Origin of the sequence: Pseudomonas alkylphenolica (genome assembly GCF_016009175.1) — a bacterium.
Lineage (GTDB): Bacteria > Pseudomonadota > Gammaproteobacteria > Pseudomonadales > Pseudomonadaceae > Aquipseudomonas > Aquipseudomonas alkylphenolica_B.
Window position 1 is genome coordinate 113,681 of the sequence record NZ_JADUCM010000003.1, and the last position, 206,188, is coordinate 319,868.

Sequence of the window (206,188 nt, forward strand, 5' to 3'; positions counted from 1 at the left end):
CCCTGCTGCTGTCACCCGGGTGGCCAATGCCAAGCCGCAGACGGTGAAAGTCGTTCTTGTTGCCGAGCTGCGCAATGATGTCGCGCAGACCGTTGTGCCCGCCATGGCCGCCGCCCTTCTTGAGTTTGGCGACGCCCGGGGGCAGGTCGAGTTCGTCGTGGGCCACCAGGATGGCATCTGGCTCGATACGGAAAAAATTGGCCAGTGCAGCAACGGCTTGGCCGCTGCGGTTCATGTAGGTGGTCGGAATCAACAGACGAACGTCGTTGCCCTGATGGCTGAACTTAGCCGTCAGGCCGAAATACTTGCGGTCAGGCGTCAAGGTGACGCGCTGGGCGCTGGCGATGCGTTCTACGAAAAGAGCCCCTGCGTTATGCCGGGTCTGTTCGTATTCGGGGCCGGGATTTCCCAGGCCGACGATCAGTTGAATGGCGGTCACGTCAGGGGCTCTTCCTTGGAGTTGGGGGTTACAGTGCGGGGCACTGTAACCCGATCAACGCCGGCGTGCCGAGTGGATTACTCAGCAGCGCCTTCTGCAGCTTCAGGCGCAACACGCGGAGCGTGAACGTTGGCAACTGCTTTGTCATCACCGTGAGCCAGAGCAACGAACTCAACGCCTTTCGGAGCTTTGAGGTCCGACAGGTGAATGATGGTGCCGACTTCGGCCTTGGCCAGGTCAACTTCGATGAACTCAGGCAGGTCTTTGGCTTCGCAGGAAACTTCGATCTCGGCCACTACGTGGGAGATTTCGCCGCCTTTCTTGACCGGTGCTTCTTCGTTGATGAAGTGCACAGGAACGATAGCGGTCAGTTTCTGGCCAGCTACAACGCGGACGAAGTCAGCGTGCATGATGAACTGCTTGGCAGGGTGACGCTGCATGGCTTTAACAACGACGCTTTCTTTCTTGCCGTCGATGTTCAGCTCGATAACGTGGCTGAAAGCAGCTTCGTTTTCGAACAGCTTGGCAACTTCTTTAGCCAGCATGGTGATCGAAACTGGCTCTTTGTCACCGCCGTAAACTACAGCAGGAACGGAAGAGGCGAGACGACGCAGGCGGCGGCTCGCACCTTTCCCCAGGTCGGTACGCGCTTGGGCGTTCAGGATGAAATCAGTCATTTTGTATCTCCAAAATAGCCATCTCCCGCAGGCGTTTGCGACCAGCGCCAAACGGGATGGGCAAAAAAGCCCCGCCCCAACAACGAGTGTTGGGGCGGGGCGCTTTACGTCAACGTGTGTATCGCGAGAGCAGGGCTCTCAGCGGAACATCGCGCTGATCGATTCTTCATTGCTGATGCGGCGAACCGCTTCGGCAACAACCGGTGCAATATCCAGTTGACGGATACGGTCACAGGCTTGTGCAGCTGCGGACAGCGGGATGGTATTGGTAACCACCAGCTCGTCCAGCACGGAGTTCTCGATATTCTCGATCGCCCGACCCGACAGGACAGGGTGCGTGCAGTAGGCGTAAACCTTGGCAGCGCCGTGTTCTTTCAGGGCCTTGGCCGCATGGCACAGGGTGCCGGCGGTGTCGACCATGTCGTCGACGAGAATACAGGTACGTCCTTCGACGTCGCCGATGATATGCATCACTTCGGAGTGATTGGCCTTTTCACGGCGTTTGTCGATGATACCCAGATCGACACCCAGGGACTTGGCAACAGCACGTGCACGCACGACGCCGCCGATGTCCGGGGACACGATCATGAGGTTCTCGAAACGCTGGTCTTCGATGTCATCCACCAGAACGGGGGAGCCGTAGATGTTATCTACCGGAATATCGAAGAAACCCTGGATCTGGTCAGCGTGCAGATCGACAGTGAGAACACGGTCGATACCGACGACGGTGAGCATGTCAGCGACGACTTTGGCGCTGATAGCTACACGCGCCGAACGCGGACGGCGATCCTGGCGGGCATATCCGAAGTAAGGAATCACGGCAGTGATTCGGGACGCTGAGGAGCGGCGGAAGGCATCGGCCATCACTACCAGTTCCATCAGATTATCGTTGGTTGGCGCGCAAGTCGGCTGAATAATGAAAACGTCTTTACCGCGAACATTTTCATTGATCTCAGTGCTGATTTCGCCGTCGGAGAACTTACCGACAGAAACGTCACCGAGAGGGATATGCAGCTGACGTACGACACGCCGAGCCAGATCGGGGTTAGCGTTCCCCGTAAAGACCATCATCTTGGACACGCGCAGTACCTGAAGGCTGAGGGTATACCTGGATGAGTATAGGAAAATGGCAGGGGCGGCTGGATTCGAACCAACGCATGGCAGGATCAAAACCTGCTGCCTTACCGCTTGGCGACGCCCCTGTATCTGTTGCTGCGAGTACCTTGTACTCGATTCCTAGTGCAGGCTTTGAAGCTTACGATGCAACATCGAAATGTTGCTTCCTTTTGCTACAAACCCCGTCTGGGTATCTGCAAGAAGGGCCAAAACTTTATCAGCTTCAGCTTTGCTTGGGAAGGCCCCAAACACACAACTTCCAGTTCCGGTGAGTCTAGCTTCAGTGAATTTGTTTAGCAAATTCAGTGAGTTACGTACTTCTGGGTAACTCTGCTCTACTACCGGTTGGCAGTCATTACGACTGTTTCCCTTGGGAACGGGGCGCATCTTAAGGGGCAAGGAATCACGTGTCAACTGCGGATGTGAAAAAATTTCTGCTGTACTTACAAATACTTGTGGCACCAGCACGACGTACCAGGGTTCTTCCGGGTCGGCAGGGGTAAGGATTTCCCCGACACCTTCGGCGAAAGCCGCGTGGCCGCGCACGAACACCGGCACGTCGGCGCCCAGGCTCAGGCCCAGTTCGGCCAGCTGGTCTTCGCTGCACCGGGTGCCCCACAGGTGATCAAGGCCGAGCAGGGTAGTGGCCGCGTCCGAGCTGCCGCCACCGATGCCGCCGCCCATGGGCAGGACTTTCTTCAGCCAGATATCGGCGCCTTTGCCGCAGCCGGTCAGGGCTTGCAGTTTGCGCGCAGCCTTGACGATCAGGTTGCTGTCGTGGGGAACGCCGTCGATTGGCGTGTGCAGGTGGATCTCGCCGTCTTCGCGCGCGGCAAACGACAGTTCATCGCCGTAGTCGAGAAACTGGAACAGCGTTTCCAGCAGGTGGTAGCCGTCGGCGCGGCGTCCCAGAATGTGCAGCATCAGGTTGAGTTTTGCCGGTGCCGGCAGGGTCAGCGTGGTCATGTCAGTGCCCCAGCTGGCGTGGCTGCCAGTCCTTGACCACCAGGGTCACGTCGATGTTCTGGCCGTGCAGCTTGAGGCGCTCGGGCAACCAGTAGCCATTCTGTTCGGTGTAGCTCAGGTATTCGACGTTCCAGCCATCCTGCTTGAGTGCGGACAAGCGACTGTCACTGCCCAGGGTCAGCTGGCTTTTGCTGTCGGGTGCCGGCAGGCCGCGTACCCACCAGACCAGATGCGATACCGGCAGTTCCCAGCCAAGCTGTTCTGCAAGCAGGGCTTCCGGGCTTTTCGCCTCGTACCGGCCCTGGTTGGCGACTTCCAGCACGACGCTACCCGGCCGCCCGGTCAGGCGTGCCGCGCCACGGCCCAGGGGGCCGGACAGGCGAATGTCGTAATAATCCTGGCGTTGCAGCCAGAACAGGGTGCCGCTGCCCGAGTCTTTGGGGGCGCGAATGCCGACTTTGCCGTTGATCTGCCAGCCGTCCAGCGTACTCAACTGCTGTTTGTGTTCACGCCACAGCTGTGGGCTGCCCTGGCCCTGCAGGGCCTCGCGGGAGCCGAAGCCGGCACAGCCAGCAAGCAGGGCGATCAGGGTGAAGGTAATGCAGTGGCGCAAAAACATAGGCTTAAAGAGTCTCGGATCCGGTCAGGCGCAGGACGGTCTTGCGCAGGATGGGGCTGTCGGGCTGGGTCTCGAAGGCCTTGGCCCAGATCTGCCGTGCTTCGCGGCGTTTGCCATTGGCCCAGAGCACTTCACCCAGGTGGGCAGCGACTTCGTGGTCGGGGAAGCGCTCCAGCGCCTGGCGCAGCAGGCGCTCGGCTTCATCGAGGTTGCCCATGCGGTAGTTGACCCAGCCCAGGCTGTCGAGCACGGCGGGATCGTCCGGGTTGATCTGGTGGGCTTTTTCGATCAGCGACTTGGCTTCTGCGTAGCGCGTGGTGCGGTCGGCCAGGGTGTAGCCCAGGGCGTTGAGGGCCATGGCGTTTTCCGGCTCGCGGGCGATGATGCTGCGCAGGTCCTTTTCCATCTGGGCCAGGTCGTTGCGCTTCTCGGCCATCATGGCACGGGTATAGAGCAGGCTGTTGTCGTCAGGGTATTGCTTGAGGGCTTGCTCCAGTACCTGCAGGGCCTGGGCATCCTTGTCGTTGTTACCCAGCGCTTCGGCTTCGATCAGGTACAGCTGGATGGCGTAGTCGGGCTGCGTGTCGCGGGCCAGTGCCAGGCGGCGCGAGGCTTCGTTGCTGCGGCCATTGGCAACGAGGATGTCGGCCTGGCGCAGTTGGGCGGGCAGGTAGTCGTTGCCCGGGCCGACCATGGCGTATTCGTCCAGGGCTGCCTGCGGTTGATTGCGTTCTTCGTGGATGCGGCCCAGGTTCAGGTGCGCCGAGTCGACGTGGCTGTCACGTTCGATCAGCTCCTGCAGGTAGCCGGCAGCCTCTTCCCAGTTCTTGGTTTCCAGGCAGATGAGGGCCAGGGAGTAACGCAACTCGTCATCTTCCGGGTATTGCTGGACCAGGCTGGAGAACTCGACTTTGGCATCGTCAAGGCGATCCTGTTCCACCAGGGTGCGGGCGTAGGTCAGGCGCAGGCGCTTGTCGTCCGGGTTCTGGCGGATGGTTTTCTGCAGCAGCGGCAGCGCTTCGCTGCCGCGCCCTACGCTTTGCAGCAGGCGGGCGCGCAGCAGCACCGGGGCGATCTCGCCTTCTTCAGGGGGATGATTTTCAAGCAGGGTAAGGGCTTCGTTGGCATTGCCGTCCTGTTGCAGCAGCAAGGCCTTGCCGAACACCAGCTGGCCGTTGTCCGGGTATTTGCGCAGCAGCCGGTCAAAACTCTTCTGCAGGCCGTCGCGGGTTTCCTGATCGGTTTCGGCAGCCGACAAGGCGAGGAAGTCGAAATGGGTGTCGCCCTGGCCTTGCAGCACTTTCTCCATGTACACCATGGAATCATCGTAACGGCCACCGCGTGCCAGTTGGATGGCTGCAGCGCGTTGGGCGTCGAGGTTGTCCGGATCGTTTTTCGCCCAGAGCAGCGAGGTGTCGAGGGCAGCCTGATCGGCGCCGACGTATTCGGCAATGCGGTAGGCACGCTCGGAAATGCCGGGATCCTGGGTCTTGATGGCTTCACTGACATAGTTGTCGAGGGCAATGTCGAAGCGATTGCGCTGGCCGGCCAGTTCAGCGGTCAGCAGGTTGTACACGGTGTCCTGGCTGAACGATCCATAGACCACGGGTTTGTCCGCCTGCTTTTGCGCGGCATCAGCGGCAGGTGCCTGATCATCGGTAGAACCGGGGGCCAGGGTCTGACAGCCCTGGAGCAGGGCAAAGGCAAGGAGCAACGCGTAGGATCTATTCATAATCAGGATTTGGGCGGCTTACCAGCGGTCGGATCATCATGACACAAGCGCCGGGGCAAACCCATAAGGGAAGCGCTCGGTAGGGGTAGACTATAGAGACAATAGCGAGCGGTGGTTGTTCTGAAACCTGCGAAGTAGGACAATTATCGGCTTCTCGTCATAATCAGCGACCTTGCATGGCCTTTCTTGCCCTCGGTATCAACCATAAGACTGCCTCGGTAGACGTACGCGAGCGCGTGGCGTTTACCCCTGAGCAGCTGGTGGACGCCTTGCAGCAGCTCTGCCGACTGACCGCCAGCCGCGAAGCCGCCATCCTTTCGACCTGCAACCGCAGCGAGCTCTATATAGAGCAGGACCACCTGGCGGCGGAGAGCATTCTGCGCTGGCTGGCCGAATACCATCAGTTGAGCCTCGATGAACTGCGTGCCAGTGCCTACGTCCATGAAGACCATGATGCCGTCCGGCACATGATGCGCGTGGCGTCCGGGCTCGATTCACTGGTGCTCGGCGAACCGCAAATTCTTGGCCAGATGAAGTCGGCCTATGCCGTGGCCCGCGAAGCCGGAACCATCGGGCCGTTACTCGGGCGCCTGTTCCAGGCTACCTTCAGTGCCGCCAAACAGGTGCGCACCGACACCGCCATCGGTGAAAACCCGGTGTCGGTCGCGTTTGCCGCGGTCAGCCTGGCCAAACAGATCTTCAGTGACCTGGGGCGTAGCCAGGCGTTGCTGATTGGCGCCGGCGAAACCATCACCCTGGTGGCGCGACACCTGCACGAGCAGGGCGTACGGCGCATAGTCGTGGCCAACCGGACCCTGGAGCGGGCCAGTACCCTGGCCGAACAGTTCGGTGCTCATGCGGTACTGCTGGCCGACATCCCGCAGGAGCTGGTCAACAGCGACATCGTCATCAGTTCCACGGCCAGCCAGTTGCCGATCCTGGGCAAGGGCGCGGTGGAAAGCGCGTTGAAACAGCGCCGGCACAAGCCGATTTTCATGGTCGATATCGCCGTGCCGCGGGACATCGAGCCTGAAGTCGGTGAACTGGATGACGTTTACCTCTACACCGTTGACGACCTGCACGATGTCGTCGCCGAGAACCTCAAAAGTCGTCAGGGCGCTGCCCAGGCCGCTGAAGAACTGGTCTCGGGGGGCGCCGAAGACTTCATGGCACGCCTGCGCGAGCTGGCGGCGGTCGATGTGCTCAAGGCTTACCGTCAGCAGAGCGAACGCTTGCGTGACGAAGAATTGCAAAAAGCCCAGCGCCTGCTCGCCAACGGCAGCAGTGCCGAAGAGGTGCTGGTGCAACTGGCCCGCGGGCTGACCAACAAATTGCTGCATGCACCCAGTGTGCAACTGAAAAAGCTCTCTGCCGAAGGCCGCCTCGATGCGCTGGCCATGGCCCAGGAACTCTTTGCCCTCAATGAGGGTTCGACGGATAAAACCCCGCAATGAAAGCGTCGCTGCTCAATAAGCTGGACACCCTCCAGGACCGTTTCGAGGAATTGACCGCCCTGCTGGGCGATGCCGAAGTCATTTCCGACCAGACCCGCTTTCGCGCCTATTCGCGCGAATATGCCGAGGTCGAGCCCGTGGCTGCGACCTATGCCCAGTGGCGCAAGGTGCAGGATGACCTGGCCGGCGCCCAGGCGCTGCTCAAAGACAGTGACCCGGACATGCGGGAAATGGCCGTTGAGGAAGTGCGTGAGGCCAAGGAACAGCTGGCAGACCTGGAGAACCAGCTGCAGCGCATGCTGTTGCCCAAGGACCCCAACGACGGCCGCAACGTCTTTCTGGAAATTCGCGCAGGTACCGGTGGTGACGAGGCGGCGATTTTTTCCGGCGACCTGTTCCGCATGTATTCGCGTTATGCCGAGCGACGTGGCTGGCGCCTGGAAATTCTCTCGGAGAACGAAGGTGAGCACGGCGGTTACAAGGAGATCATTGCCCGGATCGAGGGTGATTATGTCTACGGCAAGCTGAAGTTCGAATCCGGTGCCCACCGCGTACAGCGTGTGCCGGAAACTGAATCCCAGGGTCGCATCCACACCTCGGCATGCACCGTAGCGGTGCTGCCTGAGCCGGATGAGCAAGTCGCCATCGAGATCAACCCGGCGGATTTGCGCGTGGACACCTATCGCGCCTCCGGTGCCGGTGGCCAGCACGTCAACAAGACCGACTCGGCCATTCGGATCACCCACTTGCCTACCGGCATTGTGGTGGAGTGCCAGGAAGAACGTTCCCAGCACAAGAACCGCGCCCGCGCCATGTCGTGGTTGTCGGCCAAGCTCAACGACATGCAGACCAGCGCGGCGCAGAACGCAATTGCCAGTGAGCGCAAGCTGCTGGTGGGCTCGGGCGACCGCTCCGAGCGCATTCGTACCTACAACTATCCACAGGGCCGGGTGACTGATCACCGTATCAACCTGACCCTGTATTCCCTGGATGATGTTCTGGCCGGTGGGGTCGAGGCGGTGATCGAACCGCTGTTGGCCGAGTACCAGGCTGATCAACTGGCTGCACTGGGTGAGTAAATGACGATTATTGCCAGTCTGCTTCGCGCAGCGGAGCTACCGGATTCGCCTACAGCGCGCCTGGACGTGGAGTTGCTGCTGGCTGCTGCCATCGGCAAGTCGCGCAGTTACCTGCACACCTGGCCCGAGCGGATTGTCAGCAGCGAAGCGGCACTGACGTTCGCCGGCTACCTGCAGCGTCGCCGCAGCGGTGAGCCGGTTGCTTACATCCTCGGGCAGCAAGGGTTCTGGAACCTGGACCTGGAAGTGGCGCCGCATACGCTGATCCCGCGGCCCGACACCGAGTTGCTGGTCGAAACGGCCATGGCGTTGTTGCCCGTTACCCCGGTGCGCGTGCTGGACCTGGGCACCGGTACGGGAGCTATTGCACTGGCCCTAGCCAGTGAACGGCCGCAGTGGCAAGTCACTGCCGTCGATCGCGTGCTTGAAGCCGTGGCCCTCGCCGAGCGCAACCGCCAGCGCCTGCAACTGGACAATGTGCAGGTACTCAGCAGTCACTGGTTCGATTCGCTGCAGGGCGAGCGTTATGAGCTGATCATCAGCAACCCCCCCTATATAGCCGCCGACGATCCGCACCTGGTCGCAGGCGATGTGCGCTTCGAGCCCAGCAGCGCCCTGGTCGCCGGTGCCGATGGTCTTGATGACCTGCGCGCCATCATCCGTCAGGCGCCCGCGCATTTACAGCCTGGCGGCTGGTTGCTGCTTGAGCATGGTTACGATCAGGCCGCTGCTGTACGCGAGTTGCTGGCGCAGCACGATTTCGAGCAGATCGAAAGTCGTGTCGATTACGGTGGCCATGAACGCATCAGCCTGGGGCGACTGTCGTGCTGAGTGATCAGGAGCTGTTGCGCTACAGCCGGCAGATCCTTCTGGCTCAGGTCGATATCGACGGGCAACTGCGTCTCAAGGACAGCCGCGTATTGATCGTCGGCCTGGGCGGCCTGGGCTCGCCGGTGGCGTTGTACCTGGCCGCAGCAGGTGTGGGCGAACTGCACCTGGCCGATTTCGACACGGTCGACCTGACCAACCTGCAACGTCAGGTACTGCACGATACCGACTCGGTTGGCATGAGCAAGGTCGACTCGGCACTGAAGCGCTTGCACGCGATCAATCCTGAAATACGTTTGGTTGCCCATCGCAGTGCGCTGGATGAGGACTCCCTGGCTGCTGCAGTGCAGGCCGTGGACCTGGTGCTCGACTGCACCGACAATTTCTCTACGCGTGAAGCGGTCAATGCTGCCTGTGTGGTCTCGGGCAAGCCGCTGGTCAGTGGCGCCGCCATCCGCCTGGAAGGGCAGTTGTCGGTGTTCGATCCACGCCGGCCTGAAAGCCCCTGTTATCACTGCCTCTATGGGCACGGCAGCGACGCCGAGCTGACCTGTAGCGAGGCAGGAGTCATTGGCCCGCTCGTGGGGTTGGTCGGCAGCCTGCAAGCTCTGGAAGCACTCAAGCTGCTGGCCGGATTTGGCGAGCCGATGGTGGGCCGGCTGCTGCTGATCGATGCTGCTGGCAGCCGTTTTCGCGAGTTGCGGGTCAAGCGCGACCCGGGCTGCAGCGTGTGTGGACAGCACGATGCGTGATCAGCCCGCAGCGCCGGTAGGTGTCTTTGACTCCGGTGTCGGCGGGTTGTCGGTGTTGGCAGAAATCCAGCGTTTGTTGCCCAACGAGTCGCTGCTGTATGTCGCCGACTGTGGGCATATTCCCTACGGTGAAAAGTCCCCGGCGTTTATCCGTGAGCGCTGCCGCCTGGTGGCCGAATTCTTTCGCGCGCAAGGTGCCAAGGCCATGGTGCTGGCCTGTAACACCGCTACCGTGGCTGCGGTAGCTGACTTGCGTGAGCTGTACCCGGACTGGCCGCTGGTGGGAATGGAGCCGGCGGTAAAGCCTGCCGCTGCCGCAACGCGCAGTGGCGTGGTCGGGGTGCTGGCCACCACCGGGACGCTGCAGAGCGCCAAGTTTGCAGCCCTGCTGGATCGCTTTGCCAGCGATGTACAGGTGGTAACCCAACCGTGCCCCGGGTTGGTCGAGTGTATCGAGGCTGGGGACCTGGGCAGCCCGACCTTGCGTGATTTGCTTCAGGGCTACGTCAAACCGCTGCTCGATGCCGGGTGCGACACCTTGATTCTGGGCTGCACGCATTACCCCTTCCTCAAGCCGCTGCTGGCGCAGATGGTGCCGCCGTCCATTGCCATTATCGATACCGGTGCCGCAGTCGCCCGTCAGCTGCAACGGCTGCTCGGTGAGCGGCAATTGCTAGCGGAAGGCCCCGCACGCGACACGCAGTTCTGGACCAGTGCCAGCCCCGAACATTTGCGAAAGATCCTGCCAATGTTGTGGAATAAATCTGACAGTGTGCGAAGCTTTACAGTGTAAAAAACGCAATAAGCACTGATCTTTTGATGAACTAAAGCCGCGCTGCCGATTTCTATAATTTTGTCCATCGAGACAGAAGCACTAACAACAGCATTAGGAAAAAGGACGTTTCTCATGAAGAAACTGCTTTGTTTGGCTGCCGTTGCAGCCGTGACCCTGGGGCAATCGTTTACCACTCAAGCGGCAGATGTTTCTTTATCAGTGGGGCAAACCGGCGACTCGACCATGACTTACCGTCTGGGCCTGCAGTCGAACTGGGACGTCAGTTGGTGGCAAACCAGCACGGGCCGTGTCACGGGTTACTGGGATGCGGGCTACACCTATTGGGTCGGCGACGAAACGGCAAGCAACAACAGCCTTTCCTTTGCGCCGGTCTTTGTCTACGAGTTTGCTGGCGAGTCGGTCAAACCCTACGTCGAGGCGGGTATTGGCGTGGCGGCGTTTTCCAGCACTGAGCTTGAAGACAACAAGTTGGGCTCATCTTTCCAGTTCGAAGACCGCATTGGTTTCGGCCTGCGTTTTGCCGGCGGTCACGAGATCGGCGTGCGCGCCATTCATTACTCCAATGCCGGGCTGACTACGCCCAATGATGGCGTAGAAACTTACGCGATCCACTACCGCATGCCGTTGTAAGCCTGCGTCGGCCCTGCAGTGTGTGCAGGGCCGAGGTGATGTATTCGGGAAGGGGCAGCAAAAGCTGCTGGACCGGGCCCAGGCCGCTGCTGGCACCGGTCTTCCGGACGCGCTTGGCCATGAAACTAATCACGGCTAGCCCCCTGATACTGCCGTGTGGGTAAGTTCTTGAAGGCACTCAAAACACGTTGGCGACTGCTGCTGAGATCCACGATGGGTGGCGGGTAATCGTTGCTAGCGAATAGCCCGCCGGAAGGCATCGGGCTGTGAATATTTTTTTCATTGGCCCAGGCCAGTTCGGGTAACCATTGCTTGATAAAACGGCCTTGGCTGTCGAAGCGTTGTGACTGGCTGATCGGGTTGAAGATCCGGAAATAGGGCGCCGCATCGGTTCCGGTTGAGGCACTCCACTGCCAGCCGCCGTTGTTGGCGGCCAGATCGCCGTCGATCAGGTGGCGCATGAAGAAGCGCTCGCCTTCGCGCCAATCGATCAGCAGGTTCTTGGTCAGGAACATCGCCACCACCATGCGCAGGCGGTTGTGCATCCAGCCGGTGGCAAGCAACTGGCGCATGGCGGCATCGATGATCGGAATGCCTGTGCGGCCTTCCTGCCAGGCTTTCAAATCCTCCGGAGCATGGCGCCAGGGCAGGGCCTCGGTTTCCTGACGGAATGCACGGTGGCGCGAGACGCGTGGGTATCCGTTAAGGATGTGCTTGTAGAAATCGCGCCAGAGCAGCTCATTGATCCAGGTCACCAGGCCACTGTTGCCACTGTCGAACTCACCCTGGTTGTAAGCCAGCGCCCGGAGCAGGCACTGACGAGGGGAAATCACGCCCGCAGCGAGGTAGGGCGATAGCTGACTGGTACCGGCGACGGCGGGGAAGTCCCGTTGCTGTTGATAGTCCTCGGCGGCCTCATCGACAAACCGTGCCAGACGTTCATGGGCCTGGGCCTCACCGGCTGGCCATAGATCGCGCAAGCTGGCCGGCGGAGGTTCAAAGCCTGCCACCTGAGTGGGGATGGCATCGCTGCCGAACGACAGGGGCGACTGCGCTGCTATCGACGGTTGCAGGCTGGGCAGGCCCATGTGCAAGCGTTCGTAGCACACCTTGCGAAACTGGGTGAACACCTGAAAGTAACCGCCGCTGCGGGTCAGAATGCTGCCGGGTTTGAACAGCAACTGGTCAAAGTGGCGATGCACTGCAATACCCGCGTTGTTCAGTACCTGCTCGACGGCCTGGTCCCGGCGGCTTTCGTTGACGCCGTATTCTTCGTTCAGGTGCAGCGCCTGAACCTGCAGTTCGTTGCAGATGTGCAGCAGCACACCGGGGGCTTGATCCCAGGTATCAGCCTGGCGCACCAGCAAGGGGATGTTCAATGCAGCAAGACGCTCTTTTAGTGCGGCCAGATTGCGCAGCCAGAAATCGACTTTGCACGGGGCGTCATCGTGGCTGCGCCATTGCTGGGCACTGATCAGCCAGACGGCCACGGTGGGCCCCTGCGTGCAGGCGGCCGACAGTGCCGTGTTGTCGTCGATGCGCAGGTCGCTGCGCAGCCATATCAGTTGCATGGTGTGTCCCGGTTAATGAGAGTGTTCAGGGTGCGCGGTCACGTACCAGGTTCAGGTGGTGCAACCCCTGCAGCACTTGCTGCGGCGTCTCAAAGAGATGGAGATCGGCCGGTGGCCACCCTTCAATGGTTTCTCGGTGGATACTGATGACACTGCCACTGAGCAATATGGGTAGGTCGATGGCGGCCAGGCTGCGTTGCAGATGGCGCAGGTCGACTGTGCGGCTGATGCTTATCAGCAAGGCCCGTGGCTGTATGCGCGCTACCGCAACGGCCAGTTCATTGACGGGTAGTGCCCAGTCCAGCACCTCGACCGGTAAGCCAGCATCGCTCGCCAGCCAGGCGCACAGCCACAGGTGCGGGTCAAAGGCCAAGGGTGTGGCGTTCAGCAGCAGCAGGGGCGGGCCGCTGAGCTGATGGTTGTTGTGGTAGGTACGGGCCCCCAGTTTGCTGCGTAGCCAGGAATGGAAAAACACCTGTTCCAGGCGTGCGCCGAGCTGGCCTTGCCAGCGCACTTCCAGGGTGTTGAACAATGGCATGAACAGGTGCTCGCACAAGGTCGCTACCGGGTAGAGCGAAATGGCCTGGTTCAGCAACTGGTCGAGGCGACGCTGCGCCAGGTCGCTGATGGCTTCGATCAACTGCTGATGCAGTCTTGTCCAGTCGCTACCGGAAGATGTCGCAGGCTCGGCGGGGGGGCTATCGAGCAAAGCCCCGACCTGGCTAACCGCAACGCCGTGGTTCAGCCAGCGCATAATCTGCTGGATACGTTCGATGTCCTTCTGGCTGTACAGCCGGTGCCCTTTGCCAGTGCGCTGCGGAACAACCAGGCCGTAGCGCCGTTCCCAGGCACGCAGGGTTACCGGGTTTACCCCGGTCAGTCGCGTTACCTCGCGGATCGGCAGCAACAGGTCAGATTGCATTGCGCAGGCTCAGGCTTTCCGGGTGCGGTTGCAGGTAAACCTGTTGCAGCACGTAGGGATCGGGATGGCTGCGCAAGTGATGCTTGAGCAACGTCAGCGGCACCACCAGCGGAATGATTCCGGCGTGGTACTGGTTGATCAGCTGGCGGATTTCCTGGCGGTCACCCTGGCTCAGGGTGTGGCGCAGGTAACCGCTCAGGTGCAGCAGCACATTGCTGTGGTTGCCGCGGCTGGCGCAGCGGCGCAAGGCCTGCATCAGCTGGCTGAAATAACGTGGGCCAAGGGTTTGCGGATCATCTTCGCGGGTCATGCTGCCCAACAGTTTGCCCAGCGCCTTGTACTGCTGCGGATTGTTGGCCATCAATTGGTACTTGTAGCGGGCATGGAACGCCACCAGCGCACCGCGGCTCAGGCCCTCGGCTTGCAATCGCTGCCAGTCAGCGTAGGCATACACCCGGGTGATGAAATTCTCCCGCAGCACCGGGTCGCACAGCCGGCCGTCTTCCTCGACGGGCAGGTCCGGGCGTTGCTGGCAAAAGGCAGCGGCATACAGGCCCCGGCCACCTTCGTGGGCCGGGTAGCCATTGGCCTGGTAGACCTTGACCCGTTCAAGCCCACAGGAGGGCGATTTGTGCATGAAGATGTAGCCGCAGATATCGCTGAGGTCGGCAGCCATTTGTTGCCCGTAGGCACGTAGTGGTCCGGAAAGATCCAGGCCCGGGTCGTGGCTTGCGACAGCGTGCGGATCAGCGGGGTCGCCTGTCAGCCGGATGGGCGCGCGCGGTATGCCGAGGCCGATGGCCACTTCCGGACATACCGGGACAAACTCAAAATATTGCTGCAGTACCTCGTTGCACAGGCGCGATGCTTTATGGCCGCCGTTGTATCGCACCTCGGCACCCATCAGGCAGGCGCTGATTGCGATTCTGGGTTTACAGGCGGTGTGCGAAGCGTCCATAGCGGTGGCCCTGATTAAACTTGTACAAAGTGAAATTCATGTACAGATTTATCATAGGGCTGGCTTTGTACAAGTCAACAAACTTGTACAAATATTGTATAAGAATTAGGTGTGCGACGGTTTCGGCTTCCCGAGCGGTCACTCCAGGTGTTCGAGCAGCCGCCGCGCGGCTTCCTGACCGCTGAGCCAGGCGCCTTCAACCCGGCCAGACAAGCACCAGTCACCACAGGCGTAGAGGCCCAGGTCGGCATCGGCGAGTGCGCCCCATTCGTGATGGCTGGCCGGGCGGGCGTACAGCCAGCGATGGGCCAGCGAGAAGTTCGGCGCCGGAACCACGCAACCGACCAGCTCGGCGAAGTCGCCCCAGAGTTGCTCGATCACCGCCTCCTTGCTCAGGTCGATGTGCTGTTTGCTCCAGCTGGAAGTGGCATGCAGCACCCAGGTATCCATGTGCGCGTCACGGCCCGGCTTGCTGCGGTTGCGAGCCAGCCAGTCAAGCGAGCTGTCCTGCACGAAGCAGCCCTGCATCGGCGTCTCCAGCGGGGTGTCGAAGGCCAGTGCAATGGCCCAGGTAGGGTCCATTTGCACGCTGGCGGCAGTGGCGGCAAGTTTCGGTGTGGCGGCCAGCAGTTGCGCAGCCTGGGGCGCAGGCACGGCCACGACCACACGACTGTAGGGGCCATGACTGCAACCGTCGGTATCCTGCAGGTGCCAGAAGTGCTGGCCGCGGTAGACCTCGGCGATACGACAACTGAAGTTGACCGTTACATCTTTGAGCAGGCCACGGGTGATGGCACTCATGCGCGGTACGCCAACCCAGCGGGTTTGCTCATCCGGGGAAGGGCTGAGAATGCCGTTCTGATAGTTGTACAGCTGAGGCTTCCATTCGGCGACCCAACCCGCCGCGACCCATTGCTGCACTTGATCGACAAAGCGCCGGTCGCGCGCGGTGAAGTACTGCGCGCCGAGGTCCAGGGCGCCCGCATCGCTGCGTTTGCTGGCCATGCGCCCCCCGCTACCATGGCCCTTGTCGAACAGGTGCACAGTCTGCCCGGCTTTTTGCAACGCCTGGGCGGCTGACAGTCCGGCAATACCGGCACCGATGATGGCAATAGGTACAGTCATGATGGCCTCTTCGAACCTTATGGTTGCAGACTACGCTGCCGGGCAAACCTGTACAACTTGCTTCTTGTGTATAAGATGATTCCGTTCAGTGTTTCAGGTTGACCTATGTTTATCCGAGGGTGTTCGGTCAAAAAAGTGCCTTGATCTTAAAAATAGACCAGGCCGCGCCATGTGAGGACACAGCCATGCATATATTGCTGACCGGCGGTACGGGATTGATAGGCCAACAGCTGTGTCAGCACTGGTTGGCGCAAGGGCATCGCTTGACAGTGTGGAGCCGGCGTCCTGAGCAGGTGCCGAAATTGTGCGGCGTCGGTGTTCAAGGCATCGGCCGGCTCGAGGCGCTGAGCAACGATGAACCGGTGGATGCCGTGATCAACCTGGCCGGCGCACCGATCGCTGATCGCCCCTGGAGTACCCGGCGTCGCGCTGTGCTGTGGGCGAGCCGGATCACCCTCACCGAACAGCTGCTGGCCTGGCTGGAGCAGCGGCAGCAGCGACCTGAAGTGCTGATTTCCGGTTCTGCGGTCGGCTGGTATGGCGATGCAGGCGAGCGTGAACTTACCGAGGCTTCACAACCGGTCAAAGAGGACTTTGCCAGCCAACTGTGCATTGCGTGGGAAGAGACCGCGCAGCGTGCCCAGACGCTGGGCATTCGTGTCGTGCTGGTGCGTACCGGCCTGGTGCTGTCCAGCGAGGGCGGCTTTTTGTCGCGCCTGCGATTGCCCTTCAAGCTGGGGCTTGGCGGGCCAATCGGTGATGGTCGGCAGTGGATGCCGTGGATTCATATTCACGATCAGATCGCGTTGATTGATTTTCTCTTGCAGCACAAGGATGCCAGCGGTCCTTATAATGCCTGCGCCCCTGAGCCTGTGCGCAATCGTGAGTTTGCCAGGCGGCTGGGGCGCGCCCTGCATCGTCCGGCTTTCATGCCCCTGCCGGCATTGGTGTTGAAGGCCGGCCTGGGCGAGCTGTCGACCCTGTTGCTGGGCGGACAGCGAGCACGTCCGGTGCGTTTGCTCGCTGCAGGTTTCACCTTTCGCTTCAATGATCTGCAATCGGCGCTGGACGAGTTGTCCAGTCGCCTCTGAAATAGGACATTGCATGACCGATCACGCTCTGCTGCTGGTCAACCTGGGATCGCCGGCCTCCACCTCGGTGGCCGATGTACGCCGTTACCTCAATCAGTTTCTGATGGACCCGTATGTCATCGACCTGCCGTGGCCGGTTCGGCGACTGCTGGTTTCGCTGATTCTGATCAAGCGCCCGGAGCAGTCGGCTCATGCCTATGCGTCGATCTGGTGGGAAGACGGCTCACCGCTGGTGGTCCTTACGCGTCGTTTGCAGGCTGCCATGCGTGAGCACTGGGCGCATGGCCCGGTCGAAATCGCCATGCGTTATGGCGAACCTTCCTTGCCGACGGTGTTGCAGCGCCTGGCTGCACAAGGTGTGCGCAAGGTCACCCTGGCACCGCTTTATCCACAGTTTGCCGACAGCACCGTGACAACGGTGGTCGAGCAGGCCAGGCAGGTGATTGCCGGGCAGCAGCTGTCGCTGGACCTGGCGGTGTTGCAGCCCTTCTATGATCAGCCAGCCTACATTGATGCCCTGGTGGAAAGTGCCCGGCCGTACCTTGAGCAGGATTACGACCATTTGTTGATGAGCTTCCATGGCTTGCCGGAGCGGCACCTGAAAAAGCTCGATCCCACCGGCAACCATGATTTCCAGGCCGAAGATTGTTGCAAGGATGCGTCGCCCGAGATGCTCGCGGTGTGTTATCGCGGGCAGTGCCTGCGCACCGCCCAGGCTTTTGCCCGGCAGTTGGGCATCGCCGATGGCAAGTGGTCGGTATCGTTCCAGTCACGTCTGGGCAAAGCCAAGTGGATCGAGCCCTACACCGAAACGCGTCTGGATGAGCTGGGCAAGGCGGGCGTGAAGAAGCTGCTGGTCATGTGCCCGGCATTTGTCGCCGACTGCATCGAGACGCTTGAGGAAATTGGCGACCGTGGCCGCGAACAGTTCATTGCAGCGGGCGGGGAGGAGTTGGTGCTGGTGCCATGCCTGAATGATCACCCGCAATGGGCGCAGGCGTTGGCCGGGATGTGTGAAAAAGCGCATTAAGCGCGTTTTGTAGGAGCGGATTCATCCGCGATGGACGACAGCGTCGTCCCGACTCCGCATAAGGCCGCTAACGCGGCCTTATGCGGCGGTCCGGCGTCCCGGTAAATCCGCCCCTACACGATCAAGGCTGCTGATCGTCCAGTGCTTTCTTCTTCCAGCCGTCGTTGCCCGGCAGCAGCAAGTTCAGGGCAATGGCGACCACAGCACACAGGGCGATGCCCTTCAGACCCCAGTCATCAGGGCCGGTACCGCTACCGATCAGCACGCCGCCGATGCCGAACACCAGCGTGACCGACACGATCACCAGGTTGCGGGCTTCGCTCAGGTCGATCTTGTGGCGGATCATGGTGTTCATCCCCACCGCTGCAATCGAGCCGAACAACAGGCAGAGAATCCCGCCCATCACCGGCACCGGGATGCTTTGCAGCAGGGCGCCGAACTTGCCGATGAACGCCAGGGTGATGGCAAAGATTGCCGCCCAGGTCATGATCTTCGGGTTGTAGTTCTTGGTCAGCATCACCGCGCCGGTCACTTCGGCATAGGTGGTGTTGGGCGGGCCACCAAACAGGCCGGCAGTGGTGGTGGCGATGCCATCCCCGAGCAAGGTGCGGTGCAGGCCAGGCTTTTTCAGGTAGTCGCGACCGGTCACGCTGCCCACGGCGATAACGCCGCCGATGTGCTCAATGGCCGGGGCCAGGGCAACCGGCACAATGAACAGGATCGCTTGCCAGTTGAACGCCGGTGCCGTGAAGTGCGGCAGGGCCAGCCAGGGCGCGGCGGCGATCTTCGCGGTATCGACCACACCGAAGTAGAACGACAGGCCAAAACCTACCAGCACGCCAGCAATAATCGGCACCAGGCGGAAGATGCCTTTGCCGAACACCGCGACAATCAGCGTGGTCAGCAGCGCGGGCATGGAAATCATCATCGCGGTGCCGTACGGCAACAGCTCGGTGCCGTCGCCGGCCTTGCCCATGGCCATGTTGGCCGCAATCGGTGCCATGGCCAGGCCAATCGAGATGATCACCGGGCCGATCACTACCGGCGGCAGCAGACGGTCGATGAAACCGGTGCCTTTGATTTTTACCGCAAGCCCCAGGAAGGTGTAGACGAAACCGGCGGCCATTACCCCGCCCATGGTTTCGGCCAGACCGAACTGGCCCTTGGCGAGAATGATCGGGGTGATGAAGGCAAAGCTCGAAGCGAGGAACACCGGTACCTGACGGCCGGTGACTACCTGAAACAGCAGAGTTCCCAAACCTGCGGTAAACAGCGCGACATTCGGGTCGAGGCCGGTAATCAGCGGCATCAGCACCAGTGCGCCAAACGCCACGAAGAGCATTTGCGCACCGGAGACGACCTGGCGCCAGAGCGGGTCGTTGAACTCATCCTGCATGATCAGGCGTCCTTCTGCTTGGTACCGAAGATTTTGTCGCCGGCATCGCCCAGGCCCGGAATGATGTAACCGTGCTCGTTCAGGCGCTCATCGATCGAGGCGGTGTAGATCTTCACGTCCGGGTGGGCTTTCTCGACCACGGCAATGCCTTCCGGCGCGGCGACCAGCACCATGGCGCGGATGTCTTTGCAGCCGGCTTTCTTCAGCAGGTCGATGGTGGCGACCATCGAACCGCCGGTGGCCAGCATCGGGTCGATGATCAGCGCCAGGCGCTCGTCGATTTCCGGGGCGAGCTTTTCCAGGTAGGTATGGGCTTCGAGGGTTTCCTCGTTACGGGCAACGCCGACGGCACTGACCTTGGCACCTGGAATCAGGCTGAGCACGCCGTCGAGCATGCCGATGCCGGCACGCAGGATCGGTACTACAGTAATCTTCTTGCCGGCGATTTTCTCAACCTGGACTTTGCCGCACCAGCCATCTATTTCGTAGCTTTCCAGAGGCAGGTCCTGGGTGGCTTCATAGGTCAGAAGCGTGCCGACTTCCTGGGCGAGTTCGCGAAAATTCTTGGTGCTGATATCGGCACGGCGCATGAGGCCGAGCTTGTGACGGATCAGCGGGTGGCGGATCTCGAGGGTAGGCATAGCGGAAGGCTCCGGGGCGGGCAAAAAAACCGCGCTAGATTAATCTATTCAGCGGCGTGTGTCCTATAGGCATTCTGGACGTTAGTCCATAAATGCTTGATCTGGCGTCGCGGGATGCGTACCTTTGCCCGCTTTTCTTAAATGCTGCCCCCTGGAGAGCGCCATGTCCGCTGATCTCGAGCATATCCGTCAAGTCATGCGAGAGGCTGACTGCCTGTACAACGAAGCCGAAGTTGAGGCCGCCATCGCTCGCGTTGGCGCACAGATCAGCGACGTTCTCGCCGAGAGCAACCCGGTGGTGTTCTGTGTGATGAACGGTGGCCTGATCTTCGCGGGCAAGCTGCTGACCCACCTGCAATTCCCGCTGGAGGCGTCTTACCTGCACGCTACCCGCTACCGCAATCAGACCAGCGGCGGTGACCTGTTCTGGAAGGCCAAGCCTGAAGTCTCGTTCATCGACCGTGACGTGCTGATCATCGACGACATCCTCGACGAAGGGCATACCCTCAGCGCGATCGTCGACTTCTGCACGCACGCCGGCGCCCGCGCCGTGCACACGGCTGTTCTGATCGACAAGGATCACGACCGTAAAGCCAGTGCCGGTCTCAAGGCCGACTTCTGTGGCCTGAGCTGCGTTGACCGCTATGTGTTCGGTTACGGCATGGACTACAAGGGTTATTGGCGCAATGCCAACGGCATCTTCGCCGTCAAAGGGCTCTAATCCCATGCGCCAGCCCGGATTTCTCGACCAGTCGCTGTTTTCCGAGCTGGCGGCCAAGGCGGCAGCCAGCCCGCGCGGGCGACAGCACCACAATTTTCATGAAATGGAAGAGCCTTGCCATCGTATGGCTGTGGGCCTGCAGCCATCGACCTATATTCCTCCGCACCGGCACCTTGCGGGAGACAAGGCCGAATGCCTGATCGTGCTCAAGGGCCGCTTGGGCCTGCTGATCTTCGATGAGCAGGGAAAGGTGGTCGGCAAGCGTGTACTTGTGGCCGGTGGCGACTGCCTGGGTGTAGACCTCGCACCCGGTACGTTCCACGGTCTGGTAGTACTGGAAGCGGACTCCATCATGTTTGAATGCAAGGCCGGCCCGTACCGTCCGATTGGCGAGGCCGAACACGCCAGCTGGGCGCCGCGTGAGGGTGAACCGGGTGTGGCGGAGTACCATGCCTGGATGCGCGCGCAGTTCGACTGAGCGCCCCCGCAGCCGACAGGCCTGCGCGCTAGCTTTCGGCGCCTGGCCTGGCTGGCGATGCCGCCATCTCATGCTAGAGTGCCGGGCCGACACAAGGAGCCTGTCATGCGCGCACTTCTTCCCCTGTTGCTGGTCCTGAGCCTGCCCGTTACCGCGGCGCCGCTGCACAGTCAGTTCCTCCCGCCCGACGACCTGGCCCTGCGTCAGGAAACCCCGGAATCCCAGCAGTTGCTGCAGGTCACCGACTATTCGGTGGTGGTCGGCAACCAGCGCCAGTCCAACCAGCAGCCCATTCCGGTGACCTCGCCGTTGATCCTGCGCCTCAAAGGCAAGCCGCTGAGCAAGGGCGCAACGGTGAGCCAGGTGCTGATCAGTTTCGACGCCGAGAGCAAGAGCCTGAAAAAGCCGGTGTTCGACGACAAGCGCAAGCTCTTGAGCCTGAACTATCCACTGAGCCAATACCGGGTGATTCTCGACCTGCTGCGCACCGATACCGTCTATGTGCAGTTCCTGACCTATGCCAATGGCCATATCTGGGCGGATTTGCACACCGGGACCGTACGCGCGCGTTGAGCGCCAGTGCCGGGCAGGGGTAAACTGCCGGCCCGTGAAAATGTCCGTGATGGTTCAGTTGGAGTCGGCAATGCGTAAAGACAAAAAGCAAGTGATTGGGGATGAGATCAGCGACGAGTACGTCAAATCCTTCCTGCAGTTCGAACCAGCGGATGCCACGTCCCCTTCGCTGCACAAACTGATCAAGGCCTATCGCGGCCTGCGCATCGACGACTTCGAGCGCTTTGTCGGTTTCTTCGTCGAGGCTGGCCTGGACGTGGACGGCAAGGACGAGCACGGCAAGACCTTTGTTGATCTGATCCGCGACCAGCGCAACGCCGCCGAGTACATCGAGATCATCGGCAAGGCCCGCGGCTGAGTTTACAGCGCGCATAAAAAAACGCCCCGAGGGGCGTTTTTTTATACCGGTGCGTTACGCGTAGCTTTGCGCCGGGCTGTTTTCGACCAGGCCCAGGGCCTCGTCGTTGTGCGCGCTGATCTTGTGGTACAGGGCAGCGTCGGCGGCCAGAACCTTTTCCCGGGCCGGGAAAATTTCCTTGAGCTTGCCGGCCCAGGCGCCTTTGGTCTGCTCGGGGAAGCAGCGCTCGATCAGTTCCAGCATGATCGAAACGGTCACCGAGGCACCCGGGGAGGCGCCCAGCAAGGCGGCCAGGCTGCCGTCTTTGGATGCGACCAGTTCGGTACCGAACTGCAGCACGCCACCTTTTTTCGGGTCTTTCTTGATGATCTGCACCCGTTGGCCAGCCACTTCCAGGCGCCAGTCTTCGGCTTTCGCCTCAGGGTAGAAGCGACGCAGGGAGTCCAGGCGCTGCTCCATCGACTGCATCACTTCGCTGACCAGGTACTTGGTCAGGTCCATGTTGTCGCGCGCCACGGCAAGCATCGGGCCGATGTTGCTCATGCGTACCGACAGCGGCAGGTCCATGAACGAGCCGTGCTTGAGGAACTTGGTGGTAAAACCGGCATACGGGCCGAACAGCAGCGAAGTCTTGCCGTCGACGACACGGGTATCCAGGTGCGGTACCGACATCGGTGGCGAACCCACGGCGGCCTGGCTGTAGACCTTGGCCTGGTGCTTCTTGACCACTTCCGGGTTGTCGCAACGCAGCCACTGGCCGCTGACCGGGAAACCGCCAAAGCCTTTGCTCTCTTCGATGCCCGACTGCTGCAGCAGCGGCAGGGCCGCGCCACCGGCGCCGAGGAATACGAAGCGGGCGTCGACTTCACGGCTGTTGCCGCTGTTGACGTCCTTGATGCTGACGGTCCAGCCGCTGCCGTTACGGCGCAGGCCGGTCACGCGCTTGCTGTACTTGACCTGGGCATCCGGCGCGTTGGCCAGGTGCTTGAGCAATTTGTTGGTCAGGGCGCCGAAGTTGACGTCGGTGCCTTTCATGACGCGGGTGGCGGCGATTTTCTGGTCGGCAGGGCGACCCGGCATCATCAGCGGCATCCACTCGTTCATTACCGATTTGTCTTCGGTGTATTCCATCTCGGCGAAGGCATGGTGCTGCTTGAGCAGCTCGAAGCGCTTCTTGAGGAAGTCGATACCCTTTTCACCTTCGACATAGCTCAGGTGCGGCACGGGGTTGATGAACGCCCGTGGCGAGCTGAAGGCGCCTTTTTTGCTCAGGTATGCCCAGAACTGCCGGGATACTTCGAACTGGGTATTGATGTGCACCGCTTTTTTGATGTCGATGCTGCCGTCGGCGGCCTGCGGCGTGTAGTTCAGTTCACACAGCCCGGCATGGCCGGTCCCGGCGTTGTTCCACGGGTTGGAACTTTCCGCGGCACCCGAATCCATCAACTCGACGACTTCCAGCTTGATTGCCGGGTCGAGTTCCTTGAGCAGTACGGCCAGGGTGGCACTCATGATGCCTGCCCCTACCAGTACCACATCGACTGCTTCGTTCTGCGCCATTAACGCGTCTCCAAAATCTACAGCACCAAATTGACAGCATAGGATCCCTGGCTTGGCCGGGATCGCCATGTCCGATTCTTCGCAGTTTTTGCAACTTCAGCGGACACTGCCAACCGGGGCTTTGCGTTGCCTATGAACGCATTTTAAGGCCGGTGCGGCAATTCGACTTATGGTCAAGGTGTCCGTCGTGCGTTACGGACCGGCCTCAGGCACTCATCCTGGATGAGCGCTGTTGCCAGCTGTTCAGGGCTGTTCGGGACACTTTAGGTGCTTTTGCACATGCCAGACTGTTCATTGCTCGCCACACTCTCGTGAAGTTGTGAAAACCCGTTTTTTCACGCTCTTTTGGAGTCGTGAACCTCAAAATGGGCTGCGCGATGGCAAACCCGGCAGGTTCAGGCAGAGCAGAGCGCCGAATGATGCAGGCACACTGGCTGGTGCAAGACCTGTGTGGAAGGCTCTCTGTGGGCGGTGCGGAGGATGCCGATGATGAACATTGGCGGTGCTGCGAGGCCCGATCAGGAGACGTCCTTATAATCGGGGGGAGATTATAACGATGTCTCGGGCAGAAATGATCTTTATTAACGACTTTTATTGACGCAAGGTTCAAGCGCGCAGCCAACCAGGCCACGTGCAGGGGCGTCTGGCCGCTCTGGACACGGTATTACAGCAGGTTCATAAAGCGCTGACGGTCGCGAACCGGTCGCGTTGGCGATTGTCTCATTCACTAATGGCACGCCGATGGCTGGGCCGCCTCGTGCTGGTTATACTGGCGGCCTTTGCTGCCTATTCTGGAGAGATGAGCATGTTGCAACGTTTGTTGTTCGGTTTGATCGCGGTGACCAGTCTGACACTGGTCGGTTGTGCCCACAGCCCGCAACAACTCAGCCCGCAACCAAAACTCACCGCCCAGCTTGCGCCGGTCGGCCATGGCCAGCCGGTCGTGGTCCGTGTGGTTGATGGCCGTGCTTCGCAAACCCTGGGCACCCGTGGCGGCCTGTACCCGGAAACCAGCGCCATCACCGTGACCGGCAACGACATTCTGCCCAAGCTGCAGGCTCAGGCCGAAGCCGCAGTGCGCCTGCTGGGCTTTACCCCGACCCCTAACGCCTACAACGCCCCGCAGTTGACCGTGACCCTGGCTGAACTCAAGTACCAGTCGCCCAAAGAGGGCATGTACGTGACCGAGGCAACCATCGGTGCAACCTTCAAGGCCGACGTGTCCAACGCCAACCGTCGTTACAGTGGCCGTTATGGTGCGTCCCTGGACCAGCGCTTCGGCATGGCCCCGAACCAGGAAACCAACACCAAGCTGGTCAGCGATGTCCTCAGTGACGCCCTGACCCGACTGTTCAAGGACCAGGCCATCGGCCAGATCCTCGGCGAATAAGCGCGCCGCCCCGCGTACGAAAAAGCCCGATGGCAGGGGGCTGCCATCGGGCTTTTTTGTGCGCGTGGAGTCAGGCGGCTTCGCTGTAGAAATCCAGCACGCTGATACCCGTGTGGCCGTCCACCTCAGGCAGGTCGTCGTGAGCGTGGCCGCCGAGGGCGCAGTACACCAGCCACTGGCGGTGTTGTACGTTGAAGGCCAGGCCGTCGATGAGTGCCTGCTGTTCATCGCTCTGGGCGATCAGGTAGAGACGGTCCTGGTTTTCGGCGTGCAGCATGAACAAGCTCCCTGTTCGTTGCAAAGGCCGACAGGGTGGCGGATCGCGATGACGATTGTATGACGCGGGTCGTCATTGGTCGAAAAGGGCAGGACTTGATGCAGGGCTTGGGTAGAATGCCCCGCGTTGCGAGTGTCGCCGTATGAATTCGAGGTAGTGTAAATGTCGTTGCAAATGCTCTGGGGGCTGATCGCTGCCCACCCGGCCAAGCTGATCAATCTGCTGGCGCTGGTGATTACCTGCCCTGGTGGCCTGCTGTTGCACAGCGCCCGACGTCGTGAGGCGCAAGCCTTGGCCAATGTGCCGGGTGACGAGGCTGTGGTTGATGGCATGACCCTGCGCATCAACCGTTTCTACTACATCCTGGGCTTTGCCTTCCTGGGCCTGGCCTTGCTGCTGTCCTGGTTCAGCACCTGGGTCTGAAGCTGCGAAAACTGCGACCGCTGCGCGCTCGATCGCAGGTTGCACCAGCTCCTGCAGGACGCTGGCGCAGCCTGCGATGCGGTTCAACTCAGAGCGCCAGCCCCGCCTTGACCCGATACTGATTGCGCACCGGCGTCGCATACTGCTGCACCAGGTACGGGCGATGCTCGGCCGGGCAGGCATCCAGGCGGCGCTGCCATTCGGTTTGCGCACGGGCCAGTTCGTCGGCAGGGAACACCTTGGCCGCTGGTGGCACGTCAAGCGCCGGGTCTGCGTCAGCCCACTGCGCATACGCCAGGTAATGCACCGGGAACAGACGGTAGCCGCCAAGAATCTGCCGATCGATCTCCGCTGCCAGCTGCTTGGTGTCTTCAAAAAACGCTGACACCGGCGGGGCAAAGTTGATGTGCACCCGTCCCTTGTAGCCGGTAATGCCCTGGGCGATGCTCAGGTCATCCTCACCCGGTGCCTTGCTGTACGTGCCGGTGGTTGCGCGGATGTACAGCTCACGGGCCTTGGCCTGGTCGCAGGGGTCGTATTCGTAGCTGATCGACACCGGGCTCAGGTTCAGCGACTGGATCACCGCGCCGAACGGCTCATCCTTGCGGCTCATGTGGAACATTTTCAGGATCGCCGAATCGGTGCGATCGTCACCGTCCTTGGCCCGGCCCTCGGCCTGGGCAATCCAGATCGACTGACCGTCGTTGCGGATCGAATGGTTGATGTAGGCCGAAAGCAGCTGGTAAGCCGCGAGTTTTTCCCGGCGGCCAGTGATCGAGCGGTGCACGATGAAGCTCTTGTTCAAGCGCATCATGTCGCTGACGAACGGCTTTTGCAGGAGGTTGTCGCCAATGGCGATGCGTGGCGTCGGCAGGCCGGCGTGGTACACCGCATAGTTGACGAAGGCCGGGTCCATGACGATGTCACGGTGGTTGGCCAGAAACAGATACGCTGTGCCGGACTTCAACAGCTCGACGCCGGTGTAGGTCACGCCGTCGGTCGCGCGCTCGATGGTGTGGTCGACGTAATACTCGACCTTGTCCTGCAGGGTCGATACGCAGCTGACCCCGGCAAACTCCTTGCGCAGGCGGCGGGCGATCAGCGGTTTGAGCAACCAGCCAAAGGCGCCGGCCATGCGCGGGAAGCGAAAGTGGGTGAGGATATCGAGGAATGCCGGGTCGCTGAGCAAACGTGCCAGAACGGCAGGGACTTCAGCGTCGTCGTACGGTCGGATGGCATCGAATTCGCCCATCATGCTCTCTTGTTGGAAACGGCTAGGGTAATAGGTAGGGCCGGGGTCCGAAAAACGGCTCGAACACACGCAGGTCCTGTAAATAGACCGGCAATTATACGCACAAGTCACTCTGGAGGCCGCGATGCTCGAAGCAGCTATCTATGATTGCCCTTATTGTGGCGAAGAGGTGGAGACGACCGTGGATCTCTCCGCAGGTGACCAGGAATACATCGAGGACTGCCAGGTGTGCTGCAAGCCGATCAGATTCGTGCTGCAGGTGCATGGCGACGAATGGATGCTGGATGTCTATGGCGAGAATGACTGATGCAGCGAATCTACGATCCGGAAAGCCTGCTGGAAGCCGAAATGCTCATCGGGATGCTCGACAGCGAAGGGGTCAGGGTTCATCTGGTCGGGCGTGACCTGATGGGCGCCATCGGCGATTTACCGATGCAGGGTTTGCTGGGGCTGGCAGTGGCCGATGAACAGGCCGATTACGCACGCCAGCTGATCGCCGCGTACAATGCGGCCCAGCCACTGGCTGGCGACGAACCGGAGCATATTCCCGGAACCCTGATTTGCTAGGTCTCAATTGCCCATGTGTGGACGTTACGCGCTGTTTCGCTGGTCTCCCGCCTTTGCTGCACTGCCGGGGTTTCCGACCGACCAGCAAGCGCAATGGAACATTTCTCCCGGTGCCTCGGTGCTCATCCAGCGCCGCGATGAAGCGGGTCAGGCGGAGCTGGCCCGGGCCCGTTGGGGGCTGACCCCGGCCTGGTTGACCGACCTGTCGCGCACGCCTGCCCATGCCCGCGCCGAAACCCTGGCCGAGCAACCGATGTTTCGCGAAGCGTTTCGCCTGCGCCGTTGCCTGATGCCGGCCAACGGTTTCTACGAGTGGCGCGGCACCGTGCGCAAGCGTCCGTACTGGCTGACCCCAGGGGAGGGCTCTTCGCTGTTCTTTGCCGCGATCTGGGAGGCCTACCCGGTGCAGGACCAGGTGTGGTTGAGCACGGCGGTGGTTACCCAGGCGGCAATGAATCAGCGTCGGCCGCTGATTCTTGATGCTGCAGGGCAGGCGGCCTGGCTGGATCCCGAGACGCCGGTGGCCCGTCTGTACGAGCTGCTTGCCAGCGCCCAGGCACCGTTGCGTGAGCGCGTGCTGGCCAACTTCGTCAATGACCCCAAGCTCAACGGGCCGGAGTGCCTGACGCCGGCCTGAGGCCGGCGCGTTGCACGTTTTCAGACCCTGAACTGGTTGATCAGACGGCGCTGTTGCTCGGCCAGTTTGGTCAGCTCGGCGCTGGCATTGCTCGACTCGTCCGCCCCGCCAGCCACTTCGTTGGCGACCTGGCCAATGTTGATCACATTGCGGTTGATGTCTTCGGCCACTGCGCTCTGTTCTTCTGCGGCGCTGGCGATCTGGGTGTTCATGTCATTGATCACCGAAACCGCCTGGGTGATGCTCTCCAGCGCCTCAGCCGCGCGCGCAGCCTGCTGCACGCTGATGTCGGTCTTGCCCTGGCTGTCTTCCATGACCCGCACCACATCGCGGGTACCTTGTTGCAGTTGCTGGATCATCTGCTGAATTTCTTCCGTCGCCTGCTGGGTCTTCTGCGCCAGGTTACGCACTTCATCGGCAACCACGGCAAAACCACGACCTTGTTCACCGGCGCGCGCGGCTTCGATGGCGGCATTGAGCGCCAGCAGGTTGGTTTGCTCGGCGATGGCGCGGATGGCGGTAAGGATTGCGTTGATGTTCTCGCTGTCGCGGGCCAGGGTTTGCACGACACCAACGGCCCGGCCGATCTCTTGTGCCAGGGCACTGATCGAGTCCGACGTGGTGCGCACAATCTGCAGGCCCTGATGAGCGGCCTGGTCGGCGTTGCTGGCAGCTTGCGCGGCGTGGGTGGCATTGCGCGCCACGTCCTGGGCGGTAGCGGTCATTTCGTGCACCGCAGTGGCGACCAGGTCGATTTCGGCCATCTGCTTGTGCACGCCCTGGTTGGTGCGGATGGCGATGTCGGCGGTGTGCTCCGAGGAGTCGCTGACTTTCTGCACCGAGGCCACGACCTGGCTGATCATTGCCTGCAGCTTGGCCAGGAAAGTGTTGAAGCCTTTGGCAATCGAGCCCAGTTCGTCGGCGCGGTCGCTGCTCAGGCGGCGCGTCAGGTCGCCTTCGCCCTGGGCGATGTCGTCGAGCATCGCCACCATCTGGCGCAGGGGGCGGGCGATGCCGTGGGCCAGCAGCCAGATCACCAGCAGGCCAAGGGCGGCAATGCCCAGGCCCATCAGGGTCATGCCGGTAATGTCGGTACTGCGCTGTGCGCTGAGTTCGTCCTGCAGGGTTTTTACGTCTGCCATCACCGCGCTGATCGGCAACTCCAGCAGCAGGGTCCAGCGCGCGTCGGTATTGCCGATCTTGAATGGCAGATACAGCTCGATGCGGCCGGCGTCCTGGTTGACCTCGTAGTGGAGGTTTTCGCCGCTCAGCTGGTTCAGGGTTGCAGCGACGCTGGCGTCGAGCGCGTCACTGGCTTTCTCGCCAAATTTGCCGGGGTCCTTGGTGAATGCCACCAGGCGGCCGTTGCCGGAGACCAGGGCCAGTTCGCCCGCGCCATCGTAGAGCTGTTTATCCGCGGAGTTGAGCAGTTCCTGGATGAAGTTCACCGACAGGTCTGCGCCAGCGATGCCCTGGAACTGGCCGTCGATCATGATGGGCTCGACGAACGAAGCGAGCATGACCACCTTGTCGCCCACCTTGTAGGGCGCCGGGTCGATGACACAGGCTTTTCGGGAATCGCGCGAGCACAGGTAGTACTCACTGGCGCGTACGCCGGTGGCGAGGAGGGTCTGGTCATTGACGTCGACCAGTTTGTCCAGGCCCAGGCTACCGTCATCGTTGCGAAACCACCACGGCAGGAAGCGGCCGGTGGTGCTGTCGATCCCGGTGATGGAGGTGCCGATGTAGCGGCTGTCATCATGGTCCAGGGCGCCTGCTTCCCAGCCCAGGTACGTGCCAAGGATCAGCGGGTTGCTGATGGCAGTTTGCTTGAGCAGGGCAATCAGCTGTTCGCGTTCGATCTTCAACAGCGCTGCGCCGTTGGCGTCTTTCATGCCCAGCATGGCGTTGTTGGTGGCCAGCCCACGGGCGATCAGCAAGGGCGCCTCCAGGCCACGCTGGATCTCGCTGACCTGCGTGCGAGCCAGCGCCGTCAGGCGTTGCTGGATCAGGGCCTCGAATTGTTGCTGGGTACGGGTCTGCACCAGCTCCTGGGTGCGCTGGCCGGAATACACCGCGTACAGCACCAGCGCGGCAACTATGCTTAAGACAATGGCACCGGCCAGGGCGGCGACGGAAAACTGGATCGACCTGAACTTCATGAAGGGCTCCACGCGCAAGAAAAGTCGTCTGCCTTGCGTTATCGGCCCCTGTCCGTCAAAGCATGAGCGCCGCCTGGAGAAATCTTCGCCGGGAATGTGGCGGGCGCAATCCAGTCGGCCTACGATACGCGGCATGTTCGAATGGAGTGTTTTCATGCGTAGGTTATTTGTATACGGCGCCCTGAGCGCCAGCGTGCTGCTTGCCGGATGCCAGGCGGTGAACACCACCAGCGGTGGCGCCGTGGGTGTCGAGCGTAAGCAATACATGTTCAGCATGCTGTCGACCGACGAGGTCAACCAGATGTATGCGCAGTCGTATCAGCAGACCCTCGGCGAAGCGTCGAGCAAGGGTGTGCTCGACAAGACCAGTGCCGAAGCCAAGCGGGTTCAGGTCATTGCCGACCGTCTGATCGCCCAGGCGCCGAAGTTCCGTCCGGACGCGGCGCAGTGGAACTGGGAAGTGAACCTGATCAAGAGCGACGAGCTCAATGCCAACTGCGGGCCCGGCGGCAAGATCTTTTTCTATACCGGGCTGATCGACAAGCTCAAGTTGAGCGACGACGAGATCGCTGCGGTCATGGGCCATGAAATCGCCCATGCCCTGCGTGAACATGGCCGTGAAGCCATGTCCAAGGCCTACGGGATACAGATGGCCCGCCAGGGCGCTGGCGCCTTGCTGGGCCTGGGACAGGACAGTCTGGCGATTGCCGACACGGTGGTGCAGTACAGCATGACCCTGCCCAATAGCCGTGCGAACGAGAACGAAGCCGACCTGATTGGCCTGGAGCTGGCGGCGCGTGCAGGTTACAACCCCAATGCCGCGATCACCCTGTGGGACAAGATGGCAGCGGCGTCCGGTGGTTCGCAGCCTGAGTTCATGAGTACCCACCCGGCGTCTTCAAGCCGTCAGGCCGCATTGCAGGCAGCGATTCCGAAAGTGATGCCGTTGTACGAGCAGGCGAAGAAGTAATTCAGTTAATCCCCGCTACAACTGTGGGAGCTGGCGCAGCCTGCGATCGAGCGCGCAGCGGTCGCAAGGCTCAATTGTCAGGACAGGCCTAGGGGGCTGCAGTGCAGCCCATCGCCGGTGCTGCCGGCTCCCACAATGATTGTGCGTCAGCCTATCCAGCCACTGACTTCCATGGCCGAGTACACCGCCACTGCGGCCAGTACAAAGAACGCGGCCGAAGCCAGGCGGCGAATCAGGGTCAGCGGCAGCTTCTCGGCGGCAAAGTTGCCCGCCAGCACCACCGGTACGTTGGCAATCAGCATGCCCAGGGTAGTACCGATAATCACCATGATCAGGTGCGGATACTGGGCAGCCAGCATCACCGTGGCAACCTGGGTCTTGTCGCCGATTTCAGCGATGAAGAATGCAATCAGCGTTGTCAGGAACGGGCCGAAGCGGCGTGCAGTACTGGCTTCGTCATCGTCCATTTTGTCCGGGATCAGTGTCCACAGCGCGGTGGCGGCAAAGCTTGCAGCCAGAATCCAGTGCAGGGTCGCGGCGGAGAAGAAGGTACTGAACCAGGCGCCGACTGCACCGGCTGCGGCGTGGTTGGCCAGGGTCGCGGCAATGATGCCGGCAATGATTGGCCAGGGCTTGCGAAAGCGGGCAGCGAGGATGAGCGCGAGCAATTGGGTCTTGTCGCCAATTTCGGCGAGGGCCACGATTGCGGTCGGGACGAGCAATGATTCCAGCATCAGGATTCCTACGGGGGCGGGTCGACACGGCTATGACACGTACAGCCTTCCCGCCCCGGGTAAGGTGTGCGTGTCATAGGTCTTGTCAAACCCTGGGTCCGTCTGTGCGGACCGTGGGTCGCACGCGCCATGGTCTGTGGACCAAGTATGTTGACGCGTACCGGGCGAGCTGGGTGCTCGCGGGAGACTACTCCCCTAGGACGGAGCGGATTCTGCCTAGGCAAATCCGTTTCGGCAAGCGCTGATTTTATCCGCGTGTTGCCTGGTAGATGCGAAAGCCTTGTCCTTCGGCGCGTATGCGGCAGTTGCCTAGCGCTTCTTCGATCAATGGCTGATAGCGCAGGAAGCTGTTGGCTACCAGGCGCATTTCCCCGCCCTTTTTCAGATGATCGGCTGATTTTCTCAGCAGATTTTCCGATGCCTGGTAGTTGGTGTGCACGCCGGTGTGGAAGGGCGGGTTGCTCAGGATCACCTGCAGATCCCGCGGCGCGGCATCGATGCCGTCACCGCAGATCACTTCGCCTTCCAGACCGTTGGCAGCCAGGGTCAGACGACTGCTGGCGACCGCGAAGGCGTCGACATCGAGCAGGGTGATGCGGCTTTGTGGGTAACGGCGCTTGATCGCGGCACCGAGCACGCCGGCACCACAGCCGAAGTCCAGGACATGGCCTACCGGCAATTGATCGAGGTTCTCCAGGAGCAAGGCGCTGCCGCGGTCCAGACGGCCATGGCTGAATACGCCAGGCAGGCTGACAATTTTCAGCGGCCCATCTGCCTGTTCCAGCTCGAAGTGCTCGGCCAGGCTTTCCAGCGGCTTGGCCTCGGGCGCGTGTTCAACCGTGACTTGCCACAGCTGGCAGTGGCGGGCGCTGTCGAGTTTGCGTGGCTTGCCGAAGGCATGCAGCTGTTTGGCGGCGCCTTCGATGCCGCCACGCTTTTCCCCGACCAGGTACAGCATTTTTCCGCTCAGGCGGGAGGCCAGGGCGTTGAGCAGGTAGTTGGCCAGGTCGCGCGATTTGGGCAGGAACAGCACAGCGGCGTCGAAGCCCTTGTCGGGTGCCTCTACGCCGAAATGGCTGCGTCCGGCAAAGCGTGCTTCGAGCGCTGCCTGGTCGCCGGCATGCCAGCTCCAGCCCTGTGCCGCCGGCAGTTTGCCGAGCAGGTCATCGGCGGGCAGGCCGGCAAGCAGCAGCGAGCCTTGAAAAAGCTCGGCCTGACGAAGCAACACTTCACTGCGCGGGTCCATGGATGGCGGCTCCTGAAAAAGTGGCGCAGTTTACCAGAGGCGGACGCGGCTTAGCCGACCTGTCGACGCGGGTTGCCGGCAAAAAATGCCTCGGCGTTCTCGCTCAGTTGCTCGACGATACGTTGCCGCGACTCAACCGCACCCCAGGCACTGTGCGGGGTGACGATCAGGCGCGGGATGTCGGCTGCCAGCAACGGGTTGCCATTGACCGGTGGTTCGACGCTCAGCACATCGGTGGCGGCCCCGCCCAGGTGGCCTGCACGCAGGCTGTCAGCCAGGGCCTGCTCGTCGATCAAGCCGCCGCGTGCGGTGTTGACGACGAATGCGCCCGGTTTCAGCAGGGCCAGTTCGCGGGCTCCGATCAGGTTGCGGGTGTGTTCGTTGAGTGGGCAGTGCAAGGTCAGGGCATCGACCTGCGGCAGCAGTTCATCGAGCGGCAAGCGGTCTTCGCGAGGTGGGCGCCCCGGCAATTGCCCGAGCAGTACCTGCATGCCGAAGGCTTCGGCCAGGCGCGCGACGGCGCCGCCCAGTTCACCATGGCCGAGCATGCCCAGGGTTTTGCCTTCCAGTTCGACAATCGGGAAGTCGAGCAGGCAGAACTGTCTGGCCCGGGCCCATTGCCCTGCCGCGACGGCCTGCTGATAGTCCGGCAGGCGCGTGGCCAGGGCCAACAGCAGCGCCAGGGTGTGCTGGGCAACCGAAGGGGTGCCGTAGCCCTGGCAGTTGCTGACCACGATGCCTTGGGCGCGCGCGGCTTGCAGGTCGACGTTGTTGGTGCCGGTTGCCGCGACCAGGATCAGTTTCAGGTCGGGGCTGGCGGCGAGGGCGTCGGCATCGATCAGCACCTTGTTGCTGATCGCCACGGTCGCGCCTTGCAAGCGTTCCGTCACCTGCTCGGGGGTGGTCGACGGGTACAACTGCAGTTCGTCGAAGCAACCACGCAGGCGCTCCAGGCTGAGATCGCCAAGGTCCAGGGAATGGTGGTCGAGAAATACCGCGCGGCGAAGGGTGGACATGGACGCTCCAGTAAGTGGCGGTTGGGCTCAGGCCGGATAGGTGAAGCAATCGTAACATCTGCTCCAGTCCGGGGTGGGCTGCGACAATCACTGCCTAAGGTTGTTACTTGGTATGTCGGAAGCGTAATGTGCGTTTCCCAAGAGTTCATTTTCTACCGCAAGGAGCCCCCATGTACTGGGCTGAATTTCTGACTGTTGCCCTGATTCACTTGCTGGCCGTGGCCAGCCCCGGTCCTGATTTCGCCGTGGTGGTACGCGAAAGCGTTACCCATGGGCGCCGCGCCGGTACCTGGACTGCCTTTGGCGTCGGTACGGCGATCTTCCTGCATGTGGGGTATTCGCTGCTGGGCATCGGCCTGATCGTGTCGCAGTCGATCGTGCTGTTCAACGCCCTTAAATGGCTGGCAGCCGCTTACCTGCTGTACATCGGTTTCAAGGCGCTGCGTGCAGGCCCTGCGGCCCCGGGCAGCGAGGCTGTTCAGGCCTCGACGGTCGAACGTACGCCGCGCGCCGCGTTTGTTGCAGGTTTCATGACCAATGGCCTGAACCCCAAGGCAACGCTGTTCTTCCTGTCGCTGTTCACCGTGGTCATCAACCCGCACACGCCGCTGGCGATCCAGGCCGGTTATGGCGTGTACCTGGCGCTGGCCACGGGCTTGTGGTTCTGCCTGGTGGCCATGTTGTTCAGCCAGCAGCGTGTGCGCGCAGGCTTCGCGCGCATGGGGCACTGGTTTGATCGCACCATGGGCGCTGTGCTGATTGCACTGGGTGTAAAAATCGCCTTCACCGAGATGCATTGATGGTGAATTGCCACTAATCCTTGGCGCCGGTCAAATCATTCCTTTGGCTGATTTGACCGGCGTTGTGGCGTTCTAGAGTGGGTCATGTCTTGTCCAGCCCGTGCACTCTAGAAAAGGGACTCCTATGTTGCAGACTCGTGTCATTCCTCCTGCTGAGGGCGCTTATCAGTTCCCGCTGTTGATCAAGCGGCTGCTGTTGTCGGGCAGCCGTTACGAGAAAACCCGCGAAATCGTCTATCGCGATGTGTTGCGCTACAACTACCTGACCCTCAACGAGCGAATCGCGCGCCTGGCCAATGTGCTGACCGAGGCCGGGGTCAAGGCCGGTGACACCGTGGCGGTGATGGACTGGGACAGCCACCGTTACCTGGAGTGCATGTTTGCCATTCCGATGATCGGCGCAGTGGTGCACACCATCAACGTGCGGCTGTCACCCGAGCAGATCCTCTACACCATGAACCACGCCGATGACCGCTTCGTGCTGGTCAACAGCGATTTCGTCGGTCTTTACCAGTCCATCGCCGGGCAACTGACCACGGTTGAGAAGACCCTGCTGCTGACCGACGGCGAGGCCAAGACCGCCGAGTTGCCGAACCTGGTGGGCGAGTACGAGCAACTGCTGGCTGCCGCCAGCCCGGTGTATGACTTCCCTGACTTCGACGAAAACTCGGTCGCTACCACCTTCTACACCACCGGTACCACCGGTAACCCCAAAGGCGTGTACTTCACCCACCGGCAACTGGTGCTGCACACCCTGGCCGCGGCCTCTGTTACCGGTAGCATCGACAGTGTGCGCTTGCTCGGCAGCAACGACGTGTACATGCCGATCACGCCGATGTTCCACGTGCATGCCTGGGGCATTCCCTATGTCGCCACCATGCTGGGGGTCAAGCAGGTCTACCCCGGGCGCTACGAGCCGGAAATGCTCTGCGAGCTGTGGCGCAAGGAGAAGGTAACGTTCTCCCACTGCGTGCCGACCATCCTGCAGATGTTGCTCAACGCCAAAGGCGCACAAACCCAGGATTTCGGCGGCTGGAAGATCATCATCGGCGGCAGCGCGCTGAACCGTGCGCTGTACGAAGCCGCCCATGCCCATGGCATTCAGTTGACCGCCGCCTACGGCATGTCCGAAACCTGTCCGCTGGTATCTTGCGCCCACCTCAACGAGGAGTTGCTGGCCGGCAGCGACGATGAATGCATCACCTACCGGATCAAGGCAGGCGTGCCGGTGCCGCTGGTGGAAACGGCGATTGTCGATAGCGAGGGCAACTTCCTTCCCGCTGACGGTGAGACCCAGGGTGAACTGGTGCTGCGTGCGCCGTGGCTGACCATGGGCTACTTCCGTGAGCCGGAGAAGGGCGCTGAACTGTGGCAGGGCGGCTGGCTGCACACCGGCGATGTGGCCACGCTCGACAGCATGGGCGTGATCGATATCCGCGACCGTATCAAGGATGTGATCAAGACCGGCGGCGAGTGGATATCGTCGCTGGAACTCGAAGACCTGATCAGCCGCCACCCGGCAATACGCGAAGTGGCCGTGGTCGGTGTGGCCGATCCGCAGTGGGGCGAACGGCCATTTGCGCTGTTGGTGGTGCATGAGGGGCAGGCGGTAGATGCCAAGGCACTCAAAGAGCACCTCAAGCCTTTCGTCGAGCTTGGACACATCAACAAGTGGGCAATTCCCAGCCAGATCGCGCTTGTTACTGAAATTCCCAAGACCAGTGTCGGCAAGCTCGACAAGAAGCGCATCCGCCTGGACATCACCCAGTGGCAGGCCAGTAACAGCGCGTTTCTTTCAACGCTTTGAGCACAGGCGGGTTGCGGCTTGGTGGCCGCAACCCGCGAAATAGACACATCTTGCGCTTGCCAAACAGTAATTTTCAGCCATTCTTGCCTCTGCCAGCGCGGTCACCGCCCCTGCACACCTGGTCAGGGCGCGGTGATGCAAATCACACTTTAGAGGGATCAAGCACTACTACCTGCTGGCTATAGTCGGGTCAGGGGATTTTCAGGAACCGGGGTTGCACATGAATGTGCCTGACCACTTGCTCGACGATAACGGTGCGCTGATACCGGTCGTTTGAGGCGTTTCTGCAAAGGACTCACTGCCATAAAAATAAAAGTACATGGAGTAGCGTCGATGACATCAGTAAATCTGTTCTGGCGCCGGGCGAAACTGCCGCTGGCCGTCAGCCTCGCTTCTACGCTCGCCGGTCCTGCATTCGGCGTCAGCTTCAACATCGGTGAAATCGAAGGTTCGTTTGACTCGTCCCTGTCTGTTGGGGCCAGCTGGTCGACCGCTGATGCCAACAAGAACCTGATCGGCTCGAACAACGGCGGCCACGGCCTGTCGCAAACCTCCGACGACGGTCACCTGAACTTCAAGAAAGGCGAGACCTTCTCGAAGATCTTCAAGGGTATCCATGACCTTGAACTGAAGTACGGTGATACTGGCGTATTCGTCCGCGGCAAGTACTGGTATGACTTTGAACTCAAGGATGAACACCGCGAGTTCAAGGACATCAGCGACTCCAACCGCAAAGAGGGCGCCAAGTCCGCCGGCGGACAGATTCTCGACGCATTCGTGTACCACAACTACAGCATCGCCGACCTCCCGGGCAACGTCCGCCTGGGCAAGCAGGTGGTGAGCTGGGGTGAAAGTACCTTCATTGGTGGCGGTATCAACTCGATCAACCCGATCGACGTGTCCGCATTCCGCCGTCCTGGCGCGGAAATCAAGGAAGGCCTGATCCCGGTCAACATGTTCTACGTGTCCCAGAGCCTGACCGACAACCTGTCGGCCGAGGCCTTCTACCAGATCGAATGGGACCAGACCGTCGTCGACAACTGCGGCACCTTCTTCTCCCAGCCGGACGTGATCGCCGACGGTTGCGACACCAACCTGGCGGTACTGGCCAAGCAGAGCACCCTGAACGCAGGCCTGGGCCCGCTCTCGCGGCCGGTTGGCGGGGTAATGGCAGCCAACAACGTCACCTGGGGCAACCCTGACGAAGGCGTGATCGTGCGCCGTGGCCCGGACCGCGATGCGCGTGACAGCGGCCAGTTCGGCCTGGCCATGCGCTACGTGTTCGAACCGCTGAATACCGAGTTCGGTGGCTACTTCATGAACTACCACAGCCGTGCGCCGATTTTCAGCGGCCAGGGCGCAGCAGCGCAGTTCTACAGCCCGCAACGTCTGGCGGCGCAACTGCGTGCGGCCGGCGTACCGCTGGCCAACCTCAACGCCGTCACCCAGAGTACTTTGCCGCTGGTGGTCGCCGGTAACTCCAGCTACTACGTCGAGTACCCGGAAGACATCCGCCTGTACGGCCTGAGCTTCTCCACCACCCTGCCTACCGGCACGGCGTGGCAAGGTGAAATCAGCTACCGTCCGAACGCACCGGTACAGCTGAACACCACCGACATCCTGTTCTCGGGCCTGACCCCGATCGACCCGAACGCCTCGATCCTCAAGGGCTTCCCTAGCACCGACCAGCCAGGTTACCGCCGCAAGGAAGTCACCCAGCTGCAAACTACTTTCACCCACTTCTTCGACCAGGTCATGGGTGCAGAGCGCCTGACCATGGTGGGCGAAGTCGGCTGGACCCACGTCGGCGGGCTGGAAAGCACCTCCAAGGCCCGTTACGGCCGTGACCCGGTCTATGGCCCGGGCCCGCTGCCAAACGGTCGTTGTGAAACCCTCAACGCCAGCACCCTGGGTAGCGCACCGCGCAACAACCAGTCGCGCTACTGCGAGAACGAAGGCTTCACCACCACCGATTCCTGGGGCTACCGCATGCGGGCGATCTGGGACTACAACAGCGTGTTTGCCGGTGTGAACCTCAAGCCAAGTGTGGCCTGGTCCCACGACGTTGACGGTTACTCGCCAGGCCCAGGTGGCAACTTCGAGGAAGGGCGCAAGGCGATCAGCCTGGGCCTGGATGCCGAGTACCAGAACACCTACACCACCAGCCTGTCGTACACCAACTTCTTCGATGGCAAGTACACCACCGTGGATGATCGCGACTTCATCGCCCTCAGCTTCGGCGTGAACTTCTAAGAACACGGATTCAGGACGAGCACGAACATGAAAATGACCAAGAATCTGCTGCAAGCCGGTGTGTTGGGCCTGTCGCTGCTGGCGACCAGTGTCATGGCGGCAGTGTCTGCCGACGAGGCCGCCAAGCTCGGCACCACGCTGACCCCGATGGGCGCTGAAAAGGCCGGTAACGCCGATGGCTCGATCACCGCCTGGGCACCGCTGGCGAAAAACGCCGGTGCCGTCGATGACAAAGGTTTCCTTGCCAACCCGTACGGCAACGAGCAGCCGAAGTTCACCATCACCGCGCAGAACGTCGACCAGTACAAGGACAAGCTGTCCCCCGGTCAGATCGCGATGCTCAAGCGTTACCCGGACACCTACAAGATTCCGGTGTACCCGACCCACCGCGGCTCGAACGTACCGGCTGATGTGTTTGCCTCGATCAAGAAGAATGCCACCAGCACCAACCTGGTTGCGGGCGGCAACGGCCTGGAGAACTTCGAAAGCGCCGTGCCGTTCCCGATTCCCAAAAGCGGTGTCGAGGTGATCTGGAACCACATCACCCGTTACCGTGGCGGCAGCGTAACGCGCCTGGTCACCCAGGCCACACCGCAGACCAATGGCTCCTACAGCCTGGTGTACTTCCAGGACCAGTTCGTCTTCCGTGACAAGATCAAGGGCTACGATCCGGCCAACCCGGGCAACGTACTGTTCTACTTCAAGCAGAAGGTGACTGCACCTGCACGCCTGGCCGGTACCGTGCTGCTGGTTCACGAGACCCTCGACCAGGTCAAGGAACCTCGCAAGGCGTGGGTGTACAACGCCGGTCAGCGTCGCGTGCGCCAGGCACCGCAGGTGTCCTACGACGGTCCGGGTACTGCGGCCGATGGCCTGCGTACTTCCGACAACCTCGACATGTACAACGGCGCGCCAGACCGCTACGACTGGAAGCTCGAAGGCAAGAAAGAGATGTACATTGCCTCCAACAGCTACAAGCTCGACGATCCGAAGCTCAAGTACAGCGACATCATCAAGGCCGGGCACATCAACCAGGACCTGAGCCGCTACGAGCTGCGCCGCGTCTGGCACGTGGTGGCAACCCTGAAGCCGGGCCAGCGTCATATCTACGCCAAGCGTGACTTCTACATCGACGAAGACACCTGGCAGGCTGCAGTGATCGACCAGTACGACGGTCGTGATCAACTGTGGCGCGTTTCCGAGGCCCACTCCCAGGACTACTACAACGTCCAGGTGCCGTGGTACACCCTGGAAGCCATCTACGACCTGCAGTCGGGTCGCTATTTGGCACTGGGCATGAAGAACGAAGAGAAGCGCGCCTACGACTTCGGTTTTACGGCAAGCATCAGCGACTTCCAGCCCGCAGCGCTACGCCAGGAAGGTGTTCGCTGAGTTTCAAATCCCTTGTGTGATCTCCCAGAACGCCCCGGCTTGCCGGGGCGTTTCTGTTTCTGCAGCCTTGCTGCATTGGATTTGTCGCTTTTTGTTGTAGTCTTTTTTCCGCAAAGGGTGGCAATCATCTTCAAATGTGCGTTTTTAACCGCTAGTCTGCCCTGATCTGTAATGCCGAAGATTCTCTAACTAAAACGAGCCGGCCATGACTGATCTGTCCCGTACGCAAGGGTTCGCCAGCCAGGCCATGACTGTCCTGGAAGGCCGCTTCTATCGCCCGCCACTGCCTGAAGGGCATGTGCCGAGGGCGCGCTTGTGCCAGCGACTGCAGTCGGGGCTGGGTGGCCGCTTGCTGTTGGTCAGTGCACCGGCAGGTTTCGGTAAAAGCTCGTTGGCGGTGGAGTTCTGTCAGGCCCTGCCCAATCACTGGAACAGCCTGTGGTTGGGGCTGAGCCGTCGTGACAGTGATCCGGGACGTTTTCTCGAACGCTTGCTCGAAGGCTTGCAGCAGTGCTGTCCGGCAGTGGGCAACCAGGCGCTGGGCCTGTTGAAGATGCGTCAGCGCCATCAACCCTTTGCCTTCGAAGAATGGCTGGACGGCCTGCTCGATGAGCTGGCGGACCACCTGCAGCCCACCAATCCCCTGTTGCTGGTACTCGACGACTATCACCTGGCGCAGGGCCCGGTACTGGATCGCTGCCTGCAGTTTTTCCTCAATCACTTGCCGCCGGGCCTGGTATTGCTGGTTACCAGCCGATTGCGCCCGGACTGGCACCTGGCGCGTCTGCGCCTGTCGCGCCAATTGCTTGAACTCAACGAGCAGGACCTGCGCCTGACCCCCGATGAATCGCTGGCGGTGCTCGGGCAGCAACCGACGAGCCTGCGTGGCCAGGCGCTGGACAGCCTGATCCAGCGCAGCGATGGCTGGGTGGCCGGTTTGCGCTTCTGGCAACTGGCGGCCAGCGAGTCGGGCGCCGACAGTACCTTGCCGCAGGCCTTGCATGGCGGCGAAGGGCTGATACGGGACTACCTGCTCGAAGAAGTTATCGACATCCTGCCGCCCGAGGTTCAGGGCTTTCTCAACGACACGGCCTGCCAGGAGCGCTTTTGCAGCGAGCTGTGCGATGCCCTGCGCGACAGTCATGACAGCGCCGAAATCATCCGCTACCTGCAGGCCCACCAGGTGTTTCTGGTGCCGCTGGACGAGCACGGGCGCTGGTTTCGCTATCACCACCTGTTCTCCGACCTGCTGCGCAGCCGGCAAACCAGCCAGCCGCTGGCAAGCCTGCACTTGCGGGCCTGTCGCTGGTTTCATGGGCAGGGACTGCTGGATGAAGCGGTCGAACAGGCCTTGCGCGCCGGGCATCTGGATGTGGCGGCCAACCTGGTGCAAAGCCTTTCCGAGGAACAGCTGCTGGCCGAGCAGAACGTCGGCATGCTGCTGCGCTGGAAAATGGACCTGCCCGACAGCCTGCTGATCAGTACGCCGCGGCTGATTGTGCTGTACAGCTGGGCACTGGGCCTGGCGGGGCAGCTTGATGCAGCCGAAGAGCTGGCCAGCCACCTCAGCCGCTTTTTGCCGGCACCGTCGGCAACGGCGCAACGCTCGATGCTGGCCCAGTGGCTGGCCTTGAGCGGAGTGATTGCCCGCGGTCGTGGTGATCGCACGCGCACCCGGGCCTGTTGCATCGAAGCCCTGCGGACCTTGCCGCAGAAGCGCTACGGCCAGCGTCTGGTGTGCTTGTCGACGCTGTCCAACCTGGCCATTGCCGATGCCGATTACGCGCGCGCGCGCAGCTGGAACCGCGAGGCCCTGGAACTGGCTCAACGGGTTGCCAATCCCCTGTTTGAGGCGCTGACCCATTACGACCGCGCCCGCGTATTGCATGCCCGTGGCGAGGTGTTGCGGGCGCAGGATGAAGTCCACCTCGGCTTGCAGCGGTTGCAGGGACTCTCTGCGCAACGCTTGTATGCGGTACGCGCCCGGCTGACCTTGTATGAAGGCTATTTGCTGGTCGCGCGCATGCAGCCGGAAGCGGGGCGCAGCCGCTTGCGAGCCGGCCTGGTCGAGGCGCGGGCCTGCCGCGACATCAGCATACTGATCGGGCATTGCGTGATTGCCTCGCTGGATGGGCGCGAGGGCCGCTTTACCGAAGCCTTCGCCGAACTGGCCGAAGCTGAGCGGCTGATGCACATCTGGGACGTGCCACCGATTTTCTATCTGGCGATGATTACCCTGGTCAAATGTGAACTCTGGCTTGCCCAGGGGCGTATTGACCTGGCCGAGTCGTGGCTGTTGCGACTGGGGCAGACCTACGGCGGCAAGCAGGCCGCTGCAGGGCCGGAATTCCACCCGATGCTGGGGCTGCACATCGCCTTGCAACAGGCCTTGCTTGACCGTACCCAGGGGCGTGTGGCGCAGGCAGGGGAGCGCCTGCAGGCACTGGTCGACAGTGGCCAGGCCAGTGGCGGACACATGTTGAGCGTTACGGCGTTGTGCCAGTGGATCGAGCTGCTGCTTGCCAACCAGCATGAGTCCAACGCCCGCGAATTACTGGTGTTGAGCCTGGAAGCGGCGCGTGGCGGTGCATTGCAACCGTTCCAGCGCCTGCTGCAGCACTACCCGCTGTGGCTGCGCGATCAATTGCTGACGCAACCGGTGAGCCCGGCGCAGGTCAGTTTGCTGGCCCTGTTGCCAGCACTGGACCCGGCGCAGGCTGGCAGCGTCAATTGCGAAGCCCTCAGCGCCCGGGAACAGGCGGTGCTGGAGCTAATTGCCCAGGGCTGCTCCAACCAGGAGATCAGCGAGCGGCTGTTCATCTCGTTGCACACGGTCAAGACACACGCCAGCCATATCAACAGCAAATTGGGCGTCGAACGTCGAACGCAGGCTGTCGCCCGGGCGAAGGCCCTCGGGCTGCTGGCCTGACCGCCACCAACAGCGCGACACAAAGAATTTCTGCTGTACTCTCTGGCAGGTTCTTTCCAGGAGCGTCAGCTCATGTTGCGCATGTTTACCGTGTCACTGTTGGCAGGCGGGTTGTACACCGGCGCCGCGCTGGCGGCAGAGGGGCCGTCATTTTCCTGCGACAACGCCGAGGGCATGGCCTTGAAGGTGTGCCAGAGCCCGCAACTGAGCAAGCTCGATCGCGACCTCGCGGCCCTCTACAAACGCACCCTGACGCAAGCCGACAGCGACTCGCAAAAGCAGCTCAAGGCAACCCAGCGCGGCTGGATAAAAGGCCGCGACGAGTGCTGGAAAGCCACTGACGCCGATGCCTGCGTACTCGAGCAGTACCAGGTGCGCATGGTCGAGTTGCAGATCCAGTCCGGCTCGGTCCAGGTGCCTGCCGCCGTCGAGTTCGATTGCGGTGACGACAACCAACCCTTCACTGCCGTGTTCTACAACCAGCTCACGCCTCAGGCAGCGGTGCTGACCTACGGCGGCGACCAGACCATCGTGATGGCGCAACCTTCGGCCAGCGGCAGCAAGTATGGACGTGAAGGCGTGGAGTTCTGGGAGCACCAGGGTGAAGCCAAGGTGAAGTGGTATGGCACTGAGCTGACCTGCCAACCAGCACGCTGAGACCTCCTCTACGCCGCACTTTACGACGCGTCGAGGATCGCGGATGATGGCTACTAGCTACCATTCTTGAGCGCATAGCCATGCTGCAGACGCTGTACCTGATCGCGCCATGGGTCGGCTTGGGCATCCTGGCGGTCCTGTGGTTACGTGCGTTGCAGCGCGGGCGGCGCCTTGAGCGACAGCTTCGCGAGCAAGTCTCGGGTTCCATCGCCCCGGCGGAAGACGTAGAGCGCTACAAGCGCAGCCAGTACTTTGCCCGCATCGGCACCTGGGACTGGGATATCGACACCGAACAACTGTTCTGGTCCGACGCCATCTACCCCATGTTTGGCTATCAGGTCGGGGAAATTGTCCCCAGCTACGAGCGCTTTTGCGCCAGCGTGCACCCGGACGACAGCGCCCGCGTGCGGGCCGGTGAATTGCGCTGCATCGAGACGGGCGAAAACCATGACGAGGAATACCGCGTGGTCTGGCCCGACGGCAGTGTCCGCTGGCTGCGCGAGACCGGCAACGTGGTCTGCAACGAGCAGGGTGTGGCGGTGAAGATGATGGGCGTCGTACGCGACATCACCGAGGAAAAGGCCTGGGCCAACCAGTTGCAGAGCCTGGCGCTCAACGATGCGTTGACCGGCCTGCCCAACCGCGTAGTGCTGGAACAACGCCTGGCGCGTGCACTGGAAGTGGCTCGCGACACCAATACGCGGGTGGTGCTGGCGTTCCTCGATCTCAACGATTTCAAGGCGATCAACGACCGCAAGGGCCACGCGTTCGGTGACCAGGTACTGGTGTTTACCGCCAGTCGGCTCAAGCAAATGCTGCGTGCGGCCGATACTGTGGCCAGGATCGGTGGCGACGAGTTCGTTCTGCTGCTTGAAGGGTTTGCACCCGGGGTGGGGCTGGAGCAGGAAGTCCAGCTGATTTGCAGCAATGTGCTCGAATCGCTGGCGTTCCCGATGATCATTTCCGGCGAGTTGTTGCAGGTGGGGACCAGCCTGGGCGTTGCGATCTATCCGGACCATGCCTCAAGCATGGATACCCTGATTCACCTTGCCGACCTGGCCATGTATGAAGCCAAGCGCAGTGGTGACAATGAGTTCCGGGTCGCCGCCGCTGGCGCTTGTGCATGATGTTGATTTACCCGCGAAGCCAGCCTGTGCGTGTCGAGGTCTGTGCATCCTTTTTTTTATTTGCCATGTCGGGTTTCGTGGATGCAGGTCTACAGCCAAAAAAGTTTTCTGATCGTCGATGATTTCTCGGATTTTCGCAGTTCCTGTCGCTCCATGCTGCGCGAGCTGGGTGTGCGTGATGTCGACACCGCCGACAGCGGTGAGCAGGCCCTGCGCATGTGTGGGCAGAAACGCTACGACTTCATCCTCCAGGATTTCCACCTGGGGGACGGCAAGAAAAATGGTCAGCAGGTGCTCGAAGACCTGATTCTCGACAAGTTGATCAGCCATGAGTGCGTGTTCCTCATGGTCACTGCCGAAACCAGCCAGGCCATTGTCCTCAGTGCCCTGGAGCATGAGCCGGATGCCTACCTCACCAAGCCGTTCAACCGTATCGGCCTGGCCCAGCGCCTGGAAAAACTGGTGCAGCGCAAAACCTTGCTCAAGCCGATTCTCCAGGCCCTGGACCGTGGCCGTCCGGCTGAAGTCCTCGCCGCGTGCGCCGAGCTGTGCAAAAAGGACCCGCGTTTTGCACCGCTGTGCCTGCGTTATCGCGCCGACGCCTTGCGTGACCTCAATCGCTACGACGAGCTGGAGAAGTTTCTCACCACGATCATTTCCAGCCGTGCAACGCCGTGGGCCTACGCGGCATTGGGCAGCCTGTTGTACAAACGCAATCAGTTTGCCCAGGCCCAGGGTATTTACGAGCAGGCGCTCAAGGCCTTTCCGATGATGCCGGGACTGTACGACGGGCTCGCCGAAGTATTGGTGGCGCGCGGCGAGAGCAAGCGTGCCCAGGGCGTGCTGGAGGAGGCGGTGCGCCTGTCGCCGCTGGCGGTGCGCCGGCAAATGATGCTGGGCAAACTGGCCTTGAGCAACGACGACTTCGACACGTCCTCGAAGGCCTACCGGCATGCCGTCAACCAGGGCCAGAGCTCACGCTACAAAGACCCTGAAAGTAACCTCGGACTGGTTCAGGCACTGATGAACAAGAATGCCGGTAACGGTCTGGATGCGCGCACCCGGGTCGAAATCAACACCGTGCTCAGCGAAGTGGCCAAGGAAAACGTCGAGGACCAGGGCTTGCAGGTTCGCGCCCGGCTGATGAAAGCCGCCAGCCTGCAGCAAGCCGGCGATGCCGAAACAGCGGCAAAGCTGACCGAGCAGGCCATGGCCCGTCTGGAGAAGATGGATCAGTTCTTTTCTGTCGAAGCCGCCCTGGTGGTCGCTACCCAGCTGCAGAAGCTGGGGCAGGACGCGGCCGGCACCGCGATCCTGAAAAACTGCGTGGAGACCTACGGCGACGACCCCAAGGTCATGCAGAGCGTGTCGCGCCTGACCGATGACCCGAACGTGCTGGGGGCGGTGACCGAGGCCGTCGACCTCAACCGCCAGGGCGTACGCAGTTATCAGGGCGGGCAACTCAGCGAAGCTCTGGGGCTGTTTCGTCGGGCCCTTGGCCTGCAGCCGAAGAACATCAGTATTGCCCTCAATACCGCCCAGGCGTTGCTGCGCATTGGCGGTGAAACGCCGCCGCCGGCGATCATGGAGGAGTTCCGTGCCTGCCTGAGCTGTGTGGCGGGCATCCCTGAGAGCGATAGCCGCTACGACCGCTACCGTAAACTGCACAGCCGGGCTTTTGGCGCATGAACCAGGACAGACAGGGGCTGGATTTTTCCACGGTGATCGCCTCCACCGTACACGACATGAAAAACTCCCTGGCCGCCTTGATCCAGGCCCATAGCCAGTGGCTCGAACGGCTGCCTGCGGCCCAGCGCGCCGCGAGCGAGCAGGGAGTGATGGAGCACGAGTTTACCCACCTCAACGGCATGCTCGTGCAGTTGCTGGGCCTGTACAAACTGGGCGTCAACCAGTTGCCGATGTGCCCGGACTACCACGAGCTGGATGACTTTATCGAGGCGCAACTGGCGGCCCAGCAGAACCTGCTGCAGCACCGCGACATCCTCGCCAGCTTTCGTATCGAGACCCCGAGCCCGTTGGGATTTTTCGACCGTGAACTGGTCGGCTCGGTGGTAGCCAACATCCTCAACAACGCCATTCGCTACGCTGGGCATACCTTGCTGATTACTGTTAGCGAGGACGATGAGCAACTGGTGCTGAGCATCAACGACGACGGCCCGGGCTTCCCCGTACGCATGCTGGAACGCCAGCACGACTATGTGCAGGGTATCGATGCGCAAAGTGGCAGCACCGGGTTGGGGTTGTACTTCGCTGCGCGGATTGCGGCCCTGCATGAACGCAACGGGGTGAAGGGGCGTATCGAGATTGCCAACGGCGGAGCGTTGGGCGGAGGCTTGTTCAGGCTGTATTTGCCCTGAGCGATTCGCGGTCAATCGCAGGCGATCGCCAGCTCCCACGGTAGTCCGACTGTCCATCGGAGCTGTGGGAGCCAGCGATGGGGTGTCAGGCTGCTGCCGCCAGCGTCAAACCCGACTCTTCGCGGCGAATGCTCGCCAGTGGAATCATCACCAACAGCAAGGTCAGCAGCACGGTAACGCCGATGCCCCAGGCCGCCAGGGTGAAGCCGCCCAGCGAGATCAGGCCGCCGGAAATTGCCGGACCAACTGCGAGGCCAAGGCTGAGGAAGCTGCTCGCTGCCGCCACCACGCGACCTTCACGATCAAGCGCCGCCGCCAGGCCGGTCAGGTAGCTGAGGGCGTAGAAGTAGGTGACGCAAATGGTCATCACCCCCATGGTGTACAGCGACTTGGAATGCTCACCCAGTACATAGGCCAGGCTGGTTGCGCCGGTCAGCAGAATTGCCAGGATCACCGGGGTGCTCAGGCCGAAGCGCTTGCCCACCATGGCGGCCAGCAGCGGGCCGATCAGGCCGACAAACGACTGGAAGGACAGCAATGCCCCGAGTTCGTCGCCGCTGTAACCGACCATTGTGCCGATACGCTCGACGAAGGCCCAGCCCATGGTGTCGCGGGCCTGGAAGACGAACATCGCCAGCATCATGCAGATCGCCGGCAGGCTCAACAGCACATTGCCTGCACCGCCTTTGGCGTTGCGCACATGGGGCGCCGCTTCGACCACAGGTGCACGCTGTTGCATGGCCGGAATCGCCAGCAGCATCACGGCCATGGTCGCCGCCATGGCGTAGTACAGCCCCGACAGGCCATACAGGGCCATGACCTTGGCGTAGCCGAGCATCACCACGATCATCAGCAGCACCGACAGCACGTTCATGTGCCCGGCGATGCGGTCTGGCTGTTTGGCGCTGGAGACGCTGGCGTTACCGCAGGCCAGCGCCAGGCCGGCACCGACACCGGCGACGCAACGCACGGCAGCCAGCGAGTAGAGTTCGGTCATGTTGGCGCTGACCAGGTTGGCGACGATCGCCAGCAGCGTGCCCACAATCGCCAGGGTGCGCCGTGGCGCGCGGCCCATGTAGGGCGCGACCAGCAGCGAGGCGAGCATGGTGAAGACGAATTCGGCCGACATCAGAATGCCGGCCTGGGCCTCATTGAGTTTGAGGTCGTTGATGATGGCACTGATCAGGAACGGCAGCGCCCATAAGCCGAGCAAGCCGACACCGTAGGCGGATGCTGCGGCGGAGAACACCAGGCTCCAGCTCTCGGGCAAAAAGTTGCGTATTGTTTTTTTCATCGGGGTAATCCCTGGTTGGCAAGCACGCAGTGCAAAAAAGCGCGCCATTATGGCGCGCTCATCTCTGGAAACTTACTGTTGGCTCTCGTCCACTGGCGTGCCGTCGTCGTATTGCGACAGCCAGGTGACCATCGCATCGCGATAACGGGTGAAGCCCTTGTAGTCGACCAGTTCCTGATCAAGGTCGCGGATCACCCGGTGCATGCGCTTGGCCCACTGGGGTGCGAACTCGGCCAGCTGCTTGAGGCTCACCAGGTAGGTGCGCACGGGGAACAGCACGGCGTTACTGCGCGGCAGACGATGCAGCGGTTGCAGTTCGATACGCAAGTTGACCAGATCACCGGCATTTTCAGCGGTGACGATGGTGCGGTCCGGGGCCCAGTCCGGCAGGGTCTCTGCCGAGGTTTCCAGGCGCGGGTTGACCGTGATCGACCAGTTGGTGCGGCGCACCGGATGGCCCGGACGCAGGCGCAGGAGGAATTTCAGCGCGCGTTGCAGAATGCCCATTTCATGCAGCTTCGGCACCGGGCCGTGGAACTCCATGAAGCTCATGCCGAGGTTGAAGCGCAGCGAGTAGTCGGCGCGCTGGGTGGCCATGCCGGCGCCCATCACCAGGGTGTCGTCACGTTCTTCAAGCAGGATGAACTCGCCCTGCGCCTGACGGGTGATGTATTCCATCGGCTCCATCGGCAGGGTGCTGGCGTCACCGAAGGTGAAGGTCTGGTCGATCTGCAGCGGACGGTTGATCCAGTGCCACTGGCTGCCGTTCTTCTCCAGGGTGAAGTGCTCGGGGAAGTCCCGCGAGTACGACTCCATCAGCAGCTCCAGCAGGTCCCACTGGGCTTCCATCATGTGTGGCAGGGCGGCGTAGTGCACGCCCGGCTGCTCTTCGAGGGTCTTGGCGCGGTGGTGGCACTCGGAGATGTAGTGCTCGTCGATGTCGAACTGGGCACGCAGCGCGCCCTTGCCGAACGGTACGTGCGGCTCGACGTTCATCGAGTACATGTACTCGTCTTCCGGGTACGGGAATGGCAGGCGCGTGATGGCTTCGCGGCTGTTGCTGTAGGTGTAGTCGCCGGAATAGGTTTCGATTGGCTTGAAAACGGTCATGACGTTGGTTCCTGTTATTAGAGGTCTACGACCAGGCGGCTACCGCAGGCGCGGGATACGCACGGCATGAATTTGCGATTGCTGAGCTTGTCTTCTTCGCTGAGCCAGTCGTCGCGGTGGTCCAGCTCGCCTTCGACTTCCAGCACTTCGGTTTCGCAGTAACCGCAGGCACCGCCGCGGCACAGGTAGGGCACTTTGTAGCCGGCCTGTTCGGCGGCTTCGAGCAGCGACTGGTCAGGCGGCACGTCGATGGTCACGCCCTGGCGGGCCAGGGTGACGCTGAACGGCTGGCCGTTGGAGCCTTGCTCGACGAAGCGCTCGTAATGGATGTGGCTGTCGGTCCAGCCCAGCGCGTGGGCGCTGTCCAGGGTGTCGTCGATCATGCTGTCCGGGCCGCAGACATACACATGACTGCCCAGTGGACGCTCGGCGAGGATCTGGCGAATGTCCATGCGCGCGTCCTGGCCCTGCACATACAGGTGCACGCGTTTGCCGTAGCGTGCCTGCAGCTCCAGGCCCAACGCCGTGTGGTCCGGGCCGCGTACTGCCAGGTGCAGCTCGAAATCGGCCTGCTTGATGTGCAGCTCTTCCATTTGCGAGTACACCGGGGTGATTCCTACACCACCCGCAATGAACACGTGCTGGCGGGCATGCTTGGCCAGCGGGAAGAGGTTGGCCGGCTGCAGGATCTGCAGCAGCGCGCCTTCTTCCACGCAGTCATGCAGGTGGCGCGAACCGCCACGGCCCTCTTCGACGCGGCGCACGGCGATCTGGTAAGCGCTGGAGTCGTAAGGCGACCCCATCAGCGAATACGCATTGCGGTGGGTCTTGTCGCCGTCTTCCATCACCACGACCACGTGGCTGCCACCGGAGAAGGCCGGCAGGTGCTTGCCGTCCGGGTCGACGAAGGTGAAGCGCTTGATTTCCGGAGTCAGCGTCTCGATGCGTGTAACCCGTACGCTCAGGGTTCCGTTGTGCGTGTTCATGTATCCAGCTCCTCGGCAGGTGGCATTTCGCCTGGGACTTCACCGTCGGCCTTGATGCCCTGGAAGGCAGCCAGGCGGCGGGAATAGTGGTCGCGCACTACCAGGTCGAGCTGGCAGCCGGGGCAGGTGAATACACGGTGAGTAACGTTTTCGGTGTAGGTGTCGCAGTGGGCGCACCAGACACGGCGAACCAGGGTGCCGCTGTGTTCACGCAGCACTTCGTCACGGTTCAGGTCCACCGCATTGGCGGCCTGCATGGTGGTGCCGATGAAGCTCTCCGAGCCGCTCAGGTACAGGCGGGTGCCCATGTGCGCGGTGTCCAGCAGACGGCGCAGGCCTTCGATCAGCGCCTGGTTGCTGTCGAACACCTGCAAGTCGCCGGCTTCGGCCTGGCGCAGCGCCGCCAGGTGGTTGTGTCCGGAGAAGGATTCGGTGGAATACAGCAGCGTGCTGTTGGCACGCTGGCTCGGGGTCATGTCGCCGATCAGGCGCAGCATGGCCTCGCCGCCACTGCCCTGGCCGACGATCAGGTGGCGCAAGCCACCTGCCATCGGTTGCAGGCGGTCATAGACCGGGCGGCTTTTGATGCCGGTGATTAGCATGCATATTACCTATTATTTTATATGTTTATAGTGCGGTTAATTGAACGCTTCTGCTGCGCCCTTAGTGCTTGAACATCACGTGGCGTACGCAGGTGTAATCTTCCAGGCCATACATCGACATGTCCTTGCCGTAGCCCGACTGCTTCATGCCGCCGTGGGGCATCTCGCTGATCAGCATGAAGTGCGTGTTGACCCAGGTGCAGCCGTACTGCAAACGGGCGGCCAGACGGCTGGCGCGGCCGACGTCGCGGGTCCAGACCGAAGAGGCCAGGCCGTAGTCGGAGTCGTTGGCGAAGGCCAGGGCCTGGGCTTCGTCAGTGAACGGGGTGACGCTGACCACAGGGCCGAAGACTTCGCGCTGGACGATTTCATCGTCCTGGCGGGCGTCGGCGAGAACGGTCGGCTCGAAGAAGAACCCAGGGCCTTCGACACGCTTGCCACCGGTGATGACGCGGATGTGCGGCTGGGCTTTGGCGCGTTCGACGAAGCCGGCAACACGCTCCAGGTGGTCCTGGGTGATCAGCGGGCCGAGTTCGGTTTCTGGGTCGTCCTGAAGGCCATGGCGAATGCTGCCAACGGCTTCACCGAGCTTCTGCACGAAGGTCTCGTAAACGCCTTGCTGCACGTACAGGCGGCAAGCAGCGGTGCAATCCTGGCCGGCGTTGTAAAAACCGAAGGCGCGAATGCCTTCGACGGCGGCATCGATATCAGCGTCGTCGAAAATCAGCACCGGGGCTTTGCCGCCCAGTTCCATGTGGGTGCGCTTCACGCTGCTGGCGGTGTTGGCGACGATGCGCGCACCGGTGGCAACAGAGCCGGTGAGCGAAACCAGGCGCACCTTGGGATGGGTGACCAACGGCTCACCGACGCTCGGGCCACGGCCGAACAGGATGTTGACGACGCCGGCCGGGAACAGTTCGGCAATGATTTCTGCCAGTTTCAGGGCAGTCAGCGGGGTTTGCTCAGAGGGCTTGAGCACCACGCAGTTACCGGCGGCCAGGGCGGGTGCCAGTTTCCAGGCGACCATCATCAGCGGGTAGTTCCAGGGCGCAATCGATGCCACCACGCCCAGCGGGTCACGGCGAATCATCGAGGTGTGGCCCGGCAGGTATTCGCCACCGGCCGAGCCGTTCAGGCAACGGCTGGCGCCGGCGAAAAAGCGGAACACGTCGGCAATGGCCGGAATTTCGTCGTTAAGCGCTGCCTGGTAAGGCTTGCCACAGTTTTGCGACTCCAGACGGGCCAGTGTTTCGGCTTCGGCTTCGATCCGGTCGGCCAGTTTCAGCAACAGCTGGGCGCGATCCTTGGGTGGGGTTTGCGCCCACGCGTCGAAAGCCTGATCGGCGGCAGTCACTGCCGCATCCACCTGGGCGCTGCTGGCTTCGGCGATGTCTACCAGCACCGTGCCCAGGGAGGGGTTGTACACGGCGTGGCTGGCGCCTTCGCCGTTGACCAACTGGCCGTTGATCAGGAGTTTGGTTTGCATGGCGTATCCCTTGGTCGGTCTTATAGGTTGAGAAATCGCTCGGCCAATGCAGGGCGCAGAGGAGCTTTTGCCCGCTGACCGCATTAAACATATGAAAACATATCTTAATGTTCGAGCTTTGCCAACTGTCCTTCTGTCGGGTTGAAATCAGCTTTGCCGGGTGGTTTTTACCGATGGCAGGCTGAAATCGACGGTGTCAGGGGCTGCTCAATCGCTATAAGATACGGAACTGAACGTTTAGCAGGGGTCTGCCTGGGCCTGTGCAATGCTGACTATGGAGAGCCAATGAGTGCCCTGAATACTGCCCGTAGTACTGCCTTCATCCGGCTGCGCCAGGAAGGGCGCACCGATGAGGTGGCGCGGCGGCTGGTGGAAGCGATCGAACTGGGCCTTTTTGCCGAAGGGCAGCAACTGCCCAGTGAAACCGAACTGGCAATGCAGCTGGGCGTTGCCACCGTCACCCTGCGCGAAGCCTTGGTGGTGCTGCGCCAACGCGGCCTGATTGAAACCCGGCGCGGGCGCAATGGCGGCAGCTTTGTCTGTGCGCCGGTGGAGTTGCCAGAGGTGCTGTTGTTGCAGCGGCTGCGGGAAATGAGCGGTCCGGACTTGCGCGATCTGGGCGATGAGCAACTGGCGATCTCCGGCACGGCGGCACGCCTGGCGGCGCAGCGAGGCTCAAAGGAGCAGTACGCGCGGATCGCCCAGCACATCGAAACCCTGAAACAGGCGGGTACACGCCTGGGGCGCCATCGCGCCGATGCTCGTTTTCACATCGAAGTGGCTGCGGCCGCGCAATCATTGCGCCTGACCCATGCCGAAATGCGCTTGCAGTCCGAGGTGGGTGAGTTGCTCTGGCTGGAGGCTGCCGGTGGCGGCGACGTCACTGTGGTTGAACAAGAACACCGGGCCATCCTCCAGGCCCTGGTCAGTAACGACACGGTGTTGGCCGGCGCTCTGGCCGAGGCTCATGTCAGCCGCGGTATCAAGCGCCTGATCGGCCTGCGCCTGGAGTTGCTGGCGGAAAGTGAAAGCGAGGGCGAGGCTGGCGCGGTACTTGCGTAGACCTTAGTGGGTTTGAACCAGAAACCCGAACTGATAAAAATAAAGCCAATACTGCCTGAGGAAATGCCATGTTTGCCCTGAGCGAAAACGATCCCCTGTCTGCGTGCGCTCGGCAGCTCAACAGCACCCTGGAGACCATCTTCAGCCAGGTCCGCCAGCTGGTGGATGAAACCTGCGAGCTTTGGGAACGCGTAGTGGCCGAAGGCCGTCAACCGGTTGCCAAAGACCTGGCCTTGCTCAGGCCGGCCATCGACCGGCAATTGCTGGCCACCGGGGCCTTTGGTTGCGGCGGTGGGGTGATCCTCGAGCCGGGCAGCCTCGCCGACCGTGAGATGCACCTGGAGTGGTGGTACCTGGCAGATGCTGGCAAGACCCTGCCGTTGCGCCCCAACTTCGACCGCCGCCGCGAGAATTTCTACGACTACACCGCCGCGCCCTGGTTCAGCCGCCCGCGTGAGTCCGGCACCAGCAGCGTCGAGGGGCCTTACGTTGACCTCTACGGCACCAACATGTACGTGCTGACCTTCACCATGCCCATTTTTGTGCAGGGTCAGTTCATTGGTGTGGCCGGGCTGGACCTGTCGCTGCACAACGTCGAGCGCATGCTGGTACGCAGCCTGATGCGTCTTGCGCACGAAGCGGTGCTGATATCGGCAGATGGCCGGGTGATCGCCTCCAATACGGCGAACTGGCTGGTGGGGGATCTGGCGCCGAAACTGCTTGAGCCCGACAACAGCGAAGCGGTACGCCTGGTATTGGCCGAGCCGGAAGCCGGCTGGTCGTTGATCAGCCTGCCGGGTTTGCGCAGCGCCGCATAAGCCGGTGACGCTCAGCACCGACCAGGTATTCACCGTCTTCCAACCAGCGGGTTGACGCCCGCTGGCATATCTCTGTCCACATCATCTGCCTTCAGCAACCATCGGTCGACTTTTCCCTCTGTCGCTTGATCACGTCGGTAAAGGGGTCTAACTTTTCGATGTGGGAAATTTTCCCACGCAAGAAAAAGAAAAATACAGATTCATTCCCGAATTGATTTGGCGTTCTCGCGGCAAGTGACCAGGAGACGGACGATGCAGACTCAACGGCTGTTCAAACAGGCTTTATTGGCGATGGCCATCGGCGGCGTGCTGTCGGCCTCCCTCGTTTTGGTCCCGGATTCGATTTCTCATGACTCAAGTGCCTACGCCAAAGATGGCGGTGGAGGCGGTGGCGGCCACGGCGGTGGTGGCGGCGGCGGTGGCGGTCATGGTGGCGGTGGCGGTGGCCACGGCGGTGGTGGTGGCGGCAGTGGTGGTGGCGGCAGTGGTGGTGGCGGTGGCCACGGCGGTGGTGGCGGCGGCAGTGGTGGTGGCGGTGGCCACGGCGGCGGTGGCGGCGGCAGTGGTGGTGGCGGCCACGGTGGCAGTGGCGGCGGAAGCGGAGGTGGCGGCCATGGTGGAAGTAGCGGTGGTAGCGGAAGTGGCAGTGGTGGCCATGCTGGCAACGGCAGTGGTAGCAGCGGTCATAGTGGTAGCGACCATGGCGATTCAGGCCAGGGCCAGGCCGGCAACTCGAACTCCGGGCGCAGCAGCAACCATTCAGAACCTGGCGATGATCATGGCAATCATGTTGGTGGTGAGCCCGGGGATGACCATGGCAATCATGTGGGCGGTGAGCCCGGGGATGACCATGGCAATCATGTTGGCGGTGAACCTGGCGACGACCATGGCAATCATGTTGGCGGTGAGCCTGGTGATGATCATGGCAATCATGTGGGTGGCGAACCGGGTGATGACCATGGCAATCACGTCGGCGGCGAACCTGGAGATGACAACAGCAGGAGCTGACTGACACGGGTGGGGCTCATACAAAACCCTGGGGGCGGGTTTTGTATGGGGTTTTTCCCCGCGTCTTTATACTGAGGCCCTCTGTCAAGGAATGCGCTGAATGCAATCGCCTACTCTGCCTCCCTCGCTACTAAGCGCTTTGTTGCGGGTCATGCGCCCACTGGTGCGGTTGATGCTCCGCAAGGGCGTCACCTATCCGGTGTTTGCCGATTTGCTCAAGGAGGTGTTCGTCGATGTGGCTGATCGCGAGTTCCGTCTGGTCGACAAGGCGCCGAGTGACAGCCGCATCAGCCTGCTGACCGGCGTGCATCGCAAGGATGTCAGACGCCTGCGTCAGGACGGCGAAGCGCAGGCCTCGGCATTGCCTGAAAACATCACGCTGGGTGCCCACCTGGTCAACGTCTGGAGTAACTCCCAACCCTTCTGCCAGGCGCGCGGCCAGGCGCTGGCCTTGCCGCGGCTGGCCAGCGTTGGTGGTGACTGTTCATTCGATGCCCTGGTGGCCAGCGTCAGCACGGACATTCGTGCCCGGGTAGTACTCGACGAGTGGCTGCGGCTGGGCATTGTGCGGCTCGACGAGCAGGACTGTGTACACCTTCAGGCGCAGGCCTTTGTGCCGCAGCAGGGCTTTGATGAAAAGGCGGCCTACCTTGCCCACAACCTGCACGACCATGCGAGCGCCGCTGTGCATAACCTTAGCGGGGAGGGCCAGCCGTTCTTCGAGCGTAGCGTGCACTACGATGCACTGGCTCCCGTCAGTGTCGAGACCTTGCGCGAGGCCGTGGCCGGTGAGGGGATGCAGCTGTTACTGGGCTTCAGCCGGTTGGCGGCCGACCTGGAAGCGCGGGATTTGCCAACCCTTGAGCAGCCCCAGCGCATCACCATCGGGCTTTATTTCTACACTGAGTCTACTTCTCCCACGACGCCGAACCCATGACCCGTTTCCTGCACCGCTTTCGTGCTGCCGCCGTCATTGTCCTGGCTCTCGCGCTGGGGCTGCCCTCGTGGGGGCATGCCGCGCCGGCGTGTGTCAGCCGTGATGAAATCGGCATGTCGGGGGCGTCGGGCTTGCAGTTCCCGGGCGGCACCGGGGGTACCGGGGCGATGCCGGGCGGGGTGGGTGGCACCGGTATCCAGACCGACAGCGGTGGCGTGGGAGGCAGCGGTGCGCCGGTTCAGAAGCGTCCCGGTGGAACCGGCGGTACCGGGGCCGTGGCTACGGGCGTGGATGACATCCTCAATAATCGCGACGCGGGTGGTGTCGGCGGCTCGGGCGCGCCGATCCTGCACCCGGGCGGTACGGGCGGCACCGGTATCGTCGGCACCATCACCGGCTTCGCCTCGATCTGCGTCAACGGCATGGAAGTGCACTTCGGCAAGGATGTGCCGGTGAGCGAGAACGGTGTCGCCGCCAACAGTGGCCACCTGGCCATTGGGCAAGTGGTGGCAGTCGAGGCCTTCACCACGAAGCGCGGCCTGCAGGCCGGGCGGATCTCGATTCTGCATGCGTATGCCGGGCCGCTGACCGCACTGCCGAATGCCTCGGCACCGTTGCGGGTGATGGGGCAGCCGGTACGCCTGGCGCCCGGTGCGCGGGTCGCCGAAGGGCTGCGGCCGGGTGAGCCGGTCAAGGTCAGCGGGCTGCGCGATGCCCAGGGTGTGGTCGTGGCCAGTCGCATCGAGCGTGCACCGGGGCTCAAGGAGGCCAGTGCCATCGGCGCGGTCGATCGCACCGGCAGCCTGCAGGGGCTGAAACTTGGCACCCGTGTGGCGCCGGCGCAGGAAGTACTGGTGCGTGGCCAGTGGACAGGGCGGCAGCTGGAGGTCAGCCAGACCCGACCTGACCCGAGCATGCCGTTTACCGGACGGGTACGCGACGTGGTGATCGAGGGCCTGGTACAAGGGCGCCAAGGCAATGGCCTGGTGGTTGGCGGCGTGAACGTCACCCTGGATCGTAAAACAGCGGATCAGGTCGCCAACCTGCCCCTGGATCAACGCGTGCGTGTCAGCGGGGTGTACACCGGGGCACGTGAGGTGCGGGCAAGCCGTGTGGAAATCACCACGGAGCGTGTCGATCACTCGGGCAAGTCGCCTGTCGAGCGCGGGGCACGTTCGGATGACGCAGTGGAGCAGCGTAGCGACCATTCGGGCAGTTCCGATGATCACGGCAGTGGCAGCAGCGGCACCGACAGTGTGCGCAGTGACAGCAGTCATGGTGCTGATAGCGAGCGCTCGGAGAGCCACGGTAGTGGCCGTGAAGACAGTGGCAAGTCCGATGCTGTGGATAAGTCCGGAAAGTCTGAGCGCGTGGAAAAAGTCGAGCAGCCTGAAAAGGTTGAGAAGGCCGAAAAGGTCGAGAAAATTGAAAAGGTCGAAAAGGTCGAAAAGGTAGAGAAGGCCGAGAAAGTGGAAAGGCCTGAGAAGGTCGAAAAAGTAGAAAAGGTGGAGAAGATCGAAAAAGTAGAAAAGGTCGAGAAGGTGGAAAGGCCTGAGAAAGTCGAGAAAGTGGAGCGGGTCGAGAAAGTTGAGAAGGTCGAGCGTCCCGAGACCGTGGAGCGGGTCGAAAAGGTTGAAAAGGTGGAGCGTCCAGAGACGGTGGAACGGGTCGAAAAAGTTGAGAAAGTGGAACGCCCCGAAACGGTGGAGAAGGTCGAAAAAGTAGAACGGCCCGAAACTGTGGAAAAAGTCGAGAAGGTAGAAAAGGTCGAGAAAGCAGAGTCCGTAGAAAAGGCCGAACGCCCGGAGCGCTCGGATCACTAGTGTCAGCAATGGCCTTTCGGCAACCGTGAAATAAGCAACTAGGCTGTGTAAGTCCGCTCGTACTTCTCACCGTGACCTTGAGGTGAAGATGAGACCTACGCTTACACGCTTTGCCAGCCTGTTGGCCTGTGTGGCCATGCCGACACTGGCCGACACCTTCAGCATGGCCACCGGCCTGGACTATTCAAGCGGTGACTACGGCACCGGCACTACTTCGGAAATATGGTACGTCCCGGTGGTCGGCAAGTACGAAACCGGCCCCATGACTTACAAGGTCACCGTGCCCTGGTTGCGCATCACCAACCCTGAAGTTGGCCCGGATGGCGCGCCGTTGCCCGGTGGCTGCCGGGAGGTGGAAAGCGGCATGGGCGATACCGTCGCCAGCGCCGGCTACGCCTTGTTCGATGGCAGTGACGGCGGCATGCTGGTGGACCTGATCGGCAAGGTCAAATTCCCCACCGCCGATGAAGACCAATGTCTGGGCACCGGCGAAACGGACTATTCCGGCCAGGTCGATATCACCAAGGCCTTTGGCCCGGTGACAGGCTTCGCCACCCTGGGCTGGAAAAAATTCGGCGACCCGCCCGACAGCGACTTCGACGACCCGGTATTTGCCAGCCTCGGCTTCGCCATTCCTGTGGCTGTGGGCACTTCAGCAGGTGCGTCCTACGACTGGCGGCAGAAAGTGGTCTCGACCGGGTCGGAAATCCAGGAACTCACCCTGTTCATCAACCATAAGCTCAGCCAGGAGTGGAAAATCCAGCTCTACGCCGTAACCGGGTTTTCCGACGCCAGCCCTGACGCAGAGGGCGGGGTATTGCTCTATCACCGGTTCTGAGCCGTTGTTTGCGTCTTCTGCCGGGCAGCCCAATGCTGCGGTTCAACCCGGCCGATAAGAAAAACCGATACCCGCTTAAGGATTTCCCACAAGCGGGGCAGGCACCTGCGGCTTTAAAGTCACGCCCAGCGTTCGGATACCGGGCGGCCTGTGGCCTGCGCCGATGTCCCGGCCTGTCGGTATTTCTACAAAAATAAGAAGGTGCAAACATGAGTCACGAAACGGTCGATATCAAAGCCTGGATCGACAACCGTCCGGTTGCCCGCTACCAGTGGCTCATCATGAGCCTGTGCTTCTTCATTGTTCTATTCGATGGCCTTGATGTCGCGGTGATGGGCTTTATCGCGCCCTCGCTGATTCAGGACTGGGGCCTGTCGAAGGCCGCATTCGGCCCGGTCATGAGTGCGGGCATGGTCGGCCTCGCCATCGGTGCTCTTACGGCCGGTCCTTACGCTGACCGTCTGGGGCGCAAAAAGGTGCTGCTGGTAGCGGTTACCGGCTTCAGTGTGCTGAGCCTGGCCTGCGCTTTTGCGCGAAACCCCTATGAGCTCGCCGCGTTGCGGTTGCTGACCGGTGTAGCCCTGGGCGCGGCGATGCCCAACACCACCACACTGCTGTCCGAATACCTGCCAGAGCGTAACCGTTCGCTGTTCATCACTATCATGTTCACCGGCTTCAACATGGGGTCGGGGCTTGGCGGTTTCCTCGCGGCCTGGCTGATCCCGCTGCATGGCTGGCAGTCGGTGCTGCTTGCCGGGGGCATCCTGCCGCTAATACTGCTGCCGTTTCTCTGGTTGTTGCTGCCAGAGTCCGCGCGTTTTCTGGCCGTGCGCAATGCGCCTGCAGCGCAGATCGCCAAGGTGTTGAACAAGCTGGGCGGGAGCTTTACCAGTGCCACGAAATTTACCCTCGCCGAACCTCAGGCCCAGCACAAAGCGCCGGTACGCATGCTGTTCACCGAACGCTACCGGGCCGGCACTCTTGCCCTATGGCTGACCTACTTCATGGGCCTGCTGGTGATCTACCTGACCATGGGCTGGATGCCGACCTTGCTGCGCGACGGCGGTTTGTCCATCGAGCGGGCGGCTACCATCACCGGCCTGTTCCAGATTGGTGGCACGGTCGGGGCTATCGTGGTCGGCTGGATCATGGACCGGCGTAACCCCAACGGCGTCATTGCCACTTCTTATGCCTTGGGCGGTGTGTTTATCCTGCTGCTGGGCGCACTGAACCTGGAGTCGAGCCTGTTGGCGCTGGGCGTGGTTGCCGCCGGCTTCTGCATGAGCGGCGCGCAGACGGGCCTCAATGCCTTTGCTCCCGGGTACTATCCAACGGATTTCCGCGCCACTGGCGTGAGCTGGATGCTGGGCATCGGTCGCTTCGGCGCCATCTTCGGATCGCTGATCGGTGGTGCGGTGCTTAGCCTCGGTCTGGGCTTGCCGTTGCTGTTCGCCCTGCTGAGCGTACCGGCCTTCTTCGCGGCACTGGCGATCCTGGCCAACGGTGTTGCCCGCCGCCGCGGCAATCGCTCGGTGCTGGCGCACTAAATTTCTCGACTACAGGAACTCGTCATGGCACGCATCATCGGTGGCCTCGCTGTATCCCATACCCCTACCATCGGCTTTGCAGTCGATCACGACAAACAGAACGAGGCGGCCTGGGCGCCGATTTTCGAAGGGTTCGAACCGATCAAGGCCTGGTTGAAGGCGCAACAGCCGGACGTGCTGTTCTACATCTTCAATGACCATGTGACGTCGTTTTTCTTCGACCACTACGGCGCCTTCTCCCTGGGGGTCGATGAGCGTTACGAGGTTGCCGACGAAGGTGGCAACCCCCGTTCCTTGCCGGCGGTCGGTGGGCATGCAGCGTTGTCGCGGCACATCGGCCAAAGCCTGATGGCCGACGAGTTCGACATGAGCTTTTTCCGTGACAAGCCCCTTGATCACGGTTTTTTCTCGCCCATGTCGGCGCTGTTGCCGTGTGAATCCGGCTGGCCGGTGCAGATTGTGCCGCTGCAGGTGGGTGTGCTGCAGTTCCCGATTCCTACTGCGCTTCGCTGCTACAAACTGGGTCAGGCGCTGCGCCGAGCGATTGAAAGCTACCCCGAGGACTTGAAGGTGGCGATTGTTGCTACCGGCGGCGTGTCTCACCAGGTGCATGGCGAGCGTTGCGGTTTCAACAACCCGGAGTGGGATGCGCAGTTCATTGATCTGCTGGTCAACGACCCGGTACGCCTGACCGAAATGACCCATGCCGAATACGCCACCCTGGGCGGAATGGAAGGCTCGGAAGTAATCACCTGGCTGATCATGCGTGGCGCGTTGTCGTCCACGGTGAAAAACCTGCACCAGGATTATTACCTGCCATCGATGACCGGCATCGCCACCTTGCTTCTCGAAAACCAGGACCGCCAAGTGCTGGCCGAGGTCACGGCGCGTCACCTGGAGCATATGCAGCACCAGCTGGCCGGTATCGAAAAGCTGGAGGGCACCTACCCCTTCACCCTCGAGCGCAGCGCCAAGGGCTATCGCCTGAACAAGTTCCTGCACCGGATGATCGAGCCGCAGTGGCGTCAGCGTTTTCTCGACGCGCCCGAGGCGTTGTTCGAAGAAGCCGGGTTGAGCGACGAAGAGCGGGACCTGCTGCGTCGTCGTGACTGGCGCGGGCTGATCCAGTACGGCGCGATCTTCTTCGTGCTGGAGAAACTGGCCGCAGTGCTCGGCATCCCCAACCTGCAGGTGTACGCCGCCATGCGCGGGCAGAGCCTGGAGACGTTCATGAAAACCCGCAATCAGCAGGTGCTCTACTCGGTGGCGGGCAAAGCCTCGCGCTGAGTAACCCGGCGGCCTTGATCGGGTCGCCTTTCCCTTTTGCTTGACCTCACTGCGCCTGCACTGGCGGGCGCAGCGCATTCCCTTCGCCCAAAAACCGGAAAACAATAACAATGAAAATTGCCGTCAACCCTCGCATCGTCTGTTCACTGGCTGTTGTTTGCGCCCTGCCGCTGGACGGTGTTGCCGCCGGTTTCGTCGACGATGCCAGCGCCAGCCTGAACCTGCGCAACTTCTACATCAATCGTAATTTCACCAACCCGGCCTACCCGCAAAGCAAGGGCGAAGAGTGGACCCAGAGCTTCATTCTCGACGCGCGCTCCGGCTTTACCCAAGGCCCGGTAGGCTTTGGTGTCGACGTGCTGGGGCTTTACTCGATGAAGCTCGATGGTGGCAAGGGCACCGGCGGCACCCAGCTGCTGCCGATCGATGGTGATGGCCGTCCGGCAGACGATTTCGGCCGACTGGCCGTTGCCGGGAAGATGAAACTGAGCAAAACCGAATTGAAGGTCGGTGAGTGGATGCCGGTGTTGCCGATCCTGCGCTCCGACGACGGCCGTTCGTTGCCGCAAACTTTTCGCGGCGGCCAGGTGACCTCTCAGGAAATTGACGGTTTGACGCTGTATGGCGGGCAGTTTCGCCAGAACAGCCCGCGCAACGATTCCAGCATGGAAGACATGTTCATGCAGGGGAAAACCGCGTTCAGCTCCGATCGTTTCAACTTCGTTGGCGGTGAGTACAGCTTCAACGAAAAACGTACCCTGATCGGCCTGTGGAACGCCGAGCTCAAGGACATCTACCAGCAGCAGTACCTGCAACTTGTCCACAGCCAGCCGCTGGGTGCCTGGACCCTGGGCGCGAACCTTGGTTATTTCTGGGGCCGTGAAGACGGCAGTGCCCGCGCCGGTGAGTTGGACAACCGCACGTTCTCGGCGCTGCTGTCCGCGCGTTATGGCGGCAACACCTTCTATGTCGGTTTGCAGAAGCTCACCGGCGATGATGCGTGGATGCGTGTCAACGGCACCAGTGGCGGCACCCTGGCCAACGACAGCTACAACAACAGCTATGACAACGCCCGGGAAAAGTCCTGGCAACTGCGCCACGACTACAACTTCGCCGCCCTCGGTGTGCCCGGCCTGACCCTGATGAACCGTTACATCAGCGGCGACAACGTGCACACCGGTACGGTCACCGACGGCAAGGAGTGGGGGCGTGAGTCAGAGCTTGCCTACACGGTGCAAAGCGGCAGCTTCAAGAACCTGAGCCTGCGCCTGCGTAACTCCAGCATACGTCGCGACTACAGCAGCAACGAGTTCGACGAGAACCGCTTGATCGTCAGTTACCCGCTCGGCCTGTTCTGATCGCCGTCAGTCGGTTGCCTGCTCGCGGATTACCCGGCGGATCATGTCCATCAGGGCCAGGGCCACCGGTGAGTGCAGGCAGCCGTTGCGATAAGTCAGACCGATAGCTCGGGTGGTCTGTTTCAGCTCCAGCGGCAGGATGCACAGTTCGCCGGAGGCAATTTCCTGCTCCAGCTGCCGGGCCGACACGGCCGCGAGCATGTCCGAGCGCAACAACAGGCCCCGAATGATCGCCATGTCGCCGCTCTCCACCACCGGCCGGGGCGGTGCGATGCCGAAGCGGGAGAAGCACGCATCGAGCATCTGCCGCGCGGGCGAGCCGGCACGCGGCAGCACCCAGCGGGCGCTGCTGAGCTCATCGAGGCGCGCAGATTTCGCCTGCAGCGGATGATCCCGGCGGGCCAGCACCACCATGTCTTCGGTAAGCAGCGCTTCGCCGGCCAGGTCGCTGGCGTAGGCTTCGGAGCGCAACGCACCGAAGATGAAATCGACATCGCCAGCGCGAAGGTCGGTGGCGAGCAAATCAAACGGGCTTTCGTTGGTGATCACTTGAATCGCCGGGTGTTCGGCCATCATCCGCACAATGGCCTCAGGCAGCACCCGGGTACGTCCCAAGGGCAGGGCACCGACATGCACGACACCTTGCAACGCACCGCGCAGGGCCGTGATATCGCTATCGATGTGACGCAATTCGTTCAATGCCCGGCGAACCGCAAAGAGGATTTCCTGGCTGGCACGGGTGGGTTGCAGGCCGCGCGGCGTGCGCTCGAACAGTGAATGGCCGCAACCGCTTTCCATCACCTTGATGGTCGAGCTGATCGCCGGCTGGCTCAGGCCGAGCTGGTTGGCCACGGTCTGCATGTGGTGGGTTTCGCAGAGTTTGACGAACACCTGCAGGCGCCGCGCCTGGAACAGGTAAAGCGGCTCGACCGCACGCTTTTCGGCGCCACCCAGTAGCCGCGGAACGCTTTCAAGCTCAGCCAGTACACGGCGCGCGCGGGGCAGTAAGCGCTCGCCGAAATCGGTCAGGCGCATGCCATTGGCGTGGCGCTCGAACAACAGCACATCCAGCCGCGCCTCCAGCTCGCTGATCGCACGGGTGACCACCGATTGCGCGCGATAGAGGGCCACAGACGCCTTGGAAACACTGCCGTGGTCGGCTACCCGGACAAAGGCGCGCACATGCATCAGGCTGGGTAGTTCAGTGGTGTCCATGGCGCACTCGTGCGTTGCAGAGGAGGAGGTACGCTGGACTATGCCGCTGCGGCTTGCGAGTGGCAATAAAAAAAACGCATACCTCCAACACTCCAACGCATTACTCCGGGGCCCTGCTGCGATGCGATGCTGTTTCGAAACGCAGGAGGAGAATCCGCAATGAACCAATCACCGAAAACAGCGCTGGTGGTCAGCGCCCACTCCGCCGATTTTGTCTGGCGCGCCGGCGGTGCCATCGCCCTGCATGCGCAACAGGGCTACAACGTGCATATCGTCTGCCTGTCTTTCGGTGAGCGTGGCGAGTCGGCCAAGCTGTGGCGCAAAGGCTCGATGAACGAAGAAACGGTCAAGGCCGCCCGGCGCCAGGAAGCCCAGGCGGCGGCCGATATTCTCGGCGCCAGCGTCGAGTTCTTCGACATCGGCGACTACCCGATGCGCGCCGACAAAGAAACGCTGTTTCGCCTGGCGGACGTGTTCCGCCGCGTGCAGCCCGAGTTTGTCCTTAGCCACTCGTTGAAAGACCCGTACAACTACGATCACCCGCTGGCCATGCACCTCACGCAGGAAGCACGCATCATTGCCCAGGCCGAAGGCTACCGGCCGGGCGAGAAAATCGTCGGTGCGCCGCCGGTGTACAGCTTCGAACCGCATCAGCCGGAACAGTGCGAGTGGTGCCCTGACGTGCTGCTCGACATCACCTCGGTGTGGGACAAGAAGTACGCCGCAATCCAGTGCATGGCCGGTCAGGAACACCTCTGGGAGTACTACACCCGTGTCGCCCTGCAACGCGGTGTACAAGCCAAGCGCAACGTCGGCATCGCCAGCAGCCGCGACATCATCTATGGCGAGGGCTACCAGAGCATCTTCCCGCGGGTGACGGAGAACCTGGCATGAGCGGGCTGATCGGTAAAACCGGTATCGTCGTGCGCAACATTGACCGGGCCGATCAGGGTCTGGTCGATGAGCTGGGTGGTTTCGGTGTGGCGACGGTCCATGAAGCGCAAGGGCGCAAAGGGCTGCTGGCCTCCACGATTACCCCGATTCAACGTGGCACGTCGATCAGTGGCTCGGCGGTTACCGTACTGGTCGCACCGGGTGACAACTGGATGTTCCATGTTGCGGTCGAGCAGTGCCGCCCCGGCGATATCCTTGTGGTAGCGCCGAGTTCGCCGTGCACCGACGGATACTTTGGCGACTTGCTCGCCACTTCGCTCAAGGCCCATGGCGTGCGCGCCCTGGTGATCGATGCGGGGGTGCGCGATACCCACACCTTGCGAGAGATGGGGTTTGCGGTCTGGTCCCGGGCCGTCTGCGCCCAGGGCACGATCAAGGAGACCCTTGGTTCGGTCAACCTGCCGTTGGTATGCGGCGGGCAACTGGTGAACCCCGGTGATGTGGTGGTAGCCGATGACGATGGCGTGGTGATCGTGCGTCGGGCTGAAGCCGCACAGGTTGCCCAGGCCAGTCGCGCACGCGCCGAACTGGAGGTGCACAAGGCATTGCGCCTGGCTCAGGGCGAGTTGGGCCTGGATATCTACAACATGCGCCAACGGCTTGCGGAAAAGGGTTTGCGCTACGTCGACAGCCTAGAAGCGCTCGGAGACTGAACATGAGCCAGACACGCCTACCTTGCCTGTGGATGCGCGGCGGTACTTCCAAAGGCGCCTATTTCCTGGCCGATGACCTGCCCAGCACCCCCGCGCTTCGCGACCGCGTGCTGCTGGCGGTCATGGGCTCGCCGGATGCGCGGCAGATCGATGGCATCGGCGGCGGCGACTCGTTGACCAGCAAGGTGGCGATCATCACGCCGTCGACGCGTGCGCAAGCCGATGTCGATTACCTGTTCGCCCAGGTGCTGGTGGATGAGCCGCGTGTCGACTACGGGCAGAACTGCGGCAACATCCTCGCCGGTGTCGGGCCGTTCGCCATCGAGCGTGGCTTAGTCTTGCCAACGGGAGATGTCACCCCGGTGCGCATCTTCATGGAGAACACCGGGCAGATTGCGATTGCCCATGTGCCTACACCGAACGGTGCGGTCAGCTACACCGGCGACGCACGAATTGATGGCGTTCCCGGCACCGGGGCGCCGTTGACCGTCGAATTCGAGGATGTTGCCGGTTCCAGCTGCGGTGCATTGCTGCCAACGGGCAATGCGGTCGATGTGTTCGACGGGGTCGAGGTGACATGCGTCGACAACGGCATGCCGGTCGTGCTGATTCGCGCCCAGGACCTGGGAGTGCGCGGCGATGAACGCCCAGAACAGCTGGATGCCGACAGCGCGTTGAAAGCCCGGCTGGAAGCGATCCGCCTGCAGGCGGGCCCGCGCATGAACCTGGGCGACGTCCGCCTGCGCAACGTACCGAAAATGTGCCTGATAGCACCGCCCCGAGCCGGGGGGGCGCTGAGCACCCGCAGCTTTATTCCGCATCGCTGCCACACCAGCATCGGTGTGTTTGGTGCGGTCAGTGTGGCGGTGGCCTGCCTGATCGAGGGCAGTGTCGCGTCGGGCTTGGCCCAGGTTGCAGAGGGCGAAGTGAAGCAGCTTGCGGTTGAACACCCCACGGGGGAGTTCAGCGTGGCGTTGCGTGTTCAACAAGGGCAGGTGACCAACTGCGGGCTGATGAGAACCGCACGCTTGCTGATGGCCGGGGAGGTTTGTGTGCCTCTGGCGTTAGGGGCCGGCGAAGGGCGTTGATCGCCTCAGCGGCGCAGCCGGGCCTGATCGGCACAGGCCAGGAACGTCTCCACCAACTGGCTGGTACGGCGTTCGCTCAGGCAGTACAGGTAGGTCTCCGTATGCACGGGATCGCCTTCGATTCGAATCGCCCGGATGTCCTCGCCGGGCACATACTCGGCCTCCGACACCACACCCAGGCCGATGCCGCGTACCACTGCCTCGCGTAGGGCCTCGCGGCTACCGATTTCCATCAACATGCGCGGTGTTACTTCACGTTCGGCCAGCGCCTTTTCGAATGCCAACCGCGTAGTCGAACCCTGCTCGCGTTGCAGCATGCGCTGGCCCTGCAGTTCTTCGAGGCGCACGCTGTCGCGGCGCGCCAGCGGGTGATCGCGGTGAGCGAAGACGATGACCGGATGGCGCGCGTAGAGGGTGGCATGGAAGGCCGGATCGTGGTGCAGGCCGGCCAGCACACCGACATCCGTCACGTAATTTTCAAGGTCGGCCAACACCGAAGCGGAGTTACCCACACGGATCGACAGCTCGATCTGCGGGTACGCGCGCGCATAGGCATCAACCATCTCGATGACGTGGAAAGGGCCGACTGCACCCAGGCGCAACTGGCCGCGCATGAGCGTGCCGGAGTCACGCAACAATCCTTCGGCTTCGGTTTCCAGCGCGACCAGTTGCTGGGCAATGGGCAGCAATTGACGGCCGACTGCCGACAGCTCCGCTCGGCGCCCACGACGGTGGAACAATTCGAGGTTGTGTTGACGCTCCAGCGCCTGCACCTGAGTGGTGATGGTTGGCTGGCTCAGGCCGAGCGCGCGAGCCCCTGCACTGAAGCTGCCGTGGCGGGCGACGGTGAGAAAGGCACGCAGCTTGCTGTTCGACATCCATAGCATCCTTCAATAGTTTTGCGAGTAAACGCATATTGAATCGATGCCATGACCGTCACATTACAGGCCTAGCTTAAGTGGCATTCCAACCCACACCGCCGGGAATGCCATGAATACGCTCCGCAAACTGTTTTGTGTTGTCAGTGTTTCTCTGCCGTTGTTCGCCAGCACCTGCGTGCAGGCCGAAACGGCACTGAGCATCGGCTTGATTCCGTCCGAAGACTCGCAGTCGATGATCGAAAGCAGCCAGCAAGTGCTCGATCAGTTGCAGACGCAGCTTGGCATGCCGGTCAAACCCTACGTCGCCACCGACTACAACGGGGTGATCGAGGCGCTGCGCTCGAAGAAGCTGGATGTGGCGTACCTTGGTCCGTTCTCTTATGTGCTGGCCAACCAGGTGGCGGGCGTCGAGGCATTCGCCGTGGCTGAAACCAAGAAAACCGGCAAGAGCGCTTACCGCAGCCTGATCGTCACCCGCGCCGACAGCGGCATCAATACGATGGCCGACCTGAAAGGGCACACATTCGCCTTCGTCGACCCCAGCTCCGCTTCCGGTCACCTGTTTCCCAAGGCGGGTATCGAGCAGGCCGGCTATCAGCCGGACGCTTTGTTCTCCAGGGTGATTTTTTCCGGCTCGCACGACGCCAGCATCCTCGCCGTGGCCAACGGCAAAGTCGATGCTGCGGCAGTGGCCGACCGCATTCTGGCTTCTGCCGTCAACAGCGGGCAGGTCAAGCAAGAGGACTTGAAGATTGTCTGGAGTTCGCCCGACATTCCCGAGTCGCCCATGGTCTGGCGCAAAGACCTGGACCCGGCGCTCAAGCAAAAACTGGCGGCGGCCCTGGCCAACGTCAAGAACGTGCCGTGGGGTGACCAGGGCATGCTCAACGGCTTCCAGCCAACCGGTGACACCGCCTACAACGTGGTGCGCGACACCGCCAAGGTGCTCGATCTCGACCTGAGCAAAATGAAATGATCACGGTTCGTCAGCTCACCAAACACTACGGCGACAACCCGGTACTGCGGGGCATTGACCTGCAGATCGGCGCGGGCGAGTTCGTTGTGGTGCTCGGCCAGTCAGGGGCCGGCAAGTCAACGCTGTTGCGCTGCATGAATCGTCTGGCGCAGGCCGACGGTGGCGTGCTTGAAGTGGCCGGGATCGATGCCATGCAGGCACGGGACGAGCGCGCGTTGCGCCGTCAGGTGGCGATGATCTTCCAGCACCACAACGTCGTGCCGCGCCTGTCGGTGCTGAAGAATGTGCTGACCGGGCGCCTGGGCTCGGTGTCGACCCTGGCCTCGGTGCTGCAGCTGTTCAGCCGCAGCGATGTCGAGCTGGCGCGCCAGTGTCTGCAGCGGGTCGAGTTGGCGCACAAGGCCGAGGCACGCACCGATTCACTGTCTGGCGGGCAGATGCAACGGGTGGGTATTGCCCGTGCGCTGGCCCAGCAACCGAAGGTGATTCTGGCCGACGAGCCGGTGGCCAGCCTCGACCCGAAGACCGCGCGCCTGGTCATGCAGTACCTGCGCGATGCCAGCCGCGAACTGGGCATTACCGTGGTGTGCAACCTGCATCAGGTGGACTTTGCCCGAGAATTCGGCGATCGCATTGTCGGCCTGGCCCACGGCCAGATGGTTTACGACGGTGATGCCGAAGGCCTGGATGAAGCGACGCTGCAGCGCATCTACCCGGATGCGCAGTACGGCACCGAGGCGTTGCACGGTGCCAGCCAGCCATCACTTCGTTACGCCAACGGTCTGGGAGGTTGATATGCGCACTGATGATTTTCGCTGGATGGTGAGCACCCCGCGAAGCCTGGGAGGCTGGGCGGGCAGTGCGGCACTGCTGTTGGCGTTGGTTGTGCTGTTGCACTGGAGTGCCGGCGGTGCGCAACTGAGCTGGAGCGAGCTGGCCGCAGGACTGCCGCAGATCGGCGATTTCCTCAGCCGCTCCATGCCGCCTGACCTGGACATTCTGCCCAAGCTGATGGCGCCAGCACTGGAGACTGTGCAAATCGCGATCTGGGGCACGCTGCTGGGGATTCTGTTCGCCGTGCCGTTGGCATTTCTTGCCGCGCGCAACCTGAACAGTAACCGCTGGCTCTACCAGGGCACCCGCCAGGCGCTCAACGTGATTCGCAGCATCAACGAGCTGATCCTGGCGTTGATCTTCGTGTCCGCCGTTGGCCTGGGACCGTTCCCCGGGGTGTTGGCCCTGGCGGTGCACGGCATTGGCATGCTGGGCAAGTTCTTCGCCGAGAGCATCGAGGAAATCGACCAGGGGCCGATCGAAGCGCTACGCGCCACTGGCGCCAGGCCGCTACAGGTCATCGTCTTCGGTGTAGTGCCGCAGGTCATCACGGCGTGGATTGCGGTGATGCTCTACCGCTTCGAAGTCAACCTGCGCTCGGCCACGGTGCTGGGGATGGTCGGTGCTGGTGGGCTGGGGTTCGAACTGGTGAGCAGCCTCAAGCTGTTCAAATACCAGGAGACCGCTACCTGCATCGTCCTCATCACCCTGATGGTGATCGCCGCCGACCTGCTCTCCAGCCGCCTGCGCAATGCCATCCAGCAGGGTGGCCGGCACTGATTCACCCCGCCGTGCCGCCCGGCACGGCGCTTTCTGAACCCTTGATCGAGTGGAGTTGAGCGCATGTTCAAAGACCGTGCTGTGTCTGTAACTATCGGTCTGGCCGATGCTGGCCTTGAATCAATCGATTTGAGCAGGACCAGGCAGGCAGGGACTATGGCCGCACATTCCAACAACAATAAAGGTAACGCCATGTCTGCCCTGTATCACAACCCCGTGGCCACCCATTTTGGCGCTGGCAGCCTGAACCAGATCGTCAGCCTCACGCACGGCCAGCGCGTCGCTCTGGTGACCTTTCCCGAGGCGCGCAGCCTGGGCCTGGTCGACAAGATCCAGGCGCTGCTGGGCGAGCGTCTGGTGCATGTCATCGAGGATGTCCAGCCCAACCCGGACGTTGCCCACCTGCGTGATGTCTACGAGCGTTTCTGGCGCGAGGCAGGTACGTGCGAAACCGTGCTGGCGGTCGGAGGTGGCAGCGCCATCGATACGGCCAAGGCGTTGATCGTTGGCACCGAGTCCGGGCGTTTTGATGAGCTGCTGACGCTGTTGGCGGCTGGCAAACCGTTTACGCCATCGCGTTGCAAGGCGCTGATCGCGGCGCCGACCACCGCCGGCACGGGCAGTGAAGTGACGCCCTGGGCAACCATCTGGGACGCAGCGCAACAGAAAAAATACTCGCTGCACCTGGCCTGCACCTGGCCAAAAGCGGCCATCATCGATCCGCAATTGATGCTGACCGTACCGGCCGGCGTAACCGTGTCTACCGGACTTGATGCACTGTCGCATGCACTGGAGGCGATCTGGAACGTCAACGCCAACCCGGTCTCCGACCTGTTCGCCATCTCTGCCATCGAAGACATTTTCGAGTGCCTGCCAAGATTGCACCACGACCTGTCCAACCTTGAACTGCGCTCGCGCATGGCGCTTGCCGCATTGAAGGCGGGCATGGCCTTTTCCAACACCAAAACCGCGCTGGCCCATTCCATCTCCTATGAAATGACCCTGCGCCACGGGCTGGCGCATGGCATCGCCTGTTCTTTCACCTTGCCTTATGTGCTGGGCCTGGCCTGGGGGCGTGACGCGGCACGGGACCAGACACTGCAACGCGCCTTCGGCCCGGACTTGAGTCAGGCCCAGCAACGCTTGCGCGGTTTTCTTCACAGCCTCGACGTGAAGACCGAGTTCAGTGACTACGGCGTGACCGACAGCGAGGCACAGGCGATGGTCCTTTACGCCATGCAGGGCGCACGCGGCAAGAACTTCATCGGTTCGCAAGCCGCCTGACCTCACGCTTGTCACGCGTGGTGGCCGTCAGGCCGCTTTTTTCCTGTAGCACCCAACAAGAGTGCCGTCTCTGCGCCCCGTTTGGTGGCGCGAGCGAAACAAGAAGGAAAAGATCATGAATCGTGCTCAAACCCTGCCTGGTATCGCTGTGCCTGCAACGTCCTCGTTTCGCATTGCGCAGTGGCGCATGCTGCTCGCTGCGATGTTCTGTTACCTGTTCTTTTACACCGGCCGCCAAACCTTCGGCTTCGCCATCCCCGGTATGCAGGCCGAGTTCGGCCTGACCAAGGAAACCCTCGGCTGGATCTCGGCGGCCATGCTTTGGGCCTACGCCATCGGCCAGGCCATCAACGGCAACCTGGCGGACAAGTACGGCGGCCGGAAAATCATGAGCCTGGGGGCGGTGCTGTCGTGTGCCGCCAACTGGGTCACCAGTTTTGCCAGTGGCTTTGCCAGCCTGATCCTGCCGTGGGGGATCAATGGCTACTTCCAGGCCTTGGGCTGGGCACCGGGGAGTCGCTTGATCTCCAACTGGTGGGGCGTGTCCGAGCGCGGCAAGGTGTACGGCTTCTATGTGTTTGCCGCTGGCTGCGCTTCGGTCCTGTCCTACGTCACCTCGGTGGTCGTGCTGGAGGTGCTGCACCTGGAGTGGCGCTGGATCTTCCGCCTGCCGGTCCTGCTGATGCTGGCCGGTGGCATCCTGTTCTTCTTCATCGCCCGCGAACGGCCGCAGGACCTGGGTTTTGAACCCCTCGAAGATACCGGCGTAGCCAACGCCGCAGACAAGGCCCAGGAAGTGGACGCGGGCGAAGTCGAAAGTTCGCTGCAGCGCTACAAGGCCGTGTTGAAGAACCTGCGCCTGGTCATCGCGGCCATCTCCCTCGGGTTTCAGAACGCTGCCCGTTACGGCCTGATCGTCTGGGTGCCGGTGCACTTTCTTGGCGCCGACTGGAAGAGGGGCGGCGACGGCTGGATCGACCCCAAGTGGATCACCGTGGCGCTGCCGGTGGGCATGGCGGTCGGGGCGCTGAGCAATGGCTGGGTGTCCGACAAGCTGTTCGGTTCCAAGCGCTACCTGGCGATCATGCTCTACATGGTCCTGGGCGCGGCGGTGAGCCTGTGGATGTGGAGTTTGCCGGCACACAGCACCATCGGGCTGGTGGCACTGTTTCTCTGCGGCTTCTTTGTCTACGGCCCGGCCTCCAGCTTTTGGGCGCTGTGCCCGGACCTGGTAGGTGCCAAGCGTGCAGGCACCGCCACCGGGGTGATGAACTTTGCCTCCTACCTGTTTGCCGGCCTGGCCGAACCCTTGATCGGCAGCATGCTCGACAGCACCGGCAATACTTCGCTGATTTTCGTGATGGTCGCCACCGCCTGTATATGTAGTGCAGTGGTTGCGCTGTTCGTGCGGCGCTGACCGGGCCGAATCGACTCAGACTTTCAGGGCTGGAGTTCTCCATGTATCAGTACCACAAGTGGCTTCGTTCGTTTCACGCGGTGGCCCGCACTGGCAGTTTTACCTTGGCCGCCGAGTACCTGAGTGTCGGCCAGCCCACCGTCAGTGAACAGGTGGGCGCGCTGGAGGCGCGGTTCTCTGTCGAGCTTTTCCATCGGCGCGGCAGGTACATCGAAATGAGCGCCGCCGGGCGTCAGTTGTACGCCATCACCCAGGGCCTGTTTGGTCAGGAAGACGAGGCACTGCAATTGCTGCAGAGCTTCCATCAGCGCAAAGAGGGCATGTTCAGGCTCGGGGCGGTGTCGCCGCCCATCGCCATGAGCCTGACCTACAGCCTGATGCAGCAGTACCCGGAAGTGAAGCTGGAGACATCGATCTCGTCGGAGCAGGGCACCCTGGAACGCCTGTACAACTTCGATATCGACGTGGCGATCCTGGCGCTGTCGGAGTTCGATCAGCGCTTGCACACCCGCTTGTACCGACGCTATCCGATCATCGGCGTGGTGCGTGAAGACCACCCGTGGGCCAACCAGAAGCAGGTGAAGGTCGAACAGATCCGCGGCGAGCGCGTGGTACTGCGTGAGCAGGCGTCGCGCACCCGCCAGCTGATGGAGGAGGGCTGCCGGCGCGTCGGCATCGAGCTTGACTGCGTAATGCAGCTCAACAGCCGCGAGGCCATCGTTCACGCCATCGCGCAGGGCATCGGTATCGGTTTTGTGTCGGCAGTGGAGTACGCCGAAACACCCGGCACCCGACCGGTGACCTTCGTCGACCATCCGTTCTATATCGAATACCACCTGTGTTGCCTGGCGACCCGGCAAAACCGGCCGATGATCGCCGAACTGTTCGAGAGCAGCACGGCAGCCCACCTCACCCTTACGCCGGACACCGCCAAATGCGGTCGGCTTTGCTCATCCTTGCCACTGGAGACAACCCCATGAACTACCAACAACCGAACTGCCTGCAAGCTGTGATTCTCGACTGGGCTGGCACCGTCGTCGATTTTGGCTCCTTTGCGCCTACCCAGATATTCGTCGAAGCGTTCGGCGAGTTCGGTGTCAGTGTCTCGCTGGAAGAGGCCCGTGGCCCGATGGGTATGGGCAAGTGGGATCACATCCGCACCCTGTGCAATCTGCCGGCGGTTGCCGAGCGCTACCGGGAAAAATACGGGCGCACGCCAACCGATGACGATGTGACGGCGATCTACGAACGTTTCATGCCGTTGCAAATCGAGAAGATCGGCCTGCACTCGGCGCTGATCCCCGGTGCACTGGAGGCCATTGCCACGCTCCGCGAGCAGGGCCTGAAAATCGGTACCTGCTCGGGTTACCCGGCCGTGGTCATGGCCAAGGTCGTCGAACTGGCGCGTGAAAACGGTTATGTGCCTGACCATGTGGTTGCGACCGACGAGGTACCCAACGGCCGCCCGTATCCGGCGCAGTCGCTGGCCAACGTCATCGCCTTGGGTATCAGCGACGTGGCCGCCTGTGTGAAAGTCGACGACACCTGGCCGGGTATCCTCGAAGGCCGCAGTGCAGGTATGTGGACAGTGGCGCTGACCTGTTCGGGCAATGCCCTGGGCCTGACCTTTGATGAGTACCGGAACCTGTCGCTGGAAACGCTGGCGCAGGAACGCACGCGTATCGGCCAGATGTTCGAAGGTTCGCGTCCGCACTACCTGATCGACACCATCGCCCAGCTGCCGGCGGTAATCGAAGACATCAATGCCCGCCTGGCCCGTGGCGAGATGCCGCAAAGCAGCTGAAACCTGTGATATTCGCCCGTCCGCCGTCGGCGCCGGGCGAATTTGCTGTCACCTGTGTATTGAACCTGCGGGGCAGTTGGGTCCATCCTGCGTGTCTGAATGTGCCAGATACCCGAGTAGGAACACCCCATGGAGCCCGCAAAACCCGCGCTCATCCGCGAAACCTTCCCCGTCGGCCCGCTGCAGTGCAACTGCACCATCATCGGCGACCCGATCAGCAAGAAAGCCATCGTCGTCGATCCGGGCGGCAATCATGAGCAGATCCTCGCACGCCTGGATGCTCATGGCCTGAAGGTGGTCAGCATCATTCACACCCATGCGCACCTGGACCACTTTCTGGCCTCCGGGCAGCTGAAAGAGAAAACCGGCGCGACCTTGCACCTGCACAAGGACGATCAGTTCCTCTGGGACAACCTGGAAATGCAGTGCCAGATGTTCGGCGTGCCTTACACCCCGGTGCCTTCGCCAGACCGCTGGCTGGCCGATGACGAGGAGCTGGCGTGTGGCTGCGGCGTGGCATTGCACACGCCAGGGCATACCCCGGGCTCGATGAGCTTCTGGTTTGCCGATGCCAAGATTTTGATCGCCGGCGACACGCTGTTCCGCCGCGGCATCGGCCGCACCGACCTGTGGGGCGGTGATCAAGCCACTATCGTGCGCTCGATCAAACAGCGCCTTTATAGCCTGGATGAAGATGCGACCGTCGTCACCGGTCATGGCCCCGATACCCGCCTGGGTGACGAGATGCGTCAGAACCCGTTCGTCCGTGCCTGAAATTTCAGGGAATTTTTTCGCCGCTTTGCAATCCAAGGCTGGCGTCGGTCCGTAGCGCGGACCGCAATTCGAATTTCTGTAGGAGCTTGTCCATGTTCACCATGCGTCGTTTGATTATCGTCGCTACCGTTGCGGCCCTGATGACCGGTTGTGCCGGCCAGAATCCGTATGACAACCAGGGTCAGGCGCAACAAGGCTCTACCGGGATGAGCAAGACCGCCAAGTACGGCGGCCTGGGTGCGCTGGCCGGTGCTGTTGCCGGTGCGGCCATCGACCATAACAACCGTGGCAAGGGTGCACTGATCGGCGCCGCCGCCGTCGGTGCTGCTGCTGCAGGTTATGGCTACTACGCCGACAAGCAGGAAGCCGCCCTGCGCGCGAGCATGGCCAACACCGGTGTCGAGGTTCAGCGTGAAGGCGACCAGATCAAGCTGATCATGCCGGGCAACATCACGTTCGCCACCGATTCGGCGAACATCGCCCCAAGTTTCTACTCGCCGCTGAACAACCTGGCCAACTCCTTCAAGCAGTTCAACCAGAACACCATTGAAGTCGTGGGTTACACCGACAGCACCGGCAGCCGCCAGCACAACATGGACCTGTCCCAGCGTCGTGCGCTGTCGGTGGTCAGCTACCTGACTTCGCAAGGTGTCGATGCCAGCCGCGTGTCGTCCCGTGGCATGGGCCCGGACCAGCCGATTGCCAGCAACGCCGACGCCAATGGCCGCGCGCAAAACCGCCGTGTCGAGGTCAACCTGAAGCCGATTCCTGGTCAGCAGTACCAGTAAGTTTCAGCGGGTGTGAAAAAGGGGAGCCTGGCTCCCCTTTTTTGTGCCTGTGTTCAGGCTAAGCAAGGTTACTGCGGCGTCTGGGTGGTGATCGTCAGTACGTCGGTGTAAACGAGGTCGACAGTCTGGCCAACCTTGAGGTTTTTCATCCGTGCCTGCAGCTCAGGGTCTTCGACGATCACGGTTTTGCGCGGGCCTTCAGGTGGCAGCAGGGTGACTTCGTGCTTGTTCAGGTCAATCGCGGTGATTTTCGAGGTGATCTTGATCTGACGGAAGGCCTCGCCGCCCGGGTTGGGGTTGTCTTTGGTGGCGCGGATCACCCCGGCTTCCTTGCTGGCGCCTGGCTCACCGCCCACTTCGGTGTTGAGCACCGTTGCCACAGCACGGGTGACATGGACGTTGACCTGGTCACCGACCTTCAGATTACCCAGGGCTTTGGCTTTTTCACTGACCTGGATGTCGACCGGTTTGCCATCCGGGCCGTCGACGGTCACCACGCGCGTGGCCATGTCGATGGCGAGCACCTTGGTAACCACATCGTCTTCAAGGGCGGTGCCGCTGATCAGGATGTCTTTTGCCTGCACGGCGAAACTGGCCGCCGACAGGAGTGAAGCAATGGCAATGGCGTGGGTCAGGCTGCGCAACGGTTTCATAGGCTTACATTCCATGTGGTGGCTAACAAGAAACACTAGGTACGAAAAGTCGTTGGGACAGCATAGTTGCTGCTGGCAAATCAGGTGTGGTCGTTTTGCCGCAGCTGTTCCAGCAACGCATCCTTGTCGTGCCACAGCTGGTTGATCCACTGCTGGAAAGCCAGGCGATAGGCCTCATCCTGGTCATAGTTTTTACCCAGGAACTCGGCCGGGATCGCCAGTTCCTCCAACTCGACCACGATATGTTTCACGCGCCCGCACAGCAGGTCCCAGAAGCCTGGCGCGCCGGCAGGGTAGTGAAGGGTGACGTTGACGATCGACTGCAGCTGCTCGCCCATGGCATCCAGCACAAAGGCGATACCGCCGGCCTTGGGCTTGAGCAGGTGGCGGAACGGTGATTGCTGCTGGCGATGCTTGGCCGGGGTAAAGCGGGTGCCTTCGGCGAAGTTGAAGATGGCCGTGGGTTTGCCGCGAAACCTGGCGCAGGTACGGCGGGTGGTTTCCAGGTCTTTGCCGGCCTTTTCCGGGTGTTTGGCCAGGTATGCCTTGGAATAGCGCTTCATGAACGGGAAGCCCAGCGCCCACCAGGCCAGGCCGATGACCGGCACCCAGATCAGTACCTGCTTGAGGAAAAACTTGAGCGGGCGGATACGGCGGTTGAGCACGTATTGCAGCACAAGGATGTCTACCCAGCTCTGGTGATTGCTGGTGATCAGGTAGCTGTGCTGGTAATCCAGCCCGGCCAGGCCGTTCACCTGCCAACGGGCTTTGCCGAGCAGGTTGATCCAGGCGTTGTTGTTGCTGATCCAGGCTTCGTGGATATGCCGCATCAACTCATCGGTAACCCGCTGCGCCGCCGCAAAGGGCAGGCACAGTTTGAACAGGCTGACGATGAACAACGGGGTGCAGCAGACAATGGTATTGAGCCCCAGCAGCAACGAGGCAATCACCCCGCGCAACGGCGCAGGCAGGAATCCGAGCATGTTCAGCTATCCAGTGAGCGGTTGGCCTGAATCGCAGTCAGGGCAATGGTGTAGACGATGTCGTCGACCTGGGCACCACGCGGCAGGTCGTTGACCGGCTTGCGCAGGCCTTGCAGCATCGGCCCGAGGCTGACGCAGTCGGCGCTGCGCTGCACCGCCTTGTGGGTGGTGTTGCCGGTGTTCAGGTCGGGGAACACGAACACCGTGGCGCGGCCTGCTACCTGGCTGTTGGGTGCCAGTTCGCGGGCGATTTCAAGGTTGGCGGCGGTGTCGTACTGCAGCGGGCCATCGATCTGCAGGGTGCGTTGCGTCTCCTGGGCCAGCAGGGTGGCTTCGCGGACTTTCTCGACTTCTTCGCCGCTGGCCGACTCGCCGCTGGAGTAGCTGATCATCGCGACCCGCGGGGCAATGCCGAAGGCATCGGCGGAGTCGGCGCTTTGCAGGGCGATCTCGGCCAGTTCAGCGGCCGTAGGGTGCGGGTTCATGACGCAGTCGCCGTACACCAGCACCTGCTCGGGAAACAGCATGAAGTACACCGAGGACACCAGGCTGCAGCCCGGCGCGGTCTTGATCAGTTGCAGGGCCGGGCGGATGGTGTTGGCGGTGGAGTGAACCAGCCCGGACACCAGGCCATCGACTTCGTCCAGGGCCAGCATCATGGTGCCGATCACCACCGGGTCTTCCAGCTGCTGCTCGGCCATGGGCGCGTTCAGGCTCTTGCTCTTGCGCAGACTGACCATGGGCTCGACATAGCGTTCGCGGATCTGGTCCGGGTCAATGATCTCCAGGCCTTCGGGCAAGGTGATGCCCTGGGCGCGGGCCACCGCCTGAACATCGTCTGGCTTGGCCAGCAACACGCAGCGGGCGATGCCACGCGCCTGGCAGATGGCAGCGGCCTGCACGGTCATCGGCTCGGCGCCTTCTGGCAATACGATGCGTTTGTTGGCTTGCTGCGCGCGCTGGATCAACTGGTAGCGGAACACTGCCGGTGACAGGCGCAGTTCACGCGGCGTACCGCAGCGCTGGTGCAGCCAGTCGGCGTCCAGGTAGCTGGCGACGAAGTCGGTGATGATTTCCGCGCGTTCGCGGTCATCCACCGGGATTTCCTTGTTCAACTGGTTGAGCTGGTTGGCGGTGTCGTAGGAGCCGGTGCTCACCGACAGGATCGGCAAGCCGGCCAGCAGCGCGCCCTGGCACAGTTCGAGGATGCGTGGGTCCGGCTTGCTGTCGCTGGTCAGCAACAGGCCGGCCAGCGGTACGCCGTTGATCGCGGCCAGGCTGACGGCGAGGATGATGTCGTCGCGATCGCCCGGGGTCACCACCAGCGTGCCGGGCTTGAGCAGCGGCACGGTATTGGCCACGGTACGGGCGCAGATGATGATCTTGTTCATGCGCCGCTGTTCGTAGTCACCGGCGTTGAGCACCTGGGCGCCGAGCAGCTCGGCCACATCGCGGGTACGCGGGGCATTGAGGTCGGCCTGGTAGGGGATGCAGCCAAGCAGGCGGAAGTCATCGCCACGCAGCAGCGGCGAGTGTTCTTTCAGGCGCCGGGCGAAATCGCTCATGCTCTCGTCGGTGCGCACCTTGTTCAGGATCACCCCGAGTACTTTCGGGTCGCGCGGCCCGCCAAACAGTTGCGCCTGCAACTCGACCCGCCCGGACAGCTCGGTGAGCACTTCGTTTTCCGGTGCCGAGACCAGAATCACCTCGGCATCCAGGCTCTTGGCCAGGTGCAGGTTGACCCGCGCCGCATAGCTGGCATGACGGGTCGGGACCATGCCTTCGACCACCACCACGTCCTTGCCGATACAGGCTTGCTGGTACAAGGTAATGATTTCTTCGAGCAGCTCATCGAGCTGGCCGTCGCCGAGCATGCGTTCGACATGGGCCAGGCTCAGCGGCTTTGGCGGGTTCAGGCCATGGGTGCGGGCGACCAGTTCGGTGGAACGCTCGGGGCCGGTATCGCCCGGATGCGGCTGGGCAATCGGCTTGAAGAAGCCGACTTTCAACCCGGCACGCTCAAGGGTGCGAACCAGGCCGAGGCTGATGGACGTCAGGCCGACACCAAAGTCGGTCGGCGCGATGAAAAATGTCTGCATGCAAACGTCTCGAAATGCGCTAGGCAAAAAGATTCAATGTTCAAGGGTATCGCTATCGGCACCCTGAGCGCACCAGCCACACGCAAATGGCTGGCCAATGCGTTGCCGGCGCTGCTCGGCGTCGAGCACCCAGGCCCGTGACTGCCAGGGCGGCAGGTGGCGCAGGTGCTGGGTATGTCCGCACGACAGCGCGACCACCCAGTGGCCGTCCTCGTCCTGATGAAAACCCAGCACCCGGCTGCAAGGCGGGGTAACCCGTTTGTCCGGGTTACGTTCGCTTTCGGGCGATGCGTTGGTTACACTTGTTCGTTCTACATTCTTATGCAAAAGGTCTCGCCCCATGCTGATCGCCGCCAACAAGGCTGTCTCCATCGACTATACCCTGACCAACGACGCTGGTGAGGTCATCGACAGCTCCGCCGGCGGCGCTCCGCTGGTCTACCTGCATGGCGCAGGCAACATCATTCCAGGCCTGGAAAAAGCCCTGGAAGGCAAAACTGCCGGCGACGAGCTGGAAGTTGCCATCGAGCCAGAAGATGCCTACGGCGAATACCTGGCCGAACTGGTCAGCACCCTGAACCGCAGCATGTTCGAAGGCGTCGACCAACTGGAAGTGGGCATGCAGTTCCACGCTTCCGCGCCGGACGGCCAGATGCAGATCGTTACCATCCGTGATCTGGACGGCGACGACGTAACTGTCGACGGCAACCACCCGCTGGCTGGCCAGCGCCTGAACTTCAAGGTCAAGGTCGTCAACATCCGTGACGCCAGCGAAGAAGAAGTAGCCCATGGCCACGTCCATGGCGAAGGTGGCCATCACCACTGATTTTCTGCGCTAAGCTCAGAGAGTCGCGAAGGCGCCCGGGCAAGACCGTCGCACTCCAACAGGGGAAGACGGCTTGGCAGGGCGCCTTTTTAATGGGCTGGTGTAACTACTTGCAGCCCGCAGCGGCAACCGGGAACTGGAGAGGGGAGTTCGTCATGAGTGCATTTCACGACCTGAAGTTGCAGGCGCTGAATGGCCAGGAGTTGCCTCTGGCGCCATTCAAGGGCCAGGTGGTGCTGGTGGTCAATGTCGCCTCGAAGTGTGGCCTGACCCCGCAATATGCGGCGCTGGAAAATCTGTATCAGCAATACAAAGGCCAGGGCTTCAGCGTCCTGGGCTTGCCGTGCAATCAGTTTGCCGGGCAGGAGCCGGGCACTGAAGATGAGATCCAGCAGTTCTGCAGCGTGAACTACGGGGTTACGTTCCCGCTGGGTAGCAAGCTGGAAGTCAATGGCGCCGAGCGTCATCAGCTGTATCGTTTGCTGGCCGGTGAAGGCGCCGAGTTCCCTGGCGATATCACCTGGAACTTCGAGAAGTTTCTGGTCGGCAAGGATGGCCGGGTGCTGGCGCGTTTCTCGCCGCGCACCGCGCCGGACGATGCGACAGTGGTGCACGCGATCGAGAAGGCCCTGGCCTGATATCCCGTGTCATCGTTCTACGCGGGCAAACCTGGCTCCTACCATTACGCAAACCGTAGGAGCCAGGCTTGCCGGCGAAGCAGCCCCTCATGATCCCAAATCACTCAAATCAATAGTGCTGGGCCACCCTGTCGGCTCACCCTATCCTCAGGCGCATTCCTTTCTCACTGGAGCGCCACATGTCCGTCACTTCACTGTTTACCCCCGTCCAGTTGGGCGCCCTTGAGCTGCCTAGCCGTGTGGTCATGGCGCCAATGACCCGTACTTTCTGCCCCGGTGGTGTACCGCATGCCCAAGTGGTGGAGTACTACCGTCGCCGCGCAGCCGCCGGCGTCGGCCTGATCATCACCGAAGGCACCACGGTGGGCCACAAGGCTGCCAACGGTTACCCCAATGTGCCGCGCTTCTACGGTGAAGATGCCCTGGCCGGCTGGAAACAGGTGGTTGACGCCGTGCACGCTGAAGGCGGTCGTATCGTCCCGCAACTGTGGCATGTGGGGAGCGTGCGTCGTGTCGGCACCGAACCTGACGCCAGCGTTCCGGGTTACGGCCCGAGCGAAAAGATCAAAGACGGCCAGGTGCTGATCCATGGCATGAGCCGTGACGATATTGCCGAGGTGATCCAGGCCTTTGCCCAGGCGGCCCGCGATGCGCAGGCCATCGGCATGGACGGTGTCGAGATTCACGGCGCCCATGGTTACCTGATTGATCAGTTCTTCTGGGAAGCCAGCAACCGCCGTACCGATGAATACGGTGGCGATCTTGCCGGTCGTTCACGCTTTGCCATCGAACTGATCAGTGCTGTACGGGCCGCAGTGGGTCCGGATTTCCCGATCATCTTCCGTTTCTCGCAGTGGAAGCAGCAAGACTACAGTGCCCGCCTGGTGGAAAGTGCCGAAGCCTTGGGGGCCTTCCTCAAGCCGCTGGCCGACGCCGGTGTGGATATCTTCCACTGCTCCACGCGCCGTTTCTGGGAGCCCGAGTTCGCAGGCTCGGACCTGAACCTGGCCGGCTGGACCCGTCAGCTCACCGGCAAACCCACCATCACCGTGGGCAGTGTCGGCCTGGACGGCGAGTTCCTGCAGTTCATGGTGGCGACCGACAAGGTGGCGCAGCCGGCCAGCCTGGAAAACCTGCTGGCGCGTCTTGAAAATGACGAGTTCGATCTGGTGGCCGTAGGCCGTGCGCTGCTGGTTGACCCGGATTGGGCGGCCAAGGTCCGGGACGGTCGCGAACAGGACATCCTGCCCTTCAGCCGTGAGGCGTTGACGACCCTGGTTTGATCACCAGCGCTGGTGCGTGCGGCTGGACACTGTCGACTGGCGGCAAGTGACAGGCCGCGCGCAGATGCCCCTCGAATTGCTCGATCACTGCCGGCCAGCCTTGGCGGCTGGCGTGTTGTCGGGCATTCAGGCGCACGCGGCGCAAGACTTCGGCGTCTTCAAGCAACCAGTGGCTGGCATCGATGAAGGCGTCCACGTCGCCAGGCATGGCCAGTGCCCCGCTGTGACCATGGCGAATATGCTGGGCGGCCGCTGCCTGGTCGTAAGCCACCACGCCCAGCCCTGACGCCATCGCCTCGAGCACCACGTTGCCGAATGTCTCGGTCAGGCTCGGGAACAAAAAGATATCCCCAGAGGCATAGTGCTCGGCCAGTGCTTCACCTTGTTGGGCTCCGGCGAAAATCGCATCGGGCAGCTGCTGCTCGAGGCTGCTGCGCAGTGGACCCTCGCCGACCACAATCAATTTGATCTGGTGCCGTGGATAACTGTGTCGCGCAGCGTGCAGGCACTGCTGCAGCACACCGAGGTTTTTCTCCGGCGCCAGGCGACCGACATACAGCAAGGCAATATCGTCGCTGCCCACCCCCCATTGATCGCGCAGTGCCTGACTGCGCCGGCAGGGAGTGAACAGCTGACTGTCGACGCCACGGGCCATCATCGCCAGGTTGTCGAAGCCGCGGCGTTCCAGCTCCAGGCGCTGACTGATGCTCGGGACCAGGGTGGCGTGAGTGCGCCGGTGAAACCAGCGCAGGTAGTGCGTAAGCAAGCGCGCCAGCAGGCCCAGGCCGTACTCGCTGGCGTACTGGTGAAAGTTGGTGTGAAAGCCGCTGACCACGGCGATGCCCAGCCGGCGAGCGGCGCGCAATGCACTCAATCCCAGGGGACCTTCGGTGGCGATGTAGAGCACATCCGGGCGCTGTCGGCGCCAGCGGCGCATCAGTTTGTGCATCGACACCTGACCCCATTGCAGTCCCGGGTAACCGGGCAGTGGCCAGTTGCGGCAAAGCAGTTGCAGGTCATCAGATAATCCCGTCGGATCGGCTGACTGGCGAGGCCGTATCAGCTCGACGTGATGGCCGCGTTGGCGCAAGCCTTCACTCAGGCGGCCGAGGGTGCTGGCCACGCCGTTTATTTCGGGTGGGAAGGTTTCGCTGATCAGGGTGACATGCAGGGACGTTGCGCTCATGAAGACCAGTTTCAGCGGCCGTGATTGCGCTGCGGTGACACAACTGTGACTGATTTGTGACGCCCGATATCCGGCAGCGCAACGGCAGAAAAAAATCCCGGGGGAGTACTCAAGAATGTCCGACGAACGGCCGATGCAGATGCATTCGAGTGCCGACTCCGCTTCAGGGTAGCAATGATGTTCAACAGCAAACTGAAAAAAGAAAACCTCCAGCTGCGCGAAGCGTTGCTATCCGTGGAGCAGGTCAAGAGCAGCCTGGACAGCGAGATGCTCGTGCTGCAGCTCGATCCGCAAGGCAGCATCGAGTCGGTCAACAGCAATTTCGAGAAGGAAATGCTCTACAGCAGCCATCAGTTGCTGGGGCGCAACATCGAAGAGATCGTGCCTGCGCACGTCAAGCAGCTGGACTTCTACAAGCGCATGAAAACCGCCATTACCCGTGGCGAACACCTCAACGGCGCGTTTCGCCTGCTACGCGGCAATGGTGAGGAAGCCTGGTTGCGCTCGATCCTGCAGCCGGTCAAGGACAGCACCGGGCGCATCATACACTTTACCCTGCACTCCAGTGACCTGACCCGCACCATCGAAACCTCGCGTGAGCATGAGAGCCTGATCAAGGCGCTGATGCGCTCTACGGCGGTCATCGAGTTCAACCTGCAAGGCGAGGTCCTGGCCGCCAATGACCGCTTCCTGCAGACCATGGGCTATCGCCTGGAACAGGTTGTCGGCAAGCACCACCGGATGTTCTGCGAGCCTGAGGAATACAACTCCAGCGCCTACCAGGCATTCTGGGACAGCCTGCGTCGTGGTGACTTCATCGCCGAGCGCTTCAAGCGTGTGGATGCCCATGGCCGTGTGGTCTGGCTCGAAGCCTCTTACAACCCGATCATCGATGCCCACGATGTGCTCTACAAGGTGGTCAAGTTCGCCACGGTGATCACCGACCAGGTCAATCAGGAAATCGCCGTTGCCCAGGCTGCCGACATTGCCTACAGCACCTCGCTGGAAACCGACAACAGTGCACGCAAGGCCACTGACGTGGTGACCCAGACCGTGGATGTGATGCGCGCCCTGGAGTCGTGCATGCAGGAGGCCGCTGAAGGCATCGAGGCGTTGAACAAGCAGTCGCAGGTGATTGGCTCGATCATCAAGACCATCAGCGACATCGCCGGGCAAACCAACCTGCTGGCACTCAACGCAGCAATCGAAGCGGCCCGTGCCGGTGAGCAGGGCCGTGGTTTTGCCGTGGTGGCGGATGAAGTGCGGCAACTGGCTTCGCGTACCAGCACTGCCACCGAGGAAATCGCCCGGGTGGTGCAGCAGAACGAACAACTGGCCAAGGCGGCAGTGGACATTATCGACAGCAGCAAGCGCCAGGCCGAGCAGGGACTGACCCTGGCCGGGCAGACCGGCACGGTGATCGTCGAGATCCAGGACGGGGCGAAGAAAGTGGTCAGTGCGGTGGGGCAGTTCTCCAACCAGCTGGGCGGCTGACTGTAGGGGCCACTGTCTTTGTGTAGGAGCCAGGCTTGCCGGCGAACCAGGCACTGCGGTTCCCCAGATGCACCGCGTCATCGTTTTTCGCGGGCAAACCACGCTCCTACAGGTTGGGGTGCACCGCAGGTATGGGTTTCAGCGGGTTTGATTGAAGAATGCATTCAGGGTCGCCGCTACGGCCCGGGCGCCGGTGGCAATCGCCGGCAGCTCGACGACAAAGCCCGGCGTGTGGTTCATCGCCGACGGCAGCTGCTTCTTCTCGATCAGATTCTTGTACACATCCGGCTTGCCCGAACCCACCTCCAGGAACAGCACCTTGGTGTCCGGGTACGGGCTGGCGAGCATGTGGAAGTCCTCAGAGCCCATGAGCGGCGGCATGCCGGGCAACACCTTGTCGGCCCCGAGTTGATCCACCAACGCCACTTGAGCCAGCTCGGTCTGCGCCTTGCCGTTGAACACCGGTGTGGCATGGCCTTTCATGGTGTACCTGGCCTGGTAGTCGGCAGGCATGTCGTTCATCACCAGCACGCCTTGAGTGACCGACTTGATGCCCTCGATCAAGCGTTCGCGAACCTGATCGTCGTACCAGCGCAGGTTGAGCTTGAGTGTCGCGCTGACCGGAATGATGTTGTTGTTCACCCCCGACTGAAACGCCCCGACGGTCAGCACGGCCGGCTTGGACTGATCGACCATGCGGCTGATGATGGTCTGGTAGCCCATGACCGCCATGGCCCCCATCACCACCGGGTCCTTGGTGACATGGGGCGTTGAACCATGGCCACCAATGCCGGGCAGCTCGACGTCGATCTGGTCGGTGCCGGCCAGCCGCGGCCCTTCCCGCAGGCCGACACTCCCGGCCGGGTAAACCGGCGAGACATGCGCTGCCAGGAGTACATCCGGCTTGGGCGCAAAGTCGTAGAGACCGTTGTTGACCATGGCGGTGGCGCCCTCGAGGACTTCTTCGGCCGGTTGCGCGACCAGCACCAGGGTGCCTGACCACTGGTCCTTGAGCTGGGACATGACCTTGGCCACCTCCATCAACCAGGTGGTATGGGCATCGTGGCCGCAGGCGTGCATCACCGGCTGAGCGGGATTGCCGAGCCAGGGCGTGACCTTGCTGCTCTGGTAGGGCAGGCCGGTCGCTTCCTTGATCGGCAAGGCGTCCATATCGGCACGGTACATCACCACCGGTCCGGGCCCGTTGCGCAGGATGCCGACCACGCCGGTGGTACCGATTGCTGTCTTTACCTCGAACCCCTGTGCACGCAGGGCGTCGGCCACCTGGGCTGCGGTTTGCGTTTCCTGAAACGCCAGCTCTGGGTTGCGATGCAGTTGCTTGAACTGTTCGATCATCTGCGCCTCGTCCTGTTTGACCAGAGCGTCGATACGGGTGTTGAGGTCGCTGGGGGCGGCGTGTGCGCAAATGGCGCTGACACAGGCAAGGGCAAACAGGCTCGGGCGAAGCAGCGAAGGCATGGCGTCAATCCTTGTACATTGTTGTTCTTGAGGACGTTGTTGCAGGCACGGGCAAGTCTGTGTATCTCTGCTTTGTGCGTCCAATGCAAAAATACCCAAGGATTGATGCAGTGACCGACTCAATTGACTTGAAGCGAATCCGCCACCTGGTGTTGCTCAGCGAAGAGCTGCACTTCTCCCGCGCCGCCGAGCGGGCCAACCTCTCGCAAACAGCCTTCAGCCGCAGCATCCAGTCGTTGGAGGCTGACCTTGGGGTGCGTTTGTTCGACCGTGACACCCGCTCGGTTGTGCTCACGGCGGCAGGGCGGCAGTTGTTGGCGAACGGGCGGGAATTGCTCGGGTGTGCCGGTCGCCTGATTGCCGAGGCCAATCACATTGCCCAGGCCGAAGGTGGCGAGTTGAATTTCGGTGCCGGCATGATGGCTGCCAACCTGTACCTGGGCGATGCGTTGACCACCCTGCGCAAGCGCATTCCCAAGCTGGCGATAAAGGTTGAGGTCAACCACTGGAATCAACTGGTGCAACGGCTGGAGCAAGACCAGATCGAGTTCTTCGTGGCCTTTACCTGCGATCCGGCGCGTAAAAACGATCCGCGCTTCGAGATCACACCGTTACCTGCAGCGCCGGCTTCGGTGTTCTGCCGGTCCGACCACCCGCTGCTTGTGCGGCAGGCGCCGATAAGGACCGAGCAGTTGCTGGAGTATCCCTGGAGTTCGGTACTGTTTGATGAGATCGCACCGGTGCGGTTGCGCGAGTTGCTGGGCTTGCCTGACGGCACGGTCGCGCCACTGGCACTGGGCTGCAATGACCTGCAACTGCTGCGCACCACGACCCTGGGCAGCGATGCGCTGCTCTTTACCTGGCAAGCCTGGCTTGAAGAGGACCTGCGCACGGGTGCGATGCATGATCTGGGGGCATTGCTGCAGCCCGGTGTGCCCGGGGGCAACTGCAGCATTGCCAGTGCGATTGTCACCCATGCCGGGCGTACGTTGTCGCCGATTGCGCGTCAGGCGATTGCGTTGATCGAGGCTGCGGCCTGAATCAGCGCTCACGCACCCAGAACAACGTGGCACCCGCCACGGCGGCCGGCATCATCAGGATGTTGAGGAAGGGTACCAGCAGCACCAGGTACACCGAGCCACCAAAACCCAGGCTCTGCCAGCGTTTTTCACGCAGCCAGGCGAGCATGTCCTGCCAGCTCATCTTGTGGTTGTCTGCCGGGTAGTCGATGTACTGGATGGCCATCATCCAGATACCGAACAGCAGCCATAGCGGTGCGGCGATGATGTTGACCACCGGAATCAGCGAGAGGATGAACAGGGCAATGGCACGGGGCAGAAAATACCCCAGCTTGCGCATCTCGCGCGCCAGTGTGCGCGGCACCATGGCCATCAGCTCGGCAGTGCTGAACGCCGGGAAGTCGTCGGTGCCACGCACCACCACCTCGACCTTTTCTGCGAGAAAACCGTTGAACGGCGCCGCGATGATGTTGGCCAGCATGGTGAAGGTAAAGAACACCATCAGCCCCACCAGCACTACAAACAGCGGCCACAGCACATAGTTGAGGAAGCTCAGCCAGCTGGGCAGGCTGGGCATCAACGAATCGACCCAGAGGCTGAACTGGTGGCCAGCAAAATAGATCAGGCCGACGAACAGTAGCAGGTTGACTGCCAGCGGCAGCAACACGAACAGGCGCAGGCTCGGGCTCAGGACCAGTTTCAGACCTTCGCGCAGGTACTGTGGGCCAGAGAGGACAGGGGCTTGCATAGAGGACTCCGGGTAAAGGCAAACGCGCTGACCTTACCGAGTTTGAGCGGTTGGCGAAAGCACGGCCGAACCTGCGAAACGGGCTGTAACAAAAGCCGGGCAGACTCTTTGTAATGCCTTCATAGGCAAACAGCAGTGCTGCCTGGGGATGAATAGACTCGGCCTATAAGGTGGATTGTCTAAGGATATTTCCTTAATCTCTGCGGCCTCGCTAAAGTGCGCACAACTTTTCAACGCCTTCGAATACTAATCTTCAAGGAGTTTTCATGAGCATTCTGGTCAACAAGCAAGCCCCTGATTTCGATGCGGCGGCAGTGCTGGGCGACGGTTCGATCGTCGACAGCTTCAAGCTTTCTTCGCTGCGCGGCAAATACGTCGTGCTGTTCTTCTGGCCGCTGGACTTCACCTTTGTCTGCCCGTCGGAAATCATTGCCCACAACAACCGCATGGACAAATTCCGTGAGCTGGGTGTGGAAGTGGTTGGCGTTTCGATCGACTCGCAGTTCACCCACTACGCCTGGCGCAACACGCCGGTCGAAAAGGGCGGTATCGGCGAAGTAGAATTCACCATGGTCGCCGACGTGACTCACGAAATCACCCGTGCCTATGGCATCGAGCATGAAGACGGCGTGGCACTGCGTGCCTCCTTCCTGATCGACCAGCAAGGCGTGGTGCAGCACCAGGTAGTGAACAACCTGCCACTGGGCCGTGAAGTCGACGAGATGATCCGCCTGGTCGAGGCCCTGCAGTTCACCGAGCAGTACGGTGAAGTCTGCCCGGCTGGCTGGCGCCCAGGTCAGAAAGGTATGAAGGCTGATGCCAAAGGCGTTGCCGACTACCTGGCAGAGAATGCCAACAGCCTGTAAGGCTGTGCTCTAACGCTTTTCAGAACCTGCGACCCAAAGCCTTCCCCAAGTGCTTCGCAGGTTCTTTTTTATTCCAGAAGCGGGCATTTGATCGCCCGCCTCGACAGGAGAGAGTCATGTCTGAAGTACGTCATTCGCGAGTGATTATTCTTGGCTCCGGCCCTGCCGGCTACAGCGCTGCCGTTTACGCAGCCCGTGCCAACCTCAAGCCGCTGCTGATCACCGGCATGCAGGCCGGCGGTCAACTGACCACCACCACCGAAGTCGACAACTGGCCGGGCGACGCTCACGGCCTGACCGGCCCGGCCCTGATGCAGCGCATGCAGGAACACGCCGAGCGTTTCGAGACCGAAGTGGTGTTCGACCACATCAACGCCGTCGACCTGGCCAGCAAGCCGTACACCCTCAAGGGTGACAGTGCCACTTACACCTGCGATGCCCTGATCATCGCCACCGGTGCCAGCGCTCGTTACCTGGGCCTGCCGTCGGAAGAAGCGTTCATGGGCAAGGGCGTTTCCGCCTGCGCTACCTGCGACGGTTTCTTCTACCGCAACAAGCCAGTGGCTGTGGTCGGTGGCGGCAACACCGCGGTTGAAGAGGCGCTGTACCTGGCCAACATCGCCAGCAAAGTGACCCTGGTTCACCGTCGCGATACGTTCCGTGCCGAGAAGATCCTGATCGACAAGCTCAACGCACGCGTTGCCGAAGGCAAGATCGAGCTGAAACTCAACGCCAACCTGGACGAAGTGCTGGGTGACAACATGGGCGTGACCGGTGCTCGCCTGAAGAACAACGACGGCAGCTTCGACGAAGTGAAGGTCGACGGTGTGTTCATCGCCATTGGCCACACCCCGAACACCTCGCTGTTCGAAGGCCAGCTGACCCTCAAGGACGGCTACCTGGTGGTCAACGGCGGCCGTGACGGCAACGCCACCGCCACCAACGTCGAAGGCGTGTTCGCCGCTGGCGACGTGGCTGACCACGTTTACCGTCAGGCCATCACCTCCGCCGGTGCCGGCTGCATGGCGGCGCTGGATGTCGAGCGCTACCTGGACGGGCTGCAGAACGCAGCGCACTGATAGCGTCCGCGCGGGGCCCAGCCCCGCGACCAAAAAAACCGGCCATCAGGCCGGTTTTTTTATGCCTTCAGAGGCTCAGTCGCATCGACAGGTCGACGGCTTTGACATCCTTGGTCATGGCACCGATCGAGATGTAGTCGACGCCCGTCTCGGCAATTACCCGCAGGGTGCTTTCGTTGACCCCGCCGCTGGCTTCGAGCTTGGCCTTGCCGGCGTTCAGGCGCACGGCTTCGCGCATGTCGTCCAGGCTCAGTTCATCGAGCATGACGATGTCGGCGCCGGCCTCCAGGGCCTGCTTGAGTTCGTCGAGGCTTTCGACTTCGACCTCCACCGGCTTGCCGGGGGCAATCTTGTGGGCGGCCTTGATGGCTTCGGCAATGCCGCCGCTGGCAGCGATGTGGTTTTCCTTGATCAGGAAAGCATCGAACAGGCCAATCCGGTGGTTGTGGCAGCCGCCACAGGTCACCGCATACTTTTGCGCCAGGCGCAGGCCCGGCAGGGTCTTGCGGGTGTCGAGCAGCTTGACCTGGGTGTCGGCAACCATGTCGGCCAGCGACTGTGCACGCGTGGCCACGCCCGAAAGCATCTGCAGGAAGTTCAGCGCACTGCGCTCACCAGTCAGCAGCGAGCGGGCCGGCCCTTCGAGGTGGAACAACGGCTGGTCGGGCTGTGCCCGGTCACCGTCCTTGACCTGCCAATGCACCGCTACGCGCGGGTCGAGCTTGCGAAACACCGCGTCGACCCAGGCGGTACCGGCAATCACGCAGTGTTCACGGGTAATGATGGTGGCTTTGGCCAGGCGTTCGGCCGGGATCAACTGGGCGGTAATGTCGCCGCTGCCGATGTCTTCGTTCAGCGCACGGCGCACGTTGGCTTCGATTTCGGCGGTCAGGTCGGCGAGGCGTAAATTCGGCATGGCAGGCTCCACAAGCAAAGTGGCGGGATTATAGGGCAGGCCGTGCTGGCGAGTGTCTTGATTTTGCCAGATAATGCGACTTGTATTTGACGTCATGTCATTGACGATATTTCGCCTCATTTCAACTTTACCCTGCAAGGAGTACGGGATGCACAACGACGGCAAGGTGGTGCCCATCAAGGCGGCCACCGATCAGGCGTTCACTGCGCCTCTTGCTCGTCTGCCCGTGGTGCTCCTGCAGGTTCGTGACAAAGCGGCGTTGCAATTGCGTCAGGGATTGCAGGCGTTGTTCGACAACGCTGACGATACGCTGTTCGAAATGGCTGACAAGGCGGTCAGCAACAGTGTGCAGAATTACCTGTTCGAAGCCATGCGCGATCTGCGCCACAAACGCACCAACATCGAACGTGGTTACCTCGACCGCTTTTATGCAGCCTTTGTTCAGATTGGCCATGCCGAGTCAGCGCTGTCGCCCATCGTGCTGGCGCGCGACGACGTTGCGGCGCACATGCCTGATGATGACCAGGAGCGTAGCCAGGCCCTGCAGGCCATGGTCGAGCGAGCCCTGGCCCGCGATGGCATTGCCCTCAACCAGTTGACCCTGCGCATGTGCGCCCTGACCGGCCAGGGCCTGGACGATCAGCGCAACCCGTTGGGGCCGGCGATGCTCTGCGAGTACTTCCTGCAGGCCGGGCGCAATCTGGGGGTGGGGCTGAAGGTCAAGTTGATCATTCTGCAGTTGTTCGAGCGCTATGTACTGCAGGATGCCGATCAGCTGTATGGCGAGGCCAATCAGTTGCTGGTCGCGACCGGTGTGCTCCCCGAACTCAAGGCTGTTCCTCGCCGCCGTATGGCGCCCCATCCGGCGTCCAGCCCGCACCCGAAGGTGCAGGGCGAGCAGGATGCCGAGCTGGATGCCAACGAGCAGGCGGTATTCGATGCCTTGCAAAGCCTGCTTTCGAGGGTGCGCGGGCGTGTTGCGCCGCGCATGGAGGCCAGCGCGCCGATGCAGCCGATCAGCACCCGCGACCTGCTGCGCCTGCTGTCGCATTTGCAGCACTATGTACCGGCCACCGCCGACCCCGACGGGTTTGACCTGCACCAGCAACTTGAACAGCTGCTAACGCGGGTCAGTATGAAAAGCGGCACCTACCGCAAGGTCGAGGTGGTAGATGAAGATGTGATCAACCTGATCGCCATGCTCTTCGAGTTCATCCTCGCCGATCGCAACCTCCCGCTATCCTTGCGCAGCTTGATCGGGCGCCTGCAGATCCCGATGCTCAAAGTTGCGGTACTGGACAAACGCTTCTTCAGCCGCAGCGGCCATCCTGCCCGGCGCCTGCTCAATGAAATTGCCAGTGCGGCCATGGGCTGGGGCAGCCGTGAGGATTATCAGCGCGATGCCCTTTACCTGCGGGTGGAGAAAATCGTCCAGCGCCTGCTCAACGACTTTGATGATGACCCGACGATTTTTTCCGAGTTGCTGGCGGACTTTCTGGCCTTTAGCAGTGATGAGCGACGCCGCAGCGAGCTGCTCGAGCAGCGTACCCGTGATGCCGAAGAAGGCCGCGCCCGTACCCTGCTGGCGCGTCAGCGCGTGCAGCAGGAACTCAACCGCCGGGTACTGGGAAAATCCTTGCCGCGCTTCGTCGTGCGGATGCTTGAAGAGGCCTGGAGCCAGGTGCTGTTGCTGGCCTGCCTCAAGCATGGCGACACTTCTGTGCAGTGGCTTGATGCGCTGGGCGCCATGGATGAACTGCTCTGGAGCGTTGAGCACCACAGCGAGCCGCAGGCGCAGCAGCGTTTGCTGGCGGTGGGCCCGGGGTTGCTCAAGGTGCTGCGGGAGGGGCTGGCCAGTGCCGCGTTCGATCCCTTCGCCACCGGCGAGTTCTTTGCAGAGCTTGAGGCCTTGCATGTACAGGCGTTCGATAACCGTTTCGATGGCGATGCGGCCGAGCGCGTGCTGGTACTCGATGAAATCGTGCTGACCGGCCCGGAACAGGATACGCCTGAGCACAGTACCCCGCGGCTGGCCGAAGACGACCCGGCGCTGCAGCAGGTGCAACGGCTGCGCATCGGCCACTGGATCGAATGGATGGACGACGGCGAGGCGCAGCGCTGCAAACTGATCGCGCAGATCGACAGCACCGACTCGTTCATTTTCGTCAATCGCACCGGCCTCAAGGTTCGCGAGTACTCGCGCATGGCCCTGGCGGTTGCCTTGCGTCGCGGTGAGGTGCGTCAGCTTGATGATGCACTGCTGTTCGACCGGGCGCTGGATTCGGTCGTCGTTCAGCTGCGCCAGCATCAGTTGCGCTAGGACCGCACGCGTTTTAACGATGCATCTGCTGACGCCACGGGGCATACTGGGGGCGTGCTCTCGTGTTACAGGATTTTCTATGCAACTGGACCGCACCACAGGCTGGTTCGCCGGTATCACCCATTGCCCTTCACCGAATTTCAATGCCCGCGCCGAAGGCGAGGTCATTTCCCTGCTGGTGATCCACAACATCAGCTTGCCGCCCGCGCAATTCGCCACCGGCAAGGTTCAGGAGTTCTTCCAGAACCGGCTGGACCCTGATGAACACCCCTACTTTGACGGTATCAAGCACCTGCGCGTGTCTGCGCACTTTCTGATCGAACGCGATGGCAAGGTCACCCAGTTTGTGTCCTGCCTGGACCGCGCCTGGCATGCCGGTGTCTCCAGCTTTGGCGGACGTGAGGCCTGTAACGACTTTTCCATCGGCATCGAGCTGGAAGGTACCGATGAATTGCCCTTTACCGACGCCCAATATCAGGCGCTGCAGGCTCTGACCCGGCAGATTCAGGCGGCCTGGCCGGCGATTGATGCACAGCGAATCCAGGGCCACAGCGACATCGCCCCGGGGCGCAAAACCGATCCCGGGCCGGCCTTCGACTGGTCGCGTTACCGTGCGGCTTTGCAGGACAGCGAGGACAGATCATGAGTTTTCTGGTGTTGTTACTGGTGCTGTGGGTCGAGAAGTTCTCGGCCCTTCGACAGCGACTGCAGCGCGATGGCTTTTTCCATGCCGAGCTGGCGCGGCTGGAGCGCAGCGGCAAGACGCACCCGTGGTGGGTGCTGACGATCCTGGTGCTGTTGCCGGTAGCCTTGGTGGCTTTGCTGGTGCATGTGCTGGCACCGGTCGCCTATGGCCTGTTGGCACTGCCGGTGCATTTGCTGGTGCTGATCTACAGCCTGGGCCGGGGCGACGTCAAAGGGTCGCTGGGGCCGTTTCGCGATGCCTGGCGCCGCGGTGATGAACAGGCGGCGGTGCATGTCGCCGAACGCGATCTCGCCGTTACAGCGGATGACGCTTCGTCCTTGCTCGAGCGGGTTGAGGGGCACTTGCTGTGGGAGGCGTACCAGAGTTTCTTCGCTGTGATTTTCTGGTATGTGCTGCTGGGGCCTGCAGCGGCACTGGCTTACCGGCTGCTTGCGCTGGTAGCCGAACGTGCCCAGTTCCCGGCCTTGCGCGAACGTGCCGAGCAACTGCGCCACGCCTTTGACTGGGCACCGGTGCGGATTCTGGGGGTAAGTTTTGCCTTGGTGGGTAATTTTGTCGCGGTCAGCCGGGTGATGCTGCATGAGCTGCTTAACTGGAATATTCCGGCTTCCCGACTGATCGCGACAGTCGGACACGTGGCTACGGATATGCCGGCCGCCGCGCCCGCAGGCCCTGAGGGACTGGTTGGCCTTGATTTGCTGTGGGAGCTGCTGTTGCGCTCCGCGGTGCTCTGGTATGCCTGTTTTGCCTTGTGGACCGTACTTGGCTGAAGCGTTGTGAGGGGCGACCGTTGGTCCGCCCCGGCATCGATTAACCTTAAGTTACAAAACCCCGTTCCGATATGCGTTATACAGGTGCTGGTAGTACCATCAGTGGCCTAGTGCCATTGCGCGCAAAAAAACAATAAAAATCGGAGGGACCGCCAGTGAAGAGCCTGTTGTATCCGGCCATCGCGCTGATGAACCGCTTGAGCTTCGGGATGAAGTTCAGCCTGATCAGTATCATGTTTTTCCTGCCCATGCTGGTGACCAATTACTACCTGGTCCGCGACTCCTATGCGCAGTTCCATGCCACCCAGGTCGAACTGCAGAGCCTTGAGCTGTTGCGCAGCAGCCTGGCCCTGCGCGGTGACGTAGAGGCCCTGAGCAACCTGGTGCAGATCAATGCGGTACTGGGCCAGTCGGGCAAGGCCGGGGATGTCGAAAAGCAGATTTCCGGCCTTGAGCAGCAAGTACAGCGCCAGCTGTCCGGGCTCAATGCGGTAAACGCGGATGAAGCTCAGGCGCAAGCCTTTCAAGCCAAGCGCGATGAAATGCTGGCTCAGCTGGACACGGCCCGCAAGGAAACCTCGCTGCTGAGCAAGGCCGCACTGCTCGACAAGCTGGTCGCGCAATCGCAGGTGCTGAGCAAGGTCGTCGCCAGCCAGGCAGGGCTGAACCAGGACAGTGATTCGGCGATCCGCCAGCTGACCGAGCTGATGACCACCGTCACCCCGGAAGTCACCCAGACGCTCGGCGAAGGTCGGGCCATGGGCGCTTACTCGTTGGGGCAAGGGTTTCTCAATTCCTCCTCCAGCAGCCGCTTTGAAGACTTGCTGCAGCGGCTCGACAAACTTGCCGCCGACTATGCACTGCGCCTTGAGGATGCCTTGGCCACCGATCCCGGGGTCAGGGTCCACCTGGGTAGCCTGGCCGCCAGCAGTCAGGGTTCGTTGAAACAGGCCGGCGAACTGTTTGAAGAACAGGTGGTGATGGCCGAAACCCTCGATACGCCTTGGCTGGGCTTCTACCAGCAAGTCAGTGCATTGATGGCGCAGACCTACGCGTTGAACACCGCCACCAGCGAATTTATCGACAGCCAGCTGCAGCAGCGTCTGGGGGAGCACCGCCTGCACATGGTGTTTCTCGTGTCTGCCCTGGCCGGTGTATTTTTCCTGATCGTGTACCTCTACGGCGGCTTCTATGCCTCGACCCGGCATACCTTGAAATCCCTGGGGGCGGTGATGGACAAAGTGGCCGCCGGCGACATGACCGTGAACTTCAGGGCCAGCAGCCGCGACGAACTGGGCGAGCTTGGCCAGGTCTTCAATGGCACCGTGCAGCGTATTCACGACCTGATCGAGCAGGTCGGCCACACGGTGGTCGAGGTCGAGCGCCAGGCCGAACAGGTGCACGCGGTATCGGCGCGTAGCAACCAGGCGGTCAGTGGCCAGCGCGGGCAGATCGAACAGGTCGCCACGGCCATGAACCAGATGTCGGCCACCGCCCAGGAAGTGGCGCGCAGCGCCGCCGCAGCCGTCAACAGTGCCCACAGCGTCAACCAGGAGACGGTCAGCGGTCGTGGCCTGGTTGAGTCGCAGCAAGGCAATATCGTGCGACTGGCCGGTGAAATCGATCAATCCGTGCTGGTTATCAATCAGCTGGCCAGCGACAGCCAGGCGATCAGCCGGGTGCTGGAGGTGATCAAGAGCATCGCCGAGCAGACCAACCTGCTGGCACTTAACGCGGCGATCGAGGCGGCGCGAGCCGGAGAGCAGGGCCGTGGCTTTGCTGTGGTTGCCGATGAAGTGCGCACCCTGGCCAAGCGCACCCAGCAATCAACCGAAGAAATCGAGCAGATGATCTCGCGCCTGCAGGGCGGAGTTGGCGCCGCAGTCAAGGCCATGGATGCCAGCCATCAGGTGGCCTCCGGAACGGTCGGGCAGTCGCAGCAGGTCCAGCAGGCGCTGGAGAATATCCTTGGCGCGGTTGGCAGCATCGTTGACCAGAACCAGCAGATTGCGGCCGCAGTAGAGCAGCAAACCGCCGTGGCACAGGATATTGACCAGAACATTGTCGAGATCAACCGGGCTGCCGAGCACACCACCCAGGGTGCCCACCAGACCGAGGATGCCAGCCGTCAATTGAATGCCCAGGTGATGGAGTTGAAGCGCCTGATCGGTGCCTTCAGGGTCTGAGATCAGCGGTTGCTGATCTTTTCCCCGCTGTGACAAAGTAGCGCCCTGAAGGATTCCAGGGAGCCGGATGTGTCGGCAACGCTGCGGGTGTAGTCTCACCCTCACAGCAACGGAACCTCGAGTCCCCCGCGATTCGGCTCCCTCAGCAAATTCACTGACGAGGTACAGACATTGGCCATCATCCATCCTAAAGTTCGCGGTTTTATCTGCACCACTACCCATCCAAAGGGTTGCGAACTGAACGTACGTGATCAGATCGAAGCCACCCGCAAGCTGGGCGTGCGCGAGGATGGTCCGAAAAAGGTGCTGGTGATTGGTGCATCCAGCGGCTACGGCCTGGCAGCGCGCATTACCGCTGCGTTCGGTTTCGGCGCCGACACCCTGGGTGTGTTCTTCGAAAAGCCGGGCACTGATACCAAGCCGGGTACCGCCGGCTGGTACAACGCCGCCGCGTTCGACAAGTTCGCCAAGGCTGAAGGCCTGTACAGCAAGTCGATCAACGGCGACGCCTTTTCCGACGAAGCGCGGGCCAAGGTGATCGAGCTGATCAAGAACGAAATGGGTGGCCAGGTCGACCTGGTGATCTACTCGCTGGCATCGCCTGTGCGCAAGCTGCCACAGACCGGCGAACTGGTACGTTCGGCGCTCAAGCCTATCGGCCAGCCGTACAAGTCGACTGCCATCGACACCAACAAAGACACCATCATCGAGGCGTCGATCGAGCCGGCCACCGAGCAGGAAATTGCCGACACCGTGACCGTCATGGGTGGCCAGGACTGGGAACTGTGGATTGATGCCCTGAACGCTGCTGGCGTTCTCGCGCCGCAAGCCCGCACCGTGGCCTTCAGCTACATCGGTACCGAGATCACCTGGCCGATCTACTGGCACGGTGCGCTTGGCAAGGCCAAGCAGGACCTCGACGAAACCGCCATGCGTCTGGGCAAAAAAGTCGGCGGTAGCGCCAACGTGGCCGTGCTCAAGTCGGTCGTAACCCAGGCCAGCTCGGCCATTCCGGTCATGCCGCTGTACCTCTCGATGGTCTTCAAGATCATGCAGGAGAAGGGCGTTCACGAAGGTACCCAGGATCAGCTGGACCGTATGTTCCGTGACCGCATGTACCGTGCCGACGGCGCCCCGGCGGAACTCGACGAGAAGGGCCGCCTGCGCCTGGACGACTGGGAACTGCGCGACGACGTGCAGGACGCCTGCAAGGCCATGTGGCCGCAAGTGACCACCGAGAACCTGTTCGAGCTGACCGACTACGCCGGTTACAAGAAGCAGTTCCTCAACCTGTTCGGTTTCGAGCGTTCGGACGTCGACTACGACGCGGATGTCGCCACCAACGTCGAGTTCGACTGCATCCAGCTGCAGTCGTAACCCACTTGTCGCCGCCCCTGTGTTCGCACCGGGGCGGCGACTGTTTGAGGTTTCCCCATGAGCAGCCTCGAAACATTTCCCCCTCTGCCCGCCGTCAGTAACACCGCCCAGGCGTTTGTTGAATGTGCAGGCGATGGTTATCCCCTCGGCGGCTTTTGCTGGCGCCACGCGGTGCCAGACAGCACCCGTGCCGTGGTAATCATCAACGCGGCGACGTCGGTGCGCTGCAGTTATTACGCCCGCTTTGCCCAATACCTGTTCAACCACGGCTTCGATGTCATGACCTATGACTATCGCGGTATCGGCGAGTCGCGGCCGCAGGTCATGCGCCATTTCCAGGCGTCCTGGACCGACTGGGGAACGCTGGATTTCGAGGCCATGTTGCAACGCGCCGCGCGCGAGTTCCCCGGGCAGCCCATTGATGTCGTCGGCCACAGCTTTGGCGGGTGCGCTGCGGGGCTGGCCGCATCGTCATCCCAGGTGCGCAGGCTGGTGACGGTCGGTGCGCAGTTTGCCTACTGGCGTGACTATGCCGCCGACAGCCGCTGGCAGCTGTTCGGCAAATGGCATGTGCTGATGCCGTTGCTGACGCGGGTGTTTGGCTATTTCCCGGGGAAGCGGCTGGGCTGGCTTGAAGATACACCGGCCGGTGTGGTCAACGACTGGAGCACACGCACCGCGGCCTATGAGTTGCGCCCCAGTGGCAAGGCGCTGGGTAATCTGCCCTTTGCCAAGGTCAGGGCGCAAACCCTGGCGATCAGCCTGACCGACGACCCATTTGGTACGGTGGCGGCGATCGAGCGCTTGTTGGGTTACTTCGAAGGCAGTTCACGCAGCCATTTGCGCATTGCACCGGCTGACATCGAGGTGGCCCAGATCGGTCATTTCGCATTCTTCCACAACCGCTTTCAGAAGCGGCTCTGGCCAATTGCCCTGCATTGGCTGCAGCAGGGGCAACTGGCCGACAACACCCCAGGACGGGTGCTGGCGCTTAACGTGCCTTGAGCGGCTGCGCGCTGAAGGTTACCCCGGCCAGGCCGTGCCGGATCAGGGCGCGGATGTTGCCGTGATCGGTGCCTTCAGGGGTCGCCAGTACCGAGCGATAGTGCTCGCCGAACGCCAGCAGGGCTTCCTGGTCGCTCAAGCCTTCGAGCAGGGCCAGACCCAGGGTCTTGCACGAACCTTCGTTCTGCCCGGCAGCGTTTTCCACACCGCCGTTGGTGAAGGCCTGTGGCTGGTAGTCGTAATGGGCTGCGATAAAGCTCAGGGTGTCGGCGAATTGATGTTCACCGGACGTCAGGCTGGTGCGCAGGGTGTTCAGATCAGTCATTGGGCTTTCCTTTGGCGAACGCCGCCTGTTGTTCGGCGCTGGCTTCTTTCTGGTATTGGGATTTCCATTCGGCATAGGGCATGCCGTATACGACTTCGCGGGCCTCATCCATGCTCAGCTCGATCTGGCGCTCGTCGGCGGCGGCCTTGTACCACTTCGACAGGCAGTTGCGGCAGAAGCCGGAGAGGTTCATCAGGTCGATGTTCTGCACATCCTTGCGGCTGTCCAGGTGGGCTACCAGCCGACGGAAGGCCGCGGCTTCGAGCTCGAGTTTCTGTTGGTCGTTCATGGTCGTTCTCGTGACAAGGGCAATTCAATCGACGGCAATGCGGTTCTTCAGGTGACGTCCACCGTTGATGACCACGTTGCTGCCGGTGCTGTACTGGCTCTCGAGCAGAAACTGCACCGCTTCGATCAGCGGCTGGGCACCAGGCTCGAATTCCAGCAGGGCTTTTTTCAGGGTTTGCTGGCGATAGGCGTCGTCGCTGTTTTCCTTGAGGATCAGCAACCCCGGCAGAATCGCGTTGACCCTGACCACCGGCGCGTACTTTTCAGCAAACGACAGCACCATGTTCTGTAACGCCGCCTTGGTGGCGGCATAGCCGATATGGCTCTTGCTGCCACGCGAGGAGGTTTCGTCGCAGATGTGGATGATGTCGGCCTTGTTCATCTTCAGCAGTTGCTCGCCGAGCGCCAGGTTCAGGTGATAGGGCGCTTCGACATGCAGCTTGAACATGGTGTTGAGGTTGGCCAGGTCATCGTCGAGCCACAGCGATGCGTTGTGGATGATCGCGCGCAGGCCATCGTAGTTGCGCTGCAGGTGGTCGATCAGGGCCAGACGGTCCTGCTCCAGGCACAGGTCGGCCTGAAACTGGATGATGTTCGGGTGCTCAGCCTTGGGGCTTTTACTGCGGCTGGCGCTGACCACGGTATGGCCGGCCTGCGCCAGGTTCAGGGCCAACGCCAGGCCGACTCGCTGGCTGGCTCCGGTGACAAGAATTGGGCTGTTCATGGTGGGGGCGGTCAACTTTTGCAGGTTCGCTTGGATAGCCCCCAGCATACCCGAACTAAGCGGGGTTGCGCGCACCCTGCGGGCTGGCGCGACGTGTCGGCGCATTGAGCCAGTTGGCCAGTACGCGGGTCGACAACGGGATGAAGAAATACACCATCAAGGGCGTCAGGCCCAAGGTGCTCAGCAGTATCCGCGGCACCAGGTCCAGGGCACTGAGCCAGTGGCCGAACAGCAGGTTGAACAACAGCGAAACGGGAAAGAACGCGAGCCAGATTGCTACTGCTTGTTTCCAGCGTGGTGGACGTTGCACCGGATTGGTGCCAAACCAGCCGTCCAGGCCACTGGCGCGCAACTCCAGGGGTTGCTCGAACAGGCCGTTGCCGCGGTCCAGCCAGGCCTTGCGCGAGGCCGAGTGCTCCCAGGCCTGCATGGTCTGCTCGTTGGTGAAGCGGAAGATAATCTGGAACTCGTCCCCCTGCGGAGGCGGCGCGAGCACGCCGGAGCCCAGGTAACCGGTAAAGTCGGTGGCCAGCTGTTCGCCTTCGTGCAGCCAGCTCATCAGGTCCTGATAGCGGCCTTCGGCGACGCGGCGCGTCACCATCAAGGTTACGGGTGGGGTAGACATTGTGTATCTCCTGGCAACTGGGCGTGGCGGGTGGCCTGCCCATGAAATGCGTCCGGGGTGGTGGACGGCATCTGCTTGCATGCAAAAAGCGGGCACGGATTATTCCTCAAATAACCTGACTCGTCAGTGCTGATCGTGTGCTGCCTCACAGAATTGCCAATGGTCGCCCCGTAGTGCCCGGAGTAGAATGCGCCTTGGCCCTAGAATCGTGGTTTCCCGGCAATGCTTGAACCTGCCCAGTCTTCGTTGAGTCCCGGTAATCTCGATCAGGAGGAGCTGTTTCCGATCCGTGAAGTGTCGCGCCTGACCGGCATCAACCCGGTCACTCTGCGTGCATGGGAGCGCCGATACGGGCTGATTCAGCCGACGCGCACCGAAAGTGGGCATCGCCTGTATTCCCAGGCCGACATCGACGAGGTGCGCAACATCCTCGGCTGGATCGAGCGTGGGGTGGCGGTGAGCAAGGTCGGCAAGATTCTCGCCCGCAACCAGACTCTCAAGCCTCAGGCTGAGGCGCCGCGCAGCCAGGCTTCCCAGGACGATTTCAAACAATGGCAGTTGCAGCTGCGTCAAGCCGTTCGGGCGTTTGATGAGCGCCGGCTGGAGCAGGTGTATGGCCAGGTGTTCAGCAGTTATCCGCTGGTGGTCACGTTCCAGGAAATCCTGTTGCCGGTCTGGCAAGAGTTGCGCAGCACCCAGGAGGCGTTCGGCCACCTCAGCGAATGGCTGTTCCTCGACGGTTGTCTGCGCGGACGGGTATTGCAGCGCCTGCAGCTGTCGGGTGATCAACAGGAAGCCAGAGTAGTGTTGGCCGCCATTCCCGGGCATTGCCGGGAACTGGAGTTGCTGGTGGCAGCGTTGTTACTGAGCAGCAGTGACATCGCCGTGACCGTGCTGGGGCTGGGGCAGCCGGTCGAAGAGCTGCATCTGGTATGTGAGCGCATGATGCCGCATGCCCTGGTGCTGTTCTCGAATCACCCGCCAGCGCACGACTTGCCCAAGCGCCTAGCGCATCTGGCCCTTACGCTGGAGTGCCCGCTGTTGCTGGCTGGCGAGGCGGCGGACATGGCCCAGGACAGCTTGATCGGTTCGCAAGTGGCGTGTCTGGGCAGTGAAGGCCGGCTGATGCGCCGCCGCTTGCAGCAATACCTGGCCGGTCACCTGGACAGTTAGGGGTGCAGCTCCGGATGGGCCTGGCGGTGGGCCTGAAGGATGTACTCGCGTAGCCGTTCGATCTCGCTCTGCTGGCTTTCGCAGAGGTTGTAGGCCGCAAGGTTTTGCCCGGTGCGCCGCTGCAGGATGCCATGCAAAGCAATAGGGGCGCAGTTGTCTGGGCTGAACCAGAGGTCGAAGGTTTCAGGCGGCTCGGGCTGGTCACGAACGTCTACCAGCACCCCTTTGAACGAAATTTCCCGTACCCACAGGCCGGTACTCAAACCCAGGTCGTCTTCCAGCGCCAGCGGCGACTCAAGGGTCAGTCGCCATGGGCGCACCATCGGGCCTTCTTCATAGATGCGCGGCGCGCCCAGCTGCAGTTGCAGGGCGTGGAACTCGTCTTCGACCAGGTGCAGCGGAAAGGTCATCTGGTGGTTGTCGAACTGCGCCTGCAAAGTGACCTGCTCATCGGCGATCAGCCGGGTCAGCAGATTTTTGATGTCACTGCCGCCAGAGACCATCAGGCGCGACACCGATTCCGCCGGGGAAGGCAGGGACGCGTGCTGCATGGTCCGGATGAAATCCAGCTCATCCTGAGTCAGGAGGGCATTTGCTTGCATGGTCGAACTCGAAAGTGGCGGACGTGAGCGCATTTCTTCACCGTGATGGACAACTGAGCGGCAGTTTTGTTTTTACCGTTCGTCGCTTTCCAGTTCAGCAATGCGTGCCCGCGCCTGAGCCAGTTCGCGCTCGAGCTCGATTACCCGCTGCTCCGCCTCGACCTGACGGCTGACATCTTTCTGGATGCCGATGAAGTATTTGCGCTGATCGGCTTCGATATACACAGGGGTAATCGACAGCTCGTTCCAGAATGCACTGCCGTCCTTGCGGTAGTTGCGCAGGATTTCCCGGCACGGCTGGCCGCTTTTGATCGCCTCGCGAATCAGTGCGCGAGAGGCCTGCTCACGGTCATCGTTTTGCAGAAAACGGCAATCGCGGTAGAGGATATCGTTGGCTCCGTAGCCGGTCAGGCGCTCAAACGCCGGGTTCACATAAATCAGGATGGTGTCATCATCGCCTTCCTGTTCAGCGACCACGATGCCGTCATTGGAGGCATCAATCATGCGTTGTAGCAGTTTGGCGTTGATCATCAATAACGTCCGCAAGGTCTTGGAGAGGGCGGGTGGCTGATTCCAGTGGATTGCACCGCTGTGCTGATTCGGCGATTGAGGCCTTTTGCCACTGCCCAATGTTAGTATCCTACGTTTTTACTCAGTTTCGGAACCCTCTATGAAAGTCGCCATCCTTTCCGGTTCGGTCTACGGTACGGCCGAAGAAGTCGCACGGCATGCCGAATCGCTGCTCAAAGCTGCAGGATTCGAGGCCTGGCACGCTGCCCGAGCCACTTTGCAGGATCTTCAGGGCTTTGCCCCGGAGGCGTTTCTGGCAGTGACCTCGACGACCGGCATGGGCGAGTTGCCCGACAACCTGATGCCGTTGTTCAGTGAAATCCGCGATGTGTTGCCGGCGGCCTGGCGCGGTTTGCCCGGTGCGGTCATCGCCCTGGGTGACTCCAGCTACGGCGATACCTTCTGTGGTGGCGGCGAGCAGCTGCGCGAACTGTTCGCCGAACTGGGCATCAATGAGGTGCAGCCCATGCTGCGTCTGGACGCCAGTGAAACCGTGACCCCTGAAACCGACGCCGAGCCGTGGCTGGCTGAACTGATCAACACCCTGCGCGGCTGATCACGTCGGCAGCTGTTGCTCACGCAGCAGCTGCAACCAGGCCTGGGCGGCGTGTGACAGGTAGGCGCCCTGGCGCCAGATGAAGGCGATGTCCCAGCGCAGGTCGGTAGGCTCGCTCAAGGGCAGCCGAACCACGCCGGGACGTTCCAGCCCCCTGGCCACCACGCTGGGCAGCAGCACCACGCCTTGGCCTGCGGCCACCAAGGCGGCGAGAAAGTCGGCCTGGCCGCTGCGTCCGCCTTCCTTGGGCGTGAACCCCACCTGCTGGCAAGCACTGAGCAAGCGGTCGTTGAGCACGAAGCTGCGTTGGTACAGCAGAAACGGTGTGTCGGCCAGTTGTGCCAGGTGCACGTGCTCGGCGGTGGCCAAGGGATGGTCCGCAGGTAGCAAGGCGTCGAGCGGTTCATTGCAGAACGGCTGAAAGGCGAACGCCGGGTCGCTCGGCGTTAGGCTGCCACCCAGTTCCAGCTCGCCGCTGAGTACGGCTTGTTCAACATTGCGGCTGCCGCCTTCGAGCAGGTAAACGGTGATGTTCGGGTAACGCCGGCGGTACTCGGCAAACAGGCGGGCAAACAGGGCATCGCTGCCCAGCAGCGGCAGCCCCAGGCGCAGTTCGCCGCGGGCCAGCTGGCTGAGGTCGTCGAGTTCATTCTGCAACTCCTGACGCAGGCGCAGCATCGCTTCGCCGCGCTCCAGCACCACCTTGCCAGCGGCGGTCAGGTGCAGGTGTGAGCCCTGGCGCTCGAGCAGGGCGACGCCCAGGTCTTGCTCCAGTTGCGCCACTTGCTTGCTGACCGCCGACTGGCTGATGTTCAGGCTGTGGGAGGCCTGGGTAAAGCCCCCGCGGTGGATGACTTCGATAAAGCTGCGCAGTTGTTTGAATTCCATGGACTCAATTCCATTGTGGAATGGAAGTCAGTCTAACAATTCGTTTTTCGCTTGGGGGATGGCCCTTTAAAATAGTGCCTTGAAGAGGTTCCCCACGATGACTACCGCATCTACCAAACGTTTCTTGCGCCTGCTCGCCGAGCTGGCAGTATTTCTTGCCCTCTATGCTTTCGGCGGCCAGTTGGCGGCCTGGCTGGGCTGGCCGATTCCCGGCGGCGTCATGGGCCTGGCACTGTTGTTGATCCTGTTTGCCCTGGGCTGGCTGAAGCCGGCCACGTTGCAATTGGGTGCAGGCCTGCTGATGGCCGAAATGCTCTTGTTCTTCATCCCCGCACTGATGAGCCTGCTCGATTACGGCAGCCTGTTGCGTGATGAAGGGTGGCGGATCCTGCTGGTAATCGGCGTCAGCACCTTGATGGTCATGGTGATGACGGCGGTGACCGTGGAGTGGGTGTGCCGCTGGAGGATGCGTCATGACGTTTGAACCGATGCCGTTGTTCTGGCTGGCCTTGACCCTGCTGGCCTACCTGGGCAGCCGCTGGTTGTACCGGCGTACCGGGCGATATGTGCTGTCGCCGTTGATTCTGGTACCGGTATTGCTGCTGGCGATTGCCGTGCCACTGAACACTGCTTACGCCGAGTATTCGCGCGACACCCACTGGCTGATGTCGGTATTGGGGCCGGTAACGGTGGCCTTTGCCATTCCGATCTGGCAACAACGGGCGTTGCTGGCCCGCCACTGGCCGGCTTTGACCCTGGGCATGGTGGTGGGCAGTGTGGCGTCGATCAGCAGTTCCTGGGGCCTGGCGCACCTGTTGTCGCTGGACAGTGCAGTGAGCCTGTCGTTGCTGCCGCGCTCGATCACCACGCCCTTTGCCATGCCGCTGGCGCACGACCTCGGTGGCGTGCCGGAGCTGACGGCAGTTTTCGTGATGTTTACCGGGGTGCTGGGAGCCATGTTCGGTGGGGTGCTGCTCAGGTTCCTGCCGCTTCGTACACCACTGGCCCGTGGTGCGCTGTTCGGAGTCGGGGCCCATGGTGCCGGGGTCAGTCGCGCCCAGGAAGTCGGCAGGGAAGAAGGCTCTGTGGCGGGCCTGGTGATGGTCCTGACCGGGTTGCTGAACCTGTTTGCTGCGCCGCTGCTGACCCTGATGGTGTGATCGCGCCACTTTAGTCGCCGCTTGACTCACAAGGTCAATAAGCTGGCTGCCAATGCAACTTACCTTTGCCAGCGTGATGGCTAGACTGCTTGGCAGTAGAGCACACGAATGTGCCGAGGTGATTGCAATGACCGCAACGCATGCCTTGCCCAACACAATCTACTTCCTGCTAACGAGAGTACGCTGATGCCTTTGGCCGAGATTCCATTGTGCGTCTGGCGTACCCGGGGACAGGATTTTTCGTTCCGTAGCCAGAGCATTCGATACTGGACCGCAGGGCAAGGAGAGCCGCTGCTACTGATTCACGGATTTCCCACCGCCAGCTGGGACTGGCACTACCTGTGGGCGCCGCTGGTTCAACGCTTCCGGGTGATTGCCTGCGACATGCTCGGCTTTGGCGACTCGGCCAAACCGGTACAGCATGAGTACAGCCTGATCGAACAGGCTGATTTGCAGCAGGCCTTGCTGGCGCACCTGCAGGTCGACCAGCCCGTGCATGTGCTGGCCCACGATTACGGGGCCAGCGTCGCTCAGGAATTACTGGCGCGCCACCATGAGGGGCAGGCGAGCATTGCCAGCTGTGCGTTCCTCAACGGCGGGTTGTTTCCTGAGCGCCATCGCACCCTGCTGATCCAGAAACTGCTGCTCAGCCCCCTGGGCTGGCTGGTGGCGCGCTCGTTCGGGCGCGATGATCTGGTGCGTAATGTCACGCAGGTTTACGGCCCTTGCACCCACCCGAGCGAAAGTGCGCTGGATGACAGCTGGAGCCTGATCGAGGCAAACGGTGGCACGCGGATCCTGCACAAGCTGGCCGCCTATGTTCCGGAGCGCATGGTTCATCGCGCGCGCTGGGTGGCTGCGCTGCAGCACGGCACGGTGCCCATGCGTTTTATCAACGGTGCCGCCGATCCGGTTTCCGGCATCCACATGCTCGAACGGTACCAGGAGCTGGTTCCCAATCCCGACACCGTAGTGCTGCAAGGCATCGGTCATTACCCGCATACCGAAGCACCGGTACAGGTGTTGCGTCATTACCTGACGTTTCGCGAGCAACCCTTGCAGCGCTTCGCACAGAAGGTCGCCTGGTCCTGACGGGCCAGGTGTGCTTCATCATCTTCTAGCCTTATCGCCTGCCATTCACCCTCTGCCCGCTTGATTGTGTGCTGGCCGGTGCTGGCCGACACTCGGGCATTTCCTCTTGCTGGAGTGATGAGCATGAACGATTCGGTGCGTCTGGACGATAAAGTGGTCATTGTGACCGGCGCCGGTGGCGGCCTGGGTCAAGCCCATGCCTTGCTGTTTGCCCGCCATGGAGCACGCGTGGTGGTCAACGACCTTGGCGGTTCGACCCATGGCGAAGGCGCCAGTGTGTCTGCTGCCGACCGGGTGGTGGCGCAGATCCGCGAGGCGGGCGGTACGGCGGTGGCCAACCACGACTCAGTGGCCGACGGTCAGCGCATTGTCGAGCAGGCTCTGGATACCTTTGGCCGGATCGATGTGCTGGTCAACAACGCCGGCATTCTGCGTGACAAAACCTTCCACAAAATGGACGACAGTGATTGGCAGCAGGTGTACCAGGTGCATGTCGAAGGTGCCTACAAGGTAACCCGCGCGGCCTGGGCGCACTTGCGCGAACAGAACTGGGGGCGGGTGATTTTCACCGCGTCCACCTCGGGCATTTACGGCAACTTCGGCCAGGCCAACTATGGCATGGCCAAACTTGGCCTGTACGGCCTGACCCGCACCCTGGCCATCGAGGGCCGCAAACACAACATTCTGGTCAACGCCATTGCACCTACCGGCGGTACACGCATGACCGAAGGGCTGATTCCGCCCCAGGTGTTCGAGCAGCTCAAGCCGGAGCTGGTCAGCCCGCTGGTGGTGTACTTGGGCAGTGAGCAGTGCCAGGACAGCGGCGGGTTGTTCGAAGTGGGCGGCGGCTGGGTCGGCAAGGTGCGTTGGGAGCGTAGCCTGGGTGTCGGCTTCAATCCGCACCAAGGGTTTACCCCGGAGGATGTGGCGGCCAACTGGGAAACTATCGGTGATTTCACCGATGCCGTGCACCCGCGCGACAGTCTGGAAGCATTGCAACAGATGATGGCCAACCTGCAGAAACATCCTCGCTGATCAGACCAGCCTCAGGTTGTGGTCGCCGGCAGATCCTGTCTATGCTGGGCGGCCATGATCGATGCAGGAGTACAGCGGATGTACGAGTCCAAAACCGAGGCGGTCATTTCACCTCGCCAGTTTCGCTTTCGATTGCTGCGTCATGCGCTTGCCGCGTGCCTGCTGCTGATCGCCTCGATCCTCTTCGGTGTAGTCGGGCACCTGTACTTCGAACCGCACATTCCTCTACACGATGCGGTCTTCAACGCTACCTTGCTGTTGGGCGGCGTCGGGCCGGTGATCCTGCCTGAGAGCATTGGTGGCAAGTTGTTCTTTGCCGGCTATGGCCTTTATGTGGGCCTGGTCTTTGTCGCCAGCATCGGCTTGATCCTGGCGCCAGTCGCTCATCGGTTGCTGCATCGGTTTCACTTTGATGAAAGCGATGACGATTGAGGGTAAAAGCCAGGTATAAAAAAGGCCGCTGCAAAGCAGCGGCCAAGTAAGACGCAGATCAAGGAGCTTCAAAATCAACGTCGGTGAACCTGTTGCCGGAAGGCGGGGTGTTCACGCCTGAAATGCCCGTGCCAGAGCAGCTCTTGGTGTTGGCGCGGTCCAGCTGCAAACAGAATAAGCCGCTGACCTTGAAGGAAAAATAGTCAATTGTGACAATCACTGTTGCACCGCTGGCAACAGTGCGGCGGTACCTACCTTAGTGCAGGTACCCGTGAATGACTGTGAGCCTTTGTAAGCAAATTCAAGGGGCCGCTTCGTAGCCCATGCGCCAGCTGATCATCTTCGCCGCGGCCAGTAATTGTTGCGCGGCCGGGCCTTGTTCATCGGCATGGAAGATCGAGGTCGGGCCGACCACGGTCAATACCGCGACAATCTGGCCAAAGGCATTGAGCACTGGCGCTGAAAGGGCATCGACGCCGGGCATGAGCAAACCATGGACATGGTGCAGGCCACGTTCACGGATGCTGGCGAACAAGGCGTCATAGTCGCTGGCGCTGTGCCCCAGGGCCGCCAGTTCCTGATCACGCAATTCGACAGTCTCGCGTTCTGGCAGGTAGGCGCCAAACACCAGGCCGGTCGATGAACTGAGCAGCGGCAGCACCGAGCCGATCTGGGTGACTACGGTCACTGCGCGAACCGCCGGTTCGATGTTGACCACGGTCGCACCCTGGTTACCCCACACGGCAATAAAGCAGCTCTCGTTCAATGCGTCGCGCAATTGCGACAGCGGCAGGGCCGCGACTTTCAGCACATCCATCCCGCCCAGCGCTGCAAGCCCCACACGCAAAGCCTCACGGCCCAGGCCATAGTGGTTGGTGGCCGAATTCTGCTCGGCAAAGCCGCTGGCGATCAGCGCCTGCAGGTAGCGGTGCACCTTGCTCGCCGGCATGTCCACGTGTTCGGCCAGACGCGACAGTGAGGTCGAGGGCGACAGCTGGGCCAGGGCCTTGAGGATATCGGTACCGACTTCGGCCGAGCGGACCTTCTGTTTGCCGGCACTGTCGGCGGGGGAGCTGGCTTTGGCCATGGGGGATTCGATCCGGGTAGTCCTGGTGGGCGTCTTTATAGCTTGACGGTCTTCGTCAATCAAATTACGTTATGCGTAATGTGATTACGATAAAAATAACGCAGAAGCGCTGCTACGGTGAACAGCTCGCAGCCAACTGCCATTAACCGGCCTGCACTGGGCCCGGAGGCTCGATGAACCTCGACAGCACCCCTGTTCTCGATTATCAAAGTGGTTTCGGCAACGAATTCGCCAGCGAAGCCTTGCCCGGCGCCCTCCCGGTCGGCCAGAACTCGCCGCAAAAAGCCCCGTACGGGCTGTATGCCGAACTGTTTTCCGGTACGGCGTTCACCATGACCCGCAGCGAAATGCGGCGCACGTGGATGTACCGCATTCGCCCTTCAGCCTTGCACCCGCGCTTCGAGCGCCTCGAACGTCAGTTGGCCGGTGGCCCGCTGGGCGCGGTGACGCCCAACCGGCTGCGCTGGAGCCCGCAGGAAATCCCGGGCGAGCCGACTGACTTCATCGACGGCTGGGTAGCGATGGCCGCCAACGCCAGCAGCGAAAAGCCCGCCGGTATCAGCATTTATAGCTACAGCGCCAACCGCTCCATGGAGCGGGTATTTTTCAACGCCGACGGCGAGCTGCTGCTGGTGCCGCAACTGGGGCGTCTGCGTATCGTCACCGAGCTGGGCGTGCTGGCGGTCGAGCCGCTTGAAATCGCCGTGCTGCCACGCGGTCTGAAGTTCCGCGTGGAACTGCTCGACGATCAGGCCCGCGGGTACATTGCCGAAAACCATGGTGCGCCACTGCGCATTCCGGACCTGGGGCCGATCGGTAGCAACGGCCTGGCCAACCCGCGCGATTTCCTTGCGCCGGTCGCTCACTACGAAGACCATCAGGGCCAGGTGCAACTGGTGCAGAAGTTCCTCGGCGAACTGTGGGGTTGCGAGCTCAATCATTCGCCGCTGGACGTGGTCGCCTGGCATGGCAACAACGTGCCTTACAAATACGACCTGCGCCGGTTCAACACCATCGGTACCGTCAGCTTCGACCACCCGGACCCGTCGATTTTCACCGTGCTCACCTCGCCGACCAGCGTGCCGGGCCTGGCCAACCTCGACTTCGTGATCTTTCCGCCACGCTGGATGGTGGCCGAAAACACCTTCCGTCCACCTTGGTTCCACCGCAACCTGATGAACGAGTTCATGGGGCTGATCAAGGGCGAGTACGACGCCAAGGCCGAAGGCTTCCTGCCGGGTGGTGCGTCGTTGCACAGTTGCATGAGTGCCCATGGCCCGGATGCGCAGACCTGCGCCAATGCCATCGCTGCCGACCTCAAGCCCAACAAGATCGACAACACCATGGCGTTCATGTTCGAGACCAGCCAGGTGCTGCGACCGAGCCGTCATGCGCTTGAATGCCCGCAGCTGCAGGCCGACTACGATAGTTGCTGGGCTTCCTTGCCGAGCACCTTCACCCCGAACCGGAGATAACCCATGAATCAGTCTGCCACTGCCCGTAGTTGGGTCGAACACGCCAACGGGCATCGCGATTTTCCGCTGCAGAACCTGCCGCTGGGGATCTTCAGTCACAAGGGTCAGGGCAAGCGTTGTGGCGTAGCCATTGGCGATGCCATTCTCGATCTTGAAGGTGCGCTGGTCGCCGGTCTGTTTGACGGCCACGCCCGCGTTGCCGTCGAAGCGACCCGTGGCGGTGCGCTGAATGCGTTCTTTGCCCTGGGCCGCAGCGCCCGGGTGGCCTTGCGCGAACGCCTGCTGGAACTGCTCGGTGAGCACAGTGAACATCAGGCGGTGCTCAAGCCGCTGCTGCTGGACAGCGCCGAGTGCCAGTTGCACCTCCCGGCGCAGATTGGCGACTACACCGATTTCTATGTCGGCATCGAACATGCCAAGAACGTTGGCAAGTTGTTCCGCCCAGACAACCCGCTGCTGCCCAACTACAAGTATGTGCCCATCGGCTATCACGGCCGCGCCTCGACCATTCGCCCGTCCGGCACCGACGTGCGTCGTCCCAATGGCCAGACGTTGCCTGCTGGGCAGACCGAACCTAGCTTCGGGCCCTGCGCGCGCCTGGACTACGAACTGGAGCTGGGGATCTGGATCGGCCAGGGCAACGAGATGGGCGAGTCGATTCCGGTTGCTGAAGCGGCTGAGCACATCGCCGGCTTCTGCCTGCTCAATGACTGGTCCGCCCGTGACATCCAGGCCTGGGAATACCAGCCGCTGGGCCCGTTCCTGTCCAAGAGCTTCATTTCGACGGTTTCTCCCTGGGTGGTGACGGCCGAGGCGCTGGCGCCATTCCGTTGTGCCCAGCCAGCGCGCCCCGAAGGCGACCCGCAGCCGCTGTCGTATCTGCTCGACGCACGTGACCAGGCTACAGGCGCATTCGACATTGAACTGGAAGTGCTGCTGCTGACCGAGCGCATGCGCGAACAGAACCTGCCGGCCCATCGTCTGACATTGAGCAATACTTCAAGCATGTACTGGACCGTCGCGCAGATGGTCGCCCATCACAGTGTCAACGGTTGCCAGCTGCAGCCGGGCGACCTGTTTGGCTCCGGAACCTTGTCGGGGGCCCAGCCGGGCCAGTTCGGCAGCCTGCTGGAAATCACCCAGGGCGGCAAGGAACCGGTGCAACTGGCCTCTGGCGAAGTGCGCAAGTTCCTTGAGGACGGTGACGAAGTCATTCTGCGCGCGCGCTGCGTGCGTGAGGGTGTGGCTTCGATCGGGTTTGGCGAGTGCCGCGGCAAGGTTGTTCCGGCCAGATAAGAGGGCAGGGCCATGGATCTGTTCAACTACTTTCGTTCAACCTCATCCTATCGGGTGAGGATTGCCCTGGCACTCAAGCAGCTCGAGTACCAGTATGTGCCGGTCAATCTGCTCAAGGGCGAGCAGCGCGAGTTACATTTCCTGGCGCTCAACCCCCAGGGCCGTGTGCCGGCCCTGAGGATCGATTCCGGTGAACTGCTGGTGCAGTCACCGGCGATCATCGAGTACCTGGAGGAGGTTTATCCACAGCCTGCATTGCTGCCGTCCGATCCTGTGCAGCGGGCTCAGGCACGCGCGGTGGCATCGTTGATCGGTTGTGATATCCACCCACTGCACAACGTCAGCGTGCTCAACCAGCTGCGCGGGTTGGGGCATGACGAGCAGCAGGTGAATGAATGGATCGCCCATTGGATCACCCAAGGTCTGGCGGCGGTGGAGCAACTGATCGGTGACAGCGGCTTTTGCTTTGGCGAAGAACCGGGGCTGGCGGACGTCTACCTGATTCCACAGCTGTACGCCGCCGAGCGTTTCGGCATCAGCCTTGGCGATTACCCGCGCATTGCCCGGGTCGCGGCACTGGCGCAGGAGCATGCCGCGTTCGTGGTCGCCCACCCGACCAGGCAGCCGGACGCGCCGGCCGCCTGACGTCAGGGCTAGTGCACCGACCGGGCCAGGGGCGGCAACTGAGCCAGGCGCTCGGTTAGACGCAGGCGCTGGATGGGGTCGTCGCTCAGCAGCAGGGCATACTCCAGGTCGAAACGTTCGGCCTGGGGGCAGTCCAGGTGTTGATACAGCGTGGCCCGGGCCAGGTAGTCGCTGGCGGTGGCTGTGCCCAGTTGCATCACCCGTTCGGCATCCTTGAGTGCGGCCAGGTCATCGCCATTGGTGGCATGAAGCTGGCGCAAGTTGCGCGACAGGCGCTGGAGCATCTGTTGCGGGCTGGCAGTGAGCAGGTGGTCGGCGTTGAGTTGCACTTGCGGGCCGAACTGGCGGCCGAGCAACTCGCGACAGTCAGCAGGGTAGAGTCGTCGGCCGCCACAGGGGTCGAGCAGGTGGTCGGCACCCGGTACGCGCAGGAGGAAATGCCCCGGGAAATTCACGCCTTCCAGCGGGATCGACAAACCGTGGGCCAGTTCCAGCGTCAGTAACGCCAAGGCCAGCGGCTGGCCGCGGCGGCGTTCCACTACCTTGTCGAGCAGGGCCGCCTGCGGTCGCAACGGCAGGTATTCATCCTGGGCAAAGCCCAGGGCGTTGAGCTTGCGTAGCAGCGGCTGGGCCAGTTCCCCTAGCGGTAGCATGGGCAGGCCTGCACTGACGTCCTGTTGCAGCAGTCGTACCTGAGCCATGACCAGGTGTGGCTGGACACTGCTGTCGTGTTCGGCTGCAACCCATAACGCGGCCTCCAGCAAGGCGACCGGTTCACGTTCCAGGCAGGCGAGACAGGCTTGGCGTGGGGACATGGCATTCTCCGCTCAAGCTTATTTTGTAGCGCTCGCGGGGCCTTTCGTCCAGTGGTCCGGGTGTTGTCATCAATCGGCAAAGTGCGGCCTATACTGGGATCAGCACCTCACTGAGGAGCCCGCTGATGTTCGCTCTCATGCAAAGCACGCGTACGCAATCGCTGCACCTGTGCATCGACCCGCCAACCGGCCTCAAGGCGGTGGTCGCCATTCACAGCGAACATCTGGGCCCAGCCATGGGCGGCTGCCGTTACCTGGCGTATCCGGATGACGACAGTGCCATGGTCGACGCCATTCGCCTGGCCCAGGGGATGAGCTACAAGGCCGCACTGGCCGGCCTGTCGCTGGGCGGGGGCAAGGCGGTGATCATCCGTAATCCGCACGTAGAAAACCGTGCCGCCCTGTTCGAAGCCTTTGGCCGCTTTGTCGATACCCTGCAAGGCCGGTTCATCACGGCGGTAGACAGCGGCACCTCGACGCTGGACATGGACTGCATTGCCCAGACCACCCAGCATGTCACCAGTACGACGGCAGCTGGCGATCCTTCGCCCCATGCCGCCATGGGTGTGTTCGCCGGCATCCGTGCCACGTCCATGGCGCGATTGGGCAGTGACAACCTGGAAGGCTTGCGGGTGGCGGTACAAGGCTTGGGCAATGTCGGCTATGCACTGGCCGAACAACTGCACGCTGCCGGTGCCGAGTTGCTGGTCAGCGATCACGATGCCGGACGCGTACAACTGGCCATGGAGCAGTTCAATGCACGCCCTGTGGCCAATGAAATGCTCATCAGCACACCTTGCGATATCTTTGCGCCGTGCGGCGTGGGGCCGGTGCTCAATGGCCAGAGCGTGATGCAATTGCGCTGTGCTGCGGTGGCAGGCGCGGCGAACAACCAACTGACCACCTTGCAGGTGGCCGACCAGCTGGAAAGCCGTGGAATACTCTATGCACCCGACTATGTGATCAACGCAGGCGGGCTTATCTATGTGGCGCTCAAACACCGTGATGAGTCGCTGAGCACCATCACCGCCCATCTGGCACGCATTCCCTCGCGCCTGACCGAGGTGTTTGCCCACGCGCAGGCAGAGAAGCGTTCACCCGCACGGGTGGCGCAGATGCTTGCCGAGCGGATTATCTATGGCTGAAGCGGGTTACTCGCCCGCATCACCTGTGAGCAGCTCGGACAGGGCGTCAGGCTGGCTCTTGAACGCCTTGGCAAAGACATCGCGGTTCTTGGCCATATAGATGCCGGCATCTTCGACCTGTTGTTCGCTGAGCGACGGCACAGCCTTTTTCAGGACCTCTGCCAGCAGTTCGGCCAACTCGAGCATTTTGTCGTGACGGTCAGCTTCGGCTTTATCCATGAACAAACGCTCCAGATCGCGGCTGCTGCGGTATACCACTTCGACGGCCATTCATCACCTCACATGCCTTTTGAATATCTGTGCTTAGCACTGTTTATATGTACAGTGTTAATGATAGGGTAATCCTCAGGACTAAGATAGTGGCAATTCGGTAATCTGCCGCATACAGGGTGTTTGTGCGCCTGCATCGCCTGGCGGGGCACTTTTACCGTTCTTAAAGGTCTTCTTGGGCGTGTAGAATTCCGGGCAGGCCGTCGAGCCATCAAGACAATCAAGGATATGCAATGAACGAGCAAACAATGCGCCTGAACCGGGAACGGCGCTTTCTGGTGCTGCTGGGCGTGATCTGCCTGGCCCTGATCGGTGGTGCCCTGTATATGCAGATTGTCCTCGGCGAGGCGCCATGCCCGTTGTGTATCCTGCAGCGCTATGCCCTGTTGCTGATCGCCGTGTTTGCATTCATTGGTGCTGCCATGCCCGGGCGCCGCAGCCTGACCGTTTTCGAAGGCCTGGTGGTCCTCAGTGCCATCGGCGGTATGGCGGCGGCCGGCAACCATGTGTATATCCTCGCCAACCCCGCAGTCAGCTGTGGTATCGATACCCTGCAGCCGATCGTCGACGGCCTGCCGCTGGCGTCGATACTGCCCCTGGTGTTTCAGGTTGACGGCTTTTGCTCCACGCCCTACCCACCGGTGATGGGGTTGTCGCTGGCGCAATGGGCTTTGTTGGCGTTTACCCTGACCGCTGTCCTGGTGCCGCTGGGCATCTACCGGAACCGTCGCCAGGCTTAGACAAAAGTCATGTTTTGATGCAAGTCAGACATGCAATGTAACTTTCCCTCCGTGTCGCACATCCATTGATCTGGATCAAGCTGAAGCCCTTGTAATACAAGGGCTTCAGGGGTGTTTTGAAGGGTGCGACAAACTGTCGCGAAACTGATTTTTAAGACGCTATTGTTGCAGCTTCTGTAAAAGACTGTTGCACAATTAGTCATAGTCAATGCCTGACGACCTATCTACAATCGCCCCCAATTTCCGTTCGGCACCGCTTGCGAGTCGCAGGATTAAAGGAGCTTCACGCTCTTTTTGCTGACTCTGACGAGCATCGCCTGCGGCGATGCCGGGCTGACCCCCCTCCGTGATTTCCCGCACCAAATGGAATTGGTCTGAAAACAGGCCTGTTGCCTACGAAGTCAAAACAATAAGCACCGTAATACCCGGTCAATGCCGAGCCGCCGCAGCTGGCCTCAAGGTATGACCGTATTCGATCCGATAAATGCTGACGCTTGGCAGGACGAAGTGTTGGCGACCAAAACACAAATTGCATTGAAGCAAGCTGCTCTAGAGGTCGTGAGATGAGTAAAAAGCGTTACCCCAGACTGTTTGGCATTCTGCCCTTTTTAGGCATGCTTTTACTCAGTGGGTGCAACTGGACCCTGCTCGACCCGAAGGGCCAGGTCGGCATTGAGCAAAAGAACCTTATCCTGATCGCTACCGGCTTGATGTTGCTGGTGGTGATTCCTGTCATTTTCATGACCATCGCGTTCGCCTGGAAGTATCGCGCTTCCAACAAGGCGGCGACCTACACCCCTGACTGGTCGCACTCGACCAAGATCGAAGTGGCGGTGTGGACCATCCCGGTACTGATCATCATTGCCCTGGGCTATGTGACCTACAAGACCACCCACGAGCTGGACCCGTATCGTCCACTGGTTTCCGACGTGAAGCCGGTGCAGATCGACGTGGTCGCCCTGGACTGGAAATGGCTGTTCATCTACCCGGAACAAGGCATTGCCACGGTCAACAAGATCGTCTTCCCGGCTAACACCCCGGTCAACTTCCGTGTGACCTCCGACTCGGTGATGAACTCGTTCTTCATTCCGGGTCTGGGCGGCCAGATCTACGCGATGGCCGGCATGACCACCAAGCTGCACCTGATCGCCAACGAAAATGGCGAGTTCGACGGTATCTCGGCGAACTACAGCGGCGCAGGCTTCACCGGTATGAAGTTCAAGGCAGTTGCCACCTCCCAGGCCGATTTCGAGACATGGGTGAACGAAGTCAAACAGTCGCCAAAACAGCTGGATTCGGCTGAATACGCGGCATTGGCAAAAGCTAGCGAAAACAATCCAGTCGCGCTGTACAGCGTGGCATCGCCTGACCAGTTCCAGTCCATCGTCGACAAGTACGAGGGCATGAACCGCGGTCGGCCGGTCCACGAAAAAGAGCAGAGCAAAGAAGCGGCCGGTACCGAAGGGATGGACGTGAGTATGCATTCAGCTGCTGGGGCAGAGGAGTAAGAGATGTTCGGTAAACTAAGTCTGGATGCGATTCCGTATCACGAGCCGATAGTCATGGTGACACTCGCCATGATTGCGCTCGGCGGTATCGCGGTGATTGGTGCAATCACCTACTTCAAGAAATGGACCTACTTGTGGACCGAGTGGCTGACTACGGTCGACCACAAAAAAATCGGGGTGATGTACATCATCGTCGCGATGATCATGCTGCTGCGTGGTTTTGCTGACGCCATCATGATGCGTACCCAGCTGGCGATGGCCACTGGTGGCTCCGAGGGCTATCTGCCGCCTGAGCACTATGACCAGATCTTCACCGCTCACGGTGTGATCATGATCATCTTCATGGCAATGCCATTCTTCACCGGCCTGATGAACCTGGCCCTGCCTCTGCAGATCGGTGCACGTGACGTTGCTTACCCGTTCCTCAACTCCCTGAGCTTCTACCTGCTGCTGGCAGGCGTGCTGCTGGTCAACATCTCCCTGGGTGTTGGTGAATTCGCCAAGACCGGCTGGGTTGCCTATCCGCCGCTTGCGGGGATTCAGTACAGTCCTGGCGTAGGTGTGGACTACTACATCTGGGCGCTACAGCTATCAGGTTTGGGTACGACACTAACGGGCGTCAACTTCCTGGTCACCGTGCTGAAAATGCGCGCGCCTGGCATGAAGCTGATGGACATGCCGATCTTCACCTGGACCTGCACCTGGGCCAACGTTCTGATCGTCGCTTCGTTCCCGATCCTGACTGCTGCTCTGGCACTGCTGACTGTTGACCGTTATCTGGACTTCCACATTTTCACCAACGAGCTTGGTGGGAACCCGATGATGTACGTCAACCTGTTCTGGGCCTGGGGTCACCCTGAGGTTTACATCCTGATCCTGCCGGCCTTCGGTGTGTTCTCGGAAGTAACCTCGACCTTCGCTGGCAAACGTCTGTTCGGCCACAAGTCGATGATCTACGCTTCCGGCGCGATCGCGGTACTGGGCTTTGCGGTATGGCTGCACCACTTCTTCACCATGGGTTCGGGCGCCAGCGTCAACACCTTCTTCGGTCTGGCGACCATGCTGATCTCGATTCCGACCGGGGTGAAGCTGTTCAACTGGCTGTTCACGATCTACCAGGGCCGCCTGCGCTTCACCGCGCCGGTACTGTGGACCCTGGGCTTCATGGTTACCTTCTCCATTGGTGGTATGACCGGCGTACTGCTGGCTGTTCCAGGTGCTGACTTCGTTCTGCACAACAGCCTGTTCGTAATCGCTCACTTCCACAACGTGATCATCGGTGGTGCGGTGTTCGGCTACATTGCCGGCTTCGCCTTCTGGTTCCCGAAAGCCTTCGGTTTCACCCTGAACGAGAAGTGGGGCAAAGCTGCCTTCTGGTTCTGGATCTCCGGTTTCTACGTGGCATTCATGCCGCTGTACGCACTGGGCTTCATGGGTATGACCCGTCGTCTGAACCACTCCGACAACCCACTGTGGGAACCCTACCTGTACGTAGCCGTTGCTGGCGCCGTGCTGATCCTGTTCGGTATCGCTTGCCAGCTGATCCAGCTGTACGTTTCGGTTCGCGACCGCAAGGACAACATGGACGTGACCGGCGACCCATGGGGCGGCCGTACCCTGGAATGGTCGACTTCGTCGCCACCGCCGTTCTACAACTTCGCTCACATGCCTGAGAAAGTTGGCCTGGATGCCTGGCACGAAACCAAGGAAGCCGGTGTTGCCTACAAGGTTCCTGGCAAGTACGAAGCCATCCACATGCCGAACAACACCTCTACCGGTCTGTTCATGGGTATGTTGCTGACCGTATTCGGTTTCGCCTTCATCTGGCACATCTGGTGGCTGGTTGGCGCAAGCCTGATCGCGACCATCGCTGTCTTCGTTGCTCACGCTGCGCGTGACGACCAGGGCTACATGGTGCCTGCCGAAGAAGTGGCGCGTATCGAAGGCGAGCGCTTGAAGTCCCTGGGCCTGGCTACCGGTTCGCCGGTTGGCGCACGTGTCAAATCGTTTGAGCAGGTTTAATCAATGTCCAGTCATGTAATCAATGCAGACGCTCATGCACATGGTCACGACCATGGGCATGACGATCACCACCACGACTCGGGCCAGATGACCGTCTTCGGTTTCTGGCTGTACCTGATGACCGACTGCATCCTGTTTGCGTCGCTCTTCGCCACCTACGCGGTGCTGTCCGGCAGTTTTGCCGGCGGCCCGTCGGGTCACGACATTTTCCAGCTGGACTTTGTCGCGGTTGAAACCGCACTGCTGTTGCTGTCGAGTATCACCTTCGGCTTCGCCATGTTGCAGATGTTCAAAGGCAACAAGGGCGGCGTGCTGGGCTGGTTGGCCATCACCTTCCTGTTCGGTGCCGGCTTCATCGCGATGGAAGTCTATGAGTTCCATCACCTGATCGCTGAGGGCTTCGGCCCACAGCGCAGTGGTTTCCTGTCGGCGTTCTTCGCGCTGGTCGGCACCCACGGCCTGCACGTAACTGCAGGTCTGATCTGGATGGCGGTGATGATGTACCAGATCAACAAACACGGTATCACCGGCACTGCCAAGACCCGCATGAGCTGCCTGAGCCTGTTCTGGCACTTCCTGGACGTGGTCTGGATCTGTGTGTTCACCGTTGTGTATCTGCTGGGGGTTCTGTAAATGGCTAACGCACATAACAGCCACGCCGAGGGCAACCACGGTAGCGTCAAGTCCTACCTGATCGGCTTCGTTCTGTCGGTCATCCTGACGGCGATTCCATTCGGCCTGGTGATGTTCCCGAGCATGCCGAAAGACATCACCATCATGGTCGTGGTGGCACTGGCGGTCATTCAGGTGGTTGTCCACCTGGTGTACTTCCTGCACATGGACCGTTCCGCCGAGCAGCGCTCCAATGTGTCGACCTTCCTGTTTACAGCGATGGTCATTGCACTGTTGGTCGGCCTGTCGCTGTGGATCATGTTCAGCATCCACACCAGCATGATGGCGAAGTGAGGTAAGACGACATGTCCGTTAAGCACTTTATCCAAATCACCAAACCGGGGATCATTTTCGGTAACGTGCTTTCTGTGGCAGGCGGTTTCTTCCTTGCCGCGCAAGGGCATGTCGACTTCATGCTGTTCCTGGCCACGGTGATTGGTACTTCGCTGGTGGTGGCGTCCGGTTGCGTGTTCAACAACTGCATCGACCGTGACATCGACATCAAGATGGAGCGCACCAAGAACCGTGCAATGGTTCAGGGCCAGATCTCGCTGAAAGTCGCGTTGGCTTACGCCACCCTGCTCGGGGCAGTGGGCTTCGGCCTGCTGTACTTCAAGGCCAACCCGCTGGCGGCATTGCTCGGCCTGATCGGCTTCGTCGTCTACGTCGGCTTCTACAGCCTGTACTTCAAGCGCAAGTCGGTACACGGCACCTTGATCGGCAGCCTGTCCGGTGCCATGCCGCCAGTGATCGGCTACTGTGCCGTGAGCAACAGCTTCGACCTGGCTGCATTGACCCTGCTGGTGATGTTCAGCCTGTGGCAGATGCCGCACTCGTACGCTATTGCGATCTTCCGCTTCAACGACTATCGCGCTGCATCGATTCCGGTTCTGCCGGTCGAGCGTGGCGTGAAGGCGGCGAAGAAGCAGATCCTCTGGTACATCGGTGCCTTCCTCGCCGCTACCGTGATGCTCACTGTCGGCGGCTACGCTGGCGTTGGCTACCTGGCGGTCGCGGCAGCCATGGGGCTGTACTGGCTGTACATGGCCTGGGGCGGTAACAAGGCCGTCGATGATCGTCTGTGGGCGCGCAAGGTGTTTGCGTTCTCCATCTTCACCATCACTGCCCTGAGCGTGATGATGTCGCTGGACACCAAAGTACCAACCGACCTGCTGATGACATACGCACATTGAGTGCGACGGGTTGAACAAAAACGCCCCGGGCCGCAAGGCCTGGGGCGTTTTTGTTTGTGTCGCCGGCACCGGCGCAGGGCAGGCTTGCCTCCTGCAACCGTCTGGACCCGGTGATTAGAGTGCGCGGATATTCATCCACGGAGGACTATCCCATGAGCGTACTCACCGTTTATTTCTGCGGCACCGGCTCCCACCGGTTCGACGACACCAATCCCAACTTCTGGAACGGCGAGCTGGTTTCGACCCTGGCCGCCAATGATCAGGGCAAGGAGTACGCCAACTGGATTGCGGTTGACGGACCGGGCAGCGGCAACCTGCAAGCTGACGATCTGTTCGTTGAGCCCGGCGGCTATTACAACTGGAGCCAGACCCTGTTCGGTAAAGGCTGGGAGGAGAATGTCCAGCATGCCCTGCAGATCATCAAAGGCCGCAGCAACTGGCAGCGCAAGGAACTGAGCGAGGAGGAGTACCAGCGCCTGAAAGCGGCCGGTGTGCCGATTCCAGCGTCGACAGCGACAGCCTCCTGGTTCTGGCGGACCTACAACTATGGCGAACGCAAGATCACGCCACAGATGCTTCAGGAACAGATCATCAAGCAGTTTCGCAAGGACGGCATTGTCCCGACCCAGGTCAACCTGGTGGGTTGGAGCCGCGGTGGCGTCAGTTGCCATATGCTGGCCAATGCGATGCTCGCCGACAATGAACTGAAAAAGCTCCCGGTGAATATCTTTGCCATTGACCCGGTTCCAGGGATAGGTAATTTCGATCGCCATCGGGTGCAACTGGGCGAAAACGTGAAGCAGTATGTGGGCTTCTACTCGCGGGACGAGCGCTCCAAGGGTTTTTCCTGTGTGATCCCTACTGTCCATGCCAGTACCCGATGCCATGTCTACCCGATGCCTGGGCGGCACGCGACGCTGGTGGGCAATGCTTCGGCTGACGGTGCGGGTAGCGGCAAGGTACTGGCCGAACCCGGCCTGATCGTCCGGCATCTTGCCGAAGTGTGCCTGACACGCTGGGGCGTGAAACTGAACAAGATGCTCAAGCTCAGTGAGGCTTACCTGGATAACTACCACCAGGCACTGGGCCGGGATGACGGCAAGTACCAGGCGATGCGCAAGCATTCCTACACGCGGATCACCGAATCCGAGAAAGATGAACGCTACGTCAGCCTGGGTGACAAAGGTACTGCTTTCTCCAGCATTCAGGGGGCAGCGTTCCAGCCGGGCAGTGCCCTTGCAGCGCCGGTCAAATGGGACCCGACAGCGTACAAAGATATCCGTTGAGCCTTCCCGGGGAGAGTGGCTGCCATTGAAGGTGCTCCGCTGACTGGACAGGCAGCCCGTCCAGGCTCTATTGTTGGCGCTGGCCACCGCAGTGGCCAACGTCGCTCGGACGGTTCCGGGCGCTTACGTCTTCGAGGAAACCATGGCTGACCAAGGTTCGCCGCGCCGCTTTGCGCGCATTGATCGTCTCCCCCCTTACGTTTTCAACATCACCGCCGAACTCAAGATGGCTGCGCGCCGTCGTGGCGAGGACATCATCGACCTGAGTATGGGCAACCCGGATGGGGCCACGCCACCGCACATCGTCGAAAAACTGGTTCAGGTCGCCCAGCGTGAAGACACCCACGGCTACTCGACTTCCCGCGGTATTCCACGCCTGCGCCGGGCCATTTCGCGCTGGTACAAAGACCGCTACGAGGTCGAGATCGACCCGGAAAGCGAAGCCATCGTCACCATTGGTTCCAAGGAAGGCCTGGCTCACCTGATGCTGGCCACGCTGGACCATGGCGACACGGTGCTGGTGCCCAACCCCAGCTACCCGATCCATATCTACGGCGCAGTGATCGCCGGTGCCCAGGTGCGTTCGGTGCCGCTGGTGCCGGGTGTGGATTTCTTCAACGAACTGGAACGCGCGATCCGCGAGTCGATTCCGAAACCGAAGATGATGATTCTCGGTTTCCCCTCCAACCCGACCGCGCAGTGTGTCGAACTGGACTTCTTCGAGCGGGTGGTGGCGCTGGCCAAGCAGTACGATGTGCTGGTAATCCACGACCTGGCCTACGCCGACATCGTCTATGACGGCTGGAAGGCACCTTCGATCATGCAGGTGCCGGGCGCCAAGGACATTGCGGTGGAATTCTTCACCCTGTCCAAGAGCTACAACATGGCCGGCTGGCGTATTGGCTTCATGGTCGGTAACCCGGAACTGGTCAGCGCCCTGGCGCGCATCAAGAGCTACCACGACTACGGCACCTTCACCCCGCTGCAGGTAGCGGCAATCGCTGCGCTGGAAGGTGATCAGCAGTGCGTGCGCGACATTGCCGAGCAATACCGCCAACGCCGCAATGTGCTGGTCAAAGGGCTGCACGAACTGGGCTGGATGGTCGAGAATCCCAAGGCGTCGATGTACGTCTGGGCGAAAATCCCGCCCGAGTACGCGCACCTGGGCTCGCTGGAGTTCTCCAAGAAGCTGCTGGCCGAGGCCAAGGTCTGCGTGTCGCCGGGTATCGGCTTTGGTGACTATGGCGATGATCACGTGCGTTTTGCCCTGATCGAAAACCAGGACCGTATCCGCCAGGCGGTGCGCGGTATTCGCCAGATGTTCCGTACTGACGGCGTTGGCAAGGCGCAGAAATAAGCCCTTCAGCAATAAGCCTGCTCTTACAGACCTGTGGGAGCAGGTAACAGTCAGCGATCGGCGGTGAAACGGCCGCCATCCTGGCACATTCAACCGCCCGTCAGGCGCAAACTATTTATACATCTCCCCCCTTCCCAAAGCGCTGGCGAAGCATAGAATGGCGGCGGGTTTTCTCCCAATAACGATAAACTTACCCCCCGTCTTCTCATCATGTCCGAACATAATCCTTGTTTGAACTGCGGCGCCTGCTGCGGGTTTTTCCGTGTGTCTTTTTTCTGGGGTGAGTGCACATCGGCGGGAGGCTTGGTGCCCGACGATCTGGTGGTACAGATCAATCCTACCCGTGTAGCGATGATCGGCACCGACAGCAAACCATGCCGTTGTATCAGCCTTGAGGGCGAGATCGGCAAAGGTGTCAGCTGCAGCATTTATGAGCAGCGCTCCAGCCCTTGCCGTGAGTTTGAGGCGGCCTGGGTGGATGGTCAGCCCAACCCGAGTTGCGATGCAGCCCGGGCTGCCTACGGTTTGCCACCGCTCGAAGCCAATGAGCCGATCTGGCCGCCGGAGGGAGCAGAAGTCGCCTGAAGGCTGTAGATGCCAGGTTGCTGTTCTCAGCGCGGTGCCTGGCAACCATGCGGTAGACTGTGCGGCTCTTCGGACAGAACAGGAGTTCTACCGTGTCGCACCTTCACACTTTCCCCCACGACCTTTGCCTGCACAGCCCGCGCCTGGACTTGCGGCCCATGGGTGCCGAAGATGCCGGCGCCTGGTTTGGCATCATGGCCGATCCGCAGGTCATGCGCTTCTGGAACCACGCGCCATGGCGCACTCTGGACGAAGCGCATGCTGCACTGCTGGCTGACCGTCAGGCTTTTGCGCAGGGGCACGTGCTCAAGCTGGGTATCTACCGGCGTGACAGCGATGAACTGATCGGCATGTGCCAGTGTTATCACTTTGGTCGTGACTCACGTCGCGGTGAAATCGGTTATTGCCTGGCCAGTGGTGCACAGGGCCAGGGCTTTATGGGTGAAGCGCTGGAGCACTTCATTCAGTACCTGTCCCGGGCGTTGAACCTGCGCCGCCTTGAAGCGGAGATCGACCCACGCAACTCGGCCTCGGCACGCCTACTCGAACGCCTGGGCTTTGTCCTTGAGGGTACTCTGCGGGAACGCTGGTGTGTGGCTGGCGAACTTTCCGACTCCGGGCTTTATGGCCTTTTGCTTGAGCGTGGCGAGTGAAGCTGGCTAGCCGCTATGTCTCCGTCACGCTGGCGCTGTTTTTGGCGAGCCTGTGTTTCAACGCCATGTACTTGAGTGGCGACGGGCGCCTGCATGCCTTGCAGGCACTGATCTATGGCCCATGGGGCCTGGTCTTCGGCATGTACGGCTGGTTCGCCAATCCCTTGCTGGGCCTGGCGATTCTCGTGCACCGTCGTTGGCACCGTGTGTCGTTGGTGCTGGGTCTTGGCGCTTTGTATCTGGCGCTGACCAGCCTGGGCATCGATCGGATGCCCGACAACCGCAGCTATAACTTCGTCAACCTGACGCACTTTGCCCCCGGGTTTTACATCTGGTTGCTGGCGATCTTCGGCTTCTGCCTGGGGCAAGCCTGGTGGTGGCGTCAGGCGCGTCAGGGTGAGGCGATACCCGGCTGGCACTGGCTCGACGCTGTGCTGGTCGTGGTGCTGGGTTTAGCCATCAGTTTCGCCATCCAGGCGCCCAGCCTGCGCTTCGAAATCAATCGGGCACTGGAACCGCCACCGTATGTTCAGCCGAATGGGGCGAACGCTATCTAGCCGACGTCGACGTCCCCCATTGCACCACCAGCATGCCGAGCACGATCAGGCCGACCCCGGCCAGGCGCAAGCCGTTCACTGGACGTTGCGCCAGGCCCATCAGCCCCCATTGGTCGATCACCAGTGATGACACCACCTGGCCGGCAATCACGCACACGATGAACCCGGCAGCCCCCAGGCGTGGGGTGAGCATCAGGGCGGCGGTGATATACGCAACCCCGGCCACGCCGCCCAGCCAGGCCCACCAGGGCGCCTGGGCCAGAGCGCCGATCTGCGGCAGGGGTGCACGCATGACCAGCAGCGCGGGGATCACCATCAACACACTCACTCCTAGCGACACCAGCGTTGCCCACAGGGGATGACCGAGCAAGCGGCCCAGGGCGGCATTGCTGCCGGCCTGGAACGGCACGGCGGCGCCAGCGAGCAGGGCGATTGTCAGCGGCAGCAGCGCAGCAGGTGCAAAGGAAAAACTCATGGCAAGACTCCTTGGAAACGGCTTGGTAAAGTCTTTGCTATCCATGCTGGTAATGGAAATTCGAATGCTGCACGGGAGTTATTCGTCTGATGGATGATCTGCGCCGTATTGACCTGAACCTTTTGCTGACCTTGCATGCCTTGCTGGTTGAGCAGCACGTTTCACGCGCAGCGTTGCGCCTGCACCGCAGCCAGCCGGCGGTGAGTCATGCACTGGCGCAACTGCGTGAACTGTTTGCCGACCCCTTGCTGGTGCGCCGTGGTGGCCGCCTGCACGTCACGGCGCGTGCGCAGGCCTTGATCGAGCCGTTGCAGCAGGCGCTGGAGCAGCTCGATACCTTGCTTGCCCACCCTGGATTCGATCCCGGTAAAGCGCGACGCAGCTTTCGTCTGGCGATGTCGGATTACGGTGCGCGGGTGGTGTTGCCTGGACTGATGCGGCTGCTGCGCGAGGAAGCGCCAGGTGTTGACCTTGTGGTGTCCCAGGGTAGCCGGGAGGCGATGCTGGGCCATTTGTTCGATGGTGAGGCCGACCTTGCGCTGGGCGTGTTTCCGGAAGTAGCTGCCGAGTTGCGGATTGAAACATTGTTCGAAGAGCGTTTTGCCTGCATTGCCGACCGCAATGGTTTGCCGGCCCGGGGCGGGCTGGAACTAGCGGACTGGCTGGCAAGGCCGCATGTACTTGTGGCGGTGCGACCCGGTATCGACAATGAAATCGATCTTGCGCTGACGGCCATCGGCGCCCGTCGCCGGGTTGCATTGGCGCTGCCTCACTGGGCGGCAGCGCAGGAGGTGATCGCCGGTACCGATCTGATCCTCACGGTGGCCCGGCGCAGTCTCGACAATGGCAAGCTCGACCCGCGCCTGCGTCGCTTCGAGCCGCCGTTGGCGATCAAGGCCTTTGGCTTTCAGCAGGCCTGGCATCAGCGCCGTGAAGGTGACGCAGGGCATCGCTGGTTGCGCGCGCGTATCGCACAGGTATGTGGCGCAGCCTCACTGTAGGAGCGAGGCTTGCCCGCGAAGAACGAAAGCGCGGTGTACCAGAGTCACCGCGGCGCCTGTTCGCCGGCAAGCCTGGCTCCTACAGGTGATATGTATGGCCTGCCGCACCGTTGTGTAGGAGCGAGGCTTGCCCGCGAAAAACGATAACGCGGTGTACCAGAGTCACCGCGGCGCCTGTTCGCCGGCAAGCCTGGCTCCTACAGGTGATACGTATGGCCTGCCGCACAGTTGTGTAGGAGCGAGGCTTGCCCGCGTAAAACGATAACGCGGTGTACCAGAAGCACCGCAGTGCCTGTTCGCCGGCAAGCCTGGCTCCTACAGGTGATGTGTATGGCCTTCCGCGCAGCTGTGTAGGAGCGAGGCTTGCCCGCGAAGAACGAAAGCGCGGTGTACCAGAGTCACCGCAGTGCCTGTTCGCCGGCAAGCCTGGCTCCTACAGGTGATGTGTATGGCCTGCCGCACAGTTGTGTAGGAGCGAGGCTTGCCCGCGAAAAACGATAACGCGGTGTACCAGAAGTACCGCAGTGCCTGTTCGCCGGCAAGCCTGGCTCCTGCAGGTGATGCGTATGGCGTCCCCTTGTGGAACATCCTCGCGCCCTGCATGCTGAGGCCCCTTACATGGAGTTTCCTGAATGAAACGTACGTTGCTGGCCGCATGTCTGATGACGGCCATTGCCCCGGTTGTCGTCGCCCAGAGCGATTCACCCGCCTACAGCCAATGCATGCAAACTGCCGAAACCACGCTGGACATGAACAACTGTAACGGCGCCGAAATCGACCGCCAGGATGCCCGTCTCAATGGTGCCTACAAGAAGGCCATGGCGACCCTTGAGCCGACTCAGCAGACGCAGTTGCGCGATGCCCAGCGGCTATGGATCAAGTACCGCGACGCCAACTGCAAGCTGTACTACAGCCTCACTGGCGGCACCATCGATCAACTCAATGGTGCAGGTTGTGTGCTGGAGTTGACCAAGGCACGCGCAGACGAACTGGGCAAACTGCTCGAGCCTTGAGGGCAGGCGATCAGTGCCGGGCGGCACGGGCCCGCAAGTACTCGCGCACTTCGCTGTGATTGCCGGCAAACTCGATGCGCCCGGCCTTGCTGTCGCGATGGTAGGCGTACATCGGGTCGTAGTATTCGCTGAGCAGGCCGCTGATCCAGGCGCGATGCAGGTCGACGGCGCCACTGCGCAGTTGCTCGCCCAGCGCCTGTTGCAGTTGCCCGGAAAAACGCTGATAGCGTTCACCGCCCAGGCGCTTGAGGATGTTGTGCATGCTTTGGGTCAGGCGTTCGGCGAACAGGCTGAAGCCACGCTCGTCTCCGTGCAACGCCACGAATTCGGCGCACAAGTTGGTTACATAGTCGCCAAGAATACGCTCGACACGGTTGTCGAAGCTGTCTTCCAGCCACACCAGCGGGTAGCGCTGCATGCCTTGGTACAGTGCCAGCGGTAGCGAACAACTGCCGACGATCCGGCCTTCATCTTCCAGCACGAACTGCTCGATACCGCCGGCGCGCTTTTTCAGCACATCGATCGCCAAGCAGTTTTCGAAGTCGATTTGCACCGGCTGGCCAGTGGCGCGCTTGCCAAAGCTCGAACCACGGTGGTTGGCATGCCCTTCCAGGTCCAGCGCGTTGTCCAGCTCCTGCAGTACTTCAGTCTTGCCGGTACCGGTAAGGCCGCCGATCAACACAAAGTCGCATTCGGTAACTGCCTGCTCGGTCGTTTCGATCAGAAAGTTACGCATGGCCTTGTAGCCACCGATGACCTTGGGGTACTGGATACCGGCTTCTTCCTTGAGCCACTGTTGAACGATCTGTGAGCGCAGGCCGCCACGAAAGCAGTACAGATAACCTTGCGGGTTGGCCCGGGCGAAGGCCGCCCAGGCCGCAATGCGTTCATCCTTGGTCTGGCCGTTGACCAGTTGATGGCCCAGGGTAATGGCCGCCTGCTGACCGTGCTGCTTGTAACAGGTACCGACCTTTTGCCGCTCCAGGTCGGTCATCAACGGCAGGTTGATCACCTTGGGGAAGGCGCCCTTGGCAAACTCGACCGGGGCGCGCATGTCCATCATCGGCACATCGTTCAGAAACAGCTGGCGGTAGTCGGTGGTGTTGTCACGCATTACAGCACCTCAACCGCATAACGCTGTCGCTCGACCAGTTCGCCGACCGGTGCCAGGTTCAGGCCCAGTTCGGCGGCAACCGCGAGAAACTCTGTTTCGCCTTCAGGCGTCACGGCCACCAGTAGCCCGCCGCTGGTTTGCGGGTCGCACAACAGGTGCTTCTGCTCCTCGCTGAGCGGCGCGATTTTCTCGCCATAGCTCTCGAAGTTGCGCAGGGTGCCGCCCGGTACGCAACCTTCGGCCAGGTAATGCTCGACGCCTGGCAGGCGTGGCACGGCGCTGTAGTTCAGGCGCGCGCTCAAGCCGCTGCCATCGGCCAGTTCAACCAGGTGGCCCAGCAGGCCGAAACCGGTGACATCAGTCATGGCCTTGACGCCCGCGAGCTTGCCGAAGCGGCTGCCTGGGGTATTGAGGGTGCACATCCAGTCGCGGGCCAGGCCCTTGTCCTGGTCACGCAGTTTGGATTTTTTCTCGGCGGTGGTGAGGATGCCGATGCCCAGAGGCTTGGTCAGGTACAGGCGGCAGCCTTGCGTCGCGGTGTCGTTGCGCTTCATGTGGCGCTTTTGCACCACGCCGGTCACCGCCAGGCCAAAGATCGGCTCGGGGGCATCGATGGAGTGACCGCCCGCCAGTGGAATACCGGCCTCGGCGCACACGGCACGACCGCCACGAATCACTTCGCGGGCCACTTCCGGGGCCAGCACATTGACAGGCCATCCGAGAATGGCGATGGCCATCAGCGGGTCGCCGCCCATGGCGTAAATATCGCTGATGGCGTTGGTGGCCGCGATGCGGCCGAAGTCGTACGGGTCATCGACAATCGGCATGAAGAAGTCGGTGGTCGAGACCACGCCGCGTTCGTCATCGAGGGCGTAGACGGCAGCGTCATCGCGCGAGGCGTTGCCGACCCAGAGTTTCGGGTCCAGGGCCTGGGTGCCGCTTTCGGCGAGAATCACTTCAAGCATCTTCGGGGAGATCTTGCAGCCACAACCGGCGCCATGGCTGTACTGGGTCAGACGAATCGGCTCGCTCATACGCACCTCGAGAAATCGTGAGGCCCGATTGTAGCAAAGCTGGTCTTTGCGCCGATGCCTCTTATAATTCTGAAGCCAGCCTGATGTTGGCTATTTCCCCGCTATTGAACCGGAGAACCCTTCATGCTCAAACGTCCCCTGGCGCTGTTTGCCGGCCTCGTGCTGTCTTGCTCATCCCTTCTGGCCCAAGCGGCCGACACGTTGAAAGTCAGTGCCATTCCAGACGAGGCGCCGACCGAATTGCTGCGCAAGTTCAAACCGCTGGGAGAGTATCTCGAACAAAAGCTGGGTATGAAGGTCGAGTTTGTGCCGGTATCCGATTACCCGGCCGTGGTCGAGGCACTGGCCACCGACCGCCTGGACATGGCCTGGCTGGGCGGCTTTACCTTTGTACAAGCAAACTTGAAGAGCCAGGAGACGAAGGGCTCCATCCCGCCGACACCATTGGTACAGCGCGAGCAGGATGCCAAGTTCACCAGCAAGTTCATTACGGCCAATCCTGAGATTGAAAGCCTGGCCGACCTCAAAGGCAAGACCTTTGCCTTCGGTTCGATTTCGTCCACCTCCGGTAGCCTGATGCCACGCTACTTCATGCTCAAGGACGACAACATCAAGCCTGAAACCTATTTCAGCCGTGTCGCCTATTCCGGTGCTCACGACGCTACCGCCGCCTGGGTGCAGGCCGGCAAGGTCGACGCCGGGGTGCTCAACGCCAGTGTCTGGGACAAACTGGTGGCCTCGGGCAAGGTCGACACCAACAAGGTCAAGGTATTTGCCACCACCCCGAGCTATTACGACTACAACTGGACCGTGCGCGGCAGCCTCGATCCGGCCTTGAAAGCGAAGATCAAACAGGCGTTCCTCGACCTCGACCCGGCCAAGCCCGGCGACAAGGCGATCCTCGACCTGCAGGCCGCTTCGCGCTTCATCGAAACCAGTCCGGACAACTACAAGGGCATCGAGGAGGCTGCTCGCGCCGCTGAGTTGCTCAAGTGACGGTCACGCTTACCGGCACCAGCCTGCGTCATGGTCAGGTTCAGGCGTTGCATGCGATCGACCTGCAGGTGGCTGCCGGTGAACGGGTGGCGATCATCGGTCCTTCGGGGGCCGGCAAGTCCAGTCTGCTGCAACTGATCGCCAGTGCGATAGCGCCCACCACCGGCAGCGTCGAGCTGCTCGGTGAGGCGCCGTGGCGGCTTTCGGCGCATGCACGCCAGCGTCTGCGTGCACGCATCGGCCTGATTCACCAGGCACCGCCCCTGCCACCGCGGCAGCGGGTGGTGACCGCCGTACTGGCCGGCCGTCTCGGGCAATGGAGCACGGTGCGCGGACTGTTCAATCTGTTGCATCCATCGGATATACCGGGCGTACGTGCCGTGTTGGCGGGGCTGGGCATGGCCGACAAACTCTTTGTCCAGTGCGGGCAACTTTCGGGTGGGCAATTGCAGCGGGTTGGAATCGCCCGGGCCTTGTACCAGCAGCCACAGCTTCTGCTTGCCGATGAGCCGGTTTCGGCCATGGACCCGGTGTTGGCCGAGCACAGCCTGAAAACCCTCAATCAGCATGCCAGCGAGCGGGGAATTACCCTGGTTGCCAGCCTGCATGCAGTGGAGCTGGCACTGACGCATTTCCCCCGGGTGATCGGTATCCGCGAAGGGCGGGTGGCGTTTGATCGTCCGGCTGCCGAGGTTTCCAGCGACATGCTCGATGCGCTTTATGCCAACGAGCACCTGGGGTCGCCGCCGGTGCCCGTGCCGACGCTGAACCTGCAGATTCCCCGATGCTGACGGCTGACACGCGCGACCCGGCGGCCTTGCCCAGGCTGCTGCTGACGGTGCTGGCGCTTGCCTTGCTGTGGCCGGGTATCCATGTCAGCGAACTTGATCCTGGTGTACTGCTTGAAGCTGAAAACCGTCGCCAGATGGGCAGTTTCGTCAGCGGTTTCTGGCCGCCTGCACACGATGCCGAGTTTCTCGCGCTGCTTTGGGAGGCGATTCTGCAAACCCTGGCGATGGCCACGGCAGGCATGACCCTGGCGCTATTGCTGGCGATACCGGCCAGCTTGCTGGCCAGCCGGGCGCTGTCCCTGGGCGCCACCTCGCGCGGGGGGCAACTGGGGTTCTGGTCACGCACCTTGCGATTGCCGGTGCGCGGGCTGCTGATCTTTCTGCGCAGTGTGCCGGAAATCGTCTGGGCCCTGCTTTTTGTTCGCGCGGTAGGCCTGGGGCCGACCGCCGGAGTGCTGGCCATCGCGATCACCTACAGCGGCATGCTCGGCAAGGTGTATGCGGAAATCTTCGAATCGATCAACCAGCGCCCTGCGCATGCGCTGATGCAGGCTGGCAGTGGTCGCCTGAACGCCTTTTTCTACGGCATCCTGCCGGGTGCTGCGGCAGAGTTGGTGTCTTACACAGTGTATCGATGGGAGTGTGCGATCCGGGCGTCTGTGGTGATGGGCTTTGTAGGTGCGGGCGGGCTGGGGCAGCAGATTGACTTGTCGCTGCGCATGTTCGCCGGCGCCGAAGTGGCAAGCATGCTACTGGCCTTCCTTGTGCTGGTATGGCTGGCCGATCAACTGAGCCGGCTGTTGCGCGGGAGGTTGGCATGAGGCGGCTGATCAATGCCTCACTGATCCTCGCCTTGCTGGCAGCGGTGGCGGGATCGTTTGCCTATTTGAGCCTCGATTTGCAGGCGCTGTTTGGTAATGGTGGATTAGGGCAGATGGGCGCCTATGCGGCGCGTTTCCTCAGCCCCGACCTGAGCCCCGAACAGCTGCGCGCGGTGGGCCAGGGTGCCCTGGAAACCCTGGCAATGTCCGGCCTGGGCACGCTGCTCGCAGTCATCCTTGGCCTGTTGATAGCCTTGCCTGCCGCCGGGCGTTTCGGTTGGCCGCTGCAAGGTGCTGCACGCCTGCTGCTCAATGGCCTGCGGGCGATACCGGAACTGGTCTGGGCAGCGCTGACCGTGTTGGCGGCAGGTTTGGGGCCGAATGCCGGTACCCTGGCGTTGGCATTGCACACCACCGGCGTGCTGGGACGCCTGTTTGCCGAAGCTCTGGAAAACACCCCGCCAGAACCCGCTGCTGCCATTCGCTTGCAAGGCGGCAGCCAGGTGACGGCGTTCTGCTTCGGCACCTTGCCCAACCTCTGGCCGCAGCTGCTGGCCTACAGCCTGTACCGGTGGGAGAACAACATCCGCATGGCCAGCGTGCTCGGCTTTGTCGGTGCCGGCGGCCTGGGGCAGATGCTCTACACCACCTTGAGCCTGTTCCAGGAGGCCCAGGCCAGCACGGTGATCATCGCCATGCTGGTGCTGGTGTTGTTGGTGGATGCGTTGAGTGATGTGCTCAGGCAGCGTTTTGTCCGGGCCTAGCGGATACCCAGGCAGCGATCCAGTGACCAGCGTCCGCCGCCACGGCCGATCACCACCAGCAACAATCCGGCCCAGCTCAGGTGCGTAGGCCAGGCATCGGGGTAGACGAATACCTGAATCACCAGGGTCATGCCGAGCAGCGCCAGCCCGGCGAAGCGGGTGAACAGGCCGAGCACCAGCAACAACGGAAACAGGTGCTCGGCGTAAGTTGCCAGATGTGCCGCCAGCCACGGCGACAGCAACGGTAACACATATTCGGTCCTGAACAGTTCGTAGGTGCCGGGTGTGATGCTCAACAGGCCCTCGACCTTGGTTCGCCCCGAGAGAAAGAAGATCGCGGCGATACCCAGGCGGGCAACCAGAGACAACAGCGAGTCGCTGATCAAACCGTGCAGATGATCGGCGCAGCGAGTCCAGCGAGTCCAGCGAGTGCTGCCTGTAGCCTTGGGGTTGTGGGGTGTATCGCTGAGCGTGTGCATGGTGGTCTCCGGTCAAAGGGTCAGGCAAATACTTCGGCGACAAGCAGGCGGCCGAGCAGGGCGGCGAAGTCCTGTGTGGCGTCGAAAGCCAGCAGATGATTGGCGGCGTCTTCCAGGGTCAGCCCTGCTGCGCAGGCGTCCAGAAAGCGGCATTCAGCTTCGTCAAGGGCTTGCCACAGCACCTGGCCTCGTTGGCGACGCAACAGCAAACCTTCACCCTTCCAGTCAAGTGGTTCGGGTACTGGCAGGCCCAGGCGGTTGCAGTGCCAAAGGGTGTAGATCGGTTGATCCGCGAACCATTGCCAGCGCACCTCTGTACGCGGCCGCAGTTGTAGAGAGCCGAGGTTTCCGGGGCTGATGGCAGTCATCGCCTTCAGGTCCATCACGCTGTCGTCGGGGGCGATGTGAGTGACGATCCACAAACGGTCGGCGCGCGCGACATCGGCGAGGTAAGGCAGTGTTTGCGCGGGCTCGAAATGTTCAAGAAAGGCTGGAAAGTGTTCGCCATATAGAATCAGGCGACTATCGCAGGGCGGTGTCTGCGTCGCGTGTATTGTTGCGGCAGCGCGAAACCAGTCGGTACCCACCAGACGTTCGACCGTCGGGAAATTGGCCTGCAACGCATCCACGCTGCCTTTGAGGACGGTATTGCGATACACCGCGAAACCGGCCTGGCCAGTCAAAGGCTGCAGTTCCGGCGAGTCCTGTAAACCATACAGGGTGGCAATAAAGGCCGATTGAAACGCGCCCAGTGATGAAGGGTTCATGGTCGCTCACCAACGTTGTCGAGCAGCGTCTGGGCGAAGTCGCGTTCGCGCAGCAGCTCATCGAAGGGTGGAATCCTGTCGTCACGTTCAATCAATGTCGGACGTGGCCCGATCCGGTGCAGCACATGTAGATACAGGTCCCAGACGGGTGCCGCGACGGGCGCGTCGTGGGAGTCGATCAGTAGCGAACTGTTGGCGTCCTGGCTGCAGCCAGCCAGGTGAATTTCGCTGATCAATGGCGCCGGGAACTGATCCAGGTAGGCCCGCGGGTCAAACCTCATGTTGTGCGCGCTGACCCAGACATTGTTGATGTCCAGTAACAGGGTGCAGCCGGTACGTTTGGCCAGTTCGGCAAGAAACTCGATCTCGCCATAGTCATGCCCGTCCAGTTGCGCATAGTGACTGGGGTTTTCGATTGCCAGGGGCCGGGCAAGGATGTCCTGGGCAAAGTGGATGTTCTCGGTAATGCGTTGAAGCGCAGCATGGCTACGTGGGAACGGCAGCAGATCAGGGTGGTACTGGCCCTGAAAGCTCGACCAGGCCAGGTGCTCCGAAAGCAGTGCCGGCTGCACCTGTCTGATCAGTGTCCTGAGCCGGTGCAAATGCTCGATGTCGGGCAGGTGATCGGCTGCGAGTGACAGGGATACGCCATGCAGTGACAGGGGATGCCGTTCGGCAATGGTCTGCAACCAGGCCAGTCGGGGGCCGGCGACCATGTAGTTTTCCGGGTGCACTTCGAACCACAGCCCGGGGGCCGTGCAGGCCAGGGCGTGTTCGTAGTGCTCGGCCTTGAGTCCCAGGCCTGCGCCCAGGTCTGCAGTGCTGTTCATGGTCGCGTCACCCCTATCGGTAGCAGTGGCTCAGGATTGTTTCGGGGTCAGAGAACCCATGCCGTTGGGGGTTTTGATCGACGTGCAGGTGCCGGCCGGAACGTTTTTCCAGGCGTTGGCCTGGTAATCCATTTTGGCGGTGCCGGCACAACTGGTACCGGCGCCGGCCTTGCAGTCGTTTTTGCCGGCCATGGCCACGCCGTAGCATTTTTCCATGGCGGGTGCCGGAGCGTCGGTGGAAGAGGCGGCCACGGCAGTGCCAGCAATCGATGCAAAGGCGAGGGCGGCGGCGGTAGCGGCGAAAGTTTTCATGTCGTCATACTCCAAAGGTAAGAAGGGCCGGGCAATGTTGCTTACGGCTCGTGAAGTAGTTCGCCGCGATTCGCCGAGCGGTTACAGCGACGCAGAATTTTTTTTCGGCCTTTTCGACGCCACTGCAAAACCGCTATGGTTTCTGACAGTGCCGTCTGCCCGTCAGACAATTTCTGAGGTTCCCCCTGTAACCAGAGCCGTGGATGGAACGAACTACTCAACGTGATCTGCTGCACGCGCGCGAAGCATCGCTGCAAGGTTTGTTAGTGGCAGGGCTGGACGGTGATGCGGATGCTTACCGGGAGTTTCTGCAGCAGTTGAGCGGACACCTGCGTGGTTTTTTGCTCAGGCGCCTGTATGCCCGCCCGGAAGATGCTGAGGACCTGCTGCAGGAGGTGCTGCTGGCGGTGCATAACGCGCGGCACAGTTATCAGCGTGAACAGCCGTTGACCGCCTGGGTACAGGCCATTGCCCGCTACAAGCTGGCCGACCATCTGCGCAGCTACGGCCGACGAGATGCCTTGAACGATGTGCTGGACGATGCCGACGAGCTGTTTGCACACGCGCAGCTGGAACCGGCCCAGGCACAGCGTGATCTGGGTAAACTGCTGCAGCAACTGCCTGATAAGCAGCGGTTGCCGATCGTTCACGTCAAGCTGGAGGGCTTGTCGGTCGAGGAGACCGCCAGATTGACCGGGTTGTCCGGCGCTGCGGTGAAAATCGGCATCCACCGGGGGCTCAAGGTGCTCGCAGCGATGATACGAGGTGCACGATGAAAACGGACGAGTTGATCGCCCTGCTGGCGACGGGCATTGAGCCGGTCGACCGCTGGCTGTTTGCCCGGCGCCTGGTGATTGGCCTGCTGATCGCTTTGCTTGGGGCAAGCCTGATGACGGTGATGTTGTTCGGGGTACGCAGCGATCTTGCGCAGGTGGCTGCAACCCCGTTGTTCTGGGGCAAGCTGGCGTTGCCAGGCGCATTGCTGATCGCTGCGTTGCTGGTGGTGATCCGTTTAGCACGGCCTGGCCTAGACGTCGGCCTGCGCTGGAGCGGTATCGGGGCACCGGTGCTAGGCGTCTGGGCGATGGCGCTGATGGTGTTGAGCGGGGTGCCGGAAGACCAGCAGCTGGCATTGATCTTCGGTCGTACGTGGCGTACCTGCCCATTCAATATCGCGTTGCTCTCCATCCCCGGCTTTTTTGCCCTGTTTCGAGCATTGCAGGCGCTGGCGCCCACTCAGTTGCGTCTGGCCGGTGGTGTGGCCGGTTTGCTGGCCAGTGCATCCGCGACATTGGCCTATTGCCTGCACTGTCCAGAGATGGAAGTACCGTTCTGGGGCGTCTGGTATGTGCTGGGCATGGCGATTCCGACCTTGATCGGGGCCTTGCTCGGGCCACGCTGGCTGCGCTGGTAACGTCGCGTACTGGGCGGACCTCAGGCGATCAGCTTCATCTGCACCAGCGCCACCCGGGCATTGTCCGGCCCTTGGCGCTCTTCGATGGCGAACGGCACAAAACCCAGCTGTGGATAAAGCAGCAAACCGGCCGTGTTGTGGTTAAAGCACGATACGTGGATTTCACGGGCATTGAACTGGCTGCGGGCCAGTTCAATCATGCTCTGCACCAGATAGCGCGCTACACCATGGCCGCGAGCAGCAGGGGCGACTACCACATTACCGAGGGCGCACACACCGCCATGCTCGGCTTTGTAGAAGTTGGCGAAGGCCAGCACGGTACCGTCGCCCTCGACCACTGTCGAACCTTCGCGCTGGGTGATGGCATCGCTCAGTTGTGCTGGCGTCAACGGATACCGGGCTTTGGGGAACATGTAGAACAGCTCGTCCGCGCCCTGGGGAAAACAGCAGAGCGTGGGGATGTCCGTTACCTGGACGGGGCGATGGCTCAGTTGCATACATTGGCTCGCTCAAGGAGGAGGGTGACAGGAATCCTACACCGCTTGGCGACTGGCGCAGCTACAATTACGGCCTGAAAAACCGTCCCCCGGATATTGTGATGAGCCTTTCTGTTTCCTCCGTGCCTGAGCGTCGCCTCGGAGCACCGTTGTTCGCCCTGGCGCTGCTGCTTGTTGGTGCATTGTTTCTCCAGGCCAAAGTGGGCACTAACCAGGTGTTGCTACTGATCGTTGGTGCCGCATTGGGGCTGACCCTGTACCACGCCGCCTTTGGCTTCACTTCGGCCTGGCGCGTATTCATCAACGAGCGCCGCGGCGCGGGGTTGCGGGCGCAGATGGTGATGCTGACCCTCGCTGTGCTGCTGTTCTTCCCGGCGCTGGATGCCGGTACCTTGTTCGGTCAGCCGGTCAAAGGGCTGGTGGCGCCGGCCGGGGTTTCGGTGGTGTTCGGTGCGTTCATTTTCGGCATTGGCATGCAGATGGGCGGTGGCTGCGCGTCGGGTACGTTGTTTACCGTCGGTGGCGGCAATGCGCGGATGCTGGTGACCCTGCTGTTTTTCATCATCGGTTCGGTAACTGCCACCCATCATGTTGACTGGTGGTTCTCCCTGCCGTCGTTTCCGGCCACTTCGATTGTTCAGAGTTTTGGCCTGATGCCGGCCTTGCTCCTGAGCCTGGCCGTGTTTGCGTTGATTGCCTGGCTAACGGTGGCACTGGAAAAACGCCGTCATGGCGGACTTGAAGCCGCGCCGCACAGTGAGCACCAGGGCCTGCGCCGCTTTTTGCGTGGGCCTTGGCCGCTGGTCTGGGGCGCTGTGGCGCTGGCATTGCTCAACTATGCGACCCTGGCACTGGCCGGGCGTCCGTGGGGTATCACTTCGGCGTTCGCCCTGTGGGGCGCGAAAACCCTGGGCGGCCTGGGTCTGGACGTTGGCAGCTGGGCGTTCTGGCAGGTGCCGGCCAACGCCAAGGCGCTGGCTTCGCCACTGTGGGAGGATGTGACCACGGTGATGGACATCGGCATTGTCCTCGGTGCACTGCTGGCGGCGGGCCTGGCCGGTCGTTTTGCCCCAAACCTGAACATCCCCACCCGCTCGCTGGTGGCGGCGGTGATTGGCGGCCTGCTGCTGGGCTACGGTTCGCGCCTGGCCTATGGCTGTAACATCGGCGCCTACTTCAGCGGCATCGCTTCAGGCAGTGTGCACGGCTGGTTGTGGTTGGTCGCCGCGTATGCCGGTAATGTGATCGGCGTGCGCATTCGTCCGTTCTTCTTTGAAGGCGAGCGTCGCCCGGCCACGTTGACGGGTTGCTGAAGGGAAGGAGCGGTAGTGCACTGCCCCGCTCCTCTATTAGAAGTGCCCAGAGATTATCTTGGGAATTGAGCTACACGAAATAGCGAAGCAGCTGTGCCCCACAGCCTTTTCCGTCATGCCATCGTTGGCAGATTGAGCATCTGAGTCACTCGTTTTTTACGAGGTGACAAATGGGCTTCCAGTTGCCAGCTTGTATCCAATGGGATACATTGGGTTATGACGTGAAATATCGTGTGCTTCAGACGCCTGGATTTTCCACTTGGTTAGTATCCATTAGAGACCTTCGCGCAAAATTGGCGATAGCGCGACGAATTGAACGTGCGGCCGCAGGAAACCTGGGAGACATAAAGTCTGTAGGAGGGCAGGTATCCGAAATGCGCATCGATATCGGATCTGGATACCGAGTGTATTTCACCGTCCGTGACAACGTTGTAATCGTGCTGTTGGCGGGTGGAGACAAGTCGTCGCAATCCAGAGATATTCAACTGGCCAGGAACCTGGTCAAGGACGTTTGATCATGAGCCTCACACTCAGCACATTCGACATGGCAACGCTGCTGGAAAGCGATGAGGCAATCAGCGAGTACCTGTCTCAGGTATTAGCGGATGGCGACCATGAAGAATTGATAAGGGCGCTTGGCTATGTTGCCAAGGCCCGAGGTATGGCACAGGTAGCAGCTGCCAGCGGACTAGGTCGGGAAAGTCTTTACAAGGCACTTTCCCCAGGAGCAAAGCCGCGCTTCGATACGGTACTCAAGGTTATTCGTGCCTTGGGGATTGATCTCTTGGCGATGCCGCATACGCCGTCGAATCACTAAGTTGCCTTAGCCTCGTTTACGGATGCCCCATTGCCGTCAGCTCTCCACCCCTTCTACCGCCAGGCTCGCCTGCAACCAGGTGCTGAAGCTTCGCGTCAGCGGGCTCTTCTCGCTGTCGCGATGAGTCAGGCAACTCCAGTCTGGCCCGCGCACGGTCTGCGTGCACAGCGGTTGTAGCAGGCCCTGCGCGCAGGCTTGTGTCGACAGCAACTGGCTCACCAGCGCAATACCATGACCCGCACACGCCGCATCGAGCAGCAGCCCGGGATCGGAAAAATTCAAGCCGTTACTGCGCTGGCCTACCGCCTCGCCGCCCTCAACCAGCCAGTGGCTCCAGTCCATTTCCCGCTCGCCATGCAAGGTGGTGCGCTGCTCCACAGGCACCTTGAGCAGATCAGGGTGGCAGGCCGGATACAGGCGGTCGCGGAACAGGGTCTGGTGGCTGCACTCGGCCTGGGCGCTGAGGTCATCACGCACACTCAGGTCGATGGTCTGCGTCGCCATGTCGGGTGGGTCAAAGCTGGTGAACAGCCACAGATCGACCTCCGGATGCTGGCGATGGAAATCCCCCAAGCGAGGCAGCAGCCAGTGCCGGGCAAAGGCCGGGGTGGTGTTGACCACCAGCTGATTGGGCTTGCGGTATTGCTCCAGACGACGGATGCCCACAGACAACTGCTGCAACATGGCCTGGGTGGTGCTTTGCAGGTCGTAACCGGCATCGGTCAGGCTGACGCTGCGGCCGTTGCGAAAGAACAGCGGCTGCTCAAGGAAGGTTTCCAGGCTGCGTATCTGCTGGCTGATCGCCGACTGGGTCAGGTGCAGCTCTTCTGCAGCCTTGTGAAAACTGCCCAGGCGAGCGGCTGCTTCAAACCCGCGCAGGGCATTCAAGGGAGGCCAGTGCTTTAGCATTGATAAGCTCTACTAATCAGTTGTCAGCTAAATCTATCGTTTGTTCGGGCATTTATGAAGCCATAGCATGGAATCTCTTACCGCAACAGCGGTTTTCAGTAATTAATATCCCTTAACTGAAGGTGAGAAACATGCAGCGCAACGGCGATCTGAACAGTGGTTGGTTCATGCCCGCAGAGTGGGTAAACCATGCAGCGACCTGGATGGTCTGGCCGCATAACCAGGCCTTGTGGGAGTCGGGCTGGGGCGTGACGCTGGAGCAGGTGCAGGTGGACTTTGCCCGGGTTGCCAATGCCATTGCGCGTTTCGAACCGGTGAAGATGGTGGTTGATCCTTCGGCCCGAGCCAGCGCCAGCGACCTGTGCGGAGCGAATATCGAGCTGATCGAACTGGCGGTCAACGACAGCTGGTGCCGCGACTCCGGTCCGAGCTTTATCTGCCACCCACAACATGGGCTGGCCGGTGTCAGCTGGCGTTTCAACGCCTGGGGCGGCAAATCGGCACATGACCTGGACGAGAGTCTGGCGCGACGCGTGCTCAACCAGCTCGGCCTGGACTGCTTCGGCACGGCCTTGAGCAATGAAGGCGGCGCCATCCATGTTGACGGCGAAGGCACGCTGATCACCACCGAGTCGGTATTGCTCAATCCCAACCGCAACCCGGGCATGAGCAAGGCCGACATCGAGGAGATATTCACGCGTTTTCTCGGGGTGAAGAAAACCATCTGGCTGCCAGGTGATCCGGACTATGTCACTGGCGACATGACCGACGGCCATGTCGACGGCGTCTGCGCGTTCGCCCGCCCTGGTGTGTTGCTGGTGGATGCCACCCGTGACCAGAGTTCGGTGTATGCCCAGGTTGCGCGGGAGAACCGTCGCGCGCTGGAACTGGCCACCGATGCTCAAGGGCGGCGTTTTGAAATGCTCGAGCTGTTTGAGGCCAGCGAGGCGGTGGATGTCGATGCCGAAGTGTTCTGTGCCTCGTACACCAACTTCTACATCGCCAATGGCGCGATCATCATGCCGGCCTATGGCATTGAAGCTGACCAAGCGGCAGCCCAAGTGCTGGCCAAGGCCTTCCCGGGGCGCGAAGTGGTGCCGGTACAGATCAACCACCTGGCCCACGGCGGCGGCGGTGTGCATTGCATCACCCAGCAGCAGCCGGCCTGGCCGGTAAAGGGGTAACGCCATGACACTGCTGACCGTAGCGACCACACAGATGCCGTGTACCTGGAACTTGCAAGACAACCTTGACCGGGCCGAGGCGCTGGTACGTGAAGCGGCCGCGCAAGGGGCCCAGGTGATTCTGCTGCAGGAATTGTTCGCGACCCCGTACTTTTGCATTGAGCAGCACCACAAACACCTCGCTCTGGCGGAGGAGTATCAGCACAGCAAGGTGCTCAAGCGTTTTGCCGCATTGGCGGCTGAGCTCGGCGTGGTGCTGCCGTTGAGCTGGTTCGAAAAGGCCGGCAACGCCTACTTCAACTCGTTGAGTGTGGCCGATGCCGACGGCCGCCTGCTGGGGGTATACCGCAAGACGCACATTCCCAACGCCATCGGCTATCAAGAGAAGGAATACTTCAGCCCCGGTGATACCGGCTTCCGGGTCTGGGACACGGCCTATGGGCGCCTCGGCGTGGGTATCTGCTGGGACCAGTGGTTCCCGGAAACCGCGCGTTGCCTGGCGCTGATGGGCGCCGAGGTGTTGCTGTTTCCAACGGCCATCGGCTCTGAGCCGGGTGCGGCGGACCTGGATTCGCGTGATCACTGGCAGATGGCGATGCGCGGCCACGCTGCCGCCAACATCCTGCCGGTGGTGGCGGCCAACCGCGTGGGGCTTGAAGCAGCCACCACCGATCCGGAACTGCAAATGACCTTCTACGGCTCTTCGTTCATCTGCAATCACAAAGGCAAGCTGCTGGTTGAAGCCGACCGCAACACGCCCGGCGTGCTGGTGCAGACACTGGACCTGGCGTTGATGCGTGAAGAACGCCTGACCTGGGGGATCTACCGCGACCGCCGCCCGGAGATGTACGCCGCGCTTTATGGGCTCGATGGCCGTCAAGTCAACGCATGCTGGAAGACTCAAGGGGTTTGATATGAACATCCGCCGCACGCCGTTGTTGTTCACCCTCAGCCTGGTGCTGGGGACGACTGCTGCCTCGGTGCACGCCGAGGACAAAACCTTGCGCCTGTATAACTGGGCCGATTACTTCGCCGAGGACACTTTGTCCAGGTTCACTGCCGAAACCGGCATCAAGGTCATCTACGACGTGATGGACGGCAGCGAGGTGCTGGAAGCCAAGCTGATGACCGGCGGCAGCGGTTACGACCTGATCTTCCCCGGCGACACCGTGGCCGAGCGGCTGATGCGTGCTGGCAGTCTGCAGGCGCTCGACCCGGCAAAGCTTGAGTCGATGAACGACATCGAGCCGGGCCTGCAGAAGCTGCGCACCCACTACCCACATGCCGCGAAAGCCACGGTGCCCTATACCTGGGGCACCATCGGCCTGACCTATAACGACGAACAGATCCGCCAGCGCCTGGCGGATGCGCCGGTGAACAGCCTTGACCTGCTGTTCAAGCCGGAAATTGCCGCGAAATTCGCCGACTGCGGTATCTCGATGATCGACTCGCCCGACGAAGTACTGGCTGTGGTGCTCAACTACCTGGGGCGCGATCCGCGCAGTGCCAAGCGCGAAGACCTGGCTGCCGCGAGCGAGTTGTTGCTCACCATCAGGCCGTACATCCGCAAGTTCCAGTCGCAACCGGTGACCGACCTGGTCAACGGCAACCTGTGCCTGTCGCTGGGATACAGCGGCGATATGACCCAGGCCCAGCGCACGGCGGACTCGGCCGGCAAGAAAGTCAGCTTCCAGTACCGCATTCCCAAAGAGGGCACCACGGTGTGGATGGACAACATGGCGATTCCGGTCGATGCCAAACACCCGGAGTACGCCTATACCTTCATCAACTTTGTCATGCGCCCGCAAAACATGGCGGCCATCAGCAATTTCACCGGCTACCCGACTTCGAACGCCAAGGCGCGCCCGGATGTCGATGCGCAGATGCGCAACAACCCGGATATCTACCCGCCGGAGGCGACCTTCGAGCGTCTGGTCACCGGCAAAGATATTCCGCAGTCCGACATGCGTGCGCGGATGCGCGTGTGGACCAAGTTCAAGACCGCACCGGGCAGTTGATTGCCCGGCACCCGCAAGATGAATAGATAGAGAGTCAAACAGATGCCAACGCGTCGTGAGTTTATAAAGCAGGTTTCAGCGACCGCAGGCCTGGGCCTGGTCGCTTCCATGGGCTTTGGCCTGAATGCCCCGCGGTCGCTGGCGGCCGACGGCAAGCAATGGTTCATGCCGGACGAGGGCGACAAGCAGGCGTGTGCCTACGTTTCGTTTGGCGCACAGGAGGCCATCTGGGAAGACTTCACCGCCGATGTGCAGGAGGCCATCGGCCTGATTGCCCGTACCATTGCCCGTTACCAGCCGGTGGTCGTGCTGTGCCGCGCGCACGAACGCGACCTGGCCGAGGAGCTGTGTGGCAACAAGAACACCACCTTTATCGTCACCGAGCTGGACGACATCTGGATGCGTGACATCGGCGCCAACTTTGTCATTACCGAACAGGGTGACCTGGGCGCCGTCGATTTCAACTTCAATGGTTGGGGCAACAAGCAGCAGCACAGCTACGATGCCCGTGTGGCGCGATTGCTGGCTGACGATGCGCAAGCGACTTACCTGCGTAGTGAACTGGTGGGCGAGGGTGGTGGTATCGAAGTAGACGGGCACGGCACCGGGATCATGACCGAGAGTTGCTGGATCAATGCCAACCGTAATCGTGACTGGAGCAAGGCTGAAGTCGAGGAAGAGCTCAAGGCGCGGCTGGGGTTGCGCAAGATCATCTGGTTGCCGGGGATCAAAGGCAAGGACATCACCGATGCCCATGTCGATTTCTATGCGCGCTTTGTCGAGCCCGGGGTGATCATCGCCAACCTCGATACGGACCCCGACTCCTATGACCACAAGGTAACCAAGGCACATCTGGAAATACTCAAGAACGCGACCGATGCGGATGGCCGCAAGTTGAAGGTGCACACAGTGTCGCCACCACTGAAGCCGCGCAACAGTCGCTTCAATAAGAACAACCCTGACTTTGCTGCGGGCTACATCAACTACTTTGTTATCAACGGTGCGGTCATTGCTCCGCAGTTCGGCGACAAGGCTGCGGATGCGAAGGCCTTCGACCTGCTGACCGAACTGTATCCGGACCGTGAAGTGGTGCAGTTGAACATCGACGCGATTGCTGCGGGTGGGGGCGGTATTCACTGCGTGACTCATCAGCTGCCGCAGGTTTGACCCTGGGCGCTCCGGTTTTTGGTAGATCAGGCAAGGCTGCGGGGCGCCACCATGAAATCAGTCAGGAAGTTCAGGCTACGCCGGCGCCTGGGTCGTATGGGACCCGGATTGATAACAGGCGCCGCTGACGATGATCCAAGCGGCATTGCAACTTACTCCCAGGCCGGGGCGCAATTCGGCTTCTCCATGCTCTGGACCGTGGTGCTCACACTTCCACTGATGATCGCCATTCAGATGGTCAGCGCGCGTATCGGTTATGTCACTCGTCGGGGCCTTGCCGCCAACATCAAACAGTGTTTTCCTCGAAGCGTACTGTGGGCCGTGGTGAGTATGTTGCTGTTGGCCAATACGTTGAATCTGGCGGCAGACATTGCCGCCATGGCCGAGGCGTTACGTTTGCTGGTGGGCGGATCGGCGCATATCTATGCCGTGACGTTTGGTTTGCTGTGCCTGGTGTTGCAGGTCTTTCTGCCTTACCGCGCTTATGTGCACTGGCTCAAGTGGTTGACGCTTGCATTGTTGTCCTATGTGGCCGTGGTGTTCGTGGTACACGTTGATTGGCGTGGTGTGGTGCGTGCGATTGTCATTCCCGACATTGCTCTGAGCCATGAGACGTTACTCATGGTGGTGGCCGTGCTGGGCACTACCATCAGTCCCTATCTCTTTTTCTGGCAAGCGGCGCAGGAAATGGAGGACGCCAATGGAAGCAGGGCTCCTGCGCCGCGTGAAGTGCGACGCCACCTTATGCGTATCAGGATCGACACTGTGGTGGGCATGGCGTTTTCTAACCTCATCGCTTTCTTCATTATTTTGAGTACGGCCGCGACCTTGCATGCAGCAGGCATCACGAATATCCAGACCTCGGCTCAGGCTGCTGAGGCATTGCGGCCGCTGGCCGGTGACTTCGCTTTTTTGATTTTCAGCCTTGGCATTATCGGAACAGGGTTGTTGGCCGTTCCGGTATTGGCAGGCTCGGCAGCCTACGCGGTGGCCGAGGCGGCGGGGTGGTCCGGCAGCCTGAGTGCACGCCTGGATAAAGGCGAAGGCCGAGGCTTTTATGCGCTGATCGCAACTGCAACCCTCGGGGGTGTGATGCTGTGTTTTACCCCGAGTGATCCGGTTCAAGAGTTGTTTTGGTCAGCGGTGCTCAATGGCGTGATCGCCGTACCGATCATGGTCGTCATGATGTTGCTGGCCTCCCGTTCCGGGACGATGGGCGTCAATGTCATCAAGCCCCGGCTGCGCTGGCTGGGGTGGATCGCAACGGTGGTGATGGCGATCACGGTTGCTGCCATGCTGGTAACGCTTTAGGCAGGCAACGCCGCAGCGCTCTTTCAAACAGGTAAATGTTCGATTGATGAGGGTGCGGGTCCAGGTTGATCATTACGTTTGATGTTGTTGTTCTTGTGATGCATTGGCACACCGCACGTGAATCTCGCCACTTGGCTTCAGGTGTCTTGAAGTTGTCCGGATAAAAAGTGCAAGTTGCTTTTTCGATCAGTCATCACGATGAAAGCACGACAAAAAGTCGGGCCGGATTGTTCGGAAACATGATTGCCGCGTTCGTCGGGTGCGCTGTGTCTGAATTCGGACTTCAGCGTCGCGCGGTTAATCTTTATGGCCTGGCAGGCCCCGGTGGAGAGCGGCTGGAGAGATTCACCGGATTTCCGTATAATCGGATTTCCGCCATTAAGGCGGTGCTTCATAATTTAAAGGACTTTGTATGAAAAAGCTGTTGAAAGCATCGGTTGCTGTTGCTGTAGTTTCCGGTGTTGCCCTTCTTTCGGGTTGCACTGGTCAAGTCTACAACCAGCCAAAAAACTGCTCGTATGACTACCTGTTCCACCCATCGGTTTCCGTTTCCAAAATTATTGGTGGCTGCGGCCCAATCGACAAGCTGCCGCAGCAGCAGTAATTTTGGAACTGCACTGATTAGTCTGTTTCAGGACTAATCCAAAGCCCCCTGTTACCGATGTAACAGGGGGTTTTTGTTTTCTGCCAGCCAAGCACGTGATAGGTCACCAGGTAGGTGTGCTGATTGATCAGCCAGGGTGAGCGTGGGGCCATTGAATCCAGAGGATTCATGCCCGGAGCGTGTGTACGCTGCGCGAGCGCGAGCAGAACTGCCAGAAACAACAAAGCCCGCACGGGGCGGGCTTTGTTGAGGCGTTTTCTGTCATGCGAAAGCTGACGAAAACCTGGATTTGGTGCCCCGAGGGAGACTCGAACTCCCACTCCTTTCGAAAACGGATTTTGAATCCGCCGCGTCTACCAATTCCGCCATCAGGGCTTGTGGCGGCGAAGTATAGAGAGGTGCCTACCGTTGGTCAATTAGCTTTCATGGTGAATTTTTGTCTTTTCGGCTAAACTTTGCGGCCCTGTCAAACCGAACACCATCATGCGCGTCGCTGATTTCTCCTTTGAGCTCCCTGATTCCCTGATTGCTCGCCATCCACTGGCGCAGCGCCATAGCAGCCGGCTGTTGACCCTGGACGGGCCGAGCGGGGCGCTGGCTCATCGCCAGTTCACCGACTTGCTCGAGCATCTGCGTCCGGGCGATCTGATGGTGTTCAACAATACCCGGGTGATTCCGGCGCGTCTGTTTGGCCAGAAGGCCAGCGGCGGCAAGCTGGAAATTCTGGTCGAGCGGGTACTGGACAGCCATCGCGTGCTGGCCCACGTGCGCTCGAGCAAGTCACCCAAGCCCGGTACGCAGATTCTCATCGACGGTGGCGGCGAGGCCGAGATGGTTGCCCGCCACGACGCCCTGTTCGAGTTGCGCTTTGCCGAAGAAGTGCTGCCGCTGCTGGACCGCGTCGGCCACATGCCGCTGCCGCCGTATATCGACCGTCCTGATGAAGGTGCCGACCGCGAGCGCTACCAGACGGTCTACGCCGAGCGCGCCGGTGCGGTTGCAGCGCCGACGGCCGGGCTGCATTTCGATGAAGAACTGATGGGCAAGATCGCCGCCAAAGGCGTCGAAACCGCGTTCGTCACCCTGCACGTTGGCGCTGGCACCTTCCAGCCAGTGCGGGTTGAGCGCATCGAAGACCACCACATGCATAAAGAGTGGCTGGAGGTCAGCCAGGACGTCGTCGACGCCGTGGCCGCCTGCCGCGCCCGTGGCGGCCGGGTGATCGCTGTCGGCACCACCAGTGTGCGCTCGCTGGAAAGTGCCGCGCGTGACGGTGTGCTCAAGGCCTTCAGCGGCGACACTGACATCTTTATCTTCCCGGGCCGTCCGTTCCATGTGGTCGATGCCCTGGTCACCAACTTCCATTTGCCTGAATCCACGCTGCTGATGCTGGTTTCGGCCTTCGCCGGTTACCCCGAGACCATGGCTGCCTACGCGGCGGCAGTCGAGAACGGTTACCGCTTCTTCAGTTACGGTGATGCCATGTTCATCACCCGCAATCCGGCGCCGCGCGGCCCCGAGGATCAAGCATGAGTCGCACCTGTCGTATGTCCTTCGAATTGCTGGCCACCGACGGCAAGGCCCGTCGCGGCCGCCTGACGTTCCCCCGTGGTGTGGTCGAAACCCCGGCGTTCATGCCGGTGGGTACCTATGGCACGGTCAAGGGCATGCTGCCGCGGGACATCGAGGCCATTGGCGCGCAGATGATCCTGGGTAACACCTTCCACCTGTGGCTGCGCCCGGGTACCGAGGTGATCAAGGCGCACGGCGACCTGCACGACTTCATGAAATGGCAGGGCCCGATACTGACCGACTCCGGTGGTTTCCAGGTGTTCAGCCTGGGGGCCATGCGCAAGATCAAGGAAGAGGGGGTGACCTTCGCCTCGCCGGTCGATGGCTCGAAAGTGTTCATGGGCCCGGAAGAGTCCATGCAAGTGCAGCGTGACCTCGGTTCCGACGTGGTGATGATCTTCGACGAGTGCACTCCGTACCCGGCCGATGAAGATGTCGCGCGCATTTCCATGGAGCTGTCGCTGCGCTGGGCCCAGCGTTCGAAGAATGCCCATGGTGACAACACCGCCGCGCTCTTCGGTATCGTTCAGGGCGGCATGCACGAAAACCTGCGGATGCGCTCGCTCGAAGGCCTGGACAAGATCGGCTTCGATGGCCTGGCCATTGGCGGCCTGTCGGTGGGCGAGCCCAAGCATGAAATGATCAAGGTCCTGGATTACCTGCCAGGCCAGATGCCTGCTGACAAACCTCGTTACCTTATGGGGGTAGGCAAGCCGGAAGATCTCGTTGAGGGTGTGCGCCGCGGCGTCGACATGTTCGATTGCGTGATGCCTACGCGCAACGCGCGCAACGGCCATCTGTTTGTCGATACCGGCGTGCTGAAAATCCGTAACGCGTTCCATCGCCATGATGATTCGCCACTGGATCCGACCTGTGACTGCTACACCTGCCAGAACTTCTCCCGTGCTTATCTGCATCACTTGGACAAGTGCGGCGAAATGTTGGGCAGTATGTTGAATACGATCCATAACTTGCGTCATTACCAGCGTTTGATGGCTGGTTTACGCGAGGCTATTCAACAAGGTACATTGGCCGTCTTTGTCGATGCCTTTTACGCCAAGCGCGGGCTGCCTGTGCCGCCCTTGGACTGATGTTCTGTCGATCCCTAACAAGTACTGAATGCAACTGGAGTGCTAAATGAGCTTTCTGATCCCCGCCGCTTACGCGGACGCTGCTGCCCCTGCCGCTGCTGGCCCAGCCGGTACCGGCTTCGAGTGGATTTTCCTGGTTGGCTTCCTGGTCATCTTCTACCTGATGATCTGGCGCCCACAGGCCAAACGTGCCAAAGAGCAGAAGAACCTGCTGAGCAACCTGCAAAAAGGTGATGAAGTTGTCACCAATGGCGGTATCGCTGGCAAGATCGTCAAAGTTGCCGATGACTTCGTAGTACTGGAAGTTTCCGATAACGTAGAGCTGAAGTTCCAGAAGGGCGCCGTAGCCGCGACCCTGCCAAAAGGCACGCTCAAAGCGATCTAAGTTTCAGTTTTTTACCAATCGACGGGGCGCGCAAGGCGCCCCGCGTCTTGAACGGGCGGCGTGATGCTGAACAAATACCCTCTGTGGAAATACGCACTGATCCTGGTGGTACTGGCGATCGGTTTTATTTATTCCGCTCCCAATCTCTATCCTGATGATCCGGCCGTTCAGGTCAGCGGTGCCAGTACGGCGCTGCAGGTCACCCAGGGTGATCTGGATCGTGTAAGCAAAGCGCTTGCCGATGCCGGTATTCAGGTCAAGGATGCAAGCCTGGGCCAGAAGGGCAAGGGTGCACTGGTGCGCCTGACCAAGCAGGAAGACCAGCTTCCAGCCAAGGATGTCGTACGCAAGGCGCTGGGTGACGACTACGTCGTCGCACTGAACCTGGCACCGACCACCCCGCAATGGCTGCGCAATCTGGGTGCAAGCCCGATGAAGCTGGGTCTGGACCTGTCGGGTGGTGTGCACTTCCTGCTGGAAGTAGACATGGACAAGGCCATGGTTGCCCGTCTGAAGGTCTACGAAGGTGAAGTCAAAAGCCTGCTGCGCAAGGAGCGTGTTCGCTACCGCAGCCTGCCGCAACAAGATGGCGGCATTCAGCTGGGCTTCTCCGATGATGCTTCCCGCGAACAGGCCCGTAGCCTGATCCGCAAGAATTTCAATGATTTCGAGTTGACCACCACCGAGCGTAACGGCCTGTCGGTGCTGCACCTGGCGATTACGCCGGCGAAGATTGCAGAAATCCGTGAATACTCGATCAAGCAGAACCTGACCACGGTCCGTAACCGGGTCAACGAGCTGGGTGTGGCCGAGCCGCTGGTTCAGCGCCAGGGTGCCAACCGCATCGTGGTTGAGCTGCCAGGTGTTCAGGATACCGCCGAAGCCAAGCGTATTCTCGGCAAGACCGCCAACCTCGAGTTCCGCCTGGGTGCTGAGCCCGGTGCCTCGAAAGCCACTACTGAAGTCTTCGAGTTCCGTGAGGGCGGTCGTTCGGCAGCGGTCGAGCGCGGCCTGATCATCACCGGTGACCAGGTGACCGATGCGCAGGCCAGCTTTGACGAGCACGGTCGTCCACAGGTGAACATTCGCCTGGACGGCCATGGCGGTGAGCTGATGAGCCGCGCCACGCGCAGCAACGTCGGTCGCAGCATGGCAGTGATCTTCATCGAGCAACGGCCGATGACGCGCTACGAGAAGCAGGTGGTTGACGGTGTCGAGAAAGACGTCGCAATCCAGAGCTTCAAGGAAGAGAAAAAGATCATCAGCCTGGCAACCATCCAGTCGCCACTGGGCAGTCAATTCCGTATCACCGGCCTGAACGGGCAGGGTGAGTCGTCGGAACTGGCCCTGCTGCTGCGTGCCGGTGGTCTGGCTGCACCGATGTACTTCGCTGAAGAGCGCACCATCGGTCCGAGCCTGGGTGCTGACAACATCACCAAGGGTATCGATGCATCCCTGTGGGGCATGCTCTTCGTCTCGCTGTTCATCATGGCGATCTACCGCTTCTTCGGCTTGCTGGCCACCATCGCCCTGGCGGGCAACATGGTGTTGCTGCTGGCGTTGATGTCGCTGCTGGGGGCAACGCTGACCCTGCCAGGTATCGCCGGTATCGTACTGACCATGGGTATGGCGGTTGACGCCAACGTACTGATCTTCTCCCGGATCCGCGAAGAGCTTGCGGCCGGCATGTCGGTGCAGCGCGCTATCCACGAAGGTTTCAACCGTGCTTACTCGGCGATCGTCGATGCCAACCTGACCACCCTGCTAGTCGGCGGCATTCTGTTCGCCATGGGTACCGGTCCGGTGAAGGGCTTCGCGGTAACCATGTCCCTCGGGATTTTTACTTCGATGTTCACCGCCGTCATGGTGACCCGTGCACTGGTCAACCTGACCTGTGGTGGGCGTGACATCAAGAAGCTGTGGGTTTAAGGGGCTGCCATGTTACGTACCATCAATTTCATGGGCGTTCGCAACGTTGCGTTCGCCGTCACCATGCTCCTCACCGCACTGGCGCTGTTCAGCTGGTTTCACAAGGGCCTGAACTTCGGTCTGGACTTCACCGGGGGTACGCTCATCGAGCTCACCTACGAGCGTCCTGCCAACCTTGAGCAGGTGCGTGAGGAGCTGGTCAAGTCCGGTTTCCATGATGCCGTGGTGCAGAGCTTTGGCGCCACCACCGACCTGCTGGTGCGTATGCCGGGCGATGATCCGATGCTGGGTAACCGCGTTGCCGAAGCCTTGCAGAAGGTCGGTGGCGACAACCCTGCGGTGGTCAAGCGCGTCGAGTTCGTTGGTCCTCAGGTCGGTGAAGAGCTGCGTGACCAGGGTGGCCTGGGGATGCTCCTGGCACTGGGCGGGATCCTGATCTACCTGGCGTTCCGCTTCCAGTGGAAGTTCGCTGTGGGTGCGATCATCTCGCTGATCCACGACGTCGTGGTGACCATGGGTATCCTCTCGTTCTTCCAGATTACCTTCGACCTGACGGTGCTGGCGGCGGTGCTGGCGATCATCGGTTACTCGCTCAACGACACCATCGTGGTGTTCGACCGGGTGCGTGAGAACTTCCGTGTGCTGCGCAAGGCGTCGCTGATCGAGAACATCAACATCTCGACCACCCAGACCCTGCTGCGTACCGTGGCGACCTCGGTGTCGACCCTGCTGGCCATTGCCGCCTTGCTGTTCTTCGGCGGCGACAACCTGTGGGGCTTCTCCATCGCCCTGTTCGTCGGTGTAATGGCGGGTACCTACTCGTCGATCTACATCGCCAACGTGGTGCTGATCTGGCTGAACCTGAACAGCGAAGACCTGATTCCGCCGGCTAAAACCGACGGTGTGGACGAGCGTCCATAACGAGTTTTCCCACGCTGTTTGTCGCAGAGAAAGGCGCGAGTATTGAACTCGCGCCTTTTTTTATGCTCCAAGGCAGGGAGAAGGCAGGCAATGTCCTGCGGGTACGATCAGGAGGTTCACGTGAACAAGTCAATGCTGGTGGGTGCGGTTCTGGGAGCGGTCGGTGTGACTGCCGGAGGTGCTGTAGCCACCTACAACCTGGTCAAGAGTGGGCCGGAATACGCTGAAGTGTTGGCGGTGCAGCCGGTCAAACAGACCGTGAAAACACCGCGAGAAGTCTGTAAAGACGTGACCGTTACGCGTCAGGCGCCAGTGAAAGACCAGCATCAGATTGCAGGTACCGTGGTCGGCGCCCTGGCGGGTGGTCTGCTGGGTAACCAGATCGGTGGCGGTACCGGTAAAAAGATTGCCACGGTGGCCGGTGCGGTCGGTGGCGGCTATGCCGGTAACAAGGTGCAGGAAGGGATGCAGGAGCGCGATACCTATACCACCACGCAAACTCGCTGCAACACGGTCAATGACCTGAGCGAGAAAGTGGTGGGGTATGACGTCAAGTATTCGATCGGCGACAAGGTCGGGCAGATCCGCATGGATCGTGACCCGGGCTCGCAGATCCCGCTGGATAAAGAAGGCAAGCTGGTGCTGAGCCAGGCCCAGCCAGGCCAGTAAACCGCAGGTAATAAAAAAGCACCCCGAAGGGTGCTTTTTTTTGCCTGGTCGAAACTTAGCGTTTGATCGAAGCAGGCAGGTGCGGCTGGATAGCGGTCAATACGGCCTTGAAGCACTTGGTGTTACCGGCAACGATGTGGCCCTTCTCAAGGAAGTCATGGCCGCCGGTGAAGTCGCTCACCAGACCGCCGGCTTCCTGGATCAGCAGTGCGCCTGCAGCCATGTCGTATTCCGACAGGCCCGACTCCCAGAAGGCGTCGAAGCGGCCAGCGGCAACGTAGGCCAGGTCCAGGCTGGCGGCACCGGCGCGGCGAATACCGGCGGTCTGGCCGACCAGGGCGCGGAACATGCCCAGGTAGTTGTCCAGGTCTGCCAGCTGGTTGTCGCGGAACGGGAAACCGGTACCCAGCAGTGCGCCTTCCAGGCTGGTGCGTGGGCTGACGCGCAGGCGACGGCCATTGAGCTGGGCGCCACGGCCACGGCTGGCGGTGAATTCTTCCTGGCGGACAGGGTCCAGTACGACGGCGTGCTCAAGGCGGCCGCGGTATTTGCAGGCAATGCTCACGGCAAAGTGCGGAACGCCACGCAGGAAATTGGTGGTGCCGTCCAGTGGATCGATGATCCACAGGTAGTCCTTGCCTTCTTCGCCGGTGCCAGCGTGCAGGCCGGTTTCTTCACCGTAGATGGAGTGGTTCGGGTAGGCCTTGCGCAGCGCGTTGATGATGCTTTGCTCGGCGGCGCGATCGACTTCGGAGACGTAATCCTTGGCGTCTTTTTCATCAACCTTGATGCTATCCAGGCGCTCGATGGAGCGGAAAATCAATTCACTGGCGCTGCGGGCGGCGCGCAGCGCGATATTCAGCATGGGCTGCATGGACGTTTCACCTGGGTCGTTAAAGAAAGCCGAACATTCTAACAGAAAACTTTGCGCGAAGAAGGGCCACATTTGCTTTCGTAGCGTAAAGTCGGTGTGTTCTGTAAGATTTGCTCCTTCTTTCCTGTGTCTGTGAGCGCTCGCCTTGCTGCAAAATATTCGTGTTGTTCTGGTCAATACCAGCCACCCCGGCAATATCGGCGGCGCTGCGCGTGCCATGAAAAACATGGGCTTGTCGCGCCTGGTGCTGGTTGACCCGCAGGACTTCCCCTCGCACGAGGCCGATGCCCGTGCGTCGGGTGCTGACGACGTGCTGGGTGGCGCGCAGGTGGTGGCCACCCTTGAAGAAGCACTGGTCGGTTGCAATCTGGTGTTCGGCACCAGTGCCCGCGAGCGGCGTATCCCCTGGCCGTTGGTCGATCCGCGCGAATGCGGCAGCAAAGTCATCGAACATGCCGCCCAGGGCGAGGAGATCGCCCTGGTGTTTGGCCGTGAGTACGCCGGTCTGACCAACGAAGAGCTGCAGCGTTGCCACTTCCATGTGCATATTCCGTCGAATCCGGACTTCAGTTCGCTGAACCTGGCAGCTGCGGTACAGGTGCTGGCTTATGAGGTGCGCATGGCCTGGCTGGCGGCCGAAGGCCAGCCTTCGAAAGTGGAAAAATTTGAAGTGACGTCGGTGCGCAGCAGCGAGCTGGCGACCATGGATGAAATGGAGCTGTTCTACGAGCACCTGGAAAAGACCCTGGTCGACATCGGCTTTCTCGACCCGGAGAAGCCCAAGCACCTGATGCCGCGTTTGCGTCGGTTGTATGGGCGCAGCTCGGTCAATCGTTCGGAAATGAGTATTTTGCGCGGCATTCTCACGGAAACCCAGAAAGTGGCCCGTGGCGAGCCGCATAAGCGCAAGGATCAAGAATAGATGTTCGAGCGTCTGCGGGAAGATATCCAGAGCGTATTCCACCGTGACCCGGCGGCGCGCAATGCTTTTGAAGTGCTGACCTGCTACCCCGGGATGCATGCGATCTGGCTGCACCGGGCGGCGCATGCCCTGTGGCGGCGTGACTTGAAATGGCCAGCCCGGCTGGTGTCTAACTTCGGGCGCTGGATGACCGGTATCGAGATCCATCCGGGTGCCAAGGTCGGGCGGCGTTTCTTTATCGATCACGGCATGGGCATCGTGATCGGCGAAACCGCCGAGATCGGTGACGATGTCACGCTGTATCAAGGCGTGACCCTGGGCGGTACCAGCTGGAACAAGGGCAAGCGTCATCCGACGCTCGAAGACGGTGTGGTGGTAGGTGCCGGTGCCAAGGTGCTCGGGCCGTTCACTGTTGGTGCCGGCGCCAAGATCGGTTCCAATGCCGTGGTTACCAAGGCTGTACCGGCGGGTGCCACGGCTGTGGGTATTCCGGGGCGTATCATCGTCAAGACCGATGCCGAGGTTGAAGCGCGGCGCAAAGCCATGGCGGAAAAAATCGGTTTCGATGCCTATGGCGTCAGCGAAGACATGCCGGACCCGGTCGCGCGCGCCATTGGTCAACTGCTTGACCACCTGCAGGCGGTGGACGGGCGCCTGGAAGACATGTGCGGTGCGCTGAAGAACCTGGGCAGTGACTACTGCGCCAAGGAGCTGCCGGCGCTGCGCGAAGAAGACTTCGCCGAGGTCAAGTGCGAGGCGCGCAGCGACACGTCGACGCATTGACAGAAGGGGCGTGCGCACACGCCCCTTAGTTTGCTATCATTCTGGCCGCCGTTCAGCGGCAAACCCGACTAAAGCACTAGGTCTTATAGTTGACTTAAATGCTCGGGAATAGCATACTCGCTCCCATCCCGTAACCCCGTGGTACCTACTAGCCATGCGACTGACTACAAAAGGCCGATACGCCGTGACTGCCATGCTTGACTTGGCGTTGCACGCGCAGAATGGGCCGGTGTCTCTGGCCGACATTTCCGAACGCCAAGGCATTTCCCTCTCTTATCTGGAGCAGCTGTTTGCAAAGCTGCGCCGCAGCAGCCTGGTTTCCAGTGTGCGCGGCCCTGGTGGCGGCTATCAGCTGTCACGAAGCATGGAGAGCATTCAGGTCGCCCAGGTCATCGACGCGGTCAACGAATCGGTCGACGCCACACGCTGTCAGGGGCTGGGTGATTGCCACGCCGGCGACACCTGCCTGACCCACCACTTGTGGTGTGATTTGAGCCAGCAGATTCACGAGTTCCTCAGCGGCATCAGCCTGGCTGACCTTGTCACTCGCCGTGAGGTACAAGAAGTCGCCCAGCGTCAGGACCTGCGTCGTATCGCAGGCCGGGCACCGCAGCTGGACAAGATTGAGACGTCAGCCGTCGAATGACCGTTTCGACGCGCGGCGCGACCGCCTGATAGGAGATATTCAATGAAGTTGCCGATCTACCTCGATTACTCCGCGACCACACCGGTCGACCCACGCGTTGCCCAGAAGATGAGCGACTGCCTGCTGGTCGACGGAAACTTCGGTAACCCGGCGTCGCGCTCCCACGTCTTTGGCTGGAAAGCCGAAGAAGCGGTCGAGAACGCCCGTCGCCAGGTCGCTGACCTGGTCAATGCCGACCCGCGGGAGATTGTCTGGACCAGCGGTGCCACCGAGTCCGACAACCTGGCAATCAAAGGTGTCGCGCACTTCTACAGCACCAAGGGCAAGCACCTGATCACCTCCAAGATCGAGCACAAGGCTGTCCTCGACAGCACGCGCCAGCTGGAGCGTGAAGGCTTTGAGGTGACCTACATCGAGCCAGGCGCCGATGGTCTGATCACTCCGGCCATGGTTGAAGCTGCCCTGCGTGACGACACCATCCTGGTCTCGATCATGCACGTGAACAACGAAATCGGTACCATCAACGACATCGCTGCCATCGGCGAGCTGACCCGCGCCCGCGGCGTCATGTTCCACGTCGACGCCGCTCAGTCTACCGGCAAGGTCGAAATCGACCTGCAGAAGCTGAAAGTCGACCTGATGTCGTTCTCTGCGCACAAAACCTACGGCCCTAAAGGCATTGGTGCCCTGTACGTCAGCCGCAAGCCGCGCGTACGTCTGGAAGCCACCATGCACGGCGGCGGTCACGAGCGTGGCATGCGTTCGGGTACCCTGGCGACCCACCAGATCGTCGGCATGGGTGAAGCATTTGCCATTGCCAAAGAGCAGATGGCCAGCGAGAACGTCCGCATCAAGGCCCTGAGCGACCGCTTCTACAAGCAGGTCGAAGGCCTCGAAGAGCTGTACATCAACGGCAGCATGACCGCGCGCATCCCGCACAACCTGAACCTGAGCTTCAACTACGTTGAAGGCGAGTCGCTGATCATGGCCCTCAAGGACCTGGCAGTGTCTTCCGGTTCCGCCTGCACCTCGGCTTCGCTGGAGCCGTCCTACGTGCTGCGCGCCCTGGGTCGCAACGACGAGCTGGCTCACAGCTCGATCCGCTTCACCTTCGGTCGTTTCACCACCGAAGAAGAAATCGACTACGCCGCGCAGAAGGTCTGCGAGGCCGTGACCAAGCTGCGCGAACTGTCGCCGCTGTGGGATATGTACAAAGACGGCGTCGACATCTCCAAGATCGAGTGGGCTGCGCACTAAGTAGCCGCCGGCAAGAGCGGCTCTCTGATGAGGAAGGAATTGCACCATGGCATACAGTGAAAAGGTCATCGACCACTACGAAAACCCGCGTAACGTCGGCAAGATGAATGCCGAGGACCCGGATGTTGGCACCGGCATGGTCGGCGCCCCGGCGTGCGGCGACGTCATGCGCCTGCAGATCAAGGTCAACGAGCAGGGCGTGATTGAAGACGCCAAGTTCAAAACCTACGGTTGTGGCTCGGCCATCGCCTCCAGCTCCCTGGCCACCGAGTGGATGAAGGGCAAGACGCTGGACGAAGCCGAAACCATCAAGAACACCCAGCTGGCCGAAGAACTGGCATTGCCGCCAGTGAAAATCCACTGCTCGGTACTCGCCGAGGACGCCATCAAGGCGGCCGTGCGCGATTACAAGCAGAAGAAAGGTTTGCTCTAAGTTCGCCTGTTGCAGGTAAGGAGTCTCGATGGCTATCAGCATGACAGAAGCCGCCGCCAAGCACGTGCGGCGCTCTCTCGACGGACGCGGCAAGGGTGAAGGTATTCGCCTTGGCGTACGTACCACCGGCTGCTCGGGCCTGGCGTATGTGCTGGAGTTCGTCGATCAACCGGACAGCGAAGACCTGGTCTTCGAAAGCCACGGCGAGAAGGTCATCATTGACCCGAAAAGCCTGACTTACCTGGACGGTACCGAGCTGGACTTCGTCAAGGAAGGGTTGAACGAAGGCTTCAAGTTCAACAACCCCAACGTACGCGGTGAGTGTGGCTGCGGCGAAAGCTTCAACGTCTGAGGCTGAGCGTGGGTACTCCTTGTCATTTCGCCCTGTTTGACCTGCAACCTGGCTTCCGTCTGGACCTCGACAAGTTGGCCGTTCGCTATCGCGAGCTGGCCCGCGAGGTTCATCCGGATCGCTTCGCCGATGCCTCCGAACGTGAACAGCGCGTGGCGCTGGAGCGTTCGGCTGCGCTGAACGAAGCCTACCAGACACTCAAGAGCCCGCCCCGGCGTGCCCGCTACCTGTTGACCATCAGTGGTGCCGAAGTGCCGCAGGAAGTCACCGTCCACGATCCCGAGTTCTTGCTGCAACAGATGCAGTTGCGCGAAGAGCTCGAAGATCTGCAGGACAGTGCCGACCTCGATGGTGTCGCCACCTTCAAGCGCCGCTTGAAAGTCGCCCAGGAAGCGCTCAACGAGGACTTCGCCGCCTGCTGGAATGTGCCTGCGCAGCGTGAACAGGCTGAACGCCTGATGCGCCGCATGCAGTTTCTGGACAAGCTCGCCTATGAAGTGCGCCAGCTGGAAGAGCGCCTCGACGATTAACTCGGCGCTGCCGCTGGCGGCGCCCCTGGTATTCAGATAAGCATGGCCCTACTGCAGATCGCCGAACCCGGTCAGAGCCCTCAACCGCACCAGCGCCGCCTGGCGGTGGGGATTGACCTTGGTACCACCAACTCCCTGGTTGCCGCGCTTCGCAGCGGCCGCAGCGAGCCCCTGCCCGACGCTCAAGGGCGGGTCATCCTGCCTTCGGCTGTGCGTTACCACGCCGATCGAATCGATGTCGGCCAGGCGGCACGTGACGCCGCTTCCAGTGATCCGCTCAACACCGTACTGTCGGTCAAGCGCTTCATGGGGCGCGGCCTGGCAGACGTCAAACAGCTGGGCGAGCAACTGCCTTACCGCTTTGTCGGTGGTGAGTCGCACATGCCGTTCATCGACACCGTGCAGGGGCCGAAAAGCCCGGTAGAAGTGTCGGCTGACATCCTCAAGGTGCTGCGTCAGCGTGCGGAAGAGACCCTGGGTGGTGAACTGGTCGGTGCGGTTATCACGGTGCCGGCCTACTTCGACGACGCTCAGCGCCAGGCAACCAAGGATGCCGCGCGTCTGGCCGGCCTGAATGTGCTGCGCCTGCTCAACGAGCCGACGGCGGCGGCGGTGGCCTATGGCCTGGATCAGAATGCCGAAGGCCTGGTGGCCATCTATGACCTGGGTGGCGGTACCTTCGATATCTCGATTCTGCGCCTGACCGGCGGTGTCTTTGAAGTGCTGGCCACCGGCGGCGACAGTGCCCTGGGTGGTGATGACTTCGATCACGCGATTGCCAGCTGGATGGTTGAGCAGGCTGGTCTGTCCTCCGATCTGGACCCGGGCGCGCAGCGTCAGTTGCTGCAAGCGGCGTGCGCCGCCAAGGAAGCGCTGACCGATGCCGATTCCGTGACGGTTGCCTATGGCAACTGGTCTGCCGAGCTGACCCGCGCTGCGTTCGATGCCCTGATCGAGCCGATGATTGCCCGTAGCCTCAAGGCCTGCCGCCGCGCGGTGCGCGACAGCGGCGTGGAGCTAGAAGAAGTCGGCGCCGTGGTCATGGTCGGTGGTTCGACGCGTGTGCCGCGTGTGCGTGAGGCCGTTGGTGCCCTGTTTGGCCGTACGCCATTGACCGAAATCGATCCGGATCAGGTGGTTGCCATTGGCGCCGCGATCCAGGCCGATACCCTGGCTGGAAACCGTCGCGATGGTGGCGAGTTGCTGCTGCTGGATGTGATTCCGCTGTCCCTGGGGCTTGAAACCATGGGCGGTCTGATGGAGAAGGTGATTCCGCGCAACACCACCATCCCGGTCGCCCGCGCCCAGGAATTCACCACCTATAAAGACGGCCAGTCGGCCATGATGATTCACGTGCTGCAAGGCGAGCGTGAATTGATCAGTGACTGTCGCTCGCTGGCGCGCTTCGAGCTGCGTGGCATTCCGGCCATGGTTGCCGGCGCGGCAAAGATCCGCGTGACCTTCCAGGTCGACGCCGACGGCCTGCTCAGCGTTTCGGCGCGTGAACTGGGCTCGGGTGTCGAATCGAGCATTCAGGTCAAGCCGTCCTACGGCCTGACCGACGGTGAAATTGCACGCATGCTCAAGGATTCCTTCGAACATGCCGGTTTCGACAAGGTGGCCCGCCAGCTGCGCGAGCATCAGGTCGACGCCGAGCGCCTTCTCGAGGCGGTGCAGGGTGCCCTGGATGCCGATGGTGATCGCCTGCTGGATGCCGAAGAGCGTCTGGCAATCGAGCAACAGATGCAAGACCTGCGTGATTTGATGAGCGGTACCGATGGCGCTGCCATCGAGCAGCAGACCAAGCGTCTGTCGCAAGTGACCGATGCCTTTGCCGCCCGTCGCCTTGATTCGACGGTTAAAGCCGCTTTGGCCGGGCGCAACCTGAATGAGATCGAGGAATAACTGATGCCGCAGGTGATTTTTCTGCCCCACGAGAAGTTCTGCCCGGATGGCATGGTCGTCGAGGCCGAAACGGGTAAGTCCATTCTCGATGTGGCACACGACAACCACATTGAGATCGAGAGCGCCTGCGGTGGCGTCTGCGCCTGCACCACGTGCCACTGCGTGATTCGCGAAGGCTTCAACTCGCTCAACGAGGCGGACGAGCTGGAAGAAGACTACCTGGACCGCGCCTGGGGCCTGGAGCCTACGTCGCGCCTGACCTGCCAGGCCAAGGTCGGTACCGAAGACATCACCGTCGAGATTCCAAAGTACTCGCTCAACCACGCCGCCGAAGCGCCGCATTGATCTGGAGCTGACATGAGCCTGAAATGGGTTGATGTACTTGAAATTGCAATCCAGCTTGCCGAAAGCAAGCCGGAAGTCGATCCTCGTTATGTGAACTTCGTCGATCTGCACCAGTGGGTGCTGGCATTGCCGGAATTCAGTGACGATCCGCAACGTGGCGGCGAGAAGGTTCTCGAAGCCATCCAGGCGGCCTGGATCGAAGAAGCCGACTGAGCGCGCTCGGCAGGTTAGGCAATCCCCCGGAACCCGCGTATAATTCGCGGGTTTAATTTTTCGCTTCACTTAACGTTTCTGGAGTTACACCATGGCTGTTCAACGTACTTTCTCGATCATCAAGCCTGACGCCGTTGCTAAAAACGTGATCGGCAAGATCACCACCCGCTTCGAAGACGCCGGCCTGAAAATCGTTGCTTCGAAAATCAAGCAGCTGTCCAAAGCCGAAGCCGAAGGCTTCTACGCTGAGCACAGCGCCCGTGGTTTCTTCGGCGACCTGGTTGCTTTCATGACCTCCGGTCCAGTTGTTGTTCAGGTTCTGGAAGGCGAAAACGCCATCGCTCTGAACCGTGAGCTGATGGGCGCTACCAACCCTAAAGAAGCTGCTCCAGGCACCATCCGCGCCGACTTCGCCGAGTCCATCGACGCCAACGCCGTTCACGGTTCGGACTCCGAAGCCGCTGCTGCTCGCGAAATCGCTTACTTCTTCGCAGCTACCGAGGTAACCACTCGCTAAGCGAAAGCTTACGGGTGAGGGTGAATCCATGACGACATCGACTGGCAAAACTAACCTGTTGGGGCTAACCCAGCCGGAAATGGAAAAATTCTTCGACTCTATCGGGGAGAAGCGTTTCCGTGCCGGTCAGGTAATGAAATGGATTCACCACTTTGGCGTCGACGATTTCGACGCCATGACGAATGTCGGCAAGGCCTTGCGCGAAAAGCTCAAGGCTGTTGCCGAGATTCGCGGTCCGGAAGTGGTCAGCGAGGACATCTCCAGCGACGGCACCCGTAAATGGGTGGTGCGCGTGGCGTCCGGCAGCTGCGTCGAGACCGTGTACATCCCCCAGGGCAAGCGTGGCACACTGTGTGTCTCGTCCCAGGCCGGTTGCGCCCTGGACTGCAGTTTCTGCTCCACCGGCAAGCAAGGATTCAACAGCAACCTCACCGCCGCCGAAGTCATCGGCCAGGTGTGGATTGCCAACAAGTCGTTCGGCAGCATTCCGGCCACCATCGACCGTGCCATCACCAACGTGGTGATGATGGGCATGGGCGAGCCGCTGCTGAACTTCGACAACGTGGTCGCCGCCATGCACCTGATGATGGACGACCTCGGCTACGGTATTTCCAAGCGCCGGGTGACACTGTCTACCTCCGGCGTGGTACCGATGATCGATGAGCTGGCCAAGCACATCGACGTCTCCCTGGCCCTTTCGCTGCACGCGCCAAACGATGCGCTGCGCAACGAACTGGTGCCGATCAACAAGAAGTACCCGCTCAAGGTCCTGCTCGAGTCGTGCATGCGCTACATGTCCGAACTGGGCGAGAAGCGCGTGCTGACCATCGAGTACACCTTGCTCAAGGACGTCAACGACAAACTCGAACACGCCGTGGAAATGGCCGAGTTGCTCAAGAACGTTCCGTGCAAGATCAACTTGATCCCGTTCAACCCGTTCCCGCATTCCGGTTACGAGCGGCCAAGCAACAATGCCATCCGCCGCTTCCAGGACCACCTGCATCATGCCGGCTACAACGTGACGGTGCGCACCACCCGTGGTGAGGACATCGACGCGGCCTGTGGCCAGCTGGTCGGCCAGGTCATGGACCGTACCCGCCGCAGCGAGCGCTATATCGCCGTGCGTCAGTTGAATGTCGACGGCGACATGCAAGACAGCGCTGTTCGGAACTGAAGAGAGGAACTCCATGACCTTGCGCGCTGCGCTGTCGATCCTGTCGCTCGCCCTGCTTGCAGGCTGCGTGTCCGGCGGGAGTTCGGACACGCTGGCGGGGCGCGAGGGGCGCGCGCAGGCCGCACAGGCCTACGTGCAGTTGGCGTCAGGTTATTTGCAACAAGGTTTGACCGAACAGGCCAAAGGGCCGCTGAAAAAAGCGCTGGACCTCAATAGCCAGGATGCCGCAGCCCATGCGGCCCTGGCTTTGGTGTATCAGGCCGAAGACGAACCGGCATTGGCTGAAAAGCACTACCTGACCGCTCTGAACAGCCGTCCGGACGATACGCGAATCCGTAACAATTACGGCAGTTTCCTTTATGCTCAAGGGCAATACGCACAGGCGCAACAGATGTTTGCCCAAGCGGCGGCCGATACGCTGTATCCTGAGCGTTCCCGGGTATTCGAGAGCCTCGGTCTGACCGCTTTGAGACTCGGGCAGCGTGATCAGGCGCAGGAATACCTGGTAAAAGCTTTGCGACTCAATCAACAACAACCACGCGCGTTGTTGGAAATGGCTGAGTTGTCTTACGAAGACAGGCATTATGTGCCGGCCCGTGACTACTACGATCGTTTCAGCCAGCTGAGCGACCACAGTGCCCGCAGCTTGCTGCTGGGCAGTCGCCTGGCCGATGTCTTCGAAGAACGGAACAAGGCCACCGAGCTGGGCCTGCAATTACAACGACTTTATCCCGGTACGCCGGAATATCAGCAATACCTGTCGGAGCAATGATGAAAGCGGCGCATCCCGAAGTAGCAGCAGCGACTCGCGAGAACCCCGGTGAGACTCTGCGTCAGGCCCGTGAGAGCAGGGACTGGTCCCAGGCCGAAGTGGCCCGCAAGCTCAACCTGACCGTGAGTTCTCTGAACAATCTTGAGGCCGGCGCCTTCGACAAGCTGCCCGGGCATACCTTTGCCCGTGGTTACATTCGCGCCTACGCCAAGTTGCTGGACATGGACCAGGCTGCCCTGGTGCAGGCCTTTGACCAATGTACCGGCACCCACGCCCAGGGCAGTGACGTGCACGCGCTGGGCAGGATCGAAGAGCCGGTTCGCCTGTCGCACAACATCTTGCGCATCGTCAGCCTGTTGCTGTTGGTGGTGGTGATTGGCGGCGGCTTCTTCTGGTGGCAAGACCAGAGCAGCCAGCGCAGCCGCGACCTGGTCAACATGGCCCTTGAACATGTCGAAGTTGAAAGCGCAGACGGCACTACCCAGATCCACCCGCTGGACGAGCCGGAAGACCAGGCCGTCAGTGCCGCCCAGCAACCGGAAAGCACGCCGCTGAACCTGGAGCAGGCACCGGCGACCGGTGAATCGGGCGAGACCGCCGCTGAAGCGCCTGCCAGCACACCAGCTGTTCCGGCCACCAGCACCCCGGTCGCGCCGGCCGCTCCCGTGGCTCCTGTAGCCGCGCCAGCAGCGGTCGTTCCGGCACCCGCACCGGCCGCTCCGGTGGCACCTGCAGTCGTTGCCAGCGCACCGGTAGCCGCTACGGCACCTGCGGCCGCTGCCCCTGCAGCTGCCGGTAGTGGCCAGCTGCATATGCAATTCACCGCCGATTGCTGGACCTCGGTCACCGATGGCAACGGCAAGGTGCTGTTCAGCGCCATCAAGCGCAAGGGCGACAGCCTGGACCTGACCGGCAAACCGCCGTTTGCGGTACGCCTGGGCTTTGCCCGGGGCGTGCAGGTCAGCTACAACGGCCAGCCTGTTGACGTTGCGCCGTTTACCAGTGGCGAGACTGCTCGCCTGAAGTTGGGACAATAAGTCATGCACGGCGAATCTCCGATCAAGCGTCGCGAATCTCGAAAAATCTGGGTAGGTAATGTGCCCGTCGGCGGCGATGCGCCCATCGCCGTCCAGAGCATGACCAACACCGACACCAACGATGTCGCTGCCACCGTTGCGCAGATCAACCGCCTGGTTGATGCCGGTGTCGACATTGTCCGTGTTTCGGTACCGGACATGGACGCGGCCGAGGCTTTCGGTCGTATCAAGAAGCTGGTCAGCGTGCCGCTGGTTGCCGATATTCACTTCGACTACCGCATTGCCTTGCGTGTTGCCGAACTGGGTGTCGATTGCCTGCGGATCAACCCGGGCAACATCGGCCGCGAAGACCGCGTACGTGCAGTGGTCGATGCTGCCCGTGACCGTGGTATTCCGATCCGCATCGGCGTCAACGCCGGTTCCCTGGAAAAAGACCTGCAGAAAAAATACGGCGAGCCAACGCCCGCTGCGCTGGTCGAGTCGGCCCTGCGTCATGTCGAACACCTTGACCGTCTGGATTTCCAGGACTTCAAGGTCAGCGTCAAGGCCTCCGACGTGTTCATGGCCGTCGAAGCCTATCGCCTGCTGGCCAAGCAGATCATCCAGCCTTTGCACCTGGGCATCACCGAAGCCGGTGGCCTGCGCTCAGGTACGGTGAAATCTGCAGTCGGCCTCGGTATGCTGCTTGCCGACGGCATTGGCGATACTATCCGCATCTCCCTGGCAGCTGACCCGGTCGAGGAAGTGAAAGTCGGTTACGACATCCTCAAGTCCCTGCACCTGCGTTCCCGTGGCATCAACTTCATCGCCTGCCCGAGCTGCTCGCGGCAGAACTTCGATGTGGTCAAGACCATGAACGAGCTGGAAGGGCGCCTGGAAGACCTGCTGGTACCGATGGACGTCGCCGTGATCGGCTGCGTGGTCAATGGTCCTGGTGAAGCCAAGGAAGCCCATGTCGGGCTGACCGGCGGCACGCCGAACCTGATCTACATCGACGGCAAGCCCGCGCAGAAGCTGACCAATGACAACCTGGTCGATGAGCTGGAAAAGCTCATCCGCCAGAAAGCGGCCGAAAAGGCCGAAGCTGACGCGACGTTGATCGCGCGTGGCTGACACCCAGATTCGTAAGGATTTTCTGTGAGCAAATCGCTACAAGCCATCCGTGGCATGAACGACATCCTGCCCGAGCAAACGCCGCTGTGGCGCTATTTCGAGAGCACCGTGGCCGGCCTGCTGGACACCTATGGCTATCGCCAGATCCGCACGCCGATTGTCGAGCCGACCGAGCTGTTCAAACGCTCGATCGGTGAAGTGACCGACATCGTTGAAAAAGAGATGTACACCTTCGCCGACCGCAATGGTGACTCCCTGACCTTGCGTCCGGAAGGCACCGCGGCATGTGTGCGTGCAGTGCTCGAGCACGGCATCAGCGGTGGTGGCCAGGTGCAGAAGCTCTGGTACATCGGCCAGATGTTCCGCCACGAGCGTCCGCAGAAAGGCCGCTACCGCCAGTTCCACCAGATCGGCCTGGAGGTGTTCAACCTCGACGGTCCGGATATCGACGCCGAGCTGATCGTCCTGACCTGGCGCCTGTGGGGCCTGCTGGGGATCCGTGACGCGGTGAAGCTTGAGCTTAACAGCCTGGGCACCAGCGAAGCCCGTGCACGCTACCGCGACGCGCTGGTCGAGTTCCTCTCGGCGCGTCTGGAGCAACTGGACGAAGACAGCCAGCGTCGCCTGAAGAGCAACCCGTTGCGCATCCTCGACAGCAAGGACGCCAATACCCAGGCAGCCCTGGTCGGCGCACCGAAGCTCGAAGATTACCTGGACGAAGAATCGCGCGTGCACTTCGAGGGGCTCAAGGCCCGTCTGGACGCCGCCGGCATCCCGTTCGTGATCAACACCAAGCTGGTGCGTGGCCTGGACTACTACAGCAAGACCGTATTCGAGTGGGTCACCGACAAGCTGGGTTCGCAAGGCACTGTCTGCGCTGGCGGCCGTTATGACGGCCTGGTCGAGCAGATGGGCGGCAAGCCAACCCCGGGCGTTGGTTTCGCCATGGGTATCGAGCGTCTGATCCTGTTGCTCGAAACCCTGGAAAAGGTACCTGAGTCGATCAACCGTCAGGTGGATGTCTACCTGTGCGCGTTCGGCGAGCAGGCAGAGTTGGCCGGCCTTGCCCTGGCCGAGCGGCTGCGCGATCGCCTGCCGAACCTGCGCCTGCTGGTCAATGCCGGTGGTGGCAGCTTCAAGAGCCAGTTCAAGAAGGCCGACAAGAGCGCTGCGCTCTACGCCTTGATCCTGGGGGACGACGAACTGGCGCAACAAGTGGTAGGTTTCAAACCCCTGCGTGGCCAGGGCGAACAACAAAACATTGCCTGGGATGCTCTGGCAGAGCACCTGGAAGCTTCCCTCGCGCAGGCGTGAAGCGGGTCAACAGCCGATTTGGTGAAAAGGAGTATTGGGGTGTCGAGTACCGATGATGAACAGCTGGCGGCATTCAAGGACTGGTGGCAGCGTAATGGCAAGCCACTGGTAACCGGCGGCCTGCTGGCACTGGTGATAGTGTTCGGCTGGCAAGCCTTCCAGAAGTACCAGGGCAACCAGTCGCAAGGTGCCTCGAACCTCTATCAGGCCTTGCTGGAAACCACCCTGACGCCAACCGGCGCGCCGGATGCGGCCAAGGTTGCGGAATTGTCCGGCAAGCTCAAGAGCGAGTTTGGCGGTTCTGCGTATGCCCAGTACGGCAGCCTGTTCGTGGCCAAGGTCGCGGTCGAGGCCGGCAAGCTCGATGATGCTGCCGCCGAACTCAAGTCGGTATTGGACAAGCCGGCAGACGCGACCCTGGGCGAAATCGCCCGTCAGCGCCTGGCCCGTGTCCTGGCTGCCCAGAACAAGGTCGAAGAAGGCCTGAAGCTGCTCGAAGGCGATGCCGACAAGGCGTTCCTGGCCAGCCGTGAAGAGCTCAAGGGCGACCTGCTGGTACAACTGGGTCGTGCTGCTGACGCTCATACCGCTTACGAAAAAGCCAAGGCCGCGCTGTCTGACGACGCCGCGATCGGTGGCCTGCAACTCAAGCTCGACGACCTGGCCAAAGGGGATGCGTGACGTGATCGGTTGGAAACATGCAGCAGTGCTGACCCTGGCCCTTCTGGCCGTGGGTTGCAGCAGCAACAGCAAAAAGGAATTGCCCCCGGCCGAGCTGACCAAGTTCACCGAAGAGGTGGTCCTGAAGAAGCAGTGGAGTCGTTCGATCGGTGACGGTCAGGGCGATTCCTTCAACATGCTGGTCCCGGCGATCGAGAACGATCGTATCTACGCCGCCGATGTAACCGGCGTAGTGATGGCCATGGACCGCAACAACGGTGACGTGGCCTGGAAAAAAGACCTCGAACTGCCTGTTTCCGGCGCTGTTGGCGTCGGATACGGCCTGGTCATGCTGGGTACGCTTCGCGGCGACGTGATTGCCCTGGATGCCAGCACCGGTGAAGAGCGCTGGCGTTCGCGGGTGACCAGTGAAGTGCTGGCACCACCTGCCAGCAATGGCGATGTGGTAGTAGTACAGACTCAGGACGACCGCGTGATTGGCCTGGATGCCAGCACCGGTGATCGCCGCTGGATCTATGAAAGCACCCCGGCCGTGTTGACCCTGCGTGGCACCGGCGCGCCGATCGTTACCAACCACCTGGCCGTGGCCGGCCTGTCGACCGGTAAAGTCGTCGCGCTGGATACGCGCAACGGTGTGCCGGTGTGGGAACAGCGTGTGGCCATTCCTCAAGGTCGCTCGGAGCTTGACCGCGTCGTCGACATCGACGGTGGTCTGCTGCTGTCTGGCGGTACTCTGTACGTCACCAGCTACCAGGGTCGGGTTGCCGGCCTGGACCTGGAAAGCGGCCGGGTCCTGTGGCAGCGCGATGCATCCAGCTACACCGGTGTGGCCCAGGGCTTCGGTAACGTCTACGTGAGCCTGGCTTCGGGCACTGTGGAAGGTATCGACGAGCGCTCCTCCAGTGCCCTGTGGAGCAACGATTCACTGGCACGTCGTCAATTGTCGGCGCCGGAAGTGTTCTCCAGCTATGTAGCCGTGGGTGACCTGGAAGGCTACCTGCACCTGCTCAGCCAGGTCGACGGCCGCTTCGTGGGTCGTGAGCGTATCGATAGCGATGGCCTGCGTGCCCGTCCGCTGGTGGTGGGTGACACCATCTATGTGTACGGCAACAGCGGCAAGCTCGAGGCGCTTACCATCCGCTGAGGCTATGCTTGAGGCCGTGCAGGCCTCGGGCTGCGGCACTTCTGGTGCCGCCCGAACTCCGGCCGCTGCAGTGCAGCGGCCTTTGTATTTTCTGAATTTATGAAGTGGAGAGCCGCATGGTTCCCGTAATTGCCCTGGTGGGCCGACCGAACGTCGGTAAATCCACCATGTTCAACCGCCTGACCAAGACCCGCGATGCCATCGTCGGTGACTTGTCCGGGCTGACCCGTGACCGTCAGTACGGTGAAGCACGCTGGCAAGGCCGTTCGTTCATTCTGGTCGACACCGGTGGTATTTCCGGTGACGAGCACGGCATGGACGAAAAAATGGCCGAGCAGTCGCTGCTGGCCATCGAAGAAGCCGATGTCGTGCTGTTCCTGGTCGACGCCCGTGCCGGCCTGACCGCCGCTGACCAGATGATTTCCGAGCACCTGCGCAAGCGCAACAAGCGCTCGTTCCTGGTCGCCAACAAGATCGACAACATCGATCCGCAAATGGCCATCGCCGAGTTCTCGCCGTTGGGCATGGGCAATGCCATTGGCGTTGCCGGCGCTCAGGGACGTGGCGTCAACAACCTGCTGGAAGCCGTGCTGAGCGACTTTCCACGGGACAAGGAAGAAGAGATCGACACCGACGTCGCCGAAGGCGAAGAGGCGGTGCGTATTCCTGGCCCGAGCGAAAAAGACGGGATCAAGATCGCCATCATCGGTCGGCCAAACGTCGGTAAATCGACCCTGGTCAACCGTATGCTGGGTGAAGAGCGGGTCATCGTCTATGACCAGCCCGGCACCACGCGCGACAGTATCTACATTCCCTTCGAGCGTAACGAAGAGAAGTACACCCTGATCGACACCGCCGGGGTGCGCAAGCGCGGCAAGATCCACGAGGAAGTCGAGAAGTTCTCCGTGGTCAAGACGCTGCAGGCGATCAAGGACGCCAACGTGGTGATCTTCGTCATGGACGCCCGCGAAGGTGTGGTTGACCATGACCTCAACCTGTTGGGCTTCGCCCTGGAAGCCGGTCGTGCCATCGTCATCGCCCTGAACAAATGGGATGGCATGCAGCCGAGCGAGCGCGACTATGTGAAGACCGAGCTGGAGCGCCGGTTGTTCTTCGTCGACTTCGCCGACATCCACTTCATTTCGGCGCTGCACGGCACTGGCGTGGGCAACCTCTACCAGTCGGTACAGAACTCCTTCCGCTCGGCCGTTACCCGCTGGCCTACCAGCCGCCTGACGCAGATCCTCGAAGATGCGATCAGCGATCACCAGCCGCCGATGGTCAATGGTCGCCGCATCAAGCTGCGCTACGCCCACCTGGGTGGTGCGAACCCGCCGATCATCGTGATCCACGGTAACCAGGTCGAGAAGGTGCCCAAGTCCTACTCGCGTTACCTGGAAAATACCTACCGCCGGGTGCTCAAGCTGGTCGGTACGCCGATCCGCATCGAGTACAAGGGCAGCGACAACCCGTACGAAGGCAACAAGAACACCTTGACCGACCGCCAGGTCAACAAGAAGCGTCGCTTGATGTCGCACCACAAGAAAGCCGAGAAGAAGCGTAAAGACAAACGCTGAAATCGGCAGGAGCGGATTCACCGGCACCCCGGTGAAACCGCTCCTGCAGGTACGACTGTTTCAACCTTTTTCCTGACCACTCAATCCGCTATGCTCGGTCTCTGACCGCGCCGCCTCGAGCCGGATTGTTCTGCAGGAAAGAGGGTTTCATGATCAGCAGCAAGTTGCCGAATGTCGGCACGACCATCTTTACCACCATGTCCCAGCTCGCCGTGCAAACCGGCGCTTTGAACCTGTCCCAGGGGTTCCCGGATTTTGGCGCGCCGCAGGCGCTGCTGGATGCGGTCTGCCGCCACGTCAGTGCCGGCCACAACCAATACAGCCCGATGACCGGCCTGCCAGCATTGCGTCAGCAGGTGGCCACCAAGATCGCCCGCAGCTATGGCGTCAGTGTCGATGCCGATACTGAGGTGACCATTACCCCTGGTGCCACTGAAGCGATTTTCTGCGCCATTCATGCGGTTATCCGTACGGGTGATGAAGTGATCGTCTTCGATCCTTCCTACGACAGCTACGAGCCATCAGTGGAGCTGGCAGGCGGCCGTTGCGTGCACGTGCAACTGACCGATGGCACGTTTGCCATCGACTGGCAGCAGCTCGCTGACGCCCTCAGCCCACGTACGCGGATGATCATCCTCAACTCTCCGCACAACCCCAGTGGCGCCGTATTCAGCCGCGACGACCTGGACAAGCTGGCCTTGCTGATCGCCGAGCGTGACATCTACCTGGTCAGCGACGAGGTCTACGAGCACCTGGTGTTTGATGGCGTTCAGCACGCCAGCGTGCTGGCGCATGAAGGGCTGTACCCGCGCGCTTTTGTGGTCAGCTCGTTCGGCAAGACCTATCACGTTACCGGCTGGAAAACCGGGTATGTGGTGGCGCCACCAGCGCTGAGCGCCGAGTTGCGCAAAGTGCACCAGTACGTCAATTTTTGTGGGGTGACTCCGTTGCAGTGGGCATTGGCCGACTTTATGGCCGAGCAACCACAGCACGTCGAAGCGTTGCCGGCGTTCTACCAGGCCAAACGCGATCTGTTCTGCGATTTGCTCGAGCCTTCACGTTTTCAGTTCACCCGTACGCCGGGCACCTATTTCCAGCTGGTCGACTATTCAGCGATTCGACCGGACCTGAACGATGTCGAGATGTCCCTGTGGCTGACCCGTGAACACGGAGTGGCGACCATCCCGGTATCGGTGTTTTACCAACAACCCATTCCTGAACAGCGCCTGGTGCGCCTGTGTTTTGCCAAACGCGAGGAGACGCTGCGTCAGGCAGCGGAAAAGCTATGCGCGATCTGAGTGCTCTGCCTAACCTGAAAGTGGCCCTGGTGCAAACAACCCTGGCCTGGCAGGACCGCCTGGCCAACTACGAGCATTTCGAAGGCTTGCTGGAGCAAGCGCGTGGTGCCGATCTGATTGTCCTGCCGGAAATGTTCACCACCGGGTTTTCGATGGATTCCGAGAGCCTGTGCGAGCCGGAAAACGGCCCGACGTACAAGTGGCTCAAGGCCCAGGCGAAAAAGCTCGATGCGGTGGTCACCGGCAGCGTGATCATCCAGGCCGCCGACGGCAGCCATCGCAACCGCCTGCTGTGGGCGCGTCCGGACGGCGACATCCTGTTCTATGACAAGCGTCACCTGTTCCGCATGGCCGGTGAGCACAAGCACTACACTCCGGGTGAGCGTCAGGTGCAGTTCGAGGTCAAGGGGTGGCGGGTGCGAGCGCTGATCTGCTACGACCTGCGCTTTCCGGTCTGGAGCCGTGACGCCCAGGATACCGACCTGCTGCTGTACACGGCCAACTGGCCGGCAGCGCGTCGTCAGCACTGGAACCGCCTGTTACCGGCACGGGGTATTGAAAACCTGTGTTACGTGGCTGCGGTCAATCGGGTGGGTACGGATGGCAAGGGCTTCGCCTACAGCGGCGACAGCCAGGTGCTGGACTTCCAGGGCGAAAGCCTGCTCAGTGCGGGGGAGGCGGACGGCGTCTTCACCGCGGTCTTGAGTGCGGCCGATCTGGCGACCTATCGCACGCGTTTCCCGGCCAATCTGGATGCGGATACCTTCGAGCTGCATTGATCGGCTGATGCTATCGCCGGCAAGCCGGCTCCTACCAAACATTGTAGGAGCCGGCTTGCCGGCGATGGGGCTCTCAAGCTTTAGTACACATCCCTACGGTAACGCCCGAGCTCGATCAGGCGCTCCACTTCACCCGCCCCAAGCACCTCGTTCAACACCGCATCGACACCGCTGGCCATGCCCTGCAGGCTGCCACAAACATAGATCGAGGCGCCCTCATCGAGCCAGCGGCGCAGTTCAGCCGCCTGCGCGCGTAAGCAATCCTGCACGTAGACCTTGTGCGCCTGATCACGCGAGAAGGCCAGGTCCAGGCGGGCCAGTGCCCCGTTGTGCAACCAGCCTTGCAGCTCGTGTTCACAAAGGAAGTCATGGGCCCGGTTGCGCTCGCCGAACAGCAACCAGTTACGTTGCTCACCAGCGCCAATCCGCGCTTTGAGCAGGCTTCGCAGCCCGGCAATGCCAGTGCCGTTGCCGATCAGGATCATCGGCGTTGCTGCTGCCGGCAGATGGAAACCGCTGTTACTGCGCAGGCGCAGGCTGACGCTGTTGCCCACCGGCAAGTACTCGGTCAGCCAGCCCGAGCCTAGCCCGAGGCTGCCATCGGGGTGGCGCTCCTGGCGCACGATCAGCTCCAGCCCCCCATCACTGGCAATCGAGGCGATCGAGTATTCCCGTGCCGCCAGCGGAATCAGTGCATCGACCAGCGCCTGGGCGTGCAGGCCGACCAGGTGCTCGCGGCTTTTGGGCAGTTGGCGGCTGGCGAGGCCCTGCAGCAAGGTTTCCTGCAGACCGTCTACCTGAACCTGCGCGTCGCCCTCGAGGCCCAATCCCTTCAGGAACAGGGCAAGGCTGTCTGCGCTGTTACGCGGCAGAATCTCGACCAGGTCGCCCGCCTGCCACTGCGCTGGCTGCTCCGGCTGGAGCCCCAGCAGATAGACGGCTGAACCTTGGCTGCCAGGGTTCATCAAGGTGCGCTCAACCAGGCTCCAGTTGCTGAACGTCGGTGCCGGCCAGGCGGCTGGCGGCGTGCTGCCGGTCAACTGCGCCAGTTGCTGCTGCCAATGCTGCAAGGCCGAAGGGTCGGCGCTGTCGACCTCTACCGGGGCAAACGCAGTGGTGGCACCACGCTCACCCAGCCAGGCCTGCAGGCGTCGGGCAAAGCCACAGAAGTCAGGGTACTGCCGGTCACCGAGGGCGAGCAGGGCATAGTTCAGGTTGTCCAGGGCCCAGGGTTGACCCAGCACTTTGCGTTCGAAACCGCGAGCACTGTCGGGCGCCTCGCCATCACCGAAGGTGCTGACCACGAACAACGCGCGTTCAGCCTGCTTGAGATCACTCTCGGTCAGTTCGGCCAGGGGGCGGACCTGCACCGGCAACCCGGCCGCCTGCAATTGCCCGGCACTTTGCCAGGCCAGTTGCTCGGCAAAACCGCTCTGGCTGGCAAAGCCGACCAACCAGCGTTCCCCCTCGGAATTCGCCGCCTGCAGGGTGCTGCGTGCTGCCCGCACCTGGCGCTTTTTGCGGCGCCGGTCGAGGTACAGCAGCCAGCCGGTGACGAAGAACAGCGGCATGGTCAGGCTGGCGATAGTCACCAGGATGCGCCCGGTCAGGCCGAAGTAACTGCCGACGTGCAAGGCATAGACGCTGGCCAGCAACTGCGCCTTGAACGACTTGTCGGCATAGCGATCATGCTTTTTCACCTCGCCGCTGGCCGGGTCGATGGTCAGGGTGTTGAACGCGCGCTCGTGCTCGGCGCCTTCCAGGCGGTAGAACACGGTCGCCGGTTGTCCACCCGCCGGGGGCAGGCGCAGGTTGTAGGTGGTCATGCCCGGCCCGCCGGCAGCCTGCAGGCTGGCCCAGACGGCGTCATAGTCAACGACCAGAGGCTTGGCCTCTTTGCCCGGCGCGCCCCCCGGGCGTCCGCGGCCTTCGCCACGTTTGTGCTGCTCGCCGGCACGCGGGCCGTCGCCAAGCAGCGTGTTCAAGCCTTCGCGGTACCACTCGTAGGACCAGAACAGGCCGGTGAGGGCAAACAGCAGGTAAAACAGCAGGCACCAGGTGCCGAATACGGCGTGCAGGTCCCAATTGAACGCGCGGCCTTTCTTGGCCCAGTCCAGGGTCAGCCACACCCGCCAGTTCAGCGCCTTGCGCGGCCAGCGCAGGTACAGGCCGGAAAGACAGAAGAAAATCAGCATCAGGGTACAGGCACCGGTGATCTGCCGGCCGGTGTCACCCATGGCCAGAAAGCGGTGCAGTCGCAGCATCAGGTCGAAGAAGCCTTGACCGCTGACATCGCCCTGCAGCGTGCCGGTGTAAGGGTCGACGTAGCGCATTTCGCCTCGGCGCTCGCCAGGCGGCGGGGTGAAGAACACGCGCGCGGCAGTATCGCCTTGGGTATCGACCGTGAGCATGGCGACCTTGTCGCCGTGTTCGGCCTCGACGCGGCGCACCAGTTCGGGCATCGGCAGCACGCCTTCCTGACGCACCTCGACCTTGAGCACGTCGGGGTTGAACAGGCGCAGGAGTTCATCCTGGAACGACCAGATTGCCCCGGTGATGCCCATCAAGGCCAGCACCAGACCGGCGGTGATGCCGAAGAACCAGTGCAGTTGGAACAGGGATTTCTTCACCACATCAATCACCTTGTCTTGCCGCAAATGCGAATGCGTCGCGCATTATGCCTTGATATACAAAAGCCCCGCTCACTGAAGTGAGCGGGGCTTGCCGGTCAGCGCACTTAGAAGTGGACGCTGGTGGTCAGCAGGGCAGTGCGCCCGGCAGCCTGGTTGGCGAAGTGCGTCGAGTAGGCTTTGTCGTAGTAGGTTTCGTTGGTCAGGTTCTGCACGTTCAATTGCAGGTCGACGTTTTTGGTCAGCTTGTAGCTGGCCATGGCATCGTAGCGCCAGTAGGACGGCACGTACGTTGTATTGGCAACGCTCCCCCAGACCTGGTCGACGTAGAACGCACCGCCACCAATCGTGAGCTTGTTGGTCGCCGCGTAGGTGGTCCACAGGCTGAAGGTGTTTTCCGGCGTGTTGCCCAACTCATTGCCGTTGGTGGTGACATCGACAAAGTTCGGTGCGGTTGCGGTACCGATGTTGACTTTGCCGCCGTCGACCTGCTCGCTGTCCAGGTAGCTATAGCCAGCAAACACCTGCCATTTGTCGGTGATTTTACCGGTGGCCGTCAGCTCGACACCGTCCACGCGGGTTTTACCGGCGTTTTCATAGGTGTTGAGGTCGGTCAGCACGCGCGTGTTTTCTTTCTCGGTGCGGAAGATCGCTGCAGTCAGCGCCAGGCGCTGATCCAGCAGGTCCCACTTGGTGCCGATTTCGTAGTTGGTGGTTTCCTCTGGCTCCATGTCGTTTTTGACGGTCGACGTGGTGACAGGGTTGTTGTCGGTGCCTTCACCCAGCATCGAGCCCGGCGGTGTAGCCGAGGTGGCGTACGAAATGTAGATGCTGCCGTTGTCCTGTGGTTTCCACACCAGGCCAATCTGGCCGGTGATGAATTCACTGGTGTCTTCACCCTTGTTGGCAACACCGCTGGTAACGGTGGTGTTGCCCGCTGCGTCGTAGGTGCGGAACTTGGTGGTGAAGTGGTCGTAGCGCAGGCCCAGGTTCAGCAGCCATTGCGGATCCAGTTCGATGGTGTCGAAGGCGTAGAGGGCGCGGGTGGTGCTGGAGGTATCGGTGCCTGCGTAGTTGCGGTCGACCGTGCCGACCCAGACGTCGTCCGGGTTCGGGTTGCTCAGTGAGGTGCAGCTACCACCGTTGCTCGGCCCTTTGCAGTTGGTCAGCTTGGTGTTCGGGGTGACGGTGTAGCTCTGCTTGTCGGCATCTTCGTGAGTGAACTCGATGCCGGTGGAGAAGTTGTTCTTGAAGCCGCCAAGCACGAACTCGCCAAACAGGTCGGTCTGGTTGGTCGTGGTGGCAGTGTTGCCGACACGGGTGTTGGCACGGCGCCAGACACCATTGTTGATCACGTTGCCGGCGCTGTCGTCTGGCTGTGTCAGGACGTAGTCCTGCATGCTGTTGCCGTGGCGCGTGGTGTTCTTGATGGTCAACGAGTCGGTAAGGTCGTGTTCGATGGCGATGGTGCCGATATCGGTACGCGTTTTGCGGAAATCACGCCCGGTCAGGCCATAGAAGTTGCTGCTGTCGCCGCCATCGGTTGGCTTGTCCGGGCTGGCTGCGGTGTGGGTCTTGCCAACAGAGAAACCATACGGAATGCCCGAGTCCGGGAGGTCATTGCTCTCGACGTGGTAGTAGTCGAGGTTGACGCGGGTCGGGGTGCCCAGGCCGAACGCCAGCGACGGTGCAACGCCCCAACGGTCGTAGTCGACCTTGTCGCGGCCGGCAACGTTGCTTTCGTGGCTCATCAGGTTCAGACGGCCGGCAGCGCTGTCGCTGAACTGATAGTTGCCGTCCATGGTGTAGCGTTGGGTCTGGTCGGAGCCCCAGGTAAAGCCGCCGTCGAACGAGTTACCCAGGTGCGCACGTTTGCTCACCAGGTTGATGCTGCCGCCGGCAGCGCCGCGACCACCCATGGCCGAGTTCGGGCCTTTGCTGACTTCGATCGATTCTACGGCGAATACTTCGCGGGTCTGGGCGCCGGTGTCACGCACGCCGTCGAGGAAGGTGTCGCTCTGGGCGTCGAAGCCCCGGATGAACGGACGGTCGCCTTGCGGGTTGCCGCCTTCACCGGCGCCGAAGGTCACGCCTGGCACGGTACGCAGGGCGTCCTGCAGTGTCAGGGCATTGGTGTCCTTGAGCACTTGTTGCGGAATCACGGTAATGGAGCGAGGGGTATCCACCAGGGGCGCGGTGTATTTGGGCGACGATGCGCTTTCGACTTTGTAGTCGGTGCTGGCAACATCGGTCTGGCCGGTAACGCTGGTCGCGTCCAGGGCAATCGCGCCGTTCTTGACGGGCTCGGCATCTGCGGCATAAGCCATGTGGCCTGCAGAGGTAGCGGTGATCGCTACGCCAATGGCAGAGGCGAGCAAGCGTGGTGAACTGACAGCGGTTGGCACGTAGTGACGCGGCATGGTGGTCCCCTTCCCCGGTTTCAAAGGCCGCGAAATATAATGTAAACAAATATGAGTGGCAATTGAGAGTAATTATTATTAGTAAGAAATTTACATTCTTTACAATTTGTTTCTGACGGGTTTTTGCTGCTGAAACGTCGCACCCCTCGGAAAAGGCTTGTGGAGAGTCAATGGGAATCAATACCATTGACGTCCTTACTGATCCCAGGGGCTTGCGCCATGCTGCTACACATTGCCGGACTGTTCTCCACCGAGGAGGTCGCACGTATTCGTGAAGCGCTGGAGCAGACCGAGTGGGCGGACGGCAAGATCACCGCCGGCTACCAGTCGGCCAAGGCCAAGCACAACCTGCAATTGCCCGAGGGGCATCCGCTGGCCAAGGAGATCGGCACGGCGCTGATCGAGCGCTTGTGGCAGCACCCGCAGTTCATGTCGGCGGCCTTGCCGCACAAGGTGTTCCCACCGCTGATCAACTGCTACCGCGAAGGCGGCAATTTCGGTTTTCACATCGATAACGCCCTGCGCCAGCCCCGTGGCAGCCACGAGCGGGTGCGTACCGACCTGTCCTCGACCCTGTTCCTGAGCAATCCCGAGGACTACGATGGCGGCGAACTGGTGATCCAGGACACCTATGGCGTTCAGCAAGTGAAGCTGGCGGCCGGTGATCTGGTGTTGTACCCGGGCACCAGTTTGCACAAGGTCAACCCGGTCACGCGCGGCGCACGCTATGCCGCGTTCTTCTGGACCCAGAGCCTGGTGCGCGAAGACAGTCAGCGCGCCTTGCTGTTCGAGATGGACAACGCCATCCAGGCACTCACGGCCGACATGCCGGAGCACCCGGCGCTGATTCAGCTCACCGGCACCTATCACAACCTGCTGCGCCGCTGGGTTGAGGTCTGAGCCATGACATTTGCCTTGCGCAACCGCCAGGAGCTGGACAGCCAGCAATTCGCCCAGATGCTTGAGCACAGCCCGGCAAAGGCCGCTCAGGCGCTGGTAGCAGCGGCGGGGCAGGATATTGTCGAGGCACAGTTGCTGCTCGGGCAGATCCTGCTCGATGGCCGTGGCATCGAAAAAGACCCTGCCCTGGCGCGTCGCTGGTTTGCCATTGCTGCCAGCCGCGGCAGCGCCATGGCCGACAACATGCTCGGACGCTGCCTGGAGCATGGTTGGGGCGGAGAGGTAGACCAGGCACAGGCGGCACGGCATTACCTCAAGGCCGCGCAGGCCCGGCTGGACTGGGGCCTGTACAACTATGCCAATCTGCTTGCCACCGGGCGGGGTGTCGCCGAAGACCCGGTGACGGCACTGGCCTGCTATCGGCAAGCGGCCGAGCTCGGGCACGCCAAGTCGATGAACCTGCTCGGGCGCTACCTGGAAGAGGGCGTGCATTGCCCGCGCGATGTGCCCGGTGCACAGCGCTGGTACCAGCGTTCGGCCGAAGCCGGGGATTTTCGTGGGCAGTTCAGCCACGCCGGTGTGCTGGCCGCTCAGGGCCAGACGCACGAGGCGCTGGTGTGGCTGCAGCGGGCACTGGAGGGCGGCAACGCGAACTTCCTGAGGGTCGCCGGGCCAGCCCTGGAACAGGCTGAACAGCCTGAAATCCGCAAGCTGTCTGCGGCGTACCGGGCACGCCTGGCGCAACTGACTGCAGCGGCCTGAGCCGCGACCTGAAAGTAAAACGGGGCCTTGCGGCCCCGTTTTTCGTTACAGGTAGTAGGCTTTCAGCGGCGGGAAGCCGTTGAATTCCACCGCGCTGTAGCTGGTGGTGTAGGCGCCGGTCGACAGCCAGTACAGGCGGTCACCGATGGCCAGGTTCAGCGGCAGGCCGTACTTGTAGTGCTCATACATGATGTCGGCGCTGTCACAGGTCGGGCCGGCGATGACCACTTCTTCCATCTCGCCTTTCTTCTCGGTCCAGATCGGGAACTTGATGGACTCGTCCATGGTTTCGATCAGGCCGGAGAATTTGCCCACATCGGTGTAGACCCAGCGTTCGACGGCGGTACGCGACTTGCGCGCCACCAGCACGACTTCGCTGACCAGGATGCCGGCGTTGGCGATCAGCGAGCGGCCTGGCTCAAGGATGATTTCCGGCAGGTCGTCACCGAAGTCTTCCTTGAGGAAGCGGATGATTTCTTCAGCGTAGGTTTCCAGGCTGTTGGTACGGGTGATGTAGTTGGCCGGGAAGCCGCCACCCATGTTGATCAGCTTGAGCTCGATACCGTCTTCTTCCTTGAGGCGCTCGAAGATGACCTTGACCTTGGCAATCGCCGCGTCCCAGACACTGATGTCGCGCTGCTGCGAGCCAACGTGGAAGGACACGCCGTAAGGCACCAGGCCCAGGTCGCGGGCGAGGATCAGCAGGTCCATGGCCATGTCGGTCTGGCAACCGAACTTGCGCGACAGCGGCCAGTCGGCAGTGGTCGAACCTTCGGTGAGGATGCGCACATAGACTTTCGAACCCGGCGCGGCCTTGGCGATGTTGCGCAGGTCGGCTTCGGAGTCGGTGGCATACAGACGCACGCCCTTCTCATAGAAGTAGCGGATGTCTTTGGATTTCTTGATGGTGTTGCCGTAGCTGATGCGGTCGGCGCTGACGCCGCGGCTCATCACTTTGTCCAGCTCGTAGATCGAGGCGATGTCGAAGCTCGAGCCTTTTTCCTTGAGCAGGTCGATGATCTCGACGGCCGGGTTGGCCTTGACCGCGTAGTAGACCTTGGCGAATTCAAATCCGGCGCGCAGGTCATCGTAGGCCTGGCTGATCATCTGCGTGTCGATGAGTACGAACGGGGTTTCTTGCTTGTCGGCGAAGGCTTTCATTTTTTGAAAGGTATCGCGCGCGAAGTAGTCTTCGACCTGAATCGACATGCTTAGGGACTCCATGGGCAAACTGAAAAAATAAGTGGCTGCAACTGAACGTCCTCCGTATCCCCACTTTGGTTCGCCTACTTCCCAAGGCATGTCGCCGAAAGCAAAAAGGTCATCCGTGCGTGATAAAGCGAGCTACGGGTGACCTTGCTGTCTCGTCGTCAGTACTTGAGCCGGATGGATCGTTTCCAGCATGGACGTTCGGCGCGAACTTTAGGACCTGAGGGGCTCAAGATCAACAAAAAATGTCGCGATTTTGCACACGCCTGTCGCCGTGATTCGGCCAGCCACTTTTTAACCGACCCAGGTAAACAGTAGATGTTCAATTTGATGACAAAAGCGTTAAAAATACCTGCATAAGCGCAGATCGTGTTGAAAGTCGGCTAATTCGCCAAGAGTGGCTTTTATGGGGGAAATTCGGGGCAAAAGTCGTTGAAAAGGTGGCGATTTTTGCTTGGTATTATCCAAGGCGTTTGCGTGGGTGAATGGTGTGGCCGTTCATATTTTTTCTCGCTTTTTTCAAGCGCTCCGACCGACGGTTTCGTGCAGTTTTTTCTCGTTTTACGCTTCGTCGGTCGCTGTCATCTTCGATTGAAGCGCTTAATAAGAAACATTACTATTCGCGCTCTCTCTTTTTGCCTGGCGTACCCCCGCATCGTGTCGCGACACAAAGGCTTTTTCGACCACTACCATGAGCTGATCGGCACCTGGACGCGCAAGCTGCGCAATCGCCAGCAAGCCGAGGACCTCGCTCATGACGCCTTTGTGCGGGTGCTGGAAAATGAACAGGCCGGTGTCGAGCAGCCGCGTGCCTACCTGCACCAGACCGCACGCAACATCGCCGTCGATGGTTATCGCCGCGAAGACCGTCGCCAGTTGCTGGAACAGGACACCTTCGATCCTGGCACCGACGCCCATGGCGACCCGGAGGCTTATATGCATGCCCTCGAGCTGGCTGACAGTGTTGAGCGCGCCCTGGCGCAGCTACCGCTGAATTGCCGACGGGTGTTTATCTGGCAGAAGATCGAAGGACTGACCCAGGCTGAAATTGCCGAGCGCATGGGCTTGACCAAGAACATGGTCGAAAAGTATATGATCCGCACGCTCCGGCATCTGCGTGAGCACCTGGATGTGTCGACGAGATGAGTCAGGCGAATGTTTTCATGAATCAGGACGCGTGCCTTTGTGGCGATGACGCTGTGCGCGATCAGGCAGCCCGCTGGTTTGCCCGCACCCGCGACGGTGTGTTGGCGGCCGAGGCGCAGGCACAGCTCGACGCCTGGCTGGCACAACACCCGCAGCATCAGCACGAATACGATCTGCTCGCCCGGCTGTGGGGCGCAGCCGATGCACTGCCGCGTACGCGTCTTGAGGCACTGTGCCAGGCCGATCCGGTACGCCAGTTGCCGCGTCGGCGCTTCATCCAGCAGGCATTGGCTGCAGGTGTCGCCGCTGCGGCAGTGGGGCTTGGCTGGTTCGGCTGGCAGTACCATCAGCTCAATTACCAGGGCCAGTTGCAAACGGCGCTGGGCGAACGCCGCCAACTCGAACTACCGGACGGTTCACAGCTGGAACTCAATGGCCGAACCCGGGTAAAAGTCGATTTCAGCGCCGGGCAACGGCGCATCGAACTGGCGGCGGGCGAAGTCATGTTCAGTGTTGCCCATGACACGGCGCGGCCGTTTGTCGTCAGCACCAGCAATGGCTCGGTAACCGTCACCGGCACGCGTTTTGACGTGCGCCTGGATCCGGACCGTACGCGGGTGGCGGTCGAGCAAGGTTCGGTCAGGGTGCAGGGCAGTGGCGCCAGTCAGGCGCTGCTCACTGCCGGGCTGGGTTCGCAGATCGATGCCCAGGGCAAGGTCGCCGAGCCCTATGCCGTGGACGCCGCGGCACTGACGGCATGGCGCAAAGGCAAGCTGGTGTTCAATGACGTGCCCTTGAGCGAGGTGGTCGAGGAAGTGTCGCGCTACCGCGCGCAGCCACTGCGCGTAGCGCCGGGCAAAGCCGCCGCGCTGCGCCTGAGCAGCACGTTCAGCAGCGACGACACCGATGCACTGCTGCGGGCCTTGCCGAGCATCCTGCCGGTGGTAATCAAGGCCCATGCCGACGGCTCCAGCGAAATAATTTCAAAATAAATTCAGGTTTTTTTTCAGTTGTTCGTCTTCCTGGCCAACTGCAACTGCCAAGCATTTCCATTTGCATGCAGCGGGTGCATACCCCGGACCTTCAGGATGTTTCGACGACGTGAATAACACCAAGTTTTCCCTGCGTTCTCCTCGTTTTCGCTGGTTGCCCTTGGCGCTGGCCTTGGCCGTGAGCAGCGGTATTGCTACCAGCTATGCCGATGAGGCAGTGACCCGGATCGAAATTCAGGCGCAACCGCTGGCGTCGGCCTTGAGTCAACTGGGGCAGCAGACGTCGCTGCAATTGTTCTTCAGCCCGGAGCTGGTGGCCGGCAAGCAAGCCCCGGCGGTGTCGGGCAACCTGGCGCCGGAGCAGGCCCTGCAGACTCTGTTGCAAGGCAGCGGCCTGACCTACGAGATGTCCCAGGGCACGGTGGTGCTCAAGCCTGCCCAGAGCGCCGGCACCCTGACCACCGGCAGCCTGGAACTGGCACCGACCGACATCAAGGTCGTGGGTGACTGGCTGGGAAACGCTGAGGAAACCGTGGTTCAGAACCATCCCGGTGCGCGCACCGTGGTGCGCCGGGAAGCCATGGTCGAGCAGGGTGCGATGAACGTGCGCGATGTGCTGCGCGGCGTTCCTGGTGTTCAGGTCCAGGATTCCAACGGCACCGGGGGCAGTGACATTGCCCTGAACGTCGGGGTGCGCGGGCTGACATCGCGCCTGTCGCCACGCTCCACTGTACTGATCGATGGCATTCCGGCAGCGTTCGCCCCTTACGGGCAACCTCAACTGTCGATGGCGCCGATCTCGTCCGGCAACCTCGACAGCATCGATGTGGTGCGGGGCGCCGGCTCTGTGCGCTATGGCCCGCAAAACGTCGGCGGGGTAATCAACTTCGTTACCCGCGCGATTCCGGAAAAAGCCACCGGCGAATTGTCGACCACCATGGAGACCTCCCGGCATGGCGGCTGGAAGCACATCGAGTCGGCATTTCTCGGCGGTACGGCCGACAACGGCCTGGGCGCGGCGTTGCTGTACTCGGGCGTGAATGGCAATGGCTACCGCAGCAGCAACAACGGCAACGACATCGATGACGTGCTGCTGAAAACCCATTGGGCGGTGACCGACAGTGACGAGCTGTGGCTGAACTTCCACTACTACGACGCCACGGCCGACATGCCGGGGGGCCTGACGCAGGCACAGTTCGACGATGACCCGTACCAGTCGGATCGTGACTACGACAATTTCAGCGGCCGCCGTAAAGATGTGTCGCTGAAGTACCTGCGCCAGATCGACGATGTCACCCAGTTCGAGGTGCAGACCTACTACACCGACAGCTTCCGTGGCAGCAGCATCGCTGCCCGTGACCAGAAGACGTTGTCGTCGTACCCGCGCAGCTATCACACCTTCGCCATCGAACCGCGCGTGTCACGGATCTTCTTTGCCGGCCCGACCACCCAGGAAGTCAGCGTCGGCTATCGCTACCTCAAGGAAGCGATGCACGAACAGTCGACCCGCCTGGGTTTGATCGATAACGTTCCGACGCCGGTGCCGGGCTCTGACGGCCATGTGTTCCAGGACCGTACCGGTGGTACCGAGGCCAGCGCCTATTACATCGACGACAAGATCGACGTCGGCAACTGGACCATCACCCCGGGGATTCGCTTCGAACACATCAATACCGACTGGCATGAACGCCCGGTTATCGGTGCCAACGGCAAGCCGGTACAGGAGAAAAATCGCAGCATCAGCAGCAACGAACCCTTGCCCGCGCTGAGCGTGATGTATCACCTGTCGGATGAGTGGAAGCTGTTCGCCAACTATGAAACCTCGTTCGGCAGCCTTCAGTACTTCCAGTTGGGGCAGGGCGGCAGCGGTGACCAGACGGCCAATGGCCTGGAGCCGGAAAAGGCCAAGACCTACGAGATCGGTACCCGCTACAACAATGGTACCTGGGGTGCTGAGCTGACGGCGTTCTACATCGACTTCGATGACGAACTGCAATACATCAGCAACGATGTCGGCTGGACCAACCTCGGTGCCACCAAGCACCAGGGTATCGAAGCGTCGATGCGCTATGACCTGTCGGGCCTTGACCCGCGCCTGCAAGGCCTGAGCGCCAACGCGGCATTCACCTACACCCGTGCTACTTACGAAGGTGATATTCCTGGCTTCAAGGGACGTGACCTGCCGTTTTATTCGCGGCAGATCGTCAATGCCGGCCTGCGCTACCAGGTTGATCGCTGGACCTGGAACCTGGATGCCTACGCCCAGTCGAAACAGCGCGCACCGGGTACCGGGATGAATGCCGATGGCAGCTTCAATGGTGACTACATCACCGAGCCGAGTGCCGACGGTCAGTACGGCGACATTCCTGGCTACGTCACCTGGGCGGCGCGCGGGGGCTACGACTTCGGCAAGGAGCTGTCGAACCTGAAGCTGGCGGCGGGGGTGAAGAACATTTTCGACAAGCAGTACTACACCCGCTCCAGCGACAACAACTCGGGGATCTACCTGGGTGAACCACGTACGTTCTATGTGCAGGCCAGTGTAGGGTTCTAAGCCCTACACTGCGGTGTGGTCAACACACCGCAGCGCCTGGTTCGCCGGCAAGCCTGGCTCCTACAGCTTTAGGACGTCAGGCCATGGCCTCGGCTGGCGACACGATGCTGGTTTTTCCACCGCGTGAACGTCCCGAGCTCAGGTAGGCGGCAATCGATTCCTGGGTCACCTCACCGAGAAACACCTGCTCGGCATCGAGCACCGGCAACCACGAGCGATTGAACTCGTACATCCGCGACAGCAGGATGCGCAGGTGCTCGTCGTGGGACGCCGTGGCATTGAAGGTACGCAGGAAATCGCTGCAGCTGCCTTGCTGGCGATGCAGGTCACGCCGGCGCACATAACCCATGGCCTTGTTCTGCGCATCGGTGACCACCACGTAGCGGCGGTCATGCTCATCCATCAATTCCAGCGCATCGTTCACTGGCGTCTCCGGGCTGACGGACGGTGCGTTGTCGGCGGCGTCTTCGGCGCGTACCAGCAGCAGGCGTTTGAGCGTGCTGTCCTGGCCGACAAAGTTGCTGACAAAATCATCGGCCGGGTGTGCCAGCAGCGTGTCGGGGTGGTCGATCTGGATCAGTTTGCCGGCACGGAAAATGGCAATCTTGTCACCGAGTTTGATCGCCTCGTCAATGTCATGGCTGACCATGATCACCGTCTTGTTCAGCGCCCGTTGCATCTCGAAGAACTCGTTCTGGATCATCTCGCGGTTGATCGGGTCGACGGCACCGAACGGCTCGTCCATCAGCAGCAATGGTGCGTCGGCGGCCAGCGCGCGAATCACCCCGATCCGCTGCTGCTGGCCACCGGACAGCTCGCGCGGGTAGCGTTGCAGGTACTGCTTGGGTTCGAGCTTGATCATGCTCATCAACTCGCGGGCGCGCTCGTGGCACTTCTGTTTGTCCCAGCCGAGCAGGCGCGGGACCACGGTGATGTTTTCCTCGATGGTCATGTTGGGGAACAGGCCGATCTGCTGGATCACATAACCGATGCGCCGGCGCAGGCTGACTTCGTCGAGGCCGCTGGTGTCTTCGCCGTTGATCAGCACCTTGCCGGAAGTCGGCGCGATCAGGCGATTGATCATTTTCAGCGTGGTGCTCTTGCCGCAACCGGACGGGCCGAGGAACACGCAGATTTCGCCTTCATTGACGGTCAGGCTGACAGCGTCGACGGCTTTGACGTCTTTGCCGTTGGCGTGAAAGGTCTTGCTCAGGTTCTGAAGTTCGATCATTTGCGCAGTCCTTCTGGAGTCAGGGCACGTTGCAGGATTTGCAGCAGCAGGTCGGCGAAGATCGCCAGCAGGCTCACCAGCACAGCGCCGACCAGCAGCATCGACATGTCGCTGCGGCTGATGGAGGTCAGGATGAGTACGCCCAGGCCACCGGCGCCAATGGTGGCGGCGATGGTCATGACGCCAATGTTCATCACGACGGCGGTACGGACACCGGCGAGAATCACCGGTACGGCGATAGGCAGTTCGACCATGCGCAGGCGCTGGCCGAAGGTCATGCCGATACCGCGTGCTGCTTCACGGATCCCGGGTTCGACGTTGGTCAGTGCCAGGTAAGTGTTTCGCAGGATCGGCAGCAGGGAATAAAGGAACACGGCGGTGATCGCCGGTAGTGGCCCCAGGCCCTGGCCGAATTTGGAGTAGAACGGCAGCAGCAGGCCGAACAGGGCAATCGAGGGGATGGTCAGCAGTACCGTGGCACAGGTTTGCAAGGGGCCGGCCAGGGACGGGAAGCGGGTCATGAGGATGCCCAGCGGTACGCCGAACAGGATCGCCAGGCTGACGGCGATGCCGACCAGGGTGATGTGCTGCCAGGTCAGGTGCAGGACCTGGGCCCAGTCCAGGTGAGCGAAGGTATCGAGCATGTTCATGGCTGCTCCTGTGCAGGTGGATGCTGGCGCAGGTACTCGGCCGCTACCTTGCCCGGGCTCTGGTGCTCGACGTCGACCTTGGCGTTGAGTTCGCGCATGGTCTGGTCATCCAGTTGCTCGGCCAGTGGCTTGAGCAGGGTGGCCAGTTGCGGATGGGCATCGAGGACTTCCTTGCGCACTACGGGGGCGGCGGTGTAATCGGGGAAGTAGTGTTTGTCGTCCTCGAGCAGTTTGAGGTCGAAGGCGCTCAGGCGTCCGTCGGTGGTATAGACCAGGCCGCTGAACACCTGGCCGTTGCGCAGTGCGGTGTAGACCAGGCCGGCATCCATCTGGCGGATGTTGCGGCGGGTCAACTGCAGGTCATAGGTTTCGGTCAGCCCCACCAGCCCGTCGGGACGGTTGGCGAACTCGGTGTCGAGGGCGACCACATGGTTGCGGTCCTTTTCCTCGCGTAACACCTGATTCAACTCGCTGATGGTGTTCACCTGCGGATACTGCTCGGCGATCTTGCGCGGCAAGGCCAGGGCGTAGGTATTGCTGAACTTCGACGGCGCGAGCCAGATCAGGTCTTTTCTGGCATCCAGTTCCTTGACCTTGGCATAGGTGGCCGCGGCGCTGGGCATGCGCTCCTCGATATGGTTGTAGGACACCAGCGACACACCGGTGTATTCCCAGACCATGTCCAGCTGGCCGGTTTCGTGGGCGCTGCGTGCCAGGTTGCTGCCCAGGCCGCCGGTGATGCGTACATCGAAGCCGTTCTGGTTCAGGTAGCGGGCAGTGATTTCGGCCAGCACCGTTTGCTCGGTGAAGACTCGCGCGCCGAGGCGAATCACGGGTTTTGTCGCAGCCTGGGCAAATCCGGAGAACAGCAGGGCCGCGCCCAGTAACAAGGCGATTCTTTTCATTGGAGTTCCTTCGCTTAGTGGGCCAGGCCGCGTTCAAGCCAACGGCGACTGCCGTGCGCCACCAGGGCGTCAAGCAACAGGGCGAGCAAGGCGGTGCAGGCCGCGCCGAGCAGCAGTTGCGGCTGATTGTTCAGAGCAATGCCGGGGAAAATCAGGCTGCCCAGGCTGTTGGCGCCGATCAGGAACGACAGCGGTGCGGTGCCGACGTTGATCGCCAGGGCGACGCGCACGCCACCGATGATGATCGGCACGGCATTGGGAAGCTCGACACGCCAGAGGCGTTGACGGGGTGTCATGCCGATACCGGTGGCGGCTTCTTTTAGCGAGGCGGGAACATTTTTCAGGCCCTCGTAGGTGTTGCGCACGATGGGCAGGAGGGAGGCGAGGAACAGCGCGAAGATCGCGGGACCGGCGCCGATGCCGAGGAAACTCAGGGCAATGGCCAGAACGGCCAGGGGCGGAATGGTGTTGCCAATATTGAAAAACTGCATGAATCGTTCGGCACGGTCGACCCGGTGTGGTCGACTCAAGGCAATCCCAGCAGGTATGCCCACGGCTAACGCCGCCACCATCGACAGCACCACCAACAACAGGTGGGCTTGCAGGTAGAACCACAGATCGGCGCGGTAGTGCGCGATCGTATCAATGCCGATCCAGTGGATCAGCAGGGCCAGGATGACGAGCACAAAGGCACATCCCATCAGCCCCTTGCCATAGCTTTTAGCCACAGGCGGACTCCTTTTGTTGTCGGCGAACACACTCCCGTGGCGGCCGCCATTCCAGGCGGCAGGCAGTGTGATCGCGATCAGCAGCGTGTTGTCCGAAGCGGAGCAGAACACGCCATAAGCGAGGCCTCGTCAGGCTCGTGTTGCCGGTGAATCTCACCCTGACGAACGGTTTTTACCGCATGCAAATCAGGGGAGTGGACGCCTCCACAGCCGTAAAGGTTCCCATCTGAAGCGGCATTTGGCCAGCGCTGTGTTTTTTCAACCGCTTGGTTTCCCTCTGCAATTTACCGCTGCAGCCCTTTTGAATAAGGGCCTGGCGGGGCTGCGACGAACGGTCTCTTTGCACTGGAAATAATCAGAAAAGGTTACTGAAATGCTGAAGCATGACTACGATCGGTCATTCGTTGCCTACGTGGCCTGTACAACACCTGGGCATGAGGGGTATCTGGATTTCGCCAAGTTGGCAGTGAGAAACACAGAGGCAGCGCGGATTGCCGACGACTGGCTGATCGTCACGTCCTTTCTTGGCCGGGAGCCTCACCGCTTCTGGTTCCGTTGCCTGGTCGACGAGGCCACAGGGCGCAGTTACTACGATGTTCAATCATGGAGTCGGCGAACCGGCAGGGATTTCAAATCGAAAAAGCGCCACATGGACCGCAACCACAATGGTTACGCCTGCCTGTATGAGGCGTCGACAGCAGAAGACCGCCTGTGGAAGGTGATGACATTGAGTGAAGGCAGCTACGCCCGTATGTCGCAATTTCCGGAGGTTGGCCAGTCCATTGCGGCACAAATCTGGGCTCGCACGAGTAATGATGCGTTGTGCGTCTGTGAACGTGAGGATGTCGGGGATGAATGGTTTGCTTATGTAGCCACAAGTGGCGGCCCCACGCTGAATCTGCGCCTGGAGATCACGGATATCGGTGAAGAGTTGCTGGACGACCATTGACGGGTGCGCCGGCAGGCAATTTCTTTTGGTCATGGGCTGGAAGGGTTATTTGGGTCCGCAGCGGGTTTCGGGTATAATCTGCGCCCTTTTTTTAATCCCTTGCCAGGCGATTTCCCATGACCAACCAGGCCGCCGAAGTCGCGAAACGCCGCACCTTCGCTATTATTTCCCACCCCGATGCGGGTAAGACCACCATCACCGAGAAGCTGCTGCTGATGGGCAAGGCGATTGCCGTTGCCGGTACGGTGAAATCGCGAAAGTCCGACCGCCATGCCACCTCCGACTGGATGGAAATGGAGAAGCAACGTGGTATCTCCATCACCACCTCGGTGATGCAGTTCCCGTACCGCGAGCACATGATCAACCTGCTCGACACCCCGGGTCACGAAGACTTCTCCGAAGATACCTACCGCACCCTGACCGCGGTCGACTCGGCACTGATGGTGCTCGACGGCGGTAAAGGGGTCGAGCCACGGACCATCGCCCTGATGGACGTCTGCCGCCTGCGTGATACGCCGATCGTCAGCTTCATCAACAAACTCGACCGTGATATCCGCGACCCGATCGAACTGCTCGACGAAATCGAAGCGGTCCTGAAGATCAAGGCGGCACCGATCACCTGGCCGATCGGTTGCTACCGCGACTTCAAAGGCGTGTACCACCTGGCAGGCGACTACATCATCGTGTATACCCCTGGCCACGGCCATGAGCGTACCGAGGTGAAAATCATCGAGAAGCTCGATTCCGACGAAGCCCGCGCGCACCTGGGTGACGAGTACGAGCGTTTCCTCGAGCAGCTGGAACTGGTGCAGGGTGCCTGCCACACGTTCGACCAGGATGAATTCATCAATGGCCAGCTGACGCCGGTGTTCTTCGGCACCGCGCTGGGTAACTTCGGTGTCGACCATGTACTTGACGCCGTGGTCGACTGGGCGCCACGCCCGCTGCCGCGCGTTGCCCACGAGCGTACGGTTGAGCCGGTCGAAGAGAAGTTCAGCGGTTTCGTGTTCAAGATCCAGGCAAACATGGACCCCAAGCACCGCGACCGTATCGCGTTCATGCGGATCTGTTCGGGCAAGTACGAGAAGGGCATGAAGATGCGCCACGTGCGCACCGGCAAAGACCTGCGTATCGGTGATGCGCTGACCTTTTTCTCGTCCGAGCGTGAGCAGCTGGAAGAAGCCTTCGCCGGCGACATCATCGGCTTGCACAACCATGGCACCATCCAGATCGGCGACACCTTCACCGAAGGCGAGGCCCTGGGCTTTACCGGTATTCCGCACTTCGCCCCGGAACTGTTCCGACGCGTACGCCTGAAAGACCCGCTCAAGTCCAAGCAACTGCGTCAGGGCCTGCAGCAGCTGGCCGAAGAGGGCGCGACCCAGGTGTTCTTCCCTGAGCGCAGCAACGACATCATCCTCGGCGCTGTTGGTGTACTGCAGTTTGACGTAGTCGCCAGCCGCCTGAAGGAAGAGTACAAGGTCGAGTGCGCCTACGAGCCAATCACCGTGTGGTCGGCGCGCTGGATCAGCTGCGATGACAAGAAGAAGCTTGAGGAATTCAAGAACAAGGCTGTGGAAAACCTGGCCATCGACGGCGGTGGTCACCTGACCTACCTGGCGCCGACCCGGGTCAACCTGGCGCTGATGGAAGAGCGCTGGCCAGATGTGAAGTTCCGCGCTACCCGCGAGCATCATTGATCTGAACATCGGGGCCGCACAGCGGCCCCGGTACGATCAATTCCCCGCTTTGATACTGGTCCAGATCCGCGTGCGAATGCGGTCGATCTTGGCCGGCATTGCCTCCAGTGCGTACAGCTTGCCGAGCATGTCGTCGCTCGGGTAGATCATGGTGTTGGCTTTCAGCGCCGGGTCCACCAGGGTATCGGCCTTGAGGTTGCCGTTGGCGTACTGCACGTAGTCACTGATGTTCGCCATCACCTCAGGCTGCAGCAGGTAGTTCATGTAGGCATAGCCGGCTTTCTCGTCCGGTGCATCGGCCGGCATGGCGACCATGTCGAACCACATCGGTGCTCCCTCTTTGGGAATCGAGTACCCCACCTTCACACCGTTCTTCGCTTCTTCGGCACGGTTCTTCGCTTGCAGCACATCCCCTGAAAAACCGACCACGACACAGATATCGCCATTGGCCAGGTCACCGGTGTACTTGGAGGAGTGGAAATAGCTGATGTACGGACGCACCTTCATCAGCAGTTCCTTGGCTTTGTCGTAGTCCTTCGGGTCCTGGCTGTGGTGTGGCAGACCCAGGTAGTTGAGGGCAATGGGCAGCAGCTCCGGACCATTGTCCAGCACGGCAACGCCGCAGCCTTTGAGTTTGCTGATGTACTCGGGCTTGAAGATCAGGTCCCAGGAGTCGACCGGCGCATTGTCGCCCAGCACGGCCTTGACCTTGTCGATGTTGTAGCCGATGCCGGTACTGCCCCACAGGTAGGGGAAGCCGTACTGGTTGCCCGGGTCGTTGACCTCGAGGGCCTTGAGTAGCGCCGGGTTGAGGTTCTTCCAGTTTGGCAACTGGCTCTTGTCGAGCTTTTTCAGGGCCTTGCCCTGGATCTGGCGAGCCATGAAGTGGTTGGACGGGAACACCACGTCATAACCGGAGTTGCCGGTCATCAGCTTGCCGTCGAGGGTTTCGTTGCTGTCGAACACGTCGTAGGTCGGCACGATGCCGCTGGCTTGCTGGAAGCTTTTCAGGGTGTCGGGGGCGATGTAGCTGGACCAGTTGTAGATTTTTACCGAATCGGCCGCCTGGGCGACGGATGCCGCCAGTAACAACGGGGCGATGAACAATGGGCGCATGTCTGAGTTCCTTGCTTTGTCTGTTTTTATCGAAGGAGGCAGGCGATCAAATGATCAGAAAATCAGTACGTAGGTTTTGCGCACGGTTTCCTGGATATCCCAGACTCCGATGCTGTTGGCCGGCAGCAGGATGGCGTCGCCGGCTTCGATGATCATTGGCTCGCCACCATCGGGGGTGAAGGTGCAGCGGCCTTTGATGAAGTGACAGAACTCCTGCTGGACGATCTGCCGGCGCCAGCGCCCGGGGGTGCACTCCCAGATGCCGGTTTCAACGCCGTCGCTGCGCTCGACGGCGGTTACCGAGGCAATCGACACCGGCTCGCCGAGGGGGACGGCAACCGGATTGGATTCTTGCAGCTCGACAGTGTCGGTGTTCTTGAACTGGGTAATGCTCATACCGATGGATCCTGTGCAGGGGGAACGAAAAGTCAGCGCATGAAACCTTCCATGAAGTCCGCCACGCCGCTGGCCAGGCGCCGGCGCCACGGAGCTCTGGCCGGGTTGGCGAGGGTCTGGTCCTCATGGACAAAACTTTTGATAATCGCGTTGTAGCCCAGCCAGCGGCACGGTTCCGGCTCCCAGCCTGCGAGGCTGGACAACGTGCTGTCGGGGTGGACCCAGGGTTGCTCGGTCAGCTCGCTGCGCCGCTCGAGGATCAGGTCAGCCAGCGTGCGTCCGCCCAGGTGGCTGGCGCCGACGCCTTCGCCGCCGTAGCCACCGGCGAGGGCGATACCTTGCTTGCGGTCGCACAGCATGTGCGGCGCAAAGCGGCGGGCCATGCCCAGGTTGCCACCCCAGGAATGGGTGATGGCGACGTTCTTGAGCTGCGGAAACAGTTCGCCGAACAGGTAGCGGCGCAGCTCGATTTCATTTTCGGTGAGATCAAAGTTTTCGCGTAGACGACCGGCAAAGCGGTACCCGCCGCGCGCGCCGAACACCAGGCGGTTGTCGGCACTGCGCTGGCCGTAGGTGACCTGGCGGCTGTTCTCGCTGAAGGCTTGTCCCTGATTCAGGCCGATTTTTTCCCAGACCTGTTCAGGCAGCGGCTCGGTGGCAACCAGCAGGCTCTGCACCGGCATCTGGTAGCGTCCCAGTGGCGGCAGGCTGACCGAGTAGCCTTCGACGGCCGGTACCAGCCACTGGCATTTGATCCGTGCGTGGGCGGTGCGTACTTCACCGGCCTGCCAATCCAGCACCGGGCTTTTTTCGTACAGGCGCACCCCCAGGCGCTCGACGGCACGGGCCAGGCCACGGACCAGTTTCGCCGGCTGGATCGTGGCGACATTGGGGTTGAAGATAGCGCCGTAGGGCTTGCTGATCCTCAGTTGCGTGGCCAGTTGCTCCGGGCTCAACCAGCGGTAGTCCGCTTCGTTCAGGCCCTGTTTGTAGAGTTTGTCCAGGTAGCTGCGCAGCGTGCGCTCCTGTTCCGGATAGCGTGCCGCGCAATACAGCACGCCGCCTTTGCGGTAGTCGCAGTCGATGCCTTCGTTTTGCAGCACGCCGTGCACGGTATCGGGAATGCTGTGCAGCAGGTCATATGCCGCACGGCGCTGTTGTGCGGAGCGGGCGGCCAGCAGGCGGTCTTCACCCAGCAGATTGCCCATCAGCCAGCCACCGTTGCGCCCGGAAGCGCCGAAACCTGCAAATTCGGCCTCGACGATGGCGATGTTCAACTGCGGCGACTGCTGCTTGAGGTAGTACGCGGTCCACAGCCCGGTATACCCCGCGCCGATGATGCACACATCCACGTCCAGGTCCTGGGTCAGGGCCGGGCGGGTGGTCAGCTGTTCATCGAGCTGGTCCATCCATAGGCTGATTTTGCGCCATGCCTGCATTGTGTTCGGCTCCACATCCGTTACGGTCTGTGGCGATCCTAGAAGCTGGCGGGGGGCGTTGTCTTAGCTGCGTGCACGCAAAGAATTCTGTTTGACCCAGGCCTTGGGCGTGAGCCCGGTGTGCTGGCGAAAGCACTTGTAGAAGGCCGATAACGAGTTGAAGCCTGCGGCGAACGCACGGTCGTCGATCTTGCTGTTGGCCGGTGCCTGCTCCAGGCCATTGAGCAGGTGATGCAGGCGCGCCTGGTTGACGTAGCGGTAGAAGCTCTGGCCGAGCACCTGGTTAAGCAGATAGGAGATCTGGTTGCGGCTGTAGCCGCTCTCCCGGGCGACCCGTTGCAGGTCCAGTTCCGGGTCGAGGTAGGGCTGCTGGCGCTGAAAGTACTGCTCAAGGTCCTGGGCCATGGCACTCAGCTGCCGGGGGGACAGCCCCAGGCGGCTCATGGTCGGGCGCGTATCGCCCTGGCCTGCCTCCGGGCTGGCTTCGCGCACCAGCGAGGCGTATTCGTTGACCCGCCAGATCAACCCGTCGCGCACAGTGATCGCTTCGCTGGACTGGAAGGCCACCAGTCCTTCGCCACCGCGCAAGGTGACCTGGTACTGGATAAAGGCCGTGCAGCCATCGACGCGAATGCGGTCGCTGTGAACGATGTCTTCATCGGCTTCACGGGGCATGCTGACGCGCACGTACTCGCGCAGTTCGGCAAAGTGCATCACGCGGTTGAGGAAGAAGTCGTTGTACTGGATATCCGGGTGATACAACGCCATCACCCCGTCCAGGTCGCGATGCTTCCAGCACAGGTGGTAGCGCAGTACGGTTTCAGCGGTGATCGGGGTCTGTTCAGGACCGTCCGGGAGTGTGGTCAGGGTCATGGGCAGATAGTGACGGGGGCCGGGGTATGAAACAAGTGCAGCCGCTGTTGGGGAGAAATGCCAGCGCGCATTGCATAAGCCCTGAGTCCAGATCGGTCATTCGGGTGTTTTGCATGATCGTGTAAATACCTTGCAGCCTAAACAGTTGATTTATTGGACGATATTTTTTGACACATTTGGCACAGCGTCTGCATCGCTTAAAGGGTAAGCAAACGGGACCTGAAAGAGGAAAAACGTCATGCGCTCTCTGTTGCTCTGGATGATCGGCATCCCCATTCCAATCATTATCCTGATCGCGATCTTCATGCATTGATCGAATGCCAATGGACCCAATAAAACGCCGGCCTCAATGAGGACGGCGTTTTTGTTGGGGTGCACTGTTCAGTGTCAGGTGTTTACAAGAACTGCTCCGCGTAGTGACACGCAACCTGCCGCGTCCCCACTGGCCTGAACGCTGGCTCTTCCGAGGCGCAACGCTCGGTGGCGTACGGGCAGCGCTTGTGGAAGGCACAGCCCGGCGGCGGGTCCAACGGGTTTGGCAGTTCGCCAGCGATCTTGATCTTCGGTTTCAGCGGGTCCGGGTGAATGGTTGGTGTCGCCGACAGCAGGGCCTGGGTGTAGGGGTGCAGCGGCTTGCTGTAGATGTCGTCCTTGGGGCCCATTTCTGCCGGGCGGCCCAGGTACATCACCAGTACGTCGTCGGCCACATGGCGGACCACGGCCAGGTTGTGCGAGATGAACACGTAAGCGGTGTTGAACTCTTGCTGCAGGTCCATGAACAGGTTGAGCACCTGGGCCTGGATCGACACGTCGAGTGCCGAGGTCGGTTCATCGGCGACCAGTACCTTTGGCTGCAACATCATCGCCCGGGCCAGGGCGATACGCTGGCGCTGGCCACCTGAGAACATGTGCGGATAACGCTGATAGTGCTCCGGTCGCAGGCCGACCTGTTGCATCATCGCCTGGACCTTTTCACGGCGTTCAGCCTTTGACAGGTTGGTGTTGATCAGCAGCGGTTCAGCCAGTTGGTCGCCGATCTTCTGCCGCGGGTTAAGCGAGGCGTAAGGGCTCTGGAAGACCATCTGCACGTCTTTGCGCAGCTGCTTGCGTTCGGCCTTGTTGGCCCCGGCCACTTCCTGGCCGGCAATTTTCAGCGAGCCGGACGAAGGCTCTTCGATCAGGGTCAGGGCCCGGGCCAGGGTCGACTTGCCACAGCCGGACTCGCCAACCACGGCCAGGGTCTTGCCGGCTTCGAGTTCAAACGATACGCCGTTGAGCGCACGAACCAGGGCATGGCCTTTGAACAGGCCGCGGGAGACTTCGTAGTGACGGGTCAGTTCACGGGCGGTAAGGACAACGGTCATTACGCCACCTCCTGGTTCAGCGGGTAGAAACAACGCACCAGGCTATGGACCTGAGGATCGAGGGGCGGGCGCTGCTGACGGCAATGGTCTTGCACATAGGGGCAGCGCGGCGACAGCAGGCAGCCCTGCGGACGGTCGTAGCGACCGGGGACGATACCGGGCAGGGTCGCCAGGCGCTCAGCGCCTTCGCTGTGTTCGGGAATCGCGGCCAGCAGGGCTTCGCTGTAAGGGTGCGCGGGCACATCGAACAGCTCGGGCACCTGGCCGATTTCCACGGCCTGGCCGGCATACATCACACAGACCCGTCTGGCAGTTTCGGCGACCACGGCGAGGTCGTGGGTAATCAGGATCAAGGCCATGTTCTGCTCTTTTTGCAGGTTGAGCAGCAGCTCCATGATCTGCGCCTGAATGGTCACATCCAGGGCCGTGGTCGGCTCATCGGCAATCAGCAGCTTGGGTTCGCCGGCAATCGCCATGGCGATCGCCACGCGCTGGCTCATGCCGCCGGAGAGTTGATGCGGGTAGGCATCCAGGCGGCTTTCCGGGGCCGGGATCTCTACCTTCCGAAGCAGTTCCAGGGCGCGTTGACGCGCGGCCTTGCCGCGCAGGCCGAGGTGCTGGCGCAACACTTCCTCGATCTGGAATCCCACCGTGTAGCTGGGGTTGAGGGCGGTCATCGGGTCCTGGAAGACCATCGCCATATCCTTGCCGACCACACGGCGGCGCTGACGGCCGCTGAGCGTGAGCATGTTATGGCCATCGAAGGTCAGGGCGTCGGCGCTGATCCGGCCGGGGGCATCGATCAGGCCCATCAGTGCCATCATGGTCACCGATTTGCCGGAACCCGACTCACCGACAATGGCCAGCACCTCACCTTCGCTCACCGACAGGTCGAGACCATCGACCACGGGCACTGCATTGGCATCGCCGAAGCGCACATTCAGGTTCTTGATTTGCAGAAGTGACATGGCGATCTCCTCAGGCGGCATTCTTGAGTTTCGGGTCCAGCGCATCGCGCAGTCCGTCACCCATCAGGTTGATTGCCAGCACGCTGAGCAAAATGGTCAGGCCAGGCAGGCTCACTACCCACCAGGCGCGTTCGATGTAGTCACGGGCCGAGGCCAGCATGGTGCCCCACTCGGGGGTTGGCGGTTGTACGCCAAGGCCGAGGAAGCCCAGGGCGGCGGCATCGAGAATCGCCGAGGAGAAACTCAAGGTGGCCTGCACGATCAGCGGCGCCATGCAGTTGGGCAGCACCGTGACGAACATCAGCCGTGGCAGGCTGGCGCCGGCCAGGCGTGCGGCGGTGACGTAATCGCGGTTCAGTTCACCCATCACCGCTGCGCGGGTAAGACGCACATAGGACGGCAGCGACACCACGGCAATCGCGATCACCGTGTTCATCAGGCCTGGGCCGAGGATGGCAACGATGGCCACGGCCAGCAGCAGTGAGGGCAGGGCCAGCATCACGTCCATCAGGCGCATGATCGACGGCCCGAGAATGCGTGGGAAGAACCCGGCCAGCAGGCCGAGGAAGATGCCCGGGATCAACGAGATCACCACCGATGACAGGCCGATCAGCAGCGACAGGCGCGAGCCCTGGATCAACCGCGACAGCAGGTCGCGGCCGAGTTCGTCGGTACCAAGGATGAACTGCCAGTTGCCGCCTTCCAACCACACCGGCGGGGTCAGCAGAAAGTCACGGTATTGCTCGCTCGGGTTGTGCGGCGCGACCCAGGGTGCGAACAGCGCACAGAACACGATCAGGCTCATGAACATCAGCCCGGCGACTGCGCCTTTGTTATGCGAGAACGCCTGCCAGAACTCTTTGTACGGCGACGGGTACAGCAGGCTTTGGTCAACAGCGGTGGCCGGTGTCGACACAGGTTTTGCCAATGGGGTTGTCATGTCCGGGCCCTCAGCGCTGATGACGGATGCGTGGGTTGGCCAGGCCGTAGAGGATGTCTACGACGAAATTGACCAGGATCACCAGGCAGGCAATCAACAGGATGCCGTTCTGGACCACGGGGTAGTCACGGGCGCCGATGGCTTCGATCAGCCATTTGCCAATGCCCGGCCAGGAGAAGATGGTTTCGGTCAGTACCGCTCCGGCCAGCAAGGTCCCGACCTGCAGGCCAAACACGGTGAGCACCGGGATCAGCGCGTTGCGCAGGCCATGCACAAACACCACCCGCGCTGGCGACAAGCCTTTGGCCCGGGCAGTACGGATGTAGTCTTCGCGCAGCACTTCCAGCATCGAGGAACGGGTCATGCGCGCGATCACCGCCAGGGGAATGGTGCCAAGTACGATGGCGGGCAGAATCAAATGCATGACGGCGTCCTTGAAGGCGCCTTCTTCATCGCTGAGCAGGGTGTCGATGAGCATGAAGCCGGTTTTCGGCTCAATGTCGTAGAGCAGGTCGATGCGTCCTGACACCGGGGTCCAGCCCAGGCTCACCGAAAAGAACATGATCAGGATCAGGCCCCACCAGAAGATCGGCATCGAGTAGCCGGCCAGCGAGATTCCCATGACGCCGTGATCGAACAGCGAGCCGCGCTTGAGGGCAGCGATCACCCCGGCCAGCAAACCGATCACCCCGGCGAAGAACAAGGCGGCAATCGCCAGTTCGAGGGTGGCCGGAAACAGGGTCAGGAACTCGTTCCAGACACTTTCACGGGTACGCAGGGATTCACCGAGGTCACCCTGGGCCAGTTTGCCAATGTAATCCAGGTACTGTTCCGGCAAGGGCTTGTTCAGCCCCAGGCGCTCCATGGCCTGAGCGTGCATCTCGGGGTCGACCCGGCGTTCGCCCATCATCACTTCCACCGGGTCTCCCGGTATCAGGCGGATGAGGGCGAACGTCAACAAGGTGATGCCGAAAAAGGTCGGGATCAAGAGTCCCAGGCGCCGGGCAATAAAACTAAACATCTTCTGGTGTACCTCATCAGCCGGTCAGGCATGTCGTCGGCCCCGGGTACGGGCCAGACGATCGTTCTTGTTCTACTTCACCCGGGTAGTGGCGAAGTTGTTATTGGTGAGGGGGTTGATGTGATACCCCTCCACGTTGCTACGCATGGCAGTGAACATCTTCGGATGCGCCATGCTGATCCACGGTTGGTCTTCATCGTACACCGCCAGCGCCTTTACATAGAGCGCTGCGCGCTCATCCGTGGCGGTCACCGTGCGGGCCTTGTCGATCAACGCCTGGAATGCCGGATTGCACCAGCGAGCATAGTTCTCCCCGCTTTTCACTGCATCGCAACTGAGCAGCGGGGTCAGGAAGTTGTCCGGATCGCCGTTGTCGCCGGCCCAACCGCTCGACACCATGTCGTGCTCACCCTTTTTGGCGCGACGCAGCATCTCGGCCCACTCCATCACGCGGATATCCACTTTAAGGCCGATCCTGGCCAGGTCGGCCTGAAGCATTTGCGCGCTCAACTGCGGATTGGGGTTGGTCGGGCCACCGCCATTGCGGGTGAACAGGGTCAGCACGGTGCCTTCGGGAACGCCGGCCTGCTTGAGCAAGGCACGGGCCTTGTCGAGGGCGCGTGGCGGGTTGTGGTTGGCGGTGTTATAGCCGATCAAGGTCGGCGGGTAAGGATTGACGCCGACCAGCGCATTACCCTTGCCGAACAGCTGGTCGACGTGGGTCTGGCGGTCGAAGGCGATGTTGATGGCTTTGCGCACACGCACGTCGCTCAGGTACTTGTGCTCGGTGTTGAAGGCAATGTAACCGGTGACCAGCGCCTCCATTTCGGCGACCTTGAGCCTGGGGTCGGCTTTGATGTTCGGGACGTCATCGGGTTTGGGGTAGAGCGCCACCTGGCACTCGTTGGCCTTGAGCTTTTGCAGGCGCACGTTGTTGTCGCTGGCGATGGCGAATACCAGGGCATCGGCCGGAGGCTTGCCGCGGAAGTAGTCGGGGTTGGGTTTGTAACGGACCTGGGCATCCTTGACGTAGCGCTGGAAAATGAACGGGCCGGTACCGATCGGCTTGCTGTTGAGGTCGGCGGTTTTATCGGCCTTGAGCAACTGGTCACCGTACTCGGCGGAGTAGATCGAGGTGAAGGCCATGGCCAGGTCAGGCAGGAATGGCGCTTCCGGACGGGTGAGGGTGAACACCACGGTGTGATCGTCGGTTTTCTCCACGCTCCTGAGCAAATCCCTGAAGCCCATGCTCTCGAAATAGGGGAAGCCGATGCTGGTCTTGTTGTGCCACGGATGGTGCGGGTCCAGCTGGCGCCGGAAGCTCCAGAGCACATCGTCGGCGTTCATCTCGCGGGTTGGCGTGAAGTAGGCGGTGGTGTGGAACTTCACCCCTGTGCGCAGGTGGAAGGTGTAGGTCAGGCCGTCGTCGCTGATTTCCCAGCGTTCTGCCAGGGCGGGCTGGATCTCGGTGGTGCCGGGCTTGAAATCGACCAGGCGGTTGAACAGGGTTTCGGCCGAGGCATCGGCAGTCACCGCCGTGGTGTACTGGACGATATCGAAGCCTTCCGGGCTGGCCTCGGTACAAACCACCAGCGGCTTGGCCGCAAGGCCCGCTGCAGCACTCAATAGGAAGGCTGCGAGGGCAGCCTGTAGCGGTAGCAATGTCATGAAACCTCCCTGCGATCCATTAAGCCAGCGTAGCCGCCCCGACCGATTCGGTGAACCGGTCGGGGCGCACGACGCTTAAAGGATGTTGAATGGAATGGTGGTTACGATGCGCAGCTCATCCAGGCTGCCGTCTGCCTGGTTCTTGCTGGCGCGGTGGGCGGTGTAGGTGGCGCGCACGGTGCTGTCCTTGAGGTAGCCGCTTTGCACCGCGTAGCTGGTGCCGACACCCCACTCGTAGTGGTTCTCGCCGTCGAGGTTCTTCACGTCGTAACCGGTCCCGTTGTAGTGGGTGCCATCGATTCCCCAGCCGCGGGCGTTGTACAGGTTGAACTTGAGGCCTGGTACGCCGTACTGAGCCATGTTCAGCACGTAGCCAATCTGCACGGACTTCTCGTTCGGGCCGTTGAAATCCGAGAGCAGGGAGTTGGCCAGGTAGATCGCGTTGGTGTCGTGCAGGTAGTCGAAGTACTCGTTGCCGTTCACCTGCTGATAGGCAAAAGTCAGGCTGTGGGCCTGGTGCGTCAGGCCCAGCGACAGGCTGTAGGTGTCATTGTCGATTTCGCCGAGTTTGCTTTTTCCCTCATCACGGGTTTTGTAGTAGTTCAGGCCGGTGGTCAGGCTCAGCACCGCGCTGTCGCCCAGTTCGTGGGTGGCGCCGAGATAGTACTGGTTCCACAAGTCTTCGACATTGGACACGTAGAGGCTGGTTCTCAGGCTCTTCAGCGGCTGGTAGTTCGCCCCGGCGATGTTGACGTGGTCGGCTTCGAAGGCCCGGTCACCGTACTCGGCGACAAACTTGCTGGTGCCCTGTTCGGTGCGGGTGGAGAGTCGGTCGAAGGTACCCAGGTCAAACGACAGGTTGTCGAACTCGGTGCTGTGAAGGCTCACGCCTTCAAAGCTCGAGGGCAGCGCGCGGTTGCCGATGAAGGCGATCACCGGGGTGTCGATGGACTGGCGGCCGGCGGTCAGGGTGGTGTTGGAGAACCGTGCCTTGACGTTGGCCAGGCCGAGCTTGCTCCACTGGTCGATGACGTCGCCGTCGCTGTGGGTCAGGGTACGGTTGTTCGGCCCGGCGACTGCAGCGCGCCCCTGTTCCAGGGCAATTGCGTTGTAAGCTGCCACTTCGGTGGCAACGCCGACGGTGCCTTGGGTGAAGCCGGAGCTGTAGTTGAGGATGGTGCCTTGCACCCAGTTGTCGCGGCTGTGGCTGTCATGGCGGCTGCCGTCGCTTTTGTAGTACTTGAACAGCGGTGCGCGGGTGGCGCGTTCACGGGCGTACCAGTTGCGCGTCGAGCCCCCGAGCCGCTGGCCGTCTATAAAGCCTGTGGCATCGGCCTGGGCACTGGTGTCTTTGACGCTGAGCGGAATGAAGTCCTGGCTGACGGCGTCGGCCTGGGCAAGGGCAGGCAGCCCGGTGATGGACAGGGCCAATACTGCGGTAGTGGTCAGTTTCAAGGTGAAGCTCCCTTTCTTGTTGTTATCGCCTGGCCTCGTGAGCTGGGCGCATTTCGCGTGGGCATTTGGGTTGCAAACGTTTGCTATGTGGCAGTGGGTGATATTTGGGCAGCACGATGCCGAGGGAGTGGATGGCACTCCCTTTGATCAGCTGGGGTTACTCGAGACTGACGCCGGAAAAAATGCTGCGCCCGAAGGGGCTGACCTTGAAGTCCTCGACCTTGGCACTGAGCGGCTGGTTGACCGTCGAGTGGGCGATCGGGGTAATCGGCACTTGCTGTTTGAGGCGTTGTTGGGCCCGTTGATAGAGCACGGTGCGCTGCTGGCGGTCAGTGACGGTCTTGGCTTGCTTGACCAGCGCGTCGTACTGCGGATCGCACCACATGGAGTAGTTGTTGCTGCCGATAGCGTCGCAGCTGTAGAGCGTACCCAGCCAGTTGTCAGGGTCGCCGTTGTCTCCGGTCCAGCCGATCAGGCTGATGTCGTGCTCGCCATCCTTGGTGCGCTTGAGGTACTCGCCCCATTCGTAGCTGACGATCCTGACCTTCAAGCCCACCTTGCCCCAGTCGGCCTGGAGCATCTCGGCCATCAGTTTGGCGTTGGGGTTGTAGGGGCGTTGCACTGGCATGGCCCACAGGGTGGTTCTGTCCCTTGGCAGCAGACGCCAAGAAGCTGGGCGTTAAGGCTTGCACTTTAAGTCCTTTGCAAAAGCGTTCGGTGAGCGATAGCCCAGTGCTGAGTGCAGCCGACAGCTGTTGTAAAAACC

General features: G+C 61.3%; 204 protein-coding genes, 2 tRNA genes, 4 pseudogenes and 1 riboswitch (1 of these 211 only partly in view). Of the genes and pseudogenes, 135 read left to right on the forward strand and 75 right to left on the reverse strand.

Annotation, left to right across the window (positions count from 1 at the left end):
* The 7 genes from pth to I5S59_RS04970 all read right to left on the reverse strand — a co-directional run.
* Positions 1 to 439 carry the 5' portion of an aminoacyl-tRNA hydrolase gene (pth, locus tag I5S59_RS04940; RefSeq protein WP_128322799.1) on the reverse strand. The gene continues 146 nt to the left of window position 1, outside the view, so only the first 439 of its 585 coding nucleotides appear in the window; its start codon is at positions 437 to 439; the stop codon falls past the left edge of the window.
* 77 nt (positions 440 to 516) lie between these two features.
* Positions 517 to 1,116, reverse strand: coding sequence for a 50S ribosomal protein L25/general stress protein Ctc (locus I5S59_RS04945; RefSeq protein ID WP_128322798.1), 600 nt, complete (start codon positions 1,114 to 1,116; stop codon positions 517 to 519).
* A 138-nt stretch (positions 1,117 to 1,254) separates the two neighbouring features.
* Positions 1,255 to 2,196 carry a ribose-phosphate pyrophosphokinase gene (locus I5S59_RS04950; protein WP_009405962.1) on the reverse strand — a complete coding sequence of 314 codons (942 nt, stop codon included), beginning with the start codon at positions 2,194 to 2,196 and terminating at the stop codon, positions 1,255 to 1,257.
* 47 nt (positions 2,197 to 2,243) lie between these two features.
* Positions 2,244 to 2,318: transfer RNA gene (locus I5S59_RS04955), tRNA-Gln, on the reverse strand.
* A gap of 34 nt (positions 2,319 to 2,352) precedes the next feature.
* Positions 2,353 to 3,198 (reverse strand): 4-(cytidine 5'-diphospho)-2-C-methyl-D-erythritol kinase, encoded by an 846-nt coding sequence (gene ispE / locus I5S59_RS04960; protein WP_197875640.1) that lies wholly within the window; start codon positions 3,196 to 3,198, stop codon positions 2,353 to 2,355.
* A 1-nt stretch (position 3,199) separates the two neighbouring features.
* Positions 3,200 to 3,817 (reverse strand): lipoprotein insertase outer membrane protein LolB, encoded by a 618-nt coding sequence (gene lolB, locus I5S59_RS04965; RefSeq protein WP_197875641.1) that lies wholly within the window; start codon positions 3,815 to 3,817, stop codon positions 3,200 to 3,202.
* A 4-nt stretch (positions 3,818 to 3,821) separates the two neighbouring features.
* Positions 3,822 to 5,549 carry a tetratricopeptide repeat protein gene (locus I5S59_RS04970; protein ID WP_197875642.1) on the reverse strand — a complete coding sequence of 576 codons (1,728 nt, stop codon included), beginning with the start codon at positions 5,547 to 5,549 and terminating at the stop codon, positions 3,822 to 3,824.
* A 176-nt stretch (positions 5,550 to 5,725) separates the two neighbouring features.
* On the opposite strand from I5S59_RS04970, the gene hemA reads away from it, so the two are divergent.
* From hemA to I5S59_RS05000, 6 genes are all read left to right on the forward strand, one after another.
* Positions 5,726 to 7,003, forward strand: coding sequence for a glutamyl-tRNA reductase (hemA, locus tag I5S59_RS04975; protein ID WP_197875643.1), 1,278 nt, complete (start codon positions 5,726 to 5,728; stop codon positions 7,001 to 7,003).
* Positions 7,000 to 8,082 (forward strand): peptide chain release factor 1, encoded by a 1,083-nt coding sequence (gene prfA, locus I5S59_RS04980; protein ID WP_197875644.1) that lies wholly within the window; start codon positions 7,000 to 7,002, stop codon positions 8,080 to 8,082. The genes hemA and prfA overlap by 4 nt, the downstream gene beginning before the upstream one ends.
* Positions 8,083 to 8,913, forward strand: coding sequence for a peptide chain release factor N(5)-glutamine methyltransferase (gene prmC / locus I5S59_RS04985; RefSeq protein ID WP_197875645.1), 831 nt, complete (start codon positions 8,083 to 8,085; stop codon positions 8,911 to 8,913). It begins immediately after the preceding gene.
* Positions 8,907 to 9,662 carry a molybdopterin-synthase adenylyltransferase MoeB gene (locus tag I5S59_RS04990; protein ID WP_197875646.1) on the forward strand — a complete coding sequence of 252 codons (756 nt, stop codon included), beginning with the start codon at positions 8,907 to 8,909 and terminating at the stop codon, positions 9,660 to 9,662. The genes prmC and I5S59_RS04990 overlap by 7 nt, the downstream gene beginning before the upstream one ends.
* Positions 9,655 to 10,455 (forward strand): glutamate racemase, encoded by an 801-nt coding sequence (gene murI / locus I5S59_RS04995; RefSeq protein WP_197875647.1) that lies wholly within the window; start codon positions 9,655 to 9,657, stop codon positions 10,453 to 10,455. The genes I5S59_RS04990 and murI overlap by 8 nt, the downstream gene beginning before the upstream one ends.
* Positions 10,456 to 10,569: 114 nt before the next feature.
* Complete coding sequence (locus tag I5S59_RS05000; RefSeq protein ID WP_197875648.1) at positions 10,570 to 11,088, forward strand: acyloxyacyl hydrolase; 519 nt, start codon at positions 10,570 to 10,572, stop codon at positions 11,086 to 11,088.
* 125 nt (positions 11,089 to 11,213) lie between these two features.
* Here I5S59_RS05000 and phrB read toward each other — a convergent pair whose 3' ends face one another.
* The 4 genes from phrB to I5S59_RS05020 all read right to left on the reverse strand — a co-directional run bounded on the left by phrB (position 11,214) and on the right by I5S59_RS05020 (position 15,664).
* The gene (phrB, locus tag I5S59_RS05005; RefSeq protein ID WP_197875649.1) at positions 11,214 to 12,659 is read right to left on the reverse strand and encodes a deoxyribodipyrimidine photo-lyase; all 1,446 of its coding nucleotides are present in this window, start codon (positions 12,657 to 12,659) and stop codon (positions 11,214 to 11,216) included.
* 25 nt (positions 12,660 to 12,684) lie between these two features.
* Complete coding sequence (locus tag I5S59_RS05010; RefSeq protein WP_232239591.1) at positions 12,685 to 13,581, reverse strand: MerR family transcriptional regulator; 897 nt, start codon at positions 13,579 to 13,581, stop codon at positions 12,685 to 12,687.
* Positions 13,571 to 14,539: a YbgA family protein gene (locus I5S59_RS26425; RefSeq protein ID WP_232239592.1), complete on the reverse strand. Its 969-nt coding sequence runs from the start codon at positions 14,537 to 14,539 to the stop codon at positions 13,571 to 13,573. Before I5S59_RS26425 ends, I5S59_RS05010 begins: the two co-directional genes overlap by 11 nt.
* 138 nt (positions 14,540 to 14,677) lie before the next feature.
* Positions 14,678 to 15,664 carry an NAD(P)/FAD-dependent oxidoreductase gene (locus I5S59_RS05020; protein ID WP_197875650.1) on the reverse strand — a complete coding sequence of 329 codons (987 nt, stop codon included), beginning with the start codon at positions 15,662 to 15,664 and terminating at the stop codon, positions 14,678 to 14,680.
* 185 nt (positions 15,665 to 15,849) lie between these two features.
* Between I5S59_RS05020 and I5S59_RS05025 the strand changes: the two genes are divergently transcribed.
* The gene (locus I5S59_RS05025) at positions 15,850 to 16,755 is read left to right on the forward strand and encodes a TIGR01777 family oxidoreductase (RefSeq protein WP_197875651.1); all 906 of its coding nucleotides are present in this window, start codon (positions 15,850 to 15,852) and stop codon (positions 16,753 to 16,755) included.
* A 13-nt stretch (positions 16,756 to 16,768) separates the two neighbouring features.
* Positions 16,769 to 17,785, forward strand: coding sequence for a ferrochelatase (gene hemH, locus I5S59_RS05030; RefSeq protein ID WP_197875652.1), 1,017 nt, complete (start codon positions 16,769 to 16,771; stop codon positions 17,783 to 17,785).
* Between the two features lie 121 nt (positions 17,786 to 17,906).
* On the opposite strand, the gene I5S59_RS05035 is transcribed toward hemH, so the two are convergent.
* Together I5S59_RS05035 and upp are read right to left on the reverse strand one after the other, a co-directional pair.
* Positions 17,907 to 19,181 (reverse strand): uracil-xanthine permease family protein, encoded by a 1,275-nt coding sequence (locus I5S59_RS05035; protein ID WP_197875653.1) that lies wholly within the window; start codon positions 19,179 to 19,181, stop codon positions 17,907 to 17,909.
* A 2-nt stretch (positions 19,182 to 19,183) separates the two neighbouring features.
* Positions 19,184 to 19,822, reverse strand: a complete 639-nt coding sequence (gene upp, locus I5S59_RS05040; protein ID WP_197875654.1) for a uracil phosphoribosyltransferase — start codon at positions 19,820 to 19,822, stop codon at positions 19,184 to 19,186.
* A 163-nt stretch (positions 19,823 to 19,985) separates the two neighbouring features.
* Here upp and I5S59_RS05045 point away from each other — a divergent pair, with 163 nt between their 5' ends.
* The 4 genes from I5S59_RS05045 to I5S59_RS05060 all read left to right on the forward strand — a co-directional run bounded on the left by I5S59_RS05045 (position 19,986) and on the right by I5S59_RS05060 (position 21,952).
* Entirely contained in the window at positions 19,986 to 20,543 is a 558-nt protein-coding gene (locus I5S59_RS05045) for a hypoxanthine-guanine phosphoribosyltransferase (RefSeq protein WP_197875655.1), read from the forward strand.
* A 4-nt stretch (positions 20,544 to 20,547) separates the two neighbouring features.
* Positions 20,548 to 21,021, forward strand: a complete 474-nt coding sequence (locus I5S59_RS05050) for a WbuC family cupin fold metalloprotein (protein WP_197875656.1) — start codon at positions 20,548 to 20,550, stop codon at positions 21,019 to 21,021.
* 105 nt (positions 21,022 to 21,126) lie between these two features.
* Positions 21,127 to 21,594 (forward strand): hypothetical protein, encoded by a 468-nt coding sequence (locus I5S59_RS05055; protein WP_197875657.1) that lies wholly within the window; start codon positions 21,127 to 21,129, stop codon positions 21,592 to 21,594.
* Positions 21,595 to 21,664: 70 nt separating this feature from the next.
* Positions 21,665 to 21,952 carry a PA4642 family protein gene (locus I5S59_RS05060; RefSeq protein ID WP_197875658.1) on the forward strand — a complete coding sequence of 96 codons (288 nt, stop codon included), beginning with the start codon at positions 21,665 to 21,667 and terminating at the stop codon, positions 21,950 to 21,952.
* A 54-nt stretch (positions 21,953 to 22,006) separates the two neighbouring features.
* On the opposite strand, the gene mqo is transcribed toward I5S59_RS05060, so the two are convergent.
* Complete coding sequence (gene mqo, locus I5S59_RS05065; RefSeq protein WP_197875659.1) at positions 22,007 to 23,512, reverse strand: malate dehydrogenase (quinone); 1,506 nt, start codon at positions 23,510 to 23,512, stop codon at positions 22,007 to 22,009.
* A gap of 805 nt (positions 23,513 to 24,317) precedes the next feature.
* Here mqo and I5S59_RS05070 point away from each other — a divergent pair.
* Positions 24,318 to 24,902, forward strand: a complete 585-nt coding sequence (locus I5S59_RS05070; protein ID WP_128322775.1) for a YajG family lipoprotein — start codon at positions 24,318 to 24,320, stop codon at positions 24,900 to 24,902.
* A 70-nt stretch (positions 24,903 to 24,972) separates the two neighbouring features.
* Here the strand turns inward: I5S59_RS05070 and I5S59_RS05075 are convergent, their stop codons facing one another.
* On the reverse strand, positions 24,973 to 25,179 hold the full coding sequence (locus I5S59_RS05075) for a hypothetical protein (RefSeq protein ID WP_128322774.1): 207 nt from the start codon (positions 25,177 to 25,179) through the stop codon (positions 24,973 to 24,975).
* A 162-nt stretch (positions 25,180 to 25,341) separates the two neighbouring features.
* On the opposite strand from I5S59_RS05075, the gene I5S59_RS05080 reads away from it, so the two are divergent.
* Positions 25,342 to 25,602, forward strand: coding sequence for a hypothetical protein (locus I5S59_RS05080; protein ID WP_128322773.1), 261 nt, complete (start codon positions 25,342 to 25,344; stop codon positions 25,600 to 25,602).
* Positions 25,603 to 25,690: 88 nt separating this feature from the next.
* Here the strand turns inward: I5S59_RS05080 and I5S59_RS05085 are convergent, their stop codons facing one another.
* Positions 25,691 to 26,857, reverse strand: coding sequence for a 1-acyl-sn-glycerol-3-phosphate acyltransferase (locus I5S59_RS05085; protein WP_197875660.1), 1,167 nt, complete (start codon positions 26,855 to 26,857; stop codon positions 25,691 to 25,693).
* A 121-nt stretch (positions 26,858 to 26,978) separates the two neighbouring features.
* Here I5S59_RS05085 and I5S59_RS05090 point away from each other — a divergent pair, with 121 nt between their 5' ends.
* From I5S59_RS05090 to I5S59_RS05100, 3 genes are read left to right on the forward strand one after another with little or no spacing between them, the layout of a single operon-like run.
* Positions 26,979 to 27,161, forward strand: a complete 183-nt coding sequence (locus tag I5S59_RS05090) for a CPXCG motif-containing cysteine-rich protein (protein WP_128322771.1) — start codon at positions 26,979 to 26,981, stop codon at positions 27,159 to 27,161.
* Positions 27,161 to 27,421 carry a putative signal transducing protein gene (locus I5S59_RS05095; RefSeq protein WP_128322770.1) on the forward strand — a complete coding sequence of 87 codons (261 nt, stop codon included), beginning with the start codon at positions 27,161 to 27,163 and terminating at the stop codon, positions 27,419 to 27,421. The genes I5S59_RS05090 and I5S59_RS05095 overlap by 1 nt, the downstream gene beginning before the upstream one ends.
* Positions 27,422 to 27,434: 13 nt before the next feature.
* Positions 27,435 to 28,058: an SOS response-associated peptidase gene (locus I5S59_RS05100; protein ID WP_197875661.1), complete on the forward strand. Its 624-nt coding sequence runs from the start codon at positions 27,435 to 27,437 to the stop codon at positions 28,056 to 28,058.
* A 20-nt stretch (positions 28,059 to 28,078) separates the two neighbouring features.
* On the opposite strand, the gene I5S59_RS26655 is transcribed toward I5S59_RS05100, so the two are convergent.
* Both I5S59_RS26655 and I5S59_RS26660 read right to left on the reverse strand, forming a co-directional pair.
* Entirely contained in the window at positions 28,079 to 28,921 is an 843-nt protein-coding gene (locus I5S59_RS26655) for a methyl-accepting chemotaxis protein (protein WP_420066439.1), read from the reverse strand.
* A gap of 12 nt (positions 28,922 to 28,933) precedes the next feature.
* Positions 28,934 to 30,487: pseudogene (locus I5S59_RS26660) on the reverse strand (HAMP domain-containing protein); the annotation flags it as partial.
* On the opposite strand from I5S59_RS26660, the gene I5S59_RS05110 reads away from it, so the two are divergent.
* Positions 30,375 to 31,190: a M48 family metallopeptidase gene (locus I5S59_RS05110; RefSeq protein ID WP_128322767.1), complete on the forward strand. Its 816-nt coding sequence runs from the start codon at positions 30,375 to 30,377 to the stop codon at positions 31,188 to 31,190. The pseudogene I5S59_RS26660 and the gene I5S59_RS05110 sit on opposite strands and share 113 nt — an antisense overlap.
* 146 nt (positions 31,191 to 31,336) lie before the next feature.
* On the opposite strand, the gene I5S59_RS05115 is transcribed toward I5S59_RS05110, so the two are convergent.
* The 3 genes from I5S59_RS05115 to I5S59_RS05125 form a co-directional block, all read right to left on the reverse strand.
* Complete coding sequence (locus I5S59_RS05115) at positions 31,337 to 31,924, reverse strand: TMEM165/GDT1 family protein (RefSeq protein WP_197875663.1); 588 nt, start codon at positions 31,922 to 31,924, stop codon at positions 31,337 to 31,339.
* 88 nt (positions 31,925 to 32,012) lie between these two features.
* Positions 32,013 to 32,132: riboswitch (yybP-ykoY riboswitch) on the reverse strand.
* Positions 32,133 to 32,171: 39 nt separating this feature from the next.
* Positions 32,172 to 33,170 carry a class I SAM-dependent methyltransferase gene (locus tag I5S59_RS05120; protein ID WP_197875664.1) on the reverse strand — a complete coding sequence of 333 codons (999 nt, stop codon included), beginning with the start codon at positions 33,168 to 33,170 and terminating at the stop codon, positions 32,172 to 32,174.
* 50 nt (positions 33,171 to 33,220) lie between these two features.
* Entirely contained in the window at positions 33,221 to 34,186 is a 966-nt protein-coding gene (locus I5S59_RS05125) for a 2-hydroxyacid dehydrogenase (RefSeq protein WP_197875665.1), read from the reverse strand.
* A gap of 170 nt (positions 34,187 to 34,356) precedes the next feature.
* Here I5S59_RS05125 and I5S59_RS05130 point away from each other — a divergent pair, with 170 nt between their 5' ends.
* From I5S59_RS05130 to I5S59_RS05170, 9 genes are all read left to right on the forward strand, one after another.
* Positions 34,357 to 34,986, forward strand: a complete 630-nt coding sequence (locus tag I5S59_RS05130; protein ID WP_128322761.1) for a LysE family translocator — start codon at positions 34,357 to 34,359, stop codon at positions 34,984 to 34,986.
* A 124-nt stretch (positions 34,987 to 35,110) separates the two neighbouring features.
* On the forward strand, positions 35,111 to 36,793 hold the full coding sequence (locus tag I5S59_RS05135) for a fatty acid--CoA ligase (RefSeq protein ID WP_128322760.1): 1,683 nt from the start codon (positions 35,111 to 35,113) through the stop codon (positions 36,791 to 36,793).
* A gap of 333 nt (positions 36,794 to 37,126) precedes the next feature.
* On the forward strand, positions 37,127 to 39,046 hold the full coding sequence (locus tag I5S59_RS05140) for a DUF1302 domain-containing protein (RefSeq protein WP_197875666.1): 1,920 nt from the start codon (positions 37,127 to 37,129) through the stop codon (positions 39,044 to 39,046).
* Between the two features lie 27 nt (positions 39,047 to 39,073).
* Positions 39,074 to 40,438: a DUF1329 domain-containing protein gene (locus tag I5S59_RS05145; protein ID WP_197875667.1), complete on the forward strand. Its 1,365-nt coding sequence runs from the start codon at positions 39,074 to 39,076 to the stop codon at positions 40,436 to 40,438.
* Between the two features lie 205 nt (positions 40,439 to 40,643).
* Positions 40,644 to 43,367: a helix-turn-helix transcriptional regulator gene (locus tag I5S59_RS05150; RefSeq protein ID WP_197875668.1), complete on the forward strand. Its 2,724-nt coding sequence runs from the start codon at positions 40,644 to 40,646 to the stop codon at positions 43,365 to 43,367.
* 72 nt (positions 43,368 to 43,439) lie between these two features.
* A complete protein-coding gene (locus I5S59_RS05155) occupies positions 43,440 to 44,024 on the forward strand; it encodes an MliC family protein (RefSeq protein ID WP_232239593.1) in 585 nt (194 codons plus the stop codon).
* 80 nt (positions 44,025 to 44,104) lie between these two features.
* The gene (locus tag I5S59_RS05160; protein ID WP_197875669.1) at positions 44,105 to 45,151 is read left to right on the forward strand and encodes a sensor domain-containing diguanylate cyclase; all 1,047 of its coding nucleotides are present in this window, start codon (positions 44,105 to 44,107) and stop codon (positions 45,149 to 45,151) included.
* 81 nt (positions 45,152 to 45,232) lie between these two features.
* On the forward strand, positions 45,233 to 46,840 hold the full coding sequence (locus I5S59_RS05165; RefSeq protein ID WP_197875670.1) for a tetratricopeptide repeat-containing response regulator: 1,608 nt from the start codon (positions 45,233 to 45,235) through the stop codon (positions 46,838 to 46,840).
* Positions 46,837 to 47,529: a sensor histidine kinase gene (locus I5S59_RS05170; protein ID WP_197875671.1), complete on the forward strand. Its 693-nt coding sequence runs from the start codon at positions 46,837 to 46,839 to the stop codon at positions 47,527 to 47,529. Before I5S59_RS05165 ends, I5S59_RS05170 begins: the two co-directional genes overlap by 4 nt.
* A gap of 85 nt (positions 47,530 to 47,614) precedes the next feature.
* Here I5S59_RS05170 and I5S59_RS05175 read toward each other — a convergent pair whose 3' ends face one another.
* The 5 genes from I5S59_RS05175 to I5S59_RS05195 form a co-directional block, all read right to left on the reverse strand.
* The gene (locus tag I5S59_RS05175) at positions 47,615 to 48,823 is read right to left on the reverse strand and encodes an MFS transporter (RefSeq protein WP_197875672.1); all 1,209 of its coding nucleotides are present in this window, start codon (positions 48,821 to 48,823) and stop codon (positions 47,615 to 47,617) included.
* A 72-nt stretch (positions 48,824 to 48,895) separates the two neighbouring features.
* Entirely contained in the window at positions 48,896 to 49,933 is a 1,038-nt protein-coding gene (locus I5S59_RS05180) for a heme-dependent oxidative N-demethylase family protein (RefSeq protein WP_128322752.1), read from the reverse strand.
* A 17-nt stretch (positions 49,934 to 49,950) separates the two neighbouring features.
* On the reverse strand, positions 49,951 to 50,919 hold the full coding sequence (locus tag I5S59_RS05185) for a PDR/VanB family oxidoreductase (protein WP_197875673.1): 969 nt from the start codon (positions 50,917 to 50,919) through the stop codon (positions 49,951 to 49,953).
* Complete coding sequence (locus I5S59_RS05190) at positions 50,916 to 51,521, reverse strand: dimethylamine monooxygenase subunit DmmA family protein (protein WP_128322750.1); 606 nt, start codon at positions 51,519 to 51,521, stop codon at positions 50,916 to 50,918. The genes I5S59_RS05185 and I5S59_RS05190 overlap by 4 nt, the downstream gene beginning before the upstream one ends.
* A gap of 61 nt (positions 51,522 to 51,582) precedes the next feature.
* Positions 51,583 to 53,007, reverse strand: a complete 1,425-nt coding sequence (locus tag I5S59_RS05195; RefSeq protein WP_197875674.1) for a gamma-aminobutyraldehyde dehydrogenase — start codon at positions 53,005 to 53,007, stop codon at positions 51,583 to 51,585.
* A 285-nt stretch (positions 53,008 to 53,292) separates the two neighbouring features.
* Here I5S59_RS05195 and I5S59_RS05200 point away from each other — a divergent pair, with 285 nt between their 5' ends.
* The 9 genes from I5S59_RS05200 (at position 53,293) to I5S59_RS05240 (ending at position 63,685) form a co-directional block, all read left to right on the forward strand.
* On the forward strand, positions 53,293 to 54,069 hold the full coding sequence (locus I5S59_RS05200) for a FadR/GntR family transcriptional regulator (protein ID WP_197875675.1): 777 nt from the start codon (positions 53,293 to 53,295) through the stop codon (positions 54,067 to 54,069).
* A gap of 68 nt (positions 54,070 to 54,137) precedes the next feature.
* Complete coding sequence (locus I5S59_RS05205) at positions 54,138 to 54,887, forward strand: cache domain-containing protein (RefSeq protein WP_128322747.1); 750 nt, start codon at positions 54,138 to 54,140, stop codon at positions 54,885 to 54,887.
* A 252-nt stretch (positions 54,888 to 55,139) separates the two neighbouring features.
* Entirely contained in the window at positions 55,140 to 55,895 is a 756-nt protein-coding gene (locus I5S59_RS05210) for a hypothetical protein (protein WP_232239594.1), read from the forward strand.
* A 100-nt stretch (positions 55,896 to 55,995) separates the two neighbouring features.
* Positions 55,996 to 56,832 (forward strand): DUF6502 family protein, encoded by an 837-nt coding sequence (locus I5S59_RS05215; RefSeq protein WP_197875676.1) that lies wholly within the window; start codon positions 55,996 to 55,998, stop codon positions 56,830 to 56,832.
* Positions 56,829 to 58,655 carry a DUF5666 domain-containing protein gene (locus I5S59_RS05220; RefSeq protein WP_197875677.1) on the forward strand — a complete coding sequence of 609 codons (1,827 nt, stop codon included), beginning with the start codon at positions 56,829 to 56,831 and terminating at the stop codon, positions 58,653 to 58,655. The genes I5S59_RS05215 and I5S59_RS05220 overlap by 4 nt, the downstream gene beginning before the upstream one ends.
* Positions 58,656 to 58,743: 88 nt before the next feature.
* On the forward strand, positions 58,744 to 59,493 hold the full coding sequence (locus I5S59_RS05225) for a hypothetical protein (protein ID WP_232239595.1): 750 nt from the start codon (positions 58,744 to 58,746) through the stop codon (positions 59,491 to 59,493).
* A 209-nt stretch (positions 59,494 to 59,702) separates the two neighbouring features.
* The gene (locus tag I5S59_RS05230; RefSeq protein WP_197875678.1) at positions 59,703 to 61,040 is read left to right on the forward strand and encodes an MFS transporter; all 1,338 of its coding nucleotides are present in this window, start codon (positions 59,703 to 59,705) and stop codon (positions 61,038 to 61,040) included.
* A 24-nt stretch (positions 61,041 to 61,064) separates the two neighbouring features.
* Complete coding sequence (locus I5S59_RS05235) at positions 61,065 to 62,327, forward strand: gallate dioxygenase (protein ID WP_197875679.1); 1,263 nt, start codon at positions 61,065 to 61,067, stop codon at positions 62,325 to 62,327.
* Between the two features lie 110 nt (positions 62,328 to 62,437).
* Complete coding sequence (locus I5S59_RS05240) at positions 62,438 to 63,685, forward strand: OprD family porin (RefSeq protein ID WP_197875680.1); 1,248 nt, start codon at positions 62,438 to 62,440, stop codon at positions 63,683 to 63,685.
* A gap of 6 nt (positions 63,686 to 63,691) precedes the next feature.
* On the opposite strand, the gene I5S59_RS05245 is transcribed toward I5S59_RS05240, so the two are convergent.
* Positions 63,692 to 64,900 carry a LysR family transcriptional regulator gene (locus I5S59_RS05245; protein WP_197875681.1) on the reverse strand — a complete coding sequence of 403 codons (1,209 nt, stop codon included), beginning with the start codon at positions 64,898 to 64,900 and terminating at the stop codon, positions 63,692 to 63,694.
* A gap of 159 nt (positions 64,901 to 65,059) precedes the next feature.
* On the opposite strand from I5S59_RS05245, the gene galB reads away from it, so the two are divergent.
* The 3 genes from galB to I5S59_RS05260 are packed head-to-tail and all read left to right on the forward strand — an operon-like array spanning position 65,060 to position 67,595.
* Positions 65,060 to 65,794, forward strand: coding sequence for a 4-oxalmesaconate hydratase (galB, locus tag I5S59_RS05250; protein WP_128322740.1), 735 nt, complete (start codon positions 65,060 to 65,062; stop codon positions 65,792 to 65,794).
* Positions 65,791 to 66,507 carry a 4-carboxy-4-hydroxy-2-oxoadipate aldolase/oxaloacetate decarboxylase gene (locus I5S59_RS05255; RefSeq protein ID WP_128322739.1) on the forward strand — a complete coding sequence of 239 codons (717 nt, stop codon included), beginning with the start codon at positions 65,791 to 65,793 and terminating at the stop codon, positions 66,505 to 66,507. Before galB ends, I5S59_RS05255 begins: the two co-directional genes overlap by 4 nt.
* Before the next feature lie 2 nt (positions 66,508 to 66,509).
* Positions 66,510 to 67,595, forward strand: a complete 1,086-nt coding sequence (locus I5S59_RS05260) for a 4-oxalomesaconate tautomerase (RefSeq protein ID WP_197875682.1) — start codon at positions 66,510 to 66,512, stop codon at positions 67,593 to 67,595.
* Positions 67,596 to 67,600: 5 nt separating this feature from the next.
* Here the strand turns inward: I5S59_RS05260 and I5S59_RS05265 are convergent, their stop codons facing one another.
* Positions 67,601 to 68,473, reverse strand: a complete 873-nt coding sequence (locus I5S59_RS05265) for a LysR substrate-binding domain-containing protein (protein WP_197875683.1) — start codon at positions 68,471 to 68,473, stop codon at positions 67,601 to 67,603.
* Between the two features lie 112 nt (positions 68,474 to 68,585).
* Here I5S59_RS05265 and phnD point away from each other — a divergent pair, with 112 nt between their 5' ends.
* From phnD to I5S59_RS05310, 9 genes are all read left to right on the forward strand, one after another.
* A complete protein-coding gene (gene phnD, locus I5S59_RS05270) occupies positions 68,586 to 69,452 on the forward strand; it encodes a phosphonate ABC transporter substrate-binding protein (RefSeq protein WP_197875684.1) in 867 nt (288 codons plus the stop codon).
* Complete coding sequence (phnC, locus tag I5S59_RS05275; RefSeq protein WP_197875685.1) at positions 69,449 to 70,246, forward strand: phosphonate ABC transporter ATP-binding protein; 798 nt, start codon at positions 69,449 to 69,451, stop codon at positions 70,244 to 70,246. The genes phnD and phnC overlap by 4 nt, the downstream gene beginning before the upstream one ends.
* Position 70,247: 1 nt before the next feature.
* A complete protein-coding gene (gene phnE / locus I5S59_RS05280; RefSeq protein WP_197875686.1) occupies positions 70,248 to 71,066 on the forward strand; it encodes a phosphonate ABC transporter, permease protein PhnE in 819 nt (272 codons plus the stop codon).
* A 192-nt stretch (positions 71,067 to 71,258) separates the two neighbouring features.
* A complete protein-coding gene (psrA, locus tag I5S59_RS05285; protein WP_197875687.1) occupies positions 71,259 to 72,350 on the forward strand; it encodes an iron-containing alcohol dehydrogenase PsrA in 1,092 nt (363 codons plus the stop codon).
* Positions 72,351 to 72,465: 115 nt separating this feature from the next.
* Positions 72,466 to 73,767, forward strand: coding sequence for an MFS transporter (locus tag I5S59_RS05290; protein ID WP_197875688.1), 1,302 nt, complete (start codon positions 72,466 to 72,468; stop codon positions 73,765 to 73,767).
* 41 nt (positions 73,768 to 73,808) lie between these two features.
* Positions 73,809 to 74,747 carry a LysR substrate-binding domain-containing protein gene (locus tag I5S59_RS05295; RefSeq protein WP_197875689.1) on the forward strand — a complete coding sequence of 313 codons (939 nt, stop codon included), beginning with the start codon at positions 73,809 to 73,811 and terminating at the stop codon, positions 74,745 to 74,747.
* Positions 74,744 to 75,571 carry a phosphonoacetaldehyde hydrolase gene (gene phnX, locus I5S59_RS05300; protein WP_197875690.1) on the forward strand — a complete coding sequence of 276 codons (828 nt, stop codon included), beginning with the start codon at positions 74,744 to 74,746 and terminating at the stop codon, positions 75,569 to 75,571. Before I5S59_RS05295 ends, phnX begins: the two co-directional genes overlap by 4 nt.
* Positions 75,572 to 75,700: 129 nt before the next feature.
* Positions 75,701 to 76,345, forward strand: coding sequence for an MBL fold metallo-hydrolase (locus tag I5S59_RS05305; RefSeq protein WP_128322729.1), 645 nt, complete (start codon positions 75,701 to 75,703; stop codon positions 76,343 to 76,345).
* Between the two features lie 92 nt (positions 76,346 to 76,437).
* The gene (locus I5S59_RS05310) at positions 76,438 to 77,133 is read left to right on the forward strand and encodes an OmpA family protein (RefSeq protein WP_197875691.1); all 696 of its coding nucleotides are present in this window, start codon (positions 76,438 to 76,440) and stop codon (positions 77,131 to 77,133) included.
* Between the two features lie 68 nt (positions 77,134 to 77,201).
* Here I5S59_RS05310 and I5S59_RS05315 read toward each other — a convergent pair whose 3' ends face one another.
* The 4 genes from I5S59_RS05315 to I5S59_RS05330 form a co-directional block, all read right to left on the reverse strand.
* Positions 77,202 to 77,786 (reverse strand): hypothetical protein, encoded by a 585-nt coding sequence (locus I5S59_RS05315; RefSeq protein ID WP_197875692.1) that lies wholly within the window; start codon positions 77,784 to 77,786, stop codon positions 77,202 to 77,204.
* Between the two features lie 80 nt (positions 77,787 to 77,866).
* Positions 77,867 to 78,769 carry an acyltransferase gene (locus tag I5S59_RS05320; RefSeq protein ID WP_197875693.1) on the reverse strand — a complete coding sequence of 301 codons (903 nt, stop codon included), beginning with the start codon at positions 78,767 to 78,769 and terminating at the stop codon, positions 77,867 to 77,869.
* Between the two features lie 2 nt (positions 78,770 to 78,771).
* Complete coding sequence (pta, locus tag I5S59_RS05325; RefSeq protein WP_197875694.1) at positions 78,772 to 80,868, reverse strand: phosphate acetyltransferase; 2,097 nt, start codon at positions 80,866 to 80,868, stop codon at positions 78,772 to 78,774.
* 33 nt (positions 80,869 to 80,901) lie between these two features.
* The gene (locus I5S59_RS05330; RefSeq protein WP_197875695.1) at positions 80,902 to 81,240 is read right to left on the reverse strand and encodes a DUF3565 domain-containing protein; all 339 of its coding nucleotides are present in this window, start codon (positions 81,238 to 81,240) and stop codon (positions 80,902 to 80,904) included.
* On the opposite strand from I5S59_RS05330, the gene I5S59_RS05335 reads away from it, so the two are divergent.
* The 3 genes from I5S59_RS05335 to I5S59_RS05345 all read left to right on the forward strand — a co-directional run bounded on the left by I5S59_RS05335 (position 81,209) and on the right by I5S59_RS05345 (position 83,615).
* A complete protein-coding gene (locus I5S59_RS05335; RefSeq protein ID WP_028944158.1) occupies positions 81,209 to 81,694 on the forward strand; it encodes an FKBP-type peptidyl-prolyl cis-trans isomerase in 486 nt (161 codons plus the stop codon). The two genes, I5S59_RS05330 and I5S59_RS05335, sit on opposite strands and share 32 nt — an antisense overlap.
* 155 nt (positions 81,695 to 81,849) lie before the next feature.
* On the forward strand, positions 81,850 to 82,332 hold the full coding sequence (locus I5S59_RS05340; protein ID WP_128322722.1) for a glutathione peroxidase: 483 nt from the start codon (positions 81,850 to 81,852) through the stop codon (positions 82,330 to 82,332).
* 179 nt (positions 82,333 to 82,511) lie between these two features.
* Complete coding sequence (locus I5S59_RS05345) at positions 82,512 to 83,615, forward strand: NADH:flavin oxidoreductase (protein ID WP_197875696.1); 1,104 nt, start codon at positions 82,512 to 82,514, stop codon at positions 83,613 to 83,615.
* On the opposite strand, the gene I5S59_RS05350 is transcribed toward I5S59_RS05345, so the two are convergent.
* Positions 83,584 to 84,801, reverse strand: coding sequence for a glycosyltransferase family 4 protein (locus I5S59_RS05350; protein ID WP_197875697.1), 1,218 nt, complete (start codon positions 84,799 to 84,801; stop codon positions 83,584 to 83,586). The genes I5S59_RS05345 and I5S59_RS05350 overlap by 32 nt on opposite strands.
* Positions 84,802 to 85,068: 267 nt before the next feature.
* On the opposite strand from I5S59_RS05350, the pseudogene I5S59_RS26665 reads away from it, so the two are divergent.
* Both I5S59_RS26665 and I5S59_RS26670 read left to right on the forward strand, forming a co-directional pair.
* A pseudogene (locus tag I5S59_RS26665) lies at positions 85,069 to 85,749 on the forward strand (PAS domain-containing protein); the annotation flags it as partial.
* 135 nt (positions 85,750 to 85,884) lie between these two features.
* A pseudogene (locus tag I5S59_RS26670) lies at positions 85,885 to 86,295 on the forward strand (methyl-accepting chemotaxis protein); the annotation flags it as partial.
* Positions 86,296 to 86,433: 138 nt separating this feature from the next.
* Here the strand turns inward: I5S59_RS26670 and I5S59_RS05360 are convergent.
* Positions 86,434 to 87,774 carry an amidohydrolase gene (locus I5S59_RS05360; RefSeq protein ID WP_197875699.1) on the reverse strand — a complete coding sequence of 447 codons (1,341 nt, stop codon included), beginning with the start codon at positions 87,772 to 87,774 and terminating at the stop codon, positions 86,434 to 86,436.
* 110 nt (positions 87,775 to 87,884) lie between these two features.
* On the opposite strand from I5S59_RS05360, the gene I5S59_RS05365 reads away from it, so the two are divergent.
* On the forward strand, positions 87,885 to 88,814 hold the full coding sequence (locus I5S59_RS05365; protein WP_197875700.1) for a LysR family transcriptional regulator: 930 nt from the start codon (positions 87,885 to 87,887) through the stop codon (positions 88,812 to 88,814).
* 1 nt (position 88,815) lies between these two features.
* Here I5S59_RS05365 and cysZ read toward each other — a convergent pair whose 3' ends face one another.
* A complete protein-coding gene (gene cysZ, locus I5S59_RS05370; RefSeq protein ID WP_197875701.1) occupies positions 88,816 to 89,541 on the reverse strand; it encodes a sulfate transporter CysZ in 726 nt (241 codons plus the stop codon).
* A gap of 266 nt (positions 89,542 to 89,807) precedes the next feature.
* Between cysZ and I5S59_RS05375 the strand changes: the two genes are divergently transcribed.
* The gene (locus I5S59_RS05375) at positions 89,808 to 90,407 is read left to right on the forward strand and encodes a peroxiredoxin (protein WP_197875702.1); all 600 of its coding nucleotides are present in this window, start codon (positions 89,808 to 89,810) and stop codon (positions 90,405 to 90,407) included.
* Between the two features lie 116 nt (positions 90,408 to 90,523).
* The gene (gene trxB / locus I5S59_RS05380) at positions 90,524 to 91,486 is read left to right on the forward strand and encodes a thioredoxin-disulfide reductase (protein ID WP_128322714.1); all 963 of its coding nucleotides are present in this window, start codon (positions 90,524 to 90,526) and stop codon (positions 91,484 to 91,486) included.
* Positions 91,487 to 91,553: 67 nt separating this feature from the next.
* Here the strand turns inward: trxB and nadC are convergent, their stop codons facing one another.
* Positions 91,554 to 92,402 carry a carboxylating nicotinate-nucleotide diphosphorylase gene (gene nadC / locus I5S59_RS05385; protein ID WP_197875703.1) on the reverse strand — a complete coding sequence of 283 codons (849 nt, stop codon included), beginning with the start codon at positions 92,400 to 92,402 and terminating at the stop codon, positions 91,554 to 91,556.
* A gap of 148 nt (positions 92,403 to 92,550) precedes the next feature.
* Between nadC and I5S59_RS05390 the strand changes: the two genes are divergently transcribed.
* The 6 genes from I5S59_RS05390 (at position 92,551) to I5S59_RS05415 (ending at position 100,766) form a co-directional block, all read left to right on the forward strand.
* Positions 92,551 to 94,722, forward strand: coding sequence for a DUF1631 domain-containing protein (locus I5S59_RS05390; protein WP_197875704.1), 2,172 nt, complete (start codon positions 92,551 to 92,553; stop codon positions 94,720 to 94,722).
* Between the two features lie 79 nt (positions 94,723 to 94,801).
* Positions 94,802 to 95,368, forward strand: a complete 567-nt coding sequence (ampD, locus tag I5S59_RS05395; RefSeq protein WP_197875705.1) for a 1,6-anhydro-N-acetylmuramyl-L-alanine amidase AmpD — start codon at positions 94,802 to 94,804, stop codon at positions 95,366 to 95,368.
* Positions 95,365 to 96,198: a regulatory signaling modulator protein AmpE gene (gene ampE, locus I5S59_RS05400; protein ID WP_197875706.1), complete on the forward strand. Its 834-nt coding sequence runs from the start codon at positions 95,365 to 95,367 to the stop codon at positions 96,196 to 96,198. Before ampD ends, ampE begins: the two co-directional genes overlap by 4 nt.
* 1,481 nt (positions 96,199 to 97,679) lie before the next feature.
* Positions 97,680 to 98,384 carry a methyl-accepting chemotaxis protein gene (locus tag I5S59_RS26675; protein ID WP_420066440.1) on the forward strand — a complete coding sequence of 235 codons (705 nt, stop codon included), beginning with the start codon at positions 97,680 to 97,682 and terminating at the stop codon, positions 98,382 to 98,384.
* Positions 98,385 to 98,555: 171 nt separating this feature from the next.
* The gene (gene fabV / locus I5S59_RS05410; protein ID WP_197875708.1) at positions 98,556 to 99,761 is read left to right on the forward strand and encodes an enoyl-ACP reductase FabV; all 1,206 of its coding nucleotides are present in this window, start codon (positions 98,556 to 98,558) and stop codon (positions 99,759 to 99,761) included.
* Between the two features lie 57 nt (positions 99,762 to 99,818).
* Positions 99,819 to 100,766 carry an alpha/beta fold hydrolase gene (locus I5S59_RS05415; RefSeq protein WP_197875709.1) on the forward strand — a complete coding sequence of 316 codons (948 nt, stop codon included), beginning with the start codon at positions 99,819 to 99,821 and terminating at the stop codon, positions 100,764 to 100,766.
* On the opposite strand, the gene I5S59_RS05420 is transcribed toward I5S59_RS05415, so the two are convergent.
* From I5S59_RS05420 to I5S59_RS05435, 4 genes are read right to left on the reverse strand one after another with little or no spacing between them, the layout of a single operon-like run.
* Positions 100,753 to 101,091 carry a HopJ type III effector protein gene (locus I5S59_RS05420; RefSeq protein WP_197875710.1) on the reverse strand — a complete coding sequence of 113 codons (339 nt, stop codon included), beginning with the start codon at positions 101,089 to 101,091 and terminating at the stop codon, positions 100,753 to 100,755. The genes I5S59_RS05415 and I5S59_RS05420 overlap by 14 nt on opposite strands.
* Positions 101,084 to 101,380 carry a DUF1244 domain-containing protein gene (locus tag I5S59_RS05425; protein WP_197875711.1) on the reverse strand — a complete coding sequence of 99 codons (297 nt, stop codon included), beginning with the start codon at positions 101,378 to 101,380 and terminating at the stop codon, positions 101,084 to 101,086. The genes I5S59_RS05420 and I5S59_RS05425 overlap by 8 nt, the downstream gene beginning before the upstream one ends.
* Positions 101,381 to 101,404: 24 nt before the next feature.
* Positions 101,405 to 102,151, reverse strand: a complete 747-nt coding sequence (folM, locus tag I5S59_RS05430; RefSeq protein ID WP_420066436.1) for a dihydromonapterin reductase — start codon at positions 102,149 to 102,151, stop codon at positions 101,405 to 101,407.
* Between the two features lie 7 nt (positions 102,152 to 102,158).
* Entirely contained in the window at positions 102,159 to 102,728 is a 570-nt protein-coding gene (locus I5S59_RS05435; protein ID WP_197875712.1) for an antibiotic biosynthesis monooxygenase, read from the reverse strand.
* Positions 102,729 to 102,950: 222 nt separating this feature from the next.
* Here I5S59_RS05435 and I5S59_RS05440 point away from each other — a divergent pair, with 222 nt between their 5' ends.
* On the forward strand, positions 102,951 to 103,901 hold the full coding sequence (locus tag I5S59_RS05440; RefSeq protein ID WP_197875713.1) for a MerR family transcriptional regulator: 951 nt from the start codon (positions 102,951 to 102,953) through the stop codon (positions 103,899 to 103,901).
* Here I5S59_RS05440 and I5S59_RS05445 read toward each other — a convergent pair.
* Both I5S59_RS05445 and I5S59_RS05450 read right to left on the reverse strand, forming a co-directional pair.
* Positions 103,898 to 104,503: a hypothetical protein gene (locus tag I5S59_RS05445; RefSeq protein WP_197875714.1), complete on the reverse strand. Its 606-nt coding sequence runs from the start codon at positions 104,501 to 104,503 to the stop codon at positions 103,898 to 103,900. The genes I5S59_RS05440 and I5S59_RS05445 overlap by 4 nt on opposite strands.
* 72 nt (positions 104,504 to 104,575) lie before the next feature.
* Positions 104,576 to 105,034, reverse strand: coding sequence for a PAS domain S-box protein (locus tag I5S59_RS05450; protein WP_197875715.1), 459 nt, complete (start codon positions 105,032 to 105,034; stop codon positions 104,576 to 104,578).
* A 139-nt stretch (positions 105,035 to 105,173) separates the two neighbouring features.
* Between I5S59_RS05450 and I5S59_RS05455 the strand changes: the two genes are divergently transcribed.
* Positions 105,174 to 105,629 (forward strand): flavodoxin, encoded by a 456-nt coding sequence (locus I5S59_RS05455; RefSeq protein WP_197875716.1) that lies wholly within the window; start codon positions 105,174 to 105,176, stop codon positions 105,627 to 105,629.
* Here the strand turns inward: I5S59_RS05455 and I5S59_RS05460 are convergent, their stop codons facing one another.
* Entirely contained in the window at positions 105,630 to 106,517 is an 888-nt protein-coding gene (locus tag I5S59_RS05460; protein ID WP_197875717.1) for a LysR family transcriptional regulator, read from the reverse strand. It abuts the gene before it with no gap.
* A gap of 97 nt (positions 106,518 to 106,614) precedes the next feature.
* Here I5S59_RS05460 and I5S59_RS05465 point away from each other — a divergent pair, with 97 nt between their 5' ends.
* From I5S59_RS05465 to I5S59_RS05485, 5 genes are all read left to right on the forward strand, one after another.
* A complete protein-coding gene (locus I5S59_RS05465) occupies positions 106,615 to 107,001 on the forward strand; it encodes a CidA/LrgA family protein (RefSeq protein ID WP_197875718.1) in 387 nt (128 codons plus the stop codon).
* Complete coding sequence (locus I5S59_RS05470; RefSeq protein ID WP_197875719.1) at positions 106,991 to 107,677, forward strand: LrgB family protein; 687 nt, start codon at positions 106,991 to 106,993, stop codon at positions 107,675 to 107,677. The genes I5S59_RS05465 and I5S59_RS05470 overlap by 11 nt, the downstream gene beginning before the upstream one ends.
* A gap of 186 nt (positions 107,678 to 107,863) precedes the next feature.
* Complete coding sequence (locus tag I5S59_RS05475; RefSeq protein ID WP_197875720.1) at positions 107,864 to 108,769, forward strand: alpha/beta fold hydrolase; 906 nt, start codon at positions 107,864 to 107,866, stop codon at positions 108,767 to 108,769.
* A 123-nt stretch (positions 108,770 to 108,892) separates the two neighbouring features.
* Positions 108,893 to 109,804 (forward strand): SDR family oxidoreductase, encoded by a 912-nt coding sequence (locus tag I5S59_RS05480; protein WP_197875721.1) that lies wholly within the window; start codon positions 108,893 to 108,895, stop codon positions 109,802 to 109,804.
* A gap of 78 nt (positions 109,805 to 109,882) precedes the next feature.
* Positions 109,883 to 110,236: a hypothetical protein gene (locus tag I5S59_RS05485; RefSeq protein ID WP_197875722.1), complete on the forward strand. Its 354-nt coding sequence runs from the start codon at positions 109,883 to 109,885 to the stop codon at positions 110,234 to 110,236.
* Positions 110,237 to 110,537: 301 nt separating this feature from the next.
* Here the strand turns inward: I5S59_RS05485 and I5S59_RS05490 are convergent, their stop codons facing one another.
* A complete protein-coding gene (locus I5S59_RS05490) occupies positions 110,538 to 111,323 on the reverse strand; it encodes an IclR family transcriptional regulator (RefSeq protein WP_197875723.1) in 786 nt (261 codons plus the stop codon).
* Positions 111,324 to 111,496: 173 nt separating this feature from the next.
* Between I5S59_RS05490 and hmgA the strand changes: the two genes are divergently transcribed.
* The 3 genes from hmgA to maiA are packed head-to-tail and all read left to right on the forward strand — an operon-like array spanning position 111,497 to position 114,739.
* Positions 111,497 to 112,798, forward strand: a complete 1,302-nt coding sequence (gene hmgA / locus I5S59_RS05495) for a homogentisate 1,2-dioxygenase (protein WP_197875724.1) — start codon at positions 111,497 to 111,499, stop codon at positions 112,796 to 112,798.
* Between the two features lie 3 nt (positions 112,799 to 112,801).
* Positions 112,802 to 114,094: a fumarylacetoacetase gene (gene fahA, locus I5S59_RS05500; RefSeq protein ID WP_197875725.1), complete on the forward strand. Its 1,293-nt coding sequence runs from the start codon at positions 112,802 to 112,804 to the stop codon at positions 114,092 to 114,094.
* Positions 114,095 to 114,106: 12 nt separating this feature from the next.
* Positions 114,107 to 114,739, forward strand: a complete 633-nt coding sequence (gene maiA / locus I5S59_RS05505) for a maleylacetoacetate isomerase (RefSeq protein ID WP_197875726.1) — start codon at positions 114,107 to 114,109, stop codon at positions 114,737 to 114,739.
* 8 nt (positions 114,740 to 114,747) lie between these two features.
* On the opposite strand, the gene I5S59_RS05510 is transcribed toward maiA, so the two are convergent.
* Positions 114,748 to 115,554: a SirB1 family protein gene (locus I5S59_RS05510; protein WP_197875727.1), complete on the reverse strand. Its 807-nt coding sequence runs from the start codon at positions 115,552 to 115,554 to the stop codon at positions 114,748 to 114,750.
* Positions 115,555 to 115,679: 125 nt separating this feature from the next.
* Here I5S59_RS05510 and I5S59_RS05515 point away from each other — a divergent pair, with 125 nt between their 5' ends.
* Complete coding sequence (locus I5S59_RS05515) at positions 115,680 to 116,699, forward strand: Leu/Phe/Val dehydrogenase (protein WP_197875728.1); 1,020 nt, start codon at positions 115,680 to 115,682, stop codon at positions 116,697 to 116,699.
* A 6-nt stretch (positions 116,700 to 116,705) separates the two neighbouring features.
* On the opposite strand, the gene I5S59_RS05520 is transcribed toward I5S59_RS05515, so the two are convergent.
* Positions 116,706 to 116,969 carry a YebG family protein gene (locus I5S59_RS05520; protein WP_197875729.1) on the reverse strand — a complete coding sequence of 88 codons (264 nt, stop codon included), beginning with the start codon at positions 116,967 to 116,969 and terminating at the stop codon, positions 116,706 to 116,708.
* Positions 116,970 to 117,202: 233 nt separating this feature from the next.
* Between I5S59_RS05520 and I5S59_RS05525 the strand changes: the two genes are divergently transcribed.
* The 11 genes from I5S59_RS05525 (at position 117,203) to I5S59_RS05575 (ending at position 127,542) form a co-directional block, all read left to right on the forward strand.
* Positions 117,203 to 117,709 (forward strand): disulfide bond formation protein B, encoded by a 507-nt coding sequence (locus I5S59_RS05525; RefSeq protein WP_197875730.1) that lies wholly within the window; start codon positions 117,203 to 117,205, stop codon positions 117,707 to 117,709.
* A gap of 563 nt (positions 117,710 to 118,272) precedes the next feature.
* Positions 118,273 to 119,217 carry a ubiquinol oxidase subunit II gene (gene cyoA, locus I5S59_RS05530; protein ID WP_197875731.1) on the forward strand — a complete coding sequence of 315 codons (945 nt, stop codon included), beginning with the start codon at positions 118,273 to 118,275 and terminating at the stop codon, positions 119,215 to 119,217.
* A 3-nt stretch (positions 119,218 to 119,220) separates the two neighbouring features.
* On the forward strand, positions 119,221 to 121,239 hold the full coding sequence (gene cyoB, locus I5S59_RS05535; protein ID WP_128322683.1) for a cytochrome o ubiquinol oxidase subunit I: 2,019 nt from the start codon (positions 119,221 to 119,223) through the stop codon (positions 121,237 to 121,239).
* 3 nt (positions 121,240 to 121,242) lie between these two features.
* On the forward strand, positions 121,243 to 121,872 hold the full coding sequence (locus tag I5S59_RS05540) for a cytochrome o ubiquinol oxidase subunit III (RefSeq protein WP_197875732.1): 630 nt from the start codon (positions 121,243 to 121,245) through the stop codon (positions 121,870 to 121,872).
* A complete protein-coding gene (gene cyoD, locus I5S59_RS05545; RefSeq protein WP_128322681.1) occupies positions 121,873 to 122,205 on the forward strand; it encodes a cytochrome o ubiquinol oxidase subunit IV in 333 nt (110 codons plus the stop codon).
* A gap of 11 nt (positions 122,206 to 122,216) precedes the next feature.
* Positions 122,217 to 123,104 carry a heme o synthase gene (gene cyoE, locus I5S59_RS05550; RefSeq protein WP_197875733.1) on the forward strand — a complete coding sequence of 296 codons (888 nt, stop codon included), beginning with the start codon at positions 122,217 to 122,219 and terminating at the stop codon, positions 123,102 to 123,104.
* 152 nt (positions 123,105 to 123,256) lie between these two features.
* On the forward strand, positions 123,257 to 124,390 hold the full coding sequence (locus I5S59_RS05555; RefSeq protein WP_197875734.1) for a hypothetical protein: 1,134 nt from the start codon (positions 123,257 to 123,259) through the stop codon (positions 124,388 to 124,390).
* Positions 124,391 to 124,532: 142 nt separating this feature from the next.
* Positions 124,533 to 125,747, forward strand: coding sequence for an alanine transaminase (gene alaC / locus I5S59_RS05560; RefSeq protein ID WP_197875800.1), 1,215 nt, complete (start codon positions 124,533 to 124,535; stop codon positions 125,745 to 125,747).
* A gap of 210 nt (positions 125,748 to 125,957) precedes the next feature.
* Positions 125,958 to 126,332, forward strand: coding sequence for a YkgJ family cysteine cluster protein (locus tag I5S59_RS05565; protein WP_128322678.1), 375 nt, complete (start codon positions 125,958 to 125,960; stop codon positions 126,330 to 126,332).
* A gap of 92 nt (positions 126,333 to 126,424) precedes the next feature.
* Positions 126,425 to 126,985 carry a GNAT family N-acetyltransferase gene (locus tag I5S59_RS05570; protein ID WP_197875735.1) on the forward strand — a complete coding sequence of 187 codons (561 nt, stop codon included), beginning with the start codon at positions 126,425 to 126,427 and terminating at the stop codon, positions 126,983 to 126,985.
* Positions 126,986 to 126,987: 2 nt separating this feature from the next.
* The gene (locus I5S59_RS05575) at positions 126,988 to 127,542 is read left to right on the forward strand and encodes a hypothetical protein (protein ID WP_197875801.1); all 555 of its coding nucleotides are present in this window, start codon (positions 126,988 to 126,990) and stop codon (positions 127,540 to 127,542) included.
* On the opposite strand, the gene I5S59_RS05580 is transcribed toward I5S59_RS05575, so the two are convergent.
* The gene (locus I5S59_RS05580) at positions 127,535 to 128,017 is read right to left on the reverse strand and encodes a DMT family transporter (RefSeq protein ID WP_197875736.1); all 483 of its coding nucleotides are present in this window, start codon (positions 128,015 to 128,017) and stop codon (positions 127,535 to 127,537) included. The genes I5S59_RS05575 and I5S59_RS05580 overlap by 8 nt on opposite strands.
* 89 nt (positions 128,018 to 128,106) lie before the next feature.
* On the opposite strand from I5S59_RS05580, the gene I5S59_RS05585 reads away from it, so the two are divergent.
* Together I5S59_RS05585 and I5S59_RS05590 are read left to right on the forward strand one after the other, a co-directional pair.
* Positions 128,107 to 129,018: a LysR family transcriptional regulator gene (locus I5S59_RS05585; RefSeq protein ID WP_197875737.1), complete on the forward strand. Its 912-nt coding sequence runs from the start codon at positions 128,107 to 128,109 to the stop codon at positions 129,016 to 129,018.
* A gap of 632 nt (positions 129,019 to 129,650) precedes the next feature.
* Positions 129,651 to 130,031, forward strand: a complete 381-nt coding sequence (locus I5S59_RS05590) for a lysozyme inhibitor LprI family protein (protein WP_197875738.1) — start codon at positions 129,651 to 129,653, stop codon at positions 130,029 to 130,031.
* A gap of 10 nt (positions 130,032 to 130,041) precedes the next feature.
* On the opposite strand, the gene mnmH is transcribed toward I5S59_RS05590, so the two are convergent.
* Together mnmH and selD are read right to left on the reverse strand one after the other, a co-directional pair.
* A complete protein-coding gene (gene mnmH / locus I5S59_RS05595) occupies positions 130,042 to 131,145 on the reverse strand; it encodes a tRNA 2-selenouridine(34) synthase MnmH (protein ID WP_197875739.1) in 1,104 nt (367 codons plus the stop codon).
* Positions 131,145 to 132,179, reverse strand: coding sequence for a selenide, water dikinase SelD (gene selD, locus I5S59_RS05600; RefSeq protein ID WP_197875740.1), 1,035 nt, complete (start codon positions 132,177 to 132,179; stop codon positions 131,145 to 131,147). Before selD ends, mnmH begins: the two co-directional genes overlap by 1 nt.
* A 123-nt stretch (positions 132,180 to 132,302) precedes the next feature.
* Here selD and I5S59_RS05605 point away from each other — a divergent pair, with 123 nt between their 5' ends.
* The 4 genes from I5S59_RS05605 to phnE (I5S59_RS05620) are packed head-to-tail and all read left to right on the forward strand — an operon-like array spanning position 132,303 to position 135,551.
* The gene (locus I5S59_RS05605; protein WP_197875741.1) at positions 132,303 to 133,175 is read left to right on the forward strand and encodes a putative selenate ABC transporter substrate-binding protein; all 873 of its coding nucleotides are present in this window, start codon (positions 132,303 to 132,305) and stop codon (positions 133,173 to 133,175) included.
* Positions 133,172 to 133,966, forward strand: coding sequence for a phosphonate ABC transporter ATP-binding protein (locus I5S59_RS05610; protein WP_197875742.1), 795 nt, complete (start codon positions 133,172 to 133,174; stop codon positions 133,964 to 133,966). The genes I5S59_RS05605 and I5S59_RS05610 overlap by 4 nt, the downstream gene beginning before the upstream one ends.
* Positions 133,960 to 134,787: a PhnE/PtxC family ABC transporter permease gene (locus tag I5S59_RS05615; RefSeq protein WP_197875743.1), complete on the forward strand. Its 828-nt coding sequence runs from the start codon at positions 133,960 to 133,962 to the stop codon at positions 134,785 to 134,787. The genes I5S59_RS05610 and I5S59_RS05615 overlap by 7 nt, the downstream gene beginning before the upstream one ends.
* A complete protein-coding gene (gene phnE / locus I5S59_RS05620; protein WP_197875744.1) occupies positions 134,784 to 135,551 on the forward strand; it encodes a phosphonate ABC transporter, permease protein PhnE in 768 nt (255 codons plus the stop codon). The genes I5S59_RS05615 and phnE (I5S59_RS05620) overlap by 4 nt, the downstream gene beginning before the upstream one ends.
* Here phnE (I5S59_RS05620) and I5S59_RS05625 read toward each other — a convergent pair.
* From I5S59_RS05625 to I5S59_RS05640, 4 genes are read right to left on the reverse strand one after another with little or no spacing between them, the layout of a single operon-like run.
* Positions 135,548 to 136,030, reverse strand: a complete 483-nt coding sequence (locus I5S59_RS05625; RefSeq protein WP_197875745.1) for a DoxX family protein — start codon at positions 136,028 to 136,030, stop codon at positions 135,548 to 135,550. The genes phnE (I5S59_RS05620) and I5S59_RS05625 overlap by 4 nt on opposite strands.
* A 20-nt stretch (positions 136,031 to 136,050) precedes the next feature.
* Positions 136,051 to 136,797 carry a DNA-binding domain-containing protein gene (locus I5S59_RS05630; RefSeq protein WP_197875746.1) on the reverse strand — a complete coding sequence of 249 codons (747 nt, stop codon included), beginning with the start codon at positions 136,795 to 136,797 and terminating at the stop codon, positions 136,051 to 136,053.
* Complete coding sequence (locus tag I5S59_RS05635; protein WP_197875747.1) at positions 136,794 to 137,627, reverse strand: DUF692 domain-containing protein; 834 nt, start codon at positions 137,625 to 137,627, stop codon at positions 136,794 to 136,796. Before I5S59_RS05635 ends, I5S59_RS05630 begins: the two co-directional genes overlap by 4 nt.
* A gap of 30 nt (positions 137,628 to 137,657) precedes the next feature.
* Entirely contained in the window at positions 137,658 to 137,939 is a 282-nt protein-coding gene (locus I5S59_RS05640; RefSeq protein WP_197875748.1) for a DUF2282 domain-containing protein, read from the reverse strand.
* Between the two features lie 203 nt (positions 137,940 to 138,142).
* Between I5S59_RS05640 and I5S59_RS05645 the strand changes: the two genes are divergently transcribed.
* Entirely contained in the window at positions 138,143 to 138,715 is a 573-nt protein-coding gene (locus I5S59_RS05645; RefSeq protein ID WP_197875749.1) for a sigma-70 family RNA polymerase sigma factor, read from the forward strand.
* Positions 138,712 to 139,353, forward strand: coding sequence for a DUF1109 domain-containing protein (locus I5S59_RS05650; protein ID WP_197875750.1), 642 nt, complete (start codon positions 138,712 to 138,714; stop codon positions 139,351 to 139,353). Before I5S59_RS05645 ends, I5S59_RS05650 begins: the two co-directional genes overlap by 4 nt.
* Before the next feature lie 20 nt (positions 139,354 to 139,373).
* Here the strand turns inward: I5S59_RS05650 and I5S59_RS05655 are convergent, their stop codons facing one another.
* Positions 139,374 to 139,850, reverse strand: a complete 477-nt coding sequence (locus tag I5S59_RS05655; RefSeq protein WP_197875751.1) for a GNAT family N-acetyltransferase — start codon at positions 139,848 to 139,850, stop codon at positions 139,374 to 139,376.
* Between the two features lie 101 nt (positions 139,851 to 139,951).
* Here I5S59_RS05655 and I5S59_RS05660 point away from each other — a divergent pair, with 101 nt between their 5' ends.
* The 3 genes from I5S59_RS05660 (at position 139,952) to I5S59_RS05670 (ending at position 141,980) form a co-directional block, all read left to right on the forward strand.
* Positions 139,952 to 141,163, forward strand: coding sequence for a YeeE/YedE family protein (locus I5S59_RS05660; protein WP_197875752.1), 1,212 nt, complete (start codon positions 139,952 to 139,954; stop codon positions 141,161 to 141,163).
* Positions 141,164 to 141,384: 221 nt separating this feature from the next.
* Positions 141,385 to 141,678: a type II toxin-antitoxin system RelE/ParE family toxin gene (locus I5S59_RS05665; protein ID WP_332262065.1), complete on the forward strand. Its 294-nt coding sequence runs from the start codon at positions 141,385 to 141,387 to the stop codon at positions 141,676 to 141,678.
* 2 nt (positions 141,679 to 141,680) lie between these two features.
* Entirely contained in the window at positions 141,681 to 141,980 is a 300-nt protein-coding gene (locus tag I5S59_RS05670; protein WP_197875754.1) for an addiction module antidote protein, read from the forward strand.
* A 36-nt stretch (positions 141,981 to 142,016) separates the two neighbouring features.
* On the opposite strand, the gene I5S59_RS05675 is transcribed toward I5S59_RS05670, so the two are convergent.
* On the reverse strand, positions 142,017 to 142,889 hold the full coding sequence (locus tag I5S59_RS05675) for a LysR substrate-binding domain-containing protein (protein WP_197875755.1): 873 nt from the start codon (positions 142,887 to 142,889) through the stop codon (positions 142,017 to 142,019).
* A 131-nt stretch (positions 142,890 to 143,020) separates the two neighbouring features.
* Between I5S59_RS05675 and I5S59_RS05680 the strand changes: the two genes are divergently transcribed.
* The 6 genes from I5S59_RS05680 to I5S59_RS05705 all read left to right on the forward strand — a co-directional run bounded on the left by I5S59_RS05680 (position 143,021) and on the right by I5S59_RS05705 (position 149,173).
* Entirely contained in the window at positions 143,021 to 144,073 is a 1,053-nt protein-coding gene (locus I5S59_RS05680) for an agmatine deiminase family protein (RefSeq protein WP_197875756.1), read from the forward strand.
* Positions 144,074 to 144,077: 4 nt separating this feature from the next.
* Positions 144,078 to 144,986, forward strand: coding sequence for an N-carbamoylputrescine amidase (gene aguB / locus I5S59_RS05685; RefSeq protein ID WP_197875757.1), 909 nt, complete (start codon positions 144,078 to 144,080; stop codon positions 144,984 to 144,986).
* 1 nt (position 144,987) lies between these two features.
* Positions 144,988 to 146,091, forward strand: a complete 1,104-nt coding sequence (locus I5S59_RS05690) for an extracellular solute-binding protein (protein ID WP_197875758.1) — start codon at positions 144,988 to 144,990, stop codon at positions 146,089 to 146,091.
* 42 nt (positions 146,092 to 146,133) lie between these two features.
* Complete coding sequence (locus I5S59_RS05695) at positions 146,134 to 147,258, forward strand: agmatine deiminase family protein (protein ID WP_197875759.1); 1,125 nt, start codon at positions 146,134 to 146,136, stop codon at positions 147,256 to 147,258.
* A 51-nt stretch (positions 147,259 to 147,309) separates the two neighbouring features.
* Positions 147,310 to 148,569, forward strand: a complete 1,260-nt coding sequence (locus I5S59_RS05700; protein ID WP_197875760.1) for an NRAMP family divalent metal transporter — start codon at positions 147,310 to 147,312, stop codon at positions 148,567 to 148,569.
* 412 nt (positions 148,570 to 148,981) lie between these two features.
* Complete coding sequence (locus I5S59_RS05705) at positions 148,982 to 149,173, forward strand: DUF4223 family protein (protein WP_075226586.1); 192 nt, start codon at positions 148,982 to 148,984, stop codon at positions 149,171 to 149,173.
* A 290-nt stretch (positions 149,174 to 149,463) separates the two neighbouring features.
* Here the strand turns inward: I5S59_RS05705 and I5S59_RS05710 are convergent.
* Positions 149,464 to 149,548: transfer RNA gene (locus tag I5S59_RS05710), tRNA-Leu, on the reverse strand.
* Positions 149,549 to 149,656: 108 nt separating this feature from the next.
* Between I5S59_RS05710 and queA the strand changes: the two genes are divergently transcribed.
* The 6 genes from queA (at position 149,657) to I5S59_RS05740 (ending at position 155,740) form a co-directional block, all read left to right on the forward strand.
* Positions 149,657 to 150,706, forward strand: a complete 1,050-nt coding sequence (gene queA, locus I5S59_RS05715; protein WP_128322659.1) for a tRNA preQ1(34) S-adenosylmethionine ribosyltransferase-isomerase QueA — start codon at positions 149,657 to 149,659, stop codon at positions 150,704 to 150,706.
* Between the two features lie 14 nt (positions 150,707 to 150,720).
* The gene (gene tgt, locus I5S59_RS05720; RefSeq protein ID WP_164897216.1) at positions 150,721 to 151,836 is read left to right on the forward strand and encodes a tRNA guanosine(34) transglycosylase Tgt; all 1,116 of its coding nucleotides are present in this window, start codon (positions 150,721 to 150,723) and stop codon (positions 151,834 to 151,836) included.
* Between the two features lie 46 nt (positions 151,837 to 151,882).
* Positions 151,883 to 152,221, forward strand: coding sequence for a preprotein translocase subunit YajC (gene yajC / locus I5S59_RS05725; protein ID WP_116550238.1), 339 nt, complete (start codon positions 151,883 to 151,885; stop codon positions 152,219 to 152,221).
* A 63-nt stretch (positions 152,222 to 152,284) separates the two neighbouring features.
* A complete protein-coding gene (secD, locus tag I5S59_RS05730) occupies positions 152,285 to 154,150 on the forward strand; it encodes a protein translocase subunit SecD (RefSeq protein ID WP_197875761.1) in 1,866 nt (621 codons plus the stop codon).
* Positions 154,151 to 154,159: 9 nt separating this feature from the next.
* Positions 154,160 to 155,071, forward strand: coding sequence for a protein translocase subunit SecF (secF, locus tag I5S59_RS05735; protein WP_197875762.1), 912 nt, complete (start codon positions 154,160 to 154,162; stop codon positions 155,069 to 155,071).
* Positions 155,072 to 155,191: 120 nt separating this feature from the next.
* Positions 155,192 to 155,740, forward strand: coding sequence for a glycine zipper 2TM domain-containing protein (locus tag I5S59_RS05740; RefSeq protein ID WP_197875763.1), 549 nt, complete (start codon positions 155,192 to 155,194; stop codon positions 155,738 to 155,740).
* A 55-nt stretch (positions 155,741 to 155,795) separates the two neighbouring features.
* Here the strand turns inward: I5S59_RS05740 and suhB are convergent, their stop codons facing one another.
* Complete coding sequence (gene suhB / locus I5S59_RS05745) at positions 155,796 to 156,614, reverse strand: inositol-phosphate phosphatase (protein ID WP_197875764.1); 819 nt, start codon at positions 156,612 to 156,614, stop codon at positions 155,796 to 155,798.
* 145 nt (positions 156,615 to 156,759) lie between these two features.
* On the opposite strand from suhB, the gene trmJ reads away from it, so the two are divergent.
* From trmJ to I5S59_RS05850, 21 genes are all read left to right on the forward strand, one after another.
* Positions 156,760 to 157,536 carry a tRNA (cytosine(32)/uridine(32)-2'-O)-methyltransferase TrmJ gene (gene trmJ, locus I5S59_RS05750; RefSeq protein WP_197875765.1) on the forward strand — a complete coding sequence of 259 codons (777 nt, stop codon included), beginning with the start codon at positions 156,760 to 156,762 and terminating at the stop codon, positions 157,534 to 157,536.
* Positions 157,537 to 158,319, forward strand: a complete 783-nt coding sequence (gene cysE / locus I5S59_RS05755; protein WP_197875766.1) for a serine O-acetyltransferase — start codon at positions 157,537 to 157,539, stop codon at positions 158,317 to 158,319.
* A 154-nt stretch (positions 158,320 to 158,473) separates the two neighbouring features.
* Positions 158,474 to 158,965, forward strand: a complete 492-nt coding sequence (gene iscR / locus I5S59_RS05760; RefSeq protein ID WP_036993915.1) for a Fe-S cluster assembly transcriptional regulator IscR — start codon at positions 158,474 to 158,476, stop codon at positions 158,963 to 158,965.
* A gap of 42 nt (positions 158,966 to 159,007) precedes the next feature.
* Positions 159,008 to 160,222 carry an IscS subfamily cysteine desulfurase gene (locus I5S59_RS05765; protein WP_197875767.1) on the forward strand — a complete coding sequence of 405 codons (1,215 nt, stop codon included), beginning with the start codon at positions 159,008 to 159,010 and terminating at the stop codon, positions 160,220 to 160,222.
* A 46-nt stretch (positions 160,223 to 160,268) separates the two neighbouring features.
* Positions 160,269 to 160,655 carry a Fe-S cluster assembly scaffold IscU gene (gene iscU, locus I5S59_RS05770; RefSeq protein ID WP_002552476.1) on the forward strand — a complete coding sequence of 129 codons (387 nt, stop codon included), beginning with the start codon at positions 160,269 to 160,271 and terminating at the stop codon, positions 160,653 to 160,655.
* Between the two features lie 28 nt (positions 160,656 to 160,683).
* Positions 160,684 to 161,007: an iron-sulfur cluster assembly protein IscA gene (gene iscA, locus I5S59_RS05775; RefSeq protein ID WP_010223463.1), complete on the forward strand. Its 324-nt coding sequence runs from the start codon at positions 160,684 to 160,686 to the stop codon at positions 161,005 to 161,007.
* 8 nt (positions 161,008 to 161,015) lie between these two features.
* Positions 161,016 to 161,537: a co-chaperone HscB gene (gene hscB / locus I5S59_RS05780; protein WP_128322649.1), complete on the forward strand. Its 522-nt coding sequence runs from the start codon at positions 161,016 to 161,018 to the stop codon at positions 161,535 to 161,537.
* Between the two features lie 42 nt (positions 161,538 to 161,579).
* Positions 161,580 to 163,442 (forward strand): Fe-S protein assembly chaperone HscA, encoded by a 1,863-nt coding sequence (hscA, locus tag I5S59_RS05785; protein WP_197875768.1) that lies wholly within the window; start codon positions 161,580 to 161,582, stop codon positions 163,440 to 163,442.
* 3 nt (positions 163,443 to 163,445) lie between these two features.
* Complete coding sequence (gene fdx, locus I5S59_RS05790; protein ID WP_128322647.1) at positions 163,446 to 163,787, forward strand: ISC system 2Fe-2S type ferredoxin; 342 nt, start codon at positions 163,446 to 163,448, stop codon at positions 163,785 to 163,787.
* Between the two features lie 12 nt (positions 163,788 to 163,799).
* On the forward strand, positions 163,800 to 164,000 hold the full coding sequence (gene iscX / locus I5S59_RS05795; protein ID WP_028942766.1) for a Fe-S cluster assembly protein IscX: 201 nt from the start codon (positions 163,800 to 163,802) through the stop codon (positions 163,998 to 164,000).
* A gap of 91 nt (positions 164,001 to 164,091) precedes the next feature.
* Positions 164,092 to 164,517, forward strand: coding sequence for a nucleoside-diphosphate kinase (ndk, locus tag I5S59_RS05800; protein ID WP_128322646.1), 426 nt, complete (start codon positions 164,092 to 164,094; stop codon positions 164,515 to 164,517).
* Positions 164,518 to 164,545: 28 nt separating this feature from the next.
* Complete coding sequence (gene rlmN, locus I5S59_RS05805; RefSeq protein WP_197875769.1) at positions 164,546 to 165,691, forward strand: 23S rRNA (adenine(2503)-C(2))-methyltransferase RlmN; 1,146 nt, start codon at positions 164,546 to 164,548, stop codon at positions 165,689 to 165,691.
* Positions 165,692 to 165,704: 13 nt separating this feature from the next.
* On the forward strand, positions 165,705 to 166,463 hold the full coding sequence (gene pilW / locus I5S59_RS05810) for a type IV pilus biogenesis/stability protein PilW (protein WP_197875770.1): 759 nt from the start codon (positions 165,705 to 165,707) through the stop codon (positions 166,461 to 166,463).
* Positions 166,463 to 167,500: a RodZ domain-containing protein gene (locus tag I5S59_RS05815; protein ID WP_197875771.1), complete on the forward strand. Its 1,038-nt coding sequence runs from the start codon at positions 166,463 to 166,465 to the stop codon at positions 167,498 to 167,500. Before pilW ends, I5S59_RS05815 begins: the two co-directional genes overlap by 1 nt.
* Before the next feature lie 3 nt (positions 167,501 to 167,503).
* Positions 167,504 to 168,613, forward strand: a complete 1,110-nt coding sequence (gene ispG / locus I5S59_RS05820; RefSeq protein WP_128322642.1) for a flavodoxin-dependent (E)-4-hydroxy-3-methylbut-2-enyl-diphosphate synthase — start codon at positions 167,504 to 167,506, stop codon at positions 168,611 to 168,613.
* 24 nt (positions 168,614 to 168,637) lie between these two features.
* Positions 168,638 to 169,927, forward strand: coding sequence for a histidine--tRNA ligase (hisS, locus tag I5S59_RS05825; protein WP_197875772.1), 1,290 nt, complete (start codon positions 168,638 to 168,640; stop codon positions 169,925 to 169,927).
* A 39-nt stretch (positions 169,928 to 169,966) separates the two neighbouring features.
* A complete protein-coding gene (locus I5S59_RS05830; protein WP_197875773.1) occupies positions 169,967 to 170,608 on the forward strand; it encodes a YfgM family protein in 642 nt (213 codons plus the stop codon).
* 1 nt (position 170,609) lies between these two features.
* Positions 170,610 to 171,752, forward strand: a complete 1,143-nt coding sequence (bamB, locus tag I5S59_RS05835) for an outer membrane protein assembly factor BamB (RefSeq protein ID WP_197875774.1) — start codon at positions 170,610 to 170,612, stop codon at positions 171,750 to 171,752.
* A gap of 116 nt (positions 171,753 to 171,868) precedes the next feature.
* Positions 171,869 to 173,329, forward strand: coding sequence for a ribosome biogenesis GTPase Der (gene der / locus I5S59_RS05840; protein WP_128322638.1), 1,461 nt, complete (start codon positions 171,869 to 171,871; stop codon positions 173,327 to 173,329).
* Positions 173,330 to 173,478: 149 nt separating this feature from the next.
* Complete coding sequence (locus tag I5S59_RS05845) at positions 173,479 to 174,627, forward strand: pyridoxal phosphate-dependent aminotransferase (protein ID WP_197875775.1); 1,149 nt, start codon at positions 173,479 to 173,481, stop codon at positions 174,625 to 174,627.
* Positions 174,615 to 175,406: an amidohydrolase gene (locus I5S59_RS05850; protein WP_197875776.1), complete on the forward strand. Its 792-nt coding sequence runs from the start codon at positions 174,615 to 174,617 to the stop codon at positions 175,404 to 175,406. Before I5S59_RS05845 ends, I5S59_RS05850 begins: the two co-directional genes overlap by 13 nt.
* Positions 175,407 to 175,486: 80 nt before the next feature.
* On the opposite strand, the gene I5S59_RS05855 is transcribed toward I5S59_RS05850, so the two are convergent.
* Both I5S59_RS05855 and I5S59_RS05860 read right to left on the reverse strand, forming a co-directional pair.
* Positions 175,487 to 178,039 carry a PepSY domain-containing protein gene (locus tag I5S59_RS05855; RefSeq protein ID WP_197875777.1) on the reverse strand — a complete coding sequence of 851 codons (2,553 nt, stop codon included), beginning with the start codon at positions 178,037 to 178,039 and terminating at the stop codon, positions 175,487 to 175,489.
* Between the two features lie 104 nt (positions 178,040 to 178,143).
* Positions 178,144 to 180,456 carry a TonB-dependent receptor gene (locus I5S59_RS05860; protein WP_197875778.1) on the reverse strand — a complete coding sequence of 771 codons (2,313 nt, stop codon included), beginning with the start codon at positions 180,454 to 180,456 and terminating at the stop codon, positions 178,144 to 178,146.
* Between the two features lie 219 nt (positions 180,457 to 180,675).
* Here I5S59_RS05860 and I5S59_RS05865 point away from each other — a divergent pair, with 219 nt between their 5' ends.
* Together I5S59_RS05865 and I5S59_RS05870 are read left to right on the forward strand one after the other, a co-directional pair.
* Entirely contained in the window at positions 180,676 to 181,356 is a 681-nt protein-coding gene (locus tag I5S59_RS05865) for a Fe2+-dependent dioxygenase (RefSeq protein WP_128322633.1), read from the forward strand.
* A gap of 3 nt (positions 181,357 to 181,359) precedes the next feature.
* On the forward strand, positions 181,360 to 182,118 hold the full coding sequence (locus I5S59_RS05870; RefSeq protein ID WP_197875779.1) for a tetratricopeptide repeat protein: 759 nt from the start codon (positions 181,360 to 181,362) through the stop codon (positions 182,116 to 182,118).
* A gap of 45 nt (positions 182,119 to 182,163) precedes the next feature.
* On the opposite strand, the gene I5S59_RS05875 is transcribed toward I5S59_RS05870, so the two are convergent.
* Positions 182,164 to 183,327 carry a type III PLP-dependent enzyme gene (locus tag I5S59_RS05875; RefSeq protein WP_197875780.1) on the reverse strand — a complete coding sequence of 388 codons (1,164 nt, stop codon included), beginning with the start codon at positions 183,325 to 183,327 and terminating at the stop codon, positions 182,164 to 182,166.
* A gap of 657 nt (positions 183,328 to 183,984) precedes the next feature.
* Here I5S59_RS05875 and I5S59_RS05880 point away from each other — a divergent pair.
* The 3 genes from I5S59_RS05880 (at position 183,985) to I5S59_RS05890 (ending at position 188,019) form a co-directional block, all read left to right on the forward strand.
* Positions 183,985 to 184,473, forward strand: coding sequence for an RNA polymerase sigma factor (locus I5S59_RS05880; protein WP_197875781.1), 489 nt, complete (start codon positions 183,985 to 183,987; stop codon positions 184,471 to 184,473).
* Positions 184,474 to 184,490: 17 nt separating this feature from the next.
* The gene (locus I5S59_RS05885) at positions 184,491 to 185,465 is read left to right on the forward strand and encodes a FecR family protein (protein WP_197875782.1); all 975 of its coding nucleotides are present in this window, start codon (positions 184,491 to 184,493) and stop codon (positions 185,463 to 185,465) included.
* A 109-nt stretch (positions 185,466 to 185,574) separates the two neighbouring features.
* On the forward strand, positions 185,575 to 188,019 hold the full coding sequence (locus tag I5S59_RS05890) for a TonB-dependent siderophore receptor (RefSeq protein WP_197875783.1): 2,445 nt from the start codon (positions 185,575 to 185,577) through the stop codon (positions 188,017 to 188,019).
* Positions 188,020 to 188,095: 76 nt separating this feature from the next.
* Here the strand turns inward: I5S59_RS05890 and I5S59_RS05895 are convergent, their stop codons facing one another.
* Genes I5S59_RS05895 through I5S59_RS05910 form a run of 4 tightly spaced genes read right to left on the reverse strand, consistent with a single transcriptional unit; the run spans position 188,096 to position 191,533 of the window.
* Positions 188,096 to 189,250, reverse strand: a complete 1,155-nt coding sequence (locus I5S59_RS05895) for a betaine/proline/choline family ABC transporter ATP-binding protein (protein ID WP_197875784.1) — start codon at positions 189,248 to 189,250, stop codon at positions 188,096 to 188,098.
* A complete protein-coding gene (locus tag I5S59_RS05900; protein WP_197875785.1) occupies positions 189,247 to 189,900 on the reverse strand; it encodes an ABC transporter permease in 654 nt (217 codons plus the stop codon). The genes I5S59_RS05895 and I5S59_RS05900 overlap by 4 nt, the downstream gene beginning before the upstream one ends.
* On the reverse strand, positions 189,897 to 190,805 hold the full coding sequence (locus I5S59_RS05905) for a glycine betaine ABC transporter substrate-binding protein (protein ID WP_197875786.1): 909 nt from the start codon (positions 190,803 to 190,805) through the stop codon (positions 189,897 to 189,899). Before I5S59_RS05905 ends, I5S59_RS05900 begins: the two co-directional genes overlap by 4 nt.
* A gap of 14 nt (positions 190,806 to 190,819) precedes the next feature.
* Positions 190,820 to 191,533, reverse strand: a complete 714-nt coding sequence (locus tag I5S59_RS05910; protein WP_128322625.1) for an ABC transporter permease — start codon at positions 191,531 to 191,533, stop codon at positions 190,820 to 190,822.
* A gap of 373 nt (positions 191,534 to 191,906) precedes the next feature.
* Here I5S59_RS05910 and I5S59_RS05915 point away from each other — a divergent pair, with 373 nt between their 5' ends.
* Both I5S59_RS05915 and I5S59_RS05920 read left to right on the forward strand, forming a co-directional pair.
* Complete coding sequence (locus I5S59_RS05915) at positions 191,907 to 192,482, forward strand: hypothetical protein (protein ID WP_197875787.1); 576 nt, start codon at positions 191,907 to 191,909, stop codon at positions 192,480 to 192,482.
* A 116-nt stretch (positions 192,483 to 192,598) separates the two neighbouring features.
* Positions 192,599 to 194,182, forward strand: coding sequence for a peptide chain release factor 3 (locus I5S59_RS05920; protein ID WP_197875788.1), 1,584 nt, complete (start codon positions 192,599 to 192,601; stop codon positions 194,180 to 194,182).
* 36 nt (positions 194,183 to 194,218) lie between these two features.
* Here I5S59_RS05920 and I5S59_RS05925 read toward each other — a convergent pair whose 3' ends face one another.
* The 11 genes and pseudogenes from I5S59_RS05925 to I5S59_RS05975 form a co-directional block, all read right to left on the reverse strand.
* Positions 194,219 to 195,298: a polyamine ABC transporter substrate-binding protein gene (locus tag I5S59_RS05925; RefSeq protein ID WP_197875789.1), complete on the reverse strand. Its 1,080-nt coding sequence runs from the start codon at positions 195,296 to 195,298 to the stop codon at positions 194,219 to 194,221.
* Positions 195,299 to 195,352: 54 nt separating this feature from the next.
* On the reverse strand, positions 195,353 to 195,694 hold the full coding sequence (locus tag I5S59_RS05930; RefSeq protein ID WP_197875790.1) for a cupin domain-containing protein: 342 nt from the start codon (positions 195,692 to 195,694) through the stop codon (positions 195,353 to 195,355).
* 32 nt (positions 195,695 to 195,726) lie between these two features.
* Positions 195,727 to 197,133 carry an NAD(P)/FAD-dependent oxidoreductase gene (locus I5S59_RS05935; RefSeq protein ID WP_197875791.1) on the reverse strand — a complete coding sequence of 469 codons (1,407 nt, stop codon included), beginning with the start codon at positions 197,131 to 197,133 and terminating at the stop codon, positions 195,727 to 195,729.
* A 63-nt stretch (positions 197,134 to 197,196) separates the two neighbouring features.
* Positions 197,197 to 198,006: an AraC family transcriptional regulator gene (locus I5S59_RS05940; protein ID WP_128322620.1), complete on the reverse strand. Its 810-nt coding sequence runs from the start codon at positions 198,004 to 198,006 to the stop codon at positions 197,197 to 197,199.
* A 395-nt stretch (positions 198,007 to 198,401) separates the two neighbouring features.
* Entirely contained in the window at positions 198,402 to 199,370 is a 969-nt protein-coding gene (locus I5S59_RS05945; protein ID WP_197875792.1) for a peptide ABC transporter ATP-binding protein, read from the reverse strand.
* Complete coding sequence (locus I5S59_RS05950; protein WP_197875793.1) at positions 199,370 to 200,338, reverse strand: ABC transporter ATP-binding protein; 969 nt, start codon at positions 200,336 to 200,338, stop codon at positions 199,370 to 199,372. Before I5S59_RS05950 ends, I5S59_RS05945 begins: the two co-directional genes overlap by 1 nt.
* 10 nt (positions 200,339 to 200,348) lie before the next feature.
* Positions 200,349 to 201,278, reverse strand: a complete 930-nt coding sequence (locus tag I5S59_RS05955) for an ABC transporter permease subunit (protein WP_128322617.1) — start codon at positions 201,276 to 201,278, stop codon at positions 200,349 to 200,351.
* A gap of 10 nt (positions 201,279 to 201,288) precedes the next feature.
* Positions 201,289 to 202,299: an ABC transporter permease subunit gene (locus I5S59_RS05960; protein WP_128322616.1), complete on the reverse strand. Its 1,011-nt coding sequence runs from the start codon at positions 202,297 to 202,299 to the stop codon at positions 201,289 to 201,291.
* Between the two features lie 72 nt (positions 202,300 to 202,371).
* A complete protein-coding gene (locus tag I5S59_RS05965; RefSeq protein ID WP_197875794.1) occupies positions 202,372 to 203,967 on the reverse strand; it encodes an ABC transporter substrate-binding protein in 1,596 nt (531 codons plus the stop codon).
* 75 nt (positions 203,968 to 204,042) lie between these two features.
* Positions 204,043 to 205,422 carry an OprD family porin gene (locus I5S59_RS05970; RefSeq protein WP_197875795.1) on the reverse strand — a complete coding sequence of 460 codons (1,380 nt, stop codon included), beginning with the start codon at positions 205,420 to 205,422 and terminating at the stop codon, positions 204,043 to 204,045.
* A gap of 157 nt (positions 205,423 to 205,579) precedes the next feature.
* A pseudogene (locus tag I5S59_RS05975) lies at positions 205,580 to 206,062 on the reverse strand (ABC transporter substrate-binding protein); the annotation flags it as partial.
* Positions 206,063 to 206,188 lie beyond the last annotated feature (126 nt).

Excerpts from the sequence above, each read along its gene's own strand:
- I5S59_RS05000 (WP_197875648.1), top strand. The coding sequence starts at position 10,570 with ATGAAGAAACTGCTTTGTTTGGCTGCCGTTGCAGCCGTGACCCTGGGG.
- I5S59_RS05475 (WP_197875720.1), top strand. The coding sequence starts at position 107,864 with ATGCCTTTGGCCGAGATTCCATTGTGCGTCTGGCGTACCCGGGGACAG.
- prfA (WP_197875644.1), top strand. The coding sequence starts at position 7,000 with ATGAAAGCGTCGCTGCTCAATAAGCTGGACACCCTCCAGGACCGTTTC.
- I5S59_RS05165 (WP_197875670.1), top strand. The coding sequence starts at position 45,233 with ATGCAGGTCTACAGCCAAAAAAGTTTTCTGATCGTCGATGATTTCTCG.
- phnE (WP_197875744.1), top strand. The coding sequence starts at position 134,784 with ATGAGGCGGCTGATCAATGCCTCACTGATCCTCGCCTTGCTGGCAGCG.
- I5S59_RS05140 (WP_197875666.1), top strand. The coding sequence starts at position 37,127 with ATGACATCAGTAAATCTGTTCTGGCGCCGGGCGAAACTGCCGCTGGCC.
- ispG (WP_128322642.1), top strand. The coding sequence starts at position 167,504 with ATGCACGGCGAATCTCCGATCAAGCGTCGCGAATCTCGAAAAATCTGG.
- I5S59_RS05955 (WP_128322617.1), bottom strand. The coding sequence starts at position 201,278 with ATGACAACCCCATTGGCAAAACCTGTGTCGACACCGGCCACCGCTGTT.
- I5S59_RS05170 (WP_197875671.1), top strand. The coding sequence starts at position 46,837 with ATGAACCAGGACAGACAGGGGCTGGATTTTTCCACGGTGATCGCCTCC.
- I5S59_RS05190 (WP_128322750.1), bottom strand. The coding sequence starts at position 51,521 with ATGCTAATCACCGGCATCAAAAGCCGCCCGGTCTATGACCGCCTGCAA.
- hemH (WP_197875652.1), top strand. The coding sequence starts at position 16,769 with ATGACCGATCACGCTCTGCTGCTGGTCAACCTGGGATCGCCGGCCTCC.
- I5S59_RS05625 (WP_197875745.1), bottom strand. The coding sequence starts at position 136,030 with ATGCACACGCTCAGCGATACACCCCACAACCCCAAGGCTACAGGCAGC.
- phrB (WP_197875649.1), bottom strand. The coding sequence starts at position 12,659 with ATGCAACTGATATGGCTGCGCAGCGACCTGCGCATCGACGACAACACG.
- I5S59_RS04970 (WP_197875642.1), bottom strand. The coding sequence starts at position 5,549 with ATGAATAGATCCTACGCGTTGCTCCTTGCCTTTGCCCTGCTCCAGGGC.
- I5S59_RS05670 (WP_197875754.1), top strand. The coding sequence starts at position 141,681 with ATGAGCCTCACACTCAGCACATTCGACATGGCAACGCTGCTGGAAAGC.
- I5S59_RS05440 (WP_197875713.1), top strand. The coding sequence starts at position 102,951 with ATGCTTGAACCTGCCCAGTCTTCGTTGAGTCCCGGTAATCTCGATCAG.
- yajC (WP_116550238.1), top strand. The coding sequence starts at position 151,883 with ATGAGCTTTCTGATCCCCGCCGCTTACGCGGACGCTGCTGCCCCTGCC.
- I5S59_RS05465 (WP_197875718.1), top strand. The coding sequence starts at position 106,615 with ATGACTACCGCATCTACCAAACGTTTCTTGCGCCTGCTCGCCGAGCTG.
- mqo (WP_197875659.1), bottom strand. The coding sequence starts at position 23,512 with ATGGCGCAGAACGAAGCAGTCGATGTGGTACTGGTAGGGGCAGGCATC.
- I5S59_RS05075 (WP_128322774.1), bottom strand. The coding sequence starts at position 25,179 with ATGCTGCACGCCGAAAACCAGGACCGTCTCTACCTGATCGCCCAGAGC.
- I5S59_RS05555 (WP_197875734.1), top strand. The coding sequence starts at position 123,257 with ATGAGCGTACTCACCGTTTATTTCTGCGGCACCGGCTCCCACCGGTTC.
- folM (WP_420066436.1), bottom strand. The coding sequence starts at position 102,151 with ATGCTGGGGGCTATCCAAGCGAACCTGCAAAAGTTGACCGCCCCCACC.
- I5S59_RS26655 (WP_420066439.1), bottom strand. The coding sequence starts at position 28,921 with ATGATCAGCCAGGTCGTGGCCTCGGTGCAGAAAGTCAGCGACTCCTCG.
- alaC (WP_197875800.1), top strand. The coding sequence starts at position 124,533 with ATGGCTGACCAAGGTTCGCCGCGCCGCTTTGCGCGCATTGATCGTCTC.
- pta (WP_197875694.1), bottom strand. The coding sequence starts at position 80,868 with ATGCAGACATTTTTCATCGCGCCGACCGACTTTGGTGTCGGCCTGACG.
- I5S59_RS05590 (WP_197875738.1), top strand. The coding sequence starts at position 129,651 with ATGAAACGTACGTTGCTGGCCGCATGTCTGATGACGGCCATTGCCCCG.
- I5S59_RS05320 (WP_197875693.1), bottom strand. The coding sequence starts at position 78,769 with ATGCTCGGATTCCTGCCTGCGCCGTTGCGCGGGGTGATTGCCTCGTTG.
- I5S59_RS05455 (WP_197875716.1), top strand. The coding sequence starts at position 105,174 with ATGAAAGTCGCCATCCTTTCCGGTTCGGTCTACGGTACGGCCGAAGAA.
- I5S59_RS05265 (WP_197875683.1), bottom strand. The coding sequence starts at position 68,473 with ATGTCGAACAGCAAGCTGCGTGCCTTTCTCACCGTCGCCCGCCACGGC.
- I5S59_RS05935 (WP_197875791.1), bottom strand. The coding sequence starts at position 197,133 with ATGCAGGCATGGCGCAAAATCAGCCTATGGATGGACCAGCTCGATGAA.
- I5S59_RS05845 (WP_197875775.1), top strand. The coding sequence starts at position 173,479 with ATGATCAGCAGCAAGTTGCCGAATGTCGGCACGACCATCTTTACCACC.
- I5S59_RS05950 (WP_197875793.1), bottom strand. The coding sequence starts at position 200,338 with ATGTCACTTCTGCAAATCAAGAACCTGAATGTGCGCTTCGGCGATGCC.
- I5S59_RS05490 (WP_197875723.1), bottom strand. The coding sequence starts at position 111,323 with ATGGCCAAAGCCAGCTCCCCCGCCGACAGTGCCGGCAAACAGAAGGTC.
- I5S59_RS05520 (WP_197875729.1), bottom strand. The coding sequence starts at position 116,969 with ATGGCCGTCGAAGTGGTATACCGCAGCAGCCGCGATCTGGAGCGTTTG.
- maiA (WP_197875726.1), top strand. The coding sequence starts at position 114,107 with ATGGATCTGTTCAACTACTTTCGTTCAACCTCATCCTATCGGGTGAGG.
- I5S59_RS05635 (WP_197875747.1), bottom strand. The coding sequence starts at position 137,627 with ATGAACAGCACTGCAGACCTGGGCGCAGGCCTGGGACTCAAGGCCGAG.
- I5S59_RS26425 (WP_232239592.1), bottom strand. The coding sequence starts at position 14,539 with ATGGACGCTTCGCACACCGCCTGTAAACCCAGAATCGCAATCAGCGCC.
- I5S59_RS05070 (WP_128322775.1), top strand. The coding sequence starts at position 24,318 with ATGTTGCAACGTTTGTTGTTCGGTTTGATCGCGGTGACCAGTCTGACA.
- I5S59_RS05185 (WP_197875673.1), bottom strand. The coding sequence starts at position 50,919 with ATGAACACGCACAACGGAACCCTGAGCGTACGGGTTACACGCATCGAG.
- I5S59_RS05705 (WP_075226586.1), top strand. The coding sequence starts at position 148,982 with ATGAAAAAGCTGTTGAAAGCATCGGTTGCTGTTGCTGTAGTTTCCGGT.
- I5S59_RS05350 (WP_197875697.1), bottom strand. The coding sequence starts at position 84,801 with ATGAGCGCAACGTCCCTGCATGTCACCCTGATCAGCGAAACCTTCCCA.
- lolB (WP_197875641.1), bottom strand. The coding sequence starts at position 3,817 with ATGTTTTTGCGCCACTGCATTACCTTCACCCTGATCGCCCTGCTTGCT.
- I5S59_RS05450 (WP_197875715.1), bottom strand. The coding sequence starts at position 105,034 with ATGATCAACGCCAAACTGCTACAACGCATGATTGATGCCTCCAATGAC.
- I5S59_RS05925 (WP_197875789.1), bottom strand. The coding sequence starts at position 195,298 with ATGCGCCCATTGTTCATCGCCCCGTTGTTACTGGCGGCATCCGTCGCC.
- I5S59_RS05965 (WP_197875794.1), bottom strand. The coding sequence starts at position 203,967 with ATGACATTGCTACCGCTACAGGCTGCCCTCGCAGCCTTCCTATTGAGT.
- fahA (WP_197875725.1), top strand. The coding sequence starts at position 112,802 with ATGAATCAGTCTGCCACTGCCCGTAGTTGGGTCGAACACGCCAACGGG.
- I5S59_RS05415 (WP_197875709.1), top strand. The coding sequence starts at position 99,819 with ATGAGCAGCCTCGAAACATTTCCCCCTCTGCCCGCCGTCAGTAACACC.
- I5S59_RS05900 (WP_197875785.1), bottom strand. The coding sequence starts at position 189,900 with ATGAACATGCTCGATACCTTCGCTCACCTGGACTGGGCCCAGGTCCTG.
- I5S59_RS05485 (WP_197875722.1), top strand. The coding sequence starts at position 109,883 with ATGTACGAGTCCAAAACCGAGGCGGTCATTTCACCTCGCCAGTTTCGC.
- I5S59_RS05915 (WP_197875787.1), top strand. The coding sequence starts at position 191,907 with ATGCTGAAGCATGACTACGATCGGTCATTCGTTGCCTACGTGGCCTGT.
- I5S59_RS05650 (WP_197875750.1), top strand. The coding sequence starts at position 138,712 with ATGAAAACGGACGAGTTGATCGCCCTGCTGGCGACGGGCATTGAGCCG.
- I5S59_RS05110 (WP_128322767.1), top strand. The coding sequence starts at position 30,375 with ATGCGTAGGTTATTTGTATACGGCGCCCTGAGCGCCAGCGTGCTGCTT.
- I5S59_RS05680 (WP_197875756.1), top strand. The coding sequence starts at position 143,021 with ATGCAGCGCAACGGCGATCTGAACAGTGGTTGGTTCATGCCCGCAGAG.
- I5S59_RS05470 (WP_197875719.1), top strand. The coding sequence starts at position 106,991 with ATGACGTTTGAACCGATGCCGTTGTTCTGGCTGGCCTTGACCCTGCTG.
- der (WP_128322638.1), top strand. The coding sequence starts at position 171,869 with ATGGTTCCCGTAATTGCCCTGGTGGGCCGACCGAACGTCGGTAAATCC.
- I5S59_RS05050 (WP_197875656.1), top strand. The coding sequence starts at position 20,548 with ATGCGCCAGCCCGGATTTCTCGACCAGTCGCTGTTTTCCGAGCTGGCG.
- fdx (WP_128322647.1), top strand. The coding sequence starts at position 163,446 with ATGCCGCAGGTGATTTTTCTGCCCCACGAGAAGTTCTGCCCGGATGGC.
- pilW (WP_197875770.1), top strand. The coding sequence starts at position 165,705 with ATGACCTTGCGCGCTGCGCTGTCGATCCTGTCGCTCGCCCTGCTTGCA.
- I5S59_RS05420 (WP_197875710.1), bottom strand. The coding sequence starts at position 101,091 with ATGACTGATCTGAACACCCTGCGCACCAGCCTGACGTCCGGTGAACAT.
- I5S59_RS05435 (WP_197875712.1), bottom strand. The coding sequence starts at position 102,728 with ATGTCTACCCCACCCGTAACCTTGATGGTGACGCGCCGCGTCGCCGAA.
- I5S59_RS05315 (WP_197875692.1), bottom strand. The coding sequence starts at position 77,786 with ATGAAACCGTTGCGCAGCCTGACCCACGCCATTGCCATTGCTTCACTC.
- psrA (WP_197875687.1), top strand. The coding sequence starts at position 71,259 with ATGTCTGCCCTGTATCACAACCCCGTGGCCACCCATTTTGGCGCTGGC.
- I5S59_RS05330 (WP_197875695.1), bottom strand. The coding sequence starts at position 81,240 with ATGGAGACAGCCTTGTTGGCGGCGATCAGCATGGGGCGAGACCTTTTG.
- nadC (WP_197875703.1), bottom strand. The coding sequence starts at position 92,402 with ATGCCGAATTTACGCCTCGCCGACCTGACCGCCGAAATCGAAGCCAAC.
- ndk (WP_128322646.1), top strand. The coding sequence starts at position 164,092 with ATGGCTGTTCAACGTACTTTCTCGATCATCAAGCCTGACGCCGTTGCT.
- I5S59_RS05020 (WP_197875650.1), bottom strand. The coding sequence starts at position 15,664 with ATGACTGTACCTATTGCCATCATCGGTGCCGGTATTGCCGGACTGTCA.
- aguB (WP_197875757.1), top strand. The coding sequence starts at position 144,078 with ATGACACTGCTGACCGTAGCGACCACACAGATGCCGTGTACCTGGAAC.
- I5S59_RS05815 (WP_197875771.1), top strand. The coding sequence starts at position 166,463 with ATGAAAGCGGCGCATCCCGAAGTAGCAGCAGCGACTCGCGAGAACCCC.
- I5S59_RS05580 (WP_197875736.1), bottom strand. The coding sequence starts at position 128,017 with ATGAGTTTTTCCTTTGCACCTGCTGCGCTGCTGCCGCTGACAATCGCC.
- I5S59_RS05335 (WP_028944158.1), top strand. The coding sequence starts at position 81,209 with ATGCTGATCGCCGCCAACAAGGCTGTCTCCATCGACTATACCCTGACC.
- I5S59_RS05690 (WP_197875758.1), top strand. The coding sequence starts at position 144,988 with ATGAACATCCGCCGCACGCCGTTGTTGTTCACCCTCAGCCTGGTGCTG.
- prmC (WP_197875645.1), top strand. The coding sequence starts at position 8,083 with ATGACGATTATTGCCAGTCTGCTTCGCGCAGCGGAGCTACCGGATTCG.
- I5S59_RS05305 (WP_128322729.1), top strand. The coding sequence starts at position 75,701 with ATGGAGCCCGCAAAACCCGCGCTCATCCGCGAAACCTTCCCCGTCGGC.
- I5S59_RS05525 (WP_197875730.1), top strand. The coding sequence starts at position 117,203 with ATGAACGAGCAAACAATGCGCCTGAACCGGGAACGGCGCTTTCTGGTG.
- I5S59_RS05260 (WP_197875682.1), top strand. The coding sequence starts at position 66,510 with ATGAGCCAGACACGCCTACCTTGCCTGTGGATGCGCGGCGGTACTTCC.
- I5S59_RS05150 (WP_197875668.1), top strand. The coding sequence starts at position 40,644 with ATGACTGATCTGTCCCGTACGCAAGGGTTCGCCAGCCAGGCCATGACT.
- I5S59_RS05860 (WP_197875778.1), bottom strand. The coding sequence starts at position 180,456 with ATGCCGCGTCACTACGTGCCAACCGCTGTCAGTTCACCACGCTTGCTC.
- I5S59_RS05875 (WP_197875780.1), bottom strand. The coding sequence starts at position 183,327 with ATGTCGATTCAGGTCGAAGACTACTTCGCGCGCGATACCTTTCAAAAA.
- I5S59_RS05605 (WP_197875741.1), top strand. The coding sequence starts at position 132,303 with ATGCTCAAACGTCCCCTGGCGCTGTTTGCCGGCCTCGTGCTGTCTTGC.
- I5S59_RS05920 (WP_197875788.1), top strand. The coding sequence starts at position 192,599 with ATGACCAACCAGGCCGCCGAAGTCGCGAAACGCCGCACCTTCGCTATT.
- I5S59_RS05290 (WP_197875688.1), top strand. The coding sequence starts at position 72,466 with ATGAATCGTGCTCAAACCCTGCCTGGTATCGCTGTGCCTGCAACGTCC.
- I5S59_RS05930 (WP_197875790.1), bottom strand. The coding sequence starts at position 195,694 with ATGAGCATTACCCAGTTCAAGAACACCGACACTGTCGAGCTGCAAGAA.
- I5S59_RS05615 (WP_197875743.1), top strand. The coding sequence starts at position 133,960 with ATGCTGACGGCTGACACGCGCGACCCGGCGGCCTTGCCCAGGCTGCTG.
- I5S59_RS05130 (WP_128322761.1), top strand. The coding sequence starts at position 34,357 with ATGTACTGGGCTGAATTTCTGACTGTTGCCCTGATTCACTTGCTGGCC.
- I5S59_RS05480 (WP_197875721.1), top strand. The coding sequence starts at position 108,893 with ATGAACGATTCGGTGCGTCTGGACGATAAAGTGGTCATTGTGACCGGC.
- trxB (WP_128322714.1), top strand. The coding sequence starts at position 90,524 with ATGTCTGAAGTACGTCATTCGCGAGTGATTATTCTTGGCTCCGGCCCT.
- I5S59_RS05255 (WP_128322739.1), top strand. The coding sequence starts at position 65,791 with ATGAGCGGGCTGATCGGTAAAACCGGTATCGTCGTGCGCAACATTGAC.
- I5S59_RS05445 (WP_197875714.1), bottom strand. The coding sequence starts at position 104,503 with ATGCAAGCAAATGCCCTCCTGACTCAGGATGAGCTGGATTTCATCCGG.
- ispE (WP_197875640.1), bottom strand. The coding sequence starts at position 3,198 with ATGACCACGCTGACCCTGCCGGCACCGGCAAAACTCAACCTGATGCTG.
- I5S59_RS05645 (WP_197875749.1), top strand. The coding sequence starts at position 138,143 with ATGGAACGAACTACTCAACGTGATCTGCTGCACGCGCGCGAAGCATCG.
- cyoD (WP_128322681.1), top strand. The coding sequence starts at position 121,873 with ATGGCTAACGCACATAACAGCCACGCCGAGGGCAACCACGGTAGCGTC.
- hscA (WP_197875768.1), top strand. The coding sequence starts at position 161,580 with ATGGCCCTACTGCAGATCGCCGAACCCGGTCAGAGCCCTCAACCGCAC.
- I5S59_RS05240 (WP_197875680.1), top strand. The coding sequence starts at position 62,438 with ATGAAAATTGCCGTCAACCCTCGCATCGTCTGTTCACTGGCTGTTGTT.
- phnX (WP_197875690.1), top strand. The coding sequence starts at position 74,744 with ATGAACTACCAACAACCGAACTGCCTGCAAGCTGTGATTCTCGACTGG.
- I5S59_RS05585 (WP_197875737.1), top strand. The coding sequence starts at position 128,107 with ATGGATGATCTGCGCCGTATTGACCTGAACCTTTTGCTGACCTTGCAT.
- I5S59_RS05515 (WP_197875728.1), top strand. The coding sequence starts at position 115,680 with ATGTTCGCTCTCATGCAAAGCACGCGTACGCAATCGCTGCACCTGTGC.
- I5S59_RS04945 (WP_128322798.1), bottom strand. The coding sequence starts at position 1,116 with ATGACTGATTTCATCCTGAACGCCCAAGCGCGTACCGACCTGGGGAAA.
- suhB (WP_197875764.1), bottom strand. The coding sequence starts at position 156,614 with ATGCAGCCCATGCTGAATATCGCGCTGCGCGCCGCCCGCAGCGCCAGT.
- I5S59_RS05895 (WP_197875784.1), bottom strand. The coding sequence starts at position 189,250 with ATGATCGAACTTCAGAACCTGAGCAAGACCTTTCACGCCAACGGCAAA.
- selD (WP_197875740.1), bottom strand. The coding sequence starts at position 132,179 with ATGAGCGAGCCGATTCGTCTGACCCAGTACAGCCATGGCGCCGGTTGT.
- phnD (WP_197875684.1), top strand. The coding sequence starts at position 68,586 with ATGAATACGCTCCGCAAACTGTTTTGTGTTGTCAGTGTTTCTCTGCCG.
- I5S59_RS05125 (WP_197875665.1), bottom strand. The coding sequence starts at position 34,186 with ATGTCCACCCTTCGCCGCGCGGTATTTCTCGACCACCATTCCCTGGAC.
- hemA (WP_197875643.1), top strand. The coding sequence starts at position 5,726 with ATGGCCTTTCTTGCCCTCGGTATCAACCATAAGACTGCCTCGGTAGAC.
- I5S59_RS05195 (WP_197875674.1), bottom strand. The coding sequence starts at position 53,007 with ATGCAAACCAAACTCCTGATCAACGGCCAGTTGGTCAACGGCGAAGGC.
- cyoE (WP_197875733.1), top strand. The coding sequence starts at position 122,217 with ATGTCCGTTAAGCACTTTATCCAAATCACCAAACCGGGGATCATTTTC.
- cysE (WP_197875766.1), top strand. The coding sequence starts at position 157,537 with ATGTTCGAGCGTCTGCGGGAAGATATCCAGAGCGTATTCCACCGTGAC.
- I5S59_RS05095 (WP_128322770.1), top strand. The coding sequence starts at position 27,161 with ATGCAGCGAATCTACGATCCGGAAAGCCTGCTGGAAGCCGAAATGCTC.
- I5S59_RS05510 (WP_197875727.1), bottom strand. The coding sequence starts at position 115,554 with ATGTCCCCACGCCAAGCCTGTCTCGCCTGCCTGGAACGTGAACCGGTC.
- I5S59_RS05145 (WP_197875667.1), top strand. The coding sequence starts at position 39,074 with ATGAAAATGACCAAGAATCTGCTGCAAGCCGGTGTGTTGGGCCTGTCG.
- ampE (WP_197875706.1), top strand. The coding sequence starts at position 95,365 with ATGAGTTTTCTGGTGTTGTTACTGGTGCTGTGGGTCGAGAAGTTCTCG.
- I5S59_RS05230 (WP_197875678.1), top strand. The coding sequence starts at position 59,703 with ATGAGTCACGAAACGGTCGATATCAAAGCCTGGATCGACAACCGTCCG.
- I5S59_RS05210 (WP_232239594.1), top strand. The coding sequence starts at position 55,140 with ATGCAGACTCAACGGCTGTTCAAACAGGCTTTATTGGCGATGGCCATC.
- hmgA (WP_197875724.1), top strand. The coding sequence starts at position 111,497 with ATGAACCTCGACAGCACCCCTGTTCTCGATTATCAAAGTGGTTTCGGC.
- I5S59_RS05115 (WP_197875663.1), bottom strand. The coding sequence starts at position 31,924 with ATGCTGGAATCATTGCTCGTCCCGACCGCAATCGTGGCCCTCGCCGAA.
- iscX (WP_028942766.1), top strand. The coding sequence starts at position 163,800 with ATGAGCCTGAAATGGGTTGATGTACTTGAAATTGCAATCCAGCTTGCC.
- I5S59_RS05960 (WP_128322616.1), bottom strand. The coding sequence starts at position 202,299 with ATGTTTAGTTTTATTGCCCGGCGCCTGGGACTCTTGATCCCGACCTTT.
- I5S59_RS05885 (WP_197875782.1), top strand. The coding sequence starts at position 184,491 with ATGAATCAGGACGCGTGCCTTTGTGGCGATGACGCTGTGCGCGATCAG.
- tgt (WP_164897216.1), top strand. The coding sequence starts at position 150,721 with ATGTCCTTCGAATTGCTGGCCACCGACGGCAAGGCCCGTCGCGGCCGC.
- I5S59_RS05905 (WP_197875786.1), bottom strand. The coding sequence starts at position 190,805 with ATGAAAAGAATCGCCTTGTTACTGGGCGCGGCCCTGCTGTTCTCCGGA.
- I5S59_RS05870 (WP_197875779.1), top strand. The coding sequence starts at position 181,360 with ATGACATTTGCCTTGCGCAACCGCCAGGAGCTGGACAGCCAGCAATTC.
- I5S59_RS05660 (WP_197875752.1), top strand. The coding sequence starts at position 139,952 with ATGAGCCTTTCTGTTTCCTCCGTGCCTGAGCGTCGCCTCGGAGCACCG.
- upp (WP_197875654.1), bottom strand. The coding sequence starts at position 19,822 with ATGCCTACCCTCGAGATCCGCCACCCGCTGATCCGTCACAAGCTCGGC.
- I5S59_RS05200 (WP_197875675.1), top strand. The coding sequence starts at position 53,293 with ATGAGTGCCCTGAATACTGCCCGTAGTACTGCCTTCATCCGGCTGCGC.
- I5S59_RS05295 (WP_197875689.1), top strand. The coding sequence starts at position 73,809 with ATGTATCAGTACCACAAGTGGCTTCGTTCGTTTCACGCGGTGGCCCGC.
- I5S59_RS05390 (WP_197875704.1), top strand. The coding sequence starts at position 92,551 with ATGCACAACGACGGCAAGGTGGTGCCCATCAAGGCGGCCACCGATCAG.
- I5S59_RS05765 (WP_197875767.1), top strand. The coding sequence starts at position 159,008 with ATGAAGTTGCCGATCTACCTCGATTACTCCGCGACCACACCGGTCGAC.
- I5S59_RS05310 (WP_197875691.1), top strand. The coding sequence starts at position 76,438 with ATGTTCACCATGCGTCGTTTGATTATCGTCGCTACCGTTGCGGCCCTG.
- I5S59_RS05135 (WP_128322760.1), top strand. The coding sequence starts at position 35,111 with ATGTTGCAGACTCGTGTCATTCCTCCTGCTGAGGGCGCTTATCAGTTC.
- galB (WP_128322740.1), top strand. The coding sequence starts at position 65,060 with ATGAACCAATCACCGAAAACAGCGCTGGTGGTCAGCGCCCACTCCGCC.
- mnmH (WP_197875739.1), bottom strand. The coding sequence starts at position 131,145 with ATGCGTGACAACACCACCGACTACCGCCAGCTGTTTCTGAACGATGTG.
- I5S59_RS26675 (WP_420066440.1), top strand. The coding sequence starts at position 97,680 with ATGTCGGCCACCGCCCAGGAAGTGGCGCGCAGCGCCGCCGCAGCCGTC.
- I5S59_RS05655 (WP_197875751.1), bottom strand. The coding sequence starts at position 139,850 with ATGCAACTGAGCCATCGCCCCGTCCAGGTAACGGACATCCCCACGCTC.
- I5S59_RS05035 (WP_197875653.1), bottom strand. The coding sequence starts at position 19,181 with ATGCAGGATGAGTTCAACGACCCGCTCTGGCGCCAGGTCGTCTCCGGT.
- I5S59_RS05155 (WP_232239593.1), top strand. The coding sequence starts at position 43,440 with ATGTTGCGCATGTTTACCGTGTCACTGTTGGCAGGCGGGTTGTACACC.
- I5S59_RS05940 (WP_128322620.1), bottom strand. The coding sequence starts at position 198,006 with ATGACCCTGACCACACTCCCGGACGGTCCTGAACAGACCCCGATCACC.
- I5S59_RS05375 (WP_197875702.1), top strand. The coding sequence starts at position 89,808 with ATGAGCATTCTGGTCAACAAGCAAGCCCCTGATTTCGATGCGGCGGCA.
- I5S59_RS05425 (WP_197875711.1), bottom strand. The coding sequence starts at position 101,380 with ATGAACGACCAACAGAAACTCGAGCTCGAAGCCGCGGCCTTCCGTCGG.
- I5S59_RS05245 (WP_197875681.1), bottom strand. The coding sequence starts at position 64,900 with ATGGACACCACTGAACTACCCAGCCTGATGCATGTGCGCGCCTTTGTC.
- I5S59_RS05640 (WP_197875748.1), bottom strand. The coding sequence starts at position 137,939 with ATGAAAACTTTCGCCGCTACCGCCGCCGCCCTCGCCTTTGCATCGATT.
- I5S59_RS05630 (WP_197875746.1), bottom strand. The coding sequence starts at position 136,797 with ATGAACCCTTCATCACTGGGCGCGTTTCAATCGGCCTTTATTGCCACC.
- I5S59_RS05460 (WP_197875717.1), bottom strand. The coding sequence starts at position 106,517 with ATGGAATTCAAACAACTGCGCAGCTTTATCGAAGTCATCCACCGCGGG.
- I5S59_RS05205 (WP_128322747.1), top strand. The coding sequence starts at position 54,138 with ATGTTTGCCCTGAGCGAAAACGATCCCCTGTCTGCGTGCGCTCGGCAG.
- I5S59_RS05340 (WP_128322722.1), top strand. The coding sequence starts at position 81,850 with ATGAGTGCATTTCACGACCTGAAGTTGCAGGCGCTGAATGGCCAGGAG.
- I5S59_RS05345 (WP_197875696.1), top strand. The coding sequence starts at position 82,512 with ATGTCCGTCACTTCACTGTTTACCCCCGTCCAGTTGGGCGCCCTTGAG.
- secF (WP_197875762.1), top strand. The coding sequence starts at position 154,160 with ATGTTACGTACCATCAATTTCATGGGCGTTCGCAACGTTGCGTTCGCC.
- I5S59_RS05850 (WP_197875776.1), top strand. The coding sequence starts at position 174,615 with ATGCGCGATCTGAGTGCTCTGCCTAACCTGAAAGTGGCCCTGGTGCAA.
- I5S59_RS05175 (WP_197875672.1), bottom strand. The coding sequence starts at position 48,823 with ATGAAAAAAACAATACGCAACTTTTTGCCCGAGAGCTGGAGCCTGGTG.
- cysZ (WP_197875701.1), bottom strand. The coding sequence starts at position 89,541 with ATGCAAGCCCCTGTCCTCTCTGGCCCACAGTACCTGCGCGAAGGTCTG.
- phnC (WP_197875685.1), top strand. The coding sequence starts at position 69,449 with ATGATCACGGTTCGTCAGCTCACCAAACACTACGGCGACAACCCGGTA.
- murI (WP_197875647.1), top strand. The coding sequence starts at position 9,655 with ATGCGTGATCAGCCCGCAGCGCCGGTAGGTGTCTTTGACTCCGGTGTC.
- I5S59_RS05945 (WP_197875792.1), bottom strand. The coding sequence starts at position 199,370 with ATGACCGTTGTCCTTACCGCCCGTGAACTGACCCGTCACTACGAAGTC.
- I5S59_RS05360 (WP_197875699.1), bottom strand. The coding sequence starts at position 87,774 with ATGCCTTCGCTGCTTCGCCCGAGCCTGTTTGCCCTTGCCTGTGTCAGC.
- ampD (WP_197875705.1), top strand. The coding sequence starts at position 94,802 with ATGCAACTGGACCGCACCACAGGCTGGTTCGCCGGTATCACCCATTGC.
- I5S59_RS05010 (WP_232239591.1), bottom strand. The coding sequence starts at position 13,581 with ATGCAATCTGACCTGTTGCTGCCGATCCGCGAGGTAACGCGACTGACC.
- phnE (WP_197875686.1), top strand. The coding sequence starts at position 70,248 with ATGCGCACTGATGATTTTCGCTGGATGGTGAGCACCCCGCGAAGCCTG.
- iscU (WP_002552476.1), top strand. The coding sequence starts at position 160,269 with ATGGCATACAGTGAAAAGGTCATCGACCACTACGAAAACCCGCGTAAC.
- I5S59_RS05225 (WP_232239595.1), top strand. The coding sequence starts at position 58,744 with ATGAGACCTACGCTTACACGCTTTGCCAGCCTGTTGGCCTGTGTGGCC.
- I5S59_RS05080 (WP_128322773.1), top strand. The coding sequence starts at position 25,342 with ATGTCGTTGCAAATGCTCTGGGGGCTGATCGCTGCCCACCCGGCCAAG.
- queA (WP_128322659.1), top strand. The coding sequence starts at position 149,657 with ATGCGCGTCGCTGATTTCTCCTTTGAGCTCCCTGATTCCCTGATTGCT.
- I5S59_RS05160 (WP_197875669.1), top strand. The coding sequence starts at position 44,105 with ATGCTGCAGACGCTGTACCTGATCGCGCCATGGGTCGGCTTGGGCATC.
- I5S59_RS05085 (WP_197875660.1), bottom strand. The coding sequence starts at position 26,857 with ATGATGGGCGAATTCGATGCCATCCGACCGTACGACGACGCTGAAGTC.
- I5S59_RS05060 (WP_197875658.1), top strand. The coding sequence starts at position 21,665 with ATGCGTAAAGACAAAAAGCAAGTGATTGGGGATGAGATCAGCGACGAG.
- I5S59_RS05700 (WP_197875760.1), top strand. The coding sequence starts at position 147,310 with ATGAAATCAGTCAGGAAGTTCAGGCTACGCCGGCGCCTGGGTCGTATG.
- secD (WP_197875761.1), top strand. The coding sequence starts at position 152,285 with ATGCTGAACAAATACCCTCTGTGGAAATACGCACTGATCCTGGTGGTA.
- I5S59_RS05100 (WP_197875661.1), top strand. The coding sequence starts at position 27,435 with ATGTGTGGACGTTACGCGCTGTTTCGCTGGTCTCCCGCCTTTGCTGCA.
- I5S59_RS05025 (WP_197875651.1), top strand. The coding sequence starts at position 15,850 with ATGCATATATTGCTGACCGGCGGTACGGGATTGATAGGCCAACAGCTG.
- iscA (WP_010223463.1), top strand. The coding sequence starts at position 160,684 with ATGGCTATCAGCATGACAGAAGCCGCCGCCAAGCACGTGCGGCGCTCT.
- iscR (WP_036993915.1), top strand. The coding sequence starts at position 158,474 with ATGCGACTGACTACAAAAGGCCGATACGCCGTGACTGCCATGCTTGAC.
- I5S59_RS05565 (WP_128322678.1), top strand. The coding sequence starts at position 125,958 with ATGTCCGAACATAATCCTTGTTTGAACTGCGGCGCCTGCTGCGGGTTT.
- I5S59_RS05120 (WP_197875664.1), bottom strand. The coding sequence starts at position 33,170 with ATGGACCCGCGCAGTGAAGTGTTGCTTCGTCAGGCCGAGCTTTTTCAA.
- I5S59_RS05055 (WP_197875657.1), top strand. The coding sequence starts at position 21,127 with ATGCGCGCACTTCTTCCCCTGTTGCTGGTCCTGAGCCTGCCCGTTACC.
- I5S59_RS05695 (WP_197875759.1), top strand. The coding sequence starts at position 146,134 with ATGCCAACGCGTCGTGAGTTTATAAAGCAGGTTTCAGCGACCGCAGGC.
- I5S59_RS05540 (WP_197875732.1), top strand. The coding sequence starts at position 121,243 with ATGTCCAGTCATGTAATCAATGCAGACGCTCATGCACATGGTCACGAC.
- rlmN (WP_197875769.1), top strand. The coding sequence starts at position 164,546 with ATGACGACATCGACTGGCAAAACTAACCTGTTGGGGCTAACCCAGCCG.
- I5S59_RS05215 (WP_197875676.1), top strand. The coding sequence starts at position 55,996 with ATGCAATCGCCTACTCTGCCTCCCTCGCTACTAAGCGCTTTGTTGCGG.
- cyoB (WP_128322683.1), top strand. The coding sequence starts at position 119,221 with ATGTTCGGTAAACTAAGTCTGGATGCGATTCCGTATCACGAGCCGATA.
- I5S59_RS05045 (WP_197875655.1), top strand. The coding sequence starts at position 19,986 with ATGTCCGCTGATCTCGAGCATATCCGTCAAGTCATGCGAGAGGCTGAC.
- cyoA (WP_197875731.1), top strand. The coding sequence starts at position 118,273 with ATGAGTAAAAAGCGTTACCCCAGACTGTTTGGCATTCTGCCCTTTTTA.
- I5S59_RS05675 (WP_197875755.1), bottom strand. The coding sequence starts at position 142,889 with ATGCTAAAGCACTGGCCTCCCTTGAATGCCCTGCGCGGGTTTGAAGCA.
- I5S59_RS05180 (WP_128322752.1), bottom strand. The coding sequence starts at position 49,933 with ATGACCGTTTTCAAGCCAATCGAAACCTATTCCGGCGACTACACCTAC.
- I5S59_RS05090 (WP_128322771.1), top strand. The coding sequence starts at position 26,979 with ATGCTCGAAGCAGCTATCTATGATTGCCCTTATTGTGGCGAAGAGGTG.
- I5S59_RS05220 (WP_197875677.1), top strand. The coding sequence starts at position 56,829 with ATGACCCGTTTCCTGCACCGCTTTCGTGCTGCCGCCGTCATTGTCCTG.
- I5S59_RS05235 (WP_197875679.1), top strand. The coding sequence starts at position 61,065 with ATGGCACGCATCATCGGTGGCCTCGCTGTATCCCATACCCCTACCATC.
- I5S59_RS05865 (WP_128322633.1), top strand. The coding sequence starts at position 180,676 with ATGCTGCTACACATTGCCGGACTGTTCTCCACCGAGGAGGTCGCACGT.